This window comes from Aminobacter aganoensis (assembly GCF_014206975.1).
GTDB classification, from domain to species: domain Bacteria; phylum Pseudomonadota; class Alphaproteobacteria; order Rhizobiales; family Rhizobiaceae; genus Aminobacter; species Aminobacter aganoensis.
Map to the genome: position 1 here is coordinate 111,770 of NZ_JACHOU010000001.1, position 227,435 is coordinate 339,204.

Consider the following 227,435-nt stretch of genomic DNA (forward strand, 5'->3'; position numbering starts at 1 on the left):
CGCGATCCGCCCGAACTACCTGTCGACCGAAGGCGACCGCAATGTTGCCGTGGCCTCCATTCGCCATGTGCGCCGGCTGATGTCGACAAAGGCCATCGAGCGTTTCGCGCCCGAGGAAATCCTGCCCGGACCGGCCATCGCCAGCGACGCTGACGTGCTGAACAAGATCGGCGACATCGCCACCACGATCTTCCACCCCGTCGGCACCTGCAAGATGGGCTCGGACCCCACATCGGTGGTCGACGGGCGGCTTCGAGTCCATGGCCTGTCCGACCTGCGCGTGGTCGACGCCTCGATCATGCCGTCGATTGTCTCGGGCAACACCAACTCGCCCGTCATCATGATCGCCGAAAAGGCGTCGGAGATGATCCTTGCCGACAGGTAACGTTGCCAGCAGTGCAGGCGACGACATGTTTGCGCGGGCACGCGGTGGATGCCACCGCGCCAGCAGGGCTGACAACATCGATCCACTCCCGTTGCGCCCAGCATCTGGACATAAATGTCTATTATCGTTAGTCCTACCGGAAACGGGGGAGCGCTGCGATGAAATCCAGGGCGGTGACGATCGGCGAAGGCGCGGCTGGCGCCTCGGTGATTTTTCATCTGGCGAACTGCGTTTGGACGGATGTCGTTCTGACCGAGCGTGCAGCCCACATGGTCCAACCCTCGGTCTATGATCCGCAAGGCCTCGGGTTGCGGATGTAAGCTTCGCTACATCCGGATCGGGCACAACACGGAAGTTTTCCAGGAATGGTTCAATGACCCGCCGCTACTCCGCATTTTCGCTGATCAAGGAAGGTTTGACCGGCCAGAAGGGTTGGCAGCCTGCCTGGCGCTCTCCGGAGCCCAAGAAGACCTATGACGCAGTGATCATCGGTGGCGGCGGTCATGGGCTGGCGACTGCCTACTATCTCGCCAAGACCCACGGCATCGCCAGCATCGCCGTGCTTGAAAAGGGCTGGATCGGCGGCGGCAACACCGGCCGCAACACCACGGTTGTGCGCTCCAACTACTACTATCCCGAGAGCGTGGCGATCTACGGCCTTGCGCACCGGCTCTATGAAGGGCTCTCGAAGGAACTGAACTACAATGTCATGCTGTCGAAGCGCGGCATGGTGTCCCTGTGCCACAGCACCGGCGAATTGGAGATTGGCGCACGCACGGTCAATGCGATGCAGATCAATGGCGTCGACGCCGAGATGTTCTCGGTCGACGATGTCCGCCGCGTGGCACCGCTTCTCAACTTGGCATCCGATGCGCGTTTTCCGGTGTTCGGCGGCGTCTGGCAGGGCAGGGCAGGTACGGCCCGCCACGACGCGGTGGCCTGGGGTTATGCGCGTGCTGCCGGCGCGCTGGGTGTCGACATCATCCAGAATTGCGAGGTCACCGACTTCATCGTCGAGGGCGGACGCTGTCGCGGCGTGCACACGTCGCGCGGCACGATCCGCACCGACCGAATAGGCATGGCGGTCGCAGGCCATTCCTCAGTGCTTGCAGCCAAGGCCGGCTTCCGCCTGCCGATCAACTCCTATGCGCTTCAGGCCTGCGTCTCCGAACCGGTCAAGCCGGTGCTCGACACCGTTGTCTTGTCGCCGGGAACCGGTGTCTATGTCAGCCAGTCGGACAAGGGCGAGATCGTGATCGGCGGCGCGCTCGACCGCGTTCCATCCTATGGCCAGCGCGGCAACCTGCCGACGCTGGAGGGCGTCATTTCAGGCCTGCTCGAAATGTTCCCGGCCTTCGGCCAGCTCAAGCTGATGCGGCAATGGGCCGGCATCGTTGATGTGGTGCCGGACTCTTCGCCGATCATCGGCGAGTCGCCGCTGCCCGGCCTCTTCCTCAATTGCGGTTGGGGCACAGGGGGCTTCAAGGCCATTCCCGCCGGTGGCGTCTTGCTCGCCCATCTCCTGGCAACCGGCAAGCATCACGACATCAGCCGCCCCTTCGATCTGGATCGCTTCGCCACCGGCCGCCTGCTGGACGAAGCCGCCGGGTCCGGCATCGCCCATTAGGTCGTCGACCTGGAGTAAACCATGCAGCTTTTTCACTGCCCGTTCTGCGGCACCCGCGACGAGACCGAGTTCCATTTTGGCGGTGAAGCCGGAAACATCCGGCCCGATGGCGCCGACGTGCCGGCTGATCGCTGGGCAAATTATCTCTACATGCGCGACAATCCCAAGGGTGCGGTCCGGGAAGTGTGGGTGCATATGAACTGCGGCGAGTTCTTTGTCATGGAGCGCGACAGTGTCGGCCACGAGGTCGTATCCTCGACGTCGCTTGATGGCGCGGGGCACGCACGATGACCGCCACGCGCCTGTCCTCCGGCGGCAGTTCCATCGACCGCTCCCGCCCGGTCTCGTTCAGCTTCGACGGCCGCAAACTGCAGGGATTTGAAGGCGACACCATCGCCTCCGCTCTGCTTGCGAGCGATGTCGCCGTGGTCGGCCGCAGTTTCAAGTACCATCGCCCGCGAGGCATCTGGGGCGCTGGCGTCGAAGAGCCCAACGCGCTGGTCGACGTCGGGGGCAGTGTGGCCAGGACACCAAACACGCGCGCCACCACCGAGTTGGTCCTCGACGGCATGATCGCCAAGAGCGTCAACGCGTCGCCGAACGCTGCTGTCGACCGCAACGCTTTCATCGACCGCTTTTCGCGCTTCATTCCTGCCGCCTTCTACTACAAGACGTTCATGTGGCCGGACTGGCACCTGTTCGAGCCGCGCATCCGGGCGGTCGCGGGGTTGGGCGAGGTCGACGCACGCTGGCAATCGCCTGCTGCTGCTGCCGACCAGATCAACCGTCATTGCGACGTGCTGGTAGTCGGTGCCGGACCTGCCGGCCTTGCTGCGGCAAAGCTCGCCGCCAGTGCCGGCCAGTCGGTCATTCTGGTTGATGACCAGCATGAGCCTGGCGGATCGCTCAACCATCGCACCGGCGAAATCGACGGCAGGCCCGCCACAGCCTGGGCCGCCGAGACAATTGGCGCACTGTCTGCGACTGGGCACACTGTGCTGCCGTCCACCACCGCTTTCGGCATCTACGACCATAATCTCGTCGGGCTGAACCAGCGTCACGGCGACGGCAGGCCCGATACGCTCTGGCGGGTCAGGCCGCGCCGGATCGTGCTTGCGACCGGCGCCATCGAGCGGCCTTTGCCTTTCGCCAACAACGATTTGCCGGGCATCATGTCGGCCGATGCGGCGCTGGTCTATCTCAGGCGCTTTGCCGTGCTCGTTGGCCGGCGCGTGGTCGTTGCCACCAACAACGACAGCGCCTACGAGGTCGCACGCGCGTTGGCCGAAGCCGGCGCCGATGTGACCCTTGTCGACAGCCGCAAGGACGGAACTCCCGCAGTGCCCGAGGGCGTCAGCCTGACGGCTGGCCGCCGCGTCGCTGCGGCACGTGGAAAGATGCGCGTCGAGGGTGCCGTCCTGGATGAAGGCACCTTGCTCGATGCCGACTGCTTGGTGGTTTCCGGCGGCTGGACGCCGACCATCCATCTCTTTTGCCAGGCCAGGGGCAAGCTCGCCTGGAGCGAGGCTCAGGCTGCCTTCCTGCCAGGTGATCCGGTCGAGGGCATGGCCGTCGCCGGTGCGGCGGCAGGCGCGGTCTCGCTGTCCGGCGTTTTTGAAAGTGCCGCCAAGGCGATGCCCGGCGCGACCGCGGCGCCGCGCAGCACGGGTGTGGAAGCGACCGGCGGTATCCTTGCTGCCTGGCCGATCCCGGATGCCAGGGGCCGCGTCTGGATAGACTATCAGAACGATGTCACTGCCAAGGATGTCGAACTCGCTGCGCGCGAAAACTTCATCTCGGTCGAGCATCTCAAGCGCTACACCACGCTTGGCATGGCGACGGACCAGGGCAAGACCTCGAATCTTGTCGGTCTTGCATTGATGGGCGCCGTCACCGGGCGCACGGTGCCCGAGGTCGGCACCACCACCTACCGCCCGCCTTTCACCCCGGTGCCGCTGGCAAGTTTTGCCGGTGCGCGTGGCGGCGAACTGATGTCACCGGTGCGTCGTTTGCCGCTTGAAAACGTCCATCGTGCCCGCGGCGCTGTCTTTCAGGAATATGGCGGCTGGCTGCGGCCTGCCCATTACGGCGGCGCGGATGCCGACGCGGACTGCGCGATCCAGGACGAAGCCGGGCGTGCCCGGCAGTCGGTTGCCCTGTTCGACGGCTCGACGCTCGGCAAGATCGAGGTCATGGGACCGAAGGCGGCGGAATTCGTCGATTTCATCTACTACAACACCATGTCGACGCTGAAGCCGGGCCGCTGCCGCTACGGCTTCATGCTGTCGGAAAACGGCGTCGTCTTCGATGACGGCATTCTTGTGCGGCTGGACGAGTACCGCTTCGTCGTTTCCTGCTCGAGTTCGCATGTCGCTTCAGTGCATGCCCGCCTCGAGGAATGGCGGCAGGATCGCTTCGGCCGTGATGCCGTCTATGTCCACAACGCCACCTCGGAGATGGCGACGCTGACCGTTTCCGGGCCGAACGCCAAGAAACTGCTGGCGACGCTGGGTCTCGGCCTGTCGCTCGATGACGCCGACTTGCCTCATATGGCGATGGCCGAGGGCATGTTCGCAACAGATCCGGTCCGTGTCGCCCGCGTCAGCTTCACCGGCGACCGCAGCTATGAGGTCTCGATCCGCGCCGACCGGGCGGAGCCTTTGTGGGCACGCATGCACGAAGCCGGCATGGCGTTCGATGCGGTGACCATCGGGCTCGAGGCCTTGATGATCCTGCGCGCCGAAAAGGGCTATATCGTCATAGGCAAGGATACCGACGGCACCACCTTGCCGCATGACCTCGGTGTCGATGGGCCACGTGCCAAGCGCAAGGGCGAATATGTCGGCCGCCGTTCGTTGTTCACCGACGTGGCCATGCCTGGCAACCGGCAGCAGTTGGTCGGCCTTGCCGTCGCTCGAGGCGAAGAGCCGCTGGCCACCGGCGCGAACGCGATCTCGCGTGAGGGCGGCAAGCTCAGGAGCCAGGGGTTCGTGACGTCCAGCTATCACAGCCCGACGATGGGTCGGCCGATAGCGCTTGGCCTGATCGAGCGCGGGGCGGCCCGCCATGGCGAGGCCGTCGACATCCAGCATCTCGGCATGGTGAGGCGTGCGACGATCACCGGCCCTTGCGCCTTCGATCCTTCAGGAGAGCGGCTCAATGCGTAATCTTGCCGAAAAATGGACAGCCATGCCGGATTGGCGGACTGCGGTTATCGACACGCCCGGGCTAGCGATCCGTTCGCTGACCGGCTTGCACCAGTTTCTGGTCAGCGGCGATCTCGTGGCCTGGAGCAAGGCGTCGCGCATACCCCTCCAGCCGGTAGGCGCATTCGGCACGGCAACGGGTGATACCTGCACGATTCAGGTCGCGCGTGACCGACTGCTGGTCGTTTCAGCGGTTCCGTCCCCTGTCGCTCAAGGCTGGCACGAGCAAGGGTTCGCCGTAACCACCGTGAGCGCGGGGCTAATGATTTTCGACTTCGAAGGCCCTGCGTGCGCCGACCTTGTCCCGCGCGCCACCACTCTTGACCCGGGCAAGGCAAGCGCCTCGGCGGCGATCTCGTTTGCCGGCATGAATGCCGTCGTTTATCGCCACGGCGAGAGGCTGCGCGTCCATGTCGATCGCGGCCTTGCGGCCTATTTCTGGACCTGGGCAGCAACCGTAGCGGCAACCTGATAGCCGCGCAAGCCTGAAAGTTAGTCCTCCGGACCCGATCGGGAGCTGTTCAGACGGGCGATGAAGTCGTCGAATATGTCGATGTCTTGGGGGCCGGGCTCCTGGCCGCTGAAGGCCAGCAGATAGGCCGGAACGTGCGAGACCCTGGCATCGAGCGTTTCGTCCGGGTCGAGCGTGTAGTGGCCGATCTGCATGTAGTAGAGCACGCGGGCGCGGATGAAGGCATTTTCGTCGTCGTAACCGTAGCGCAGGTACATCGACTTGATGGCGTCGATGCGCCGCCTGTCCGCTTCATGCACCACGGCACGCACAGCCGGTTCGCGTCGCGCCCACAACCGCACGGCGATGTCGAGTTTCGGGTCGAACAGGCGCTCGTCCACCCAGCACTCGAAGACATTCAAGATGGCCCTGTTGATGGTGGGCGCGGGACGCATCGCGTGTTCGATGATCGGGGCGGTGTTGTTTTGCAACCAATTCTGCAGAAGTTGGTCATGAAGATCCTGCAGGCTCTTGAAAAACCAGTAGAAACTCGAGCGCGAGACGTCGAGTTTCTTGGCCATCACCTGGATCTTGACCTCGTCGATCCCGTCATCGATCAGCGTCTTGATCGCCAGGTTCAGCCAGTCGTTCTTGCTGGTTCGCGACGAGCTGTCGCCAGTGGCATCGACGTCTTGGGACACAGTCTGTTCCGGTTCCTTGCTTTGCGATGATGGCACTGGCGCTCCCCTTTGGTTTTCATCGTTATACGAGCAACTGTTGGCTCTTCGCATCGACTATTTTGTGCAAGGTCGCGGCTCGTTCGGAGCGACTGCGCCCTGCATCCCATGCCGCTGCAGCAACCTTTCTTCCCAGACATGGCGCGAAAGTACACATATGTCTAGACAGCGATCGAATTGGCTGCAATGTTGCCTCGCTGACGTGGCGAAGCCTTAGCGGGTGAGGGGGAAGTGACCCTTGCCGAGGTGATGATGCCGTCGGTGGGGGAAGCCTGATGGACCGCGATTTTCGCTCGTCGCCTGAGTATGTGGCGACACAGACATTTTACGGCGCGCTGTTGGCGCCGGGTGGGCACGTCTTCGGCGCCCGTTCCTTGTGCGGCCACGAGGATGCAAGGCATCTCTATTTCATCGGCCAGAGTTTCGCGAAATCCCTGGAAGAGGGCGTGACCAGCAGGCTTTGCCGGACGGTTCGCAATGGCGGCGGCCTCGAATGCCTCAATGAGCGCGAGACACGGCAGATCAGGCTCTCTCGCGATGGCCAGATCCTGGCGGTGGCATGCGCCGGCGACGATCCTGCAGCTGACCGGATTGAGCTGTGGTCGGCCGATGCGCACATAAATGCGCAGGCAGTGCCGGGGCGCGTCGAGCAGATCGATTGGTCTCCGGATGGCGCGTCCTTGCTTGTGGTGGTTGCCGGCGCGGCTGCAGATCTTGCCGGCATCCACGGTGGCTATAGCCAGAAGGTGATGTCCAACGGTCCGGCATGGCTGCCAGAGGTACGTTCCGAGCAGGGTGACGAACTCTGGCGTACCGTCTGGACATGGGACTGCAAGGGCGAACCGCAGCGCCTCACCAAGCCACCTCTGAATGTGTGGGAAGCCAGCTGGTGCGGCAACGGCACGATTGCCGCCATAGCAAGCGATCGTCACAGCGAAGGCAGTTGGTACGAGGCCGGCCTTTCGCTTGTCGATGTGGGGTCGGGAGCTGTGACGGCGCTCCACACGCCTGTCGACCAGCTAGGTTGCGCCAGGGGCGCTGCAGACGGCGGCAGCATTGCTTTCATCGAGGCATTCTGCAGCGACCGGGGCCTGGTCTCCGGCCGGCTGACCATCCTGGACCTGAAAACCGGCAAGGTCGAAACCGCCGATACTCTGGGCATCGACGTGACGTCGATCGAATGGCGCTCGCCGACGGTCATTCATTTCGCGGGTGCGCGCGGTCACCAAACGGCGACCGGCGACTACGACCTCGAACGTTCCGTCGCCGCCGAAAGCTGGTCGTCCAGCGATGTCACCAATGGAGAATGGGTCCCCAGTTCTTATCCGATCGGAGCGAGTGGCAGCCTGTTCGTCGCCGAATCCTATTCGCGCGCGCCTTTCCTGGCCGAAATTGTCTCCGGCACCATTCGCGAGGTTGCATCGTTGGCGGCACCCCGGGCGCAAGAGGCGATGTCGGACTGTGGGCAGATCGAACCGGTCAGCTGGAGCGCGCCGGACGGGCTGGAAATCCTGGGGTGGGTCGTACGTCCCAAGGGCGCGACAGGTCCAACGCCGCTATTGGTCGACATCCATGGCGGCCCGATCTCGGCGCACCGCAATCGCTGGATGGCAAGGATGCGCGCAGCTCCGCTGCTGGCCAGCCGGGGATGGACGATCTTCCTGCCCAACCCCAGGGGAAGCACGGGCAGGGGCGATGCCTTCGCCCGCGCGGTCAAGGGCGACATGGGTGGTGCCGACGCGCTCGACATCATCAGCGGCATCGACGCGCTGGTCGCCAAGGGATGGGCTGACGACAGGCGGATCGCCGTCACCGGCACCAGCTATGGCGGCTTCATGTCCGCGTGGCTGCCGTCGCAAAGCGATCGCTTCGCTGCCGCCATACCGATTTCGCCCGTCGGCGACTGGTATAGCCAGCATCGGACGTCGCAGATCCCCGAATTCGACGAGATCATGCTCGAGGCGTCGCCCTGGGCGGCCGACGGTGCCTATTTTTCGCGCAGCCCCGCCTTCTTCAAGCACAAGGTCCCGGTTCCGATGCTGGTCATGGCGGGAGCCCTCGACCGCAGCACGCCGGTCGGCCAGGCCGAGGAATGCCATTTCGCGGCGATCCGGTCCGGCGCGCCAAGTTCGCTCGTCGTCTATCCGAATGCCGGCCACAGCATCCGCAGCTACCCGGAATATCTCGACAGTGCCGCCCGCATCCTGTGGTGGCTCGACCAGCATGTGCGTCCGGCCAACTAGCCAGGCGCAGCGACAAGGGAGGAAAAATTGGCTTCAACGACAGGTTCCGCCGAAGTGGGGCACGCTGGCAAGCGCATCGCCGTCATCGGCGCCGGCATCATCGGCTGCTCGACAGCGTTTCATCTGCTGAAGGCGGGGGCGCGGCAGGTCACCATCATCGAAGCGCGCGAACCAGCCGCCGCAACCACAGGGGCGGGCGCCGGGTTTGTCTCGCATTGGTCCGCCGGCATGTTCCCGCTTGGCGAAGAGGGGCTGCAGCTTCAGCAATACGGCCTCGACTTCTATCGCGCGATCCATGAGGTCGGTGTCGAGATCGGCTATCGCCCGAACGGTACTCTGATGATGGCGCTGACTGAAGCAGGCCGGGAACGCTTCGTTCGCCCCGTCCTGGATTCACCCCATGCGCCAGCGGAAATGCAGGATCTGACCGCCCGGCAGATCGGCGAGAAGACCAGGGGCCTGATCGACGCAACCCAGGTGCATTCCGGCGCTTTCAATCCGCACGGCATACAGCTCGACACCAGGCTTGCGACCGGGGTGATGGTCGACGAGATCGTCAAGATGGGTGGCGTGTTCCGCAATGGAACGGCAGTCACTGGCATTTACGATGCCGGAAGCCATGTGAAGATCCAAACCGACAAGGGCGAATTCGAGGTCGATGGCGTCGTCGTCGCTGCTGGCGCCTGGAACAACGAAGTGCTCAGGGACCTCGGCTGGCGTTTGCCGCTGCTCAGGGTGATGGCGACACGCATCGTCACCGACGGTCGCGGACTTCCATCCACGCTGCCGACCGTGCAGTGCCGCGAACTGCGCCTTTGGCTGCGCGAAAGTTTCGGCGCGGTCATGTGGGGCACCGGCCGCCACTACCAGCCATACTACCAGACCGGCGACGACTGGATCGAACCCGGCCAGCCGCGCAATGCCGATCTGATGCAGGCGATGGACGACGTCGAACTGGCACAGCTCCAGAAGATCTTCCCGCCGCTTCGCGGTTCGAAGGTGTCGAGCTGGGCCCAGGGCGTGCCTTGCTACACACCGGACAGTGGCTTGATCGTCGGTCACGTCCCAGGCACCACCAACGTCGTGGCGGTAGGCGGCGACAACGAAACCGGTGTTAGCCACGGCCCTGGCCTCGGTCGGCTTTCCGCCGAGTTGATCCTCGGCCAGAAGCCTTTTGTCGACACGACGCGCTTCCGCCTCGACCGCTTTGCGCGCGATTCCTACGCGACCGAGGCCGAGATTGCGGCTGCCCTGCCTGCTTGGTCCGGGCACCAGCCGGCGGGCCCGGTTTCGCTGCGGCAATAGACGCAATTTCCTCAATTGCACAAAGCAGCGCGTTTGGTACTGATCGTACTAGACATATGTGAACAGTGTCGCTAGCTTCCAGTTTCTGGCTGGTTGGCAACAACAACAAAACCGCCAATGACGAGGGTCGGGCCTGCGCCCGTAACCTCGCGGCCGGGACGAGGAGGGTGGTTTGGAAGACTTCTGTGTCGACAGGGAAACGACGTTGATTGCGTGCCTGCAGGGAGGCGTTGGCACGCGATGACATCGTCCATCGAAGAGCCGGCCTCGGTCAGGCCGGTGCCATCCGCCGTCCGGCAGGCACGCCGGGGCAATTCGCTCGGACGGCTGGTCGCGCGCCGCATTCTCCTTGGCTTCGGGTTGCTGATCGCGGCATCGATGCTGATCTTCGGCGGCGTCGAGGCCTTGCCGGGTGATTTCGCGTCGACCTATCTCGGACAGGACGCCACGCCTCAGGCCATCGCCAACATTCGCGAGGAACTTGGTCTCGATCGTCCGATGGCCGAGCGGTACCTCAGCTGGCTCGGCGGCATCGCCCAGGGCGACTTCGGCACCTCCTGGTCCAATCGCAACTCGGTCGGCGACCAGATATGGAAGCGGCTCGGCAATTCGCTCCTGCTTGCAGGCGTTGCAGCGCTCATCGCCATCCCGTTGGCATTGGCACTTGGCATGGTCGCGGTGCTCTACCGCAACCGCATCCCCGACAGGGTCATCAGCCTCCTGTCTTTGGCCGCGATCTCGTTGCCCGAATTCTTCATCGGCTATCTGCTGATCCAGTTCTTCACGGTCCAGCTCGGTTTCGCGTCCTTCCCGGCCACTGTCTATGACGGCATGGGGCTTGGCGAGCGGCTTGCAACGATAGTGTTGCCCGTGATGACTCTGGTCATCGTCGTGCTGGCGCACATGATGCGCATGACCCGCTCGGCGATCATGAACGTCATGTCATCGCCTTATGTCGAGACCGCCGAACTCAAGGGGCTTTCAGCATTGCGCATCATTGCCGAGCACGCCGCGCCCAACGCGGTCGCGCCGGTCGTGACCGTGATTGCGCTCAATCTTGCCGCGCTCGTCGTCGGCGTCGTCGTCGTCGAGGTGGTGTTCGTCTACCCCGGCATCGGCCAGTACATGGTGGATGCCGTGACGGTGCGCGACATGCCCGTCGTTCAGGGCTGCGGGCTCATCTTCGCTGCCTTGTACATCGTGCTCAACATGGTCGCCGACATCGTCTCGATCCTGGCCAATCCACGACTGAGGCATCCACGATGACATTGCGATCAATGCCAATCAGCGCGCGGATCGGCCTTGCGGGCATACTGTTCGTCTTTGCCTGCGCCATCTTCGCTCCGATCATCGCGCCCTACGACGAAAGCGCCATTGTCGGCGAAGTCTGGGCGCCGATGGGCGGCGACTTCCTGCTCGGCACCGACAACCTTGGCCGCGATCTGCTGTCGCGACTGATCTACGGCGCGCGGGCAACGCTGTTCGTGGCGCTGTCGGCAACGGTGATCTCGTTTTCGATCGGCATGTTCTTGAGCTTCACGGCAGTGGTCTCTGGCGGCGTGGTCGATCAGGTGCTGTCGCGACTGAACGATCTTCTGATGTCGGTCCCCGCACTCATCCTGGCGCTGGTCGTGCTTGCGGTGCTGCCACAGAACATCTGGATCCTGATCGTCGTCATGGCCGTCATCGACTCGACGCGGGTCTATCGCATCGGCCGCGCCGTCGCCCTCGATGTCAGCGTCATGGATTTCGTCGAGGCCGCATGGCTGCGTGGCGAAGGCAAGCTCTGGATCATCTTCCGCGAGATCCTGCCCAACACGCTGGCCCCGCTGCTGGGCGAGTTCGGTCTGCGTTTCGCCTTCTCGATCCTGTTCTTGTCGACACTCTCGTTCCTGGGGCTCGGCATCCAGCCGCCCATCGCCGACTGGGGCGGCATGGTCAAGGACAACAAGGACGGCATCATCTTTGGTGTCTCGGCGTCGCTCACGCCGGGTGCTGCCATCGCCTTCCTCGTCGTCTGCGTGAACCTCGTCGTCGATTGGCTGATCAACACCACGTCCAGCCTGAAGGGCGCGCGCGACAATGCCTGAGATGCTGTCCGTCAAGAATCTGCGTATCGAGGTCACCGCACGCCAGACCGATGGCAGCGCGACCAATCTGGTGCTGGTCGACGATGTTTCGTTCGACGTCGGCAAGGGCAGGGTGCTCGGCCTCATCGGCGAGTCGGGTGCCGGCAAGTCGACGATCGGGCTGTCGGCGCTGGCATATGGCAGGGGCGGGGTGCGTATTGAAAGCGGACAAATCCTGCTCGACGGGCAGGACATCGCCAGGCTTGGGCTGCGCGGCATCCGCGCCGTTCGCGGCGCGCGCGTCGCTTATGTCGCGCAGTCGGCGGCCGCCGCCTTCAATCCGGCCCACAAGCTCGGACGGCAGGTGATCGAAGCGAGCATCCGCCATGGCATCATGACCCGGGCGGAGGCGACGAAACGGGCTGCCTATCTGTTCGGCATCCTCGGCCTGCCTGACCCCGATACCTTCGGCGAGCGTTTTCCGCACCAGGTTTCCGGCGGTCAGCTCCAGCGTGCCATGACAGCCATGGCGCTGTGCGCCAATCCGGAGCTCATCGTTTTCGACGAGCCGACCACGGCACTCGACGTCACCACGCAGATCGAGGTTCTCGCCGCAATCAAGCACGCCATTGTCGAGACGCAGACCGCAGCGCTCTACATCACGCATGATCTTGCCGTGGTGGCGCAGATTTCCGACGACATCATGGTGCTGCGCCACGGCAAGACGGTGGAATACGGGTCGACGCGGCAGATCATCGAAGCACCGCGCGCAGACTACACCAGGGCCCTGGTCAGCATCCGCCAGACCACGCGGCAGGAGGCGCGCCCCTCCGACGACGCACAACTGCGCGTCGACGGGATGACGGCCGGCTATTCCGCGATGGATGTCCTGCACGATGTATCCTTGGTCCTGCCCAGGGGCCAGACGCTCGCCGTCGTTGGCGAATCCGGTTCGGGCAAGTCGACGCTGGCCCGCGTCATAACCGGCCTCTTGCCGCCGAAGGCTGGGACGGTCTCGTTTAGCGGTGCAGCGTTGCCGCCGGCACGCAAGGACCGCTCACGCGAGCAGTTGCGGCGCATCCAGATGATCTACCAGATGGCCGATACGGCAATGAACCCGCGGCAGAAGATCCGCGACATCGTCGGCCGTCCGCTGACGCTTTATTTCGGCATGCGCGGCACGGCCAAGACAGAGCGGGTCAAGGAACTGCTCGACCAGATCGAGATGGGTCCGCAGTTCCTCGACCGTTTCCCGGCTGAGCTGTCAGGTGGACAGAAACAGCGGGTCGCCATCGCCCGCGCGCTCGCCGCCAAGCCTGAGCTGATCCTGTGCGACGAGCCGACGTCGGCTCTCGATCCGCTGGTAGCCGAGGGCATCCTGAAACTGCTGCTGCGCCTGCAGGCGGAGACCGCGGTTTCTTACCTGTTCATCACCCACGACATCGCCATCGTGCGTGCCATCGCCGACCGTGTCGCGGTCATGCATCGCGGCAAGGTGGTGCGCGAAGGCGTCAAGTCGGCGGTGCTGTCGCCGCCCTTCGACGATTACACCGACCTGCTGCTCAGGTCGGTGCCTGAAATGGAAATTGGTTGGTTGGAACGTGTCCTGGACGGTCGCCGTGCCGTCCCCCAGGTGCCCGGCGCAGCCATAGAACTGGAGAGATCATGACTGAGATGACCATCAGCGAGCGAGCCCGGAAGCTCTACGCCGACGCACTTGTCTGGGACACGCATTCCGGCTTCATGCCCGACCCGGTCGCCGACCTGAACAATCTCCGGATCTGGCGCGACGCCGGCGTCAACTATCTGTCCATCGATGTCGGCTTTGACCTGATGTCGTGGCAGGACACGGTCAGGACGCTGGCCGCCTTCCGTCGCTGGATCAACGCCCACCCCGAGCATTATACGCTGGTGACCAGTGCCGACGAGGCGCTGCAGGCCAAGGCGCAGGGCAAGCTCGGCATCACCTTCGACCTCGAGGGCATGAACGCGCTCGACGGCCGCATCGAGATGGTCGAGTTCTACCACCATCTCGGTGTCCGCCAGATGCTGTTCGCCTACAATCGCAACAATCTCGCCGGCGGCGGCTGCCACGACGACGATAGCGGCCTGACCGCTTTCGGCCGGCAGGTGATCGATGAGATGAACCGTCTCGGCATGTTCGTCGACGTAACCCACTGCGGTCACCGCACCACCATGGATGTGATGGAGTATTCCGACCGGCCGGTCATCTTTTCGCATTCCAATCCCAAGGCTCTGTGCAGCCATGGCCGCAACATCACCGACGACCAGATCAGGGCATGCGCAAAGACGGGCGGCATCGTCGGCATCGTCGGTCTCAGCAAATTCCTGGGCGACGACAAGGCCAGTTCCGACAGCCTGGCCGACCATGTCGAATATCTGCTCGACGTCGCCGGACCGGCGCATGTCGGCATCGGCCTCGACTACGCTTTCCCAGTGGACATGGCGGGCATCCAGGAGATTTTGGCGGCGAATCCTCAGTTCTGGCCGCTGAGCGAGGGATACGGCACGACACCCACCGTCTACGCCGAGCCTGCGCAACTCGCCGAGATGACCGAAATTCTTCTTCGACGCGGCCATTCCGACGGGACGGTGCGCGGGGTCTTGGGCGACAATTTCCTGCGCCTCGCGCGCCAGGTCTGGAAATAGCGGACCAGCTCTCAGGACGTGTCCCGGCAGATGCCGATTCGAACGCCGCGTGCCCGCCGCAGGGCCTGTGCTGAACCTATCCAGTTGAATTCGTCAGATCAAACAATGGGGAGAGTTATGAAGAAACCGGGACTTTTCGGAATGGACCTCGCGGCAAGCCGCCGCGATTTCCTCAAGGGCTCGATCGGTGCGGGCCTGCTGCTGGGCAGTGGGATGGGCACTGCATGGGCCCAGGCCGAGCAGGCCGGCACGCCGATCAAGGGCGGCCATCTCAAGCTCGGTCTCGATGGCGGATCGTCCACCGATTCCCTCGACCCGGCCGCCTACATCAGTGCCATCGCCTTCTGCCTTGCCCGCAGCTTCGGCGACCACCTGGTCGAAAGCGATCCGGTGACCGGCAGGGCTGTACCTTCCATCGCCGAGAGCTGGGAGTCCTCCGACAATTCCAAGACCTGGACCTTCAAGATCCGCAACGACGTCCAGTTCCACAACGGCAAGAAGCTCACTGTCGACGACGTCGTCAAAACGCTGCAGCGCCACAGCGATGAGAAGTCGCGTTCGGGCGCGCTCGGCTTTCTGCGGGCGATCACCTCGATCGAGGGCAGCGGCAATGATCTTGTCGTGAAGCTCTCCGAGAGCAATGTCGACCTGCCGTTGATCTTCACCGCCTATCATCTGGTGATCCAGCCGAACGGCGGTTACGACAACCCGGGCGAGGGCGTCGGGACGGGTCCATACAAGCTGGTCAGTTTCGAACCGGGTGTGCGGGCGCTGTTTGAGAAGAACAAGAACGACTGGCGCGAGCGCGGCTATGTCGACAGCTTCGAGATCATCGCGATGAACGACCCAACCGCCCGCATCGCGGCGGTTTCGGCCGGACGTGTCCATCTCATCAACAGCGTCAGCGCCAAGACCGTTCCGCTTCTCAAGCGGGCGCCGGGCGTGCAGATCCTGAACACGCCGAGCCGCGGCCACTACACTTTTCCGATGCAGGTCGACAAGGCACCGTTCGACAACAACGACCTGCGGCTCGCCCTCAAATATGCCATCGACCGGGAAGCCATGCTGCAGACCGTTCTTGGCGGCTACGGCACGATCGGCAATGATTTCCCGATCAATTCCAGCTACCCGCACTTCCCGGCCGATATCGAGCAGCGCAGTTACGATCCGGACAAGGCTGCCTTCCACTTCAAGAAGTCCGGTCATGACGGGCCGATCGTGCTCAGAACGTCCGAGGGTGTCTACGCCGGCGCCGTCGACGGCGCGTTGCTGTATCAGGAAAGCGCCAAGAAGGCTGGCATTGCCATCGAGGTGAAGCGCGAACCCGCGGATGGCTACTGGACCAATGTCTGGCGCGCAACTCCGTTCTGCATGTCTTACTACGGCAGCCGCCTGTCCCAGGATTTGATGTATTCGACCGAGCACGTCTCGGACTCGCCTGCCAACGAGACCAATTTCAATCGGCCTGACTTCGACACGCTGATCAAGCAGGCTCGCGTCGAGGCCGACGAAGCCAAACGCAACGAGCTCTATCATGCCGCGGCAGTGATGGTGCGCGATGAAGGCGGGTCGATCATCCCGGTCTTCAACGACCACCTCCTTGCCGCCACGAAGCAGCTCAAGGGCTACGTCCACGATGTCGGCAACGATCTGTCGAACGGCTACGTCGCATCGCGCGCCTGGCTGGAGGCGTAGCCGGGCAGGCGCCGATTGACCAAGGTTGCGCAGCACTTGCTGCGCAACCAGTTCGGCCTCAGTTGCACCCTAGCTCTGCAGGTGCTCCGTCAGTGACGGAGCCGACAAGTGCTTGTACGACTGCCTGGATGGCCGGGCCCGTTTTCGTGCGCGTCACTATGTAGAACGACCCGCGGTGCCGCCGCGACGTGCTGGTCAGGCGCACCAGTTGGCCAAGCCGCAGATGTTCCTCGACGAAGCCGGCCCAGGCGAGGGCAGCGCCCCGCCCGGCGATGGTCTCATGCATCATCGCCAGATAGCTGGTGAACCGCGGTCCATCGAGGGTCCGATCGGTGCCGATCCACGACTGCCAGCTGTCGACGGCTCCGGGCTGGGTGATCAGGTGCAGGAGAGGGATGTCGAGGAACGCCTGCGGAAACCCCGACGCAAGCGGATGCCGCGCCAGAAAGGCTGGCGAGCAGACCGGGAACCATTCTCCGTCGAACAGCTTCCTGGCAGCCAGTCCCGGCCAATCCTCAGGGGTTCCAAACCGTATCGACAGTGCCACATCGGCTTGGTCGAAGTCCTTGTAGTCGTTGGATGTCAGCAACATCACCTGGCCATTGGGAACACGTGACGCCACCAGGTCGAAGCGGGGCATCAGCCACATTTGGGCTATGTCGAAGCTGCAGCCGACCACAAATGTGTCCCGGTCCGGAAGCTGCAGTCGCTCTACCGCGTCACGTATGGTGCCCAGCCCGTCGCGGATCGCTTCGGCAAGCGTGCTGCCGGCTTCGGTCAGGAAGACCCGGTTGCCCTTGCGAGCGAAAAGGGTGAGGGACAGCTGGCGCTCGAGGTTGGCGACATGACGGCTGACCGCTGACTGCGCGATGTTGAGCTCTTCCGCTGCCGCCGTGAGCCCGCCATTCCGCGCGGCCGATTCGAACACCACCATGGCATTGAGAAGCGGCACCGAGGTCTTCAATGTCTTCATGGTTGGGCGCCAGTTTGTCTCGCAAAGAATGCCTTTTTGTTATGATAAGATGCCGCTTACATATTTGCAATAAAACAAGATATCTCGCAATTTCCTGACTGAGAGTCATAACAAATTCAGATCGAAGGAGTTGCCAGGTGTCAGCTGCGACAACAAACGGACTTCACCCTGACCGCGCCAAGATCGTCGGTTTGATCGATCGCAGCCGCCCCAACTGGTCACTTGAGCAGCCGTTTTATGTCGACCCTGCCGTCTATGAGTTGGAGCGCGAACTGCTGTTCCCGAGGGAATGGTCGCTGGTGGCCCATGCCAGCGAGGTGCCGGAGAAGGGGCGCTACATCGTGCGGCAGCTTTTTGACGAAGAAATCATCGTGGTTCGTTTTGGCGACGGCGAAGACGACATCGCGGCCTACTACAATGTCTGCACTCATCGCGGCTCGCGCCTGTGCACCAAGGATGGTCGCAGCAGGCTTTTGGTCTGCCCGTACCATGCCTGGTCTTTCAGGCTGACCGGGGAGTTGCAGACCCGGCAGGATCTTCCGGAGGGTGTCGACCCCGAAGCGCTCGGTCTGCATCGCGTCCCGTCGAAATGCATCGGCGGCCTTGTGCTGTGCGGGCTTGACAAGGCCTGCCTGCCCGATGTCCAGCCTGTCGCCGATGCGCTGATCGACGGATTGCGCCAGAACGGCATCGACCGGGCGCGCATCGCGGCCCGCAAGACATATCCGACCAAGGCCAACTGGAAGCTGGTGCTCGAGAATTTCAGCGAATGCTATCACTGCCGGCCGGCGCATCCGGAATACTTCAGGGTCAACGCCCATGTGAAGGTCACCGCCATGCGCGACGAGGACAAGGCAGTACAATGGCAGGAGGAACTTGAAGCCTGGCATAGCGTCATTGGTGACGCCGAATTCAACAAGGGGGCATGGGAATCCGGAGATATCGACACGGCCCCGTATGGCATGTACCGCAAGCCGATCGGTCCCGGCCGCATGACCCTTTCCGACGATGGCCAGCCCGTCTCGTGCCTGATGGGTGGGCGCACATCCTATGATGGTGGCGAGACCGGGTTCCTGCTCGGACGGATGTCGTTCGTAAGTTCGGCGAACGACTACGTCACGTTGTTTCAGATGATACCGCGCGGTCCGACGGAAACCGACGTCATCCTGACCTGGCTCGTCGACGCGGACGCGGATGCCGGCATCGATGTCGATGCCATTACGTGGATGTGGGACGTGACGACCGTGCAAGACAAGACGATCACCGAACACAATGCCGATGGCGTTGCCTCAAGGGCCTACAGGCCCGGCCCCTACACCGCGCTGGAGACCCAGACAGCCTCTTTCGTCGAGGTATATCTCTCCAACATGCGGCACCTCATTACCGGTGAGCGTCCGGCCGTGGCGCCGCGGAGGCAGCGGCCGAGCAGGGGGTATGTGATGCCCGCGACCTCGGAAACGGCCTGAGAGCAACCGCAAATGCGGGGATGCAAGGGGCGGGCGGTTTGCTGCCGCTCCCCGCGCAAGGAGCAATGGCTGTCGACATGCTGCACCGATTGACCTTGAGCCAAGTCCGCCGCGAAACGGCTGATGCGGTTTCTCTCGTCTTCGATATTCCCAAGGCATTGGCCGGGCGTTTTGCCTTTACCCCCGGCCAATACCTCACCTTGGAAGCCGAGATCGATGGCGAGCCGGTAAGGCGCTCCTATTCGATCTGTTCGGGGTTGGACGACGGCGAGATCCGCGTGGCGGTAAAACGGATCGAGGGTGGGCGTTTCTCGACTTTCGCCAATCGCGGCCTGGAAGCTGGCAGCATCCTCGGCGTGGCGCAGCCGAGGGGGCGCTTCATCGTGCCGCCGGCACGCAAGAATGATCGGGTTTTCCTTGCTGTCGTCGTCGGCTCCGGCATCACGCCGGTTCTGTCGATTGCAAGAACAGTGCTTGCCCGCGAACCCCACAGCCAGTTTGTCCTTGTCTGCGGCAACCGGAGAAAGCAGGACATCCTCTTTCGAAGCCAGATAGACAAGCTTGCCGAGGATTTCGCGCCCCGTCTTGTGGTGCGCCATGTTCTTTCGCGCGAGCCGGTTGGGGCAGGGCTTCTGGAGGGGAGAATTGATGGCGTAAAGCTTGCCGCCGTCCTTGGCGAATGCGCCATGCCGATCTCAGCCATCGATCACGCGCTGCTGTGCGGGCCGCCCGACATGGTTTCGCATCTGAGCGCATCCCTGCATGTGGCTGGCCTGTCGCCAGGCAGCATCCACGCCGAATCCTTTCATGCCGTGGTCGCTCCAGTTTCGGCTTCGCCTGGGCGCGCACAGGAGGCAGATGAGCCACCTCGCCAGATCGAAATCCGATTGGACGGGCGCAGCTTCGTCATCGACGCGCGCCCGGCAGAAACGATCGTCGACGCCGCCGGCCGGTCCGGCATCAACGTGCCATATTCCTGTGGCGGAGGCACATGCGGTTCCTGCGTCGCCAAGTTGGTTGATGGATTTGCCGACACCATCTCGCAAGCCGCTCTTGAACCCTGGGAGCGAGAGGCGGGCTTCGTGCTCACGTGCCAGTCGCGACCGGGACCTGATGGGGTTGTCGTAGACTACGACGCTGCCTTTTGATGTGTGCTGCCATTCACAACAATCGCGTCGCTACCGCGCGACGATGGAGGGACATACAATGATCGCATAAGATAGATTATGGAACTAAAGCATATGACCGGTCAGTAAGTACCGCAAATACGAGCACACCCAATAGACGCCCCAAAGAACCGACGGAACAGCGAGAAAGACGATCCAGAAGACTGTATCGAGGCTCCCGTCTGCCTTGGGTGAGCCAAGTGCGCGCACAAAGCCGAGAGCACACTGATACGCAACCGCCAGCAGCGGCACCAACGCCATTACCAGCCATGCCGCGACGAGTGCCGCGTGGGGCTGGTTCCAGACATAGTCGAAGGTAACAATCAGCAGTGCGATGGCAATGAAGAGCCCACGCGCGAGCCTCTTCCGAGCGGCCTTATCGTTCATCAATATCACTTTGAAATATATGTAACTTCCATCGCCATGCCATCATATGCGGGCTCGACATGTGCCGGCGTTGCCGACATGACAGTCGCATAGTCCAGCGGCACGTGCATGTGAGTCAACACCGCGCGCCTGGGCTTCAGCCGCTCGATCCATTGCAGCGCCTCCGACAGCGACAGATGGCTGACATGCGGCTTGTATTGCAGCGCGTCGACGACCAGGAGATCCAGGCCGTCCATGCGCGCCACCGTGGCTTCCGGGAAGTCGCTGACATCCGAGCAATAGGCGATCGTCCCGACGCGGAAACCGAGCGAAACGATGTCGCCATGGACCTGCGGCAGCGGCAAAAAGGTGAGGGGGCCCCCCTCTCCCGCTATCGTGAACGGCTTGTCGTGTTCGATCACGCTCGGCCGCACGATGGGCGGATACGAGCTTCCCGGCGGCGTTTCGATGCAATAGCCGAAGGCCAGTTTCAGCCGCCCGAGCGTGAAGTCGTCGGCATGGATGTCGATCAGCCTGCCGCGCTCGAGCACGTAGCCCCGGAGATCGTCGATGCCGTGGATGTGGTCGGCATGCGGATGCGTGTAGACCACGGCATCGATGCGGCTGACGCCGGCGGCCAGCATCTGGGTGCGGAAATCCGGTCCCGTATCGATGATCACGCGCGTCGTGCCGGAAGCCGAAATGCGCTCGACCATGGCCGCCGCGCGCATGCGCCGGTTCTTCGGGTTTGCCGGATCGCAGGCGCCCCAGTCGCCGGTGATGCGCGGCGTGCCTGGCGACGAGCCGCAGCCCAGGATGGTGAGGCGCAGCGTATCCGGCATCAGACCGGCTTCGGCATCTTGGTGAACAGCCTGAAGAAATTGGCCGTGGTGATGTCGGCGATCTCGGCAGCGCTCACGCCGATGGTCTCGGCAAGCACGGCGGCGGTGTTGGCGACGTAGGCCGGTTCGTTGCGCTTGCCGCGATGCGGGATCGGCGCAAGATACGGCGCATCCGTTTCGACCAATAGCCGGTCGCGCGGCACCTCCTTGGCGATGTCGCGCAACTCGCCGGAATTCTTGAAGGTCACGATGCCCGAGAACGAGACGTAGCCGCCAAGCTCGACGCCAATGCGTGCAAGCTCGGCGCCCGAGGAAAAGCAATGCAGGATGAAGGGGAACGCGCCCTTCCCTGATTCTTCCCTGAGGATCGCCGCCATGTCCTCGTCGGCGCTGCGAGCGTGGATCACCAGCGGCAAGCCGGTCTCGCGCGCAGCCGCGATATGGACCCGCAGGCCCTTTGCCTGGGCATCACGCGGCGACTTGTCGTAGTGGTAATCGAGACCCGCCTCGCCGATGGCCACGACTTTCGGATGCGCCGACAGCCGGATGAGATCGGCTGCGGTTACGTCGAGTTCTTCGGCGGCATTGTGCGGATGGGTCCCGACCGAGCAATAGACTTCATCATATTCCTTAGCAATTGCAAGGACTTGATCGAACTTCCTGACACGCGTCGAGATGGTGACCATGCGTTCGACGCCTGCCGCCTTGGCGCGCGCGATGATCTCCGCGCGCTCCTCGGCGAAGTCGGGAAAATCGAGGTGGCAGTGACTGTCGACCAGCATTTTTCGACAGCCTCAGCTTTCCGCCGCCTGCTCTACATAGCGCGGGAACACCGGCTGCGGCGCCGGCAGAGGCGCACCCGACACCAGCGCATGCGCGGCATCGACGTGGACAAAATCCCGCTCGGTCACGGCAAGCAGGTCGAGCAGCTTCGAGGCCGAACCCGGGATGAAGGGCTGGCACATGATGCCGACGCGCCGGATCACCTCGGCGGTCGTCCACAGCACCGTTTCCATGCGCGCCGGATCGGTCTTCTTCAGCGCCCAGGGCTCCTGAGCGGCAAAGTAGCGGTTGGCTTCCGCGACCACGGCGAAGATCGCCGCCAGCGCGTGGTGGATCCCCTGCTCCGCCATTGCCTTGCGAGCGGTGGCCAGTGCAGCGGTGGCCTGGTCGAGGATCGCCTTGTCGGCATCGGCCAGTTCGCCACGCTGCGGCACCACGCCGTTGCAGTTCTTGGCGATCATCGACAGCGAGCGCTGCGCCAGGTTGCCGAGGTCGTTGGCGAGATCGGCATTGGTGCGGTTGACGATCGCCTCATGGCTGTAGCTGCCGTCCTGGCCGAACGGCACTTCGCGCAGCAGGAAGTAGCGCACCTGGTCGAGGCCGTAATGCTCGACCATGGTGAACGGATCGACGACGTTGCCGAGCGACTTCGACATCTTCTCGCCGCGGTTGAACAGGAAGCCGTGGCCGAACACCCGCTTGGGCAGCTCGATACCCGCGGACATCAGGAAGGCCGGCCAGTAGACGGCATGGAAACGCACGATGTCCTTGCCGATAATGTGCACGGCAGGCCAGTAGGCCCACTTCTCTGCGCTCGTGTCGGGATAGCCAAGGGCGGTGATGTAGTTGGTCAGCGCGTCGACCCAGACATACATCACATGCTTGTCGTCGCCGGGCACCGGCACGCCCCAGTCGAAGGTCGTGCGCGAGATCGACAGGTCCTTGAGCCCCGAGCGAACGAAGCTCGCAACCTCGTTGCGGCGCTCGTTGGGGCCGATGAAGTCGGGCTGGTTGTCGTAAAGCGCCAGCAGCTTGTCCTGATAGGCGGAAAGGCGGAAGAAATAGCTCTCCTCCTCGACCCATTCCACCGGCGTTCCCTGCGGGCCGTAGCGGATGTTGTCTGGCCGGACCTCGGTCTCTTCTTCGCCGTAATAGGCCTCGTCGCGCACCGAATACCAGCCGGCGTAGCTGCTCTTGTAGATGTCGCCGCGATCGGCCATCGCCTTCCAGATCGCCTGCGATGCCGCGTAGTGGCGCTCTTCGGTGGTGCGGATGAAGTCATCGTTCGATGCATTCAGAAGCGTTGCCATCTTCTTGAATTCATACGAATTACGGTCGGCAAGCTCACGCGCGGAAATGCCCTCCCGGTTGGCCGTCTGCAGCATCTTGATGCCGTGCTCGTCGGTACCGGTGAGGAAGAACACATCCTTGCCGTCGTGGCGCTGGAAGCGGGCAAGCGCGTCGGTGGCAATCAGCTCATAGGCATGGCCGATATGCGGCTTGCCGTTGGGATAGGAGATTGCGGTGGTGATGTAGAATTTTTCGCGGGACATGGATGGCCGTCATGAATGTCGGAATGAATGGGTCGCGGTGAAATAACGCATCGGCATGGCGATTGCCATCCCGGTTGGACGAGCGTCACATTCGCATCGCGGCATTCAGGCGGTCGATCATGGCCAGGACGTGCTGCTTCTTGTCGAGGTTGTAGGTTTCCGTCTCGGATATCGCGTTTTGTGCATCGTGCCAAGCAGCGGACAACAGGTTGGCGCGGGAAAGATCGGAGGCGCGCGCCGCCAGCGACGCCGTGTCGGACAAAAGGTCCAGGGCGCGGCGATTGAACATCTCGAACTGGATGGCGCTGTCGCGCCCGGCCACGGCATCGGCCAGCCGGTGCGCAGCGCCGATGTCGTTGCGTCCCGACTGCACGATCTTGTCCAATGCCTCGGCAATCTCCAGCCCGCCATATTGGGTGAGCAGGATCGCAGCGCGGGCACTGCCCCCTGCCCGCAAGATCAGCGCTTCGCGCGCATCCGGTTCATCCGGTGCCGGTTGATCGGTGCCGGCAAGCACTGACAGCAGGCTCTGATCGTCCAGCGGCGTCAGGCGAATGGTCTGGCAGCGCGAACGGATGGTTGGCAGCAGGCTGCCGGGGGCATGCACGATCAGGATGAACAGCGTGCGCGCAGGCGGTTCTTCAAGGTTCTTCAGCAAGGCATTGGCAGCATTGGTGTTCATGTCGTCGGCCGGGTCGACGATGACGACACGGTAGGCGCCGTCATGCGAGGTCATCGACAGGAACTTCGACACCTTGCGGATCTCGTCGACGGTAACGACCGACTTGAACCCCTTGGTCTTGTCGTTCTGTGGCCGCGTCAGATGCAGCACGGACGGATGCGCTCCGGTCGCGACCTGCCGAAACAATGCCGATTTCGGATCTGGAAGCGCTAGCGTTTCCGGCGCGCTGCGGTAGTCGGGGTGCCGCAACAGATGATGGGCGAGATGAAACGCAAGTGTCGCCTTGCCGATGCCGACGGGACCGGCGAGGATCAGCGCATGCGGCAGCTTGCCGGAGCGATAGGCAGCGGTCAGTATCGAGACCGCCTGCTCGTGGCCGAACAGCAGCGGATTCTCCGCCGGCTCGGGAATGCCGTCCAGCGTGTCGTGCTGCTCGGGAGCGATGCGCTCGAACATCAGGCGTCCGCCCTCGCCCGGCTGCCGGCCGAGGCGCGCGCCTCGAGCGCCGCAAACACCGCATCGGTGATCGCGTGCTCGACCTCTTCCTGGTCCTTCGAGGCATCGATCAGCACGCAGCGGTCCGGCTCGTTCTCGGCAATCGCCAGATAGGCGTTGCGGCGGCGCTGGTGGATGTCGACAGTCTCCTTTTCGAACCGGTCGGCGACATCCTGCCCGCGCCGTGCGGTGGCACGCCGCAGCCCTTCCACCGGATCGAGGTCGAGGATCAGCGTCATGTCCGGCATCATGCCGTTGATGGCCACGCGCTCGACCGCCGTCATGAAATCGGGATCGAGGTTGCCGGTGACGCCCTGGTAGACACGCGAGGAATCGAGAAAGCGGTCGCACAGCACGATGGCGCCGCGCTCGACCGCGGGACGGATCACCTGCTCGACATGATCGGAACGTGCGGCGGCAAACAACAGCGCCTCCATCTCCGCGCCGAAGGGCTCGGCTGCGCCCGACAGCAGCACGTGACGCACCGCCTCAGCGCCCGGCGAGCCCCCGGGCTCGCGAGTGACGATGATATCGTAGCGTTTGTCGCGCAGCTTGCTGGCCAGGCGTTCGATCTGTGTCGACTTGCCCGCGCCCTCGCCGCCTTCGAATGTGATGAAGAAGCCGCGCGCCACTCCAAAGCCTTTCTGTTCGCCGTATCGCAAGTTCAACCGAACGAACGGCCTCACGGCATATGTAGGTGTCGAAGCTCTAGCGTCGAGAGGTGCAAAGGTCCACCCGCCTACCGCAGCCAGCCGATGGCAAGCTCCTTGACCGCGTCGAAGGCGCGGCTCTGCAGCGAGCCGACTTCGATGGACTCGGCGGCATAGAGCGGCGTCTCCTGGCTCAGCGTGTCGCCGATCCAGACCTTGAGTGCGCCGATGGGCGTTCCCTGCGCCACCGGTGCCGCCACGGGGCCGTTGTAGACGATGCGGGCGACAAGCCGTTCGCGATTGGTGATCGGCAGGAACAGCGAGATCGGCTTCTGTGCCACCAGCTTCACATGCGACTTCACACCGCCGAACACCTGAGCTTCGCCGACGGTTTCGTTGGCCGCGAAGATCTCGCTCTTCTCGAAGGCGCGCATCCCCCAGTCGAGCAGCTTGCGTGCTTCCTCCGAGCGCTCGCGGTCGCTGGCGAGCCCGCCCAGCGCCGCAAACAGCCGCCGCCCCTCGCGGTTGACCGAACCGACGATGGCGAACCCCTCGCCTTCGGTGAAGCCGGCAGCCAGGCCGTCGGCGCCGATGTCCATTGCGATCAGTGGATTGCGGTTGCGCTGCAGGATCTTGTTCCAGGTGAATTCCGGCAGGCTGTAGTAGCGGTAGTATTCCGGATAGGTGCGCCAGATGTGCAGTCCCAGTTGCGCGAGTTCGCGCACCGACGTCGTCTGGCCCGGCATCGGCAGGCCGGTCGAATTGACGAAAGTCGATTTCGCCAGGCCGATCTCGCGGGCACGCTCCGTCATCTGCAGGGCGAAATTGGCCTCGGAGCCCGCCATGCCTTCGGCCAGGATGATGCAGCCGTCATTGGCCAGTTGCACCGTCACGCCCTGGATCAGGTCCTCGATGCGGATCTGCGACCGGACGGCGGCAAACATGGTCGAAGCCCGCGACGCCGCGCCGCCGGTCCGCCAGGCATTCTCGCTGACGGCAAACGTGTCGTCGAGCTTGTAGCGGCCGGTCTTGAGGGCGTTGAACACGACCTCCATCGTCATCAGCTTGGCCAGCGAGGCCGGCGCCATGGGCTTGTCCGGCTCTTTCGAAAACAGCACCGTGCCGGTTTCGGCATCGATCATGAAAGCCTGCGCGGCCTTGGTCTCGAACAGCTGCGCCCTGGCCTGCCCGATGAAGGCAAGCGCTGCAATGAGGCCGATCATCAAGGTGAACGGCACGGATAATCTGGAGATCATGAAGGATACTGCCCCGTTCGGCCCGTATTCCGGTCGAGCGCCTTGAACCTATCAGTCTTCAATCGATGGGATCAACCGTGGCAGGGCAGATAGCCACAGGTCCTCGCAGCGAAAATCCGGTCAATCGTGGACGGCGAACGCGTCGGGCGCGCCATGCGACCAGGCCGCCTTCAGCGCGGCGTCGAGCGATGTCTTGCCATTCGGATAGAGGTCGACCGAATACCAGGTCTTTCCTTCGAAATCGGACTGTTCGACCGAGGTGCGGCCATAGGCCGACAGCGCCTTGGCGACGCGTCTGGCTTCATCGCCGTTCTCGAACGTGCCGGCGGCAACGTAGGATTCCAGGTCCTGTTCGGCGCGCGGGCCGGGATTGAGCCGCTTCCAGGAATCGATGATGTCGCTGGAGGACATCGTCTTGCCTTCAAGCGCGTCAAAGGCTCTTGCCGCGCCGCCGACGCGCTCGCTGGCATAGCCCATGGTGGCGATTGCCACACGGGTCTGCGGAACCGGCATCATGGCATCGGGACGTTCAGGAGCTATCGGCCCGAAATCTGGCAGCACAACGTCGATGATGCCTTGCCCCTGTGCCGTCATGACCGGCTGGTCGAACTGTGCTGCCTGCGCGGCGAGCGTGTTGTCCTGCGCGCTGGCGACAAGGGCCACCGAGGGAGCGACATCCGTCATGGCGCCCGGGAAGGCAGCGGCCTGGCCAACGGCGGCGCTTGGCGTCGGCCCGTTCATGGCGATCATCACGCCGGTCGGCAGGCCATCGTTGATCGGGTCGGCCATGCCCTTTCCGGGCCGGTAGGAAGCGAGCAAATACTGGTCGTCCTGGCCGTCGAGCGGCGCCCGTCCGACATACTCGACCTTCACATTCGCGGTGCCGCTGTGGGCGTAGTCGAGCATCTCCGCGGCGCGCTTGGAAAGGTCGATGACGCGGCCGTTGGAATACGGCCCCCGGTCGTTGACGCGCACGATCACCGAGCTGCCGTTCTTGGAATTGGTAACGCGGGCATAGCTCGGCAGCGGCATCGTCGGATGCGCCGCCGTCAGATTCGTCATGTCATAGACTTCGCCATTGGCGGTCAGCCGGCCGTGGAAGGCGTCGCCATACCAGGAAGCGGCACCGACAGCGGCGTAGTCCTTGTCTTCCTTGGGATAATACCACTTGCCCCGAACCTTGTAGGGCTTGCCCGTCTGGTCGCGTCCGCCGCCGCGCTGCAGGCCCGACATCTTGGTCGTGACCCGGGGGCTCGCTTTGACGCCATATTCGGATTCGGCGAAATATTCCTTCGAGCGCTTCTTGCTGGCCACCGACTTCGGCTGCTGCGATGCGCAGCCGGCGATGAAGACAGCGGTGGCCGCGAGAATGCTGATCGCGGTCGCGCGACCGAGACGCGTGCGCGTCGAGTTCTGCATTTTACTCAGGTCCCCTGCCAGTACTAAGCGAGCGCCGCTCGTCGAATCGCAACACCGTTGCGCCAAAAATGTAGAAACAGTTCGCGCACGTTATCCCCGTCCACTTGTGCGCAGGAAATTCTTGCCAGCGTATTAATCGACTGTGGTTCGAACCGGGCGAGATTGTGGCGTCATTGCGGCGAGCGGGATTGCCTGCGGGTATGCAGGACAGGGCGTGTGGAGCCTTCCCGTTTGCCGGGACTGGCTGTCGAACCAATGAGCCTGGATGTTGAAGTTGAATTGGCGGAGGGAGTGGGATTCGAACCCACGGTGAGTTGCCCCACGCCGGTTTTCAAGACCGGTGCCTTAAACCGCTCGGCCATCCCTCCAGGACGCACCGGATTGCCCCGTGCGCCTTTGTGGCGCGCTTGTAGCGCCCGGGCCATTGTCGCGTCAACGCTGTTCGATGCAAGTTCTGCTGCCGACGTCACTTCGCCGGGTGTCTGCTCCGGGAACAGGCAGCAGCAGCCTGCACGCGGCGATGGTGATCATCATCCCGGGCTGCCCTTTCCGACCGAATCGGGTGACTATTTGCCCACATTGGCGCACAAGGGCGAGATCACGCCGAGGACAACCATGCCGAAATCAACCGCAGTCGTCGCAACCGAACATGCAAGCCGCTACCTGCAGCAGCTGTGCAAGCACTGGAGCCACAAGTTCACCGTCGAGTTCTCGCCCACCACGGGGCGAATAGATCTCGGAGAGGGACGGGTGGTCGATCTTTCCGCCGGCGACACGTCGCTGACGGTCGTGGTGGAAGCCGAAAACCTGCCCCAACTCGAGCAGGTCGTCGCCGACCACATCGTGCGCTTCGCCTTCCGCGAGGAACTGAAATTCGACTGGCATGCCAGCTGAGCGCAGGCCGGAGATGACTCTGCAACTCCGATTAAGCGGCGCTGGCAGGCAGCCGGTTCGTTCGCTCGTTCCCGGCTGCATGGGACGGGGCTGAATGCTCGAGACGGCACTTTACATCCCGGTCAAACGTTTCCTCGAAAACCTGGACTTCGAGGTCAAGGGCGAGATCGGCGGCTGCGACCTGCTTGCCTTGAGCGCCGACGCGCCGCCGATCGTGGTGGTGTGCGAGCTCAAGCTGCAGTTCAACCTCGAGCTCATCCTGCAAGGCGTCGACCGCGCTGCGGCAGCGGACGAAGTCTGGCTTGCGGCGCGCATGTCACCGCGCGGCAAGGGCCGCGAGGGCGACAAGCGGTTTCGCAACCTGTGCCGGCGGCTGGGCTTTGGATTGCTTGGCATCTTCGACGACGAGCGCGTCGAGGTGCTGCTCAGCCCGGATGCGCCCGCCCCTCGCAGGGATCCCAAGCGCCGCTCCCGACTCGTCTCCGAACACCGCCGCCGGCAGGGCGATCCGGTCGCCGGTGGCGGCTCGCGCGCGCCGATCATGACCGCCTACCGCCAGGACGCGCTGAAATGTGCCTTAGCCCTTGCCGAAGGCGCCAGGCGGCCGCGTGATCTCGCGCCGACGGTATCGCGGGCGGCCAACATCCTGCTCGACAATGTCTATGGCTGGTTCGTCAGGGTCGAGCGCGGCGTCTACGACCTTACCGACGCAGGCCGCGAGGCGCTGCAACGCTGGCCCCAGGCGCCTGTGTCCGGCGACTGAGGCACAAACCTGGCCGTTTCGCACGGGGCAGTCGAGCGTGGATCAAAAGCCTGATATTGTTTCAGCCAGGATGGATGGCGGGAAAGGTCTCGGCGATGGTCGGGGAGTTCCGGTTCTGGACGGCGCGGGACCTGTTCGTCGCGCACCCCGAGGTCGCGCTGGATATGCTCGCGTCGCCCACCGACGAGCCGCCAGCCGATTTCTGCCGGGCGCTGCTTGGCGGCAGAACGCCCGAGGACGCGATCACCTTCTGCGCCTGGCTGCTGCCGATGCCGGCCACGGTCTGGTGGGCGCACGAATGCCTCTCCAATCTCGATGAGCTCTTCGACGAGCCGGACCGCCGGCTGCTGGCGTCGGTTGGCGACTGGGTCGGCGCCGGCGGCAATGGTCCGCCGCTGCTGGAGGCGATGGCCAAGCCGGACCAGCGCACGCCGGCCGTGTGGATCGCGCTGGCGACGGCCCGATCTGTCGAGCTGCCGGCGCCGCGTGCCGTCAATGCGGGCATCCTCGCCGGGCTGGCCCGGGTCGCACTGGAAGACCGGCACGACGTGCTGACGGCCTTCGTCGAAATGGGGCTGCAGCTCGCCGGCAGCGAAGCCTTGCAGCGTTCCGACGCTTGACCCCTGCCCTCAGCGGTCGAACAGGAAATAGCCGAAGGCGACACCGGCCCCGTTGGGCTGGGTTTCGATCTCCGAACGTATCTTCGGGAACAGGTCGGACGCCAGTTCAGGGTCGGCGATGTCGGCGGCCTTGATGCCGCTGTCGCTGGCGAGCGCCACGATCAAATGCGGTTCCGGCGCCGACGCCTCCTGGTCGTTGAGCGGAAACAGCTTCATGCTGAACGTCGCCTCGCCCGCCCCCGATTTCTTGAGCAGGCTGGCGAAATTGTAGACCACGCCGTCCTTGCCGATGAGCAGCAGGTTGACGTTTCGGCTGCCGGTCCCGCTCAGCGTGCCCTGGAGCGAGTCGCCCACCTTGAGGTTGTCCTTGTTCAGCACCAGCTTCGGCCCGCTCGCCTCGCCCGGCGGCAGCGCCTTCAGGAAGTCGGCAACGGGGCACTGGTCACGTTCGATCATGCGGGGGTTGATCGCAGGCTTGTTGCCGAAGGCCGCCGAAAAGTCGCGGGCCAGCTTGTCGAATGGCGCCTTCGAGGTCGCCAGCCCGTCGACCACGGGGCTCGGCGCCGATGCGTTGGCCACTGCCGCATAGAAGCAGGCGCCGCCGTCGAACGCCTTGAACCATTCCGCTGCGCTGACCGCCTTAGGCGGCTCGATGGCGATCGGCTTGACCGGTTCCGCCGGCTTCGGCTTGGCGATATCGGTCGGCACGGGCGCCTTCGCCACGGTCTCGGTTGCGGGCGGCGACTTTGCCGCGGGCTCCGACGGCGGTTCGGGCTGCGCCGGTGTCAGCTTGCCGCCGGCCGTCTGATCGCTGGAGACGGGCGTCTTTTCGCCAAACAGCAGGCCATCCGCCAGCCCGGAATAATAGACCCCGCCTCCGGCTGCCGCCGCCGCAACCAGCAGCAACGCGCCGATCAGCGCGCCCCGTCCCGATTTCGGCTTCTCCGGCACAGGCTGGGCCTTGGCCGCCGGTTTCTGGTTCCGCTCCGGTGCGGACCTTCCTGCGGCCCCCGCGTTGCGCCAGGGGGCATCGCGTGGCAACAGCGCCTCCGGCTGCGGTGGTTTCTGGCCGCTGGCCGGCGACCCCGGTGGACGCCAGGTGCGTTCGGCGGGTTTTCGCTCCGGATCGAGCTGGCCGGCGATGCCGGGATGGGTGCCTGAGCTTGCGGTCACGCCGCTGGTCTCGCGCAGCCATTCGACGATGGCCGCGGCACTTTCCGGGCGGTCCCTCGGGTCCGGCTGGAGCATGGCCTCGAGCAGCGGCAGCAATTCCGGGTCTATGCCCGAGAGGTCCGGCACCGTTCGCCGCTTTTCGATCACCTCGACCGGTGATCCGCCCATGTCGAGCTGCTTGCCGCGCAAGGCCGCAGCCAGCACCAGCCCGAGGCTGTAGAGATCGGACTGCTCGGTCACCTCGCCGCCGAACAGGCCGAGCTGCTCGGGCGAGACGAAGCTGTACTTGCCGGCGAAGCTGCCGCCGAGCAGCGTGCCGCCGCCGACATTGGCCGAACGCGCGATGCCGAAATCGATGATCTTGGTCTTTTCGACCCGCCCGCCCGGCAGCACGATGTTGTCGGGCGACAGGTCGCGGTGGATGACGCCGGCCTCATGCGCCACCGACAGGCCCGACGCCACGCGCGCCAGCATCTTGCGCGCCTGCTGCGCGTCGAGCGGGCCGCTGCGGATGCGCTCGCCCAGCGACTGGCCGTCGACGAATTCCATGGCGAGATACGGCCTGCCGATCGTCGGGTCGATGGTGAAGACATGGTAACGCACGATGGCGTCGTTGGAGAGGTGGTTGAGGATCGAGGCTTCCTTGCGAAACAGTGCCAGGATGCCCTGGTCGCGGGCAAACTCGCGCAGCACCACCTTGATCGCCACCGGATCGCCGGTCTGGATGTTGTGGCCGCGATAGACCTCGCCCATGCCGCCGGTGGCGATGTGTTCGTCGATCTCGTAGATGCCGTTGAGCTGGACGCCCTTGTGCACGCCGGTATCGGGCGCGATGCGTGTCTTGTCTTCCGGCGTCGCGTCGTCCGGAGTCATGACTTGGTTCCATCCCTGCGTGAGCGCCTGCCGGCCATTGCTTCACACCTGCGGTGCTGGATCATGCCGCGACAATAACACGGATTTTCGCGATGGGCTCTCGCTCAGCGCCACGCCGCCGAAGACCGGCCAATAGCCTTTTTGATCAGCGTTGACACCGATGCCTGCGAGGAGGATGCTTGCCTTTCTAAGACTGCAAGCCGTGCCAAGCCTGTAAACGCTGCGATCCTAAGAGGAGGCAGTCAATGGTATGCGAGGGCTGCTTGCCTGCTCGCAATGCTGGCATTGCCGCGCGATTGGCTGGCGCGATGCTGGCCTGCGGGCTCATCATGCTCCTGGCTGTCGGTTCCGTGCTGGCTGCCGACGGCGTCTCGGGTCGCCGGGCGGCACTCGTCATCGGCAATTCGGCCTATGAGCATCTGGCAAGGCTTCCGAACGCGACGAACGATGCCGACCGCATCCGCGACGTGCTGGAGCGGGCGAACTTCGAGGTCACGCTCGGCAAGGATCTCGACAAGAAGGGCCTCGAGGAAACCATTCTCGGCTTCCTCAGGACGCTCAACGACGGCGACGTCGCGCTGTTCTACTACAGCGGCCATGCCGTGCAGGTCGGCGGCCACAACTTCATGCTGCCGGTCGATGCCACCCTGGCGACCTCCTACGATCTCGAGGTCCAGGCCTACAACATGTCGAGCCTGCTCGAATACATGCGCGAGACGTCGTCGCTGCAGATCGCGATCCTCGATGCCTGCCGCGACAATCCCTTCGCCAACAATTCCTATTATGTCGGCCAGGCCAAGGTCGCGGTCGAAGGCAAGAAGGGCCTCGCCTCGGTCGCCCCGCAAGACGGCACGCTGATCGTCTACTCGACCGCGCCCGACCGTGTGGCGCTCGACGGCACCCAGGGCCTCAGCCCCTTCACCGGCACCTTCGCCGAATATGCGCTCAAGCCGAATGTCGAGGTCAGGAAGCTGCTCAGCGACATCCGCGCCGAGGTCATCAAGCGCACCGACGGGCGCCAGACGCCGTGGGACGCCTCGAGCCTGACCTCGTCCTTCTTCTTCGTTACGCGGCAGAACCTCTTGATTATAGAGGACATGCGTGAGGTACGGGTTCCACCGTCGCCCAAGGAGGTGGCCCTGCGCATCTCGCCGCCCATCACCAGCGGCAATGCGGAACTGACGATCAGCTTCACCAAGCTGCCCGACCAGGGCACGCTCTGGCTGGGCGACCAGCAGCTCAGCCTCGACAGCAAGGTTTCAGCCGACCGCATCGAGGAGGTCATGTTCAAGCCGGCATCCGCCGACATGACCGGTGACGAAGTGCGTTACAGCGTCACCACCGACAGCGGCCGCAGCGCCAGCGGCATCGTCCGCGTCGTCGTCGATGCCCAGGCAGTCGCCCAGGCGCCGGTCAAGCCGGCCCTCACCATCCAGCAGGGCGACGAGCCCAAGCCGGCAGCACCCGAGCAGGCCAAGCCGATCCTCGTCGCCATGGCTTCCGACATCGGCACCGGCTTCGCCGCCATGCCCGAAGAAATCGTGCGCTCCAGCGCCCCGACCGGCTGGCTCCGCCTGGAGAAGCGCGATCCGGAGACGCAAGTTGCGGTCGACGGCCAGATCGTTTCCGAAGGCGACCTGATCAAGGCCGAGGACATCGCCAAGCTGCGCATTCGCCCCTCGCTCAAGCTGGTCAGTGCCTCGGACACGGACGTGCCGGTGGCCGAGACCGTCGCCATGGCGCCCCAGTCCGGCAAGGCCGACACCAGCACCGACAGCATGGAGGTCAAGCCGATCCCCCTGCCCGCCGACAAGACAGCCGCCCAGCCGCCGGTGCGCACGGTCGTGCTGATGCCCGCGGTCAAGACGGTCGCGCCTGCGCCGATCACCATCAACGTCGCCGTCTCGGTCAACGAATGCGACACGCTCGCCGCCGAACCGCTCGACGTGCAGGCGGTAGCCGACGGCAAGCTGCCCAACGACATCGACGTGGCCAAGGCGCTGGTTGCCTGCAAGGCCGCCGTCGACCAGCATCCCGAGGTGGCGCGGTTCAAGTATCAATACGCCCGCGCGCTCTATGCCGAAGGCAACTTCAAGGAAGCCCTGACCGAACTCAACGCCGCCAGCGACGCCGGCCACGTCCGCGCCAGCTACCTGCTAGGCCGGCTTTACCAATTTGGCGCGGCGGTGGAGCGCGATCCGTCGCGGGCCATTCCGCTTTTTGAGACCGGCGCCAAGCGCGGCGATCCCTATTCGCAATATGCCCTAGGTAAGGCACTGGTGAATGGGACAGGGACCAAGGCCGACGTTGAGCGCGGTATGGCTCTTGCGGAACGCGCCGCGGAATCTGGACACACCTATGCAATGAACCTGCTTGGAAGCGAGTACTACCTCGGACGGTACGTCAAGAAGGACTACGCGAGAGCCCTACGCCTGTTTCAAGAGTCCGCCAATCGAGATGACGTTTATGGGATGGTCAATCTCGGCGTTCTCTACCGAGATGGTGCTGGCGTAGAAAAGGATCAGGCTCGAGCAACTGAACTTTTCGAGCAAGCAAGAGCCAAAGGTCATCCGTCCGCGGGGCGGCTGCTTGGATACATGGCGGTTCAGAACGGCAATGCAAACACAGAAATTTTGCTCAATTGGTATCGCGAAAGCGCAGAGCGAGGTGATGCCTGGGGCGGATATTTTGCTGCAAAGCTGCTCAAGGACAATCCGGCATTGCAGCGCGATAGCGGTGAGGTGGTTCGCCTGCTGGCGCTTTCGGCATCGCAGGATACCAAAGATGTCTCGGCAGACGCGAAATCGGATCTAGGAAAAATCGGTAGTTCGGATGTCGCCAAAGAGGTTCAGCTGGCACTCCAACGATCGGGCCAGGATGTCGGCGACATTGACGGAAAACTCGGCGCTCGCACCCGTGACGCTGCAGCCGCCGTACTGGGGACGGACGCGCCTCGCGACTCCCGGGCGTTGCTGATCGCCCTTTTGCGCAAGGAATGGATCGAGTCTCGACCACGTCTGGACATGCTGGGCTCATGAACGGGAGACGTTACATGCGATCGCATACCGTCAGTTTTCTTATGGCGACCGTGCTTCTGCCGCTGAGCGGTTGTGGCTCTTTGTTGAAAGTCGAGGAGCAGGCTGCGGTTCAACCTGCGGCTCAGCCTGTACAGGTTAAGAAGGCGGCACCTGCGAAGAAGGTTGCCGTCGCGGCTCCGGTCCAACCGAAGGTGGTCAAGAGGCCGACTGTTGCAGCCACCGTAACGAGCAATGAACGGAGTGACAGTGGTGGCGGTGACACCAGCGATTGGTAAGTTCGCTCCACTACCCAAACTCGTAGCTGAACCCCTCGCCTGACGCGCCGACTGTCACGCGCGTCAGCTTCTCGCCGTCGAGCGAGCGGTTAAGCACGCCACGGCTCAGTTCCGGCAGCAGCGTGTTGGTCAGGATCGCATCGATCATGCGGCCGCCGGATTCGATTTCGGTGCAGCGCGCCTTGATCAGTTCCATCACGCCATCGCCGATCACCAGCTCCGCGCCGTGGCTCGTCTGCAGGCGGCGCGCGATCTTGCCGAATTGGTGGCGGGTGATCGCCTCGATCATGTCGCCCGACAGCGGATAATAGGGAATTGTCACCACCCGGCCGATGAAGGCAGCGGGGAATACCTTGAGCAGCGGCGCGCGCAGGGCAGCATCGAGGTTTTCGACCTTCTCGCGCAGTTCGCCGCCCTTGGTCTTGGTCATGATGACCTCGGAGCCGACATTGGAGGTGAGCAAAATCAGCGTGTTCTTGAAGTCGATCCGCCTGCCCTCGCTGTCGTCCATCATGCCCTTGTCAAACACCTGGAAGAAGATCTCGTGCACGTCGGGATGGGCCTTCTCGACCTCGTCGAGCAGGATCACCGAATAGGGCCGGCGCCGCACCGCCTCGGTCAGGATGCCGCCCTTGCCGTAGCCGACATATCCCGGAGGCGCGCCCTTCAGCGTCGACACCGTATGCGCTTCCTGGAACTCCGACATGTTGATCGAGATCAGGTTCTGTTCGCCGCCATAAAGCGTTTCGGCCAGCGCCAGCGCGGTCTCGGTCTTGCCGACACCGGAGGGGCCGCAGAGGAGGAACACGCCGACCGGCTTCTCCGGTGCGCCGAGCCCTGCCCGGCTGGTCTGCACGCGCTTGGCGATCATCTCCATGGCGTGGTCCTGGCCGACCACCCGCTCGGACAGCGTCTGCGCCAGCCGCAGGGCCTTTTCCGTCTGGCTGGACAGCATGCGTCCGGTGGGGATGCCGGTCCAGTCCTGCACCACCGCCGCCACCGCATTGCGGTCGACCGACAGCAGGATCAGCGGCGTCTCGCCCTGCGCTTCGGCCAGCACCGCCATCAACTCCTTGAGCCGCGCCAGGTCGGCGGCAGGGTCGGCCGGCTGTTCCGCCGCGGCCTCGGGCTCCACGGGGTCGGCCTGCACCGCATCGTCATTGGCCGCCACCGGCTCGGCATCCGCCGCGGGCTGCTCCTCCGCAACCGCATCGGGCGCAACAGGATCGAGCGCCACGCCTTGGCCGCGCAGCCTTGCGCGCAGCTCGAGGATCTCGGCGACGACTTCCTTTTCCCGGTCCCACCGAGCTTGCGCGACAGCCAGCGCCGTATCGGTCTCGCCAAGGCCCGTCTCGACGCGTGCCTTGCGCTCCTCGACATCGATGCCGATGGCCGCTTCCCGGCCGATGATGCCTTGCTCGACCTCCAGCGCCTGCCTGCGGCGCATCAGGTCCTCGACCTCGCCCGGCCGCGAATGCTGCGAGATGGCGACGCGCGCGCAGGCCGTGTCCAGCAGGCTGACCGCCTTGTCGGGCAGCTGGCGCGCCGGGATGTAGCGATGCGACAGCTTGACCGCCGTTTCGATCGCCTCGTCGAGGATCTGCACCTGGTGGTGCTTTTCGAGAACCCCGGCCACGCCGCGCAACATCAGGATCGCGGCGGCCTCGTCGGGTTCGTCGATCTTGACCACCTGGAAGCGGCGGGTCAGCGCCGGGTCCTTTTCGATGTGCTGCTTGTATTCGGCCCAGGTGGTGGCGGCGATGGTGCGCAGCTCGCCGCGTGCCAGCGCCGGCTTCAGCAAGTTGGCCGCGTCGCCAGTGCCGGCGGCACCGCCCGCGCCGATCAGCGTGTGCGCCTCGTCGATGAACAGGATCACCGGCGTTTCCGAGGATTGCACCTCGTCGATGACGGCCTTCAGCCGCTTCTCGAACTCGCCCTTGACGCTGGCGCCGGCCTGCATCAGCCCGACATCGAGCATGCGCACGCTGACGCCCTCCAGCATCGGCGGCACGTCGCCTTCGGCGATGCGCAAGGCAAAGCCCTCGACCACCGCCGTCTTGCCGACGCCGGCCTCGCCGGTCAGGATCGGGTTGTTCTGCCGCCGCCGCATCAGGATGTCGACGATCTGGCGGATCTCCGGGTCGCGGCCGACCACAGCGTCGATCTTGCCGTCGCGCGCCCGCTGGGTCAGGTCGGTGGCGTATTTCGCCAGCGCCGACTCCCCGCCCGGCGCCATGCGGCGCGGCGCCTCGACCGACGGTGCCGTTGCCGCCGTGCCAGACCCCTCCAGCGAGCCGTCGACCACGTCGGCGAAACGCGCGATCACCCCATCGGCGTCTACCTTGTCGAATTCCGTGCTGATCTTCGACACCAGCCCTTCCAGCACCGGCACCTTCAGGCAGGCGAGCACGACGTGGGCGCTGCGCACCTCGTCGCTGCCGAATTCCAGCGTTGCCAGGTTCCAGGCCTCCTGGATGGCGTGGAAGATATGATCGGAAAACTCCTCGATGGAGGTTGCGCCATAAGGCAGCTTGTCGACGGCGCGTGTCATGTCGCCCGCCACGCGTGCTGCATCGACGCCGGCATCGGCCAGGATCATCTGTACGTCAGACCGATCCGAAAGCACCAGTTGTTCAATGAAATGAACGAGTTCGACGTAAGGGTTACCACGCAGCTTTGCCGCATCTGCTGCCGCCTTGAAGGCCCGCAGGCAGGTGGGATTGAGCTTGCCGACCAGTTCCTTGCGCTTGAAGCCCTGGGACGACCTGCGCTGCTGCATGCCCTTGGGTTCCATGGAGTGTCTCCAATGCCCGGACTGCGTTCCCGATAACTTGCCACACAAACCGCAACTTGACAAAGCCGTGCTCGGCCCGGTCTGGCGGGCCTCGACCCGTGCTGCCCGAACGACCGTAACAATTCGCACGGCCTTGGTCACTAACGCTTAAGGGCTAGCTTCGTCCAACTTTGAGCGCTGCCTGAATTGTGCTAAACCAGAGTGGAGTGAAATACCGGCGACTTCCGTCCTTCAGTTTGGCGTGGGGGGGTGCGTGGTTGATCTTGCTCTCTGGCTCAACCCTTTGAACGGTGAAAACCCGTCGGGGGAAGATTTGCGCAACGATCCGCGCTTTCATGAGCTCGAGCGCCTCGCCGTCCCGCAATCCGATGTCGTCCACGACGAGCGCAACAGGCCCTCGGCGGAAGTCAGCATTCCCGTCGATTGGGACGTCGTTCTCGAAAAGGCCGACGAGCTGCGCAACCAGGGCCGCGACCTGCGCCTCCTGACTCTGGTCACCCGCGCCTTGGCCAATGCCCGCGGGCTCGCCGGGCTGGCCGAAGGGCTGATGCTGATCGCGCGGACCTTCGATGCCCATTGGGAAACCATGCACCCCGCCTTGCGGCCGAACGCGCCGCCGCGCGACGCAGCATTGCGCCGCGTCAATGCCGTGCTCGACCTTCAAAACGGCCAGGAAGGCCTGCTTGCCGATCTCAGGAAGACCGTCTTCTTCGCCCCCCGCGGTTTCGGCCCGATCTCGGGCCGGGAGCTTGAACAGGGGGCGCTTGACGACCGCGTCATGCTGCAGGAGGCAGCGCAGGGACTGAACAACACCGAGCGGGCAGCGCTGTCGGCGGTGCATGAGCAGCTGTTGACCAGGCTGCGCAGCGCCTGTGCCGCGCAGGCCGATCAGGCGAATGCGGCCATGGAGCAGCTGGTAGCCGACGCCCGCGCGGCGGGCGCAGCGCTTGCCGCCCTCGATGCGGCGCTCAACAGGCGCCTGGAGAGCACGGGGCCTGCCGTTCCGGACCTCAAGAAGTTTCTCGACAGGATGCTGACCACGCTCGAGCGTGGGTCGGCCGCGCGCCCGGCAGCCAATGGCGCGGCGAAGCCCGAGCTCACCCAGGCAACACCTGCTGCAGCGCAGCCCAACGGCCACGCGCCGGAACCTGTGGCCAACCATGCGGGGCCGACCATGGCCCTCCCCGAACGCCTCACCTCGCGCGACGATGTCGTCAAATGCCTCGACCTCGTCGTGGCCTTCTACGACCGCACCGAGCCGTCGAGCCCGATCCCGCACCTCGCCCGGCGCGTGCGCCGCATGGTGCACATGGATTTCGTCGAGCTGATGGAAGATCTCGCCCCCTCCGGGCTCAAGGAGTTCCGGCTCCTCGCCGGCGTAACCGACAAGAAGACGCCTCAGAAGGATGAAAGGTAGCCAAGCATGCCAGCCGAAAGCAAAGCTAAGGTCATCGAGCGAAATCGCGCTCCGCGCGTGCAGATCGCCTATGACGTCGAGACCTACGGCAGCCCGACGACCATCGAACTGCCTTTCGTGATGGGCGTGATGGCCGATCTCGCCGGCTCGTCGCAGACCAAGGAGGCGCAGAAGACGGTGCTCGACCGCACCTTCGTCGAGACCGACGCCAACAGGTTCCCGCGCTTCATGGAAGCGCTGGGCCCCCGCGTGAAGGCGCGGGTCAAGAACACCCTGCCCCAGGCCGAGGGCGCGGAGCAGGACGAAGAGCTGGCGATCGACCTCACCTTCTCCAAGATGGGCGACTTCGCCCCCGACAAGATCGCCGAGCAGGTCCCCCAACTGGCCGAAATCCTCAAGATGCGTCGCCAGCTCGAGGAATTGCTCGGCTTCATGGACGGTCGCGCCGACGCTGAAAAGCGCATCGCCCAATTGCTGAACAACGAGCCGCTGCTCGGCCAGATCGCCAGCCAGGCGCTCTCCGACGGCGACAAGGTCGAGGAATAGAGCCATGGCCGAGCAGCAAAAGAGCCCAACGGTCGCCGAGGCTGAGGCCATCGACCTCGGTGAATTCAGCGACCTCCTGGAAAAGGATTTCAAGGTCAAGAAGGACGACAGCGAGAAGCTGCAGCAACTCGTCCGCAACCTCGCGCTTGCCGCGCAGTCGCGCTCGGAGACGACCACCATCTCGTCGAACGCCATCAAGTCGATCAAGTCGCTGATATCGGGCATCGACAAGATGCTGACCGTGCAGCTCAACGAGATCCTGCATGCGCCCGAAGTGCGCGAGATGGAAGGCACATGGCGCGGCCTCTGGTACCTCGTCAACAACACCGAGACCGACCAGAAGCTGAAGATCCGGGTGATGAACATCTCCAAGGAGCAGCTGGCCGACACGCTGGAAGACTATGAAGGCCAGATGTGGGACCAGAGCCCGGTCTTCAAGAAGGTCTACACCGACGAATATTCGATGTTCGGCGGCGAACCCTTCGGCTGCCTGATCGGCGCCTACGAGTTCTCCAACCACCCGCGCGACGTCGGCCTGCTGCGCAACCTCTCCGGCGTCTGCGCCTCGGCGCACACGCCGTTCATCGCCGCCGCCTCGCCACGCCTGTTCCGAATGGACAGCTGGCAGGAACTGCCCAACCCTCAGGACCTGCAGCAGATCGTCTCCAACCCGGCCTACGCCTCGTGGCAGTCGCTGCGCGAGAGCGAGGACGCCCGCTATATCGGTCTTGCCATGCCGCGCGTCCTGGCGCGGTTGCCCTATGGCGCCGATACGGTGCCGGTGAAGGGCTTCGCCTTCGAGGAGGAGGTCCAGGGCGACCACCACAAATATGTCTGGATGAATGCCGCATTCCCGATGGGCGTCAACATCAACCGCAGCCACAAGCTGTTCGGCTGGGGCACCCAGATCCGCGGCGTCGAGAATGGCGGCACGGTGATCAACCTGCCGGTGCACAGCTTCCCGACCGACGACGGCTCGGTGGCGATGAAATGCCCGACCGAAGTCGCCATCGACGATCGCCGCGAGGCCGAACTCGCCAAGCTCGGCCTGATGCCGATCCTGCACCGCAAGAACACCGATCTCGCCGCCTTCATCGGTGCCCATTCGCTGCAGGACGACGAGACCCGGGCAGGACGATTGGTCGATCCGGATGCACAGTCCAACGAACGCCTCAGCGCCAATCTGCCCTACCTGTTCCCGGTGTCGCGTTTCGCCCACTATCTCAAGGCGATCGCCCGCGACAAGGTCGGCTCGTTCAAGGAACGGTCCGACATGCAGATATGGCTGACGGAGTGGATCAACCGCTACGTGCTGGCAAATCCCGCCTTCGCCGACGACAAGGCCCGCGCCAAGCGTCCGCTGGCCGCCGCCGAGGTCCAGGTCGACAGCGTCGAGGGCCGGCCGGGCTACTACAACGCCCGTTTCTACCTGCGCCCGCACTACCAGTTGGAAGGAATCAACGCGTCGCTCCGGCTCGTGTCGGAGCTGCCTTCGGTCAAGTCCTGAACTGTCCAGTAACGGAGAGAGACAATGGCATCGGATGACGATCTCAGAAAATCGACCAAGATCGACGGCTTCCTGAAGGTTCCAGACATCAAGGGCCCGAGCACCCGCGACGGCCACGACGAAGAAATCGAGATATTCAACGTCGCCTTCAACATGGTTGCGCCATTCGATCCCAATTCGCTGTCGCGCAAGGGCCGCGTCGCCTTGGGCACCGTGAGCTGTTCCAAGGACGTCGACATGTCGTCGCCCTACCTTGCCAAGGCATGCCACGAAAACAAGCAGTTCGACGAGGTCGTGATCTCCTGCCGCCGGACGATCGACGGCGAGACCAGCGACTATTTCGTCGTCACCATGAAGGAGGCGTCCGTCGTGTCCTACGGCTTCGGTGCCTCCACGACCAACAGCGACACGCTCGAGGACTTCGTGCAGTTCGCCTACAAGACGATCGAGCTGGTCTACGACACCGACCATACCCAAGAGATGAGCGTTGCAACCGGCTTGTGAGGCCCCGCATAGACGCCCTGGTGCTGCATGATGAAGGCCAGTGGAGTTCAGCAAGCAAGGCGAGAGGCGTCGCAGCCGTCGCTATGGGACCGGCTGGTGAACGACCTGCCGGGCCTGAGCTCGGAAATCGAGGGCCTGCGCCAGTCGTTGGACAACGAACTTGGCAGCGAGCGTGTCGATGGATTGATCACCGGCAGCGCGCGGCTCATCGATTCCGACCTCGACCTGACCCCGGACCACAAGCAACGCCTGCACCGGCTCGTCTTCCAGAACCGCAACCGGGCAGAACTGGAAAGCCGGGGAATCGTCGTTTCCGCACGCGTGCTGCGCGAGGCGGTGCGCCGCGACATCGAGGCGCTTTTCAACACCGAACGCTTCGAGGCCCTTCCGCTGCTTTCCGACGTCGAGGATGAGCAGGTCGCCGACAACCGCCTCAACCTCGCGGATTTTCCGGAAGTGCGCCGCAGCGTGGTCAATTACGGCGTGCCGTCCTTTTCCGGCCGTTCGTCGCGCGATTTCGACCGCGATTCACTGGCCCGCGAAATCAAGACCGTTCTCGGCAATTTCGAGCCGCGCCTGAAGGAAAGCGCGACCAAGGTGACCGTCACCCTCAACGACAAGAGCATGGGGCTGAAGATCGAAATCGACGGGGTCCTGATCATGACGCCGACGCCGGAACGACTGCGGCTTCGGACCACCATCAACCTCGACAACGGCTTGGCGCGGACCGAATACGGCGAGGCATAGAATGGATCGGATCTTCCTGGAGTATTACGAGGAGGAGCTGACCCACATCCGCACGCTCGCAGCGGAATTCGCCGACATGCATCCGGCGGTCGCGCGCAATCTCTCGCTCGACACCGCGCCCTGCCCCGACCCCTATGTCGAGCGCCTGCTCGACGGCGTGGCCTTTCTGGCGGCACGCACCAGGCTGAAAGTTGATGCCGAGCGCTCCAGGTTTGCACGCAGCGTGCTCGAGGTCCTCTATCCCGACCTGCTGTCGCCGACGCCGGCTACGGCAATGGCGGTGCTGAAGCCGGGACAGCAGGTGCAGACGATGAATGCCGGTCACGTCGTCAAGCGCGGCACCCGCCTGGTGTCGAGCCTGCAGCCGGGCCTTTCCACCCGAATGACCTTCACCACGGCGCAGGACGTCACCCTTTGGCCGCTGGAAATCGCCTCGGTCGGCTACTACCAGGACCGCAGCGCCCTTGCCGCGGCCGGCATCGCGGCGCCCACAGGCGTCGCCAGCGAGGCCGCGCTGCGCATCACAGTCGCCCGCACCGGCAAGGGCAAGCTCAGCGAACTGGCGCTCGACCGGCTCGACCTGCATTTTGCCGGCCGCACCAAGGCGGCACTGCTGTTCGATACCATCTTCGGCGTCTGCACCGCCGTCGGCGGGCGCCAGGCAGGCAAGCAGGGCAGGCTGGCGCTCCTGCCCGAACCGCAAATGGTCGGCATAGGCGATGCCGAGGCGCTGATGCCCCGGACACGCCCGACGTTCGAGGGTTATCGCCTCCTGCGCGAATATTTCATGATGCCGGAGCGGTTCCATTACGTCCGCATCGGCGAACTGCAGCCTGTGATCCGAAATTGTGACTCCGGCCTCGACATCGTCTTCCTGTTGCGGCGGGCGGCACCGGAACTCGCCGATCTCGCGCCTGCCGATTTCGAGCTCTTTGCCACTCCGCTGATCAATTTGTTCGAACGCGAGTGCAACGTCATAGAACTCGACGCGCGCCGCACCCGGCAGGTGCTCTACGCTGATCGCACCCGGCCGCGCGATTTCGAGATCTACCGCATCACGCATGTCGAGGATGCCGAATCCGAAGGCGCCGATGCTGAAATCCCGGCGCTGTTCAGCCTCGGCCAGAACCGTGGCAATGGCTGGGTCTATTCGACCGAACGCCGGCCCCGCCGTCCGACCGAGGACGAGCGGCGCGAGGGCATGACGCGCACGACCTACACCGGCGATGACGTCTTTCTCGCCATCTCGCGGCCGGTCGGCATGCCCACGGGCCGGACGCTCAAGCGGATCGAGATCACCGCGCTCTGCACCAACCGGGATCTGCCGATCCTCGACGACAATCCCTCATTGTCGCTGGAAAGCGGTGACCCGGTCGAGACCATCAGGTTGCTCGGCGCTCTGCGCGCCCCGCAGCATTCCATCCCCGCTGCCCTGCCCGCCGGTGCCGACGCCGAATCCCGAGCCGACGAACTGGCCTGGCGGCTGGTGGCACAGCTGTCCCTCAACTTCCTGAGCCTGGCCAAGGACGGACGGGGCGTCGATCCGTTGCATGCCTTGCTCGACCTCTATGCCGACCGCGGCGATCCGGTGCTCGGCCGCCATGTGCGCTCCATCGTCCGCATCGACTCGCAGCCGGTGATCGAGCGGCTGGCGATACCGGGGCCGATGTGCTTCGGCCGCGGCACCGAGGTCATGCTCCACGTCGATCAGTCCGTCCTGTCGGGGCAAAGCTCGCTTTTGCTGTCGGCCTTGCTGGCGCGGCTGTTTGCCCGCCATGCCGGCATCAACGGCTTCATTCGCACCCGAACCCGACTGCTCCAGCGACAGGAGGACGTGCCATGGCCGATGACGCCCGGCAACCGCTTCCTGATCTAGAGGCGAGCGGTGTGCCGACCGACGCCTATGATTTCTTCGAGCTGCTGCGGCAACTCGAACGTGGCAACCGGCTTTTCGGCCACTCCGGTCGCCTCGACCGCGAGCCTGCGCGGCTTGGCCAGCATGTGCGCCTCGGCTTTTCCACCCAGGACGTGGTCAAATTCCAGCCGGCGACCGACAAGGCCCCGGCACGCGTCACCGTCGCCAATCTCGGCCTGCTCGGGCCGGAAGGTCCGTTGCCGCTGCATGTCACGCGCTGGGTGCTCGACAGGCTGTCGCAGCGCTGGTTTGTCGGCGCTGACGCGCACCAGACCAGCGACACGACATTCGTCGATTTCGTCAACATCCTGCAGCATCGGATGATTGCCCTGTATTATCGCGCCTGGGCGGACGCACATCCCGGCGTGCAGGTCGAGCGCGCCATCGGCGGTCGCGTCCGCTCGATGCTGGAAGCCATGGCCGGAATCGGCCTTCCAGACACCCACAATGCCAACGATCCGGACCTGGATTCGGTCAAGCTGCGGCAGGCCGCGGCCCTGGCAAGCCAGGTCGACGGACCCGAGCGGCTCACTTTGTTCGTCGCCGAAGCCTTCAATGTGCCTATCCGGCTGAAGGAGTTCGTCGCTTCCTGGCTGGAGATCCCTGCCGCGTTGCAGACCAGGATCGGTCAGGCCAGCGCGGCACTCGGGCGGAGCGCCACCATCGGGCCGCGCAGCTTCAGCCGCCAGAACCGGGTCGAGCTGCGCATCGGACCTCTCGACTTCGAAACCTATCGGGCATTCCTGCCGGGCAGCAAAAGACTGGCGGTGCTGAAGCGCGCCATCCGCGACCTTCTCGGCGAGTTGCTCGACGTCGATCTGCGGATCGTGCTGGCACGCCAGCAGGTGCCGCCGGCGCGCCTGGGCACCGCGGAGCTCGGCCGAACGGCGTGGCTTGCGCCCCCTGCGGAAAGAGACGATGCTGAAGACATGCGCCTGCGGACACTTGTCGGCTGGCGGCCCGAAATGGCGGGAGTCGGGGCATGAGCTTGCTCCTCACGCTTGAGCAGGGACCGCGCGCACAGGCGGTGCGCCAGTCCCGGCTGGACAAGGGTGAACTTGTGATCGGTCGCAGTTCCGACGCGGACTGGCAGATCGAAGACCCCGACATGTTCGTCTCGCGCGCCCATTGCAGGATCACGGCCGAAGACGACGGCTATTTCGTCACCGACACGTCGAGCAGCGGCTTGTTCATCGACGATGCCGGCAGCCCGCTCGGATCGGGCAACGCGGCGCGCCTCAGGCACGGCATGCGTCTGCGGCTGGGCGATTATGTCGTCGCCGTGGAACTGCAACCTTCAGCCCAGCCATCGGCGCACAAACCGCTGCCGCCGAAGACATCGGCGCCCCAGCCATCACAACCGGCGGCATCGCGTGTCCCGGTCGGCATGGGCACCGACGACTTCTTTTCGCTCAAGACCGATGAGGAGCCGCAACGGCCACGCCCCGCCGAACTGCCCAATCCCTTCGAACAGCCCGAGGCTGGCGCGTTCCGCGCCTACGAGCGTGGTGACAAATCCGAACGCAGTTCGCCGGCTTTCGACGACCCCTTCAGCCTCGATCCGGTGTCCACTCCCGCCGCGAACGGACATCCGGACGATGCCAGGAACGGCACCTCCGCCTACGCCGACCCATTCGGTTTTGCCGTGGTCGACCCTCACCCCGCCAAGCCGCAGCCGCCGCATCAGCCGGAACAGACATTCGACGCCGGTTTCGCCATGCCGCCGCTGTCGCCAGGAAAGCCGCAACCGGTCGATCCGCCGGTCAGCGCCCCGCCGGACAGGCCGGCAAACAAGGATCCGGAACCGGCGCCGTGGGATGTGCCGCCCCGCCGGGCCGACGCGCCACCTCCGCCGCCTCCGTCCCTTCGTGCCCGCGAGAAATTGAACGCCGCCCAGCCACAGGCGCCCCTTCCGTCCGACAGCGCCCTTCGTGCCGCGTTTCTGCGCGGCATCGGTCTCGACCAGGGCGACGCATCCGGCCGGGATCCGATTGCCGAGATGGAAAAATTCGGCCGCGAGTACCGCCTGATGCTCGAGGGCCTGATGCAGTTGCTGCGCAAGCGGGCCGAGGAAAAGGGCAATGCCCGCATCGAGCAGACTGTCGTGGGCTCTTCTGAGGTCAATCCGCTCAAATTCCTGCCCACCGTCGACGACGTCCTGGCAACCATCCTCGCCGAGCGCAGCCCGGGCTTCCTCGCGGGCGAGCCGGCGATTGCCGACGCGATCCGCGATCTCGCCCACCACCATGTTCGTGCCTGGCGCGGCCTGCAGGGCGCGCTGCGCCATATGATCGACCGCTTCGATCCCGTCGCGCTCGAAGAGGAGCTGAAATCGAGTTCGTCGATCGAGACTCTGCTGGCCGGCGGCCGCGGCGCCAAGCTTTGGGACCTCTACAAGAAACGTCATCGCGAGATCGCCGTGAGCGCCGAGACGCGCTTCATGGGCGAGATCGGGGCCGATTTCCGCAACGCCTATGAAGAGGAGTGACGACGCATGATCGACCGGCGCGACTTCATACTTGCTCTCGGCGCTACAGGACTGGTGACCGCCTGCCAAAGCGGGCCGCCCAAACCGTCCACAGTTACCGTCAACGTGAGCGGTCAAGCCGGCATGAACCCCGGGCCTGACGGCGGCGACAGGCCGGTGACCGTACTCGTCATGCGTTTGAAGAGCACCGGCAAGTTCAACTCGGCGGACTATTTTGCCCTGCAGGGCGACGCTGGCGCCGCTCTTGCCGGCGACCTGCTCGGCTCCGACACGCTTTCGGTCGGCCCCGGTCAGGGCGCGTCGAAAACGATCACCGTCGAACCGGAGGCAACCGCGCTCGGCTTTGTCGCCCTCGTCCGCGAACCGACGGGCCGCACCTGGCGAACGACGAAATCGGTCTCGCCCGGATCGACCCTGACGATCGCCGTGACCCTCGGCAGCGGAGGCATTTCGGCCTGACCGGCCATATCAGGAGTTCCCGATGCAGAGAGTTGCCGCATGACAGACTCAAACAGGGTGCTCTGGTCCGAAGGGCTGTTCCTCCGGACCCAGCACTTCCAGCAACAGGACCGGTTCTTCGAAGCGACGGTGCGCGGTTCCCTGCAGGCCGGGCAATTGCATACGTTCGGCTTTCGCGCACTGACGCTCGACCCCGCCTTGCTGGAGGCCGGACAGGTGGCAGTCCTGTCGGCCCGTGGCATCTTTCCCGACGGAACGCCCTTCGCCATCCCCGAAACCATGGACCCGCCGAAGCCGCTGGCAATCTCCGCCGACATGGGTGGCGGCCCGGTGCTCATCGCCGTTCCTCTGGAGCCGCCCGGCGGCGTCGGCTTCGACCCCGCTCATGCCGAGACCAGCGGCGCGCGTTATCGCGGCCGCATCGTCACCGTGCGCGACGCGGTGCATGGCGGATCGGACCCCGAGGAAATCGAGATCGCACGGCCGCAAGCGCTGCTGCTTGCCCCGGGCAAGTCGATCGGCGGCTACACGGCGCTGCCGATCACCGAGATCACCGGCCTTCGCGCCGACGGCGGCGTTGCCGTCGACGCCAGCTTCCTGCCGCCGACATTGGCCACGGGCGCCGTGCCCTGGTATGCGCAACTGCTGCAGGAGGTGATCACCGGCCTCGACCAGATCGCCGAGGCTCACGCCAAGATGGTGCTCGGCGGGCCCGGGCGCAGCGTCGAAGACCTGCTGATGCTCAATCTCGCCAACGCGGCGCGCCCGCGCCTGGCGCACATGCTGGCGCAGGACATCTTCCATCCTGCCGATCTCTACCTCGAACTTGCCGGCCTCGCCGGTTCGATGGCGACATATGGATCGAATTCGCGCCGGCTGGCCGAACTGCCGATCTATGACCACATGGCGCCGGGGCCGGCCTATTCGGCGCTTGCCGACACGCTGCGTTCGCTGATCCTCAGCCTGCGTTATGTCGAGCCCAAGTCCCGCGCACTGCCCGTCATGCGGCATTCGACCAATGTCTGGAAGGTGCGCATCGACAATCCGAAGCTGTTGGTGGCGAGCCGCATCGTCATCCGCGTCGGCTCCGAGTTGTCCGAAGACGCCCTGCGCAAGATCTTCGTCAACCAGGCGACCGTCGGCGCCGCAGGCGAATTCGAAGGCCTTTGGAAGTCGCGCCTGCCCGGCATTCCGCTCAAGCCGCTGCACTCGCAGCCGCGCGAAATCCCCTATGACGGCGACCGTCTTTGCCTTGAGCTTGACCAGAGAAGCGAGCATTGGGCCTCCCTCCTCGATGCACCCGGATTCGTCATCGGCGTATCCGGCGTGCTGCCGAGCGAGCCGCAGGTCGACTGCTATTCGGTGAACAGGTGACGCGATGAGCCAGGACGATCCTTTCGGCTTGTCGGAGGATCGTGAGCGTACCCGGATACGCATGGTCGGCACGCCGATGCCGCGCGCGCCGATGCCGTTTACGGCCGCGCCGCTGAAACGGGCCCGCGCCCATCCCAACAAGCTGGTCAATGCGTTTTCAGCCCTGCTGGAATTCGCTCCCGAGCTCGAAAACGCCCTGCCGCCGGAAAACCCCGAAGTTCTGCGCACGCGGCTGTTGGAAGAACTGGTCCGCGCCCGCGACACGGCCGTCGCAGCCGGATCGTCGCTCGAACGGGCCGACCAGGCTGCCTGGTCCGTCGCTGCCCTGCTCGACGACCTCGCCCTCAACACGCCCTGGGGCGGCGCCAGCATCTGGCCGCGCCAGCCGCTCGTCGTCATGTTACGCGGCGATGTCGACGCCGGCGCACAGTTCTTCTCGCGCCTGGAAGAGCTCGAACGGCATCCCAACCGCGACCAGGAAATGCTGGAGCTGCAGTACTACTGCATGGCGCTCGGCTTCCGCGGCAAATATCGCGTCCCCGGACGCGCCGGCGATCGCTCGCTGAACGCCGTACGCGTCGCCGCCGCCCGTTTCTTTCGCAATGCCGATGCCGAGGATGCATCGCTGTCGCCCAACTGGCGCGGCGTCGTCGCGTCCGACGAACCGCCGCGCTTTACCGTCCCGCTGTGGGTGATGGCGGTCATCGCGGCCGTGCTGGCGACAGCCATCTATGTCGGCCTGTCGATGGGCCTGAGCAACCAGGCGACTCAACTGACAACGCTGGTTCGTGCCTTGCCGCCTGCCGACCGCGCCGAATTGCTGCGGACCGCGCCACAGGCCGAGGCACCGCCGGTCGAGACAGTCGATTTCGCCCTGCTGCCGGAGTTCGCCGCCGCCGCGCCGGAAGGGCTGCGCCCGGCCTTGAAGGGCGCCGAAAGCGTGTCCCTCGCCCGCCTCGTCATCCAGGCCAGCAATCCCGAGCTGTTCCAGTCGTCGCGTGCGGAACTGACCGACGGCTTCCAGCCCCTCATCACGTCGATCGCCAAGGTCATCCTCGAAAACCAGGAGCTGATCGGAAACATCACTGTGGTCGGCCATACCGACGGCATCCCGCTGCAGCGTACCAATCCGTTGTCGACCAACCAGCGCCTGTCGGAGGCACGCGCTGCGACGATTGCCGACATCCTCGTCCAGAACGGCGTGCCGCGCGAGCGCGTGCGCTCGGAAGGCCGCGCCGCCACCGACCCGGTCGCCGACGACGGCACCCGCGAGGGGCGCGCGCTCAATCGCCGTGTCGAAGTGCTGGTCGAAAAGAGGCTGTGACAGATGTTCATCCTGCGCTTCCTCTGGGCGGTACTGACATCGCGGTGGCTCTGGACCTTGATCGGCCTGGCGCTGCTGTCGCTGATCATCTGGATCTTCGGCCCGATCGTCGCCGTCGGCCAAAGCACGCCCTTTGCCTCCGAAACCGTGCGCATGGCGATGATCGCCGGCCTTGTCATCCTCTGGCTGATCTGGCTGATCCTCGCCCAGCGCCGGGCCATACGCGCCAACCGGGTCTTCGTCGCCGAGATAGCCGCCCCGGCTGTCGAAAAGCCGCTCACCCCGGGCGAGCAGAGCGTGGCGGCGGTCGGCGCCAAGTTCCAGGGCCTGATGGACGAGATGAAGCGACGCAAGCTCGGCGGGCGCAAGTTCCTGCGCGAGATGCCCTGGTACGTCATCGTCGGCCCGCCCGCCACCGGCAAGACCACGGCGCTGCGCCAGTCCGGCCTCAACTTCCCGATCGACCTGACCGACGACATCCAGGGCGTCGGCGGCACCCGCAACTGCGACTGGTTCTTCTCCGAACACGCGGTGCTCATCGACACCGCCGGCCGCTACGTCCAGCAGGAAAGCCAGCCGGATGTCGATGCCGCGGAGTGGCTGGGCTTCCTCGACCTGCTGAAGAAGCATCGCGGCAGGCGGGCGCTCAACGGCGTCATCGTCGCGCTGTCAATCGATGCGCTTTCCGAGGGCGACGAAGCGATCAAGGCGCACGGGCGCAAGATCCGCCGGCGCCTGTCCGAATTGAACGAGCGCCTGGAAATCCGCCTGCCGGTCTATCTGATGCTGACCAAGGCCGACCTGATCAAGGGCTTCGAGCCCTTCTTCGGGGGCCTCTCCACTTCAGCCCGCGAACAAGTCTGGGGCGCGACGTTCGCACCCGACGCGCGCGTCGACGGCAAGATGGTGGCGAGCGAGATCTCGCTTCTGGCGACCGAGCTCGAGAAGCGGCTGGTTCCGCGCCTCGAAGATGAAGACGCCCTCGCCAATCGGGCCGAGATCTTCCGCTTCCCGGCCCAGGTCGAAAGCCTGTCCGAGCCGGTCCGGCTGCTGGTCGAGCAGATCTTCGGTGAGAGCCGCTACGAAGACAGCGCCTGGCTGCGCGGCGTCTATCTCACGTCGGCAACGCAGGAAGGCGCGCCGATCGACCGGCTGACCGCGGCACTTTCTTCGTCGTTCGGCTTGCCGCCACGGCGGGCGATGGCCTCGCCTCGCGTCGAGAAGCGCAGCTTCTTCCTCAAGAACCTGCTCACGGAAGTCGTCTTCAAGGAAGCCGGCCTCGGCATGTTCGATCCGGTCGCCCAGCGCCGCCGCACCTGGATATGGCGCGCCGCGGCCGCCGCGTCAGGCGCAGCCGTGCTGTTGGCGGGCATTCTATTCGGCCTGTCCTACTACGACAACCGCAACGCCATCGCGGCACAAGCGGGTCAGCTCGAGGCTTTGCAGGCACCGCTGGCGCCCCTGTCCGCCCGCCCGGCGCCGGTTGACGCGCCCGACATCGACGTCGCCCTTGCCGCCATGTCGGAGGTGGCCGGTGCCCGTACCGCACCGCCCAGCGGTGTCCGCGACCTGCTTGGCCCGACGGCCTCGCCGGAGCTGCTGCGAGCCCAGGCCGACAGCTACGACCATGCCCTGCGTAACATCCTCGAGCCGCGCATGGTGGCCTTGCTCGAAACGACGATGTGGCGACAGGTTCGCGATCCCGAGTTCATGCTGGGTGCGCTCAAGACCTACCGCATGATGACCGGCCTGTCGCAGATGGACCCCGATTTCGCGCAGGCCTGGTGGGTCAACGATCTGCCCGAATTCGCGCCGGTGGCGCCCTTCCCGACCGCCGACGCCGAAGAGCACCAGCTTGCCGCCATCCGCCGCATGACGGTCGATGCCAGCTACGTCGCGCCCGACCCCGCGCTGGTCGCCGAGGCGCTGAAGAGCGTCTGCACCATTTCCCTGCCTGCGCGCGCCTACAAGCAACTCTTGGCCGATCCCGCCGTCGCCGAGCTGAAGGAGTGGATCCCGGCAAACTTTGCCGGCCCGAACGGCTCCAAGGTGTTTGCCCGGCGTTCGGACAAGACGATGCGTGTCGGCATTTCGGGCGCCTTCACCTATGCCGGTTTCCACGACGTCATTCTCGACCGCCTCGAGGAGGTAGCCGCCCAGGCGGCCCTGGACCGCGCCGTCTTTGCCGGCGGTTGCGCCGAAAACGCGGAAACCTCGGTGTCGGCGCTGTCGGAGGACATCCTCAAGCTCTATTACGAGGACTTCATCGCCCAGTGGGATAGCCTGCTGCGCGACATCCGGCTGGCCCCTCTGACCGATCTCAACGTCGCCAGCGAAAACCTCAAGGACCTCTCCAGCGCCGATTCCGCCCTCAAGCGCCTGGTCACGGCGGTGGTCCACGAAACCGATCTCGTGCGTTCGGACGAAGAGCCGGCAGGCGACAACAAGGCGGCCTCCAAGGGCGCCAACAAGCTGCTCGGCAAGCTCGGCAAGGTCGGCAAGCTCGCCAAGGCGGGTGCCAAGCTGCTGCCGCGTGCAGGCTCGGCCGCCGAAGTCGACATGACCGGCACGCTCGTCGCCGAGCATTTCAAGCCGCTCAAGGGGGCTGTCGCCGAGGTCGACGGTCAGCCGCCCATGCTCGATGCCGCAGTCGTCGCACTTACTGCGCTGTCAAACGTACTGCAAACCGTCACCGCCAATCCCGACCCGCAGGATGCCATCAAGAAGCAGGGTGGCCTCGCCGAACTGACCGGTGCCGTCGCGCGCCAGGCGCAGATTCTGCCCGACCCGATCGACGACTGGCTCGGCGGCATCGCCGGCGACACCAGCGGCCTGACCGAGAAGGCTGTCACCTCCGAGCTCAACGCCATCTGGCGCGCCGACATCCTGCCGTTCTGCCAGGCGGCCTTGACTGACCGCTATCCCTTCAGCCCGCAAAGCGCCGTCGACGTCAACGTCCGCGATTTCGCCCGCCTGTTTGGTCCCGGAGGGCTCATCGACGCCTTCACCAACGATCATCTGATCAGCTATGTCGACACCGCCAAGCAGCCTTGGACCTGGCGCGCCGATTTCGGCCTCGACGCCTCCGCCCTCGCCGCCTTCGAGCAGGCGCGGCGCATCCGCGATGATCTGTTCCCCGGTGGCACCGGGCCGCTGATGAGCTTCACACTCGAGCCCAAGGATTTGTCGCCCACAGTCACCCGCGTGACGCTCAACCTCGATGGCCAGAGCCTCGTCTACTTCAACAACGCCACCCGCCCGCAGCCGATGACCTGGCCGGGCAAGGATGGCACCGGCACCATTTCGCTCGCCTTCCAGCCGATCGACGGTTCGCCCGAAGTGATCGTCAACGAGACCGGCAGCTGGGCCTGGCTGCGGCTGCTGACCAAGGGCCGCTTCACCGGCACGGCCCTTTCCGACGTCTACAATCTGCGCCTGGGCGCCAAGAACTTCTATGCCGACTTCGAGCTCAAGGCGGCAAGCGTGGAAAATCCCTACAACCTCCAGATGTTCAAGAGGTTCACGTGTCCCTCGAACATCTAGGCACCGGTTTCTACGGCAAGATCCCGGCGACCGGCGATTTTGTCGGTCGCGGCCTGCCGGGCGACTTCGTGCGGTCCTGGGATCGCTGGGTCGCAAGCCATCTGGCGCCGCTGCAATCCTTTGACCTCTGGGCCGACGATGTCGCCCTGCGCTTCCTGCTCGGCAGCCGGGCCAATGGGCCGATGGCCGGCATCGTCGTGCCGAGCAGCGACCGCGCCGGCCGCCGTTTTCCGCTGACCGTTGCCGCTCCGGTTTCTGTCGCGCTGGATAGCCTGGCTGTCTCGGCAGTGGAGTGGTTCGACGATGTGGAGGCCGTGGCCGACGCCGCGCGGCATGGCGATGTCGGTCCCGACGCGTTCGCCGAAGAACTGGCCGGACTGCCTTTCCCCACGAGCGAAGCCCACGGCGAGGCCGTTCTCGGCATGCTGTTCTGGACCAAGACCTGCGTGCCGATGGACGTCGATCCCGCCGAGCCGCGCTCGGCGCTGGACCGGCTGCTCGCGGCGAACGCGGAGACCGGCTGATGCAGATCTGGAACCAGACCGGCTTCGTCCACGAATTCACCATGGGCATGGACAAGGAAGCCCGCGAGTACCTGGTCGTGGTGGTCAAGGGCACGTTCGATTTCCCCGCCACTCCCGGCGGGCCAGTGCGCAAGTCGACCGAACAGGTGCCGCTAGTCATGGCCGACATCCCCAGCGGCGCACCCGGCTATTCCGCCACGCTCTGGGAAACCGACTTCGCCTTCCGCAAGCCGCGCTGCGACGTGATCGCCAATGGTTGCGCCTATGCGCCCGGCGGACGGCCGGTCGAACGCGTGCCGGTGGGCATCAAGATCGGCGCCTGGCAAAAGCTCTTCGAGGTGGTCGGCACCCGCGAATGGCGCGCGCGCGGGCCGCTGTTCATGGCAACGGCGCCGCAGCCCTTTCTTCGCCAGCACTTTTCCTACGACACCGCCTGGGGCGGCACCGATCGCCTCGACCCGGAGGACAAGCTGCCGGCGAGCTACAAGCTTAATCCCGTCGGCACCGGCTGGGCGCGCACCCGCAACCAGAACCTGATCCCGGGGCTCAGGCTGCCGAACACCCAGGCCATCGGCGAAGACATCGCCTCGCCCTTTGGCGACTACAGGCCGATGAGCTTCGGCCCGATGGGACGCGGCTGGCCGGGCCGCATCGAACATGGCGGCACCTACGACGACAACTGGGCCAAGAACATCTTCCCCTTCCTGCCGCCGGACTTCGACGAACGCTATTTCCAGATGGCCCCGCCCGACCAGCAGATCGACCCGCCGAACGGCGGCGAGGAGGTGGTGCTCGTCAACCTCACGCCCCAGGGCAAGACTTGGTTCACCCTGCCGCAGGCCACATTGCCGATGACGATCTTCCGCGACGGCGACAAAGTGTTGGAACGCTCGATCCTGCCCGACACCTTGCTGTTCGACCCCGACAACCGCCGTCTGTCGATGGTGTGGCGGGCAGACGTGCGGATACTGAAGATCATCACCGAGTTCGAGGAGGCCTGGATAGGCCCGCCAACCGAAACGATGCTCAGGGCTCGGCGAGAGGGCAAGGAATACGCCCGCGACGTGGCGAAGCGGCAGGAATTCGTGGACGACGAACAGGATGCCGCATGACCGCCCATCTCGCCATTCTTGCCAGCGGGATGGTCACGGCCGTCGGCCTCGACGCGCCTTCGGCCTGCGCCGCGATGCGGGCGCGCCTGGACGGATTTCGGGAAACGGGCTTCCAGTCGGGCCCGGATGAGGCCTTGGTCGGCGCTCCGGTGCCGCTGGTTCACGAAATGCTTGGCGAGCGTCGCATGGCCTACATGGCGGCGGCGGCGATACGCGAGTGCTTCGATGCCCTGCCTGAGGCAAGGGCTGCGGCGACGCACCTGATCCTGTGTGTTGCCGAACCCGCGCGTCCCGGCGCTCCAGTGACCGACAGCAAGCGGCTCGTGCAGCGCATTGGCGACCTGCTGGCAGGGCCGGCCAACGGACCCGCACGCGTGATTAGCGAGGGCAGGCCCTCAGGGCACGCGGCCCTGCGTACCGCCGCCCGGCTTCTGGCGGATGCAGAGGCCGAATATGTCGTCATTGCAGGCGTCGACAGCTACCTGACCTCGGGGACGATCACACATTTCCTGGGCGAGAACCGGCTGCTGACACCGGACAACGCCAATGGCTTCATTCCCGGGGAGGCTGCTGCGGCCATCCTTTGCGGCAAGGCGAGCCGTGGCGCCTTTCGGCTTGCCGGGCTCGGCCTCAGTCGCGAACCGGCATTCATCTACAATGGCCTCGACGAAAACGGCGCGCATCTTCCCCTGCGCGGCGACGGCATGACGGCGGCATATCGAGATGCGCTCGGCGAATGCGGGATAGAGATGGCGCAGCTCGGCTACAGGATCGCCGATCTGGTCGGCGAGCAATATTGGTTCAAGCAATCGGCCCTCGCCTCGATCCGGCTGGTTCGCGGCGCCCATGGCTTCCAGGACATCTGGTCCCCGGCTGAGTCGCTTGGCAATGTCGGGGCGGCGGTCGTGCCGGTGATGATAGGCATGGCGATGGCCGCGGCCGCCAAGGGATATGCAGCCGGTACGCCCGTGTTGGTCGAGGCCTCCGGCGACAGCGGCGCCTGCGGCGCGGCCATCTTTTCCGCGCGTGTGCAGTGATGGCGAATGTCTACGCCAACGGGCTGGAGATTTCGGGCAAGGGCAGCGACGGAAAAACCATAGCTGCCTTCCCCGACACCTGCTTCACCCCACCCCAGACGCCGGCGACACCGCCGGGCGTGCCCATTCCCTACCCCAGCTTCGGCATGTCAGGCGATACCGACAAGGGGACAGGTACGGTCAAGATCGCCGGCAAGACCGTCAACATCAAGAACAAGTCGTATCTGTCGAAGACGTCCGGAACCGAGGCCGGTTGCGCGCCCAAAAAGAACATCATCACCTCGAAAAACACCGGTAAGGAATATTTCCACTCATGGTCGAACGATGTGAAGTTCGACGGTGAACCGGTCATCCGCTTCACCGACATGGCGACCAACGATCATGCCTCGCCACAAGCGGGCACCCCGCCCTGGGTGCATGTGCTCAAGATGAATGTCGGCGGCATTACCTGCGGCAAGCTTCTGAAAAAGATGAACCTGCGGCTTCACCCCCACAACAAGAAGAAATGCCCCAAGGGCTACCAGTCGGAGCACTACGTCGGAAACGAGTATTTCCAGGAGGATCGGGCGAGCAACACGTCCTACGATCAGTGGAAGGAATACAGCGTCCGCAGGGCACCCTGCGTCTGCATCCGCTCGATGAAGCACAAGAAGGGGGGCGGTTTCCAGGAAACCGGCAAGGGCAGCCGAAAGGACACGCCGCACGATACCAAGACCAAGGCCGTCAACGACTACAACGACAAGCGCATGGCACAGACGGGCAGGTCGCCCAAGCTGCGCGGCGCTGTCGCCAAGGGCACCAAATCGATCGCCGAGCAGCACAAGGAGTGCAGGGACGCGGGCCCGGCTACGCAAAAGAAGGTCGCCAAGTGCCTGTCGATGGTCTTCATGGCCTATATGCAGAGTGTCGTCGGCCCACCGCCTCCCGAGAAGACCATGGAGGAGTTGAATGAAATGCGGACCATGCGCCACAGGACGGTCAAATGACGGGTCAAAAGGACATCGACCAGGTCCCGCCCGCTGAAATCTACCTGGAGGCGATGCGGGCGTTCCACGTCGGCGGCACGCTGTTTGGCGTGTCCGTCGAGTTGAGCGACGAGTACAGGGAGCGTGGCCGCTCCTATCTGTTGCTGGTCGATTTCAATGGCCGCCAGGCCCGGTTCGACATTCTGTTGCAACTCGAAAACCAGATGCTGTCACACATCAGCACCTCGCCACAGGATCATGTGCTTCTGGAGGTGGGCGGCCTCACCCATTTCCTGCGCGGAACGGCGCGCACCACTGCGCGGGCGCCGGAGCCCTTCTTTCACAAGCTGTTCCTGCCGGCGGGCGGGCCGCTGTTCACCTATGGCGAGGACGGCAGCGTCTGCCGGTTCGAGGGCGGCACCTGGAAGCCGATCAGGCCCCTGGTGTCAGCATTCCTGAGGACCATGCACGGACCATCCGCCTCGCAGCTTCACGTCGCAGGCGACCACGGCACGCTCCTGCATTTGGTGGGCGACAGCTGGCGACAGGTCCCGCTCGATTTCAACCGTTCCATTCAGGCTATCCATGTCGCCGGCGATGGTACCGTCAGCATCGGCTGCGAAGACGGCATTTGTTTCGAGTACCGCGACAGCGAACTGAAGCAGGTCGACGCACCCGACAGCGACTTCATGTCGATCCGCGACTTCAAGGGGGCACGCTACTGGGGCGACAATGATTTCGGGCTTTTCGTTCAGCAAGATCGAAAGCTGAAGAAGTTCCGTGCCCTCGGATTTGCCTACGCCATGGAGCCGTCGGATGAACTGCTCGTCATTACTGGCTGGAAAGAGGTCTTCGTGTTCGACGGCAGCGGCTGGTCGGGGTTCGAATTCGGCTATGATGGGCACCTCTATATCCAGGCTATCGACATGACCAGGCGCTATATCTGAGGTGCTGCGCCGTTCGCCGCGAGGAATGCCCTCACCTTCTCCAGTTCCAGGTCTCCCACCCGGATCGGTCGCTTGGTGTCCAGCATCCTGACGACGAAAAGCTCCCCCGCCTCCGGGTACTCCGTGTAGCGCTCTAGGGCGATTTTACGCCCCGCCTCTCCTGCGACCCGCAAGCCATCGAGATGCGCTTCCAGACGTTCGACGAGCCTCGCCAGGCGTTCCTCGTCCATGTCGGGGTTTTCATCCGGATGAAGCAGGTGATGATCGTAGACCGTCCACAGGAACGCCGCCATCTCGGCGTGCTGACGTACGATCTCTCGCAGCACCGGCGCTGGCATCAGTTCAGATTGACCGAGCCGCCGCGAATGCGGTTGGTCGCACTGGCGTGGCTCGTGACGTAGGTGCCGCGGATCGTTATGTGGCCATCCTTTTCCATGATGATCGTAGCCTTGCCGCAACGCAGTTCCATGCGCTCCTCGGCGACGATCCTGACCAGGTCGCCGTCGCGAATGACCTGTGGCGCAGATGCCTTGCGGGCCGGCGCGACGATGCGCCCGACGATGAGCGGCCGGCCGACGTCACCGCCCTCGAAAAGTAGCGCCACCTCCGCGCCGATCATGTCTGAACTCATCTCCGCCAGGCTGCGCGCGCGAACCGCTGTCTCTTTCGCATTGCCCGGAAACACGACGAGCGGTGCCTCCCCGTCGAAGCCGAGGAAAAGTCCGATCACAACCCCATCGATACGCTTTGCGGTCTTTGTCATCGCAACTGCCCTAGTTCTGCTTGATCTCCGAACCCTTCATCGTGATGTCGCTTGATGCCTTGACGTTGATCTTGCCCGAGCCCTGGACGGTGATGTCCTTGCCCTCGATGTTGATGGTGCCGTCCTTTTTCATCGAGATCGCCGCCGAGCCGCATTTGATGACGATCGAGTCGCCCGCCTCGATCAGAAGGTCCTTGCCGATCTTGATGGCTCCAGACTCGCCGACCTGAACCAGGCTGCCCTTGGCAATCTTCAGGGCACGGTCGCCACCAACCTCGGTGGTGTCGCCGTCGGCGATCTTGGTGCTGCGGGCCTTGCCGATGCTCGTCGACTTCGCGCCACCGATCTCGAAGGTCTGATCGGCACTGATCTGTACGCTCTGATTGCCCGCGACCTGCCAACTGTCGTCGGCACCGATACTATGGCTCTGCGCGGCGCCGACGCTCACCGAGCGGCTGGCGCCGATCGTGTTCGACTGTGCCGCCCCTACCGTGCGCGTCTCGCTCGCCCCGACGGTGTCGACCCGCGCAGCCCCCACGGTGATGGCCTGTGCAATGGCAACCGTCTGCGCATGGTTGGCGCCGATCGTTTCCGTCGAGTTGGCGCCAATGCCGATGGTTTCGTTCGAACCGACAGTCAGCGAGCGGTTGGAGCCCACTGTCTCGGTGTCGTTCGAACCGATGTTCGTGGTCTGGTCGACGCCGACCTTGACCGTCTTGTTGTTGCCGACGTCCTCATCCAGGTTGTGGCCGACCGAATGCTTCGCGTCGTGATCGATCCGGTCGGACTGGTCGTGCTGCACCAGCTTGGTGCGGTCGTTCTTGACCAGCAGCTTATGGTCCTTCTGCGCCTGGAAATTGACCAGCTCCGAGCCGACCTTGTCTTCGAACATCAGCTCGTTGTAGCCGCCTCCGCCCTTCGATGAGTCGGATTTCCAGCCTGATTGCGTGGCATTGCCCGGCAGCCCGTAAGGCGGCATCTGGGAGGCGTTGTAGACACGGCCGGTGATGATCGGCAGGTCGGGATCGCCTTCGATGAAGTCGATGATCACCTCCTGGCCGATGCGCGGGATCTGGATGAAGCCCCAGCCGCTGCCGGCCCAGGTCTGCGACACCCGCACGAAGCAGGAGCTGTTCTGGTCCTTTTTGCCCAGGCGGTCCCAGTGGAACTGCACCTTCACCCGGGCATACTCGTCGGTGAAAATCTCCTCGCCCGATGGCCCCACCACGGTCGCCGTCTGCGGCCCGCGCATGATCGGCCGCGGCGTGATGCGCGGCGGCCGATAGGGCAGGCTTGCCGGCGCCACGCCGAGAACCACGGTGAAGTTGTCGCCTTCCGTCTTGATCCCGGTGTGGTAGCTCGGGTCGAAGATCCGATACTCGACGCTCAGCACCAGATATTCCTGGTTCTGGTCCTCCCGCGGAAAGCCGTCGAGCTTGAAAGTACAGCCGGAAAAGAGCCCCCGCACCGTGCCGGCTGCGGCGATGCGCTGGTGCACCGCCTGCAATTCCTCGCGGCGCACCGCGGCAATGCTGTCGCCGCGGCCGACATCGAGATGCGTTCCCGGCTGGCGATAATTCTCGCCGTCGGCGAGCTTGTGCCCGAAGGCCTGCTCGGACTTCGCCATCAGGTCGGCACCCGGCTTCTTGAAATCGTAGTCGGTATGGGCATAGGCGCCCGGACGCACCGAACTGCCGGGAATCCACTCGGTGATGTATTCGACGTCGCGCCGCGTGCCCTGCCCTTCGAAATGGTACGGCACCTTCTCGTAGCCTTTTGGCGGCTTGAGCTTGGTCATGGCGTCGGCCAGGATCAGCTTATGCTCGCCGTCGTCGTGCTCGAAGAAGTACATGACGCCTTCGTGCTCGAGCAGCCGCTGCACGAAATCGAGGTCGGACTCGTCATATTGCACGCAGTAGTCGCGCGGCGGATACGATCCCTGCAGCCGCTTGTCGAACTTGGCCGCCCCGTACTTCGAGAAGATCTTCTCGACGATTTCGATGATGCTCATGTTCTGGAAGATGCGGCAGTCGGTGGTATTGCCGAGGAACCACAGCCATGGCCGGACGGTCGCCTCATAATAGGCGAGCCGGTCCTCGATCCGCGTCTGGCGAAAATCCGAAACGAGCCCGCTGAACCAGCGCGTCGGCTCGGACTCGCCTTCGACCGACACGGCGCCACCCAGCATCTTCAGCGGATCGATCTCCGCGTCGCTGCTGACGAAGCCCACCGTGTACGAAAAACAGCGGCTGACCTCGTCTCGTCCGATGAGGTGGGTGAAAGTCAGCGCGTCGCCGCCAAGGGGAGTCCGGACCACTGTCGCGCGATCTTTAGCCATGGCGTCGTGCCTCTCCGGGGACGGCCGGACTTCAGCTTCGAAGCTTAGCACAAGTTTTTCGGCCGGCCAAAGCGGGCACGCGGAAAGGGCTCGACTGGTGGCTGCGAAATGCCCCTGTGCCGTTGTCGTCGCAAACTGCTAGAATAAAAGGGTGAATTGGCACGAGGCTGGCGGAAACAGTCGAGTTGGCGGGCAATTTCGGATGTTCATCAGTCTGACCATCGAGAATGTCGACAGGCTGCCCAATGGCGGGCCGCTGAGCTACAGCTCCGATGGCCGCGGCTTCGCGATCGGCCGTGAAAACCGCGACTGGAACCTGCCCGATCCCAATCTTTTCATTTCCGGCCTGCATTGCGAAGTCCGCTACGACAGGGGCACGTTCTGGCTCTACGACGTGTCGCGCAACGGAACCTTCGTCAACGGTTCCGACCAGCGCCTTTCCGATCCGTATCCGCTCAGCCATGGCGACCGCATCTGGATCGGCCGCTACATCGTCGCCGTCTCGATCGACGAAGGCGGCGCGCACGTTGCCGGCAACGAATGGGGCGACTGGGGTGCTCCGCCACCCCAGCGGGAAGCCCCCGGCCATCCCGCACGCCAGCCGTCGCACGCCGCCGACCCGTTCTTCGCCGACACAGCCAATGGCCAAGGGGCGGCTGGCATCGCCGTCCAGCCAGCACGCCAACCACGCTCCCAGCCACGCGCACCGGCCCAGCAGGTCGCCCAGCCCCCGCTCCATGCTCCCCAGCTCGACGCCAATGAACTGCTCCGGCTGATCGCAGCAGGCGCCGGGGTCTCGCCAGAGGTCTTCCTGCAGCGCGATGCCAGGGATGTCGCCGCCGAGGTCGGTGCGGTGCTGCGGGCCGTCGTCGATGAACTTGCCCTGCTGCTCAAGGCACGGGCGGCTGCCAAGGCCCTGGCAAAGAGCAGCCAGCGCACCATGATCGGCGGCGTCGACAACAATCCGCTGAAATTCATACCGCGCTCGGAAGAAATCCTCGAGATCATGTTCGCCCAGCGGCGCTCGGGCTACCTCGACGCCAAGCACAGCGTCGACGAGGCGTTTCGCGACCTCAAGACCCATGAACTCGCCACCTATGCGGCAATGCAGGCAGCCCTCGCCCGCCTGCTTTCCGAATTGTCGCCCGATGCGATCGAGCGCAAGGTCCCCGGCTCGTCATTCGTCTCGAAGAAGAGCCGGGCCTGGGACCTGTTCGTCGCCACATGGGAAGCCAGGGAACAGGCACACGAGAACGGCATGCTCGATGTGTTCCTCGCCTATTTCAGCGAGGCCTACGCCAAGTCCGCCGGCAAGAAGTAGCGCGCCGCCGTTCACCGTACCTGCGGTGCCCCGGTTTCAATCGGCATGCCCTTGCACTACCATGCTTCCGGGTGTTGGCCGGTCGAGCAGCGCTGATTGACCGGCGGCGCCGGCGGCATCGACGTGCAACGGCATGCGGCCGGGCGTCGTGCGAACCACGGGTGATCGGCGATGAGTTCGAAGGACGATCCTTCCGGCTCCGACGGCAGAACCGTTATTCGCGGATCGCCGCGTCGCGCGCCAAGGCCGGATCAGCCGAGCTCCGTTCCCGATCCGACGATCATCTACACGGGCGACGCCGCTCCTCCTGCCGGTACGGTCATCTTTCAGGGCGTGCCGTTCGGTAGTGTGAAACCGGAGACGGCGAGACATCCCGCAAGGCACGACCAACCGCCGGCGCAATCGGGCATTTCCCAGGATGCACTGATCGATGCCGTGGATGGTCTCCAGTTTGTCGCCTCGAACCCCATCATGGCGGCCGCGGCACCGCTGCTGATGTTGCTCGGCCATCTCAGGTCGACGAGCGTCGAGCTCGATGCGTCCTCGTTGGCCCAGCATGTCGCGACGTCCATCGACGAATTCGAATGGAAAGTGGCCGATGCAGGGGTCGCCGAAGAGGACGCCCACATCGCCAGATACGCACTTTGCGAAACAGCCGACGACGTCATCGCCAACCTGCCGGGGATCGGCCCGGAACAATGGGCGCAGCACAGCCTGCTGAAGCAGTTCTATGGCATCGAAGCTCCAGGGAACGGCTTCTTCGAGGCCCTCAATTCCATCCTCGCCGACCCGGCGGAGCGCTGCGACCTGCTCGAACTCATGCACGCCTGTCTGTCGCTCGGCTTTCAAGGGCCTTTCCGCAGCGCCGCAGGCGAAGCCGACGGTCTGGAAACCGTCCGCCAGGACGTTTATGACGCCTTGCGCTATTTCAGGCCGCGCCCCGATGACGAGATTTCTCCGCACTGGCAGGGCATGGCTGCCATGGCGGGAAAGCGCCCGACCCGGCTGCCGCTTTGGGTGATTGCGGCTGCCGGCGTGGCCTTGGTGACGGGCGCGTTCTTCTGGATGCGCAGCGACATCACCAGCCAGGGCGATGCGCTCGCTGCCAAGCTCCTGGCTCTTACCCCAACGACGCAAGTCGCCATCCGGCGCGCGGGTTTGGGCCCGGTGGCCGAAGAACCGCAGCCGGTCGCGCCGGTTGAGCCCGTGGCCCCGGCGGCAACGGGCGGCCAGATCGACCGCGTCCGTGCGGTTCTTGCGCAGGACATCCAGAGCGGTGGCCTGACCGTCGAGATGAAAGGCGTCTACATCACCGTCGAGATCAACAATTCCCTGCTCTTCGAAACCGGCAAGGCCGACACGAAGCCGGAGTTCGCCCCTGTGGCGAGCCGTATTGCCGCCGCCTTGGCGGCGGAACCAGGGGCCATCAGGGTCGTCGGCCATACCGACAACGTCAAACCGCGCCAGTCGGGCACGTTCAAGTCCAACTACGACCTCTCGGTCGCTCGTGCCGAGGCCGTCGCCAAGGCGCTGGCGCCGGGACTTGGCGACGCAACGCGCCTCACCCCCGAGGGCAAGGGCGAGGACCAGCCGATTGCCGACAACGCGACGCCGGACGGGCGGGCATTGAACCGTCGCGTCGACATCATGCTCCGGCGCGAGGAAACGCCATGATCGCCGGCGGTCATGTCAGGTGGCGCCCATGACGGCCTGGCTATGGCGGACCGTGAGCTTGCTGGCACTGGCCGGCCTTTGCGCGGCCGTGTGGTTTGGCGGGCCGCTGATCGTGTTCGACGGCAGCCGTCCATTGTCTTCCGACTGGCTGCGGCTGGCCATCATCGGCGTCATCGTGATCGCGATTGGCGGCGTCTATCTGTTGCGCGGTCTGCATGCACGCAGTGCCCAAAAGGCACTCGAAGCGGCAGCCGTGGGCGGTCGCGCCTATGGTGACGACGCAGGGTTGCTCGAAACCGGAATGCTCAAGGCAATCGCCACGCTCAAGCGTGCCAGCGGCAGGCGCAACTTCCTCTACGAAGTGCCCTGGTACGTCATCATCGGCCCGCCGGGTGCCGGCAAGACCACCGCGCTGGTCAATTCCGGCCTCAAATTTCCGCTCGCCGTCTCCGGCACGGCGCAGCCGGTTCCCGGTGTCGGCGGCACCCGAAACTGCGACTGGTGGTTCACCGACGATGCCGTCCTGATCGACACCGCCGGCCGCTACACCACGCAGGACTCGGATGCCGAAGCCGACCGGAAGGACTGGCTGGTGTTCCTGTCTCTGCTCAAGAAGCATCGTGGCCGGCAACCGATCAACGGCATCATCGTGGCCATCAGCCTGTCCGATCTGCTGGCGCCCGGCGATCAGGATGCCGGCGCGCATGCCATCGAGATCGGCAACCGTCTGCAGGAAATCAGCGAGGTCCTGAAGATCAGGTATCCGATCTACGTCCTGTTCACCAAGGCCGACCTGGTTGCCGGCTTCATGGAGTGTTTCGGCGCCTTCGATGAAGACCGGCGGCGGATGGTCTGGGGTGCCACCTTCCAGGCAGCGGATGATCGCAAACCCATGGTCGGCGAAGCGCCTGCCGAATTCGACGCGCTGGTGAAGCGTCTGTCGGAGGAGGTGCCGGACCTTCTGCAACAGGAACCGGACCCGCTCGCACGCATTGCTGTGTCAGGTTTTGTCGCGCAGTTCGGTTCGCTGCGCCAGCGCGTCACTGACTTCCTGGTCCGCGTTTTCGATCCGGCAGCGCGGCAGTCCAGTGCCGTCCTGCGCGGTTTCTATTTCTCCTCCGGCACCCAGGAAGGCACGCCCATCGATCGTGTGCTCGGCGCCATGGGCCGCAGCTTCGGCTCAGCCTCCACCGGCCAGATGTCGGGCACCGGCAAGAGCTTCTTCCTGCACGACCTGCTTGCCAGGGTCATCTTTGCAGAGGCCGGCTGGGTTTCCCACGACGATGCCGCCGACCGGCGCGCCAGGCTCTCCCGCTACGCCGGAATCGGCGCCGTTGCCTTGCTGGCAACGGCCGGGCTCGCTGCCATGGGGGCGAGCTACACCGCCAACAGGTCGCTGATCGCAGCCACCGGCCAGGCTGCGGAAAACTATAGTTCATCCGCCAGCGCGCTTTTGACTGCCGACGAGGTCGCCGACACCGATCTCGAAAACGTCATCGACGCCCTGGAGGAAGTCCGCAACCTGCCTGCCGGCTACGAAAGCCGCGACGAGCCGACGCCGCCGGCGGAAATGCTGGGCATGAGCCAGCGCCCGCGTCTGCATTCGGCAACTGCAACGGCCTATGGCGCGGCCTTGGAAAGGATGCTGCGCCCGCGGTTGCTGCTGCGTGTCGAACAGACCCTGGAGGCGAGGATGAACGATCCGACGGCGCTTTACGAAGCGCTCAAGATCTACCTGATGCTCGGCGGCAAGGCCCCCAGGACAGACGACGAACAGATCGTTTCGTGGATGAAGGCCGATTGGGAGCGCAACCGCTATCCCGGACCGCAAAATCGCGAAGGCCGCCTCATCCTCGAAAAGCACCTGCGCGCCATGCTGGCGCTCGACGACGGGACCAACCCGTCGATCGAGCTCGACCGCGCCGTCGTCGAGGCCGCCCAGCGCGCGCTTGGACGCATGACGGTCGCCGACCGCGCCTCCGCGCTGATTTCATCGGCCACATCCACGGCCGCACTCAGCGACTTCTCCGTGGCAGCCAGGGGCGGAGCGGAAGCGAAGCTGGTCTTCGAGACGATCGACGGCAGCGATCTGTCCACGCTTCGCATCCCCGGCCTCTACGGCTTCGCCGGGTTCAATGATTTTTACCTCGACCAGATGGCGGGCATCGCCCAGAAACTGGCCGATGAGCAGTGGGTGCTTGGGGCCGGCGCCGAGCAAGGCGATGTCGAGCAAGAACTGCTCAGGCTCGGCCCCGAACTGCTCGAGCGCTACAGCAACGAATTCGCGCGAACATGGAACGACACGCTCGACAGGCTGAAATTCAGGCCCATGTCGGAAGACAAGCCCGAATATCTCGCCCTTTCCGCAGCCGGCTCGGCCAGTTCCCCGCTTGCGCAACTGTTCGAGGCAATCGCCAGGGAAACGGCGCTGACCCGTGCCACCGGTACCGCTGACGTCGATGCCCGCGCCGAAGGGCTCTCGCGTATCGGTATCGAACTAGCCGGCCGCAAATCGAGCAGCCGTGCCGGAGCCGCCTTTGCCAATGCGCCGACGCTGGTGCCGGGCGCCAACATCGAGGCCCAGTTCCGGCCGTTCCAGCTCCTCGTCGACGGCCGTCCCGGCCAGCGCCCCATCGATGCGCTGATCCAGAACTTCCATGCCATCTACCAGAACCTCACGGTGTCGGCTGCAGCCCCTGCCCGTGCCGACCGCGTCAATGCCAACCTCCAGCTGCAGATCTCCAATCTTCGCGCAAACGCCTCCCGCCTACCCAGGACGCTGGCGCGCATGGTTCACGCCGTGGCCGACGATTTCGAGGGCGACGTCGCCGAGACGTCGCTGGCGCAACTCGGCCAGATGCTCGAGCAAGCGGTCAGTGGTCCGTGCGAGGAAGCCATTGCGAACCGCTATCCTTTCGGCGGCGGCAGCACGCAGGATGTGCCCATCGCCGATTTTTCCCGCCTCTTCGCGCCGGGCGGCATCCTCGACCGCTTCTTCGCCCAGAACCTGGCCTCGTTTGCCGACATGTCGGGCCAGGAGTGGCAATGGAAACAGGAGTCGCGCCTCGGCCGTGGCCTGTCGAAATCGACGCTGAAGCAGTTCCAGCTGGCTTCGGAAATCCGCGACACGTTCTTCCCGCTCGGCGGATCGACGCCTGCCGTGAACCTCACCTTTACGCCCTTTTCGCTGCATGGCGACGCCGACATGGCGCTGCTCGACGTCAATGGCCAGGTCGTCCAGAGCTACCAGAATGGCAGCAGCCCTGGCACCGTCACCTGGCCCGGCAGCCAGGCCGCCGGCGCCGCCAATCTCAGCCTGACGCCGGAGTTGCCCGGCCGCGACTCCGCCCTCAGATTCGAGGGGCCATGGGCCCTCAAGCGGCTGCTTGATGCCGGCACCTCCACCCTCAACGGCGACAAGCTGGAGTTGCGCTTCGTCATTGGCGGCCGCGACGTCGCCTACACGGTCCAGGTCAACCCGCCGGGAAATCCCTTCTCGCTCCCTGCTTTCTCCGGCTTCACCTGTCCGAAAGGCCTTTGACCCGGCGCACCGACACCCGCCTGTTGATTTCGATACTCTAATGCCCGGCCCTGTGGCAGACTGGCCGGTGCGAGCGTTTCCACGCAACGCAGAGGGGCGCTCGAGAAGCGCTTGAGGCCGTTGAACAATGTCGCCCTCCCCTTCGAAAGCTATGGCGTAAGCCACAAGGGCTGCGTTCGCCAGATCAATGAAGACAGCTACCTGATGGAGCCGCGCAGCGGCCTGTGGGTCGTCGCAGACGGCATGGGCGGCCACGATGCCGGCGAAGTCGCCTCGGCCACCATCATCGAACATCTCGCCACGATCGGCATCGCCAGTTCGGCGCCCGACCTGCGCGCCCGTTTCGAGGACCGCCTGCGCAAGGCGCATTCCGACATCCGCGACATCTCGGACCAGCGTGGCGCGACCATCGGCTCCACCGTCGCCGCCCTGCTGGTCATGGACGGCAAATTCGCCTGCCTGTGGCTGGGCGACAGCCGCGTCTATCTGGTCCGCGACGGCAAGCTCTCCCAGGTTTCGCGCGACCATACCGAGGTGCAGGAACTGCTCGACCGCGGCGCGATCACCGAAGCCGAGGCGCGCACCTGGCCGCGCCGCAACGTCATCACCCGCGCCATCGGCGTCAGCGACGACATCGCGGTCGATTTTCGCCAGGGCGAAATCCGGCCCGACGACGTCTTCGTGCTCGGCACCGATGGCCTCACGGCACATGTGACCGATGCCGAGATCGAAGCGTCGGTGGCGTCGACCATGCCCCAGGCAGCTTGCGAAGACCTGCTCGCGAAAGTGCTCGCGCGCGGCGGAACGGACAACGTCACCATTGTGCTAGTGCGGATTCGGGGCGCGACCGACGGTGCATCATCTGAACCTTTGGCGGGAGGCCGATAGAGGCCAGCGACACGACGCGACCATATTCGAGCGCAGCGCCGCAACAGGGCGTGCGTTGCTGGTTGCGGTATGTCTGGCGGCATGGTCACTGCTGTTCGCTCCGACCGACGCCCGCGCGGAGTTCACCGTCTGCAACCAGACCCTCGACGTCGTCAATCTTGCCGTCGGCCAGCAGGTGGAGAGTGCCTTCCAGACCGACGGCTGGTGGACCATCGGCGCCAACCAGTGCGTCAACGTCATCCGGGACGAGCTCTCCAACCGCTACGTCTACATCTACGCCACCGATGTCTTCGGCAACGCGATCCTCAGCGGCTCCACCGACATGTGCGTCGAGCGCAAGCGCTTCACCGTGCGCGGCATCGAGGAGTGCTGGCAGCGCGGCCACATCGCCGCACGGTTCTTTGAAGTCGACACGCTGGACCAGGCGCGCTGGACCTTCTTTCTCACCGGGCGCTCGCCATGACGCACGGCATCGATGCCAGCTTCAAGCTGCAGAAGCAGGAGCGGCTGGCGCGCCGCAAGCGTGAACGCCAGTTCAAGGTGATGGTCGCAGCAGGCATCTTGCTGCTGCTCGCCGTCGCCTCGGCCGCCTACTTCACGTCCGACTATTGGCTGCCCGGCGAATATGAAGGCGATCTGGCGCCGACAGAGGACGTCGACATCGTCCCGCCCGACGCCGCCGTCTATGTGCCTGCCATCGTCGACCTCGCCGGCGACCCGATGTGGATCAACCTGGCGCATGAGGCCGGGGGCGAGACCAAGCGCCGCTCCATGGCCCGCCCGGTCGATCTCACCGAGGACGGCATCTCGCCGAAGATCGAATATCTCTCCGACACCATGCTGAGCTCCAGCGAACGCTTCATGACGGCGATACCCTCGACACAGGAGGATTTTGCCTTCTTCCAGGCGCAACGGGCGGTAGCCGAGCCGGCGGCAGGGCAGCAAGTGGATGTCCAGCCCGCACCGCCGGCCACGACCGATCTCGATGAGATCGAGCCCGAAGGCGATGACGCTTCAGACCTCGCCGCGGGCTGGGGCGAAACCATCGACCAGGGCGAAGCAGCGCTGCCAGAGTTCGAAAAGACCGCCGTCGAAAACAACACCAGCGTGGCAACCGTCACACCGGAACCCGAGCGGTTCGAGGCGACCGAAGACATCTTCGTCAAGATACTCACCAACCGCACGCTCGAAAGCGTGGCACTCGAGGCGCATTTCGCCGCTGACGAGGCGAAGCTGGTCAACGACGCGCTCAAGGCGGTTTTCAAGCTGGAAAACCTCGAACCCGGATATGTCGTCGCCTTGCGCGGCTTCAGGCCGCGACGTGGCGCGTCGGCAATGGCGCTGATGCAGGTCTCGGTCTATGCCATGAACAGGTTCATCGGCACCCTCGCCCGCAGTTCTGCCGGCCAGTTCGCCTCCGGTGTCGACCCGTGGGTGCGCGACGACCTGTTCAACTATTCCGGTGCCCCGCAGGCAGGAGCCCAGAAGCGACAGTACCGCCTTCTCGACGCCATCTATTCGACGGCCGCGCGCAACAACGTGCCCACAGGCGTGCTCGGCGAAGCCATCATGTACCTGTCGCGCGGGCAGGACCTGAACGCCTTCGCAACGGAAGATCAGCGCCTCGTGCTCCTGTATTCCGAAACGGCACGCGGCAAGGACGGAGTCGCCGGTCGCGTGCTGTATGTCGGCGTTCACGGCACGGACAAGAAGCTTGAATGCTTTGTATTCCTGCAGAGCGACGGACAGTTCTCCTGCATCGGAGGTGACGACCAGGTCCGCTCGCTGGCAACGACGAACGGCATGGCCACGCCGGTCAATGGCGTCCTGACGTCGACCTTCGGGCCGCGCAAGCATCCGATCCTGAAGACCGTCCGCATCCACAAGGGCGTCGACTGGGCAGCGCCCATCGGCACGCCGATCGCCGCAGCCTTCGACGGCCAGGTCGTGTTCGAGGGCGACGGCAAGGGTTACGGCAATCTCATCCGCATCTCGCACGCCAACAATCGCGAAACCCGATATGCCCACATGCAGCGCTTCGCCGACGGCATCAGCGTCGGAACCACCGTCAAGGCAGGCGATGTCATCGGCTACATCGGCACCACCGGCCTGTCGACCGGCCCGCATCTGCATTTCGAACTCTATCAGGACGGTCAGGCCATCGATCCGCTCGGCACGGTCACCGTCACCGTGGCCGCGGCCACCGCGAGCACGGTCTCGTCGGACGAGTTAGCCATCGAGGTGCTGACCAATCGCATCGTCCATGTCGAGAGCGGCGGCAGCGCCCGCGCCAAGAACCCGCTGTCGTCGGCGACCGGCCTCGGGCAATTCATCTCCAAGACCTGGATCAGGATGATGAACACCTACCGCCCAGACCTGGCCAGCACCTTGTCCACCGCCGAACTGCTGGAACTTCGTTACGACCCGACCATCTCGCGCGAAATGGTGCGCAACCTGGCGCGCGAGGGTGAAGCCTACCTCAAGGCGCGGGGCCACCAGATCACCGCCGGTCGTCTCTATCTGTGCCATTTCCTCGGCATGGAAGGCGCCAATCAGGTGCTCGCTGCCTCCGGCGATGCGATGCTGGTCGACGTGCTGGGCGTCCTCGTGATCAAGGCCAATCCCTTCCTGACCGGCAAGAACGCCAACTACGTCATTGCCTGGGCCGAAAAGAAGATGACCGGCCGTGCACCGGCGATTGCCACGCAGCCGTCCGCACCCGCGGTGACGCAAGAGGTGCGACAGACCTCCCCCGAGTTCGAGAAATACAAGCAGGCAATCGCCAAGACCCTGACGTCGGTGGAAACCACGCTGTGATCGCGATGGTGCATTACAGCGATTGCTACTGCATCCCACCTTGTCACCACTTCTGCAGTCATGTAGCGCCGAGCGATTGCCGGTCGCTCCAAGGGCCGGCCCCGGACCGCTGCCCATGAACATCGCCCTCCCCACCCGCACGATCGTCGTCGACGACAGGCCCGCCGATCTGCCGTTCGTTGTCGACCAGCATGTCGCCGATGTCATTGCACAGCTCGGCCGGACCGAAGACCTGCGCTTTTCACCGGACTTCCGTCGCCTGGCGATCGCCGGCTTCGGCAGGAGCATGTGCCTGCTGTTCGATGTCGAGATCGTCCGCTCCACGGACAAGCCGGTCCTGCACATCAAGGACTACATCGAGCTGCATTCGCCTGATCTCAGGGATCCGCATGGCTTCGATTTTGTCGACAATGGGACGCTTGTCGTCGCCAACCGCGGCGGCGTCGTCACCCTTTTCGCCTTGCCTTCCATGTCGGGACAGCAGCGTGTGTATGATCTGTCGCCGTCGCAGGTCATCCGTCGTGCCGGCCTCAGCCGGCGTATTTCCACGCCCGGCTCCGTGTGCGTCTCGGCCATCGGCAAGGGCCGCTACGAACTTCTGGTCTGCAACAACTACAAGCACCGGGTCACGAGGCATGTGATCAGGCCGGGTGGGTGGTCGCTGCCGCGCAACTCGATCCTCCTGGAGCAAGGGCTGGACGTGCCCGACGGCATTGCGCTCAGCCCCGACAAGGCCTGGATTGCCATCAGCAACCACATGACGCATTCCGTGCTTCTGTTCGACAACCGGACGCGTCTCGATCGCCGGTCGGCTCATGCAGGCACCCTTTGCAGCGTGGGTTACCCGCACGGCGTAAGATTTTCGCCGGATGGCAGCATGATCTACGTCGCCGACGCAGGCTCGCCCTATGTACGTGTCTACCGAAGTGCCGGTAACGGCTGGTCAGGCGAGCATGCGCCCGTAGTCTCTTTCCGGGTCCTTGACGATCAGACCTTTCAGAAGGGGCGGCACAATCCCGAAGAAGGCGGCCCGAAGGGGCTCGACATCGACGCCACGGGCGAGTTGCTGGTGGTTACCAATGAAGAACAGCCCCTCGCCTGCTTTCACATCCCCACTTTGCTGTCGCAGAAGAATTTTGCGAATTAGCACAACAGCTTGACGGCAAGTACTTTATCGCCGCCGCCGACCGCGATATAGAAATCGCATGAGTTCAGGTTGGAAATTGGCGCCCGCGCTTGTCCTATGTCTTTCGGCCACGACGGTCGGCGGCTGCAGCCGCTCGTCCGACGGGACCGTCGTCATTCCCAAACCGATGGACTCCAGGCGCTTCTGGCAGGACGACGACGCCAGGCGCGCCGCCAGCGAGCGCTCGCAAGCCTCCTCCTTCCCGGCCGGTCCGGAGATCCGCTTCGTCACCCAGCAGCCCGGCCCGCGCCCAGTGACGCGTGCGCCAGGCCGTGCTTCCGAGAGAGCCGCGGGCGGCGCCAAGCCCATGTCCTGCCGCGCCATCACCAGTTCGACCGGACGTGTCAGATACGCCTGCGAATGACCGCTTCACGGCCCGGGCCATCCCGCGGCTGGCTCGCCGAAACCATGATTTCCACCCATTTTTGTCAGGCTCGCGTCAGCAAAGCCCCGGTTTTTGCGTATTTCGCGCAAACACGGCGGTAGCCGGTTGACGAGCAAGCATCGACCGTTATAGCCCACCTCCAGTCGCTGGAACGGAATGGAGAAGGTCCCGCCCGATGGAGATATTCACTGCCGCAGGCTTCACCGCCCTTCTGCAGGTCATAGCTATCGATCTCGTGCTCGCTGGCGACAATGCCATCGTCATCGGCCTTGCCGCAGCGGGCCTGCCCGCCGAGCAGCGCAAGAAGGCCATCCTCGTCGGCATCGCGGCCGCGACCGTCCTCCGCATCGGTTTCGCGCTCATCACCCAGTGGCTCCTGGCCATCGGCCCGATGCTGCTCATCGCCGGCGGCCTGCTGCTGCTGTGGGTGTGCTGGAAGATGTGGCGCGAACTCAGCGTCAGCCACGAACAGGAGCATGAGGCAACCGAAGCGCTCTCCGACGCCGACTACGACAAGGACGGCAAGATCGCCGGCAAGGGCCCGCGCAAGACCTTCGCCCAGGCCGCCTGGCAGATCGTCATCGCCGACGTGTCAATGTCCCTCGACAACGTGCTCGCTGTCGCCGGTGCGGCGATGGACCACCCGACCGTCCTGATCATCGGCCTGGCCCTGTCGATCGCGCTGATGGGCTTTGCCGCCTCTTTCGTCGCGCGCCTGCTGCACAAGTATCGCTGGATCGCCTATATCGGCCTGCTCATCATCCTCTATGTCGCGCTGAAGATGCTGCTCGACGGTGCCGTCGACCAGTTCCCGGACCAGTTTGGCTTCCTGAGCGATTGGTTCGGCGGGCATCGCGCTCCGGCCCACTGAGGCCGATACGATTGACGAAAAGGGGCCGGAACAATCCGGCCCTTTTTGCATGTAGCGATCAGTCGGTTTGCTTGGACGCCGATTTGTGCTATTGCGCCGCCCGAATTGAGCTCTTTTCAGAGCCGACAGATCGAGAAAATTCAAGACTTCCAGGCCGGCCCTCAAGGGTGTTACGGCCCGCACCCATTGGAACCCGTTTATGTCAGCAGCACCCCGCGTCAGCTTCGTCAGCCTCGGTTGCCCAAAGGCGCTTGTCGATTCTGAACGCATCATCACGCGGTTGCGCGCCGAAGGCTACGAGATCGCCCGCAAGCATGACGGCGCCGACCTCGTCGTGGTCAACACCTGCGGCTTCCTCGATTCCGCCCGCGATGAATCGCTGAACGCCATCGGCACCGCGCTGAAGGAAAACGGCAAGGTCGTCGTCACCGGCTGCATGGGGGCAACGCCGGAGCTGATCCGCGAAAAGCACCCCAACGTGTTCGCCATCACCGGGCCTCAGGCCTATGAAAGCGTCATGGCCGCAGTGCACGAGGCAGCGCCGCCGGCGCACGACCCGTTCACCGACCTGGTGCCGCCGCAAGGCGTCAAGCTCACCCCGCGCCACTACGCCTATCTCAAGATTTCAGAAGGTTGCAACAACCGCTGCACCTTCTGCATCATTCCCGACCTGCGTGGCGACCTCGTCTCGCGCCCGGCCGGCGACGTGCTGCGCGAAGCAGAAAAACTCGCCAATGCCGGCGTCAAGGAACTGCTGGTGATCTCGCAGGACACCAGCGCCTACGGCATCGACATCAAATACGCCTCCAGCCCGTGGAAGGACCGCGAGGTCCGCGCCAAGTTCCTCGACTTGTCGAAGGAACTCGGAGAACTCGGCATCTGGGTGCGCATGCACTACGTCTATCCCTACCCGCATGTCGCCGACGTCATTCCGCTGATGGCCGAGGGCAAGATCCTGCCCTATCTCGACATTCCCTTCCAGCACGCCTCGCCGCAGGTGCTGAAGAACATGCGCCGTCCGGCCCATGGCGAGAAGGCGCTGGAGCGCATTCGCGGCTGGCGCGACGTCTGCCCTGACCTTGCCATCCGCTCCACCTTCATCGTCGGTTTCCCCGGCGAGACCGAGGAAGATTTCGAGATGCTGCTCGACTGGATCGACGAGGCCAAGATCGATCGTGCTGGCTGCTTCAAATACGAGCCGGTCAGCGGCGCGCGCTCCAACGATCTCGGGCTCGAACAGGTGCCGGAAGAGGTCAAGGAAGCCCGCTGGCATCGCTTCATGCAACGCCAGCAGAAGATTTCGGCCGCCGCGCAGGCCAAGAAGGTCGGCAAGCGCCTGCCGGTCATCATCGACGAGGCCAACGGCACCAGCGCCAAGGGCCGCACCAAGTATGACGCACCCGAGATCGACGGTTCCGTCCACATTCAGTCGCGCCGCCCGCTGCGCGTCGGCGACATCGTCACGGTCAAGATCGACCGTGCCGACGCCTACGATCTCTACGGCTCGGCCGTCTGATCCGGACATCTGTCACGAGAGCGGCCACGTCCCCTTCGCCAGCCCAAAAAAACCCCCGGCAAGACCGGGGGTTCTTTTTTTGGAGGCGCCACGGGCGCCCCAGAGTGCTCCGCTTACTGCGGCAGCTTGTCGTCGACGCCCTTGACGTAGAAGTTCATGCCGAGCAGCACGCCATCCTCCGCCACTTCGCCGGCCTTCAGCCATTCGGTTCCGTCCTGCTTGGCCACAGGGCCGGTGAACGGGTTGAATGAGCCGGACTTGATCTTGGCTTCGGTTTCCTCGGCCAGCTTCTTCGCATCGTCGGACATGTTGGCGTAGGCCGCCATCACGACGTGGCCTTCCTTCATGCCGCCCCAGATGTCGCTCTGCTTCCAGGTGCCATCGATGACCTCCTGGATGCGCTCGATGTAGTACGGACCCCAATCGTCGACGATCGAGGTCAGCTGGGTGGTCGGGCCGAACTTGATCATATCCGAAGCCTGGCCGAACGCCTTGATGCCGCGCTCGGTGGCAACCTGCATCGGCGCGGTCGAGTCGGTGTGCTGGGTGATGATGTCGACGCCCTGGTCGATCAGCGCCTTGGCGGCGTCGGCTTCCTTGCCGGCGTCGAACCAGGTGTTGGCCCACACCACCTTGACCTTGAAGTCGGGGTTGACCGACTGCGCGCCGAGCATGAAGGCGTTGATGCCCATCACCACTTCGGGGATCGGGAAGGAAGCGATGTAGCCGGCGACACCGGCCTTCGATTCCTTGGCGGCGATCACGCCCTGAATGTAGCGGCCTTCGTGGAACTTCGAGTTGTAGGTCGCAACGTTCGGATGCTCGCGCTTGTAGCCGGTGGCATGCTCGAACTTCACGTCCGGGAACTTGCCGGCGACCTTGTTGGTCGGATCCATGAAGCCGAAGGAGGTTGCGAAGATGATGTTGCAGCCCGAACGCGCGAAGCGTTCGATGGCACGCTCGGCGTCCGCACCTTCCGGCACGCTTTCGAGATAGGCGGTCTCGAGTTCGTCGCCGAACTTCTCCTTGGCCTGCAGCAGGCCCTGGTGGTGCTGGTACGAATAGCCGAAATCGCCGATCGGGCCGACATAGACCCAGCAGGCCTTGACCTTGGCTTCCGCCGCCACTGTGCCAAACGACATCACGGCAGCTGCCGCGGCCAATGACAGAATTGTCTTCTTCATACTGTTGTTCCTCTTACTGGTTGCCCGGGGCACTATCCCATTCTTTTTATAGTCCCAGAGACACGATCTTCCCTTGCGCACCGCTGCGCGGCCGCGAGTCGACATCATGTCCTTAGCGATCTGGCACAAACGGCCGCCCCAATGAAGCCGGAGTGTTCACCATCGTCAGTCGCCTGTTGCGCGAGATTAGAACAAGTACAACGACAGTTGCCAGATAGGGTAGCGAAGAAAGCAGCTGCGACGGCACGCCGATACCCAGGGCCTGGGCATGCAACTGGCCGATCGATACTGCGCCGAACAGATAGGCGCCGGCCAGCACCCGCCACGGCCGCCAGGAGGCGAACACGACCAGTGCAAGCGCGATCCAGCCGCGGCCGGCGGTCATGTTCTCGATCCATTGCGGCGTATAGACCAGCGACAGATAAGCGCCCGCAAGGCCCGCGCAGGCGCCGCCGAACATCACCGCGAGGTAGCGGATGGCGATCACCTTGATGCCAAGCGCATGCGCCGAGGCGTGGTTGTCGCCGATCGAGCGCAGCGTGAGCCCTGCCCGCGTGCGGAACAGGAAGTACGCCACGCCGGCCGTCAGCAGCAGCGACACGTAGAACAGCGGGTCCTGGCCGAAGACCAGCTTGCCTACGAATGGCAGGTCGGTCAGCACGGGAATGTAGATGTAGTCCATCTTCACGCCCGGCATGCCGACGAAGCTTTCGCCCAGCATGCCCGACAGGCCGAGGCCGAGCAGCGTCAGCGCAAGGCCGGTCGCCACCTGGTTGGTCACCAGCGTCAGCGTCAGGAAGCCGAACAACAGCGAAAACAGCGCGCCGACGATGATCGCGGCGAGCACGCCGAGCCAGGGCGACCCGGTGGCCAGCGCCACGCCGAAACCGGTCACCGCGCCCATCACCATCATGCCTTCGACGCCGAGGTTGAGAACGCCGGAGCGTTCGACCACCAGTTCGCCGACGGAAGCGATCAGCAGCGGGGTTGCCGCCGTCGCGATCGTAATCAGGATGCCTTCAAACATTTTGGGTGGCCTCCACGGTCTTTGCAGCGGAGGAGCCGACAAAGCGGATGCGATAGAGAATGAGCGTGTCGCAGGCGAGCACGAAGAACAGCAGCATGCCCTGGAAGGCACGCACCACCTTGTCCGACACGCCGATCGAGATCTGTGCCGCCTCGCCGCCGAGATAAGACAGGGCCAGCACCAGCCCCGCGGCGATGATGCCGAGCGGGTTCAGGCGGCCCAGGAAGGCCACGATGATGGCGGCAAAGCCGTAGCCGGGCGAAATCGTCGGCCGGAGCTGGCCGATGGCGCCGGACACTTCGGAGATGCCGGCAAGACCGGCAAGGCCGCCGGCAACCAGGAAAGCGAAGAACACCATGCGCGACTGCGAGAACCCGGCGAACTTGCCGGCGCGCGGGCTCTGGCCGAGCACCTGCACTTCAAAGCCCCTCAGCGTCCGCGACAGCATGAACCACAGCGCGACAGCGGTGACGATGGCGAAGACGAAACCCCAGTTCGCGCGGCCGGACGCCGACCAGATCTCGGGCAGGACCGCGCTCGGGCTGAAGGTCCGCGTCTCGGGAAAGTTCATGCCCTCGGGATTGCGCCAGGGACCACGCACCATCCAGTCGAGAAAAAGCTGCGCGACATAGACCAGCATCAGGCTGGTCAGGATCTCGTTGGTGTTGAAGCGCACCTTGAGATAGGCCGGAATGGCGCCATAGAGCGCCCCTCCCGCAATCCCCATGAGCAGCATCAGCGGCAGCACGATCCACGACTGGAACTCCGGGAACATCACCGGCAGGATCGAGCCGGCGATGGCGCCCATGATGAACTGGCCCTCGGCGCCGATGTTCCAGTTGTTGGACAGGAAGCAGATCGACAGCCCGACGGCGATCAGGATCAGCGGCGCGGCCTTGACCGCCAGCTCGTGCAGCGACCAGACCTCGCGCAGCGGGTCGATGAAGTAGTAGTACAGCGCCTCGACGGGGTTCTTGCCGAGCACCGTGAACATGATCGCGCCGGCGATCAGCGTCAGCCCAAGCGCGATGAAGGGCGAAAAGGCGGCAAACAGCTGGGAGCGTTCGGGGCGTTTGACCAGTTCGATACGCATCACGCCACCTCCTTCGCATGGTCGAGATGGCCGGGTTCGGCGCCGCCCATCAAAAGGCCGATGCGTTCGAGCGTGGCTTCGGCGATCGGAATGGGCTTGGACAGATCGCCATTGTGCATGACGGCGATCGAGTCGGAGATCTCGAACAGTTCGTCGAGGTCCTGGCTGATGACCAGCACGGCCGAGCCGTTGCGGGCAAGTTCGATCAGTGCCTGGCGAATGCGCGCGGCCGCACCCGCATCGACGCCCCAGGTCGGCTGGTTCACCACCATGACCGACGGGTTGCGGTCGAGCTCGCGGCCGATGATGAATTTCTGCAAATTGCCGCCGGAAAGTGCGGCGGCTTCGGGGTCAGGCGCGCTCTTGCGCACGTCCATCACCTCGATGATGCGTTGCGCCGCCTTCTGGACGGCGCCGGATTTGACCATGCCGGCCATGCCGACGAAGGCCTTGCCGTCCGTGGTGTGGCGCGACAGCAGGAGATTGTCCGACAACCGCATGCGCGGTGCCGCACCGTGCCCCAGGCGCTCTTCCGGCACGAAGGCGGCACCCAGCAGGCGCCGCGCCGAAATGCCCATGCGCCCGGCCGACTTGCCGCGGATGCGGATCGCGTCGGCGCTGTCCTGCAGCGCCTCGCCCGAGATCGCTTCGAACAATTCGCCCTGGCCGTTGCCGGCAACGCCCGCAATGCCGATGACCTCGCCGCCGGCGACGTTCAGCCGGATGTTCTTGAGCGGCATCGAGAACGGCCCTGCCGGCTTGCGGCTCATGCCGCAGATGCTGAGCAGTTCTTCGCCGCGAACCGCGGCCGTCGTGCGCTCGGCGTTCTTGACCTCGGTGCCGACCATCATCCGCGCCAGCGAGGACGGCGTCTCCAGCCGCGGGTTGCAATGGCCCACCACCTTGCCGTGGCGCATGATCGTCGCGCTGTCGCAAAGCCGCCTCACCTCGTCCAGCCGGTGCGAGATGTAGAGGATGGACTTGCCTTCAGCGCGCAGTCTTTCCAGGGTCTCGAACAGCTTGTCGGCCTCCTGCGGCGTCAGCACCGAGGTTGGCTCGTCGAGGATGATGAGATCCGGTGTCTGCAGCAGGCAGCGGATGATCTCGATGCGCTGGCGCTCGCCGACAGACAGGTCGCCGACCAGCGATTCCGGATCGAGCGGCAGGCCGTAGCTGTAGGACAGCGCGCGCGCCTTGGCGGCAATCGTGCTGATCGGCGTGTCGTCGGCCAGCGAGAGCGCAATGTTTTCGGCGGCAGTCAGCGCCTCGAACAGCGAAAAATGCTGGAAAACCATGCCAATGCCGAGCTTCTTGGCAACGCCCGGGCTGGTGATCCTGACGGGCTGTCCGTTCCACTGGATTTCGCCCGCATTGGGCTCCAGCGAGCCGAACAGCATCTTCACCAGGGTCGACTTGCCGGCGCCGTTTTCACCGAGAAGGGCATGGATTTCGCCCTTGGCGATGGTCAGGTCGACCTGGTCGCACGCCTTCAATGTGCCGAATATCTTCGTCAGGCCACGAACCTCGAGCAGGTTCCGACCATTGGCTAAAGGGGTTGTGTCCACAACGCCTCCCATTGTCAGTTCTTTATTATGTTCCCGGGAGCATGGTAGGCGCGTCCTGCTCCCGGCGCAAAGCATGTCACAAGTTGAAAGAGCTTCAAGGATTCCAGCAACAATTCAAGGGATAAGTACCGTCGTTCCGGTGGTCTTGCGGCCTTCGAGATCGGCATGTGCCTGGGCGGCGTCGCGTAGCGCATAACGCTGGTTGATCCTGATTTCGACCGCTCCCTTGAGCACCACATCGAACAGCGCCTCGGCTGAGCGCACCAGATCCTCGCGCTTCGCATTATAGGCGAAAATCGTCGGGCGCGTTGCATAGAGCGAGCCCTTCTGCGCCAGCAGCGAAATGCTGAACGGCGGGATCGGCCCCGACGACTGGCCGAAGCTGACGAAGGTTCCCAGCGGCCGCAGGCAGTCGAGCGAGCCGGGAAACGTGTCGTTGCCGACCGAGTCATAGACGACATCGCACTTCTGCCCGCCGGTGATCCTGGCGACTTCGGCGACGAAATCCTGGTCGCGATAGTTGATGACATGGTCGAAGCCATGCGCCCTGGCGAGCTCGCCCTTTTCGTCCGAGCCCACCGTGCCGATGACAGTGGCGCCCAGATGCCTGGCCCATTGCCCGAGGATCAGGCCGACGCCGCCGGCCGCGGCATGGTAGAGAACCGTGTCGCCGGGCTTGACCTTGAAGGTGCGCAGCAACAGATACTCGGCTGTCATGCCTTTCAGCATCATCGCCGCAGCCTGCTCGTCGCTGATGCCGTCGGGCACCTTGACCAGCCTGTCGGCGGCAATCACCCGCTCCTCGCTATAAGCGCCGGTCGGAACGGCATAGGCGACGCGATCGCCGGCCTTCAGCCAGTCGACGCCCTCGCCCAGCTCCAGCACCACGCCGGCCGCCTCGCCGCCGGGGATCACCGGCATGCCGTTGGGCGCCGGGTAGAGGCCGGTGCGGAAATAGACGTCGATGAAGTTGAGCCCGATCGCGGTGTGACGGATCAGCACCTGGCCTGCACCGGGACGGCCGGCCTCGGCCTCTTCGTAGACCAGCGCCTCGGGGCCGCCATGGGCATGGACTCGTATGGCTTTGGGCATGGCGTCAGTCCTTCCCGGCAATTTGCCTTGCGCCGAGATTGGGGAAGAGCTGCATCACCCCCCCGATGAAGAACAGGTAGATGCCGCTGACGGCAATGCCGATCTTGACCCATTCGCTGGCATGCATCGCCTGTGCGAGCGCGATGGCCCCGAAGGCGCACCAGATCAGCGTGATCGGCAGGTTGATGTTCCTCAACCGCACGACGCGCACCGGATGCAGGAAGCTCATCGGCACGAAGGTCAGGATGCCGGCGATGACGACCACCGCGAACGACACCCACTGTCCCGGCTCGATGACGAACAGCGTGAACACCACCATGTTCCAGACGACGGGGAAGCCCTTGAAGAAGTTCTCCTTCGTCTTCATCCCGGTGTCGGCATAGTAGATCGCGCTCGACACGACGATGATCGCGCCCGACAGGAACGACAGCCCCTCGCCCATGAAGCCGCTCTGGTACAGCGCAAAGGCCGGGATCAGCACGTAGGTGACGTAGTCGATGATGTTGTCGAGCAGTTCGCCCGACCATGTCGGCAGGATTTCCTTGACCTCGAGCTTGCGTGCGATCGGGCCGTCTATGCCGTCGACGAACAGCGCCAGCCCCAGCCACCAGAACATCGCCGTCCAGCGCTCCTCGCTGGCCGCGACCAGCGACAGAAAGGCCAGGAACGAACCCGACGCGGTGAGCAGATGGACCGAAAAGGCGCGCGCTTGCGGCCAGGTGACTTTCTTAGGCTTCACGGTTGCCGCCAATCGAGTTTGCAGAAATGGGCCGGATGAACCGGGCCACAAGACAAGCATGCGCGGGAGAACTGCTGCGGCGGGAGGGCATGAATTCTTCCTTCATGGCGCAATCCTGCTTGGCATCGGCAAACTCCCTTTCATCCGGCACTTAATAGCAGCGCCGCTTCCCAGACAAGCCGAAAGCAGAGATGGTTGTGCTCACTGGAACGTTCGGCACAACTTCATGAAAAGATAAACAATAATCGGCCCGAAGTGACGTAGCGGAAAGACGCGCACGGGCCGGCACGCGGCTTCAATGGGCGCAAACGCCGCGTTGATCAACCGGACCCGACTGCCCTATATCGGGTTCATGAAGGTGCGCCTTCGGCACCTGGCAAGCATGGACGGCGGCAGATGAGCGTCGACACGAAAACCCGCATTCTGGTGGCTGGCACCGGCCCGGTTGGGCTGATATCGGCGCTTGCTTTTGCCGACGCCGGTTTCGGCGTCGTCCTCGCCGGCCCGCCGGCGCGCGCCGACGACGGCCGCACCACCGCCCTGATGGTTCCCGCGCTCAAGTTCCTTGCGCGCCTTGGCGTTCTCGATGCCCTTGAGGCGGACGCCGCACCGCTCAAGGTCATGCGCATCGTCGACGGCACGTCGCGGCTGGTCCGCAGCCCCATCGTCACCTTCCGCGCCGGCGAGATCGACGAGGAGCATTTCGGCTTCAACTTCCAGAACCGCGTTCTCAATGCCGTGCTGCAGCAGGCGGTCGAGGCACATTCTGGCATCGAGTGGCGCCAGTCCCTGGTCGAGAACTGGACCATCGAAGCCAAACAGGTCACCGCAGCGCTTTCGGATGGCACGACGGTGGCAGCGCCGCTTGCGGTCGCCGCCGACGGCAGGAACTCGCCGGCGCGCGAGGCGGCGGGCATTTCGGCCAGCGCCCGCACGTTGCCCCAGGCGGCCCTGGTGCTGAACTTCGCCCACAGCCGCGACCATGCCTTCACCTCGACCGAGTTCCACACCGAAACCGGCCCGTTCACCATCGTGCCGCTGCCCGGCCGTCGCTCCAGCCTCGTCTGGGTGCTGAGGCCCGAAACCGCCAGGCAATTCGCCGATCTCGACGACGCGGCCCTGTCGCTGCGCGTCGAACGCCAGATGCAATCGATGCTCGGCCGCATCACGGTCGAGGGCGGCCGCCAGATCTACCCGCTTTCGACGTCGCTGCCGCAACGCTTTGCCCAGAACCGCATCGCTTTGGTCGGCGAAGCCGCGCACGTGTTTCCGCCGATCGGCGCCCAGGGCCTCAATCTCGGCATCAGGGATGTCGACCAACTCGTTGAAACGGCATTGAAAAACGTTGACGATCCGGGTGCCCCGGCGGCACTTGCAGTCTACGATTCGGCGCGCCGTCCCGACATCCTCGCACGCACCAGCGCGGTCAACCTGCTCAACAGGTCGCTGCTCTCGGACATGTTGCCGGCACAGCTCGCCCGTAGCGCCGGGCTCAATTTCCTCGGCGGATTCTCGCCGCTGCGTGCCTTCTTCATGCGCGAGGGCCTGCGCCCCGGCAGCGGCTTTTCGGCTCTCGGTGCGGCCCTTCGCTCGCCGCGCCGGCTTCGCGGCGCTTCGACCGAGTAGGACCGGCAGGTCTCAGGGAAACAGATCCGGCGGCAATATGCCGTGCTGGATCATGTAGAGCAGGCCGGTGACCGTCAGCACCGAAGCGCAGGTGGTGACCAGCACGCTGGCCGACGCCCGCTCGACCCACACGCCATATTGCTGGGCGATGACGAAGACGTTGGTGGCAGTCGGCAGCGCCGCCAGCAGCATCGCCGAAAACAGCCATACCGGCGAGAAATTGCCGATCCAGCTCAGCACGACGTAGCAGACCAGCGGGTGCACGATCAGCTTCAGCAGCGCGATCGGCACCATCTCGTGCGGCACGCGCTTGAGCGGGCGCAGCGCCAGCGTCACTCCCATGGCAAACAGCGCGCAAGGGGCTGCCGCCCGCGACAGGTATTCGAGGAACCGCTCGACGGGCAGCGGTGGGCGGAATTCGACATAGGCAGCGAGCACGCCGACCGCCGTGGCGATGATGAACGGGTGGAAGGCGATCTTCTTCAGCACGTCCAGCGCCACGCTCATCGGCGCGCGCGGCTCGTCGCCGGCCAGCGCCATCATCATCGGCGCGATGGTGAAGTGCATGATGTTTTCGAAGCAGAAGATCAGCGCCACCGGCACTGCCGCTTCCTCGCCAAAGGCCAGCAATGCCAGCCCCGGCCCCATATAGCCGATATTGCCGTAGGCCGAGGCCAGCCCCTTGATCGTCGATTCCGCGATCTCGCCCCGCCCCTTGATGTAGGACGCCGTGAACATCAGCGCGAAGATGATGAAGGTCGAGACCACGGCGCCGAAGATGTAGCCCCATTCGGTCAGCCGCTCGAACGGCGTCTTGGCCAGCAACTGGAAAAACAGCGCCGGCAGCGCGACATAGACGATGAAGGTCGTCATCCAGCCGAGCGCTTCGAGCGGCTGCCTGGTGATCCGGGCAACCAGGAAGCCCATGAAGATCAGGCCGAAGAACGGCAGGACCAGACCGATCACCTCAGACATGGGCAATTCCCGATTGGCGCTTCTGCAAACATGCGGGTTCGAGCGCGCCAAACCTGCATGACGAAGGGAGTTCCACCCTGCGGGTATCGTGCCGCTTTGGCCGGCGTCAAGCCGCTATGCCATTGAAATGGCTGGTCGACTGCGCCAAATAGGAATGAAGGACGGGGCAGTTTCAGCGGCAGCACGGGAAATGCGCCGGAAACAGAGCCTTAAGCGTTTGAATACAAATGTAAATCGACTGGAATGGCGTAGCGTACGGTGATCGGCATGAAGACGGCAAAGTTCTCGATCGGACAGGTGGTTCGCCACCGCGTGTTCCCGTTCCGGGGCGTCATCTTCGATGTCGACCCCGAATTCGCCAACACCGAGGAATGGTACGACGCCATCCCGGCCGCCGTGCGCCCCCGGCGCGACCAGCCCTTCTATCATCTGCTGGCCGAAAACGCCGAGACCGAATACGTCGCCTACGTCTCCGAGCAGAACCTGCTCGAAGACAGCTCCGGCGAGCCGGTCCGCCATCCCCAGGTCGGCGAATATTTCGACAAGACCTCGGACGGGCGCTACGCCCCCAAGGCCCGCATCAGCCACTGATCTGAACGCGTTGACACAAAACAAAAAAGCGGGGCAATCGCCCCGCTTTTTTCAGTTCCGGATCGGAAGATCGATCAGTTGGCCGTCTTGGCCTTGTCCTGCTCTTCCTTGAGCTTCTTGGCGAAGTCCTGGTTGTTCTTCGACACGAATTCCTGGAGCTTCTTCTGGCGGTCCTCAAGGTCCGACTGCTTCATCGGCTCGCCGTCAAAGGCGCCGGTGAAGCCCGAAAGCGAAACCTTGATCGGGTTCGGCTGGTTCTGGAAATTGACCGAGGTCAGCGTCAGTTCGGTGCCCTTCTTGAAGGACGCCACGAGCTGGTCGGAAAGCGCGGTTTCGGCAACGCAACGATCCGGGAAGCAGATCACGTATTCGAGCTTCTGCGCCTTGCCGCCGTCGACCTGCAGGCCGATGCCGGGAGGCACGAGACGGCCGCTCGGAACGGTGACCTGGAACACCTTGCGGTTGACCTTGCCCTTGAGCTCGATCATCGAGATGCCGGTGACCAGCTGGCCGTTGCTGGCGGTCAGGATGTTCTGCACGTTGCAGATGTCCACGTCAGCCTGCTTGGAACAGGCCTTGAACCAGCCCTGCGGGATCTGCTGCTGCTGCGCGGCAGCAGGCGACAGGCCCGACGCCAGCACACCGGCAACGCCAGCCACCAAGGCCGACAGACGGAGACCGTCGAATTTCTGGCTCGTCATCTTCATGAATTCCTCTCAAACAATCCCGGAACCGGCCCAAGCCGTGTGTCGACGCTACCTGTTGGGCAAATGAGGCAACAGCATGACTTCGCCGCGCGTGTTACACTGCCACGAGCCGCGAATCCAGCCTGTTTCAGCGCATTTCTTGTGCCTTGCCCCGGCGATGGACGGGCCGCATTCGCCTGCGCTACCCTTCGAATCATCAAAGCTTCCCCGAATTCGTGGAGAATCGTCGTGAGACGCACTCTTTCGCTGCTGGCCGCCACCGCCGCCATCGCCTTTGTCGCCCCTCTGGCGGCCCTCGCCGAGCCGGTTCACGGCCTGTCGATGCATGGCACGCCCGCTTTGCCGGCTGACTTCAAGAGCTTTCCCTATGCCAATCCCGACGCGCCCAAGGGCGGCAAGATCACCTACTGCGTCATCGGCAGTTTCGACAATCTCAACCCGTTCATTATCAAGAGCCTGCGCACCACCGCGCGCGGCATGGTCGACGTCATCTACGGCAACCTCGTCTTCGAATCGCTGATGCAGCGCAGCGCCGACGAAGCCTTCAGCATCTACGGCCTGACCGCCAAGTCGGTCGACATCGACCCCGAACGCAAGTGGATCGAGTTCAACCTCGACCCGGACGCCAAATGGTCGGACGGCAAGGAGATCACGCCCGACGACGTCATCTTCACCTATGAGGTCTTCACCGAAAAAGGCCGCCCGCCCTACAGCGACCGCATGTCCAAGATCGAGAAGATCGAAAAGACCGGCGACCGCAGCGTCCGCTTCACCTTCAACGACAAGGCCGACCGCGAATTCCCGCTGATCGTCGCGCTCACCCCGATCGTGCCCAAGCACGCCTTCTCCAAGGATACGTTCGACCAGACCACGCTGAAGCCGATCATCGGCAGCGGCCCTTACACCGTCGCCGAGGTGAAGCCCGGCGAACGCATCGTGTTCAAGCGCAATCCCGAATACTGGGCCCGCGACATCCCCTCGAAGCGTGGCTTCGACAATTACGACCAGATCACCATCGAATATTTCCTCAACGCCGCAGCCCAGTTCGAAGCCTTCAAGAAGGGTCTTTGCGACACCTTCGTCGAAGCCGATCCGGTCAAGCGCGAGCGCGGCTTCGACTTCCCCGCCTACAAGAACGGCGACATCGTCGCCGAGACCTTCAAGAGCGGCCTGCCGCCGGTTGTCACCGGCTTTATGTTCAACACCCGGCTGCCGAAATTCGCCAATCCGGTCGTGCGCCAGGCGCTCGGCATGCTCTACGACTTCGAGTGGGCCAACCGGAACCTGTTCAGCGGCAAGTACGAGCGCACGGTCAGCTATTGGCAGGGCACCGAGCTTTCCGCCTATGGCGTGCCGGCCTCCGACAAGGAGAAGGCACTGCTGGCGCCCTTCCCCGATACCGTCCGCCCCGAAGTCATGGACGGCACCTGGCGTCCGCCGGTCACCGACGGCTCCGGCCAGGACCGCAAGGTGCTGAAGGCGGCATTCGACCTGTTCAAGAGCGCCGGCTACACGCTCCAGGGCGGCAAGATGCTGGACAGCGAAGCCAAGCCCTTCGCCTTCGAGGTCCTGACTTCGTCGGAGGCCGAGCAGCGGCTGGCCGCCATCTACCAGCGGACGCTGGAAAAACTCGGCATCGCGGTCACCATCCGCGCGCTCGAGGCCGACCAGATCCAGTCGCGCAAGCAGGCATTCGAATTCGACTCCCTGATCGGCGTCACCGGCTTCTCCGGTACCTTGTCGCCGGGCATCGAGCAGATCGGCCGCTGGGGCTCTTCCTCGGCGCAAAAGGAAGGCTCGTTCAACCTCGCCGGCGTTTCCAGCCCGGCCGTCGACGCCATGATCGATGCCATGCTCAAGGCCCGCGAGAAGGAAGATTTCGTCGCTGCCGTGCGCGCGCTCGACCGCCTGCTGATCTCCGGCAGCTACATGGTGCCCATGCAGCACAACTCCGAACAGTGGATCGCTTTTGCCAAAAGACTAAAACATCCGGAAAAGACACCCATATTTGGCTATCAGTTGCCGGTCTGGTGGAGCCAGGGCGGCTAATCAGCTCAATCAAGGACTTTTCCATGACAGAACAGAACAAGCTGACCATCGACGTCGTCTCCGACGTCGTCTGCCCGTGGTGCTTCCTGGGCATGAAGCGCCTTGAGAACGCGCTTGCCAGCCTGCCCGACATCGACGCCGAGGTCCGCTGGCGTCCATTCCAGCTCGACCCGACGATCCCGGCCGAAGGCAAGGAACGCAAGGCCTACATGCTGTCGAAGTTCAATGACGAGGCCCGGCTCACCCAGGCCCACGCCAACCTCGTGTCGCTCGGCGCGATCGAGGGCATCTCGTTCGATTTCGACGCCATAACGGTCGCCCCCAACACGCTCGACGCCCACCGCGTCATCCGTTGGGCGGCAGCTTCCGGCGCAGGCGTCCAGGACAAGCTCGCCCGTGCGCTGTTCAGCCTCTATTTCGAGCAGGGCAAGAATGTCGGCGACCACGCCGTGCTGATCGAAGCCGCGCGCCAGGCCGGCATGGACGCCGCCGTGGTCGAATCGCTGCTTGCCACCGATTCCGACCGCGACGAGGTCACCAACGAGATCGTCACCGCCTCGCGCATGGGCATCACGGGCGTGCCCTGCTTCCTGCTCGACGGCAAATATGCCGTCATGGGCGCGCAGGAGTCGGCGACCCTTGCCGACGCCATCCGCCAGGTCGCAGCCGAAAAGGCGGCAGGCGAACCGACACTCAACTGAATTTCTCGGGTAGCCAGACAAAATCCCTCATCGCCGGCCGGCGGTGAGGGATTTTTCGTGTCAGGCAGCCTGTTCGGCCAGTTTCGCCAGTTGCGTCATGATCACCGCCGAGCCTGCCAGCCGCTTGTCCGGGTTCGGCCAGTCGCGCGCAAACACAATGCTGTGGTCGGGCCTGATCTTGGCCAGCGACCCCTGTTCGGCGATGTAGCGCACCAGCCCGGCCGGATTGGCGAATTCCTTCTTGCGGAACTGCACCACCACGCCCTTCGGACCGGCATCCAGCTTCTCGACATTGGCCTTGCGGCACAGCGCCTTGATGAACACGATCTTGAGCAGGTGCTTGACCTCTTCCGGCAGCGGCCCGAAGCGGTCGATCAGCTCGGCGCCGAAGCCGTCGATCTCCTCGGTGTTCTCCAGGTCGCCGAGGCGGCGGTAGAGCGCGAGCCTCAGCTGCAGGTCGGGCACGTAGCTTTCCGGGATCATCACCGCGGTGCCGACGGCAATCAGCGGCGACCAGCCGGTGTCGATCTCTTCGCCGCTGCCGCGCAGCTCGGCCACCGCCTCCTCCAGCATCTGCTGGTAGAGCTCGAAGCCGACCTCCTTGATGTGGCCCGACTGCTCTTCGCCAAGCAGGTTGCCGGCGCCGCGGATGTCGAGATCGTGGCTGGCGAGCTGGAAGCCGGCGCCCAGCGTGTCGAGCGACTGCAGCACCTTGAGCCTGCGGTCGGCGGTGGTGGTCAGCGTCCGGTTGGCCGGCAGGGTGAACAGCGCATAGGCGCGCACCTTGGAGCGGCCGACGCGACCGCGCAGCTGGTAGAGCTGGGCCAGCCCGAACATGTCGGCGCGGTGCACGATCAGCGTGTTGGCCGTCGGAATATCGAGGCCGGATTCGACGATGGTCGTCGACAAAAGCACGTCATACTGGCCATCGTAGAAGGCGTTCATGATGTCGTCGAGTTCGCCGGGCGGCATCTGGCCATGCGCCACGGCCACCTTGAGTTCGGGCACCGATTCTTGCAGGAACTGATGGATCTCGCCGAGATCGGCGATGCGCGGCACGACATAGAAGCTGTGGCCGCCGCGATAGCGCTCGCGCAGCAGCGTCTCGCGAATGACCAGCGGATCGAAGGGCGAAATGAAGCTGCGCACCGCCATGCGGTCGACAGGCGGCGTGGCGATCAGCGACAGCTCGCGCACGCCCGTCAGCGCCAGTTGCAGCGTGCGCGGGATCGGCGTCGCCGACAGCGTCAGCACGTGCACGTCGCTCTTCAGCTCCTTCAGCCGCTCCTTGTGCTTGACGCCGAAATGCTGCTCCTCGTCGATGATCAAGAGGCCGAGGTTCTTGAACGTGATCGACGAACCGAGCAGCGCATGCGTACCGACGACGATGTCCACCGTCCCCTCGCTGATGCCTTGCTTGGTCTCGGCCAGTTCCTTGGTGCCAACCAGCCGCGACGCCTGGCGCACCTTGATCGGCAGGCCGGCGAAACGCTGCGAGAATGTCTTGAAGTGCTGGCGCGACAACAGCGTCGTCGGCACCACCACCGCGACCTGGAAACCTTCCATGGCGGCGATGAAGGCCGCGCGGAGGGCAACCTCCGTTTTTCCGAAGCCGACGTCCCCGCAGATCAGGCGGTCCATCGGCTTGCCGGCGCCAAGGTCTTCCATCACCGCGTCGATGGCGCTCTGCTGGTCGTCGGTCTCTTCATACGGGAACCGCGCCGCGAACTCGCCATAGACACCGTCGGGCGGGTTCATTGCCGGTGCTTCGCGCATGTGCCGTTCGGCAGCGAGCTTGATCAGCTGTCCGGCCATCTCCAGCAGGCGCCGCTTGAGCTTGGCCTTGCGCGACTGCCATGCGCCGCCGCCGAGCTTGTCGAGCTGGGCTTCGGCCGAATCCGAGCCGTAGCGCGACAAAAGCTCGATGTTTTCGACCGGCAGGAACAGCCGGCCGTCGGAGGCATAGTGGATTTCCAGGCAATCATGCGGCGCACCCGCTGCCTCGATGGTCTTCAGCCCCACGAATCGGCCGATGCCGTGGTCGGCATGCACCACGATGTCGCCCGCCGACAGCGATGATGCTTCGGCGATGAAGTCCGCTGCGCGCTTGCGCTTTTTCGAGCGCCGGATCAGCCGGTCGCCCAGGATGTCCTGCTCGGCGACGACCACCAGGTCGCCGGCCTCGAAGCCGGCTTCGATCGGCAACACCGCGAGCCCTGCTTCGCCGGCCTTCAGCGCCTCGACTTCCGAAAGCGTCGCGACCCGCTTGAGGTTGCCGAGCTGATGCTCGTCGAGAATTTGCGAAAGCCTGTCGAGCGAGCCCTCGGTCCAGCCGGCGACGACGACACGGCGCTTGGCCGCGCGCTGGTCGGCAATGTGACGCGCCACGACGTCGAAGACGTTGGCGTTCGGATCGGCGCGTTCCTCGGCAAAGCTCCGCCCGGCATGCGAGCCCGCGTGCAGCACCTTGCGCCCGCCGGCATCCGGCGTGTCGAACGGCGTAAGCTCGGCATTGGCCTGGTCGGCGAGCGCCGAGGCGACCTCGTCCGGCGACAGGTACATCTGCTCCGGCGCCACCGGCTTGTAGGGCACCGCGTCCTTGAGTCCCTTGCCTTCGGCCTGCTTGCGACGCGCCTCGTAGTGATCGAGGATCAGCGCATGGCGTTCGCCCAGCGCCTCGCGCGCCAGGTGGTCGAACACCACCGGCGCCTCGGGCAGGTATTCGAACACCGTCTCCATGTGCGGATAGAAGAACGGCAGCCAGTGCTCCATGCCGGCAAAACGCCGGCCCTCGCTGATCGCGGTGTAGAGCGCGTCGTCGCGCGACGGCGCACCGAAGGCCTCGATATAGCTGCGGCGGAACTTGCTGATCGTCTCCGGCGTCAGCGCGACTTCGCTCATCGCCTGCAGCACGACCGAATTGCGGCTGCCGGTCGTGCGCTGGCTGGCCACGTCGAAGGCACGGATCGTTTCCAGCGTGTCACCGAAGAAATCGAGCCGCAGCGCATCCGCCGCGCCCGGCGCATAGAGGTCGAGGATGCCGCCGCGCACGGCAAACTCGCCGACGCCGCGCACTGTCGGCACGCGCTCGAAGCCGGCGCGCTCCAGCCGCGCCACCAGCCCGTTCATCTCGACCTGATTGCCCGGCCTGGCGCGGAACTCCTGCGCTTCGATGGCAGCCGAAGGCGGCACCCGCTGCAGCAGCGCGTTGGCCGTGGTCAGCACGATGGCGCGGTGCGGCTCCTTCCGGAGCGCGATCATCGCTGCCAGCGCATCGAGCCGGCGCGCCGCCGCATCCGAGCCGGGCGAAACGCGGTCGTATGGCAGGCAGTCCCAGGCCGGCAGTTCGAGCACCGGCAGGTCAGGCGCCACGAATGCCAGCGTCTCGACGATCTGCGGCAGCCTCTGGCCGTCGCGCGCGACAAACAGCATCGGCCGGTCGTGCGCCATCTCGGCAGCCGCCACGGCAATCGCGAACGCCTCGTAGCCGTCGGCCACGCCATCGACGATCAACTGTCCGGCGCGGCCCTTGGGCAGGCCGATTGGTTTCAGCAAGCTCATGATTTCACTCAGATTGTGAAGGCGCTGCGCGATGCCACGATCTGGCGGTAGACGTCGTGGTCGACGGCCTCGGGCACCGGCGCCTCGCCGACGATCCACGACAGCAACTCCCTGTCGGCAATGTCGAGCAGCGCCTCGTAGAGGTCGAGCTCCGTCTCGCTTAATCTGTCGATGTTGGCATCGGCGAAGCTGCCGAGGACCAGGTCCATCTCGCGCATGCCGCGATGCCAGGACCGAAACAAAAGCTTGCGCCTGCGCGGATCAAGCCCTTCGCTCGAGCGTGTCGTTCCGGTCATGTCCAAAATCCTCTTATGCCGGGCGCATATAGCGTGGATAGCCGTCCCTGTCAGCCTTTGCCCGGACAACTCCAGCGCATAAGCTGACATCATGCGCCCATCACTGCTCGACCCCCTGTTCTCGCCCATCACCTCGCTTGCCGGCATCGGGCCCAAGGTTGCCGTGCTGATCGAGAAGGTCGTGCCGGCTGATCTCGGCGACCGTTCCGCCCGCACCGGTGACCTGCTGTTCGTGCTGCCCAACAGCATCATCGACCGGCGCAACCGGCCTGGCATCGCGCTCGCCGCCGAAGGCGCCATCGTCACGCTGGAGGTGCGCATCGACCGCCACCACCCTGCGCCGCGCGGCAATCGCTCGGCGCCCTACCGCGTCTTTGCCCATGACGACACCGGCGAGATCGCTCTCACTTTCTTCCACGCCCATGCCGCTTATCTCGAAAAGGCGATGCCCGAGGGCGAGATGGTCATCGTTTCGGGCCGCATGGAGTGGTTCAACGGCCGACCCTCGATGGTCCATCCCGACCACATCGCGCTTGCCAGCGAGGCCGCCAAGCTGCCGCTGGTCGAGCCGGTCTATCCGCTGACCGCCGGGCTGTCGGCCAAGGTGCTGCGCCGCGCCATCGGCCAGTCGCTGGAGCGGCTGCCTGCTTTCCCGGAATGGCTGGATGCGGACGTGATGCGCAAGCACAGCTTTCCGTCCTTCGCAGCAGCGCTCCATCGCGTCCACAACCCCGCCGATCCGATCGACGCCTCGCCCGAAAACGCCGCCTGGCGCCGGCTCGCCTATGACGAATTCCTCGCTGGGCAGGTGTCGCTGGCGCTTGTCCGCGCCCGGGTGCGCAAGCTGCATGGCCGGCCGCTCACCGGCGACGGCCGCCTCGTCGAGGCGCTGCGCAAGGCCCTGCCATACGCGCTGACCGGCTCGCAGGAACAGGCGCTTGTCGAGATCAACGAGGACCTGGCCAAGCCCGAACGCATGTTGCGCCTGCTCCAGGGCGATGTCGGTTCCGGCAAGACGGTGGTCGCGCTGCTTGCCATGGCCCGCGCCGTCGAGGCCGGCGGCCAGGCGGCGCTGATGGCGCCGACCGAAATCCTGGCGCGACAGCACCTCGCCACCATCGCTCCGCTGGCGGAGCGCGTCGGCATGACAGTTGCCGTGCTCACCGGTCGCGAAAAGGGCCGCGAACGCAGCCACATCCTCGCCGGCCTCGAAAGCGGCGACATCGACATCGTCATCGGCACCCACGCGCTGTTCCAGGAGACCGTCGTGTTCCGCGACATGGCGCTCGCCGTCATCGACGAGCAGCACCGTTTCGGCGTGCACCAGCGCCTGGCGATGAACGCCAAGGGCCAGGCGCCCGACATGCTGGTGATGACCGCCACCCCCATCCCGCGCACGTTGGTGCTGACCGCTTTCGGCGACATGGATGTCTCGCGCCTGACCGAAAAACCTGCCGGGCGCCAGCCGATCAAGACGGTCACTATGCCGCTCGAACGCCTCGACGAACTCGTCGGCCGCATGCGCGACGCCGTCGCCGAGGGCCAGAAGGTCTACTGGATCTGCCCGCTGGTCGAGGAATCCGAGGAGATCAAGCTGATGTCGGCGGAGGATCGCTTTGCCTCGCTGCAGCCGGTCTTCGGCGACCGCATCGGCCTCGTCCACGGCCGCATGAAGGGCGCCGAGAAGGACGAGGCGATGCGCGCCTTCAAGGAAGGCGAAACGCGCGTGCTGATCGCCACCACCGTCATCGAGGTCGGCGTCGACGTGCCCGACGCCACCATCATCGTCATCGAGCATGCCGAGCGCTTCGGCCTAGCCCAGTTGCACCAGTTGCGCGGTCGCGTCGGCCGCGGCTCGAAGCCGTCATCCTGCGTGCTGCTCTACAAGGATCCGCTCGGCGAAACCGCCAAGCGCCGCCTGTCGGTCATGCGCGACACCGAGGACGGCTTCCTCATCGCCGAGGAAGACCTCAAGCTGCGTGGCGAAGGCGAGCTCTTGGGCACCCGCCAGTCGGGCACGCCAGGCTTCCAGGTCGCGCGCATCGAGGCGCATGCCGATCTTCTCGAAATTGCCCGCGACGACGCCCGGCTGATCCTCGCCCGCGACCCCGAACTGGTGTCGCCTCGCGGCGAGGCGCTTCGGCTGCTGCTCTATTTGTTCGGGCGCGACGAGGCGGTCGGGCTGCTGAGGGCCGGCTGAGGCAACGTCCCGACAGGCGGGTTGCCCATCGGTCCTTCGATCGGCACGCCGTTCGCCGTGATCCTGCCCTTCGTCTCCGGCGTCACCAGCCCCGCCGAAACGATCAGCTTGGCACCGTCCTCGATGCTCATGTCGAGCAGCACGACCTCCGACCGGGGTACGTACATGAGGAACCCCGTCGTCGGGTTCGGCGTACACGGCATGAAGACCGCCATCAGCGGATCGCCTTCCTGGTCCAGCTTCTCGTTGATCTCGCTGCGCTTTTCGGCGGCGATAAAGACGATCGACCACACGCCCTTGCGCGGATATTCGACCATGCCGACGGTGCGGAACATCTCGTTCTTGTCGGAAAGTGCGGTCTCGAACAATTGCTTCAGCGCCTTGTAGAGCCCGCGCACCAGCGGCATGCGGTTCAGCAGCCGCTCGCCGAACGTTACGATGGCGCGGCCGATGAAATTGGCGGTCAGGAATCCGATCAGCGTGATCAGCACCAGGGCGACGATCAGGCCGAAGCCCGGCAACTGGATCGAAAGATAGTTGTCCGGATTGTACCGCCCGGGAATGTACGGCTTCACCCAGGAATCGACCCAGCCGACAAACGACCAGACGATGTAGATCGTCAGCACCAGCGGCGCGCAAACGACGAAGCCGGTGAGGAAGTAGTTCCTCAATCGGGTCATGGCCGAGGTCTTGTGGGCATCCGACATGGGCAGCTCGATGCATTGTGCGCTGCACTCACCTTAGAGCATCAAGCCAGTCTCTCGACAACCGATATAACGGGGCGCTTTGGTTCCGCCGGCACGGCCTCTATTTCAACGTCTCGATGACGCAGATGAACCGGCTCGGATCGGCTGCAGGTTGCCTGATCAGGCCGCTCGACGTCAGGCGAACGACCCGCTCGCCAACCGTGTCGGCTTCATTGCCGCCAACGGTCCTGACGTAGCGGCCGTTTCCGTCCGTCCCCTCCTCGACCACTATGGCCGAATGGGATTCGTAGGCCATGTTGCCCGCCGCGAAGTTGAAGTCGAACGTGTTGCCGTTGCGGTTGTTCTGGATGATGTCGCCGATATGCGGTGCATATGCCGATACCGGATGCCCATGGAACACCCCGGTGCCGCTCTTCATGTTGGCGATGGCCCGATGGACGAATTCGGAATGCCTCGGCGAGAACTTGAATTCCGACGCCGATGCGCCTGCCCGCTTGACGAAGGACGAGACGAACACGGCCGACCAGGGCGTCCCGACGCCAGGAAAATGCAGCCCCAGGCTCGTCCAGTACCCCTTGATCCTCGCAGCCATCTTGGACGTTGTCTCGTGGAAGCCGTGGAACTGGTCGAATTCCGCCTCTGCCAGCGAGGCAAGCCTCCTTTCGAAGGACGTAGCCATGCGTACCCCCAAAAACGATCCTGGGGGAACTATACTCCAAGCCAACCGATATGCAACCGTGAGATGTACCAAATAAATCTCACAACCAATGGGAGATTACTCCACCGTCACCGACTTGGCCAGGTTGCGCGGTTGGTCGACATCTGTGCCCATGAACACGGCGGTGAAATAGGCCAGCATCTGGATCGGCAGCGCATAGATGATCGGCGCGATGAACTCCGGCACGTCGGGCAGGACGATGGTTTCCAGCGTGTTCACCGTCGCCTGCGCCGCGCCCTTCTTGTCGGTGATCAGGATGATCTTGCCGCCGCGCGCCGCCACTTCCTGCATGTTCGACACAGTCTTTTCGAAGATGCGGTCATGCGGGGCGATCACGATGACCGGCATGTTCTCGTCGATCAGCGCGATCGGGCCGTGCTTGAGCTCGCCTGCGGCATACCCTTCGGCATGGATGTAGGAGATTTCCTTGAGCTTCAGCGCACCTTCCATGGCGAGCGGGAAGTTGGTGTCGCGGCCGAGATAGAGCACGTGCTTGTACGACGACAGCTCGCGCGCCACCTTCTCGATCTGCTTGTCGAGCTTGAGAACCTGGGCGGCATAGCGCGGCGTCTCCGAAAGACTGCGCACCAGCGCCTTTTCTTCATCCGCGGTGATCGTGCCGCGCTGCGAGGCGGCGCGTATGGTCAGAGCCGCCAGCACCGACAGCTGGCAGGTAAAGGCCTTGGTCGAAGCGACGCCGATCTCCGGCCCGGCAAGTGTCGGCATCGTCACGTCGGATTCGCGCGCGATCGTCGATTCGCGGACATTGACGATGGCGCCGATCGGCACCCCCGCCTTGCGGCAGTAGCGCAGCGAGGCCAGCGTGTCGGCGGTCTCGCCCGACTGCGACACGAAGAACGCGGCACTCTTCTTCGAGATCGGCATCTCGCGATAGCGGAACTCCGAGGCGACATCGATGTCGACCGGCAGCCGCGCATGGCGCTCGAACCAGTATTTGCCGACCAGACCCGCCAGATAGGCGGTGCCGCAGGCCGAAACAGCAATGCGGTCGATGTCGGCAAAGCTGAACGGCAGGTCGAGCGGCTTCGAGGTGCCCTGGGTGAAGTCGAGATAATGCGCCAGCGTGTGCGAGATCACCTCCGGCTGCTCATGGATTTCCTTCTCCATGAAGTGCCTGTGGTTGCCCTTGTCGACGAGATAGCTGGTGCCGACCGACTGCCGCCGCTGGCGCTCCACCGGAGTGCCGTCCATGTCGTAGATCTGGAACGCGCTGCGGCGTACCACGGCCCAGTCGCCGTCCTCGAGATAGGTCACCGAATTGGTGAAGGGCGCCAGCGCGATCGCGTCCGAGCCCAGGAACATCTCGCCCTCGCCATGGCCGACGGCCAGCGGCGGGCCATTGCGGGCACCGACGATCAGGTCTTCGTCGCCCTGGAACATGATGGCCAGCGCAAAGGCGCCGTGCAGGCGCTTGAGCGAGGCGTGGGCCGCCTCCACGGGTGCCACGCCGCGCGCCAGTTCGCGCGCGATCAGATGCGCCACCACCTCGGTGTCGGTCTGCGAGGTGAATGCGTAGCCGTCGGCCGTAAGCTCCTGGCGCAGCTCGGCAAAGTTTTCGATGATGCCGTTGTGCACGATCGCCACGCCGTTCGAGAAATGCGGGTGCGCATTGGTCTCGTTGGGCACGCCATGAGTGGCCCAGCGGGTGTGGCCGATGCCGATATTGCCGTCCAGCGGTTCGGCCTTCAGCCGGCGCTCGAGATTGACCAGCTTGCCCTCGGCGCGGCGGCGCGCCAGTTCGCCATTCTCGATGGTGGCAACACCGGCCGAGTCATAGCCGCGATATTCGAGGCGCTTCAGCGCATCGACGATCAGCGGCGCAACCGGCGTCTGGCCGACGATACCAACGATTCCGCACATGATCTTGCCCCGTCCAATCCCTCAAAACCCTGTCGGCCTTTTAGGCAGCACGACAGCCAAGCGGAAGTCACATTCCGTGTCGCAACGTATCAGCCATTCGGCCCTTCAGGACATGCCATCGTCGCACGGCAGAATTGAAATGCGGTTACTTCGCGCCCGCCTTCTTCGCCGCCGCCGCCGAAGCAAACCGCTCGCGCAATTCCTTGCCCTTGCCCGGCAGCGTCTTCTGGCGTGCGCGGCCGAAGGCCAGCGCATCTGCGGGGATTTCCTCGGTAATCACGCTGCCCGAGGCGACATAGGCGCCGTCACCGATGACGATCGGGGCGACCAGCGACGAGTTCGAGCCGATGAAGGCACCGGCGCCGATGTCGGTGAAGAACTTGGAATAGCCGTCATAGTTGCAGGTGATCGTACCCGCGCCGATATTGGCGCCCGCGCCGACCCGCGCATCGCCGATATAGGTCAGGTGGTTGACCTTGGCGCCCTTCTCCACCGTCGCCTTCTTGACCTCGCAGAAATTGCCGACCTTGGCCTTTTCATGCAGGTCGGCGCCCGGCCGCAGCCGTGCGAACGGCCCGACCTCGGCGCGCGGGCCGACATTGGTGCCCTCAAGGTGGCTGAAGGCGTGGATGGTGGCCCCGTCGGCGATCTTCACGCCCGGTCCGAACCAGACGTTCGGCTCGACCAGCACATCCGCGCCGATCTCGGTATCATGCGAAAAATGGACGGTTTCGGGTGCAATCAGCGTCGCCCCCTCCAGCATCGCCTGCCGGCGCTGCCGCTTCTGCCAGATCGCCTCGGCCTCGGCCAGTTCGGCGCGGTTGTTGATGCCGAGCACGCTCTCAAAGCTTGCTTCGGTGGCAATGACGGCCAGCCCTGCCCGGTCGGCAATCTCGACGATGTCGGTGAGGTAGTACTCGCCCTTGGCGTTGGCATTGCCCACCTTGTCGAGCAGGTCGAGCGCGTGCTTGCCGGCAACCGCCATCAGGCCCGCATTGCAGAAGCCGATCTTGCGCTCCTCGTCTGTGCAGTCCTTGTCCTCGCGGATGGCGACCAGCCTGCCGTCCTTCTCGATCAGGCGGCCATAGCCTGCCGCGTTCGGCGGCCGGAAACCGATGACCACGACCGCGGCCCCGTCGGCAAGCTTCTGCCGCGCCAGCGCAAGCGATTCGGCTTCGACCAGCGGCGTGTCGCCGAACATCACCAGCAAATCGTCATGGCCGCTCGCGATCGCCTGCCGCGCCGCCAGCACAGCATGCGCGGTGCCCAGGCGTTCGGTCTGGACGAAAACCTTGGCGCCGGGCGCAAACCGTTCCGCCGCCGCCTTCACCTGATCGCCGCCATGGCCGACAACCAGCGCCACGCCGTCAGCGCCGGCGGCCTCGGCGGTGCGCGCCACATGCGCCACCATCGCCAGGCCGGCGATCTGGTGCAGCACCTTGGGCATGGTGCTCTTCATCCGGGTACCCTCGCCGGCGGCAAGGATGATCGACAGGCAGGTTCTCGAGGTCATGGCGTCGTCCGGATTGGAAGAAGGCGGCTGGAATCGGCCACCTTTCTAGCATTGCTGGCAATCGCCTCCAATGCACACCGATTTCGACGTTTTGAAGGATCAGCCGAGTTGGCCGAGCACCGGAAAGCGTTCCAGCAGCCAGTAGGATGCCGTCTGGATGCCGCCGGTCAAAAACAGCACGCCGGCCACGACCAGCAAACCGCCGATCACCTTCTCGACCTTGCCGAGATGGACGCGGAACTTGGAAAGGAAGCGCATGAAGGCGCCGGAGAACATCGCTGCGATCAGAAACGGAATGCCGAGCCCGAGCGAATAGACGGCGAGCAGCAATGCGCCCTCGCCCACTGTCTCGCGGCCGCCGGCCAGGGTCAGGATCGGCCCCAGCACCGGCCCGATGCAGGGCGTCCAGCCAAAGGCGAAGGCGAGGCCCATGAGATAGGCGGCCAGATGGCTTGCCGGCTTGCCCTGCGACTGGAAGCGCGCCTCGCGCGACAGCATGGGAATGCGCAGCAAGCCGAGGAAGTTGAGGCCCATCAGGATGATCAGCACGCCGGCGGCCATGGCCAGCGGCTCCTGCCAGGTGCGCAGCAGCTGGCCGATGGTCGAGGCACCCGCGCCGAGCGCCACGAACACTGTGGTGAAGCCGAGCACGAAGGAACCTGAAGCCGCCATCAAGGCGCCGCGCGCCCTCGAAACCGTGGCGACGCCGCCGTCGGCCTTGAAATCGTCGACCGAAACGCCGGCCATGTAGCAGAGGTAGGGCGGCACCAGCGGCAGGACGCAGGGCGACAGGAACGACAGGGCGCCTGCCCCCAATGCGCTGAGATAACCGATGTCCAGTACCATGCCATGCTGCTCCGCGGATCTTCCGGCGCCGCATATAGCGGGCCCATGTGCTCCGCACCAATCACCATTCCGTGGCTGCGCCGGGGCGTGCCGAAGCCGCCCCGGCGCCGACCGTCGATTACTCGTGGATGGTGTATTCGCCGAGTTCGCAGAGATTCTGCTTGTCTTCGGTGGTGTCGAGATCCGAGCTTTCCTCGAACTCGAAGCGCATGTCATATTCGCAGGTGCGGCGGCCGTCGGCGATGGTGATCTGCATCGACTCGCCGGGCGCCAGCGTGTCACGGCCGAAAATGTCGTCTTCCCACTGGTCGACGCCCACCGGCGAGGCATAGAAATTCGTCAGGACCGACGACGTGCCATTCTTGAGCGTGAAAACGAGGTCCTCCGCCTGTGCCGCGGCAGGAAGGGCCGACACTGCCAGGACTGACGCAAAGACGAGTTTCAAAACGGTATGCATTATGTATTTCCATATAGATGCGTGCCCGGTATTGGGCGCCACGGTCTAGCAGCGGCATATGCCGCCAGCAACATCATCGCCGGGTAATATTCCCCCGCCGGGCCGACCGCCGGCGCCTGTCCCGGGCGGCACATTTGACAGGCTGTTTGCAGCGCTGTTTTTCCGGTTGACCCGCCCCGGCACTCTCCCTATGTTCCGCCGCAATTTCCGGGTCGCCACGCGGCCTTCGGGAGCGCGTAGCTCAGCCGGTAGAGCAACTGACTTTTAATCAGTAGGTCCAGGGTTCGAATCCCTGCGCGCTCACCAACTTCCGACCCAGACATATTGGTGTTTCGCACGTAGCCACGCTGGCCGTCGCCGCGCCCTTACGATCGACGGAGGCCATCCCTCCCCACCTCAACGCGTCAATCATTCGGCCACCGCAAGGCTGCTGATCTCCACCACCAGCTTGCGCCGAAGCGCGTCGGCGTAGTCGCCGACGGAAGCGGGGCTGACCACGAAGGCGCCGGGCCCGCCGATGACATTCTTCGCAAAATAGTCGGTGAGGTCCTCGGCCACGCCACGCGTATGGGCGGGCATGGCGATGGCATTGATGGTGTAGCCGTTCCGGAGCGCCCGCAATCGGCTGAAAGCGACCGGTAGGCCATCGTTGTTGGTGCCGTTGGCGGAAATGTCGATGACCTTCCTCTCGGCATGCCCGGGATAGCGCTCGAAAAGAATGCCGCTTAGGTCGATGGCGAATGAAATCGAGGTGCTGCAGTTCCTGATGCAGCCGCGGCCGCTGTCACCGTCGCGACGGATGATCGTGGCCGCAGCCTGAGCGTCGCCGTGGCTGCAGATCGCCGTCCACGGCAGGACGGTGCGGACGTGGCCCGGCCCGGCCCATTCGAAATAGGTAATGGCGATGCATCCCAGGGAACCACCTCTTGCAATGGCCGCGATCACCTCCGGCGCGACGAGCGCCTCTGCGTGGCCCTGGCGTTGCATGTCCGCCGTCGCGGCATCGATCGATGCCGACACATCGACGGCGAAGACGATGGCCGTATCGACATTGGTGGCATGGGCAGGACACGCCGAGGCGGCGAGAACCGCAGTCAGTCTGGCAAGCAATGCGCCCACAAGCTCCACTCCTACGCATGGAATGGCCCCTCGGACCGGCCTGGCCCGAGAGGCGATCCTGGTTGATGTGTCGGTTGCGCGTCAGCTTCCAGATTTCTTTTTCAGTTCGGTAACGGTCCTCGAGACCTTGTCCCCGGAACTCATTTTCTTGAGCTCGGTGTCATAATATCCGTATTTCTTGTCTTTTTCGCCGCTCCAGAATGTCATGTATTTCTTGCCGACCCGATACCAGGCCCAGCAATCCCCACCAGTATTGGAGGTTCCGTCCTTGACCGATGTCCGCCTGAGCTTGCCGCATACCTCGTTGCCGTTGACGGTCCATTTGCCCTCTCCAAACCAGCTCTTGTCCTTGCCATGCATGAGAAAGGTGCTGTCCGGAGCGAAATAGGCACGGGCCCTGCTCCAATTGGCCGACTTGCCCGAATAGAGTTGGCGCACCTCCGAAGCGGTCAGCGGGACCGCGTCCTTGGGCAGTTCCTCCGCCCAGCCGACGAGAGGCATCAGCGCAACCACGAAGGCAGACAGTCCGATGATGGTCCTGCTCATGGCAACCTCCTGTGAAGGCCCCAAGGATCGACCACCGCAGCGGCATCTGAAACACCCGAATGGGTTACGTCATAGGCGAGGTACCGGCCATGTTGGCTGTCAATGCCACCAGCTCGCCCTGCCGGTGCGTTCCGGTCTTGGCGAAGATCATCTTCATGTGCGCACGCACAGTCTCCTTGGAAAGATGGAGACTGTCGGCGATCGCTCCCGGCCCGGCGCCGGTTGCCAGCAGCACCGCGACCCGCGTCTCTGCCGGCGTCAGGCTGAATGCGCCGCGCAGCTGATCCGAAGTCGTGCGCGGGCGATCCTCGAAATTCTTGACGATGACGATGGCGCTGGTCGACTGGAACACATCGCCAATGATCCCCGCCGTCGGCAATGCCTCGACCAGCAACGGCCGCCGCGTATCGCGCCTGATGGCCACGGCATGGCTTGCATCAAGGCTCGAAGGACGGCGATTGGTGATCGCCTGGTGCACCAGCTTGCGCAGTTCCAGTTCGCTCGCATGGTCGGCCGCCCTCAGCCGGCGCCCGGAAAGATGCAAGCCGTCACCGAGAATCCGCTCGGCGATGCTGTTGTGGCTGAGAACGTTGCCGACGCTGTCCAGCAGGAACGCTGCGCAAGACAGTGCGTCCATGGTCGCCAGCGCGGTTCGCCCCTGCGCCAGCGCCATGGTTTCCGACAGCGATATCATCCGGCGAAAATGCGGGGCGATCCGGGCAAGGGCCTTCGAATCCTCGGTCGTGAAGTGGCCCTGCCCCTTGGCACGCAGCATCGGCACCGCCCACAGGCCGCCATGCACCTTGAGGCCCACCATGGCGAAGCCCGGGAAGCCGAACGCCATGTAGAGTTCGTTGTAGTGGCGAAGCCGGCGACGTTCCTCGTCGGTGGCCAGGTCATGCTCGGTGACGACGGTGCGGCCGGCGCGCAGCAGCGGCATGCCGCGCTCGGCCCGGTAATGACCGAGATACCAGTGGTTTTTGACGTACTCGCAAAGCAAGTCGCCATAGTCGCGGGAACTCGGCATCGCCCCGAATTCACGGGCAGGGTTGCGCGGATCGTTGCTGCTTGCGTCCGGATTGCCGGGGTAGAACATCATGCAGGCAGCGTTCAGCGAGCGCGCGAGGCCGTGCAGCGTGTCGGTCCACCTCGTGGGGTCGAACACTGCTTCGTAGCAGGCGTCGATGTCGCGTTCGATGCGGTTGTCCAGCATCATGCCGGACCCCCTCTCGCTCTCCGAGCCTCCTCAAGCCGCAAAGCCAAGGTAGCATAGGCAGCCTCCCCACTACAGTGCGATTGCAGCCGGCAAGCATGATTCCGTGCCGATATTGGCCTGCTGTAGCGGCAAATCACCTGCAAACGGTCACTATTTCCAGATGATGCGCGGCACCGGGCGCTGCTGGCCGCCAGGTGTCTGCCGAGGAACATTTGCCCGTTGGCGCCGTTTACCCCTACAAGCGGACGCCACCTACGAGGAGACCATCATGAAGAAAGTTATGTCAGGCTTGATGGCGACGGCCATTGCCGCGTCATTTGCGATCGCCTCGGCGATGCCGGTTGCCGCCGCTCCCGCCTACTATCCCAAGGCGCCGCTGGCCGACACCGCCATCCAGCAGGTCCAGTACGACAACTACTGGAAGAAGCGTCGCGCCATGCGCGTCGAACGCAGCGACAGCGGCAGCCACTTCCGTACGCCGCGTCGCGGTTTCTACAGGGACCGTGGCGATGTCGTCTATTTCAACGGCCATCGCGGCTACCGCGACTACAGGCCGGGCTATCGTCGCCACAACGACTTCTGGTTCCCGGCCGGTGCCTTCATCGCCGGAGCGATCATCGGTGGCGCCATCGCCAACCAGCCGCGACCCCGCTACGTCCAGCCGAGCCGCTACGGCAACGCGCACGTCCAGTGGTGCTACGACCGCTATCGCTCCTATCGCGCTTCGGACAACACGTTCCAGCCCTACAACGGGCCACGCCAGCAGTGCTATTCGCCTTACTGATCGAGGCGTTTCACGCGAATGGAACCCGCGCTCACAAGGGCGCGGGTTTTTTCGTTTCGACGAGCTGGACGTCGGATTCCGCGCAGATCTTGCGAATGCTCGGAATGTCGCAATGGTCGGTGATGAACGTGTCCATCTGCGACAGGTGCGCAATGCGCACCGGCGCCGTGCGCTCGAACTTCGTCCGGTCGGAGACCAGGATGACATGACGGGCATTGGCGATGATGGCCTGCGCCACCTTCACCTCGCGGAAATCGAAGTCCAGCAGCGCGCCGTCATGGTCGATCGCCGAAGCGCCGATGACTGCGTAGTCGACCTTGAACTGGCGGATGAAATCGACCGCGGCTTCGCCGACGATACCGCCGTCCGAACCGCGTACCACCCCGCCCGCGATCACCACCTCCATGTCGGGATATACGCGCATCCTGTTGGCAACGTTGATGTTGTTGGTGATTACCATCAGGCCCTTGTGGTCGAGCAGGGCCTTGCCCACGGCTTCGGTGGTGGTGCCGATGTTGACGAACAGCGAGGCGTTGTCGGGAATGATGCGCGCCGCCGCCTGGCCGATCGCGTCCTTTTCGTCGGCCGCGATCTTGCGCCGCGCCTCGTATTCCAGGTTTTCGATACCCGAGGGAAACAGCGCCCCGCCATGGATACGGCTCAACAGGCGCTGGTCGCAGAGGTCGTTCAGATCCTTTCGGATGGTCTGCGGCGTGACCTGGAAATGGGCCGCGAGATCGTCGACCAGCACGCGGCCATTGTCCTTGGCAAGCTGGATGATTTCCGACTGGCGCGGCGAAAGATACATTTCGGCATTCCCCTCAGTTCGTTTTGACGAAGGATAGGGGAAAACGAAAGCAGTGAAAAGGCGCTTTGAAAGCAGAAGCGAAGCGCCCGCGCCGGTCGATGACGTATTCAGATGCTTGCGCGGGCAATCTCGGTGATCACCTCGAATGCGCAGTCGACATCGGCCTCAAGTGCCTCGAACTGCCCGGCCTGGAAGCGGATGACCGCGCGTCCGTCGAGGCGCGTCTGGGTCAGGTAGATACGGCCGTCGCGATTGATGCGCTCGACAAGATCGAGATTGTGCTGGTCGAGATCGGCTGCACCGGCTGGAATGTGGCGGAACGAGAACAGCGACAGCATCGGCTCGCTGCTGATCTCGAAACCGGGCTCGCGCCGCAGCCGTTCGGCCAGCTTTTCGCTCCAGGCGACATGGTTGCGGATCATCGTCCGCAGGCCTTCCAGCCCATGCGCACGCAGCAGGAACCACAGTTTCAGCGCCCGGAAACGGCGGCCGAGCGGCACCGACCATTCGGAATAGTTGATGATGCCGTCATGGCCGTGCGTCTTGAGATAGTCCGGCCGTATGGCCAGCGTCCTGACCAGGCTTTCGGGGTCGCGGATGAACTGGATCGAGCAGTCGAACTGCGCGCCGAGCCATTTGTGCGGGTTGAAGACGATCGAATCGGCGCCTTCGACGCCCGCCCAGAAATGGCGGAACTCGGGACAGATCATCGCCGAACCGGCCCAGGCCGCATCGACATGGAGGTAGAGACCCTCACGCTCGGCAATCCTGGCGACCGCTGCGATATCGTCGGTGGCGCCGACACTGGTGCCGCCGACGCAGGCGATGATCCCCGCCGGCAGCATGCCCGCGGCGCGGTCCTCGGCAATCGCCCGTTCGAGCGCTTCCGCCGCCATGCCGCGGTTGCGGCCGGCGGTCGGAATGCGCACTAGGTTGTCCTCGCCAATGCCCGAAACCCAGATGGCGCGATCGATCGAGGTATGCACCTGGTCGGAGCTGTAGATGCGCAACCTCGGCTGGCCGGAAAGCCCTGCCTTGTTACCCTGCCAGGCGAGCGCCCGTTCGCGCATCGTCAGCACGGCGCCAAGCGTTGCCTGCGACGCGGCATCCTGGATCACCCCGGCGAAACCTTCGGGCAGGCCAAGCGCCTGGCGCATCCAGTCGACCACGCGGGTCTCCAGTTCGGTCGCCGCCGGCGAGGTCTGCCACAGCATGCATTGCGCTGCCATGGCGCTGACCAGATATTCCGCCACCACCGAAACGGGCGCGGCGTTGGCCGGAAAATAGGCGAAGAAACGCGGATGCTGCCAATGCGTCATGCCGGGAACGATGGTCGCCTCGAAATCGGCGAAGATGGCCTCCATCGGTTCGGCTTGCTCGGGCGGACTGACCGCCACCGCCCCGAAGATGCTGCCCGGCTCGACATCCGGCCGCACCGGGCGATCGCGCAAGCCGGCGCGATAATCCACGCCCCACTCCGCCGCCTTCACCGACCAATGACGAAACTCGTTGCTCTCCATGGTCGTCCTCCGATGGCAATGGCAGTCCTTGCCGGCTATTCGATGAAATCGGGCAGGCTCTGGAACGCCGCCTTCAGCGCATCCGACCAGCCTTCGGAAACGCTCCTGTAGTAGGGATCGTCGGCGCCGATCCGCCTTTTCAGGCCGATCTTGAGGCTGTCCTTTTCATAGAAGGCGAGATCGAGCGGCAAGCCGACCGAGAGATTGGATTTGAGCGTCGAATCGAACGACACCATCAGGAGCTTCACCGTCTCGGCAAAGCTCATCTTGCGGTCGTAGGCGCGCACGATGATCGGCTTGCCGTATTTGGTCTCGCCGATCTGGAAGAACGGCGTGTCGTCGCTGCATTCGATGAAGTTGCCTTCCGGATAGATCATGAACAGCCTGGGTTCGCTGCCCTTGATCTGGCCGCCGAGGATGAACGAGGCGTTGAACGCCGAATCCGCCGTCTGCCCGGCAGGTGCCGACTGGGCGATCACCTCCTTGACCGTGTCGCCGACCAGCCGCGCGATCTGGAACATCGACGGCGCTTCGAGCAGCGTCGGGGCGCGATCGGCCACCGCCTTGGTCCGCTCGTCGAGCAGGCTGACCACGGCTTGTGTGGTGGCCAGGTTGCCGGCAGACATCAGCACGACCACACGCTCGCCCGGCTGCTCCCAGATACGCATCTTGCGGAAGGTCGATATGCTGTCGACGCCCGCATTAGTGCGCGTGTCCGACATGAACACCAGTCCGCGATCAATCTTCAGGCCAACGCAATAAGTCATCGATTCCGGTCCGCTTGCACGCCGGATTACTGCTCTACAGTGATGTGGACTGCAAGCCGTTCCTGCGCCTGGCCGATCAGGATGCCCGAAATCGGCATCGCCTCGCGATAGTCCCGCCCCACCGCGACGCGCACATAACGCTCGTCGGGCGAAATACCGTTGGCGGCATCGAAGCCGACCCAGCCGAGCCCGTCGACGAAGGCCTCCGCCCAGGCATGGCTCGCCACCTGCTCGACGGTGTCGTTCATCATCAGGTAGCCGCTGACATAGCGCGCCGGGAAACCGGCGAGCCGGGCGCAGGCGGCAAACACATGCGCATGGTCCTGGCAGACGCCGGTACCCTTGTTCAGCGCCTGCTCGCCGGTGGTCTGCGTGTCGGTCGTGCCCGGCACATAGGCGATACGCATCTGGATCTCGGCCATCAGCCGGTGCAGCCGCTCCAGGTCGCCGCCCTCGCCCATGCCGGCGGCAAGCTGGCGGATCGACGCGCCCGGCGCCGTTAGCGGCGTCTCATGCTGGAAAAGCCACAGCGGCGCAAAACCGCGGTGCGGCCCGGACACGCCTGCCACATCGTTGGTGTCGACCTCGCCTTCGGCGACGACACGGATCGTATGCGGTTCGCCGTCGATGCTGAGCAGCCGTGTGTCGTTGCCGAACTGGTCGAGGAACCGCACCTCCTCGCGCGCGCCCTCGACGCGCACCGACCAGGTCAGCACGGTCTGCGCCGGCCCGCTGACCGGCCACAGCCGCAACCGCTGCAAGCCATAGCGGATCGGCTCGTCGTAGTTGTATTCCGTGCGGTGGGTGACCTTGAGCCGCATTGGCGTGTCCGCTCAGTAGAAGCCGAAATCCTGGGCAACCTGGTCGCCCAGCCGGTTGTTGTCGGTGATGAAATCGGCCAGGAATTCGTGCAGGCCGGTTTCGAAGATGTCCTTGATCTCGGTGCCGCGCAGCCTGGCATAAATCCGTTCTGCTATGTCCTGCGCCGGGTGGCGCGCGCCATAATCCTCGCCGAGAAATTTCAGATGCTCGGCCAGGAAACGATAGCTGAAAGTCAGTGAGCGCGGCATGCGCACGTTGAGGATCAGGTATTCGGCGATGTTGGTCGGCTTGTATTCCGCTTCATAGACCCAGCGGTACGACCGGTGCGCCGCCACCGAACGCAGGATCGATTCCCACTGGTAGTTGTCGAGCGACGAGCCCACCCACGAAACCGATGGCAGCAGAACGTAATATTTGACGTCGAGGATGCGCGCCGTGTTGTCGGCGCGCTCGACATAGGTGCCGAGCTGGGCGAAATCGAAGATCTCGTTGCGCAGCATCGTGCCGTAGAACGATCCGCGGATCAGCGCGGTTTCGCGCTTGATGGCGTCGAGCACGCCGGGCAATTCGCGCTGGTCGATAGGCTGCGCCAGCATGCGCTTCAGCGACATCCAGGCTTCGTTGATGCTCTCCCAGGTTTCGCGCGTCAGCGCCGTGCGCACCATGCGGGCATTGTTGCGCGCCGTCTCGATCGCCGCCACAGCACTCGACGGGTTCGACATGTCGCGTAACAGGAAGTCGGCGACGTTCTCCGCCGTATAGTCGCTGTGCTTGGCGGCGAACGACGTAGCTGCTCCCGCCGACAGCAGCACCGACTTCCACTCCTCCGACGCGTCCTGGCTGCGGGTCAGCGCTATGCGCAACCCGGCATCGATCAGCCGCGCCATGTTCTCGGTCCGCTCGATATAGCGGTTCATCCAGTAGAGGCCGTTGGCGGTGCGTCCGAGGAGCATGTCAGAGTGACCTGAGCGAATAGGGAATGGCGAATAGCGAATAGTGAGCGTTCATCATGATTTTTGCTGCAGGCTCCTGATCATGGAACGCACCATCCTGCCTATTTCGTCAGTTTGTTCGAGCAACTTCGTAGCCTCGACTTCGCGCATCAATCCAACTCGGCCGCTCAAGATCAGATGTGTTTCCAACTCTTTGAGCGAGCCTTGGGCCACCCTAAGAAACTGGACGAACGATCCTGTGCTCTCTCGACCATGTCCTTCCGCAATATTCGCTGCAATCGAGGTAGCGGATCGCCTGATTTGCGAGGTCATCCCGTAAGCTTCGCTGGTCGGAAACGCCTTGGTGGCAGAATAGCAATCCACCGCCAGCTCAACCGACGCTCTCCAAACAAGCAGATCCTTGTACGAGTTGATCGTCGCCAGCATTTCCCCCTATTCGCTACTCCCTATTCGCTATTCGCTATTCGCTTCCTCAATCATCCAGCACCCACGTATCCTTCGTTCCCCCGCCTTGAGAGGAGTTCACAACCAGCGATCCCTCCTTCAGCGCAACCCGCGTCAAACCGCCCGGCACGATGCGGATCCGGTCCGACACCAGCACGAACGGCCTGAGGTCGACATGGCGCGGCGCCAGCCCTTTTTCGGTCAGGATCGGGCAGGTCGACAGCGACAGCGTCGGCTGGGCGATGTAGTTCGACGGCCTGGCCGCGAGCTTCTTGGAAAAGTCCTCGCGTTCCTTCTTGCTCGCGGCCGGGCCGACCAGCATGCCGTAGCCGCCGGAGCCGTGCACTTCCTTGACCACCAGTTCGGCAAGATGCTCCTGGACGTATTTCAGGCTGTCTGGCTCCGAGCAGCGCCAGGTGGGGATGTTGCCGAGGATCGGCTTGCGGCCGGTGTAGAACTCGATGATCTCGGGCATGTAGGAATAGATCGCCTTGTCGTCGGCGATGCCGGTGCCCGGCGCATTGGCAATGGTGATGTTGCCGGCACGATAGACGTCCATGATGCCCGGCACGCCGAGCGCCGAATCCGGCTTGAAGGTCAGCGGATCGAGATAGGCGTCGTCGACCCGGCGATAAAGCACGTCGATCTGCTTGTAGCCCTCGGTCGTGCGCATCGCCACGCGCCCGTCGACGACGCGCAGATCCTGCCCCTCGACAAGCTGCACGCCCATCTGGTCTGCCAGGAAAGCGTGCTCGAAATAGGCCGAGTTGAAGCTGCCCGGCGTCAGCACGGCGATCGTCGGCGCGCCGCTCACCCCGTTGGGCCGCACCGCGGCCAGCGACTGCCTGAGCAACTGCGGATAGTTCTCGACCGGGTGCACCTTGATGCGCTGGAACAGCTCGGGAAAGAGCTGCAGCATCGTCTCGCGGTTCTCCAGCATGTAGGAGACCCCCGACGGCGTGCGCGCATTGTCCTCGAGCACGTAGAACTCGTTCTCGGAGATGCGCACGATGTCGACGCCGATGATGTGGGTGTAGACGCCGGCCGGCGGCCTGACCCCGATCATCTCCGGCAGGAAGGCTTCGTTGGTGGCGATCAGTTCGCGCGGCACACGGCCTGCGCGCAGGATCTCCTGGCGGTGGTAGATGTCGTCGAGGAAGGCGTTGAGCGCCTGGACGCGCTGTTCGATGCCCTGCGTCAGCCTGCGCCACTCATTGCCTGAAATGATCCGCGGCACGATGTCGAACGGGATCAGCCGCTCGGAGGCTTCCTGCTCGCCATAGACGGCGAAGGTGATGCCGGTCTTGCGGAACACCCGCTCGGCATCGCGCATCTTCTCGGTCAGTCTTGCAGGGTCCTGGTTTTTCAGCCAGCCGTCATAGGCTTCGTAGGGTCTTCGCAAACCGGCTTCTGCCGGGAGCATTTCGTCGAAGGCGACCAATGGCAAACTCCCCTCTGCGATCAGTGAAATGACCTCGGGGGAGAAAATCAAGCGCAATCGCCGGTTTCAGGCGCAGCCGGCTTCATATTCGGGAGATTGCCCATCATTTTGGCAAGATGCAGGGAATTTGGGCGCATCCCTGCCCGCTTGTGCGCCGTGCGCCCAATCGGACGCACAAAGAACGCTCTCGCGATTCAGTTTGCGCATCGTGGCTTGCGGAAATCGATTCCGATTTGCGGGCCGCTGTGCGAGCGCTCAGAACGCGCGGAAGGTCACCGTCGTGAACGTGTCCTTGATGTTGCCGATGGCATGGACCCGCTCGTTGACGAAGTGGCCGATGTCTTCCTCGTCATCGACATAGAACTTCACCAGCAGGTCGTAGTTGCCGGCCGTCGAATAGACCTCCGAGGCGATCTCGGCGTCGGCGAGCGCGCTCGCCACCTCGTAGGCCTTGCCGAGTTCGCATTTGATCTGCACGAAAAAGGTCTTCATCGCACCGTCCGTTTCGGCCTGCCATCGTTGCCGGTCTTGTCGCAGAACGGGCCTGCGCTTTCAAGCCGGTGCCTGGGCGTCCTATCTCTGCAAAATCTCTGGCCGGCTGTCTGAAACCGCATAGGGCGCGCCTGCGTATGATACAATGTCATCGTGGCGCTGGCCAATGCCGCCACCGAACGGGAGAGGCCACCATGCGCCATGCCGCCATCGTCTTCGCCGCTTGGCTCTGCGCCATTCCCGCGCTTGCCGGCGATGCCGAGGTCAAGGCGGCACAGGGCAGCATTTCGGGCCAGCTCCAGGCCTTCCGCGCCGGCGACAATGCCACGGCCTACGGCTACGCCGCCCCGAACGTGAAGCGCATCTTCCCTACCCTCGATGCCTTCATGGGCATGGTGACGGGTGGCTACAAGCCGGTCCACAGGCCGCAGAGCTTCGATTTCGGCAAATCCCGGGAAATGAGTCCGAGCGCCATCGCCCAGCAAGTGCTCATCGTCGGGCCCGACGGCAAGGACTACGAGGCCGTCTACACGCTTGAACTGCAGCCCGACGGCATCTGGCGCATCACCGGCGTCAGCCTTCGCGCGGCGAACTCGCTGAGCACCTGACTCAAGCAGCTACACCTTGGCGGCCTCTGGACCGGAGAGAACCGGCCATCGAATGCAACAGCGCCGATTTGCCGGCGCCGCATCCGCATCATTTCGGCCGGCGCGCCTCGAAGCTGATCGTGCCGCAGCCCTTGGTCGGCGCTTGTCCGTAGCGATAGTCGGCCGAGGCAACGACATCGGTGAAACCCGCCTCGCGCAGCGCCATGGCGAACTCCTCGACACCCCACCAGCGCAGGCTGAACAGCTCCATCTCCGTGTCGGCGAGCTTGGTGCCCTTCCACAGCTCGTAGCGCAGATGCGTCACCGTCGTCTGCGCGACGTAGTCGGTGGAGGCACGCGTGTCCGTCAGCGTCAGCAGGTCGCCGTCGCCGGTTGTCCAACTGCGCACCCGGCCGCCCTCGCCCAAGAAACCTTCGATCGCGTCGAGGTCGATCATCAGCCTGCCCTCGGGTTCGAGATGCTCGAAAAACCGCCGCAGGGCAGACCTTGCCGCTGCCATGTCGGTAATCAGCTGGAACGACCCCAGCGGCACGACGATCGCGGCAAAACGTCGTTCATGCGAGAAATCCTCGAAGGTCCCGCGGCTCACACGCGCGACATCGAGCGAGCGCTCCGCGCAAGCCGCGCGGCAATAGTCGAGCATTTCCTCGGAGGGATCGAAGCCCCAGATATCGAAACCAGCCTCGAGCATCGGCACGAAGAACCGGCCATTGCCGACGGCTGGCTCCAGCACCGGCCCCGAACCGGCAAGACGTTCGAGATAATACTCAACGTCACCGAAAGAACGACCGACCGGCTTGTCGAGATTGTAGACCCAGGAGGCAAGCGTACCGTATCTGTTGTTCATGCGCAGGTACCTGGCTGATCTTTGAGAGTCACCGCGACCTTCCCAAGGTCAGGCATCAGAGCGCCATAGGACGGACTGGCTCGACGCGTCCAGTCTCCAATTCTTCCCGTTGGGAGCTTTGCCCCGGGCCTGTGGCACCGAGGTCACGCCGCGTACCTACGGCGTCTGACGGCTCGCGCCGGCAAAAAACGGCGCGGCGATTTCCGTCCGCCGAAGGTTCAGCGGCCACAGGCTGGGTACCATTGTCAGCAGACCTGCGGGCGCGCCTTGCCGGCTGCGGACGAACGATGGAAACCGGGCGCTGCACCAACAGAATCGGATCAGGCTGCAGCCATGCTCAAGGTCATCGCCCAGGACTTCATCAAGGCGGAATTCATCGACGCCGTCATGCCGCTCTATGCCGAGCTGGTGGAGAAAACCCGGCAGGAGGAGCTGTGCATCGCCTACGACCTCTTCATCGACCAGAAGGACCCCGGACATTTCGTCTTCGTCGAGGAATGGCCCGATCGTGCGGCGCTGGACGCTCATTGCCGGTCCGAGCACTTTGTCCGCCTGGTGCCCCTGATCAACCGGCATCAGCGCCAGGAGCCGACCTTCATCCTGATGGAGCCGTTCGCCGCCTGACGCGGCGTGGCGGCTGCCGTCACCGTGCCGGGTGCACCGGCAGGTCGCCCCGCGCCCAGCCCTCGCTGATCTCGGCGGTGCGGTCGGCGAAGCGACCGGCTTCGATAGAGGCGCGGATCTCGCTCATCAGCTGCTGGTAGTAGGACAGGTTGTTCCAGGTCAGCAGCATCGCGCCGAGCGACTCGCCCGACTTGATGAGGTGATGCAGATAGGCGCGGCTGTAGTCGCGCGCGGCCGGGCAATCGCTTTCCTCGTCCAGCGGGCGCGGGTCGTCGGCGTGCCGGGCGTTGCGCAAGTTGACCTTGCCACGGCGGGTATAGGCGAGGCCATGGCGGCCGGCGCGGGTCGGCATCACGCAGTCGAACATGTCGATGCCGCGCGCCACCGACTTGACGATGTCGTCGGGCGTTCCCACGCCCATCAGGTAGCGCGGCTTGTCCTGCGGCAGCTCCGGACAGGTGATGTCGAGCATGTCGAGCATCACTTCCTGCGGCTCGCCGACGGCAAGTCCGCCCACCGCGTAGCCCTTGAGGTCGAGCGCCTTCAACGCCTGCGCCGAGCGCACCCGCATGTCGGGAATGTCGCCACCCTGCACGATGCCGAACATCGCCTTGCCCGGCTGGTCGCCGAACGCCGTCTTGCAGCGCTCGGCCCAGCGCAGCGACAGTTCCATGGCGCGCTGGATTTCCTTCGGCGTCGACGGCAGCGCCGTGCATTCGTCGAGCTGCATCTGGATGTCGGAATCGAGCAGGCCCTGGATCTCGATCGAGCGCTCCGGCGACATCTCGTAGGGCGCACCGTCGATATGCGAGCGGAAGGTCACGCCCTTCTCGCTGAGCTTGCGCAGCTTCGACAGCGACATCACCTGGAAACCGCCGGAATCGGTCAGGATCGGATGCGGCCAGCGGGCGAAATCGTGCAGGCCGCCGAGCCTGGCCACGCGCTCGGCACCGGGCCTGAGCATCAGATGATAGGTATTGCCCAGGATGATGTCGGCGCCGACGCCGCGCACCTGGTCCATGTACATCGCCTTGACCGTGCCGCCGGTGCCGACCGGCATGAAGGCCGGCGTGCGGATCGTGCCGCGCGGCATGGTGATCTCGCCGCGGCGCGCCTTGCCGTCGGTCGCAAGCAGCTTGAAGGTGAACTCTGAACTCATCGGTCGTCCCTGAACAGCAGGCTGGCGTCGCCATAGGAATAGAAGCGGTAGCCGTCCGCGATCGCATGCGCGTAGACGCCCTGCATCCTGTCGAGCCCGCAAAAGGCCGAAACCAGCATGAACAAAGTCGAGCGCGGCAGGTGGAAATTGGTCATCAGCGCGTCGACGAACTTGAAGCGGTAGCCGGGCGTGATGAAGATGTCGGTCGGCCCGGACCATGCGGCGATCGTGCCGTCCGCGCGCGCCGCACTTTCCATCAGCCTAAGCGAAGTGGTGCCGACTGCAACGATGCGGCTACCGCGCGCCCTTGCGGCATTCAGCGCGGCTGCGGTCTCGCCCGATACATGGCCGATCTCGGAGTGCATCTTGTGCTCGGCCGTGTCGTCGGCCTTCACCGGCAGGAAGGTGCCGGCACCGACATGCAGCGTCACGAATTGCTGTTCGATGCCCTTGGCCGCGAGTGCCGCAAACAGCTCCGGCGTGAAGTGCAGCCCCGCGGTGGGGGCCGCAACCGCGCCCTCCTCCCGGGCATAGACCGTCTGGTAGTCGCGCCGGTCGCGCTCGTCGTCGGCGCGCTTGGAGGCGATGTAGGGCGGCAACGGAATGTGGCCGACCGCATGCAGCGCCTCATCCAGCGCCGGGCCCGACACGTCGAACGCCAGCAGCGCCTCGCCCGCCTCGCCCTTCTCGATCACCGTAGCGTCAAGCTGGCCCAGCATGCAGGTCTCGGCATCGTGGCCGAACTGGATGCGGTCGCCGACGGCGACCCGCTTGCCCGGGCGCATGAAGGCGAGCCAGCGGTCGGGGGCGGTGCGCATGTGCAGCGTCGCATCGACATGCGCCACCGCCTCGCCGCGCACCCTGCGGCCCTTCAGCTGCGCCGGGATGACGCGCGTGTCGTTGAGCACCAGCACATCGCCCGGCTCGAGCAGCGACGGCAGCTCGCCAACCCTGAGATCGGCGAATTCCTCGCTTGGGCGAACGACCAGCATGCGCGCGGAATCGCGCGGTTCGGCCGGGCGCAGCGCAATCCGCTCTTCGGGCAGCTCGAAATCGAAAAGATCTACACGCAAGTTAGTCAGCCATTGTCGTCGTCAGTGAGTTGATCATTGCCCTAACTGACGTTGGCTGAAATTCATACCAAAAGTCATTGAGCTGGTGGTCCGTCAGTTTGATTGCCGCCCCCCACACCGCAACCAACTGCCCCCGTTCTGACATAACCACATCTCTCACGCGTCCGAACGCACGGTCATGGTTGTGTCTGATGGCATCCGCCGCAGCAACAGTCGCCGGAAGATGCTGGTCGAAAGCCTCGATCATCCGATCACTGGTTTTAGCCCCAACCACCGCTTTCATCTCCAAGCAGCCCAGGAATTTTCGGATGTTGTAGGCCGCCATCAGTGCGTCGGTGTAGAACGGGTAGCTAAGTCGACGTTCTTGATCCGACGGTTGCCTTCTATCTACCCGCGCCAGAATCGTTTCATGCAATGAAACGCAGGCTGCAGAAGCAAAGGCTAGGCCACGAAATTCCGAGTTCAAATGATCAGCAAGCGCGTAAGCGCGGCGTTGATTGAACCTCAGGATAAGAACTTGAATTTCATCAAGAATTAGCGCTTCGCATTCGAACGCTTGTTCGATTGCGGTCCGCCAATCCTCCGACATCAGTAGATACGGATCATCATTGCCCCGGCGAGCAGCAGCATGGCGCCGACGATGCGGCCCATGGAGATTTCGCGGACCGCGACGCCGAGATAGCCGGCCCGGTCGACCAGCATGCCGGCAAGCAGCTGGCCGGCGACAAGGAAAGCCATCAGCGCCGCCGTGCCGATCCTGGGGACCAGCAGCACCGAACTGGTGACGTAGAACGCCCCGAGGCAGCCACCGGCGATGAACAGCCAGGGTGCCGGAGCGCGCCAGTCCACGGCCACGCCCTCGGCGCGCGCCACGAGGAGCGCGATCGCGCCCAGCACGATCGCTCCGACCAGGAACGAAATGGCAGCCGCCGCCACGGGCATTCCCAGCCCGCGCGCCAGCTGCGCATTCACAGGTGCCTGAATGGCAACGAAGGCGCCCGCCAGAACGCCGAGAAGCGACCAGAGAACGCCAGCCATTGCCTGTTATTCCGCGACGTCCGCGGCAACCTTCAGCGACACGATCTTGTCGGGATCCTGCACCGGCTCGCCGCGCTTGATCTTGTCGACATTGTCCATGCCTTCGATGACCTGGCCCCACACCGTGTACTGGCGGTTGAGGAAGCCGGCGTCCTCGAAGCAGATGAAGAACTGCGAATTGGCCGAGTTCGGGTTCTGCGAACGCGCCATCGAGCAGGTGCCGCGGCCGTGGTTCATGTTGGAGAACTCGGCCTTCAGGTCCGGCTTGTCCGAGCCGCCCATGCCGGCGCGGCCGGGATTGAAGTCCTTGCCGCCCGACTTGCCGAACTTGACGTCGCCGGTCTGGGCCATGAAGCCGTCGATGACGCGGTGGAACACGACGCCGTCATAGGCGCCTTCGCGCGCCAGTTCCTTGATCCGGCCGACATGGCCGGGAGCAAGGTCAGGGAACAGTTCGATGACCACGTTGCCCTTGGTGGTTTCCATGATCAGCGCGTTTTCGCGATCCTTGATCTCGGCCATGGTGAAATTCCTTCTTTGCGTTTTGGATTACTTGGCGTCCGCAGCGATGCGGACCTTGATCATGCTGTCGGGGTCGCTGACGACGCCGTTTGCGGCGGCATCGCCCTTCTTGATGCCGTCGACCAGTTCCATGCCGCTCTCGACATCGCCGACGATGGTGTACTGGCCGTCCAGCGAGGAGGCGGTGTCGAACATGATGAAGAACTGCGAATTCGCCGAATTCGGATCCTGCGCACGCGCCATGCCGACGACGCCGCGCTTGAAGTTCTCCTTGGAGAATTCGGCCGGCAGGTCGGGCAGCTTCGAGCCGCCGGTGCCGGCGCGGTCGCCGCTGTAGCCGTCCTTCGTGTCGCCGAACTCGACGTCGCCGGTCTGCGCCATGAAGCCGTCGATGACACGGTGGAACGCGACATTGTCATAGGCGCCTTCGCGCACCAGCTTCTTGATCTGCTCGACATGCTTGGGTGCGAGGTCGGGGCGCAGCGCCACCGTCACGTCGCCGCCCTTCAGCGTGATGATCATCGTGTTCTCGGGCTCGGCGGCCAGTGCAGCGGCCGAGCCTGCAAGCAGGCCGGCGAGGACGACGAAGGACGAGGCAAGCTTTTTGAGCTGCATGGTTCGATACTCCGGAATTATTTCGCGAATTTTGCCGTGAGCGCGCCAGCGACCGCCGCCGGCACGAACGGGCGGATGTCGCCGCCCATCGAGGCTATCTGACGGACAAGTGTGGCGGTAATCGTGCGGACCGAAGGGCTTGCAGGCAGGAAAACCGTCTGCAGCTCCGGTGCCATGGTCTCGTTCATGCCCGCCATCTGCATCTCGTAGTCGAGATCGGTGCCGTCGCGCAGGCCGCGGATCATGATCGAGGCGCCTTCCTTGCGCGCCGCGTCAATCACCAGCCCGTCGAAGGCGACGACCTTGATGCGAGCTCCGTCCTTGCCGAACTCGGCCTTCGTCGCTTCCTCGATCAGCGCCACCCGCTCCTCGAACGAAAACAGCGGCTTCTTGCCGGGATGGATGCCGATGGCGGCATAGACGACGTCGGCCACGGCCAGCGACGCCTTGAGCACGTCGAGATGGCCGTTGGTGAGCGGGTCGAACGACCCGGCATAGATGGCGATGCGATCAGTCATGCGCTGCTTCTAGAACATCGGCGCCAAAGGTGGAAGCGCACATCGGCGGTGCGCGGCGCCTTAGGCCGAATGGTTTACGAGATGAATGCCCGATGAATGGCAATCTCAGGATCCGTTCAAGCGGATGTGAATAAACCCTGTGTATATCAGATGAAACCAAATGCAGGTTCGTCCGTTGTTTCAAGCAGGAGAACAGCGCCATGATGATCTACATGCTCGCCGCGGCCATGACTCTGGCCATGCTTGTCGCCACCGCCTTCAGCCTCCATCATGAGGCGCATCGCGTCCGCACCAAGGTGCAGACGGCCCGCGTTCAGCTTCCCGGCTGGCGCAATCCGCGCGTCCCGCGCTAGAAGTTTCTGCCCCTCCAGGCAAAAAGCGGCGCTTCGGCGCCGCTTTCTTCTCCTCAAATATTGAGCCTACCCCCCTGAATCGACGCGCTTTTCCGCGCTTTCAGCGTAGCTCTCAGCCTTCCTCGCCCACGGCATCATCGCCATTTGGCGCGTCGTCGCCATCTTCGTCGCCCGATGGCTCGGAGATGCGTTCGACCGAAACCACCTTCTCGCCCTCGGCCGTATTGAAGATGGTCACGCCCTTGGTCGCGCGGCTGGCGAAGCGGATGCCGTCGACCGGCACGCGGATCACCTGGCCGCCGTCCGACACCAGCATGATCTGGTCCTCGTTGCCGACCGGGAAGGTCGCCACCAGCTTGCCGATCTCGGCCGTCTTCGACACGTCGGTTGCACGGATGCCCTTGCCGCCGCGGTTGGTCAGGCGGAAATCGTAGGACGACGAGCGCTTGCCATAGCCATATTCGGTGACCGTCAGCACGAACTGTTCGTGCTGGGTCAGGAACTGGTAGCGGTCTTCGGAAATGTCGGCTTCCTCGCCGACCTCCTCGTTGGTCAGCGCGATGTCCTCGTCCTCGCCAGCCGCAATCCCGGCAGCCAGCCTGCGTTCGGCGACCGAACGCTTGAGATAGGCGGCACGCTCCGCCGGGCTCGCTTCGACATGCTCGATGACGGCCATCGAAATGACGCGGTCGCCATCGCCCATGCTGATGCCGCGCACGCCGACCGAGTTGCGGCTCTGGAACACGCGCACGTCGTCGACGCGGAAGCGGATGCACTGGCCGGAATCGGCGGTCAAAAGCACATCGTCATTGTCGGTGCAGGTCTCGACGCCGAGGATCTCGTCGCCTTCCTCCTCCAGCTTCATGGCGATCTTGCCGTTGCGGTTGACCTGGACGAAGTCGCTGAGCTTGTTGCGGCGCACGGTGCCGCGCGTCGTCGCGAACATCACGTCGAGCTCGCCCCAGCTTGCCTCGTCCTCGGGCAGCGGCATGATCGTGGTGATGCGCTCGCCCTGCTGCAGCGGCAGCAGGTTGATCAGCGCCTTGCCGCGCGACTGCGGATTGCCGATCGGCAGACGCCAGACCTTTTCCTTGTAGACGATGCCGCGCGACGAGAAGAACAGCACCGGCGTGTGCGTGTTGACCACGAACAGGCGGGTAACGAAATCCTCGTCCTTGGTCGACATGCCCGAGCGGCCCTTGCCGCCGCGGCGCTGCGCCCGGTAGAGCGACAGCGGCACGCGCTTGATGTAGCCGGAATGGCTGACGGTCACGACCATGTCCTCGCGCGGGATCAGGTCCTCGTCTTCCATGTCCGAGCCGGCATCGGTGATCTCGGTGCGGCGCGGCACGCCGAACTCGTCACGCACGGCAAGCAGCTCGTCCTTGACGATCTGCTGGATGCGGGCCCGCGACGACAGGATGTCGAGATAATCGGTGATCTCGGCGCCGATCTTGTTCAACTCGTCGGCGATTTCGTCGCGGCCGAGCGCGGTCAGGCGCTGCAGGCGCAGTTCGAGGATGGCGCGCGCCTGCTCTTCCGACAAATTGTAGGTGCCGTCATCGTTGATGCGATGGCGCGGATCGTCGATCAGGCGGATCAGCGACTCGACGTCGGAAGCCGGCCAGCGCCGCGTCATCAGCTGGTCGCGCGCCGTCTGCGGATCGGGCGCGGTGCGGATGAGCTTGATGACCTCGTCGATATTGGCAACCGCGATCGCCAGGCCGACCAAGACATGCGCACGGTCGCGCACCTTCTTGAGCAGGAACTTTGTGCGCCGGCTGATCACCTCTTCGCGGAAGGCGACGAACGCCCGCAGCATGTCGAGCAGCGTCAGCACTTCCGGCTTGCCGCCGTTGAGCGCCACCATGTTGGCGCCGAACGACGTCTGCAGCGGCGTGAAACGGTAGAGTTGGTTGAGGATCACCTCGGCATTGGCATCGCGCTTCAGCTCGATGACGACACGGTAGCCCTGGCGGTCGGACTCGTCGCGAATGTCGGAGATGCCCTCGATGCGCTTGTCGCGCACCAGCTCGGCCATCTTCTCGATCATCGTCGCCTTGTTCACCTGGAAGGGAACCTCGGTGATGATGATCGCCTCGCGGTCGCCTCGGCTCTGCTCGATGTTGACCTTGCCGCGCATGACGACGGAGCCGCGCCCGGTCGAATAGGCGTTGTAGATGCCCGAACGGCCGAGGATCAGGCCACCGGTCGGGAAATCGGGACCGGGGATGATCTCCATCAATTCGGGCAGGTCGATCGCCGGGTTCTCCATGACGGCGATGGTGCCGTTGCAGATCTCGACCAGGTTGTGCGGCGGGATGTTGGTCGCCATGCCGACGGCGATGCCGCCGGCGCCATTGACCAGCAGCGCCGGGAAGCGTGCCGGCAGCACGCGCGGCTCCTGGCCCGAGGCGTCATAGGTATCCTGGAAATCGACGGTGTCCTTGTCGATGTCCTCGAGCAGCTCGTGCGCGACCTTGGTCAGGCGCGCTTCGGTGTAGCGCATCGCCGCGGGCGGATCGCCGTCGATCGAGCCGAAATTGCCCTGCCCGTCGATCAGCGGCACGCTCATCGACCAGTCCTGGGCCATGCGCACGAGGGCGTCATAGATCGAGGCGTCGCCGTGCGGATGGTACTTACCCATCACGTCGGCGACGGGGCGCGCCGACTTCACATATTTGCGGTTCCAGTGGTAGCCGCTCTCATGCGAGGCGTAGAGAATGCGGCGATGCACCGGCTTCATGCCGTCGCGCACGTCGGGCAGCGCGCGGCTCACGATCACGCTCATGGCGTAGTCGAGATAGGAGCGCTGCATCTCCTCGATGATGGAAATCGGCTCGATGCCGGAGGGACCGTCAGGTCCGCGCGGTGATTTCTGGTCGGTCAACTCTGATCACGCATGTTGGGAATCATTTGCCCCTTATATAGGAACGGCCCGCAATTGACCAATTCCAGGCGCGCTTTTCCAACGCTGATTTTGCACTAGAAATCAAAAGGATAGGCACCGCGACCCGATCCGCGACAGTCTGTCCGGCAGCATCCTGGGGCTTTGTCCGCGCATCGCGCGCCAATCCTGCGCAAGGGCTCTGGCATTGCCGGCCGCCCCGGGTTAGCCTGCATCCGCCGGGGGAGACATCGGATGCCGTTTTTCGACAGTGTTTTCAATGCCTTCGTCACCATTCTCGTGACCATCGACCCACCGGGGCTGGCACCGCTGTTCTTGGCCGTCACCCGCGGCATGAACCGCGAGCAGCGCCTCCAGGTATCGATGCGCGCCAGCATCATCGCCTTCATCGTGCTGGCCGTCTTCGCCATCGCGGGCGCCGCCATCCTCACCGTCTTCGGCATCACCCTGCCGGCCTTCCGCGTCGCCGGCGGCTTCCTGCTGTTCTTCATCGCCTTCGAGATGGTTTTCGAGAAGCGGCAGGACCGCAAGGAGAAGATATCGGACGTCGCCATCACCCGCGACCACATCCACAACATCGCCGCCTTCCCGCTCGCCATCCCCCTGATCGCCGGCCCCGGCGCCATCTCGGCCACGGTGCTGCTGTCCGGCTCGTTCCAGGGCTGGGCTGGCCAGCTGGCGCTGGTGCTGATCATCCTCGCCTGCCTGGCGCTGACCTATCTGGTGTTCATCCTGGCCGAGCGCATCGACCAGTTCCTCGGCCAGACCGGCCGCTCGATCCTCACCCGCCTGCTCGGCGTCATCCTCGCAGCGCTGGCCGTCCAGTTCGTCGCCGACGGCATCAAGGCATTGATCGCGATGTGAATTGCGCTTGGGCGCGCAACCTGACATCACCCCGGCATGACCGAACGAGCGATGCTTGACCACGATGCATGGTGTCCCTGGCATCCGGCCGAACTGGCGCAGCGCCTCGCCGGCATCTCGCAGCCCTGGTGCATCGTCGGCGGCTGGGCGCTCGACCTGTGGCATGGGCAGCAGACCCGCGAACACGAGGACCTCGAATTCACCGTGCTGCGCCACGACCAGCACATCTTCCGCCAGGCGCTGAAAGGCATGGAGTTCCACTCGGCCGGCAACGGCATCGTCGAACGCTTGCCTGCAAACGAGGATGCGCCGCCGGCGATCTCGCAGATCTGGTGCGAGGACGTCGCTGAACGCTGCTGGCGGGTGGACATGATGATCGAGGACGGAACGCCGGGCCGGTGGGTCTACAAGCGGGATCCGGCGATCGTCAGGCAGCGGACCGGGATCGTCGGCAGGACGCCCGACGGCATCCCCTATCTGAAGCCGGCAGCGATCCTGCTGTTCAAGGCCAAATACCGACGCCCCAAGGATGAATTCGACTTCGAGCAGGCTTTGCCGAAACTGGAAAAGCCAGAGCGTGAATGGCTGAAGACGTGCCTCGACATCAGCCATCCCAGGCATGAATGGGCCGGGATGTTGTAGATCCGACCGATGCGGTGGCTCGGGAGCATCTTGCATCCGCAGTGAGCGGCCGGACGCCGCTTTTCTTAGTGCTTGAAGCAGTGCTCGCGATGCCATTGCAGGAAGTGTGGGTGCGGCCGGTCGGACAAACGCTGCGGGCCGATCGCCCGGCCAGTACGATTGACGACACCCTGGATGCCTTCTGGATCGTTCGCCTGGCGTGAGATCAAGATTTCGAGGTCGTCGGCCAGACTGATCAGGCCCCGGTCAAACATCCAGTGCGCCGTCCCTGACAATGCAATGCCGTTATTGATGACATCTGGCCCGCCTGCCTCGACAGGGCGAATGTGGGCCGCTGCTACCTCCGCTCGCCCACCACCGTTGATCAGCTTCAGTCCGGTGATCGCGCAGCGTTCATCATAGGCCCGCAGGACGATCTGTCGGAAAACGCGGTCGCGTACGATCCGGGACGTCAAGAATTGAACACGCTCCCGGGTCTCCTCGAAAATGAACGGCGTCTGCTCTTCAGACAGCCCTGTATCGGCGAGGTCGACACGCGGAAGCAGAGATTCCGCTTGATCGATCCCCAAAGACACGATTCGGCTGAAATCAGCAGGAACAAGCGGCCGCACCGCCGACTGCGCGCGGCCGGAAATTGCGCCTGCGTCATTCAGAAGCCCGCGCTCAACGACACCGTCGGCGCCGCTGAACGGGACAGGATTCGCAAAATCAAGATAGGTGCCAGGCTCTATGATGGCGACGAACATACCGCGCGCACCCGGATCTGGAATGGCCTGCTGCACCTTGGCTACGGCAAAATAGCCCCTGGTACCCACAACTTTGCGCGGTTCGTAGTAAACGATCCAGTCGCCAACACACCGCTGAACCCTGCCCAAGTACTGGGCTGGGAATTGGTAACGCTCAGCAGGACTGTCATCGTAGATCGAATCCGACCTGTGAATAAAGACCCCGAATCCCATTCTCGCTTAATAGCGACAACGGGGAGGATTCGCGAGGCTTCCATTCAGGAACGCTCTTCGGCACAGAGTTGCGGAAATTCAGCCGAATCGAGCGGCAGCCTCGCCGCACGCTCAACGAACGTTGATCTCCATGCTCCCGATGCCGGCGATCTGGGCAACCATCGTGTCACCCGCCTTCACCGGACCAACCCCTTCCGGCGTACCTGTATAGAGCAGGTCGCCGGGCATCAGCGTGTAGAAGGACGAGGCGCGTTCGATCAGCGCCGCGACATCGCGAAGGAGATTGGACGTCGAGGTCTTTTGCCGGATCTCGCCATTGACCGTCAGTTCCATTTCCAGCGCGGAAGGATCGGGCATCTCGTCGGAGGTGACCATCCACGGCCCCAGCACCGAATAGGTGTCGCAGGACTTGCGCATGCTGCGCTCCTCGGTGCCGCGCACCGTCATGTCGAGGCCGATGGAATAGCCCGCCACGTATGACAGCGCGTCCTTCCGAACAACGCGGTCGGCGCGGCGGCCGATGATCGCCACCAGCTCGATCTCATGGTCGTTGCGGGCCTCGGGAAAGCGGATGACCACGTCATCGGAAGCGCCGATGAGCGAACTGGTGGCTTTCAGGAAGAGCCCTGCCTTGTCGATGGGCAGGATGTTGGTGCCGTGATGGATGGTCGCGTCGGCGAGCGCCTCGTCGTGATGCAGGCGGTAGTTCACCGGCGCGGCCACGATCTTGCGCGGCGAAGCCACCGGCGGCAACAGACGGACGCCGTCGAGCGCCAGGGGCGCGGCCTGGCCGGCCAGTTCCTCCATCCTCGGCCGCAGCTCGGGCAGCGCGGCCACCAGCGGATCGTGGTCGGGCAGCGGGTAGCGGTGCTGAGCCAGGCTGTCGAGCACGGGGGAAACATCATACACCGACGCGCCCCGCACGAGGCCAAGACGGTTGTCGTTGAAACGGCAAATACGCATCAGGATGCCTTTCCTATTGTGGTCGGAGCCGGCAGGATCTGTCCCTCGCACCGGCCGAAACCGATCCGCAGGCCATCGACCTCGCCCCACCCTGTCAGGGTGACGCTGTCGCCGTCCTCGAGGAACTTGCGAACACCACCATTCTCGAGCGCGACCTCGTCGCGGCCGCCCCATGTCTGTTCCATCAGGCAGCCGAAATTGCCACGCTCGGGGCCGGAGATCGTACCCGACCCGAGAAGGTCGCCCGTCTCCATCCGGCATCCGCCGATGGCGTGGTGCGCCAGGAGCTGCGGGGCGGAATAATAGAGATACCTGGTGTTCGTCCGCACGATCCGGCTCGCATGCCCTGCGGGCGGCGTCAGATGCGCCTCCAGGGTCAGGTCAAAGAAATATTCGGCCGGCTCGTGGAGATAGGGAAGCAGCGGCAGGTCGCGCTCCGGACCCGAGCAGCGGAAGGGCTCAAGCGCCGCACGGGTCACGACCCACGGACTGATCGAGGTGGCGAAGGCCTTGGCCTGGAACGGGCCGAGTGGTTGGCCTTCCCAGCGCTGGATGTCGCGAGCCGACCAGTCGTTGAGCAGCACGAAGCCGAATATATGCTCCCATGCCTGCGCAACGGTCAGGGTGTCGCCCAATTCGGTCCCGGTGGCGACGATCGCGCCAAACTCGACCTCGATGTCCATGCGCTTCGATGGCCCGAACAGGGGCATGTCGACTCCGTCGGGCCGGGTCTGCCCAAGCGGGCGGCGCACCGGTGTTCCGGAGACGACGACCGTCGAGCTCCGCCCGTTGTAACCGATGGGCATGTGCGGCCAGTTCGGCGTCAAGGCATTCTGCGGGCCGCGCAGGATCGATCCGGAATTGAACGCGTGCTGTCTACCGGCAAAGAAATCGGTGTAGCCGGCGACCTCGATCGGCAGATGCATTCGGGCCAGTTCCTGCGGGATCAGCAGTCGCTCCCGAAGTGATACATTCTCCCGAAGGTCGGCGACGCCGTCCTCGGCGAGCAATTCCGTGAGCCGCGCCCGCACCCGCGCCCAGGCTTCCGGCCCGCTCGCCATGAAGCGGTTGATCGCAGGCTGGTCAAAGCCATGTCCGCCGCTGCCGAGGAGACCGGCCTCCTCCGCCCCGGCGAGGTCCAGGATCATCGTGCCGATTGCAATGCCGCATCGGGGAGCGCGCCCCTCTTCGCTGAACACGCCGTAAGGCAGATTGGCGAGGGGAAAATCCCCTGACGGCTCGTTCGCACCAGCAACCCAGGATCGTCTCAAGCCAAATTCCTCCCCAGCATTCCGAAGGACGACACGTGCATGCCGCTGTCTTCTCCACCGCACGCCCCACCCATATTGCATTCACTTTTCCCAATACATCTCCAAAATCAAGCGAAAACTGATTGACAGCCAGATTAAACGTATACACTTTTGACGTCGCACAGATGACCGACTCCGTCTCTTTTGCACTGTCAGGTATTTTTGAGGGAAGGACTGTGGAGCGCGGAAGACTGATGCTCGGGAGGAGAGAGACGTTATGAAAAATGCCTTCAGGAGGCTGGCACTGCCTGTGTGGCTGCCAGTCGGAATTGCCGCGTTCGGCAATGTTGCCGCAGCCCAGGAACTGGGCGAGCGCGTGCCCGATCTGCAGATCGCCTATTATGCGGCCGACATGGGGCCGATGTACGAGCAGTCTGCTCGCGTTCTCAGCGAAGAGTGGAGCAAGCTTGGCCTGACGTTCCGCATGCAGCCGGTGCAGTTCAGCACCTTCATCTCGAATATCATGGTCGGCGGCGGCTTGGAGGACATGGCCGTGTTCACCGTGGGGGCCGACCCGGATCGCGTTGATCCGACCTACTGGCTACACGACCTGGGCGCCTGCGGCGCGCGGCGCAACGGTGCCAAGTGGTGCGATGAAGCCTACTCCGCCAAGGTTCGCGAACAGCGCGAGATGGTCGATCAGACCCAGCGCATCGCCGCGGTGAAGCAGGCCCAGCAGCATTTCTACGACACGATGCCGTGGTGGCCGGCCACCAATACGGTCTACGGCATGGTCTGGAACAGCGACAAATGGGAAAACGTCACGTCGCCGGCGCCTGTGGCGGCACATGAAGGCCTGATCGATCCGTGGCTGTCGGCGAAGCCGAAGACCGACGACCGCTGGTTCGACTGGGCCCATTACGAAGATGTGACCACCTACAATCCGTTGGCGGAAGAAGGTGCTGTCGGCTGGCTGCGGTTCGTCTACGACACGTTCGCAAAGAACAATTCCAAGGGCGAGACCATTCCGTGGGCCGCGGCTTCCTGGGAGTTCACCGAACCGACCAATGTCAAGATCACGCTGCGCCAAGGCATGACCTTCCACGACGGCGAGGCTGTCACCGCCGACGATGCGGTCTTCACCATCAACAAGGTGGTCGAATTGCAGCCGCCGGCGATGTCGTCGCGCATAGCCAATCTGGCAGGGGCTGAGAAAGTCGACGACCTGACCTTCAACATCAAGCTCAAGACGCCTGACGCGTCCTTCGTCACCACGGTCTTGCCCTACGCCTTCATCCTGCCCGAGCACCTTTGGGCCAATTACGAAGGCGACATGGTAGCGCGTGACGTCGTCGCCGACGGCGTCGCCATCGGCAGTGGTCCGTTCAGGTTCAAGACGTGGCGCATCAACGAGATACACGAACTGGAGACCTTCAAGGAGCATTTCCAGGCACCGGGATATGACGGGGTCCGTCGTCTCGCCCTCGGCCAGGCGGATGCGATCCGCTCGGCGATGCTGTCGGGCACCGGCGATATCGCAACGATGGTGCTGCCTGTCGCAGCGATGAGCGACCTGGCGACGCAGAACAACCATCTCGATTTCCTCGAGATTCCCTCGCACGGATCGATGCTGGTCTGGCTGAACAACCAGAAGGCACCGTTCACCGATCCCGCGTTCCGCAAGGCGATGCGTGTGGCAACTTCAAAAGAGCGCGCCGCCGTCGAAGGTTGGCTGGGCTTCGCGGTCCCGGCAGGCGAAGGTCCCGTGCCGAAGCAATTGGGCATGTGGTACAACGCCGATCTTCCCGAGATCACCTTCGACATCGAGGCTGCCAGGGCGGCACTGGAACAGGCCGGTTACGGCTGGGATGCGCAGGGCCGCCTGCACTACCCGAAGAAGTAACCGAGGAAACAGGTCGCCGACGATGTCGGCGGCCTGCCCCGCCGTCCTCACGTTAGGATGGGCGGGGCAACCACCACTGCCTTGCTTAGCCGAGACCTGCCAGCCCGAAGCGACTGGAGCCTGCCATGCGCGCCTATATTCTCCGCCGACTTGCCCAAAGCGTGTTGGTCATCTGGGCCGTCACCACGATCATGTTCTTCATGTTCCGCGTGATGCCCGCCGATCCCACGGCCATCCTGCTGGAACGCGGACTGTCCGATGAGGCCCGCAACGCACTTCTGGAGCAGTGGGGCCTGACCGGCTCGCTTTGGGACCAGTACGTCGCCTATCTCGGCAATCTTCTGGTGGGCGACTTCGGCTCGTCGTTCCTCTACCGCAAGCCGGTGTGGGAAGTGCTGACCCCGCTGATCATCAACACGCTGTGGATCGCGGTTCCCGGGCTCCTTCTCGGGGCAGCTCTCGGCGCGGCCATCGGCACCGCGGTCGGCTGGGCCAGGCGCGGCGGCAAGCTTGAGCGGACCGGTATCTTTCTGGCCACCGTGATCCGTGGCGTGCCCAATTTCGTCATCGGCATCGCGCTCCTGACCGTCTTCTCCAGTACGCTCGGCTGGTTCCCCGGATTCGGCATGGGCGACCCAGGACAGAACGTCGGCTTTGCCCGCTACTTCACGCTCGACTTCCTGCATCACCTGGCCCTGCCGCTGATCGCCGTCATCATCTATTTCATGCCCGAGAACCTGCTTCTCATGCGCTCAGGCGTGGTGGAGAACCGTACCGAAGACTACATCGAACTGGTCCGCGCCAAGGGCGTGTCGCAGGGCCGCGTAGCGTGGCACGCGGCGCGCAATTCGATGCTGCCTCTCATCACCTGGCTTTTTCCGGCGCTCGCCGAAACCATCGCCGGAATCGTGGTCATCGAGATCGTCTTCTCATGGCCGGGTGTGGGGCGCGAACTGGTGCTGGCCGTCACCCGGCAGGATTACCCGGTGGCTCAGGCCGCCTTCTTCCTGCTGGCCGTGATGATCGTGCTGGCGAATCTCGCCGCCGACCTCGTCTATGGCAAACTCGATCCGCGCGTGGTCTACAAATGAACCAGCCTTCTTCCCCCGACGCCGCGGCAATCAGGGGGCGCAGCCTGTTGGGTGCAATGGGCCAGTCGCTGCGCCTGCTCACCACCGACAGCTTCGCCGTGGTCGGGCTCGCGGTGCTGCTACTTTTCGTCGTCATCGCGATCAGCGCGCCATGGATCGCGCCATACGAGCCCTTCAAGGCGATGATGACCGAAAGCGGCCGCCTCAATCGGCTTGCGCCACCCTCGTCCGCGCACCTGCTCGGAACCACGTCGTTCGGCAACGACGTGCTCAGCCAGTTCCTCCACGGCTTTCGCGTGGCGCTGCTGGTCGGGCTGGTTGCGGCAGTGGCGGTCGGTCTGATCTCGACGATATTTGGCGTCGTTTCCGGCTACTTCGGCGGCTATGTCGACGACGTGCTGATGCGCATCACCGATGTCGCCCTGTCGATCCCCACCCTTCCCTTCTCGATCGTCGCGGTGGCGTTGCTCGGCCCCAGCGTCGAGAACATCATCCTCGTCATCACCATACTTTTCTGGCGCAACGGTGCGCGCATCATCCGCTCGGCGGTGCTCACAGAGCGTGAGCGCGTGTATGTGAAATGGGCGCGGGCGGCCGGGGCCTCGCACCTTCACATCATAATGCGCCACATCTTGCCGAACATCGTCCGCGTCATCTTCCTCTGGGTGACGATGTCGGTTGCCTTCGCCGTGCTGACGGAAGCCAGCCTGTCTTTCCTCGGCCTTGGCGATCCAACTGTCATCAGTTGGGGCCAGATGCTCAACACCGCCTTTTCGTCCGGCAATCTGCGGACCGCATGGTGGTGGGTCATTCCCCCGTCCTTGGCATTGGTGCTGCTGGTTTCCTCGCTGTACCTCATCGGCCGCGCCTATGAGGAACAGACCAATCCCCGGCTTCGGAGGCGCTGATGACTTCGACATCCCTCGCAACGCCGGAAAACCGGACCGCTTCGCCCGCAACGATGCAGGCATTGGCGACGCTGAACGACAGGCTCGCCGCCAAGCCGGCGGCGCACCTTCGCGTCGAGAAGCTGTCCATCGCTTACTCGACTGCGCGCGGCCCCTTCCACGCCGTCGACGACGTCAGTTTCGAGGTGAAGCCCGGGACCAATCTCGGCCTTGTCGGCGAGTCCGGTTGCGGCAAGAGCACGGTGATCAAGGCTTTGATCGGACTGCAGCCGGAGGGCACGAAGGTCTCGGGACAGGCGTTGCTCGATGGACAGGAAATTCTCGGGCTGTCCGAACGCGCGCTTCAGGACGTCCGCTGGACAAAGATCTCGCTGATAACGCAAAGCGCCATGAACTCGCTCGACCCCGTCTATTGCATCGGCGACCAGATTTGCGAGGCGATCCAGGCACATGAGAGCGTATCGAGGGCGACGGCCTGGGCCCGTGCCGAGGAAATGTTCGCACTCGTCGGCCTGCCTGCCTCGCGGCTCCACGATTTTCCGCACCAGTTCTCGGGCGGCATGCGGCAACGCACCGTCATCGCCATGGCGCTGGCGCTGAACGCCGGAATGCTGTTGGCCGACGAGCCGACGACGGCGCTCGACCCGATCATGCAGTCGCAGATCATGTCGCGTATCCGCGGCATTCACGAGCATATGCGCCGCTCCATGATCCTCGTCACGCACGACATCGCCGTGGTGGCGGAAACCTGCGAGAACACGGTGGTCATGTATGCCGGCAAGGTGGCCGAGAAGGGACCGACGACGGACGTGCTGGCCCGCCCGTTGCACCCCTACACCATGGGTCTGCAGAACGCCTTTCCCCGCTTGCCCGTCAAGGGGCAGCCGCGCCAGGCGCTGATCTCGATACCGGGGATCGTGCCCAACCTGCTGCGGCCGCCGCCGGGGTGCCGCTTTGCGGGGCGTTGCCCTTTCGCGACCGAGCGCTGCCACATCGAAGCGCCCGCCGTCACCGCTGTCGGCGCACAGTCGGCCGCCTGCCACTACATCGATCGTGCGCCCGAATTCCGCGAGGCCGCGGCGCGACCTGAAACCTGGCGCAAGTTGGGAGCCGGCGCATGAGCGACCTTCACACCAGTCGCCCGGCCATCGACCCCGATGCCAGGCCCATCGTCGAGGCACGCGACCTGAAGACCCATTTTCAGGGCCGGAGCGGCATCTTCAGCGCGCTGGCCGGCGTGAAGCCGCCCACCGCGAAGGCGCTCGACGGCGTCGATCTTCGCATTCGGAAAAGCGAAATCGTCGGGCTCGTTGGCGAATCCGGCTGCGGCAAGTCCACGCTCGGCATGTCATTGGTACGCATGTACCAGCCGACCGACGGCCGAATTCTCTATCTCGACGACGACATCACCAGGGCGGAAGGGCGCAGGCTGAAAGACTACCGCCGTCAGGCGCAGATCATCTTCCAGGACCCCTACTCCTCGCTGAACCCACGCCTGACCATTGGCCAGGTCATCGAGGAGCCCCTGGTGATCCACGACATCGGCAATGCAGCCGAACGCCGTGAACGCGTCGTGCGCGCGCTCGATCTCGTACGCATCCCGGCGGTGGACAACATCGACAGATACCCTTCCGACCTGTCCGGCGGACAGCGACAGCGCGTTGCCATCGCGCGCGCCCTGGTGCTCGAGCCGACCTTCATCGTCGCGGACGAACCGGTGTCCATGCTCGACGTGTCCATCCAGGCATCCGTGCTGGAACTGCTGGACGAGCTCTCGCGCAAGCTTGGATTGGCGATCCTGTACATTTCCCATGACATCGCGACGGTGGGCTATATCTGCGACCATGTCGCGGTGATGTATCTCGGCCGCATCGTGGAAGAGGGCAAGGCCGAAGACATCCTCTCCGCGCCACTGCATCCATATACGCAAAGGCTGATGGCGGCGATCCCGCGGATGGACCCGGGCGACACGGCAGGGCGCGCTGAAATTCGGGGCGACGTCCCTTCACCAATGAACGTACCCCAAGGCTGCCGGTTTTCGTCGCGTTGCCCGTATGTCGCCGATCTCTGCCGCGCGGTCGAACCCGAGCTGGGGCAACATCCGGCTGGCCAGCGGGTCCGTTGCCACATCTACGGAAGTGAAGGTGCAAAACGGTTTCCCGACCTTCAACGCCCGGAATGGGGCCGCATCACCGAGGTGACCGATGCCGGCACCCTCGCACAAGCAAGCAGTTGAGACCCCGATGACCGAACTGATTTTCGACTGGAAACATGTCGCCTTCGCAGCCAACCGGGCCTTCACCGAGACCTATGGCTTCAGCGGTTCGCAGGGGTTGACGCATCTGGAAGGGATATTGATCCGCCCCGGCTCCCCATCCAGGACGTTGCTGATCTTCATGCATCCGGCTTCCACCCTGCAACTCCTTCCGCTGCCGCGGGCCTTGGCTGGTGCGGGGCACCACGTGCTGTGCGCCGGCAGCCGCTACCAGCGCAACGATACCGCCCTCATCATGGAGAACGTACTGCTCGACCTTGGCGCGTGGATACGGGCCGCGAAGGAGGAATGGGGATACGAGAAGATCGTGCTCTGCGGTTGGAGCGGTGGCGGCTCGCTGACCATGCTCTACCAGTCGCAGGCCGAGAGACCGACGATCACCGAGACCCCGGCCGGTGATCCGGTGGACGTGAAGGGCGCCGGGCTGATTGCGGCCGACGGCGTCGTCAGTCTCGCCGCCCATTCATCGCGCGCCCTGCTGCTGACCGAGTGGCTGGACGGCTCGGTGCGCAATGAGGACAACCCCGACGACAGGGACACCGGACTTGATCTCTATGCTCCGGCGATGAAGAGCCGTGACGAGCCTTTTCCCGGCGAGTTCGTCGCCCGGTATCGCGCCGCCCAGCGGGCGCGCATGGCGCGCATCACCGACAGGGTGCTGGAGACGCTCGATACCTTGCGCCGGCGTGGCGGCGGGGAGGTCGAGCGGGTCTTCGTCACCCATCGTACCATGGCCGATCCCCGCTTTCTCGACCCCACGATCGATCCGAACGGCCGCAAGCCTGGATGGACCTATCTTGGCAATCCTGAAACCGTGAATTCGGGACCGGTAGGCTTGGGCCGGGTATCGACATTGCGGAGCTGGCTGTCGCAATGGTCGCCTCATCACAGCCGCGCCGACTCCCTCGTGACGGCGCGCGGCGTGACAGTGCCTTTCCTGGCGCTGGAATGCGGCGCCGACGACGCCGTACCGCAGCCGCATACCACACGCATCTTCGCCGCCGTCGGCTCCAGCGATCGCGAACAAAAAATGGTTGAAGGTGCGAACCACTATTTCGTAAACCAGCCTGCGGAACTTGCTTCGGCGACCAGGATTGTATCCGACTGGGTGCGGGCCAAAGGGCTGGGATAAGTTCCTGTCGAGGTGGTGCAGTTCATGGCTGAAGACATCTACGGCAAGATCCGGGCGCTGATCGCCGAGGGCGCCTATCTGGGAGGCGACGTCCTGCCCGAAAGCGAGCTGGCCGTCCGCCTGGGCGTCAGCCGCACGCCGATCCGGGAAGCGATGCGCCGCCTGCAAGCGGAGGGAGTGATACGCCGCGAGGCCTACCGCAGGGCGGTGGTGGTCGATCTCGACCCCAACGAGGTCATACACATCTTCACGGCTCGCGCCGCACTCGAGCCGATCGCCGTCGGCATGGCGATGGAGAGGATGACCCAGGCCTTCCTCGACAACCTCGCCCGACTGCATGGGGAAATGGACGAGGTCGTCCACTCCTCGGAACCCGACCGGCGACGCTACCGCGACCTGAACGCGAGATTTCATCGGGTCATCTGGGCGCAGGGCGACAGTGCGGTCTTTGCCGAACTGGTAAACCTGGTAGCCCGAAAGCCCGTGGTCAGCCCGACCTTCAACAACTGGACGCGGGAAGAACTGATCCGCAGCAACCGCCAGCACGGCGAGGTACTGGACGCCTTCGGCGTGCGTGACGCGGAATGGGCCAAGGCGGCGATGGCGTCGCATCTGCTCGCATCGCGGGCCAACTACCGACGAATCGGCCTCAACCGTTCGACGCGTGGCGCCGATGTCGACTGGACGTACGAACCCGAAACCGCGACTTGATCCGGTGCATCAACACGGTTGGGGTCGCTAAGGGAGAAAGCAACGAAGCTGAAGAGGCATCGTTGGCGATCTCGGCATCAATGTCGTGAGCGTCGGCATGCCGCTGGTGTTGTCGGCGACGTTGATGACCGGAGCGGCGGTCAGCATCTCAGGCATTGTCGGCTGGGTCGGGCTCGTCATTTCCGACATGGCCCGTATGCTCGTTGGCCCCAGCTTTGATCGCATGCTCCCCGTGAAGATGGTCGCGGGAGCCCTGTTCGTGCTCATGGTCGACGATATCGCCAGGGCCGCCAGCTCGATGGAACCGCCGCTCGGCATCGTCACGAGCGTCATCGGCGCGCCACTGTTCATCGTCCTGCTTCTGCGTGCGAAGACTTCCTGGTTATGACGCTGCTCCGAGAAGCGCGACATCACCCTCCACCATAAGTGAGTTTTGCGTTCCGAGGATCACGCCGACCTTGTTGTCTGCATAGGCGGCATGCACGTCGGCGCGTTCAAGCAACGCAAAGTCCATCACCCGCTTCACACAGGGATCAGAACGGAATTTCGTCGTCGAGGTCGCGCGAGCCGCCACCGCCCGCTCCACCGCCGCCCTGGCCACCGCGGCCACCACCGCCCGAGCCGCCACGACCGCCGCCATAGCTGTCGGTCGGGCTCGACTGGCCGAAGTCGGAACCGCGTCCGCCGCCACCGTAGCCGCCGCCACCCTGGCCGCCGCCATAGCCGACCTGGCCGCCACCATAGCCTGCATCACCGCCCTGGCCGCGTGCGTCGAGCATCTGCAGCTCGCCACGGAATTTCTGCAGCACGATTTCGGTGGTGTAGCGCTCGATGCCGTCCTTTTCCCATTTGCGGGTCTGGAGCTGGCCCTCGATGTAAACCTTCATGCCCTTCTTCAGATATTGCTCGGCGACCTTGGCCAGGTTGTCGTTGAAGATGACGACCTGGTGCCACTCGGTCTTTTCCTTACGCTCGCCCGAGTTCTTGTCGCGCCAGCTTTCCGAGGTCGCGATGCGCAGGTTGACGACCGGCTCGCCCGAATTGAGCCGACGGATTTCAGGGTCCGCACCCAGATTGCCGACCAGAATGACCTTGTTGACGCTACCTGCCATGACACCGCTCCGCGCTCGTCCGAAACCAAATTCCAGGAAAATGTGAGGGCGCACACTAGCCCATTGCACCGTCCGCCCGCGCCCCCTGTGGGCGGAATTCCTCGTGCAGTCCACAAGTCATTTTTGTTCCTATTTTGTTCTATAGCGTTTGGCTCGATTTGGCAAGCGGGCCGTGCGGGAAGGAGACCAGCCGCCGTCGATGCCCCGATCGCCCGCCCCTGACCTTGCGGGCAAGCGCGCCGCCCTGGCCCAAGCGTCGCTGGCTATCTCGGGCTCAACGCCCGGCTGCCGCGTGCCAGATATTCGCAGGCCCAGGCCAGGAGGCAGAACACGACCAGCGTCAAAAGCGCCCCAAGGACGACGTCGGAAAAGAAGTGGCGGCCGAATGCGACGCGCAGCATGCTCGCCGTGACGATGATCAACCCGATCGGCAGGATGAGCATCCCCCTGGCCTGCTGCGAGCAGAGCGGCAAGAGACAGGCGAGACAGGCGATGGCGGACGCCTCTCCCGAGACGAAGGAGCAATTTTGCTGGCAGGCATCTGACGCAGCACTGCACGAACTGCCTGCAACCAGTAGACCACCCCTGACGGACCAACGTTCTTGCCGCGCCGCGACCTGCCATTCTATGGCCTGAAGCCGGCTTTCTGCTGGTGATATGTCAGCGCCGCGCGCAGGCAAGATGCGAGAGCAGCCTTCGGAATGGCCGCCTCCGCCGGCACGATCACCGCCCTGTTGCCTTCGAATTCCAGCTCGCCGCCCACATGCGAGCGGAAGGTCTCGAGAAGCGTCGTATTGCAGTTGAAGAACACCGCGCATTTGCCGGGAAAGGATCTTGCCACGCCCAGCCTCACGGTCGAGCCGCTGCCGCTGGCCTCCGTCAGGTAAGCCGGCTCGCCCCATTTGAGCGTTTCGGTCAGCGGGCCGACGCCGGCGGTTTCCGCCGCCACCTCGAAGATCAGGCCGCGGATGTGGAGCAGCCGGGCCTGCACCGCCTCAGGATGGCGCGAAAGCGCCTCGATGATCGTCCTCGGCACGGGTGGTGGCGCCATGTGTCAGCCCCGATCCTCTTGTGATGCAGATGGCCCGCCGCCAAGCGCCAGGTCGACCGCGGCTTCGGCATGCAGCTTGACCACGTCATAGGCAGGCACCGGATAATCCTCCATGGCAAGCAGCAACGGCAGCTCGGTGCAGGCCGAAACCACTGCCCCGGCACCCCGGGCCTGCAGCCCCTTCGCCAGGTGCAGCAGCACTGCCCTGGACTCCGGCTTCGCCACGCCGAGTGTCAACTCGTCGATGATGATGCGGTGCAACGCCGTGCGCTCGTCCTCAGGCGGCACCAGCACCTCGATGCCGAACTGTCTCTCCAGCCTTTCGCCGAAAAAACCCAGCTCCATCGTGTAGCGCGTGCCCAGCAGCCCCACCCGCTTGTGCCCGGCCGCCTGCAATGTCCGCCCGGCCGGGTCGGCGATGTGCAGAAGCGGGATCCTGATGGCGGCGGCAACCTTGTCGGCAACATAATGCGCCGTCACCGCCGTCAGCATGGCGAAAGCAGCACCTCCCGCCTCGATATGCCGCGCCGCCGTGATGATCACCTCGGCGACCCGCTCCCACTCCCCCCTGGCGGCAAGGTCGTTCAACTCGTCGAAATCGAGCGTGAACATCAGCGACCGCGCATTGTGATGCCCGCCGAGCCGGCGATGCGCGGCCTCGTTGATCAGGCGGTAATAGAGCGCGCTGGATTCCCAGCTCATGCCCCCGATCAAGCCGATGAGTTGTGTCTGGCGTCCGGCCACGTGTCCCCTTCCAAGCCTGCAACTGCCATCGGGCAGAACAATCTAGTTTTGAGGTCAGCCGAAAACTAAGTCCAACAGCAGGCTGAGACCCCCTCCGTTCGAAAGGTAACTGACGATAACCGTCCGGCGACGGCGAGGCCAGCGCGGCTTCCAAAGTAAAGGGAGGCAGGATGGGCGTCCAGATAGCCGCCAATTCCCAGTAGTTGTGGGAAGCATCAACGGAGAAGCAGAACATCCTTGCAGGTATCCGACTGCACACTAGTCTGTCATCACAACAGTGGGCAAAGGACATGAACCTGCGGAAGATTGCTGATATCGTTGTCCTTATCATCATTGGCTTTTGCCTTGGTGGCATGTTCTCCGACGTCAGCGCAACCGACCAATACCTCAGCGAATGGCAGACTCTCATTGCTGGCATTCTTGCCGTCGCCGCCGCCGCGTGGACCGTTGGTGAAATGCGTCGCAACGACTCCATGCAGCAACAGCGACACGAGGAGTTGATGCTGCTCAATCTACGAGCAGATCGGCTCCGGGCAGAACGAGCGGCGTTCCCGTATGCCGATAAGTTGGAATATGCTTCCAACATAATCTCCGAGCGAGTAGAACAACTTGGAGCACATAGAGACATCGACATAAATCGCCGTGTTGCAATCAACATTGCCCAAGCAATGAATTTTATAATCGATTATTTACGCGCTGACGCAATCATTGATGCAAAGCCACTTTTTGGTAGCGCGATGGCCTTTAGCTTCGAATCTCTCGAAAAGAGAATTGAAATATCTGCGCGCACAACTATCGGCCTATGCGAAACGCTAGCCGAGACCGAAACTGATTTCGGCAAAAAACTCGAAGAGCACTGGCCTAAAATAGCTCTCAACTCCCTGACGATAGCAAGAAGTTGCAGAGAATTCGCCGTGGAACTGAAACGCCTTGCGGACCACTACGGTCCTGATTGATCACTTCACCAGCACTCTTTTGAACGAACCCCGACTAAAAAATATGGCCCCGCCGCTCCCAGGAGCGCACGGGGCCTTGTTGTCGGGTTGTACCCTTGACTGCCGGGAGTGGTTTACCGGCTTTTCTCTCTCGGACTCATAGTGGCTCGGGGCCACGGATCCGACCATGGTCTCAGATTGTAGGGGATCGCCAGATCACGGTTTGCGGGGCGTTTCACAAGGGAAAGCCTGGCACCTGCGCCTGCCGCGGTTCCGTCTTTTTTAGCGGAACCCTTTGGGGCTGTCCGGTGGAGTCATGCCTAGCTCCTTCGTCAGTTGCGCCAATTGTACACCTGCTGCTCAACTCGCGTGTCTGCGGCGTCTCGCAGACCGACCGTAGCATGGTGAGGAGCCCTCAAGGAGGCTCGGCCTCAGGCGACTTCAGGAGTTTGCATCCCTGATTCCGCTACGTCAACCACAACATTGTTAGAGGCGAAAAATGTGATCGAAGTCCGGCTTTCGTCCGCCACGTTTCCGGCATGGCTCCTGCCATACCGTTGTCAGGAGCCCGTTCGGCCTTTGTTCTTTTCACTTGCCCCTGCCCGCCAAAGGCGCTTAAACGCAGGGCGGGGTGTATCGCGCTGCCTCTCGACCGGGCGGCGAAAATACCTACATGAGGGAATGGTCGGGCACACCCGCCACTCCGGGCAATTCCAGATTTGAGGCGGCGGCGCGGCAATGGCCGATCACAAGTACATTTCCATTCGCGGTGCGCGCGAACACAATCTCAAGAACGTCGATCTCGACCTGCCGCGCGACAAGCTGATTGTCATGACCGGCCTGTCCGGCTCGGGCAAGTCGTCGCTCGCCTTCGACACCATCTATGCCGAGGGCCAGCGCCGTTATGTCGAGAGCCTGTCGGCCTATGCCCGCCAGTTCCTCGAGATGATGCAGAAGCCCGACGTCGACCAGATCGACGGCCTGTCGCCGGCGATCTCGATCGAGCAGAAGACGACCTCGCGCAACCCGCGTTCGACGGTCGGCACCGTCACCGAGATCTACGACTACATGCGCCTGTTGTTCGCGCGCGTCGGCGTGCCCTATTCGCCGGCCACCGGCCTGCCGATCGAGAGCCAGACGGTATCGCAGATGGTCGACCGCGTGCTGGCGCTCGACGAGGGCACCCGCCTGTTCATCCTCGCCCCCATCGTCCGCGGTCGCAAGGGCGAATACAAGAAGGAACTCGCCGAGCTCCAGAAGAAGGGTTTTCAGCGCGTCAAGATCGACGGCGCCTTCTACGAGATCGGCGACGCACCGGCCCTCGACAAGAAATACAAGCACGACATCGACGTCGTCGTCGACCGTATCGTCGTCCGCCCGGATCTCGCCACGCGCCTTGCGGATTCGATGGAAACCGCGCTCAAGCTCGCAGAGGGCCTAGCCGTCGCCGAATTCGCCGACAAGCCGCTCGACGCCAGCCTCACAGGTGCTGACTCGGTCAACAAGAGCGCGAACGAAACCCACGAACGCATTCTGTTCTCGGAAAAATTCGCCTGTCCCGTCTCTGGCTTCACCATTCCCGAGATCGAGCCGCGTCTGTTCTCGTTCAACAACCCGTTCGGCGCCTGCCCGGCCTGCGACGGCTTGGGCAACCAGCGCGCCATCGATCCGCTGCTGATCGTGCCGGAAGACCATGTTTCATTGCGCGAGGGCGCGGTGGCGCCGTGGGCCAAGTCGACCTCACCCTATTACACCCAGACGCTGGAAGCCCTCGGCAAGGTCTACGGCTTCAAGCTCGGCGACCGCTGGCGCGACCTTCCTGCCGAAGCGCAGGAAGCCATCCTGCGCGGCACCGGCACCAAGGAAATCACCTTCAACTATGACGACGGCCTGCGCTCCTACAAGACGACCAAGACCTTCGAGGGCGTGATCCCCAATCTCGAGCGCCGCTGGAAGGAAACCGAATCCGCCTGGATGCGCGAGGAGATCGAGCGCTTCATGTCGGCGACGCCCTGCCCGGCCTGTTCAGGCTACCGCCTCAAGCCGGAGTCGCTCGCCGTCAAGGTCGGCGGCAAGCATATCGGCGAGGTCACCGAGCAGTCGATCCGCAAGGCCAATGCCTGGTTCGAGGCGCTGCCCGCGTCCCTCAACGACAAGCAGAACGAGATCGCCGTCCGAGTGCTCAAGGAAATCCGCGAGCGCCTGCGCTTCCTCAACGATGTCGGCCTCGAATATCTCACGCTGTCGCGCAACTCCGGCACGTTGTCGGGCGGCGAAAGCCAGCGCATCCGCCTCGCCTCGCAGATCGGCTCGGGCCTCACCGGCGTGCTCTACGTCCTCGACGAGCCGTCGATCGGCCTGCACCAGCGCGACAACGCCCGCCTGCTCGACACGCTGCGCCACCTCAGGGACATCGGCAACACTGTCATCGTCGTCGAGCACGACGAGGACGCGGTTATCACCGCCGACTATGTCGTCGACATGGGCCCGGCCGCCGGCATCCATGGCGGCGAAATCATCGCCGAGGGCACGCCGCAGCAGGTCATGGCCAACCCGAACTCGATCACCGGCAAGTACCTGTCGGGCGAGCTCGAGATCGCCATCCCCGCCCAGCGCCGCGAGCTGAAGAAGAACAAGCGCATCAAGGTCGTGGGCGCACGCGGCAACAACCTCAAGAATGTCTCCGCCGAGATCCCGCTCGGCACCTTCACCGCCGTCACAGGCGTGTCGGGCGGCGGCAAGTCGACCTTCCTGATCGAGACGCTGTTCAAGGCCGCGTCGCGCCGCATCATGGGCTCGCGCGAGCACCCGGCCGAGCACGACCGCATCGAGGGCCTCGAATTCCTCGACAAGGTCATCGACATCGACCAGTCGCCCATCGGCCGCACGCCGCGCTCGAACCCTGCGACCTACACCGGCGCCTTCACGCCGATCCGCGACTGGTTCGCCGGCCTGCCCGAGGCCAAGGCGCGCGGCTACCAGCCGGGCCGCTTCTCCTTCAACGTCAAGGGCGGCCGCTGCGAGGCCTGCCAGGGCGACGGCGTCATCAAGATCGAGATGCACTTCCTGCCCGACGTCTACGTCACCTGCGACGTCTGCCACGGCAAGCGCTACAACCGCGAAACCCTCGACGTGCTGTTCAAAGGCAAGTCGATCGCCGACGTGCTCGACATGACGGTCGAGGAAGGCGTCGAGTTCTTCGCCGCCGTTCCCGTCGTGCGCGACAAGCTGATGACGCTCAACCAGGTCGGCCTCGGCTACATCCACATCGGCCAGCAGGCCAATACGCTGTCCGGCGGCGAGGCCCAGCGCATCAAGCTCGCCAAGGAGCTGTCGCGCAAGGCCACCGGCAAGACGCTCTACATCCTCGACGAGCCGACAACCGGCCTGCATTTCCACGACGTCGCCAAGCTGCTCGAGGTGCTGCACGAGTTGGTCGACCAGGGCAACACGGTCGTCGTCATCGAGCACAATCTCGAGGTCATCAAGACCGCCGACTGGGTGCTCGACCTCGGCCCCGAGGGCGGCGACGGCGGCGGCGAACTGGTGGCTTCGGGCCGCCCCGAAGACATCGTCGCCGAACCGCGCAGCTACACCGGCCAGTTCCTGAGGGAACTGCTGGAACGCCGCCCGCGCGGCAAGCGGGAGGCAGCGGAGTAGCAATCGGCGCGGCGCGCCTTACGGCTTGCGCCAGGGCGAGGTCTCATCTTGCCTGCCAGCCCAGACGGCGCCGGCCTTATGTCGTCTGGGGTCGCCAGGGCTCGTGCTCGTGCGCGAGCCAGACCAGTTCGGGGTCGAGCGCGAGCACCCGCAATTGGCCTTCGCTGCGCGGCTCGTCAAGCTCGCCGAACCAGACCGCCACGTCGCCGCCAACGACGACCGGGCGCCCGCCAGTCTCGACCACGACGACTTGCATGCCGGCTGTGTGGCCCGGCGCCGGGACAAGCCGGAGCCCGGGAAGCAGCTCGAGTTCGCCGTCGACCGGCACATACTGCACGCCGGGTGCATCGACCCACTCACGAATGGGGTATTCGTTCTCATCGCTGTGCGCGTCTTCGAGTTCACGCCGCTGGACGTAGAACGGCTTGCCGGCGAAGAGGTGGTTGCCGCCGCAATGGTCGGCGTGCAGGTGTGTGTTGATGACGATATCGATGCCGTCGAGGTCGAAGTCCTGCTTGCTCAGTGGATAGAGGCGAGGGTCGAAAGCGGCGACCACTGCCGGGTGCAGCTCCGTCATGCCGGTGTCGACCAGTATCCGCGCATCGGGATGGTCGATGACGTGCACATAGACCGGCATGCTCTCGCCTTCGACGCTCAGTTCGGCAACGAGGATTGGCGTGATGGTGATGGAGGCATGGGCGCTCATCTTTTCATCTCCTTCGACATTTGCACGCTGCCTGCCAGGCCGCGCATGTCCGCGATCACCGGCGGGAAAAGAGTGGGCTTGGCGCGCCAGTCATGGTCCATTCCGAACGCGCTTGGCCTGCCACTTTGCTCACGCCGACGCAAAACTGATTGCATTATAAAACTGGTTTCAGAATAGGATCAAAAATCGCTTTTGCAATCGATTTTTGAAGTGCGCATGAACCAGAATCCCCGGCGAGCTCGATGCGAGAGGTCGATCGACCGGCATCGCCTTGGCGCGCGAGGAGGCACGATATCGCCGTCGCCGATTCTGGTTGCGCAGCGCCAGGCTCCTGTCTACCCCGCCGTGGCCGCGCGGCGAAACAGCCACAGGCCATATGCGCCTATCAGGCAGGCGATCAGGAACTCGCGAATCTCGGACAATTCGTAGCCATCGGCCATCCGGTGTCCGCCGAACACGAAGACCAGTTGCGACAGCGGCAAAAGGATCGCCATGGCAAGCCCCGCAACCCGGAACGGCGCCGGCGTCCCCCAAAGGTCGAGCGCCAGCCTGATACCGATCAGCGTGCCCATGAAGAACCAGAGCTGGTAGGGCACGACGTTCCACTCTTCGAACAGCAACCCGGCCAGCGGCAGGCCGGCGAGCGCAAACAGCCGTGGCGGAACGAACCCCTCCGCCGTCTTCAGGAGCGGTCCGACATGCGCCGGCCAGGCCATCGGCAGCACGACGAACAACAGGAACGCAGCCGAGTAATAGGCCGCCTCGAACCGGTAGGTGGCGAAATTGTGCAGGTTCGTTTCGTTCTGGGCGTTGCCTTCGAACATCGGCCCGGCGGTCCAGCCAACCCAGTGTTGCCCCCACGACATCTCCTCCATCAGGATGAGGAAGACAACCAGGATCAGCGCCGCATGCACGGCCTGGCGCGGCAGACCGAGAACCCGGGCGCGATCGCCGCGATCGCGCCACGCGGCAGCGCCCAGGGCCGACAATGCAAGCACGAACGCCACTTCGGTCAGGATGCTGAGCACCTGTCCCTCCCGCACCGTCTCGTTCAGGATCCTGGGCATCACCGCCACCGTCGCCGTGGCAACCAGCAGGGCAGCGGCCATCAGATACGCCGCCCCGAGCAGCAGCGGCGCCTGGCCGTCGATCAGCGGCCGTGCCAGGGCCGGCTTCGGCAGCAGTGCCGCAACCAGCAGGAAGGCCGAGACGAATGCCGCGACCGGCCGGACCAGCCCGAACATCGACCAGTCGACGCGATCCTTGGCCAGCAGGTCGCGGTCGTTGATCGCAAGATCATAAGCGACCAGCGAAACTAGAATCGTAGCCGCCGCGGCGATCAGCCCCATGCGCGCCGGTCCAGCCAAGGAATGAGCTTGCGGTTGCTGCAGCGTCGACATGAACGGCCCGTCATTATGTTTGCGTTTGTATGAGATGTTCTAGCCGACGACTGTCGAACAAAGTGTAAAGCGGGCTACCGTCGGCGGGCGCGGCCGAACCCTGCCGAGCACGGCTTCATGTCAGTATGGTTCCGGCAGCCCGCCTTGGCGGCTTTGCCGCTCCGGCCTGTTCGGCTAGAAATGACGCGCAATGACATCAAGGGGTTGAGCGATGAGTGGAAAAATCCGCGCCGGCATGGGCGGCTGGACGTTCGAGCCCTGGGAAGGCACCTTCTATCCCGACAAGCTGTCCAAGACGAAGCAACTGCAATTTGCCGGCACGCAGGTACCGTCCATAGAGGTCAACGGCACCTATTACTCCGGCTTCAAGGAACCCACCTTCCTCAAATGGGCAAGCGAGACGCCCGACGATTTCGTCTTCTCGCTCAAGGGCAACCGCTTCGTCACCAACCGCCGCGTGCTCGCCGAGGCCGGCGAGTCGGTCCAGCGTTTCGTCACCCAAGGCATCGCCGCACTCGGCGAAAAGCTCGGGCCGATCCTGTGGCAGTTCGCGCCGACCAAGAAGTTCGACGCAGACGATTTCGAGGCATTCCTCGAGCTTTTGCCGGAAAAGCAGGACGGCATCACGCTGCGCCATGCGCTGGAAGTGCGCAATCCAAGCTTTGCCGTGCCCGAATTCGTCCAGTTGGCGCGCAAGCACAACGTGACGATCGTCTACGCCGACCACGCCACCTACCCGGCAATTGCCGACGTCACCGGCGACTTCGTCTATCTCAGGCTGCAGACCGGCAGCGACGAGAATCCCGATTGCTACACGCTGAAGGGATTGGACGAATGGGCCGCCAGGGCAAAGACCTTCGCCGCCGGCGGCGTGCCGGCCGATCTGCCGCGCGCCGATCCCTCGGCCGAGGCTCCGGTCAAGCCGCGCGACGTGTTCGTCTACTTCATCACCGAAGGCAAGGTCCGCGCCCCCTTCGGCGCCATGGCGCTGATGAAGCGGGTCAACGGCTAGGCGGTCAGGCCGCGGGACTGCGGCCTGTCAGCGCGTCCTAGGCCGCGGGACTGCGGCCTGTCATCGCGTCCCAGGCCGCCATGGCGCCGTCGGCGACGGCCAGCAGCGCTTCGCGCCCGACACCGTCGCGCGCCTGCACCGACATGCCTTGCTGGACGGCAATGATGAAGGCGGCGAGACCGGCTGGGTCGGCCGCCGCCGGCAGTTCGCCCTCTTCGGCCGCCGCCTTCAGCCGCTCCTCCAGTTGCCGCGCGCCTGCCAACCTGCGGGCGCTCAGGTCGTTGAACACCTCGCGATTGGTCTCGCTGGCATTGAGCGCACCGAGCACGATCAGGCAGCCCCTGGGATCGCCGGGCTCGCTGAACGCCCTGGCCGAAGCACGCAGGAAATCGGCGACCGCCTGCTTCACGCTGCCCGGCCTGTTGAAGGCGCCCCAGATATCGATGCCCTCGGTGGCGCTGTAGAGGTCCACCGCCTCGCGAAACAACGCCTCCTTGCAGCCGAAAGCAGCATAAAGACTGGGCGAATTGATGCCCATGGCTGCCGTCAGCTCCGCCAGAGACGCGCCGTCATAGCCCTTCTGCCAGAATAGCAGCATCGCCTGCCGCAATGCCTCATCGCGGTCGAAGCTGCGCGGACGTCCCTTTCCAGACATCGAATTCCTTTCTGTCATGACCGATACATAAATCCCTTGACCGCATCGGGCAAGAGTGCAACCAATTATATATCGGTCACTACAGAAAGATGAAAACATGTCCTCCACGTCCACCCAAAATCCTCTCCACGGCAAGGTCGCCCTGGTCACCGGCGGCAGCCGCGGCATCGGCGCCGCCATCGTCCGGCACCTGGCGTCGGCAGGTGCCGATGTCGCGCTGACCTATGCCCGCTCGGCCGAAAAGGCCCTGGACGTCGTTGCCGAAGTCGAGGCTTCCGGCCGCCGGGCAATCGCGATCCAGGCCGACAATATCGATGCCGAGGCCGTCGAGGCGGCCGTCGCCGAAACGGTCGCGTCGCTCGGCCGGCTCGACATCCTGGTCAACAGTGCCGGCATCTGGCACGCCGGCACCATCGACACGGTCACGCTCGCCCAGCTCGACGAGGTCATGTCGGTCAACTTCCGCGCCCCGTTCGTCGCCGCGCGCGCGGCTGCCGCTGTTATGCCCGAGGGCGGCCGCATCATCTCCATCGGCAGCAATCTCGCCGACCGGGTTCCCTTTGAAGGCATCGGCCTCTATTCGGCCAGCAAGGCAGCCCTCGTCGGCCTGACCAGGGGGCTGGCACGCGACCTCGGACCGCGCGGCATCACCGTCAATGTCGTTCATCCCGGCTCGACCGAAACCGACATGAACCCGGCCCACGGCGACGGCGCCGACCACCAGCGCAACCTCATGGCCATCCCGCGCTTCGGCTCCCCCGACGACATCGCCGGCCTCGTCGCCTGGCTCGCCGGTCCCCAGGGCCGCTTCGTCACCGGCGCCGCACTCACCATCGACGGCGGCACCAACGCCTGAGGTTTTCGGGGCGCGTTTCGGCGAGACAAGCGGGGAAATGTGTTCCCCACTTGTCTTCGCTGCGACGGCAAGAGCGGTCGCCCTCGTTCTGTGATCGGCAGGTGGCGGTCCCGGAGGGATCGCGACACCAAGGATCGGCTCGGCAAAGCTCGCCCCCCAATTTGTCAGGAACCTTGTCAGCAATCCGCGTGGATAGCCGACCTCCTTTTTCCACACCCTTCCAGACATCCCCTACAATCCATGCCAGTTCCTCCCGCGGGAACGCCGGTCGCGACGGCGGCATGCGGGGAGGAACCGGCGCCTCCGCTCGTGGGCTAACGTGGCTCGCGGTCCGGGGAGGTTCCGTCCAAGGGTTCCCCTTCGGGCACTACGGCCCGGGTGCGCTGGACGATGCGCTAGTGGGGGCGCGGGCGAAAATGCCCTTGCCCCGGAAGCGGAACGGACGGGAACAGAAATCGCCGGCGGGGCGCGGACGTCGCGCCATTACTAAACTATCGGAAGGCACGGCCTCGCGCCCCGCTTCCCGAACTTTCCTCGTCCTGAGCTTGTCGAAGGATGAGCTTGTCGAAGGATGAGCTTGTCGAAGGATGAGCTTGTCGAGGGATGAGCTTGTCTAGGGATGAGCTTGTCGAGGGATGACAATGGCCAGACCGGAAACGGGGCGTGGCGGTGAAGAAACCTGGCTTCTTCTCCCCGTTCACGGGGAGAAGGTCCCGGCAGGGGGATGAGGGGCAGCGCAAAACCTCTACGTCCCGGGCTCAACACCATCTTGGGCACAGCCCTCATCCTGAGCCCCTCATCCTGAGCCTAACCGCAACCCTCATCCTGAGCCTAACCGCAACCCTCATCCTGAGCCTAAGCGCAGCCCTCATCCTGAGCCTAAGCGCAGCCCTCATCCTGAGCCTGTCGAAGGATGGGATGACGGGCACGGCGCGAGCCCCTAAGAGAAGACAAAAGTCACCCGCTCAATCCCGCCACCACCTCCCTGAGCGCCAGCGGCAGATCCTCGGCGATGAGCCCCGGCCCGAAGCGTCGCGCCGCCTCGGCATGCATCCACACGGCAGCGCAGGCCGCCTCGAACGGCGGCATGGACTGCGCCATAAGTGCTGCGACGATGCCCGACAGCACGTCGCCAGAACCGGCGGTGGCCAGCAGCGGCGTGCCGTTGCTGTTGATCGCGGCGCGCCCGTCGGGTGCGGCGATCACCGTGTCGGGGCCCTTGTAGACGATGACGGCATTTGCCTTGGCCGCAGCAGCCAGCGCCCGCTCGAGCTTCGACAGCGACGTGTCGGCGGCGATGTCGGAAAACAGCCGGCCGAACTCGCCATGATGCGGCGTCAGCACCAGTGCCGGCCCCGACCGCCTACGCGCCTCGAAGAACGCGGCCCGCTGCCGCGCCATCGAAGTGATGCCGTCGGCATCGAGCACCAACGCGCCAAAGCGTCCGGATGCATGCCCCATGAGCTCCAGCGCGAAACGGCCGACCTCGGGCTCCGGGCTCAGTCCCGGGCCATGGACCAGAACGGCGGGCTTGCGCTCGTCGAGGAAGGCAATCGCATCTTCGAGACCGTCGCAACGCCGGAGAATGATCGAGGTGAGATGCGCCGCGTTGGCCGCGAGCGCAGCCCCCGGCGACAACACCGTCACCGCGCCCGCCCCTGCCCGTGCCGCAGCCATCGCCGACAGCCGCGCCGCCCCGGTGGCCGCGATGCCACCGGAAAAGACGCCGACATGGCCGCGGCTGTATTTGTGGGCGTCCTTGGCCGGCGACGGGAACAGCGCCCGCCACCATGCCGGATCGTTTTCGCGGCAGCGCGCGCCTGTGGCCGCGACGGCTGCATCGGAAATGCCGATATCGGCGACAATGATCTCGCCGCAATGCGCCCGCCCGGGAAACAGCAGGTGACCGGGCTTCTTGCGGGCAAAGGTTACAGTTATCACCGCCTTGAAGGCACCGCCCGGCACCTCGCCCGACCTGCCCGACACGCCGGACGGCAGGTCCACTGCGACCACCGGCACGCCGGCCTCGGCAGTCCGCGCCACCGCCGCCAGCACATCGCCGGCAAGCGGCTTGGAAAGCCCAGCGCCGTAGAGCGCATCGACGACGAGCGAACCCGTTTCGGGCGCGAAGGCGGACAATGGCTCGACCGCGACCGGGCACTCCGCGGCCGCAAGCGCGGCATCGCTGCCGGCGCGCGGCGCCGATGTCGCGAAAAGCCTGACGGCGCCGCCGCTTTCGCGCAGCAGGCGCGCCACGACATAACCGTCGCCGCCATTGTTGCCCGGCCCGCACAGCACATGGACCGGATGCGCCGATGGAAACCGGGACAGCACCACATCGGCGATCGCACCCCCGGCCCGCCGCATCAGCCCGACGCCGTCGACCGGACCCGCGCCGATCGTCAGCCGGTCGGCCTCGGCCATTTCGTCAGGTGTCAGCAGTTCAAACGCCATGGCGGTGTCCGCGAGATTCCAGCATCGGCCCAAGAATTAGCACGCCGCCGCGCCCGGCCGAAACAAGGATGCAGCAATGCGCAACAGGTACAAATTATGAGCATCATGCCGCTTTTTTGTGCATAGATTTAAGGCAGAGGACGCTGAAATTTTGGGCGATCTTCGTGCGACAGGGCAAAACCGGCAGCGGAACCTGCGTTCCGTGGCGGCCACCAGGGCAAACTGGTCACACTTGTCGCAGCCACTAGACTTGGCACGCTTCGTGCTTGAGATAGGCGCGAGTGGGTGCATTACCCCTGAGTTACGGCAGTGGAGGCCAGTATTCGCATGAAAAAGATCGAAGCGATCATCAAGCCGTTCAAGCTCGACGAAGTGAAGGAGGCGCTCCAGGAGGCCGGCCTGCAAGGCATCACGGTCACCGAAGCCAAGGGTTTCGGCCGCCAGAAGGGCCATACCGAGCTCTACCGCGGCGCCGAATATGTCGTCGACTTCCTGCCCAAGGTGAAGATCGAGGTCGTGCTCGGCGACGAGTCGGTCGAGGCCGCCATCGAGGCGATCCGCAAGGCCGCCCAGACCGGCCGCATCGGCGATGGCAAGATCTTCGTCTCCAACATCGAGGAAGTCGTCCGCATCCGCACCGGCGAGACCGGCGTCGACGCCATCTGACCCTTCGAAATTTCTTCTCGTCCTAACGTCATCAGACAGGGAACCATCACATGACGACAGCCAAAGACATCATGAAGCAGATCAAGGACAACGACGTTAAGTTCGTTGACCTGCGCTTCACCGACCCCAAGGGCAAGCTCCACCACGTCACCATGGACATCGCCGAGGTCGAGGAAGACATGTTCGCCGACGGCGTCATGTTCGACGGCTCCTCCATCGCCGGCTGGAAGGCGATCAACGAATCCGACATGGTGCTGATGCCCGACATGGACACGGTCCACATGGACCCGTTCTTCGCCCAGTCGACCATGGTCATCCTGTGCGACATTCTCGATCCGGTTTCGGGCGAGGCCTACAACCGCGACCCGCGCGGCATCGCCAAGAAGGCAGAGGCCTATCTCAAGGCCGAAGGCATCGGCGACACTGTCTTCGTCGGCCCGGAAGCCGAATTCTTCGTCTTCGACGACGTCAAGTATAAGGCCGACCCCTACAACACCGGTTTCAAGCTCGATTCGACCGAACTGCCGTCGAACGACGACACCGACTATGAGACCGGCAACCTTGGCCACCGCCCCCGCGTCAAGGGCGGCTATTTCCCGGTCCCGCCGATCGACAGCTGCCAGGACATGCGCTCCGAAATGCTGACCGTGCTGTCCGAGATGGGCGTGCGCGTCGAAAAGCACCACCACGAGGTGGCTGCCGCCCAGCACGAACTCGGCATCAAGTTCGACACGCTCGTCCGCAACGCCGACAAGATGCTGATCTACAAGTACGTCGTGCACCAGGTCGCCAATGCCTATGGCAAGACGGCCACCTTCATGCCGAAGCCGATCTTCGGCGACAACGGCTCGGGCATGCACGTCCACCTGTCGATCTGGAAGAATGGCAAGCCAACCTTCGCCGGCAACGAATATGCCGGCCTGTCGGAAAACTGCCTCTATTTCATCGGCGGCGTCATCAAGCACGCCAAGGCGATCAATGCCTTTACCAACCCGCTGACCAACTCCTACAAGCGCCTGGTCCCGGGTTATGAGGCACCGGTGCTGCTCGCCTACTCCGCGCGCAACCGCTCGGCCTCCTGCCGCATTCCCTTCGGCAACTCGCCGAAGTCCAAGCGCGTCGAGGTCCGCTTCCCCGACCCGGGCGCGAACCCCTACCTCTGCTTCGCCGCGCTGCTGATGGCCGGCCTCGACGGCATCAAGAACAAGATCCACCCCGGCCAGCCGATGGACAAGGATCTCTATGACCTGCCGGCGAAGGAACTCAAGAAGATCCCGACCGTCTGCGGCAGCTTGCGCGAAGCGCTCCAGAGCCTCGACAAGGACCGCGGCTTCCTCAAGGCCGGCGGCGTCTTCGACGACGACCAGATCGACAGCTTCATCGAGCTGAAGATGGCCGAGGTCATGCGCTTCGAAATGACCCCCCATCCGGTCGAGTACGACATGTACTACTCGGTCTAAGACCAGAGAAACAAAGAAAAAAGCCCCGGAGCGATCCGGGGCTTTTTTGTTTGGCGGGGCAGCAATCCGGTAAATGCCGGACTGCTGCGGAGGATGCGTAGCCGAACGACCCGTCAGATGCTTTTAGCGCTCATCTGCTCGGAGATGTAGTCGGCCTGCCGGATCGCCAGCGCCACGATGGTGAGCGTCGGGTTTTCCGCGCCGCCCGTGGTGAACTGGCTGCCGTCGGAGACGAACAGGTTCTTGATGTCGTGCGTCTGGCCCCATTTGTTGACCACGCCGTCGGATGCCTTTTCGCTCATCCGGTTGGTGCCCAGATTGTGCGTCGACGGATAGGGCGGCGTCGGGAACGAACGGGTGGCGCCGACTGCGTCGTACATCGCCATGCCCTGCTTGTAGGCGTGGTTGCGCATGGCGACGTCGTTGGGATGGTCGGTGAACCAGACATCCGGGATCGGCATGCCGTATTTGTCCTTCAGTTCGCCATGCAGCTTCACGGCGTTCTGCTCCTGCGGCATGTCTTCGCCGACGATCCACATGCCTGCCATCTTGTCGTAGTGGTCGAGCGCGGTGGTGAACGAACGGCCCCAGCCACCGGGATCGAGGAACGCCGCCATGAACGGCAGTCCGAGCGCCAGTGTTTCGAGCTCGTAGCCGCCGACGAAACCGCGCGACGGGTCGTGCCTGGCTTCATCCCGGACGATGCCGGCCATGGTCGTGCCGCGCCAGAAATGCACGGGCTTGTCGAAGATGGCGTAGACCGACCCGGTGGTGTGGCGCATGTAGTTCTTGCCCACCTGCCCCGACGAATTCGCCAGCCCGTCCGGAAATTTCGACGACGCCGAGTTGAGCAGCAGCCGCGGGCTTTCGATCGAATTGCCGGCGACGCAAACGATGCGCGCCTTCTGGCTCTGGGTCTTGCCGTCCTTGTCTGCATACACGACGCTGGTCACCTTGCCGCTGTCGTCGTGCTCGATCTTGAGCACATGGCTGCTGGGCCTGACCTCCAGCTTGCCCGTCGTCTCGCCCTTGGGGATTTCGGTATAAAGGGTCGACCACTTGGCCCCCCACTTGCAGCCCTGGAAGCAGAACCCGGTCTGCTGACAGCCCATGCGGCCGTCGCGATCGGCCGAATTGATCGCCATCCTGCCGGTGTGGCATTCCTTGTAGCCGAGCTTGTCGGCCCCGGCCTTGAACACCTTGAAATTGTTGTTGCCTGGCAGGCCCTCGATGTCATTGGTGCGGGTGACACCCATCTTGTCCTCGGCCTTGGCGTAATAAGGCTCGAGATCGGCAAGCGTGATCGGCCAGTCGAGCAGGTTGGCGCCCTCGACCTTGCCGTAGTTGGTCAGCGTCTTGAATTCATGCTCCTGGAAACGCAGCGACGCGCCGGCCCAGTGCGTGGTCGTGCCGCCGACTGCCTTGACGATCCAGGCCGGAAGGTTGGGGAAGTCCTTGTGGACCCGCCAGCCGCCGCCGGTCGTGCGGTTGTCCAGCCAGGCAAGCTGGCCGAAGGAGTCCCACTCGTCGTTGATGAATTCGTCGTATTCGATGCGCGGGCCGGCTTCGAGAATGACGACGTCGATGCCCTTTTGGGCGAGTTCGTTGCCAAGCGTGCCGCCGCCGGCTCCGGAGCCGATGATGACGACGACGCTGTCGTCGTTGAGATCGTAGGGTGCAGGCATGTTTTCCTCCCGGGAATGCTGAAAAGGCTGTTCGCGACAACCGGCCGATCAGAGCCACTCGATGTCGTCGAAACCGCGCGCGATGTATCCGCCCTTGGAGTAGGACTCGCCCTCGTAACCGAAGATCGGCCACACCTCCTTCTGGTTGTAGAGGCCGACGACGAGCCCACCGCGGATCGCCTGGAAGAACGGTGTCTCCTCGATCTGCCGGAGGATGGCCACGCGCTCGTCCTCCCAGCCGAGGCCGGTGTAGCCGCCGGCACCCGACTTCTGGTCGAGGTCGGCGATGCCCTTCTCGATCAATTCCTTGTGCGCCGCATCCTTGCCCGCCTGTTCGTCGTGGCTCTTGATGGCGATGGCATAGAACTTGTCCGGCACCTGATCGTGCGGATAGATGTCGCGCGCCATCTGGATCAGCGTCGCCAACGTTTCCGGCTTCAGCGCCGTGCTCTCAAGCCCCCATGCTTCGCCCGTGCTGAGCACGGCCGAGCCGCTGATGATGAGCAGCGCGCCGGCAGCACTGCCACGCTTGAGCAGTTCACGCCGCGACAGGCCGGACCTGCCTTGATAGATCGTCACCATGATTTCCTCCCTTGCTTGCGATGCGCCGTCGGCGCTTGGCTGGCGCGGCGCTCTCCCTCGCCGCATATGCTTCACTTGAACCTGCCTCCCCGCTGCAAGACCTCGATCTTGTAGCCGTCGGGGTCTTCGATGAAGAAGAAGCGGGCGAGCGGCTTGCCGCCCGGCGCGAAGTCGACGATGTCCTTTGGGGTCAGGCCGGCCGCAACCAGCCGCTGGCGCGTGGCGTCCAGGTCGTCCACCGATACTGCAAGGTGGCCGTAGCCGTCGCCCAGCGCATAGGGCTCGGCCCGACCCTTGTTGACGGTCAGCTCGACCTCGAATTCGGTTTCAGGATTGCTGAGATAGAGAAGGGTGAACGTCTCGAAATCGAGGCGGTCGGTAACTTCGAGGCCGAAGGCCGTGCGATAGAAGGATACCGAACGCGTCTCGTCGAGCACGCGCACCATGGAATGTATTGCCTTCGCCATTCGTCCTCCTGGCAGTTGCTTGCCAGGGGATTATGAATCCGTGCAGTTCCAAGTGGTGGCAGCCCGTTACCACGCCCCCGAAGACAGACTTTGCTAGGCACGGACGACGTACAGGTTGCGGCAGCGGACGGTTGGGCCGATGATGGGCGTCGAACGCCAGCGCCGGTGCCGAAAACGCCGCGCAAGCCATCGGGAGGATTGATATGTGCAGGGTATTTGCCGGACAGGATCCGAAAGGCTATCACCAGATCAACCGGTCGATCAGGATCGCCGGGCATTCGACCAGCATCCAGCTGGAGGCTACCTTCTGGGACCTGCTCGACGAGATCGCAGCCTCGCAAGGACTGACGACGCCGAAGTTCATTTCCAAGCTTTATGACGAGGCGATCGAGATCAATGGAACGATCCCGAACTTCGCATCCATGCTGCGCACCACATGCGCCCTCTATCTGCGCGGCCACAAGCCGGGCGCCGAAGAGATCGAGGCGCTGAAGCGCTACGCGGCATAGCCGAGCCTAACTCAGTTCTTGCTACCAGGTCTTGCGACTCGGAAGAAGAAACGCCCCGGGCCGAGACCCGGGGCGCTGTTCGATCTCGCCTAAAATTTAAGCAGCAGCCTTGGTCTCGACGCTGGTCGGCACCGTGCTGATGGTCTTCAGGATCTGCGAGGCGATCTGGTAGGGGTCGCCCTGCGAGTTCGGACGGCGATCTTCGAGATAGCCGCGATAGCCGTCACGGACGAAGCTGTGGGGGACGCGCACCGAGGCGCCACGGTCGGCAACACCCCAGGTGAAGACGTCGATCGACGCCGTCTCGTGCTTGCCGGTCAGGCGCAGGTGGTTGTCGGGGCCGTAGACGGCGATGTGATCTTCGCGGGCCTCGCCGAACGCTTCCATCAGCGCCTCGAAATAGGCCTTGCCGCCGATTTCGCGCAGGTGAGCCGTCGAGAAGTTGGCGTGCATGCCCGAGCCGTTCCAGTCGGTGTCGCCCAGCGGCTTGCAGTGATACTCGATGTCGATGCCGTACTTTTCGGTCAGGCGCTGCAGCAGGTAGCGCGCGATCCACATCTCATCGGCCGCCTTCTTCGAGCCCTTGCCGAAAATCTGGAATTCCCACTGGCCCTTGGCCACCTCGGCATTGATGCCCTCGTGGTTGATGCCGGCGTCAAGGCAAAGGTCGAGATGCTCCTCGACGATCTGGCGGGCGATATCGCCGACTGCCTGGTAGCCGACGCCGGTGTAGTACGGACCCTGCGGCGCCGGGAAGCCGGTTTCGGGGAAACCGAGCGGACGGCCGTTCTTGTAGAAGAAATATTCCTGCTCGAAACCGAACCAGGCGCCCTCGTCGTCAAGGACGGTCGCACGCGTGTTGGACGGGTGCGGGGTGACGCCATCCGGCATCATGACTTCGCACATGACGAGCGCGCCGTTCTTGCGGGCCGGATCGGGATAGATTGCGACCGGCTTGAGCACGCAATCGGAGCTCTTGCCTTCGGCCTGCCTGGTCGAGCTGCCGTCGAAACCCCAGAGCGGAAGCTGCTCGAGCTTCGGGAACTCCGCAAACTCCTTGACCTGGGTCTTGCCGCGGAGATTGGCCGCAGGCGTGTAACCATCCAGCCAGATGTACTCGAGCTTGTACTTCGTCATGCTATCCTCTCGGTGTCGTGCCTGCCGGCCATTGGCGGCCGGCGTGTCGCAAGAGAAGAAGCAAGCCTCGTGCCAACTCGAAAAATGCAGGAACCGCAACGGGGGGAGAGTTCGCGGAAAAAGCCGATGCTCAAAAAACAGGCAAACTAAGGCAGCAGCGCTGACATTCTGCCCAAGACTCGGGCGCAGCCCGCCCGGCCGGCCAGAACGGGATCAGCCAGCCTTCAACGCCTCGAGCAAAGCCACCGCGGAAACCATGTCCCGCTTGCGGTTGCTCCGGCGGGCGATGGCCTCGGAATCCTGGCCCCAATGCTCGATCTGCCAGTCTTCGTCGACATGGGCGGCGGCCCACGCCGCCTCGACATCGAGCTCGCCGGCCTCGACGGCGAGCGCCAGAAGAGCCGAACCGGTCAATGTGGTCATCAGGTGGAGCGCTGCCAGCCGCATCGGTTCGGCACGCTGCGACAGGTGGATGCCAAGCGCGGCGATGGCAGCGCGCGGCTGCTCGACATGCATGACGCCTTCGGCCAGCACGAAATGCGCGCTCAGCGACGCGCGCGCCCAATCCAGTACCGGGTCCCATGCCTCGGACTGGCGCTCGACGAGTTTTTCCGGGCTGTCGGCACGGTAGCAAAGCAGATCCGACGACGAGAAGCGCAAGATGTCCTCGAGCACCGCCTGCGGATCGGTGGCGACCCCGTCGATCGCCGTGTTGACCAGGCGCAGCACCGGCATGGTGAACGGGTCGATGTTGTCGACCTGGGCAGCAAATTCGTCGGCCACCAGTTGCGCTGCGGCCTCCGTCGGCAAGGCAAGCAGTGCCCTGCCCGGCGTGCGCACCGGCTTGCCGTCGAGCTGCACGGCAAAGCCTTCGTCGACAGCGGCAACCGAAGCGGCTTCGTAGAACCGCTTGGGCAGTTGCCGGCGCATCGTGCTTTGGGCACGGCGGATCGGATCGGGATCGGACAGCGCGTCGCCAGCTTCAAGGTCGCTCAGGATGTCACGCATGGGTTGTTCCAATCAGTCGAAAAGGGCAATCAATCGATGAGGGCGAGCAAATCGCCGGGCTTGGCCAAAACGGTCTCGGCACCGGTCGCCAGCAAGCCGTCGCGGCCATGGTAACCCCAGCACACGCCTATCGCGCGGGCGCCGGCACTTCTGGCCATCTGCATGTCATAGATGGCGTCGCCAACCACGAAAGTCGAGGCCGGATCGATGCCGGTTTCGGCGCAGCATTCCAGCACCATGGCGGGATGCGGCTTGGAGCGGCAGTCGTCGGCAGTGCGGATGGTCACGAAATGGCGCTCGAAACCATAGGTTTCCATCACACGCTGCACGCCGCGGCGCGACTTGCCGGTGACCATGCCGATCAGCACGTCGTCGCGCTGGGCGAGCACGTCGATCAGTTCGGCGATGCCGTCATAGAGCGGCTCATGGAAATTCGAGGGTGCGCGCGAGGCGATGAAATGCGCCTTGTAGCGCTCGGCCAGGCGGCTGCACTCGGCATCGAGCGGACGTCCGAGCAACGTCGCAATGGCAAGATCGAGCGTCAGCCCGATGATGCCCTTGGTCGCCTCCAGTGCCGGCTCGGCAAGGTCAGCCTCGCGAAACGTCGCGACCATGGTGGCGTGGATGAGGTCGGCGCTGTCGACCAGCGTGCCGTCGCAGTCGAACAGCACCAGCTTCAAGGCGCTGTCGCCGACGGAGCCTGCCGTCACGCCGGCTCCCCGCTTTCATCGTCGAAGCCGATGAGGTTCCAGCTCTGGCGCATATGCGGCGGCATCGGCGCGGTGACGTCGATCACGCCATGGTCGGGATGCGGAATGACGATCCGGCGTGCGTGCAGGTGCAGCTTGTTCTGCAGCCCGCCCGGAAACTCCCAGTTGGTGTCGTGCTCAAAATATTTCGGATCGCCGATGATCGGGCAGCCGATATAGGCGGCGTGCACGCGCAGCTGGTGGGTGCGGCCGGTATAGGGCTCCATCTCCAGCCAGGTCATGGTCTGGGCGGCCTGCTCCAGCACGCGGTAGTAGGAAACCGCGTGGTCGGCGCCCTTTTCGCCATGCTTGGCGACGCGCATGCGGTCGCCGTCCGGCGTCTGTTCCTTGACCAGCCAGGTCGAGATCTTGTCTTCGCGCTTCGGCGGCGCGCCCTTGACCAGGGCCCAGTACGTTTTCTTGGTCTCGCGGGCACGGAAAGCCTCGGCGAGCTTCATCGCCGCCAGACGCGTGCGCGCCACGACCAGCACGCCCGAGGTGTCGCGGTCGAGCCGGTGGACCAGGCGCGGCTTCTCGCCCTTCTTGTTGCGCCAGGCCTCGAGCATGTCGTCGAGGTGACGCACCACGCCCGAACCGCCCTGCACGGCAAGGCCGGCCGGCTTGTTGAAGACGAAGACCTTGGAATCCTCGTAGATCAGCATCTTGGCCAGAACGTCGCCATCGTCCTGGTCGCGCATCGTGCGGGCGGTCAGCGGGCCGTCGTTCTTCTTGTCGACTTCGAGCGGCGGGATGCGGATGACATGTCCCGGCTCGACGCGCGTATCGGCCTTGGCGCGGCCGCCATTGACGCGGATCTGGCCCGAGCGCAGCAGTTTCTGCAGGTGGCCGAAGCCGAGCCCCGGATAATGGGACTTGAACCAGCGGTCGAGCCTCATGCCCGTTTCGCCAGCTTCCACCGTGACCTGTTCAACGCCTGCCATTGTTCAATTGTCCTTTTCGAAGCGGCCCAATAGCATCAGCCGATGCTTCTTGCGAGCCACATTCCCAGGAACAGCGCCAGAATGGCGCATATGACGCTGGCAAATGCATAACCGAAGGCCGGCAAGGTCGATCCGCGCTCCCACAAGGCGGCAAAATCCAGCGAGAATGCCGAAAAGGTGGTGAAGCCGCCGAGGATGCCGGTGGCCACGAACAGGCGCAACTCGTTCGAGCCGCCGAACCGGCGTGCCAGCAGGCCGACGAACAGTCCCATGGCAAAAGAGCCCAGCACGTTGATCGCCAGCGTGCCCCAGGGAAAATTAGGCCCGACGAGCCTGAGCGCCAGCAGATTGGCGAGATGACGCAGCGCGGCGCCGATGGCGCCGCCGAGTGCAACGAGCGATAGATGAAGCATGGGCAGGTCCTGCGCGCAATTGCATGGTCCATAACACAGAACCGCGCCCAGGCAGGCGCGATGCGCCGGCGCAGCACCGACTAGGCTGTGGACAAGGCAGCTGCGCCGCAAGCCATTGTTGGGCGGGCGGCAGCCGGGCTATAGCATCGCCCCATGCAACCCTCCAAAGACATCTCCCGCCTGATCGAGATCATGGCTGCCCTGCGCGAGCCGGAAACCGGCTGTCCCTGGGACATCGAGCAGAATTTCGCGACCATTGCGCCCTATACGATCGAGGAAGCCTACGAGGTCGCCGACGCGATCTCGCGCAACGACATCGACCATCTGAAGGAAGAGCTGGGCGACCTGTTGCTGCAAGTCGTCTACCACGCCCAGATGGCCGAAGAGGCCGGCGAGTTCGCCTTCGGCGACGTGGTCGATGCCATCACCACCAAGATGATCCGCAGGCATCCGCACGTCTTTGGCGACGCCAAGGCGCGCGAGGCGCGTTCGGCCAAGGGCATGTGGGAAAAGATCAAGGCGGAAGAAAAGGCGGAACGGCGTGCCGCGCGCATCGCCCGCGGGCTCGACCCCGAGGATCACGGCCACGGCTTTCTCGACGGCGTGCCCGTCGCCCTGCCCGCACTGACGCGTGCGCTGAAGCTGCAGGAAAAAGCGGCCCGCGTCGGCTTCGACTGGGGCGAGGCAGCACCGATCCTCGACAAGATCGAAGAAGAGATCGGCGAATTGCGCGAGGCGATGGCCCAGGGCGACCAGGCCGCGGTCAAGGACGAGTTCGGCGACATGCTGTTTGCGCTGGTCAATCTCGGCCGCCACCTGCAGCTCGATTCCGAGGCGGCGCTTGCCGGCACCAACGACAAGTTCCGCAAGCGTTTCCACTATGTCGAAAAATCACTCAACGATGCCGGCCACAGCCTGGAGGCTGCAACGCTCGACGAGATGGAAGCGCTGTGGCAGCAGGCCAAGACGGCGAAGTAGCTAGTTCCTATACCGGGCTCAGCTCGGCACCGGCCCCCTCTCCGGTTCGCTGCGCGAACCACCTCTCCCCTGCTTCGCGGGGGCGAGGAACCCAACATGGCAAGCCTAGCGCTTGTTCCTGAGGATTTTGGCCGCGATCTCGTCGCGGGCCGAAGCTGTCGCCTTGAGCGTCATCGACACGCTGCCGTCGTCATTGTCGGTGCGCGAAACGACGTCGCCATTGCGGTAGAGCCAGTCGATCTGGCCGAGCTGGCTCGGCTCCAGCGTGACGTCAATGGATTCGAGCTCGCCCGAAACCCGCTGCTCGATCAGGCCAGTAAGCGCAGGGAGGCCCTCGCCCGTGATTGCTGAAATGGCGATCGGCGGCGTCTTGCGGCCGTCAACACTGTCGGAAAGCAGCCGCTCGCGATTGCCCTCGTCGAGCTGGTCGATCTTGTTCCAGACCTCGACGACACGGTCGGTATCGGCCGCATCGACGCCGAGGTCGGACAGGATGCGCTCGACATCGTCGGCCTGGGCCGCGGTATCGGGGTCGGAAATGTCACGCAGGTGGATGACGAGGTCGGCTTCGACCACCTCTTCCAGCGTCGCCCGGAAGGCCGCGATCAGGTGCGTCGGCAGGTCGGAGATGAAACCGACGGTGTCGGACAGGATGATCGGCGTGCCATGCGGCAGCCGCACCCGGCGCAGCGTCGGATCGAGCGTCGCAAACAGCATGTTCTCGGCCAACACGGCAGCACCGGTCAGCCGGTTGAACAGCGTCGACTTGCCGGCGTTGGTGTAGCCGACGATGGCGACCACCGGGAACGGCACCTTGCGGCGCTTGGCACGGTGCAGGTCGCGCGTGCGGACCACCGTCTCAAGCTCCTTCTTGAGCTTAATGATCTTTTCCTGCAGCGCGCGCCGGTCGGATTCGATCTGGGTTTCGCCGGGACCGCCGAGGAAGCCCGCACCGCCGCGCTGGCGCTCGAGGTGGGTCCAGCTGCGAACCAGCCGGCCCTTCTGGTAGTTGAGATGGGCAAGCTCGACCTGCAGCGTGCCTTCCTTGGTGCGTGCGCGCCGGCCGAAGATTTCGAGGATGAGCCCGGTGCGGTCGAGCACCTTGGCGTTCATCTCTTTTTCGAGGTTGCGCTGCTGCACCGGCGTCAGCGGGTGGTCGACGATGACCAGCTCAGCGCCGCGCTCCTTCACGATCTCGGCGAACTCCTCGACCTTGCCGGTGCCCAGGAGGGTCGCCGGGCGCGGGTCGTTGAGGGTGACGATCGCGGTGTGCACGGGTTCGAGATCGATGGCCCGGGTCAGCCCGACGGCCTCGTCGTGGCGGGCCTCGGCCGAACGCTGCAATCGCGGGCGCGCGCTGTCGTCGTCACCCTTGGGCTGGCGCGTCAGCACCGGCACGATGACGATCGCGCGCGTCGGAGCTTTGTCGCCCCCTATCGATTCGGGTCCATTGCTGGCACCGGCCTTGGCGCCGGCGTTCCTGTCGCGTGCCAATCAGCCGCCCTGGCTTTCCTCGCCATCGAACATCTGAACCGGCTGGCTCGGCATGATCGTGGAGATGGCATGCTTGTAGACGAGCTGGGAATGCCCGTCACGGCGCAACAAAACACAGAAATTGTCGAAGGAAGTAACGACCCCGGTCAATTTCACGCCGTTAATGAGGAAAATGGTGAGTGGGTTTTTGCTCTTGCGAACTGAATTCAGGAAAAGGTCCTGAAGATTCTGCGATCGTTCCGCCATTGTTTTTTTCTTTCGCCGATCCCTGTCTGCTGCCAATGCGCCAAATTACCGGGCTCATGTCAAGCGAGCAAACACCCCTTGCCACATCGCGCGGCAAGCTGAACGAGATGAATTTAACCATTTACGCCCAAGCGGTTATCAGGCTTGGATTTTTTCCGCAACGTCAAAAAAGGCTTCGCGCAGGGAAAGCGCCACCGAGCCGGGGTGTCCATTGGCCACGGGTTGGCCGTCGATCGCAACAATCGGCATGATCACTGTGGTTGCAGCCGTGATGAACGCTTCGCGCGCTGCCTTGGCTTCCGCGACGGTAAAGCCACGTTCCTCGACCGTCAGCCCGAGCTTCTCGGCGACCTTGAACAGCGTGGCGCGGGTGATGCCGCGCAGGATGCCATGATCGGCCGGGCGCGTGACCAGGACACCGTCCCTGGTGACGATCCAGGCGTTGGTGGCCGCCCCTTCCTTGACCGTGCCGTCCGGATCGACGAACCACGCTTCCTGGGCGCCGGCTTCCTTGGCCTGCTGGCGCGCCAGCACGTTGGGCAGCAGGCCGACCGACTTGATGTCGACGCGCTCCCAGCGGTTTTCCGGAACGGTGATGACCTTGAGCCCTGCCCCGGCCTTCTTGGCCGCGGCCACCGGGTCGGTGCGCTTGGCGGTCACCACCAGCGCGGGACGCGTGCCGTTGGCGGGAAATACGTGATCGCGCGGCGCCACCCCACGCGTCACCTGGAGGTAGACCATGCCGTTGTGGACGCGGTTGCGGCGGATGACCTCGCGCATGACGTGCACGAGCACGGCGCGATTGACCGGCCAGTCGATCCTGAGTTCCGACAACGAGCGGTCGAGCCGGTCGAGATGACCGACGCTGTCGACGATGAAGCCGCGCGCCACCTCGCAAACCTCGTAGACACCATCGGCGAACTGATAGCCGCGATCCTCGATATGCACGGAGGCGTCCGAATGGGCGACGTAACGCCCGTTGACGTAAGCGATGCGCGGCATGGTTTTGGTGACCCTCGGAGTTTTACGGAGTTCTAGTCGATCTGCGCCGGGCGGCAATGTTCAAACGGCTGGTCCAGGTCAGAAGAATTCGAGGCTGACCCGGAACATCTGCTCGACCTGCTTGACCGCCTTGTCGAGCGCGAAGATGACGACGCGGTCCTTGGGCTTGATCAGCACCGAACCGCTGGGCTTGACGATCTTGCCGTCGCGATAGATCGCGCCGATGCGCATGCCATCGGGCAATTCGAGGTCGCGAAGCAGCGTGCCGACCAGCGGCGACGTTTCCAGCGCCTCGGCCTCGATGATTTCGGCGGCGCCACGCTGGATCGAATGCACCTGGCGTATCCGTCCGCGCCGGACATGCTGGAGAACGCGCGAGATGGTCACCGCACTCGGATTGACATGCGCGTCGATGCCGAGCGGCTTGGTGAGATCGTGATAGGCCGGATTGTTGATGAGGGCGAGGTTGCCCTTGCAGCCCAGGCGCTTGGCCATCACGGAGGACAGGATGTTGACCTGATCGTTGTTGGTCAGCGCCACCATCAGGTCGGCATCCTGGATGTCGGCTTCCATCAGCAGTTTCTGGTCGAGCGCGCTGCCGTTGAGCACCACGGTCCGGCGCAGTTCGTCGGCGACCTTGACCGCCCTGTCGCGGTTCGCCTCGATGATCTTGATCTTGGTCCGGCTCTGGCGCTTCTCGATGGTGCGGGCGACATAGAGGCCGATGTTGCCGCCGCCGGCGATGACGATGCGCGTCGCTTCCTGCTCTTCATGCCCGAACAGGCCGAGTGTCCGGCGCACCTGTTCCTTGGTCGTCACGACATAGGCGAGATCGCCCGCCACCAGCTGATCGGCCGAATGCGGGATGAACAGGCGGTTGTTGCGGCTGACGCCGACCACCGTCGAGGGCAGATCGGGGAACAGTTCGCTGAGCTGGGCCAGCGGCGTGTTGATGACCGGGCAATCCTCCAGGCACTCGATCGCCACCATGATGATGTGGTTGTCGGCGAAGCGCACCACGTCGGTTGCGCCAGGCAGCGTGATGCGCCGCAGCACCATCTCGCCGACCTCTAGCTCGGGCGAAATGATCACGTCGATCGGCAGGTGCTCGCGCGAAAACAGGTCCTGGTAATGCGGCTGGAGATAGGCCTGCGAACGGATGCGCGCGACCTTCATCGGCACGTTGAACAGCGCGTGCGCCACCTCGCAGGCAACGATGTTGACCTCGTCGAACAAGGTCACCGCGATGATCATGTCGGCGTTCTGCGCGCCGGCGGCCTCAAGCACTTCGGGATGTGAGCCGTGGCCGACAAAACCGCGCACGTCGAGCTGGTCGCGCACGGCATGGATCAGCTCGGGAGCCGTATCGATGATCGAGACGTCGTTCTTTTCCGCCGCCAATCGTTCGGCAATGCCGTAGCCGACCTGTCCGGCCCCGCAGATGATTACGCGCATGCGGGATCTCTATCCTGACTGCCAGCCACAGCTTACACGCCCAGCGACTTGAGCTTGCGGTGCAACGCCGACCGCTCCATGCCGATGAACTCCGCCGTCTTGGAAATGTTGCCGCCGAAGCGGTTGATCTGGGCGATGAGATATTCCTTCTCGAACATCTCGCGCGCCTCGCGCAGCGGCAGCGCCATGATGTGCTGGTCGGACTGGTTGGGCGCGCGCGGCATGACGTCGCCGATCTCGGACGGCAGCAGGTCGGCGGTGATCGGCGCCTCGGGATTGTCGCTGCGGGCAAGGATCAGCAGGCGCTCCACGTTGTTGCGCAGCTGGCGCACATTGCCGGGCCAATTGTGGGCCTGGAGAACGGCCAGTGCGTCATCGCCGATGCGGCGCGGCTTGATGCCGGCCTGCTTGGCCATCTGCTTCATGAAATTGTCGACGAGGTAGGGAATGTCCTCTCGCCGTTCGGCAAGCCCCGGCACCATGACCGGCACCACCGCCAGGCGATGGTAGAGATCCTCGCGGAAGCGGCCCTCGGCGATCATCGCCTCGAGGTTCTGCGCCGTCGACGAGATGATGCGGACGTCGACCTTGACCCGCTTGGTGCCGCCGACGCGCTCGAACTGCTGGTCGACCAGCACGCGCAGGATCTTGTTCTGGGTCTCGCGCGGCATGTCGGCGATTTCGTCGAGGTAGAGGATACCCTGGTGGGCTTCCTCCAGCGCGCCGACCTTGCGCTCGCCGCCGTTCGATTCGGTGCCGAACAGCTCGATCTCCATGCGCTCGGGCGTGATGGTGGCGGCGTTCAGCGTCACGAACGGGCCGCTCTTGCGCGCGGAAAGCGCGTGGATGGCCCGCGCCGCCATTTCCTTGCCCGAGCCGGACGGACCGATGATCATGATGCGGCTGTTGGTCGGCGCGACCCGGTCGATGGTCTGTCGCAACTGGCTCATCGCCGACGACATGCCGATCAGGTCGTGGGTCTCGCCGCTGCGCATCTTGAGGTCGGAGACCTCGCGCCTGAGCTTCGACGTTTCGAGCGCACGCTCGGCGATCAGGATCAGCCGGTCGGCCTTGAACGGCTTTTCGATGAAATCATAGGCGCCGCGACGGATCGCCGAAACCGCGGTTTCAATGTTGCCGTGGCCCGAGATCATCACCACGGGCAGGTTGGGATGCAGGGTCTTGATCTCGTCGAGCAGCGCCAGCCCGTCGAGCCGCGACCCCTGGAGCCAGATATCGAGGAAAACCAGGCGCGGCGCACGATCCGCGATCGCGGCAAGCGCACTGTCGGCGTCGAACGCCGTGCGGGTTTCGTGACCTTCGTCGCTCAGGATGCCCGCGACCAGTTCACGGATGTCTTCCTCATCGTCAACGATAAGAATATCAGACGCCATTTCCGACCTTCTCGATTTCTTGGACCTGCACTGCGTCGGCGGCACCCTTGGGTGTTGCCGCCTCTTCGGCTGCCGCAGGCAGGACCATGCTGATCATCGCGCCGCGCCCGCCATGGAAATCGGCTGGAGCGTCGTGAAGTTCCAATCTTCCGCCGTGGTCCTCGACAATCTTCTTGACGATAGCGAGGCCGAGGCCGGTGCCCTTCTCGCGCGTCGTCATATAGGGCTCGAGCAGCCGCTGGCGATGTTCGCGCGGCAGGCCCTTGCCATTGTCGATCACGTCGATGCGGATCGAATTGCCGTCGCGCCGCGCCCGGATCTTGATGACCCCGGACTCGCCGGTCTGGCGTTCCGCCGCCTCGATGGCCTCGGCGGCATTCTTGATGACATTGCCGAACGCCTGGGCCATCAGGCGGCTGTCGAAGGTTCCCTTGAGCGGCCCCGGCGTGATGTCGCGCTCGAAGGCGATGTCGGCCCGGCTGACCTCGACCAGGAACGACGCCTCGCGCAGCGGTTCGCGAATGTCGATTACCTTCATCTCGGGCTTCGGCATGCGCGCGAAAGCAGAGAACTCGTCGACCATGCGGCCGATGTCGCCAACCTGGCGGATGATCGTTTCGGTGCACTGGTCGAAGACCTCGCGATCCTCGGTGATCACCTTGCCGTAGCGGCGGCGGATGCGTTCGGCCGAGAGCTGGATCGGTGTCAGCGGGTTCTTGATTTCGTGGGCGATGCGCCGCGCGACGTCGGCCCAGGCCGAGGTGCGCTGGGCGGTGACGAGATCGGTGATGTCGTCGATGGTCACGACATAGGACGTGTCGTCGGCGTCCATAGCTTCCTTGTCGCCTTCCTCCACCGTCACCTGGACGTTGAAGGTGCGCTCGGCGCCGGCACGGTAGAACGTCACCTGCTCGCGATAGACGTCCCGTCCCGACTTGCGCCCGATCTCGAAGACGCGGCCGACATGCGGCAGCAGGATCGACAGGTTCTGTCCGAGCGAATCCGCGGCGGAGATCGCCAGCATCTCTTCCGCCGACGGGTTGACGATGGTGATGCTGCCATAGGGATCGACGCCGATGACACCGGCGGTGACGCCGGCAAGCACCGCCTCGGAAAAGCGGCGGCGTTCGTCGATGACGTCCTTGGCGGTCAGGAGTTCGTTGCGCTGCGACTTGAGCTCGAGCAGCATGTTGTTGAACGTGCCGCTTAAGGCGCCGACATCGCCGTCCGACAGCCTTACCGGCACCGACACGTCGAGATTGCCGGTGGCGACCTCGTCGGCAGCGCCGATGAGCTGGCGGATCGGCCGCACCAGCCGGTCGGCGACCGCAATGCCGGTCCAGATCGCCGACAGCACGACGATCAGCGTCAGGCCGAGATAGAGCAGCGCAAAGGCGATCTGCGTGGTGCGCCGGCTGGCGCCGAGATCGCGGTACTCCTCGGTGTTCGCGGTGACGATCTGGCGCGCCTTGATGACCTCGGGGTCGACCAGGCGGATCGTGTAGAGATAGAGCCCTTCGATCTCGCGCAGCTTGATGATGGCGCCGACGATGTTGCGCGTCTTCGGCTCGATCAGGACGGGCTTGCCGTCCGCCGCCGATTCGACCGCGACCGGCGGCGGCTCGGGCATGGCGAAATCGGCACCGGTCTTGGCGCTCATGACGAACGAGCCGTCGGGTCGAATCAGCGCGGCATGGGCGAGCGCGCGCAACTGCGCCTGCCGGCCCATGAATTCGAGGAAGCCGCTGCGGTCGAGGCCGTAGAGGGAGCGCGCATTGTCGAGGTCGTTGGCCATCGACAAGGTCGTGCTTTGCAGGTTGCGCGCATTCTCCTGGACATAGGCCTCGGCGATCGACAGCGACGAATTGACGATGGTCTTGGTCCTGATCTCGAACCAGCGGTCGAGGCCGATGTCCAGCGTGATCGACGCAACGATGGCGACCAGCAGCGCCGGCAGCGCCGCCACCAGCGCAAACATGGTGACGATGCGCACATGGAGGCGCGAGGCCGCCTTGCCGCGCTTGCGCGCCATGGCGATGCGCTGGATCTCGATGACGATCAGGCCGACGAGGATCAGGATGAAAACGGCGTTGATGCCGATCAGGGTCAGCGTCGTCGTCGAATCCGGGGTAATCGGCGTGACGCCGACCAGGATGGCGAAGGAGACCGCGGCCGTGACCAGGGCAGCGACAATCGCCACCACGCCAGGAAGCGCAAGAAGGCGCCTGCCGTCCTGTGTCCTCTTTGCGGGTTGGTCCGCCACTCCTGCTGATGTTGCCCGGTTCGCCATGCTGCCGTCTAGAAGCCTTTCAATGCGTCGCATCTATGCAACGCATTGTGGCGATTATGCAACATTTTCGCCGCGAGCGAAAATGTTTCGGCAGGCTTTCGACAGATAAGCGTTTCGACTTCCCCTGCTCAGCCAGGCCGCGCCGACTTGTAGACGTTGACGCCGAGTTCGCGGATCTTCTTGCGCAGCGTGTTGCGGTTCAGGCCCAGCAATTCGGCGGCCTTGATCTGGTTTCCGCGCGTTGCCGTCATCGACGCCAGGACCAGCGGATATTCGACCTCCGCCAGAATGCGCTGGTAAAGGCCGGGCGGCGGCAGGTCGTCGGCGAACATGGCGAAATAGCGCTGCAGGAAATGCTCGACCGCCTGCCCGACCGACAGGTCGTCGGGGATCAGATTGCCGCCCGGGACCGCCTCCTGCTCGCCGGTCTTCAGTTCCGATTCGATGATCTCGGCCGAGATCTCGTCCTGCGGATAGAGCGCGGCCAGCCGGCGCACCAGGTTTTCCAGCTCGCGCACATTGCCCGGCCAGGGGTAGCGCTTCATCAGCTCGACACCGCCGGCGGAGATACGCTTGGCCTGCAGTCCCTCGCTCACGCCTTGCTTGAAGAAGTGCCGCACAAGGTCTGGAATATCCTCGGATCTTTCGCGCAGCGCCGGCAGCCGCAGCGGCACCACATTGAGACGGTAGAACAGGTCCTCGCGGAACAGGCCCTGGTTGATCAGCGCCCGGAGATCCTTGTTGGTGGCGGCGACGATGCGCACGTCGGTCTTGATCGGCGTGCGCCCGCCGACGGTGGTGTATTCGCCCTGCTGGAGCACGCGCAGCAGCCGTGTCTGCGCCTCCATCGGCATGTCGCCGATCTCGTCCAGGAACAGAGTGCCGCCCTCGGCCTGCTCGAAGCGGCCGGTCGAGCGGTTCTGCGCGCCGGTGAAGGCGCCTTTCTCGTGCCCGAACAGCTCGGATTCGATCAGGTCGCGGGGAATCGCGGCCATGTTGATGGCGACGAACGGCCCGTTGCGGCGCCGGCCATATTCATGGAGAGCACGCGCCACCAGCTCCTTGCCGGTGCCCGATTCGCCCGAGATCATCACCGTCAGGTCGGTCTGCATCATGCGCGCCAGCATGCGGTAGATGTCCTGCATCGCCGCGGAGCGGCCGACCAGCGGCATCGCGTCGGGTTGCTCGTCATGGCGCTGGTCGATCTTCGGCCGGCGCGGTTCGGCAAGCGCGCGATTGACGATGCTGAGCAGTTCGGTCAGGTCGAACGGCTTGGGCAGGTATTCATAGGCGCCGGTCTCGGAGGCGCGGATCGCCGTCATGAAGGTGTTCTGGGCGCTCATGACGATGACAGGTAACTCGGGCCGCGCCTTCTTGATGCGCGGCAGCATGTCGAAGGCGTTTTCGTCGGGCATGACGACGTCGGTGATGACCAGATCGCCCTCGCCGGCGGCCACCCAACGCCACAGCGTCGCGGCATTAGAGGTGACGCGAACCTCATGCCCCATACGCGACAGCGCCTGGTTGAGTACGGTGCGGATGGCCGCATCGTCGTCGGCGACCAGAATGTTTCCGCGCACGCTCATCGATGGTCTCCTTCGCTGACGTCGGTCGAATGCCCGGGCAGTTCCTTCCAGGCAGGCATCAGGATGCGAAAGGTGGTGCCCCGCGGCGTCGAATCGCACTCGATCACTCCGCCATGGTCGCCGACGATCTTGGCGACCAGTGCCAGGCCAAGCCCGGAGCCGTTGGGCTTGGTGGTTATGAACGGGTCGAACAGGATCGGCAGGATGTCCTCGGACACCCCCGGACCATTGTCGTGGACGCAGAATTCGAGCGGCAGCGAGACCCGGTCCTGGGTGCCGGGGATCGACATGCGGATGCCGGGCCGGAAGGCGGTCGACAGCGTGATTTCGCCGCCCGGCTGGTGACCGATAGCCTCGGCGGCGTTCTTGACCAGGTTGAGGAAGATCTGGACCAGCTGGTCGCGGTTGGCATAGACCGGAGGCAATGATGGATCATAATCCTCCAGGATCTTGATACCATTGGCAAAACCGTTCTTGGCGATCGCCTTCACATGGTCGAGAACGACATGGATGTTGACCGGATAGCGGTCGATGGGACGCTCGTCCGAGAACACCTCCATGCGGTCGACGAGCTTGACGATGCGGTCGGTTTCGTCGGTGATCAGCCGCGTCAGCGCACGGTCCTCGTCGGACGCCGACAGTTCCAGCAACTGGGCCGCCCCCCTGATTCCGGAGAGCGGGTTCTTGATCTCGTGAGCCAGCATCGCGGCGAGCCCGGTAACCGAACGCGCGGCACCGCGATGGGTCATCTGGCGGTCGATCTTGTCGGCCATCGAGCGTTCCTGGAACATCACGACGACTGAGCCCGGAAGTTCCGACACCGGGGCAACGTAGAGGTCGACCATCTTCTCGACGCCAAGCCGCGGCGACGAAACGTCGACGCGGTATTCGTTGACCGGCGTCAGGCGTTCGCGCACCTGCTCGACCAGCGTCAGGATCGGGCTGCCGAAAGGCACGAAGCGCGAAAGATCGCTGCGCGCCAGCACGGTGGCGCTGGAGCGGAAGAAGTCCTCGGCGTCGGCATTGGCGAAGGTGATGAAGTTGTCGGGGCCGATCATGATGACCGGGCGCCGGATCGTGTCGAGGACGATCTGCGCGGCATCCGCCGGATCTGCTGCCGGAGCCGGGTTGAACTTCATGCCGCGTTCCTTTCCGGAAAAATCTCGCCAAACGACACCAGCGCTTCGCGCAGCGACGCCACCACCTGGGCAGGATCGAATGAGGTGAGGACGCCACGGCGCAAATCGTCAGGCACGCCGGATGCGTGGCGGTCGAGATACCAGCCGAGATGCTTGCGCGCCTGGCGCAGGCCGCTCTCGGTGCCGTAGAGCGCCAGCATGTCCTCGTAGTGGGCCACGGCATAGTCGGCCATTTCGGCCGGGCTTTGCGGAACGCCCGCGGCCTTCGTACCGCCCGCTGCGGCCGCGATCATGCCCGCCGTCCACGGCGCGCCATAATGCGAGCGCCCCGCCATCACGGCGTCGGCACCGGATTGCTCCAGAATCCCGGCGGCGTCCTCCGGCGTTTCGACGTCGCCATTGGCGACCACCGGGATGCTCACCGCCTCCTTGACGCGGGCGATCGCCCGCCAGTCGGCCTTGCCTTTGTAGAACTGGCAGCGCGTGCGGCCGTGAACGGTGACCATCGAAACACCGGCCTGTTCGGCGCGGCGCGCCAACTCCGGCGCGTTGAGCACGTCGTCGTCCCAGCCAAGCCGCATCTTCAGCGTCACCGGCACGTCGATGGTTTCGACCACCGCATCGATCAGCGTCAGGGCAAAGTCGAGGTCTCGCATCAGCGCCGAGCCGGCATAGCCGCCGGTCACCTTCTTGGCCGGGCAGCCCATATTGATATCGATTACATCGGCACCCTCGCCAACGGCGATACGGGCGGCCTCAGCCATATGCGCGGCCTCGCGGCCGGCAAGCTGGACCATGTGCACGGGCAAGCCCGAATGGCGGATGCGGAAACCGCTGGAACCGCGGCCCTTGGCAAGTTCGCCACTGGCGACCATCTCGGACACCACGAGACCGGCACCATGGGCATGGGCGCGCGTGCGAAAAGCCTCGTCGGTGACGCCCGACATCGGGGCGAGAAACACCCGATTGCGGATCGTGACGCCACCGATGCAAAGCGGCTCGCCGAGTTTTGAAAGCTTATCCATGCACAAAAACAAAGCACCATTCGCCTTTGCACAATGAGTAGCCATGATCAGCTCATTGTGCAACTGCGAAATGACAGCCGAATGCGGCGCTTTCTGGATTCTACTGGCCTTCCGCAGACCTCGCGGCTAAGCCTCTGCACATGAATGCAGAAGTCTCCTCCCGCCATTTGAGTTCGAAGGTCGCGGTCGTCATCGTGGCGGCCGGGCGCGGCGAACGCGCCGGCCAGGCCGACGGCCCCAAGCAGTATCGCAGCATCGGCGGCAAGGCCGTCATCTGGCACACGCTGAAAGCGTTTCTCGACCATCCGCGCATCGGCGCGGTGGCCGTCGCCATCCATGCCGACGACGCCGGATTGTTCACGGCCGCCGCCGGCGAATTCGCCGCGCGCGTCACCACCGTTGTCGGCGGTGCCACGCGCCAGGATTCGACGCGCCTTGCCCTTCTCGCCTTGCAAGATGCCAAGCCAGGCGCAGTGCTCATCCATGACGGCGTCCGGCCCTTCATCGGCTCTGAGGTGATCGACCGCACGATCGAGGGCATCGACGCCGGGCACGGCTCGCTGCCATCGCTGCCGGTCTCCGACACGCTGAAGAAGGAGGCATCCGACCGCACCGTGGCGGAAACCGTGCCGCGCGCCGGCCTGCATTCGGCACAGACGCCGCAGGGTTTCCCGTTCGAGCCGATCCTGGCCGCCCACCAGCGTGCGTACGAGGCCGGGCGCAGCGACTTCACCGACGATTCGGCGATCGCCGAATGGGCCGGCATCCCCGTGCGGCTGGTGCTTGGCTCGCCCGACAACATCAAACTTACCTGGGCAAAGGACATCGCCATGGCCGACCAGCGCCTCTCCGGCCAGACACCGAGCTTTCCCGACGTGCGCACCGGCAACGGCTACGACGTGCATTCCTTCGAAGCCGGCGACCATGTCTGGCTGTGCGGCATCAAGATTCCGCATAGCAAAAAGCTGAACGGCCATTCCGACGCCGATGTCGGCCTGCACGCGCTGACCGACGCGCTGCTGGCCACCTGTGGCGCCGGCGACATCGGCACCCACTTCCCGCCCTCGGACCCGCAGTGGAAGGGCGCCGCTTCGCGCCAGTTCGTCGAGCACGCCGCAAAGATCGTGCGCGCCCGCGGCGGGCGTATCGCCAATGCCGACATCACCCTGATCTGCGAGGCGCCGCGCGTCGGTCCGCACAGGGAGGCAATGACGGCGGAACTGGCCGACATGCTGCGCATCGCGCCGGAGCGCGTGTCGATCAAGGCCACCACCAACGAGAAGCTCGGTTTCGTCGGCCGCGAGGAAGGCATCGCTGCGATCGCGACCGCAAGCGTGGTCTATCCCGGGGAACTGCCGGAATGAGCGACATCGGCGCCCTCGCCTCGGCCTTGCTGGAAGCCTGCGAGGCGCATGGCACGATGATGGCCACCGCCGAAAGCTGCACCGGCGGCATGATCATCGCGGCGCTGACCGACATCGCCGGTTCCTCGGCGGTCGTCGACCGTGGCTTCATCACCTATTCCAACGACGCCAAGATGGAGATGCTCGGCGTCTCCGAAGCGACGCTCAGGGCGCATGGCGCGGTCTCGCGCGAAACAGCACTCGAAATGGCGGCTGGCGCCCTTGCCCATTCGCGTGGAGGCCTGGCGCTGGCGGTGACCGGCGTTGCCGGTCCCGGCGGCGGTTCGGCCGAAAAGCCGGTCGGGCTGGTCTGGTTCGGCGTTGCCAGGACGGGCGCACCGGCAGAAGCAGAATTCCGCCTGTTCGAAGACAAGGGCCGTGACTTCATCCGCCGCGAGACGGTCAGGACGGCGCTGGGATTGGGCCTGCGCGCCGTGGATCAGACCGGATTCGCCGGTCCGTAGATCACGTCGGCGCGCTTTTCGAAGGCTTCGGCGAACATGCGGAAGGCGCGGTCGAACATCGTGCCCATCAGCGCGCCCAGGATGCGGCTCTTGAATTCGTAGTCGATGAAGAACTCGACGTCCGAGCCGCCGCCTGCCGCCGCCACGAATTTCCACTCGTTGGTGAGGTAGCGGAACGGGCCATCGAGATACTTGACGTCGATGGTGTTGGCCTCGGGCGTCAGCAGCACCTGGGTGGTGAAGGTCTCGCGGATGGCCTTGTAGCCAACGGTCATGTCAGCGACGAGGATTTCACGGCCGTCGCGCTCGCGGCGCGAGCGCACGTTCAGCGCTTCGCACAGCGGCAGGAATTCCGGATATTTTTCCACGTCGGCCACGAGCGCGTACATTTCTTCCGGCGAGTGGCTGACCCGGCGCGTGGTTTCGAACTTCGGCATGTTGGCCCGGGCGCGTCAGGCCGACTTGGCGAGACGCGCTTCGCGGGCAGCACGCAGCTTGGCGAAATCGTCGCCGGCATGGTGCGACGAGCGCGTCAGCGGGCTGGACGCGACAAGCAGGAAGCCTTTCGACTTGCCGACGGTGGCGTAGGACTCGAATTCGTCCGGCGTCACGAACTTCTTGACCGGATGATGCTTCTTCGTCGGCTGCAGGTACTGGCCGATGGTCATGAAGTCGACATTGGCGGTACGCAGGTCGTCCATCAGCTGCAGCACCTCGTGGCGCTCCTCGCCGAGGCCGACCATGATGCCGGACTTGGTGAAGATTGACGGATCGATCTCCTTGACCCGCTGCAGCAGGCGGATCGAGTGGAAGTAACGGGCACCGGGACGCACCGTCAGGTAATTCGACGGCACCGTCTCGAGATTGTGGTTGAAGACATCCGGCTTGGCGGCGACGACGATCTCCAATGCGCCTTCCTTGCGCAGGAAGTCCGGCGTCAGGATCTCGATGGTCGTCTGCGGCGTCAGCCTGCGGATGGCATGGATCACGTCGGCGAAATGCTGCGCGCCGCCGTCGGCCAGATCGTCACGGTCGACCGAGGTGATGACGACGTGGGTCAGGCCCATCTGGGCAACAGCCTTGGCGACGCTTTCGGGCTCTTTGGCGTCGACGGCGGTCGGGATGCCCGTCGCGACATTGCAGAAGGCGCAGGCGCGGGTGCAGATCTCGCCCAGGATCATGAAGGTGGCGTGCTTCTTTTCCCAGCACTCGCCGATGTTGGGGCAGCCGGCTTCTTCGCAGACGGTCACCAGCTTGTGCGACTTCACGATCTCGCGCGTTTCCTGGTAGCCGCGCGAAACCGGCGCCTTGACGCGGATCCAGTCCGGCTTGCGCAGGACCTCCTGGTCGGGCCGGTGGGCCTTTTCGGGGTGCCGCGCGCGCGGACGGTCTTTGAGATCGAGAACGGTGACCATCAGTTCTTCCTATCGTGGCCGCGCCGATTGCGAACGGCCGAAAATCCAGAGCAAGATCAGGGCGCCGGCGATGGCGACGATGAGATTGCCCATGAACCCGTAATAATTGATGCCGAGCAACCCCACCAGAGTGCCGCCGACAAAGGAGCCGGCGATGCCGACGAGAATGTTCGTCAGAAAGCCGTGGTCGCGGTTCATCGTCCGCTCGGCGACGTAGCCGGCAAGAAAACCGATGAGCAGCATGCCGAAAAATCCGACACCGGGCATGCCGAGAATTCCGTAGCTCTGCTCCATCGCTCCTCTCCCGCCAACCGTTGGCCTTCAGTGCATATAGTGGCAATCGGCGCGCTGCGAAAGGCGCGCCGATGCACGGGCGTCATGCGTTGAGCGCGCGCCCATAGGCGTCGAGCACACTTTCCTTCATCGTTTCCGAGATCGTCGGATGCGGGAAGATGGTGTGCATCAGCTCTTCCTCGGTGGTTTCCAGGTTCATCGCGACGACAAAACCCTGGATCAGCTCGGTGACTTCAGCGCCGACGAGATGCGCGCCGAGCAGCTGGCCGGTCTTCTTGTCGAAGATGGTCTTGACCATGCCCTGGTCCTCGCCCAGCGCGATCGCCTTGCCGTTGGCGACGAAGGGGAAGCGGCCGATGCGGATGTCCTTGCCCTCGGCCTTGGCCCTGGCTTCGGTCAGGCCGACGGAGGCGACCTGCGGGTTGCAGTAGGTGCAGCCAGGGATCTTGAGCTTGTCCATCGGATGAACGTTGGGCAGGCCGGCGATCTTTTCGACGCAGATGACCGCCTCGTGCTCGGCCTTGTGCGCCAGCATCGGGGGACCTGCGACGTCGCCGATGGCGTAGACGCCCGGCACGTTGGTCTTGCCATAGCCGTCGATGACGATGCAGCCGCGGTCGGTCTTCACGCCCAGCGCTTCGAGGCCGATGTTTTCGATGTTGCCCTGGACGCCGACGGCCGAGATCATGCGGTCGGCGGTGATCTTCTCGACCTTGCCGTCCTTCATCTCGACATGGGCGGTGATCGAGTTGGCGCCCTTCTCGACCTTGGTCACCTTGGCTTCGAGATGGATCTTCATGCCCTGCTTGTCGAACTGCTTCTTGGCGAAGGCAGAGATTTCGGCATCCTCGACCGGCATGACGGCGGGCATCACCTCGACGACAGTGACGTCGACGCCCATCGTGCGGTAGAACGAGGCGAACTCGATGCCGATGGCGCCCGAGCCCATGACCAGCAGCGACTTCGGCATCTCCGGCGGCACCATCGCCTCGAAATAGGTCCAGATCAGCTTGCCATCCGGCTCGATGCCGGGCAGCGCGCGCGGACGGGCGCCGGTGGCGACGATGATGTGCTTGGCTGAGTAGGTGCCCTCGCCCAGCGTGTTCTTGGGCAGCGGCGCCTGCGGCTCCATCGGCTTCTTCGACGACTTGGAGACGACGATCTGGCCGGGCTTCGTAAGCTTGGCCTCGCCCCAGATGACGTCGACCTTGTTCTTCTTCATCAGGAAGCCGACGCCGCCATTCATGCGCTGGGCAATGCCGCGCGACCGGTCGACGATGGCCTTGAGATCGGGCGAGATCGAGCCTTCGAGCTTCAGGCCGTAGTTCTTGGCGTGCTCGGCCAGATGCATGACCTCGGCCGAACGCAGCAGCGCCTTGGTCGGGATGCAGCCCCAGTTCGAGCAGATGCCGGCAAGGTGCTCGCGCTCGACGACAGCGGTCTTGAGACCGAGCTGGGCAGCGCGGATCGCCGCGATATAGCCGCCGGGACCGGAGCCTATGATGATGACGTCGTAATTGTCAGCCATGAGTGTGCCTCTTGTTCAGATCGCGCTGCGCGTGAGCAGCACCCAGTCGTGTTTCTTGCTGTAGGTGTCGGTCGATACGGAAGGCTGGCGCGCGATTTCCTCGAACCCATGGGACCCATAGAGCCCGAGCGCCACCTCGTTGTCGCTTTCGGTGATCAGGCTGACCGCACGGCCGGCGGCGCGCGAAAGTTCGTGGGCGACAAGATGGCGGCCAATGCCGCGGCCGCGGTGGTGGCGGTAGACGCCGACGCTGTCGATGAACCAGTTTCCGACGACCTGTTTCTGCAGGGCGAGGATCGGCTCGAACACCGGATGAGGCGCCACTTCGTCGGCGAACGAAGGGTCGACCAGATGGCCGATCACGACACCAGCAATTTCGCTGTCCACTTCGGCCAGGCTGGCATCCTTCCAGCCGGCGCGTTCGTCGTCGTGGCGCATCTGGTTGCGGCCATGTTCGAGCGCGGTCTGCGTCGTGCCGTCGAGCACGGCGCCATACCAGAGCCAGGACGCCAACCCATGCGACGACAGGTCGACCAGGATCGCCAGCTCCGCTGCGTCGCGCCTTTCGGCGCGGCGTATGGTGACGGCGCCGCCCAAATCAGAGCTCCAACATCACGCGCACGACGGGCGCGAGCGCCTTGCCGATGGCGCGGGTGTTTTCGGCGTCGAGATGCACGCCGTCGAGCGGCGTGGTGACGGCAACCGAGCCGGCATCGAAGAAGCCACAACCGACCTCGTCGGCGAGAGCCGCATAGAGCGGCGCAAGCTTGTGCGAAGCCTTGTCGCCGCCGGCGAACGTGTCCTTGTACTCGGCATTTTCGGTGCGGCTGACGGCAGGCGGCGAAACCAGGAGAATTTCAGGTGCGGGATAGTCCATGCCATGGTCGTAGGACCTGACGATCGACACCAGCCGCGCCATGCCCTGCCTGGCGGCAAGCGGGTTGCCGTGGATCCACGGCTTCATGTCGTTGGAGCCAAGCATGATGACGACGACGTCGAGCGGCGTATGGCTGCCAAGGATCGTCGGCAGCATGCGCGCCCCGTTGCGGTCGGCAGCGGCAAGATGATCGTCGAAGGCGGTGGTACGGCCGTTGAGACCCTCGGCGACGACGTTGACGCCCTCGCCCAGTTCCCGCTGCAGAACGCTCGGCCAGCGGTCTTCGAAGGCGTGCCGGCCGGGACCGGCGGCGTCATAGCCCCAGGTCAGCGAGTCGCCGTAGCAAAGAACTGACTTCATGAAAGGGTCCTCTTTCCCTGCCCCTTCGGCCCCTGGAGGCGGATGCCCTCCTCGCGGACGAGGAGGGCGAAAGCCTTACACCAGCATGCCCATCGGGTTTTCGATGAGGCGCTTGAAGGCGGCGAGCAGTTCGGCGCCGAGCGCGCCATCGACGGCGCGGTGGTCGGTCGACAGCGTCACCGACATCACATTGGCGATCTTGATCTCGCCATTCTTGACGACGGCCCGCTGCTCGCCCGCGCCGACCGCCAGGATGGTGGCGTGCGGCGGGTTGATGACGGCGGAGAAGTCCTTGATGCCGAACATGCCGAGGTTGGAGACCGCGCTCGTGCCGCCCTGGTATTCCTCGGGCTTGAGCTTGCGGTTGCGGGCCCTGCCGGCAAGGTCCTTCATTTCATTGGAAATGACGGACAGCGTCTTGATGTCGGCCTGGCGGATGATCGGGGTGATCAGGCCGCCCGGGATCGACACGGCGACGCCGACGTCGGCGTGCTTGTGCTTGACCATGGCCTGGTCGGTCCACGACACATTGGCATCCGGCACGGCCTTGAGGGCCAGCGCCATTCCCTTGATGATCATGTCGTTGACCGACAGCTTGTAGGCCGGAACCTCGCCCTTTTCGGTCTTCACGGTCGGGGCAGCGGCGTTGAGCTGGGCGCGGAGCGCCAGCAGCGCATCGATGTCGCAGTCGAGCGTGAGGTAGAAATGCGGGATGGTGCTCTTGGCCTCGACAAGACGGCGCGCGATCGTCTTGCGCATGTTGTCGTGCGGGATGAGCTCGTAGCTGCCCTCTTCGAACAGCTTGAGAACCTGGTCGTCCGACATGCCCTTGGCGGCGGGCGCCGCAGCCGCAGCACCGGCAGGAGCCTTGGCGGCGGGGGCAGCCTTGGCGCCGCCACCCGAGATCGCAGCCTCGACATCGGCCTTGACGACACGGCCATGCGGGCCGGTGCCGGTTACGGCCGCAAGGTCGATGCCGGAATCCTTGGCGATGCGACGGGCGAGCGGCGACGCGAAGGAGCGGCCCTCGCTGGAGGTTGCGGCCCCGTTGGTGGCAGCCGGCTTTGCAGCCGGAGCGGCGGCGACCGGAGCCGATGCGGCGGCAGGAGCCTCCGCCTTCGGAGCCTCTGCCTTGGGCGCCTCAGCCTTGGGGGCTGCGGCAGGCGCGCCGTTGCCGCCCTTGGCAGCGGCCGACGCATCCTCGCCTTCGGCGGCGAGGATGGCGATCAGCGCGTTGACCTTGACGCCTTCGGTGCCGGCCGGGACGACGAGCTTGGCGACGGTGCCTTCATCGACGGCTTCGACTTCCATCGTCGCCTTGTCGGTTTCGATCTCGGCGATCACGTCGCCGGGCGCAACCTTGTCGCCTTCCTTGACCAGCCACTTGGCCAGATTGCCCTCTTCCATCGTCGGCGAAAGGGCAGGCATGGTGATATTGATCGGCATGATGACCTCCCGCCCGTGTCAGCGATACGTGACTGCTTTGACCGCCTCGACCACCTCGGCCACGTTGGGCAGAGCCAGCTTTTCGAGATTGGCGGCGTAGGGCATCGGCACGTCCTTGCCGGCGATGGTGATGACGGGCGCATCGAGATGGTCGAAGGCGCGCTGCGACACCTGGTTGGCAACGAAATCGCCGACCGATGACTGCGGGAAGCCTTCCTCGACCACGACCAGGCGGTTGGTCTTCTTGACCGACGCGATGATGGTGTCGAAGTCGAGCGGACGGATGGTCCTGAGATCGATGATCTCGGCGTCGATGCCCATAGCGGCGAGCTCGGCCTCGGCCTTGATCGCGTAGGTCATGCCAATGCCGAACGAGACGATGGTGACGTCCTTGCCCGGCTTGTGGATGCGCGCCTTACCGATCGGCAGCACGAAATCATCCATCTTCGGCACATCGAAATGGTGGCCGTAGAGGATTTCGTTCTCGAGGAAGATGACCGGGTTGGGGTCGCGGATGGCCGCCTTGAGCAGGCCCTTGGCGTCGGCTGCCGAGTACGGCATCACCACCTTGAGGCCCGGAATGTGGCTGTACCACGCCGCATAGCACTGCGAGTGCTGGGCAGCGACGCGGGCAGCAGCGCCGCTCGGTCCACGGAAGACGATCGGCGCGCCCATCTGGCCGCCCGACATGTAGAGCGTCTTAGCGGCCGAGTTGACGATCTGGTCGATCGCCTGCATGGCGAAGTTGAAGGTCATGAATTCGACGATCGGCTTGAGGCCGGCCATCGCCGCACCGACGCCGACGCCGGCGAACCCATGCTCGGTGATCGGCGTGTCGACGACGCGGCGCGGACCGAACTCCTGCAGCAGGCCTTGCGTGATCTTGTAGGCGCCCTGGTACTCGGCAACTTCCTCACCCATGACGAAGACGTCGGCGTCACGGCGCATTTCCTCGGCCATGGCGTCGCGCAATGCTTCGCGCACAGTCATCGACACCATCTCGGTGCCGGCCGGAATGTCCGGATCGGCAGCGACTTCGGTCCTGGGCGCTGCGGCGACAGGTGCGGCAGCCTCGCTCTTGGCGGGAGCCGGCGCGGCGGCTGGGGCAGCAGCCTTGGCCGGCGCTTCTTCACCCGCACCCTCGGCTGCCCTGGTCATGTCTTCGCCATCGGCGGCAAGCACGGCGATCAGCGCATTGACCTTGACGCCCTCGGTGCCGGCGGGAACCACGATCCGGGCGAGCGTGCCCTCATCGACGGCTTCGACTTCCATGGTCGCCTTGTCGGTTTCGATTTCGGCGATGACGTCGCCGGCGACGACCTTGTCGCCTTCGTTCTTCAGCCACTTGGACAGATTGCCCTCTTCCATCGTCGGCGAGAGCGCAGGCATGAGAATTTCGATCGGCATGTTCGCGCCCTCCCTTAGATCAAGATGTCGGTCCAGAGCTCGGAAGCATCCGGCTCGGGATCGGTCTGAGCAAAGTCTGCGGCGTCAGCCACAATGTCGCGAACATCCTTGTCGACGGCCTTGAGGTCGTCCTCGCTCGCCCACTTCTTGGCGATCAGGCGCGCCTTGACCTGTTCGATCGGGTCGTGCTCGGAGCGCATCTTCTGCACTTCGTCCTTCGACCGGTACTTTGCCGGATCGGACATCGAGTGACCGCGATAACGGTAGGTCTCCATCTCGAGGATGATCGGGCCGTTGCCCGAACGGCACCATTCAGTGGCGAGATCGCCGGCGGCCTTGACCGCGCGCACGTCCATGCCGTCAACCTTGATGCCCGGAATCTTGAAGGAAACGCCGCGCTGCGAGAAATCGGTCTCGGCCGAAGCACGCGTTACGGCGGTGCCCATGGCGTAGCGGTTGTTTTCGATGACGTAGATCACCGGCAGCTTCCACAACGCGGCCATGTTGAAGCTCTCGTAGACCTGGCCCTGGTTGGCCGCGCCGTCGCCGAAATAGGTGACGCTGACATTGGGGTTCTCGCGGTAGCGATTGGCGAAAGCCAGACCCGTGCCGAGCGACACCTGGGCGCCAACGATGCCGTGGCCGCCGTAGAAATGCTTTTCCTTGGAGAACATGTGCATGGAGCCGCCCTTGCCTTTCGACAAGCCGCCCCGGCGTCCGGTCAACTCGGCCATGACGCCGCGTGCCGAAAGCCCCATCGCCAGCATGTGGCCGTGATCGCGATAGGCAGTGATCATCTGGTCGCCTTCGATCAGCGACATCTGCAGGCCGGTGACGACCGCTTCCTGGCCGATATAGAGGTGGCAGAAGCCGCCGATGAAGCCCATGCCGTAGAGCTGGCCGGCCTTTTCCTCGAAGCGGCGGATGAGCAGCATCTCGCGATAGGCGTTGAGATCCTGGTCCTTGGTAAACTCGACCGGCTTGGGTGTTACCGGTGCTGATGGGGATTTTGAATCGGATTTGGCTTTGGCAGGCGCTTTTTTGGCGGCGGTGGCCATGCATCACTCCCTAGTGGCGTCTCTTTGCGGACATTGAGGAGATCATGCATTTGTCTCTCCTCTCCATGACCAAAACGCTAGCATGGAGAGTGACGCGGCGCCATGCGGAAAAATGCATAGCAGGCATGCGGTTAAGCGCCTAAAAACGTTGAATTTCTTCTTGATTAACCGAGACTCAGTTAATCGCCTGCGCGGATGGGCGCATGATGGTCAGCTCGTCTGCATGGGACATATTGAGCGCGTTGCGCGCCTGCTCGTCAAGCATGTCCTTCTCCAGCGAGCCGTCATGCAGCATCTGCACGCGGCGCTCGACATCCATGCGCTGCGCCCGAACGCTGTCGAGCCGGGCCTGCAGTTCGACGGCCTGGGCCTCGAGCCGGTACTTGGAATAGATGCCGAATTCGCCGTGATAAGCGTGGAAGCCGAAGTAGGACAGAAACATCACCGCCAGCGCCGGGACGATCAGGCGCCCGGATTTCGTCTGCTTGTGCTGGCGTGTCCACATGGTCCGAACCTCTCTCAGGTTCTTGTCGCTCGATTGTGCTTAATGGACGGTTACGGTCGGCCTGCCGGGCCGTCGCCAAAAATAAAAAAGGCGGGAAACATCCCGCCTTCTTCAGTTCGTCAATCGTGAAGCACTCAGCCGCGCAGGATGGACCTGCCGGCGAAGCGTGCCTGGGTGCCGAGCTCTTCCTCGATGCGGATCAGCTGGTTGTACTTGGCGGTACGGTCCGAACGGGCCAGCGAGCCGGTCTTGATCTGACCGCAGTTGGTGGCAACCGCGAGGTCGGCGATGGTCGAATCCTCGGTCTCGCCCGAGCGGTGCGACATGACGGCGGTGTAGGCGGCCTTGTGCGCGGTCTCGACGGCGTCGAGCGTCTCGGTCAGCGAGCCGATCTGGTTGACCTTGACCAGGATCGAGTTGGCGACGCCCATCTTGATGCCGTCGCGCAGGCGCGCCGAATTGGTGACGAACAGGTCGTCGCCGACCAGCTGCACCTTGTCGCCGCACAGCTCGGTCAGGTACTTCCAGCCTTCCCAGTCGTCTTCCGACATTCCGTCCTCGATCGAGATGATCGGGTAGTCGGCGGCAAGCTTGGCGAGGTACTTGGCCTGGGCCTTGGGATCGCGGGTCTTCTTCTCGCCCTCATAAACGTAGTTGCCGCCCTTGAAGAACTCGGTCGCGGCGCAGTCGAGCGCCAGCGCCACGTCCTCGCCCGGCTTGAAGCCGGCCTTTTCGATCGAGGCCATGACGAAGTCGAGTGCCGCCTGGGCGCTCTTGAGGTTCGGCGCGAAACCGCCCTCGTCGCCGACATTGGTGTTGTGGCCGGCGTCCTTCAGCCCCTTCTTCAGGGTGTGGAAGATTTCCGAGCCCCAGCGCACGGCATCGCGCAGCGAAGGCGCGCCAACCGGCATGATCATGAATTCCTGGAAGTCGATCGGGTTGTCGGCATGCGCGCCGCCATTGATGATGTTCATCATCGGCACCGGCAGCACGCGGGCGTTCGGGCCGCCGACATAACGATAGAGCGGCAGGCCGGAAGCCTCGGCAGCAGCCTTGGCGACGGCGAGCGACACGCCGAGGATGGCGTTGGCGCCGAGGCGGCTCTTGTTGGGCGTGCCGTCCAGCTCGATCATCGTCTGGTCGATATGGATCTGGTTCTCGGCTTCCATGCCGCCGATCGCCTCGAACAGCTCGCCATTGACGGCTTCGACGGCGCGTTCGACGCCCTTGCCGAGATAGCGCGGGCCGCCGTCACGCAGTTCCATCGCCTCGTGGGCGCCGGTCGACGCACCGGAGGGAACGGCTGCGCGGCCCATCGAGCCGTCTTCGAGAACCACATCCACCTCGACGGTGGGATTGCCGCGGCTGTCGAGAATCTCGCGGCCGACGATATCGATGATTGCTGTCATGTGAGGCATCCCCGGGAGCTGATCGCAAAGAAAAGGATCGGTTGGATTTCCGCGCCCGTCTTAGCCAAAGATCTGGAAAAGGCAATCGCGGGCGGCCAAATATCACGCTGCGTCAGCCGCCGGATTCACTTTAGACAAAACGCTGTCATGATAATTCATCCCAACGGGCAGGCATCGCCCAAACTTTCGGGTAAACTATCCGCGCGCGGGGCGAAACAGAGGGAGTTTCGCCATGTCCGAGTTAAGTGGTATCCTGAGTTTGTTCTTCATCGCCGCAGCATTCCTGACCTCATGCGACAGTCAACCGCCCCCTCAGGGCACGTCGCAGGTGCGGATCGTTCCGACGGCAAGGTAGAAGCCGGCATCAACGAAAAAGCCCCGCTCGTGCGGGGCTTTTTTGCTTCGGGTCAATGCCAATAGGGCTCGACGCGATAGTGCTGGAATGAGGCATCGCGCACCGACTGGCCATCGTCCTCGGTCAGTTCGTTGACCGAATAGGACGGAGCGGCCTTCAGCTGCTCGGTGGAGAACGGGACGACATAGCCGCCGCGGCTCTTGTCATAGTCCAGCGTGGACCACGGAATGGCGTGATAGCGCTCGCCGATGCCGAGGAAGCCGCCGAAGCCGATGACGGCGAACATGATGCCGTTGGACGTCTTGTCGAGCATGACATCCTCGATCGAGCCGATGCTCTCGCCGGCGGTGTTGTAGACCTTGGTGCCGATGACCCGCGACGCGGGAATGGCTTCGGTATGACCAGTGACAGTCGTCATGATCCTGCTCCTCGTTGGTTGGTGGATGCAGGACTAACGGTCCCCCGAAGCGGAGGTTCCAAATTTTCCGCGCCGAGCCAGCCGATCCTCAGTCTGTGAGGATGAAGGTCACCTTCATGTTGACCCGGTAGGCGGTGATCTTGCCGTTCTCGACGACCACCTTCTGGTCCTGGATCCAGGCGCCCTCGACGTTCTTCAGCGTCATCGACGCACGGGAGATGCCCTGCTCGATCGCATCCTGAAAGCTCTTGGTCGACGACGAGGTGATTTCCGTAACGCGGGCAACAGACATGTAATTCCTCCGGCCGATACGCTCAGTCACGGAGGAAAGCCTACGCCGGGCGCAAGCCCGGCTCAAGCAGGAGTTGCAGGCGCCCGTTGCCCGGGCGTCAGCCCTTGGCGACCCGGTCGAAGGCCATCAGCCTTTCCAGCAGGGCCGGCATGTCCTTGAAGGGGACCATGTTGGGGCCATCCGACGAGGTCGAATTGTCGGGGTCTTCATGCGTCTCGATGAACACGCCGGCGACGCCGACGGCAACGGCGGCACGCGCCAGGGTCTCGACGAAACGGCGCTCGCCGCCCGAGGTCGCACCCTGCCCGCCCGGCTGCTGCACCGAATGGGTGGCGTCGAAGATCACGGGCGCGCCGATGTCGGCCATGATCGGCAGCGCACGCATGTCGGAGACCAGCGTGTTGTAGCCGAAGGAGGCGCCACGCTCGGTGACGAGAACGTTGGGATTGCCCGAGCCGGTGACCTTGGCGACGACGTTCTTCATGTCCCAGGGCGCCAGGAACTGGCCCTTCTTGACGTTGACGACCTTGCCGGTCCTGGCCGCAGCGATGAGCAGGTCGGTCTGGCGGCTGAGGAAGGCCGGGATCTGCAGCACGTCGACCACTTCGCCGACGATGGCGCACTGCTCTTCGGTGTGGACATCGGTAAGCACGGTGACGCCCAGTTCCTTGCGCAGGTCGGAGAAAGCAGGCAACGCCGCGTCGAGGCCGGCGCCGCGGGTGCTCGACAGCGAGCTGCGGTTGGCCTTGTCGAAGCTCGACTTGTAGACGAAGCCGATGCCGAGCTTCTGCGTCAGCTCCTTGAGCTTGCCGGCCATGTCGAAGGCGTGCTGGCGCGATTCGAACTGGCAGGGACCGGCGATCAGCGACAGCGGCGCGTCATTGGCGAACAGGGTCTTGCCGACCGTCACATTTGCATTCGGCTTGGTCATGACTTTTCCTCGAAAATGAAGGCGGCACCCTGCCCCGGCGCTGGCGGAATCACCAGCCTTTGCCCGCTTAGATCGTGCGCGATGCCGTTGCGTACAAGAAGCGCTCTCGCCGCAGCGAGATCGCCGACGGCGAAAACGATGGCGTCGAGCTGGATATGCTTGCGACCGGCCGAGGCGCGGACCATCACATCGGCATTGGCGAGCGGAACCTTGGCCCCGCCGGAGGCGACGCCTGCAAAGCTGCGCGCGACCATCGCCAGGAAGGCAGCGGCCGAAGCGGCATCGCCGGCCCGCGCCTCGACGGCAACCACGCGGCTGGCGCCGTTGGCATGGGCCTGCAGGGCGCTGCGGTCCACATTCGGCGCATTGGCGCGCTCACAGGCGAAGAAGAACGCATCGCCGGCATTCGAGGGCTCGGCGGCAAAGGCGAGCCGGAACGACGCGACGTCGGCGAGGCCGCCGGCATCGACGAAAGGCCGCGAGAAATCGAGGCGCGGGCCGGCCGACACGCCCGCCTCGACATAGCGGCGGTGGTCGGCGTCGGCGTCGTCTGAGGCGAAGACGACCGCGGAAAAGCCGTCGTCGCCGTGGGCGGCGCGGAACGAACGGTCGCGCGCCACGAACACGTTGCCCGCGGCAACTGCCTGGTCGGCAGCCGCGACATCGCCCACCGCCAATGGCTCGAGGAAGGTACCGTCGGCCAGATAGATGCAGCAGTTGACGGTGCCGAAGGGATGGATGCCCTGGGGCGCAGCCGTGAAGCCGAGCGAGGTCAGCCTCTCGCGAGCGACGGCGAGGCTTGGGGTCGGCAGGACCACATGGTCGAGAGCCCGAGGCCCACTCTGGAGGGTTTTGGTCATCGGCCTGCGCTGTGCCTCAAATCAGCGATTTTCGCAAGACGAAGCGCCTCAAAGCCCGGAAACCATGTCGCCGAGGCGCCGCACGGTGTTCCAGTTGCGTGATGTGCCGATGCCGCCGGCCCGCTTGGGCGTCAGCACGCCGAGCAGCCGCGACGTGCCGGCGCTGCGCGAAAAATGCAGCCAGATGTCGCCGTTGACGACGGCCAGCTTCTCGTCGGCGGCGACATAGGGCCGAAGCCGCTCGATGACGTCAGGTGCCACCGGCTGACGCATCACCCGAACCGCCACCTGATCCGGCTCGCGCTCCGCCTCCTCAGGAAACGGATTGGCGCCAACCAGCTTGCTCCAGGCACCGGCGTCACGGACGATGATGTCGACATGCTTGCCGAACTTCTGGGCGAACGCCGCCTCGAGGTCGCGTTCAAGGTCGGGAATCGGCTTGTCAGCCTCGAAGACCAGGTTTCCCGTCGCAACCAGCGTGCGCGGGTTTTCGAGGCCGAGGCCAACGGCCATGTCGCGCAGGTCGGACATGACGACGCGCCGGCCAGGTCCGAGCACGATGCTGTAGAGGAGCGCGACGTAGGTGGTCATGCGCGGTGCAGCCACTGGAAAGATTTGCGCGCCGGCGAGTTCACGGCGGCGCGCATGGAAAAATCAGACGAGCCGGCTCTGTTCGACCGCGGCTTCGATGAAGCTGGCGAACAGCGGGTGCGGTTCCAGCGGACGGCTCTTCAGCTCCGGATGGTACTGGACGCCGATGAACCAGGGATGGTCGGGATATTCGACCGTCTCGGGCAGCACGCCGTCCGGCGACATGCCGGCAAAGACCAGGCCGCACTCTTCGAGCCGGTCCTTGTAGTCGATGTTGACCTCGTAGCGGTGGCGGTGACGCTCGGAGATGTCGGTGTCGCCATAGATATCGGCGATCTTCGAGCCCTCGGACAGCTTGGCGTCGAACGCGCCGAGGCGCATGGTGCCGCCAAGGTCGCCGGAGGCCCGGCGCTTCTCCAGCATGTTGCCCTTGAGCCATTCGGTCATCAGGCCGACGACCGGCTCCTTGGTCGCACCGAACTCGGTCGACGAGGCATTGTCGATGCCGGCCAACGAACGAGCCGCCTCGATGCAGGCCATCTGCATGCCGAAGCAGATGCCGAAATACGGCACCTTGCGCTCGCGCGCGAACTTGGCTGCCAGGATCTTGCCTTCCGAGCCGCGCTCGCCGAAGCCGCCGGGCACCAGGATGCCGTGGACCTTTTCCAGGAACGGTGCCGGGTCTTCCTTCTCGAAGACCTCGCTCTCGATCCAGTCGAGCTTGACCTTGACGTTGTTGGCGAGGCCGCCATGCGACAGCGCCTCGATCAGCGACTTGTAGGCATCCTTGAGGCCGGTGTACTTGCCGACCACGGCGATGGTGACTTCGCCTTCGGGATTGTGGATCAGCTGCGAGACGTTCTGCCAGGCGTCGAGACGCGGCTTGGGCGCCGGGTCGATGCCGAAGGCGGCCAGCACTTCCGAATCCAGGCCTTCCTTATGGTAGGCCAGCGGCACGTCGTAGATGTGGCCGACGTCGAGCGCCTGGATGACCGCCGATTCGCGCACGTTGCAGAACAGCGACAGCTTGCGGCGCTCTTCCTTGGGAATGTCGCGGTCGGCGCGGACCAGGAGGATGTCCGGGGCGATGCCGATCGAGCGCAGTTCCTTGACCGAATGCTGGGTCGGCTTGGTCTTGAGCTCGCCCGCCGTCGGAATGTAAGGCATCAAGGTCAGGTGGACGTAGACCGCGTTGTTGCGCGGAAGGTCGTTGCCAAGCTGGCGGATCGCCTCGAGGAACGGCATCGCCTCGATGTCGCCGACGGTGCCGCCGATCTCGCAGAGTACGAAGTCGTACTCGTCATTGCCGTCGAGGATGAAGTTCTTGATCTCGTCGGTGACGTGCGGAATGACCTGCACTGTCGCGCCGAGGTAGTCGCCGCGCCGCTCGCGTTCGATGATGTTCTTGTAGATGCGGCCGGTGGTGATGTTGTCGCTCTGGTTCGCCGAACGCCCGGTGAAGCGCTCGTAGTGACCGAGATCGAGGTCGGTTTCCGCACCGTCGTCGGTCACGAACACCTCACCATGCTGGTAAGGCGACATCGTTCCCGGGTCGACATTGAGGTACGGATCGAGCTTGCGGATGCGCACGCGATATCCGCGTGCCTGCAGAAGAGCCCCTAGGGCCGCTGCGGCTATGCCTTTTCCAAGGGAAGAGACCACGCCGCCGGTAATGAAAACATATCGCGCCATGGGATTCATCGCTTAACGCGGCCAAATCGATTCCGCCAGAGAAAAATCCGCCGCGTCGGACTTTTCCCTATCTGGCTGTTCAGTCTTGCTGCCGAGTAGACACGCAAACAAAAAGGCCGGCGGTCAGGCCGGCCCGGATATCAGCGTCTTGTGGACGCCTTACATGACGATGACTTCAGAGCCCATCTTCACGCGATTGTAGAGGTCCATGACATGGTCGTTGACCATCCGGAAGCAACCGTTCGAAGAATTCGTGCCGATCGTCTGCGGCTGGTTGGTACCATGGATACGGATATGGGTATCCTTCTTGCCCTGGTAAAGGTAGATGGCGCGCGCGCCGAGCGGATTTTCCGGCCCGCCGTTCATGCCGTCCTTGTACTGGCCGTATTTCTTGGGCTCGCGCTCCTGCATGTCCTTGGTCGGAATCCAGCGTGGCCATTCCTGCTTGTCGCCGATGGTGGCCTTGCCCTTGAACTCCAGGCCCTCGCGGCCGACCGCGATGGCATAGCGGCGCGCGGTCGAGGATGATTCGATCAGATAAAGGTAGCGGGAGCCGGTATCGACCACGATCTGGCCGCGCTCATAGCCCGAGAACGACACTTCCTGCGGCTCGAAATCGGACTTCACCTTGAACTGCTTCTTGGCCTGCTTGGCCTGCAGCACCGCATCGAGCGCGCGCGTCTGCGGCAGCATAGACTGCTGGGGCGCACTGCCGCCGAAGATACCCGCCAGCAGGCCGGTCTGGCGCGGACGCTCCTTGCTCTCGCTGCGCAACTCACCGTTGTTGCCGGTGGCAGCGATTTCCATGGCGTCGGGCGTCAGTGGCTCGATCGGCTTGGTGACGTCCAGCGGCTGGAGATTGCGCTTGGGCGCTGGCTCTGCAGCGGCGACCTGGGTCGTCGCCTTCTCGGCCTTCTTGAGGCGGGCGACTTCACGTGCCTTCTCGGCCTTTTCCTTGGCCGCCGCCCGCATCGCCAGCTTCTTGGCTTCGAGCATCTTCAGGCGCGCGACTTCCCTGTCGGCCTTGATCTTGGCCTCGAGGTCCTTGATCCGGACCAGGTCCTCGTCGGTCGGCTTCTTCTTTTTCTTCAACAGCTTAAGCTCGGCGGCATCGCTCTTGGCGGCGACCGCGACGATGTCGCTCGCAGCCCCGGGCTGCGGCGGAACAGCCGTGCCGGCCGAAGTGGCGGCAAAGGCCGTCGAACTCATGAGAGAGGCGCAAATTCCAGCAAGTAGGATGCGGCGGAGCTGCATGGCGAAGGATCCCGAACGTTCAACGCAAATCTTTGCGCGACAACGCGCGGTGCCCCAAGGCGCCCCCGCCGATATGCCGCAGCCCAAGCTATAATCGATTAGCCGGAGACGCCTCAAGTGAGGCGCCCCCGGCTGGATGTGCGAATTCAGGTGATCATTGCTGCATTTGCCGCGACTGTGTTCAAACAACAACAGGTTGCGGCAAGCAGGCCAGATTTAGTTCGGAACCTGCGGCGTGACAGGCGCAGCAGGCGTGCCCGCAGCAGGCTGCTCGGTGGTGCCCGAAGCCGCCGGTGCGGCAGGCGCTGCCGGCTGTTCGGCGGTCGGAGCCGCAGGAGCCGTCGTGCCCGAGGCAGGTGCCGCCGGTGCAGGCGCCGGAGTCGAGCCGCCGAGCTGGTCGAGAATGCCCTGGCCGCTGCCGCTCGGAGCGCCGCTCTGGGTCGCCGGAGCGCGGTCGAGGATGTCGATCGGCTTCTCGCCGTAGCGCGCGATGATCGACAGCGTCAGCGACGTGACAAAGAAGACCGTCGCCAGGATTGCCGTGGCGCGGGTGAGCGCGTTGGCAGCACCACGCGCCGTCATGAAGCCCGAACCGCCGCCGATGCCGAGGCCGCCACCTTCCGAGCGCTGCAGGAGCACCACACCGACGAGGGCGAGCACGACCATCAGGTGAATGACGATAACGACGGTTTCCATTGCGCTTCCTGAGATCTTTCCTGACGGGGATTGGCCGCGCGCCGCAGCGCCCGGCATTCCGGAGGCGGCTCAATACAATGCTTTCTAGGCATTTCCAAGCCCGCCCGCGGAATATGGGGTGACACGTTGCCTTTGCAACGGCCGCCCCGGGGCTGAATCAGAGCTTGCGGTAGGACTCGGCGATGCCGAGGAAGTCCACCGCCTTGAGGCTGGCACCGCCGACGAGCGCGCCGTCGACATTGGCAACCGCCAGCAGTTCGCCGGCATTGGACGGCTTGACCGAACCGCCATAGAGAATGCGCATCTTGCCCGCCGCCTCGCCGAGCTTCTCGGCAAGCCGCGCGCGAATATGCGCGTGGGCTTCGGCGACATCGGCAACGGTCGGCGTCAGGCCGGTCCCGATGGCCCAGACGGGTTCGTAGGCAATGACGGCATTGGAAGGCGTGGCCGTGCCCGGGACGGAACCGTCGATCTGGCGCGACAGTACCGACAGCGTGGCGCCTGCCTCGCGTTCGGCATGGGTCTCGCCGATGCAGATGACGGCCACGAGCCCTGCCCGCCAAGCGGCTTCCGCCTTGGCGTGGACGACCACGTCGCTTTCGCCATGGTCGGTGCGCCGCTCGGAATGGCCGACGATGACGTGGCTGGCGCCGGCGTCCTTCAGCATCTCGGCCGAGACGTCGCCGGTATGGGCACCGGTTTCCTTGGCGTGGCAATCCTGCCCGCCGGCCTTGACCGGCGTGCGGTGAAGGATTTCGGCAGCCCGCGACAAAAGCGTAGCCGGAACGCACAGCAGCGCCTCGGTCTCGGCATCGAGGCCAGTCATGAAGCCGCCGGCAATGCTGCGCAATTCGTTGAGCGAGGCGCTGGTGCCGTTCATTTTCCAGTTGCCTGCGACGAGTGGGCGAATTCCTGGCGTCATGTGCTTGTTCCTCGAAATCGATGTTCGCTGGGGCAACCTCACTACCAAAAACAAGCCACAAAGCAATCGACACTGGCGGCGAAGGGCGCTATTGCGCTTCGTTCATGCAGGCGCATGTGAAAATGCGCGTATACGGGATCTGATACATGCTCGAAACGATGCGAAGTGCTGCGGGAACCTGGGTAGCTAAGCTTCTGCTTCTGCTGCTCGTCGTAAGCTTCGCCGTGTGGGGCATTTCCGGCTCAATGCTCGGCGGCGTCGGCGGCGACAAGGTCGTCACCGCCGGTGGAACCTCGGTCTCGGGGGTCGAATACCGCCTCGCCTACGATCGCCAGGTCAACGTCATGTCGCAGCAGTTCGGCCAGCGCCTGACCCGCGAGCAGGCCACCGCCCTCGGCATCGACAACCAGGTCGCCTCCCAGCTCGTCGCCGGCGCCGTGCTCGACGAACAGGCGCGCAAGCTCGGCCTGGGGCTGTCCAAGGACAGCCTCGCCCAGCTGACCTGGGACGATCCTGCCTTCCAGAACGCCAGCGGCCAGTTCGACCGCCAGGCTTTCGAATACATCCTGCGCCAGATCGGCATGCGCCCCGAAGACTATCTGAAGAACCGCGCCCAGGTGGCGGTCCGCCAGCAGATCGTCGAGGCCATCTCCGACGGGATGAAGGCTCCCGACACGTTCCTGCGTGCCGTCGCGCTCTATCGCGGCGAAGACCGCACCATCGATTACCTGCCGCTGCCGAAGTCGCTTGTCGAACCGATCGCGGCGCCTGCCGACGACGTTCTCAAAGCATGGTTCGAGGAAAACAAGAAAAACTACGCCGCACCCGAATACCGCAAGCTGAGCTACGTCAAGCTCGAGCCCGAGGACATCATGGATCTCGGCTCGATCACCGACGAGCAGGTGCGCCAGGACTACGACAAGAACAAGTCCCATTTCACGACAGCCGAAACGCGCAAGATCGACCAGCTGGTGTTCCCGAGCGCCGACGCCGCCAAGGCTGCGTCCGATGCGATCAAGGCCGGCACCGCGTTCGACAAGATCGTCGCCGACCAGGGCAAGACGGCCGCCGACGTCGCCCTCGGCACGCTGTCCAAGGACACCATTGCCGACAAGGCCGTTGCCGAGGCGGCTTTCGCGCTGCAGGCAAGCCAGGTCAGCGACGTGGTCCAGGGTTCGTTCGGACCGGTGCTGGTCCGCGTCAGCGAGATCGCGCCTGAAGCGGTGAAATCGCTCGACGAGGTCAAGGATCAGATCCGCAAGGATCTCGCCCTTGCCGAGGCCAACCGCATCCTGCTCGACGTGCACGATTCCTACGAGGATGCACGCGCCGGCGGCGAATCGATGCGCGCCACCGCCGACAAGCTCAAGCTCAAGGTGGTGACGATCGAAGCCATCGACCGCGCCGGCCAGCTGCCCGACGGCACCGTCGTCAACACGCTTCCCGACTCACGCAACCTGATCCAGGCACTGTTCGAGGCTGAAGCTGCCATCGAGAACCCGCCGCTCAACATCGGCACCAACGGTTTCGTTTTCTACGAAGTGGACGGCATCACGCCGGCCCGCGACCGCGCCCTCGACGAAGTTCGGGAGAAGGTCGTGGCGGACTGGACCGCAGCCGAAGCGACCAAGCGCCTCAGGGACAAGGCAACGGAACTTGAAAAGCGCCTCAAGGATGGCGCCGCGATGGACGTGATCGCGGGTGAGCTCAAGCTCGAGAAGCAGACCAAACGCGGTCTCAAGCGCGAAGCCGACGACGCCGATTTCGGCCGCGAGGGCGCTGCCGCGATGTTTGCCATGGGCGAAGGCGGCACCGGCGTTATCGCAGCACCGGCCGGCGACGCACAGATCCTGTTCAAGGTCGTCGAAGTGTTCGAGCCGGCCGGCGCCGACGCAAGCGCCGTGCCCGAGGACGCGCAGAAGACCTTCGCTTCCGGCATGTCCGACGATCTGCTCGACCAGCTGGTGGCGCAGCTGCAGGGCGAGTACAAGGCCACCATCGACCAGGCTGCGATCGCCCGCGCGATCGCAGTGACGCCGCAATGAGCGCACTCAAGCCCCACATCGCCAAGGTCGCCAGCGGCACCGCCCTCACCTTCGAGGAAGCGCGCGAGGCCTTCGACATCATAATGTCGGGCGAAGCGACGCCGGGGCAGATCGGCGGCTTCCTGATGGCGTTGCGCGTGCGCGGCGAGACGGTCAGCGAAATCTCCGGCGCCGTTGCCACCATGCGCGACAAGATGCTTCGCGTCGACGCCCCGGCTGACGCCATCGACATCGTCGGCACCGGCGGCGACGGCTCGCACAGCGTCAACATCTCGACCGCCTCGGCCTTCGTCATCGCCGGCGCCGGCGTGCCGGTCGCCAAGCACGGCAACCGCGGCCTGTCCTCGCTGACGGGCGCCGCCGACGTCCTGACCGCGCTCGGCGTCAACATCGACCTGCCGCCCGAAGCGATCGGCCGCTGCATCCACGAGGCCGGCGTCGGCTTCATGTTCGCGCCTGCCCATCACCCGGCGATGAAGCATGTCGGCGCAACGCGCGTCGAACTCGGCACCCGCACGATCTTCAACCTGCTCGGGCCGCTCTCCAATCCAGCCGGCGTCGACCGCCAGCTGGTCGGCGTGTTCTCGCCCGAGTGGATCGTGCCGGTTGCCGAGACGTTGAAGGAGCTCGGTGCCAAGTCGACCTGGGTCGTCCATGGCGACGGGTATGACGAGATCACCACGACGGGCGAAACCCATGTCGCGGCACTCGCCGACGGCGCCATCAGCACCTTCACCCTGACGCCCGAACAGGTCGGCCTCGCCAGGCACACCCGCGAAGAGCTGCGCGGCGGCGATTCCGCATACAATGCAGCCGCCCTGCGCCGCGTGCTCGAAGGCACTGCAGGCGCCTATCGCGACACGGTGCTGATGAATGCCGGTGCCGGCCTGGTTGTCGCCGACAAGGTGGCGACCATCGGCGAAGGCGTGAAGCTCGCGGCGGATGCGATCGACAGCGGTCGTGCTCTCGCCGTGCTCCAGCGCCTCGTCGGCGTCTCGAACGGATAAAGACATGGCCGACATCCTGCGCCAAATCGAAGCCTACAAGCGCGACGAGATCGCCGCCGCCAAGACATTGCTGCCGCTCGCCGAGATCAAGGCCAAGGCGCGCGACGTGGCCGCGCCGCGCGGTTTCCTTGCCGCCCTGGAAGCAAAGCGCAGCGACGGCCGCTTCGGCCTGATTGCCGAGATCAAGAAGGCGAGCCCGTCCAAGGGCCTGATCCGCGCCGACTTCGACCCGCCGTCATTGGCCCGGGCCTATGCCGAGGGCGGCGCCGCCTGCCTGTCGGTGCTGACCGACACGCCGTCCTTCCAGGGCGCGCCCGAATTCCTGATGGCTGCTCGCCAAGCCTGCGCCCTGCCGGCGCTGCGCAAGGACTTCATGTTCGAGCCCTACCAAGTGTACGAGGCCCGCGCCTGGGGTGCCGACGCCATCCTCATCATCATGGCAAGCCTGTCCGACGACGATGCCCGCCGGCTCGAAGACACCGCCTTCGAACTCGGCATGGACGCACTGGTCGAGGTGCACGACGAGCAAGAGACCGAGCGCGCGCTGAAGCTCACGTCGCGCCTGCTCGGCGTCAACAACCGCAACCTCAGGACCTTCGAGGTCAGTCTCACCACGTCCGAACGGCTGGCACCCATGGTGCCGACGGACCGGCTGCTTGTCGGCGAAAGCGGCATCTTCACGCATGACGATTGCCTGCGCCTGGAAAAATCCGGCATCGGCAGCTTCCTCGTCGGCGAAAGCCTGATGCGGCAGGCCGACGTGGCGGCAGCCACGCGGGAGTTGCTCGACGGCATTCCGCAGACGGCCGGTGCCTGACATGGCGGCCACCCTCACCCACATCGGCGCATCCGGCGAAGCCAACATGGTCGACGTCGGCGACAAGGCCGAGACGACGCGCACGGCCATCGCCGAAGGCTCGATTGCGATGCGTCCCGAAACGCTTGCCCTGATCCTGTCGGGCAATGCCAAGAAGGGCGACGTGCTGGGGACGGCGCGTATTGCCGGCATCATGGCGGCCAAGCGCACGCACGAACTCATCCCGCTCTGCCATCCGCTGCTGTTGACCAAGGTTTCGGTCGAGATCGAGCCCGACGAGGCCCTGCCCGGCCTTCGCGTCACGGCCCTTGCCCGCGTCAGCGGCAAGACCGGCGTCGAGATGGAGGCGCTGACGGCGGCTTCCGTCGCCTGCCTGACCATCTACGATATGGCCAAGGCCGCCGACCGCGGCATGGTGATTTCCGGCATCCGCCTGGTCGAGAAGACCGGCGGCAAGTCGGGCGACTACAGGGCAGGCGAATAGCCATGGCTTTGCTTCCGGTTTCCGAAGCGCTGGCGCGCCTCCTCGACGGCGCTCAACCGAGCGGTTCTGAAACGGTCGGCCTGCGGGAAGCGGCGGGCCGTGTCCTTGCCGCACCCTTGCATGCCCTGCGCACGCAGCCGCCCTTCGCTGCCTCGGCGATGGATGGCTATGCCGTTCGCGCCGACGACATAGCATCGCTGCCGGCAAGGCTGTCGGTCATCGGCGAGGCTCCGGCAGGCAGGCAGTTCACCGGAACGCTGGCGCCAGGCCAGGCGGTGCGCATCTTCACCGGCGCTCCCGTGCCCGAGGGCGCCGACACCGTCGTCATCCAGGAAAACGTGCGCGACCTCGGCAATGGCGAGATCGAGGTCGTGGAGCCGACGGCGCCGGGCCGCAACATCCGCGCCAAGGGCCTGGACTTCCGGCAGGGCGACCTGATCCTCGACGCCGGGCGCGTGCTCGATCCGGCAGGCCTGTCTCTCATTGCCGCGGCCAATCATCCCGAATTGCAGGTCGCCAAGGCGCCGCTGATCGCGATCATCGCCACCGGCGACGAACTTCTGCCGCCCGGCAGCAACCCCGGCCCCGGCCAGATCATTGCCTCCAACGCCTATGGTGTCGCCGCCATCGCCGAATCCGTCGGCGCGCGCGTGCTCGACCTCGGCATAGCACCGGACCGCACCGATGCGATCGCGACCCTCGTCGGCAAGGCGCTCGATGCGCAGGCGGACGTCATCGTCACGCTTGGCGGCGCGTCCGTCGGCGACCACGACCTGGTGCACCGCGTGCTGACCGGGCTCGGCATGGATCTCGATTTCTGGAAGATCGCCATGCGCCCCGGCAAGCCGCTGATGTTCGGCCGCCTCGGCAAGACGCGCTGCATCGGACTGCCCGGAAATCCCGTCGCCAGCCTGATCTGCGCGCACATCTTCCTCAAGCCGCTGCTGGCAACTCTTGGCGGGCGGCCCTATTCGCCTGACATTCGCACTGGCATCCTCGACGCCGCGATGACCGCCAACGACCTGCGTCAGGACTTCGTCCGCGCCCTCGCGCGCGAAACCGCCGACGGCCTTGTCGTGACGCCCTACACCATCCAGGATTCGTCGATGCTGCGCACGCTGGCGGACGCCAACTGCGCGATCATGCGCGCCCCCTTCGCACCGGCTGCCGAACGTGGCAACCCGTGCCGCGTGCTGATGCTGCGCTGAGCATACCCAACCCCCTTCACGAAATATAAACAGTTGCGGAACACAACTGGAACAGATAGTGTTTGTTCTGGGTTTGTTTTTCTTCTGATTCCTCGGGGGTGACCATGCTGACGCGCAAGCAACACGAGCTTCTGCTGTTCATTCATGAGCGGTTGAAGGAAGCGGGCATTCCGCCATCCTTCGACGAAATGAAGGAAGCGCTGGATCTCGCCTCCAAATCCGGCATCCACCGCTTGATCACTGCGCTCGAGGAACGTGGCTTCATCCGCCGCCTGCCCAACCGGGCACGCGCGCTGGAAGTGTTGCGACTGCCCGATTCGATCGCACCCGGCCTCAATGCGGCGCGAAAATTCTCGCCGAGCGTCATCGAGGGCAGCCTTGGCCGCAAGCCCGAGCCATCGCGATCGTTCTCGGCCGGCAATGACGACGATGTCGCTGCTGCCGTCACCATCCCGGTCATGGGGCGCATCGCCGCCGGCGTGCCGATCGACGCGATCCAGCACAAGACCCATTCCATTTCGGTGCCGCCGGACATGATCATGGGCGGCGAGCATTATGCCCTCGAGGTCAAGGGCGACTCGATGATCGAGGCCGGCATCTTCGATGGCGATACGGTCGTCATCCGCAGTTCCAACATCGCCAACCCGGGCGAGATCATCGTCGCACTGGTCGACGACGAGGAAGCGACGCTCAAGCGCTTCCGTCGCAAGGGCGCCTCGATCGCCCTGGAAGCCGCCAATCCGGCCTATGAAACCCGCATCTTCGGACCTGACCGGGTCAAGGTTCAGGGCAAGCTCGTCGGGCTGATCCGCCGGTACTAATCCCTGCAGGCAACTTGGCGCGCATAGCGCACGGCCTATCGGGCTGGCGATGCCGGCTCTGATGCGCCCGGGCGCCTGCTGTCTTGCCGATAGGGCGGCAGTCCCCTCGCCTCGCGCGAGAATGCCCGCTGCGCGTGCCAGGGTCGGTATGGCGTGGCCACGGCGTGGCGGATCTCGACATCCTGGCGCGCGCCGTCCTGGGCAGGCCTCAAGAATATCGCCGCGCTTCCCAGGCGAGCCAACGCGCGGCTGGTGAGCACGACAACAGCAGCGTTGCCGCACGGATTGCGTGCCGTGGCGTCGTTCACGACGACAAGGTTGGCGATGCCGCAGGCTCGCCTGGCGGCTGCCGCGTTTTCCGCATGGGCCAGGTGCATGCCCGAGGGGTGCTCGATGAGACACAGCCCGTCGGTGCAGGAAAAGGCCGCATCACCGCCGGGCCGGCCCGAACCGCCCTGGCCGATGTTCTGCTTCGGGTTTGTAGCGCTTGCCGGGGCGACGCGCGCGGGGCCGATCAGGTCTTCCGACACCAGGGCACGTTTCCAATTGTCGACGGTGAACTGGTTTGGCCGGGTCCGATTGACGGCAAGCTTGCCTTCGCCAACCGGCACGCCCACCAGGCGCGCATCCTCCGAGACGAACGCGTCGGGCGCTTCCGCCTTCATCAGCAGCAGCAGAGCCAAGGTCGCAACCGGCAGCGCCGACAGTCGCAGCCAGGTCGTCGCCATCGAGGCGATGACCAGCGCCAAGGTGACGAGGACGACCGAATGGGTCGACACCAGCCCGACCGCATCGACGGGCGAGCGCTCGGAGAACCATGTCGCCAGCGCGATCATGGCCGTCAGGCCGGCCCCCATGGTGTCAAGGAAGATGCCGTCGAGGCGCAACGGCATGAACAGGCCGGCGAGCACGGCAAACGGCATGACCAGCACCGAGACGATCGGCATCACCGCCAGGTTGGCGACAAGGCTGAGCGGCGAGATGCGCTGGAAATGCCAGGCGCCGAAGACGCTGGTGGCAAGCCCGGCGATCAGCGACGTCGCGACGAGCCCGGCCGCAACGGTCACCAGCCAGCGCCACAGCTTGAACGGCAACGACCGCTGGACTGCCGGCTGCGCCTGTTGCTCGCGCCGTTCGGACCACCAGGCATAGGCACCGACAAGTGCCGCTGTCGCTGCAAACGACATCTGGAAGCTCGGGCCGACCACCTCGTGCGGCGAAATCACGATGACGACGATGGCCGAGATCGCCAGATTGCGCATGGTCAAGGCAGCCCGGTCGAACAGCACGGCCGTCAGCATCACGGCCAGCATGATGAAGCTGCGCTGTGCGGCGACCTCGGCCCCCGAAATGAACAGATAGCCCCCTGTCGCGGCCAATGCGGCGCTTGCCGCATATTTCTTCACCGGACGACGCGACGTGAACGCCGGAAAGGCGGCAAAGGCCAGCCGCGTCAGCAGCATCACCGTCCCGGCGACCATCGCCATGTGCAGGCCCGAGATCGAAATGATGTGGTAGAGCCCGGTGCGCCGCAGCGCCTCGTTGACGTCTTCGGGGATGCCGCCGCGCACGCCGACGACGAGGGCTGCAGCGATTTCCCCCTCCGCGCCGCCGATGCGATCGCGAATGCGCTGTGCGATGCGGTCGCGCGCATTTGCCACCCAGGCCGCGGCCTGACCCGTGGCCGGCAACGGGTCGGTGGACGCAACAAGCTCCGGCCCCTTCATGAAGAAGCCGCTGGCGCCGATGCCGTCGAAATAGCTTTCGAAGGAAAAGTCGTAGCTTCCCGGCCTTACCGGGCCGGATGGCGGCATCAGCCGGGCATAGCCCGCCACCAGCGAGCCGGCGGTCACGCCATCGGGGAGCTTGCGCGCGGTCAGCCGCACGCGATCCGGCGCATAGCGCAGAACCGGACGCTCCGTCGCCAGGATGTCGAGGGTCAGGCGCTGACGGCCGTTGTCGAGGCTGTCGATCTCGACCACCCGCCCGGTGATGCCTGCCGATATCGTCGCGCCGAGCATCCTGGTCGCCATCCTATCCGTTTCGATCTTGGCCATGGCCATGCCGAGCAGGCAGATGGCCGCGGCGGCAAGCGCGTAGTGGGCCAGCCTGTTCGTACGCATGAGAAAGGCGAGCACGGCCAGGAGCCCGAAGGCCGTGACCAGAGGCGCAAAAGGCGGCTCGGCATGAAAGCTGAAGTAGCCAAGCGCGCCGATGGCCAGGAAGACCGGCACGAGCAGGAATGCAGCGCCTCGTTCGAGCTCGGTTTCGATGGCCACCCGCATGGCCCGCGTCGATGAGCGAACACTGGCGGCGGCGCCTGACCGTGCCGGCAGCCGAGGAAAATAAGGCCGCGGAACCGGCACCACGGCGTTTTCGGTGGCTTCCGCGCTGGGTACAGTCGGCCTCACCCATGCCACCGAGGACACGGCCGCCCCGCCCAGCAAGGCGCGCTCGCCGGTCTCGACCACCGGATTGTTACCGGTTTCCCCCTCCCGCACGCGCTCGCCCATCGGGCCTGCCCCTTGCGCCCCAGACCTTCTATGCTACATCAGCGCCACCGAAACGCCATGCGCCGCCGGTCTTCGGCCAAGCGCGCCATGCCTCCGTTGGAAATCGCCATGTCCGTCGTCACCCGCTTCGCCCCCTCGCCCACCGGCTACCTGCATATCGGTGGCGCGCGCACGGCCCTCTTCAACTGGCTCTATTCCCGCCATACCGGCGGCACCATGCTGCTGCGCATCGAAGACACCGACCGCGAGCGTTCGACCGATGCCGCCACCGCGGCAATCCTCGAAGGCCTGACCTGGCTCGGCCTGACCTGGCAGGGCGAGCCGATCTCGCAGTTCGAGCGCGCGCCGCGTCACCGCGAAGTCGCCGAAGAGCTTGTCCGCGCGGGCAAGGCCTATCACTGCTACGCCTCGCAGGCCGAACTCGAGGAGATGCGCGAGAAGGCACGCGCCGAGGGCCGCCCGCCCCGCTATGACGGCCGCTGGCGCGACCGCGACCCATCCGAGGCACCCGAAGGCGTCAAGCCGGTGATCCGCATCAAGGCGCCACGGGAGGGCGAGACGCTGGTGCGCGACCGCGTGCAGGGCGACGTGCGCTTCCCCAACAAGGATCTCGACGATTTCATCATCCTGCGCTCGGACGGCGTGCCGACCTACATGCATGCCGTCGTCGTCGACGACCATGACATGGGCGTCACCCACATCATCCGCGGCGACGACCATCTGACCAACGCCGCGCGCCAGACCGTCATCTACGACGCCATGGGCTGGGACGTGCCCGTCATGGCGCACATCCCGCTGATCCATGGTGCCGATGGCGCCAAGCTGTCCAAGCGCCACGGCGCACTCGGCGTCGATGCCTACCGCGCCATGGGCTACCTGCCCGAGGCGCTGCTCAACTATCTCGCCCGCCTCGGCTGGAGCCATGGCGACGACGAGGTGATGAGCATCGAGAACATGATCGGCTGGTTCGAGATCGAGGACGTCAACAAGGGCGCGGCCCGCTTCGACTTCGCCAAGCTCGAGGCGCTGAACGGCGTCCACATGCGCCAGATGGACGACAACAAGCTGTTCGACATCTTCGTCGCCACCTTGCCCTATCTGCCCGGTGGCGATGCAGTCCTCGGCAAGCTCGACGACAAGCGCAAGGCACAGCTGCTTGCCGCCATGCCCGGCCTCAAGGAGCGCGCCAAGACGCTGATCGAGCTTGCGGACGGCGCGGGCTTCCTGTTTGCCGAGCGTCCCTTGCCGCTCGACGAGAAGGCCGCGGGGCTGCTGGCCGGCCCGGCCAAGGACGTGCTCAAGGGCGCGCATGCCGCACTGGCAGGCGTCAATTCAGACTGGAGCGCCGCTACGGCGGAGGCAGCGATCCGCGAGTATGCCGGACGCGAAAACGTGAAACTGGGTGCCGTCGCACAGCCTCTGCGTGCAGCCCTGACGGGCAAAAGCACGTCGCCCGGAGTGTTCGATGTGTTGGCCGTTCTGGGGCGCGACGAAAGTCTAGCCCGCATTTCCGATCAAATCGATTAGGTCAGCAGTGCTTTCCTAGTTTTGCATTGAAATGAGGCTTTTGCGGTGCAACATTGCGGCAACAGGTCAATTTGAAAGCAGCGGGGAAGCTGGTGGCTCGGGCATTCCGGGCCTAACGGGTTGCCTTGTTATGAAGATTGCGCCGCCCGTGGCGGCAACTCAGCACTAAGGAGTATGCGATGACTGATTCGACCGCCAAACTGGAGTTCCGCGGCCAGACCCACGAGTTCAAGGTGCGCGCCGGAACGGTCGGACCAGATGTGATCGACATCGCATCGCTCTACGCCACCACCGGCGCCTTCACCTACGATCCCGGCTTCACCTCGACGGCGAGCTGCGAGTCGGAGATCACCTTCATCGATGGCGATGCCGGCATCCTGCTGCACCGCGGCTACCCGATCGACCAGCTCGCCGAGCATGGCGACTTCCTCGAGGTCTGCTACCTGCTGCTCTACGGCGAACTGCCGACCAAGGCCCAGAAGGACGACTTCGACCATCGCGTCACGCGCCACACCATGGTGCATGAGCAGATGTCGCGCTTCTTCACCGGCTTCCGCCGCGACGCCCACCCGATGGCGGTGATGTGCGGCGTGGTCGGCGCCCTATCGGCCTTCTATCACGACTCGACCGACATCTCCGATCCGCACCAGCGCATGGTCGCCTCGATCCGCCTGATCGCCAAGATGCCGACGATCGCGGCGATGGCCTACAAGTACCATATCGGCCAGCCCTTCGTTTACCCGAAGAACGAGCTGAACTTCGCCGCCAACTTCCTGCACATGTGCTTTGCCGTGCCGTGCGAGGAATACAAGGTCAATCCGGTGCTCGCCCGCGCCATGGAGCGCATCTTCATCCTCCATGCCGACCACGAGCAGAACGCCTCGACCTCGACCGTCCGTCTCGCCGGCTCGTCGGGCGCCAACCCGTTCGCCTGCATCGCCGCAGGCATTGCCTGCCTGTGGGGCCCGGCCCATGGCGGCGCCAATGAAGCAGCGCTCAACATGCTGTCCGAGATCGGCCATGTCGACCGCATTCCGGAATTCGTCGCCCGCGCCAAGGACAAGAACGATCCGTTCCGCCTGATGGGCTTCGGCCACCGCGTCTACAAGAACTACGATCCGCGCGCCAAGATCATGCAGAAGACCACGCATGAAGTGCTCGGCGAGCTCGGCATCAAGGACGATCCGATGCTCGACGTTGCGATGGAGCTCGAGCGCATCGCGCTGACCGACGAATATTTCATCGAAAAGAAGCTCTATCCGAACATTGATTTCTACTCCGGCATCACGCTGAAGGCGCTGGGCTTCCCCACCACCATGTTCACCGTGCTGTTCGCGCTCGCCCGCACCGTCGGCTGGATCGCGCAGTGGAAGGAAATGATCGAGGATCCGCGCCAGAAGATCGGCCGCCCGCGCCAGCTCTACACCGGCGCTGCCGAGCGCGACTACCTGCCGATCGCCAAGCGCTAAGCGCCGGCCAACCAGACGAAAACGCCCCTCCGGCGTGTGCCGGGCGGGCGTTTTTCATTTTGCGATGTGTTTGAGGACGGCTTCGGCTGCAAGTTCGCCGGAGGGGCGATCGGTCGCCATGCGCCTGATGATCTCGGCGAAGCCGTCCTTCTGCCAGCGCCTGAGGCCGGTGTCGTCGAACAGGCCCTCGACGTGCCGCGCCATCCATTTCGGCCGCACATACTGGTTGTAGGCTTCGATCACCACCGGCCTGTCGGCGATGAGATTGGGCAGCGACGCGCTCCAGATGGTGATCAGGCCCTGCACCATGCGCATGAAGGTGTCGAGCTTGTAGCTCGACATCATCGGCACGCCAGCGAGTGCAAGCTCCAGTGACACCGTCCCCGACGCGATCAGGGCCGCGTCGGCCTCGCCGAAGGCCTGCCACTTGCGCTGCGGGTCGAGGATGATCTCGGGTTTGTCCGGCCAGCCAGAGACGGCGTCTTCGACAAGGCTGGCCACATGCGGCACCGTCGGCAGCAGCAGGCGCAAGCGATGGCCGCGCGCCCGCAGGATCGAAACGGTCTCACCAAATGGCCCGATCAGGCCACGCACCTCGCTGCGGCGCGATCCCGGCAGGAGCAGGAGTGTCTTCTCGCGATCCGGCGAAAGCGTGCCCTTGCCCTCCTGCATGGCGGCGGCCACCGCAATACCGGGATCGCTGACCAGCCGATGGCCGACGAAGGTGCCTGGGGGACCGTTCAGCCGGGCAAGCTCGGCGGGTTCGAAAGGCAGGATGCACAGCACTTCGTCGACATGCGGCTTCATCGCCTTGGCGCGGCCCGGCCGCCACGCCCAGACGCTCGGGCAGATGTAGTGCACGATTGGAATTTGGGGCGCGAGCGCCCGTACCTTGCTGGCCACGCGCAGCGAAAAATCGGGGCTGTCGATGGTGATCAGGCAATCCGGCTTCTCCGCAGCCACCAGCCGCGCCGTCTGGCCGATCCGCCGCATCAGGCGCGGCAGGTCGCGGACGATCGCCGTCAGCCCCATCAGCGCGATCTCGCTGGCATCGAACAGCGGCGCAAGCCCGAGCTGCTGCAGATGCCGGCCGCCGGTGCCGACAAGCCGGACCTCGCGGCCGGTCAGCCGCTGCAGCGCCCGCACCAGGTCGGCGCCGAGCAGGTCGCCCGACTCTTCACCGGCGACGATGGCGATCTTGAGCGGCGGCTGGGTCACGTGTTGCCCCTTTCACCCGTGACGCCGACGACGAACAGGCCGAGCCGGTCGGCCCGTTCCACGACATCGCCGACATCGAGCACGAACGAGCGGCCGGCTTCAACGCCAATTCCAGCCAGGCCCGCTGCATGGGCCGCGTCCACGGTCGCTGGGCCGATGGTCGGCAGGTCGGCGCGCATTTCCTGGCCGGGCTTGGCGCACTTGACCAGCACGCCGCGCTTGCGGCCGGCGATGCGGCCGTTGGTACGCAGGTCGCGGACACGTTCAAGCAGAAGATCGGTTCCCTCGATGCCTTCAAGGGCAATGGCACGCCCGCCAATGGCAACGGCAGCCTGGCCGATGTCGAGAGCCCCAATGGCCCGGGCAGCCTCCAGGCCGGCGCGGAGGTCGGCCCAGTCGCCATCCTGGGGTGCATGCGCACCAATCCTGCCTTCGGTGGCGAGCAGGTCCGGCACGACCTGATGCGCACCGACGACCTTGATGCCGTTGTCCTCGATCAGGGAGACCAATGTGCGGAGCAAACCGTCGTCGCCGCGCGCCAATCCTGCCAGCGCCCGCGGCAGGATGCGAAAAAGCGGAACGCTGGGACGGATGGCGCGCCAGACCGGGCGGCGGCTGATGCCGCCGGCGAGCACGAGATGGGTGATGCGCTCGCGTCTGAGCAGCTGCACGAGCGAGGCGAACTGCTCGATCGCCAGCGCCTTGCCTTCATAGCCCCAAAGGCTCGTGCCGGGATCGGTCTCGCCATCGATCAGGACGATGAAGGGCGCATGACCTGCATCGGCCAGGCAGTCGGCGACGTTGACGGGAAGACGGCCGCTGCCGGCAACGACAGCGATCCGGTCGGTCGCGGAAAGGTCTATCCTCTTTCCGCCCTCAGCTTTCGTCATCGGCAGCGTCGTCGGAGACGGCGTTTCGAAGCGGCGGGACGGTGAAATGACGCTTGCCGCGCGCCTGGATGAAATCGAGCATGTCGCGCACGATGGCCGAGCCCTGGAACTCGCGCTCGACGGCCGGAATGTTCTCGGCGACGGCGCGTGCGGGATCGAAGATCATCTTGTAGGCCTTGCGCAGCGCAAAGATTTCGGCGCGCGGCAGGCCCGAGCGTTTCATGCCGATGACGTTGAGCCCGCGCAGGCGCGCGCGGTTGCCCATCACCATGCCGTAGGGAATGATGTCGCCATCGATGATGGCGGCACCGCCGGCGAAGGCATGATGGCCGATGCGCGTCATCTGGTGGACCGCGCACAGCCCGCCAAGCGTCACGTTGTTGCCGACCTCGACATGGCCGCCAAGCGTCGCGACATTGGCCATTGTGACGTTGTCGCCGACGATGCAGTCATGAGCGATGTGCGCATAGGCGAGGAACAGCCCGTTGTCGCCTACGGTGGTCGCGCCGCGGCTGGTGTCGGTGCCGAGATGCATGGTCACGCCTTCGCGGATCGTGCAGTTCTTGCCGACGACGAGCGTCGTGCGGCCGCCCTTGTGCTTGTTGTTCTGCGGCGCCGCTCCGAGCGTCGCCTGCGGGAAAACCTTGCAGCCTTCACCAAGGGTGGTGGCGCCCATGACGGCGACATGGCTGATCAGTTCGACCCTGTCGCCGATGACGGCATCGGCGCTGACATGGCAGAACGGGCCGATGCGGACGCCCGCGCCGAGCTTTGCGCCAGTTTCAACGACGGCGGCGGGATGGATAAAAGTTTCGGTCTGCATGAAAGTCTTGCTATTCCTTCGGCACCATCATGGCAGCCACCTCGGCCTCGGCCACGGTGACGCCATCGACCTGCGCGTCGCAGGCGAATTTGAGGATGTTGCCGCGCTTCTTGATTTTCTTGACATGAATCCTGAGCTGGTCGCCAGGCACGACCGGCTTGCGGAACTTGGCAGCGTCGACGGTCATCAGGTAGACCAGCGACGGGCTTTCGTCGACCACCAGGCGCAGGCAGATCGCACCGGCGGTCTGCGCCATCGCCTCGATGATCAGCACGCCCGGCATCACCGGCTGGCCGGGGAAATGGCCCTGGAAGTGCGGCTCGTTGAAAGTGACGTTCTTGATGCCGACAGCGGAATCGTCGCCGTCGATATCGACGATGCGGTCGATCAGCAGGAACGGATAGCGATGCGGCAGAAGCTTGAACAGGCCGAGGATGTCGACGGATTCGAGCGTCTTGGTCGTCTGGTCAGTCATTGCCCCCGCCGTCCTTCTTTGTCTTGGCCATCTTCTTGAGCCATGCGAACTCGCGCATTGCGTCCTTCATCGGCTTGGCCGGAAAGCCGGCCCAGATCTCGCCCGCAGGCACGTCGTGCATGAAGCCGCTGCGCGCCGCGAGCCTGGCCCCGGCACCGACCGTCAGATGATCGGCCAGCCCGACGCCACCGCCCATCATGACATTGTCGCCGACGACGACCGAGCCCGAAATACCCGTAAGTCCGGCAATGACGCAATTGCGGCCTATGCGCACGTTGTGGGCGATCTGGACGAGATTGTCGATCTTGGTGTTTTCACCGATGATCGTATCCGCCATCGCGCCGCGATCGACCGTCGAATTGGCGCCGATCTCGACATTGTCCTGGATGATGACCCGGCCGATCTGGGGAATGCGCTCGGGTCCGCGCGCGCCGCCGGCAAAGCCGAAACCGTCCTGGCCGATGCGGGCACCGGCATGGATGATGACCCCGTTGCCGACCAGCGCGTACTGGACCGAGCTATGCGGGCCGATGTAGCAGTCGCGGCCGATCTGCGAGGAACGGCCGATCACCGCATTGGCGGCTACCACCGTGCCGGCACCGACGCCTGCGTTCGGTCCGATGACCGCGCCCGCTTCGACAACCGCGCCGGCTTCGACATGGGCGGTGGGATCGACATGCGCAAAAGGTGAAATGCCTGTCTCGCCGGTAGCGCCGACAGGGCGTTCCGCGTCAGGGAAAAGCAGACGGCCGATGCGGGCGAAAGCCTGCTGCGGACGAGGTGTCACGAGAACGGCGATACCAGCCGGCACCAACCCGACGACGTCGGGCGTGCAAAGAACCGCAGCCGCATGCAGCGTGGCCAGGGATGTCGCGTTACGCTTGCCGTCGACAAACACCAGCGCGCCCTCGCCACCTTCGGTCGCGGAGGCGATGGTAAAAATCTCGATGTGGGAATGGCCGGGATCGGCGAGCACGGCCCCGGTAAGCCCGGCCACCTCGCCAACCGAATAGCGGCGTGACGGCACAAAAAATACCGGATCCGTCATGAATTGCTGTTCCAGCTAGGCCGGGGCTTTCCGGGCCAGGATGGCCCGGAAGCATCGTTCCGCAAGATTAGAAGCGGGTCGAGATACCGAAATTGAATTCCTGCGTATCGTCGGTGTCTTCCTTCTGGACGGGGACCGCGTAGTCGATACGCAGCGGGCCGAAAGGCGACGCCCAGAGCAGGCCGATACCCACGGAGGCACGCCACTGCATGTCGGTCGAGACCAGATTCGTGACGTTTTCGACCTTGCTGCCATACAGTGTCGCTGCGTCGGCAAACACCGCGCCACGCAGGCCGAAGCTCTCCGGCACGACAGGGATCGGGAACTGGGCTTCGGCCGAAGCATTGAAATACGTCGTGCCACCGAGGTGATCATCGGTGTCGTTATCATACGGGCCGATGCCGTTGTACTTGAAGCCGCGGATCATGCGGTCGTTGTTCTTGAAGTGATCGAAGACACGCAGGCCGTCGTCGCCGAAGCCCTGGATGTGACCGCCACCCGCCGAAACGAGGCCAACGATATCGAGCTCTTCCGATAGCGTCTGGTAGTAGCTGGCACGGCCAGTAACCTTCACGAACTTTGCGTCGCCACCGAGACCGGCCACTTCCGTCGTGAAGTTGGCATAGATGCCACCATGCGGGTTCTTCATGTCGTCGATGGTATTGTAGACCAGCGTGCCGCTGACCGACGACTTGATCCATGGACTGTCTTCGACGGCGTCACGGATGGCCTGCGAAATATCGCATTTAGCGCTATCGTAGACCCCACCAGTCAAACAATCCTCATCGATAGCGTACTCTTCCTGAGAAAGATTGTAAGCGAGTTGCGTCGAGATGTTGTCGGTGATCGGCAGGCCGAATCGAATCGTGCCACCCGTTACATCGCTTTCATATTCGTCGTACTTGCGCGTCTGGCGAAACACGTCGAAACCGGCAGCGATACGGCGACCGAGGAAATACGGCTCGGTGAACGAGAAGCTGTAGTCGCGCGAGTTCTTGCCGCCGCCGGCGGAGAACTTGATGAACTGGCCACGGCCGAGGAAGTTGCGCTCGGTGATCGAGCCTTCCACCGACGGGCCGGCGTTGTCGCCACCGGTCGAATAGCCGGCGCCGATCGAGAACTCACCGGTCGACTTCTCGACCAGATCGACAACCAGCACAACCTGGTCAGGCTGCGAACCCGGAGCGGTCGAAACTTCGACGCGCTCGAAGAAGTTCAGTGCCTCGAGACGCTTCTTGGCACGCTGGATGAGCACCTGGTTGAAGGCATCGCCTTCGCTGACGTCGAATTCGCGACGGATCACGAAGTCGCGGGTGCGCTCGTTGCCGCGGATCTCAATGCGCTCGACATAGGCCTTGGCACCCTGGTCGACGGTGTAGACGACATTGATCGTGCGGCTTTCGAAATTGCGGTCGCCACGCGGCGTTACCTTGGCGAAGGCATAGCCCTTGCCGGCAACGTTTTCGGTGATCGCGATGATCGAATCCTCGACGTCCTTGGCGCTGTAGACATCGCCCTTGCGCGTCTCGACCAGCGACTGCAGCGTCGCGCCGTCGACCTCGGGGATCGTGCTCTCGACCGTGACGTCGCCGAACGTGTAGCGCTGGCCTTCGTCAACGGTGATGGTGATGGTGTACTGGTTCGTGGCTTCGTCGAGTTCGCCAAAGGCGGAAACGACCTGGAAGTCGGCGTAACCGCGATTGAAGTAGAAGCGGCGCAGCGCCTCTTCATCGGCGCGCAGACGATCCTCGTCATAGATGTCGTCGCGCAGCATGAACGACAGGAACGACGAACGCTTGGTCGAGATGACATCAGCGAGGCGGCGGTCGCCATAGGCGTCGTTGCCGACGAAGTTGACGGCGGCGATCTTGGTGCGGCCGCCTTCGTTGATCTCGAACACCACGTTGACGCGGTTTTCGCCGAGATCCATGACATTGGTGCCAACGGTGACGTCGTCACGACCGACACGCTTGTAGGCTTCCTTGATCGCCTGGGCGTCAGCTTCGAGCGCCGCCTGCGAGAACGCACCGCGCGGCTTGAGCTGTACGGCACCACCGAGTGCCGCGTCCTTGAGCTTCTTGTTGCCCTGGAACAGCACGTTGTTGACGACCTGGTATTCGGAGACCTGGACGACCAGGGTCGAGCCGACCTGGTTGATGCGGACGTCGGAGAACAGGCCGCTGCCGAACAGCGCCTTCACTGCCTCGTCGATATCGGCGTTCGAGAACGACTTGCCGGGCTTGATCGAGATGTAGTTGCGAACGGTGTCCGCATCGACGCGCTGGTTACCGCGCACCTCGACCCGGTTGACCACAGCCGCCTCGGCGGCGGACACGGCAACAAACTGGACCGCCACGGCGCCAGGAACGGCCAGTGCGGCGGACAGAGCTACCGCGGACGCGGCGCTCGCAAACTTCAATGCTGCCTTCATCGGGCTTTATAACCTTTTTCTCGAAGTCCCCACGGCGAGAAAACCGGACGTCGCGGTAAATTTCCCGTACCGTAATAACCGGATTTTCCCTACACGCAAGGCTTCTAGTTAATTTGTATTTACTTACCCTGCGAGCGTGACTTTCGCGTCACTCATATCGCCCCGGATGGTAAACGCTCCCTCAACGGGCCCCCTGCCCGTCCCAAATTTCTTCATGATTTCAGCAGCCGAACAGGTCGTTCCAGAAAACGAAGCCCATGAAGGCAAGAACCAGAATCATCCCCACACGATAGACCGCTTCCATTGCCCGTTCCGAAACGGGACGCCGGATCACTGCCTCGACGGCATAGAATGCCAAGTGGCCGCCGTCCAGCGGAGGAATCGGCAATAGGTTAAGAAAGCCGATTCCGACAGACAACAAAGCCACCAATTGAACCAGCCACATGAAGCCCAGCTGGGCCGCCTTGCCTGCCATGTCGGCGATCTTGACCGGTCCGCCGAGCTGACACTTGTCCTCGCGACCGACCACGAAACGCTTCAGGAACTGACCGGTCCGCTGGATGATGTGGCCGGTCTCGGCAACCGCCTGGACGAAGGCCCCGCCCGGGCTGTAGCTGATCAGCCGCGGCTGACCCAGCTCCTCATTGTTGACCACCCCGATGACGGCCACCTTGACCGAATTGCCGAGGGCATCCTTCTGCTCCATCATTTCCGGCGTCGCCGTCAGCGCGATCTCCTTGCCGTCGCGCATCATCACGAAGGCAATCGCATCGCCGCCACGGCCGGACACCAGGCGCTGGACGTCGGAGAAGGTTTCCACCGGCTTGCCATCGACGCTGACGAATCGGTCGCCGGGCAGGATGCCGGCGTTGGCGGCCGGGCTTGCCGCCCTCACCTCCGCCACCGTCGGCTCCATGACGTAGCGGCCATAGGCCGAAAACAGCACGGTAAAGACCGCAATCGTCAGGAGGAAATTGAACAGCGGACCTGCAACCACGGTTGCGGCACGTTTCCACACCGGCTGCGTGTGGAAGGCTATCTTGCGCTCAGACGCGCTGAGACTGTCGTCCTCGGCGCTGTCCGGCCTGCTGGTGACGCTCATGTCGCCGACAAACTTGACGTAGCCGCCCAGCGGTATCGCGCAGAGCTTCCAGCGCGTGCCGCGGCGGTCGTTGAAGCCGAGCAATTCCGGGCCGAATCCGATCGAGAAGGCCTTCACGCCGATGCCGCACCAGCGGCCGACGAGATAATGGCCCATCTCGTGCACGAACACGACGATGGTCAGCACGAACAGGAACGGCACGATGGTGCCGATCAAAAGGCCGTCCGTGCTCAGGAAGGCGGGAAGATACTCGTTCAAATCAAGTCCTCAACCAGTACCATCGAGCCCATTCGAGCCGACTTGCCTTGCCCGACGCTTGCGCCGCGCTTCGCCGCTCAGGCTGGAAACAGCCCCTGCGCCGGATGATCGGCCGAACCGGACAACCAGCCGATGACGTATAGGGCAAATGCCGCCGCGACAAGCCCGTCGACCCGGTCCATGACGCCGCCATGACCGGGAATCAGCGAGCCTGAGTCCTTGTATCCATGCCGGCGCTTGACCCAGGATTCGAACAGGTCACCTGCCTGGGAAATGACCGAAAGCAACAGCGCGACCGCTGCCAGCAGCGGAAGATTGCCACTGCCGGCGCTGCCTGCGAGCAAAAGCCCGGCCACGACGCCGCCAACGACTCCGCCAAGCGCGCCGCTGCGCGTCTTGCCGGGTGAGATGGCAGGCGCGAGCTTCGGCCCGCCAACCTTGCGGCCGACGAAATAGGCGAAGATGTCGGTCGCCCAGACGACCGCGAACAGGAACAGGATGGCGACCAGACCGGATGCGTCATTGCCGCGCAGCAGCGCCAGCGACAGGCCGGAGAGTGCCGCGTAGCCGAATCCGGCGGCTTCCCATGCCGCCACCCCCCGCATCCTTCCCACGATCCAGAGAATCAGCGTGAAGACGGCCACCAGGCCGATCAGGGCAAGCGCCGGCACGCCGGCGACGAGCGCACCGGCAAACAGCAGGACCGCGACTTCAGGCAGGATGCCGAGGCCACCCATCGCCCAGGCCGAATCGGTCCTGGGTCGCGACATGGCCGACCATTCGAAGAATATGGCGAGAACGATTGTCGCCGACAGCAAGCGAAACGGCAGGCCGCCCACCCAGGTCAGGCCGAGCACCGCTGCCGCAAGCACGATTGCCGAGATTGTCCGAAGCTGGAGATTGCTCATGCGCTCCGCCGTCACAAAGCGACGTCGCGAGTGGCAAGCCCGCCGAAGCGGCGCTCGCGGCCGGTATATTCGCGCAAGGCGTCGGCAAGATGGTCGCGATTGAAATCCGGCCAGTAGCAGGGCTGGAACACCAGCTCGCTATAGGCCGACTGCCAGGGCAGGAAATTGGAAAGCCTGACCTCGCCGCTGGTGCGGATCACCAGGTCGGGATCGGGTATGCCTGCGGTATCGAGGTTTTCGGCAAACAACTCCGGCGTGATTTCCTCGCTCGAGAGCTCGCCGCGCTTGACCGCTTCCGCCAGCCGGCTCGCGGCACGCGAGATCTCGTCGCGCCCGCCATAGTTGAAGGCGATCACCAGCGTCAGCGACTCGTTGCCGGCGGTCAGCGTCTCGGCTTCCTCGAGCAGGCAGCGAATGTCCGGCTGCAGCGTCGCGCGGTCGCCGATGATGCGCACCCGCACGCCGCTGTTGTGGAGTTCGGCCAGATCGCGGCGAATGAAGATCTTGAGCAGGCCCATGAGATCGGTGACCTCGGACTTGGGCCGCGACCAGTTTTCCGAAGAGAACGCGTAGACCGTCAGCCAGGAAATGCCGAGGTCGGCGGCGGCACGAACGGTGCGGCGCAGCGCCTCGACGCCGGCCCGATGCCCCGCAACGCGCGGCAGGCCCCGGGCCTTCGCCCAACGGCCATTGCCATCCATGATGATCGCGACATGCGCGGGCGTAGTCATCCGTTCGCTTTCGGCCAGCCTCTGCTTGGCTTAGACTTGCATGATCTCGGCTTCTTTGCCTGCAAGCAAGCTGTCGATCTGGTTGATCGTGTCGTCGGTCAGCTTCTGGACCTTTTCGGACTGGACGCGCTGGTCGTCCTGGCTGATGTCGCCGTCCTTCTCTGCCTTCTTCAACGCTTCCATGCCATCGCGGCGCACGTGGCGCGTCGCCACCTTGGCGTTCTCGGCATAGGTGTGGGCGATCTTGACCAGTTCCTTGCGGCGCTGCTCGTTGAGCTCCGGCAGCGGAATGCGCAGGTTGGTGCCGTCGACGATCGGATTGAAGCCGAGATTCGATTCGCGGATGGCGCGATCGACCGCCCCGACCATCGACTTGTCCCACACCGAGACCGAGATCATGCGCGGCTCCGGCACCGACACAGTCGCCACCTGGTTGAGCGGCATGGCCGAACCATAGGCCTGCACCTGGATCGGATCGAGAAGGTTGCTCGAGGCCCGGCCCGTGCGCAGCGAAGCAAGATCATGCTTGAACGCGTTGATGGCGCCTTCCATGCGGCGCTGAAGGTCGTTGTAATCGGTGCTCATAGCAGTCTCCTTGGTCCCGGTTCCGGGGCCATCGTTCCAATTGTCAGGCGTCCGCAACAACCGTGCAGCGACCGCCACCCTTCAATATTTCGCCGAAACCGCCTTTTTCATGGATCGAATAGACGATTATCGGAATGTTGTTTTCGCGCGCAAGGGCAATTGCCGCCGTATCCATGATCGACAGCCCCTGGGCGATGACTTCCTTATGCGTGATGCGCTCGAAACGCGTCGCGGCCGGGTCCTTCTTGGGATCTGCCGAATAGACACCGTCGACCTGGGTGCCCTTGAACAGCGCATCGGCGCCGATCTCGGCTGCGCGCAACGCTGCTGCCGAATCGGTGGTGAAGAACGGATTGCCCGTGCCGCCAGCGAAGATCACGACCTTGCCGGCATCCATGTAGGCCGTTGCCTGGCGCTGCGAGAAGCTTTCGCAGAGTTCCGGCATGGCGATCGCCGACAGCACGACGGCATCGACGCCAAGCTTGTGGAGCGATGTCCGCAGCGCCAGCGAATTGATGATGGTGGCGAGCATGCCCATGTGGTCGCCCGTGACCCGGTCGCCGCCCTTGGAGGCGACGGCCACGCCGCGGAAAATGTTGCCGCCGCCGATGACCACGCCAACCTCGACGCCGAGCGCCCTCGCCTCGGCAATGTCGGAAGCGATGCGGTCGACCACCGATACATCGATGCCGAAATGCTGCTCGCCCATCAGGGCCTCGCCCGACGCCTTAAGCAGTACGCGCCGGTAGAGCGGCTTGTCGGTCATGAGTTCCTCGCGGCTGTTGGAGATCGGGAGTTCCGATACACGAAGGGCGCCGCGATGTCACGCGGCGCCCTTCGGCTATCCTCAGGAAGCGCTTGATGCAGCGCTACTTTTTAGCCCTTAACGGCTGCGGCAACTTCGGCTGCGAAGTCGCTTTCTTCCTTCTCGATGCCCTCGCCGAGCGCGAAACGGATGTAGCCGGTGATCTTGGCCGGCGCGCCGATCTGCTTCTCGGCGTCCTTGAGTGCCGCCTCGACCGTCAGGTCGGGGTTGAGCACGAAGGCCTGCTTCAGCAGAACGACTTCCTCGTAGAACTTGCGCATGCGGCCTTCGACCATCTTCTCGATGATGTTCTCCGGCTTGCCCGACTCGCGAGCCTGGTCGGCGAAGATCGCCTTTTCACGCTCGACATGGGTCGCATCGACCTCGTCGGGGGTCAGGGCCAGCGGATTGGTCGCGGCAACGTGCATGGCGACCTGGCGTGCAAAGGCACGGGCCGCATCATGGTTGCCGGTCGTCTCGATGGCGACCAGAACGCCGAGCTTGCCGAGATTGTCGACAACCGAGTTGTGCACGTAGGTGGCGACGACGCCTTCCGAGACCGAAAGCTTGGCCGAACGGCGGAAGCTCATGTTCTCGCCGATGGTGCCGACGGCATCCTTGATGGTGTCGGCGACCGACTTGTCCGAACCCGGATACTTGGCGGCGGCAACAGCCTCGGTATTGCCGTAAGCCAGCGCGACCTTGGCGACGTTGTTGACGATCTCCTGGAAGGCCGCGTTGCGGGCAACGAAGTCGGTCTCCGAGTTGACCTCGACGACGACAGCTTCGCGCACGCCGGCGTCGACGCCGATCAGGCCTTCGGCAGCCGTGCGGCCAGCCTTCTTGTCGGCCTTGGAGATGCCCTTCTTGCGCAGCCAGTCGACTGCGGCTTCCATGTCGCCGCCGGTCTCGTTGAGAGCCGCCTTGCAATCCATCATGCCCGCGCCCGTCAGTTCGCGGAGTTCTTTAACCTGTGCTGCCGAAATGCTCATTGTGGTGGCCTCTTTGCTTCAAAATGCGCGAGCGCACCACCGAGGGTTCGATGATGCGCCGAACGCCGGCGCGAGGTGCGCCCAATCCTGAAAAGGAAGGCAGGTTGCCCGGCCTTCGCGATTACGCCTGCGGCGTTTCGGTCGTCGGAGCCGCGTCGAGCGCAGGCTCAACCGGAACTTCGGCCGATGCGCCGATGTCGACGCCGAGCGAACCCTGCTGACGGGCGATGCCGTCGATCGCAGCCTTGGCGACCAGGTCGCAGTAGAGCTGGATGGCGCGGGCAGCGTCGTCATTGCCCGGGATCGGGAAGTCGATCTTGTCCGGGTCGCAGTTGGAGTCGATGATCGCGACGACCGGAATGCCAAGACGCTTGGCTTCCTGGATGGCGATCGCTTCCTTGTTGGTGTCGATGACGAACATCAGGTCCGGCGTCGAGCCCATGTCCTTGATGCCGCCGAGGGCCTTGTCCAGCTTCTCGCGCTCGCGCTCGAGGTTCAGGCGCTCCTTCTTGGTGAAGCCCTGGGCTTCGCCAGCCAGCAACTCGTCGAGCTTGCGCAGGCGCTGGATCGAATTCGAGATCGTCTTCCAGTTGGTCAGCATGCCGCCGAGCCAACGCGAGTTGACGTAGTACTGGGCCGAACGCTGTGCGGCATCGGCGACGATGTCCGAAGCCTGACGCTTGGTGCCGACGAAGAGGACGCGGCCGCCGCGCGAAACGGTGTCCGAGATCTGCTTCAGCGCCTGGTGCAGCAGCGGCACGGTCTGGCTGAGGTCGATGATGTGGATGTTGTTGCGGGCGCCATAGATGTAGGGCGCCATCTTCGGGTTCCAGCGGTGGGTCTGGTGGCCGAAGTGAGAACCAGCTTCAAGAAGCTGGCGCATGCTGAAATCAGGCAGTGCCATCGTTTTTTCCTTATCCGGTTAGCCTCCACGGACCATGACGCTTTTCGCGAGATTGCTCGAAACGCCACCGGGGGGTCTCAGCCGGATTTCTCCCGGGCAGAAACCTGAGTCCGTGTGTGGAATGCGGCGGCATATAGACGTATTGCCTGGCGAGCGCAACCCCGAGAGGGGCCCGAAAGCTGCGCAAATCGAGGCTTTGCGCGCGACTGGAGGCTCAAGACGAGCTCCCGGGAACTGCGCCTCAAGCTTCACGCTCGGGAATCGATCCCGATCGTCGCGGGCTCTCGCAGGGTCCCGATCAACTGCCGGCGGCCCAGCGGGAGACGCCCTGCTCGTCCTGCCTCGTCTCTTGCTTCACCGGTTTCGGCTGTCGCCGTTTGAAGTCGCGCACCCGGACACGGCGGAACACGGCGACGATCTCTTCGCGGCTGCATTCGACAGCTCCCAGGCGCACCGCGCGATCCCGCTCGAAGCCGGTGATGTCGTAGTGCGGGGCCGACGTCTTGGGCGGACCCTGATAGGAGGACCGTTTCAGCCCGAGTTGGGCGGCAAAGCGATGCAGCTGGTCGGTGTCGTCGGCAAGCAGGTGGCACCAGCGATGGCCCACCCACTTCCAGATTGCCGCATCGACATAGACCGCCACGAATGCCTGCTTACGGCTTGCATTCGGCTTGCGGTGCCGGAAACAGCGACAGATTGACCAGCTTCCCGGTCATCGAGAAGTCGCCGTAGTCCATGACCAGATCGCGCGTCAGGCCATTCTCGTGCAGCTTGAAGCTGATGCGGTATTCCGGCACTTCTTCGCCGCCGCCCTTGCTTTCGTCGAAATAGGCAATGTCGACGGGCCAGTACTTGTCCTTGGCGAGGCCGGCGAGCGCCGGACGCTCCGGGTCGGCTTCCGGTGCCTCGCTCTTCTTGCCCACGATCACGGTGGTCGTCATCACCTTGTCGGCATCCTCGGAGCCGTCGAACAGGCTGGTCTCGTAGAAGGTCTCGCCCTTCTCGGCCTTCTCGATCAGTTCGACCAGATGCTGGGTCGGGAACTGGGTCTTGGCGAGGTCGACGGAGCCGGCCTCGGGCTTTTCCAGCGCCACCTTGAGACCGGTCGCCTCGATGGTCGCCGTACCCTTGACCTCTTTGTCGAGGTTCTGATCGACGAAGGATTTGGTCACGAAGGAGAAGGTCTTGCCCTCGCCATCCTCGAAGGTCGTCGTCTGCTGGTCCGTCAGCCGCGTGTTGTCGCTGGTCGCGATCTGGGTGACGAACCGGAACTTGACCGTATAGCCCTCGCAGGCGGAGCCATTGAACTCGTAGACCATGCGGCCGGAAAGGCCGGTGATTCCCGACCGGTCCGAGGCCTTGTCGAGCACCAGGTCATAGACCGCGCGATGGGGCGCGAGCACCGGAGCGGCAAAAGCCGGCGCCAGCGAAAGCGCTGAGGTGGACAGGCTGGCAAGAAAAACAAGGCGCGCTGCGCGCATACACTGGCTCCGATCGGCGCGGCCATGTCAGGCCGCCTTGAATGATGGTCCACCTTAAAAAAAGTCGTGGCGGAAGCGAGGCAAACATAGCACTTTCGGCGCGGCCTCACCTGCCACCAGAGACACAGAGATAAGGAAAGACAATGGGCGAAACAATCGAAAAGCGGCTGGGCGATCTCGGGGTCACCCTGCCCGCAGCCGCAGCGCCGGCCGCCAACTACGTGCCGTTCATGACCAGCGGCAATTTCGTCTTCACCGCCGGCCAGTTGCCGCTCAAGGACGGCAAGCTGCTGGCCTCCGGCCTGGTGGGCCGCGAGGTCGACACCGACGCCGCCAAGGAAGCGGCCAGGCAGTGCGCCGTCAACATCCTGGCCCAGGCCAAGGCAGCACTCGGCGATCTCGAAAAGATCCGCCGGCTGGTCAAGATCACGGTCTTCGTCGCCTCGTCGTCCGATTTCACCGACCAGCATCTAGTCGCCAACGGCGCTTCCGATTTCCTCGTCGCGGCCCTCGGCGAGCGCGGCAAGCATGCACGCTCGGCCGTCGGCGTCGCCTGCCTGCCGCTCAATGCCGCAGTCGAGATCGAAGCCATCATCGAGACCGAGTGAACCGACCTATGACCGATCTTTCATGGCTGACCGCCCGCCCGATCGCCCATCGCGGCCTGCACGACGTCAACAAGACCTGCTGGGAGAACACGCTTTCGGCGTTCGAACGCGCAGCCGCGCGCGGCTACGCCATCGAATGCGACGTGCATCTGAGCGCCGACGGCGATGTCGTCGTCTTCCACGACAATTCGCTGGACCGGCTGACGGGCACCAACGGCTACATCTGGCAGCGGACCGCGGGTGAACTGGCTGCGCTGCGCGTCGGCGGCACCGCCGACCATGTCCCTACCCTCGCCGAACTGCTTAGGCTCGTCGACGGCCGTGTCCCCCTGGTGATCGAACTCAAGGGCATCCCCGGGCACGATGCCGAACTCGTCGAACGGGTGGCGGCCGCCTTGCGCAACTACAAGGGCAAAGCTGCGATCATGTCCTTCGATCACTGGCTGATCCGCGACTTCTCCAGGCATGCGCCCGGCATCCCCAGCGGCCTGACCGCCTGGGGCGACCAGGATCATGAGTTGGAGGCGCATTTCTCGATGCTGGCGCATGGCATTTCGTTTGTCTCCTACAGTGTCACCCACCTGCCCAACCGCTTCGTCAGCTTCGTCCGCGAAAAACTCGCCATGCCCGTCATCACCTGGACGGTACGCGACGAGGAGGCGGTGAGGACCACCTTTGCGCGGGCCGACCAGATGACGTTCGAGGGATTTGAACCGGATGCAGCTTCGGTTGCCTGAGGCCCTTGCATCCCCAGCTTTCGAACGTAAGTAAAAGCGCATGAGCACTGCGAACGATGCCGGGGCGAAGAATGCGGATGGCGGTTACGCCGTCCGCGTCGTCTCAAGCATCGGCGAGTTCAGCCGCGACGAGTGGAACAGCCTTTCCGGCACTTCCAAGACGACATCAGGAAGTCGGTACAATCCCTTCGTTTCATACGATTTCCTGACGATCATTGAAGAGTCCGGCTGCGCCGTCACGAAGACCGGCTGGCAGGGACATCATCTCCGTCTCGAGAACGCAGACGGCACGTTTCTCGGAGCGCTGCCCTGTTACGCCAAGTCGCACAGCCAGGGCGAATACGTCTTCGACCACGGCTGGGCCGATGCCTTCGAGCGGGCCGGCGGCCGCTACTACCCCAAGCTCCAGGCCTCGGTGCCGTTTACACCGGCGACCGGCCCCCGCCTGCTGACCGTCAGCGGCGCCGGTGCGGAGCAAGCCAAGTCGGCCTTGGCAACGGCGCTGAGAAGCGTCGCCGACGGTGTCGGCGTGTCGTCGGCTCACGTCACCTTCGCCGAGGCGGATGAGGTCGACATCCTCGAAGCCACCGGCTTCCTGCGTCGCACCGACCAGCAGTTCCACTTCATCAATGAAGGCTTTGCGAGCTACGACGATTTCCTGGCCACCCTGGCGTCGCGCAAGCGCAAGGCACTGAAGAAGGAGCGGCGCGAGGCTCTCGCCGAAGGCATTTCGATCGAGCGACTGACCGGCCGCGACATCACCGAAGCGCATTGGGACGATTTCTACGCCTTCTACATGGACACAGGCGGCCGCAAGTGGGGGCGTCCCTACCTCAACCGCAAGTTCTTCTCGCTGGTCGGCGAGCGCATGGCCGACGACGTGCTGCTGGTCATGGCCAGGCGCGGTGGCCGCTACATCGCCGGCGCCATCAATTTCATCGGCTCGGACACGCTTTATGGCCGCAACTGGGGCTGCATAGAGGACCACCCCTTCCTGCATTTCGAGGTTTGTTACCACCAAGCCATCGACTTCGCCATCGAGCGCAAGCTGGCGGTCGTCGAAGCTGGCGCCCAGGGCCAGCACAAGCTGGCGCGCGGCTATCGCCCTGTCACGACCCAGTCGGCCCACTACATCGTCCACCCCGGGCTGCGGCGCGCCGTGGGCGACTATCTCGAGCGCGAACGGCGGGAAGTGGCCGAGATCGGCGACTATCTCGACGATCACGGCCCGTTCCGCCGCGGCTGAATTTCAGTGCGCGACCGATTTTGAGAACAGGTTGATGACGATGACGCCGGCCATGATCAGGCCGATGCCAAGCAGCGCCGGCAGGTCGAGCGACTGGCGGAACCACACCCAGGCGATCGCGGTGATAAAGACGATCCCGGCCCCCGACCACATGGCGTAGACGATCCCGACGGGCATCACCTTCAGGACCAGTGACAGGAAGTAGAACGCAGCGGCATACCCCGCGACCGTGACGAGCGACGGCAGCAGCCTGGTGAACCCGTTTGTTTCCTTGAGCGCCGAGGTGGCGACGACCTCGAACGCCACCGCGATGATCAGATAGATATAGGTCAACTCTGCTCCTCTCGGCCTCTCGCGTCTTGACGTTGGCGACACCAGCGCCGAAACATCCACCACGAAACCGCATCAAACGGGATAGGCCATGCCGAGCGTCGAATACGATCCAAACAACATCTTTGCCAAGATCCTGCGCGGCGAAATCCCCTCGCACCGGGTCTACGAGGACGACGACGTCATCGCCTTCATGGACGTAATGCCGCAAGGCACCGGCCACACGCTGGTGGTGCCGAAAACGCCGTCGCGCAACCTGCTCGACGCCGATCCGGCAACGCTCGCCAAGCTCATGGCCGTCGTCCAGAAGGTCGCACGGGCTGTCATGACGGCATTCGCCGCCGATGGCGTGATCGTCACCCAGTTCAACGAGGAGCCAGCCGGCCAGACCGTCTTCCACCTGCACGTCCACATCGTACCGCGCTTCGAAGGCGTGGCGCTCAAGCCGCACAGCGGCGTGATGGAAAAGCCGGAGGTGCTGGCGGCAAATGCAGAGAAGGTCAGGGCCGCGCTGGGCACAGGCTGAGGCAGTCTACGCCAGCGCATCGACAGTTGCGGCGCGCTTGACGCACCGCATGGCCGCATCGCCGGTGAGATAGCCTGCAAGCTTCCAAAGCAGGATGACGCCGATCGCAGAAACGTAAGCGTCGATGGCATAGTGCCATCCCAGGTGGATCGATCCGACGAAGATGGTCAATCCAAACACCGCGGCCGCCACGGCCAGCCAGCGATTGACGTGGCGCGCCGCCAGAAACAGCAGCACACACATGGCGTTGTGGATGGACGGCATCGCCGAAATGCCTGAAATGACCGTTGCGGCATCGTTGACATAGGCGCCCCAGAGCACCTCCCGCACCTGCATGGTGGTCAAGCTCCAGGCACTGTCGACGTGCTCCAGATTCAGCACCAGATCGGTGAAGGGCGACGGACCGCCATAGACCCTGTCATAGTAGATCGGGCCGACGGAAGACATCGCGGTCGCGCCGACGATGCCGAGGATGCCCCAGACAAAAACGTAGCTCAGCAGGAACTGATGGCGGATTCCAAAGCGGTCGGGCATGCCGATGACAATTGCTGTGGGAATGTAAATCGCGAAAAACCAGAGATAATAAATCTTGTCCAAAATAAACGTTGCCACGCCATATTTGAAAACGTAGCCAGAGACCTGCCATGGATCAATTCCGAAGTGGATTGAGCGATCTACATACGCCAAGACAATATCTAGGTAATAAGGATTAAGCTCCGGGATGTTGGATTTGAAATGACTAAATGAATTCATTACCATACCTAGCGACAGGGCAGCAGGAACGGCAACGATTACGTTTCTCCACGTGAGAACATCCGACCAAATAAAACCAAAACTTACCGACAACGATCCTGTCCGGACGGTCTTTAGCAAAAGGTAGAAGGATATGGCGATGGCCCACGATGCAATGAAAGGGCGCAAGCTTTGCAGCCAAGTCGCAGAGATCATTGCCACGGCGTCCGGCAAAAGCACAAGTCGTGCTGCGACGACCAGCGCCGATGCCACCAACAGCACACCTTGGACCCGAGCATTTAGCTTGAGAGCCGCAAACAGCTGACCAAGTAAATTCGTGGCATTGCGGATCGGTCGAAAACCGAGAGCGCCAGTTTCAACCATTGCATCTTGTGCGCGACACTGGTTCATCGTTCGAAAACCGCCGGAGAAGAGCTGCTAAGCCGACTTCTATCCTGAATCCTACCCGCAGCGAGCCACACCATCCCCGCCACGACAATCCCCCCGACGATGTCAGCCAAGTGATGGCCACCGTCCACCGGAGTGGAAAGGATCACTGCGATATTGAGCACGAGCACGGGCCAGAACCAAAGGCGCACGCCGACAAATGCCAGAATGATGAGCACCGAAAGCGTGGCATGGTAGGATGGGAAGGCAATGAGACCGCGCGGTTCGTCAAGCGAGATGAAGCGCCCCAGGCCATTGCGGAGATCGAAAAACGCCTGCTTGTACTCAAGGTCGACGATCGGATTGTTCATCATCGTGAATTCGACCGGAGGACGAATGGTGCCGAGCGCCCCGGCCGCCGGCAAGATCGCCGAAATCACGATGCAGGTCAGCGCGCCCAGCATCACGGCAAGGACAAAACGCTGAACGCGCACGATCTTGCCGATCAAGCCGAGGGCCACTACGGTAAGCGCGACCTGGGTCAGCGTCGTTATGTAGACGATCGATGACAGATTTCCGAGCCACGGCCGCTCGTTGACGAAGCCGACATAAGACAACCAGTCAAATCCCATGGCCGCATCGAAGGCCATCAATTGATCGTCGGTCGTCGGCAGGTTGGTGGACGTCATCAAGGTGCTGAACACGGCTGCCGAGGTCGAAAATACCAACAAGACAGCGGTTTCCGTGCAAAGCACCTCGAACCGCTTCATCGGCCGCTTGACCCGATAGAACCAGGCGACCGAGACAAGCACGACCGTCACAACGGCGGCCTTGGCCGCGCTAGCCATGTCGAACTGGAAATCGGTTCCGGCAATCCACGCAACATCAGTGAGCAAGACCGCGATAATAATCGCGATCTTCATTACAAGTTGCCTGTCGAGCCTCGAAGCCCGCAAGGGCACATGCGTCGACGTCGCTTGAAAATCAGTCATGCCCCTCGCCCTAACCCGCGGCAGGCCGGCAGGTTAGGAAACAGCGGTTAAGTTGACGTGAATCCACAACCTGCGACAGCGGATCGACGCCAAATCGCGCTGAAGTCGCACCCGCGATTTCAGCGCCAAATCCACAACCCCGCCAGCAGGATCACCTCCGCCGCGACGATGCCCACCAGCACCTTACGGCCGAGGCAGAGATAGGCAAGAAAACCGCCGGCGGCTGCGCCGAGGCGCAGGGCGAGCGACATGTCGGCCAAGGCGCCGCTCGGGAAGACGATCAGATTGCCGATGACGGCGGCGACCAGCGCCGTGGCCAGAGCCCGCACAAGCACCAGAAGATCGGAATCGTCGGAGATGCGGTCGCCGAGATAGACGCCGAGGAAGCGCCAGGCGTCGGTGGCAAGCCAGCCGCCGACGAGGATGAACAGGAACGGCCACCACCAGGTGTCGAGCGCATCGAAGGTCATCGCTTGGCTCTCCGCCGCGAGAGCAGATGAAAGGCGAAGGCGATGCTGCCACCGATCAGCCCGGCACCGAGCAGGTCGAAGCCGGGAACAACGAGATGCAGCAACGGCCCGAGGACGAGGCCGATGGCCATCGCCACATGCCCTGCCCGCTCGCGCGCCGATCCCCACAACGAGGTCAGGAAATACATCGGCGTGAGCAGGAAAAGGGCTGCCGACACCACCGGCGGCAAGCTGTCGGCCAGGACATAGACAACGCCCACGACAACCATGTTGACGAGCACCAGCGTCGAGCCGAGCCCGGCATAATAGCTGGTGCGGACGTCGCGCGGGATGCCACGCAGCCGCTCCATGGCCAGCACCCATGAGGTGACAGCCACAAAATGCGACAGGAAATAGAGCACCCAGCGCGGTGTTCTCGGCCCGCGCATTTCGGGCACCAGGGCCACCACCATTGGCGCCAGCCGGATGGACGACAACGCCACGGCGAAGGCGGCGGCTGGCAGCGATGTCCCCGACAGGATGGCGCCGACGAGCACCACCTTGGCCGGCAAGGCCCAGACCATGCCAACCATGAATACCGTCTGCACCAGCGTCAGCCCCGCTTCCTTGGCTAGACCGGCAAAGCCGATGAAGGCGCTGGCCAGGATGAGGCCGGGAACCGAGAATGCGGCCCGGACGCCACGCAGGTACCAGAGGCGGCGTATCGAAAAATCCGGAATGGGAGAAGCGTCGTCAGCGGGCATTGCCGACGCGCATAGCATGGCTTTCCCGCCAAGTCAGCGGCCCAGGGCGGCCAGATGCATCACGGCTGCGCTCACAGGCGCATCAAATCCGGCGGGCGAAGAGGTTTCCTTAACCATTTGGCCACGGCGAATGTGTAGCTAGACGTAGTGAGGGCGGGAGGAACGGCCGGACCATGACAGGTGCACTTCTGCTCATTCTGCAGGCGGTCATTTATTTCGTCACCATGGCTGCTGTGTTCCGTGCGCGCCACCAGTTCGGCATCGGCATCTTCGTCTGCGTCCTGGGCGTGATGCACTTCCTCGAGACCTATCTCGCGGCTGTCTTCTTCGTGCAATTGCCATTCGGGCTGATTTCGCCCGGCTCGACCGTGATGTTCTCCGGCAAGTTGATGATGTTCCTGCTGCTCTACATCAAGGAGGACGCGGAAACCGTTCGGCAACCCATCTACGGGCTGCTCGTCGGCAACTGCCTGATGGTGGTCCTGGCGCTGATCCTGCGCCTCTATGGCGGCGTCGCCGAACTGCCGGGCTATCGGCCGGACCTCACCTTCCTCGACGACATGGGTATCCTGATGATCTGGGGCACGGCATTGCTGTTCCTCGACAGCATCGCCCTCATCCTGATCTACGAAAAGCTCGGGCAGCGCATCGCCAATACGCTGTTCAGGCGCATCTTCCTCAGCGCCGCGATCGTACTGACCATCGACCAGTTGATGTTCTTCATCGGGCTTCACCTGGTCTCCGGCGTGCCGGTCAGCGCGCTGTATGGAGGTTGGATCGCCAAGATGGCAGTGGCAGCGCTCTACAGCGCACTGCTCGTGGGCTACCTCCGCTACATCGAGACCAAGCCAACCCTGGCCGGACCCGAACCCCTGCTCCAGGTCTTCGACCGCCTGACCTTCCGCCACCGCTACGAGGACCTGCTGCAGAAGACCGGCAAGGACATGCTGACCGGCACGAGCGATCGCGGCCAGTTCGAGGCCCTCGCCCAGTCGCTGATCGACCGGGCCTTGGCCGAGGGCAAACCCGTCAGCCTGTTGATGATCGACATCGATCATTTCAAGAACATCAACGACCAGCACGGCCATGTGACCGGCGACAACGTCCTGAAGGATGTCGCGCGCTCGCTCGGAGGCTCGCTGCGCAGCGGCGACCGCCTGTTCCGCTACGGCGGTGAGGAATTCGTAGCCATCTGCCATGACCTGGACAGAGCCGATGCGGCAACGCTGGCCGAGCGGCTGCGCGCCAATGTCGAGGCCACCACCTTTGTCGAAGCCGGCGTGCGCGCCACCGTCAGCATCGGCGTGACCACCGCGGATGGCGGTCCGGTGTCGACGGAGCGAATGATCAGGGATGCCGACGCGCGTCTCTACAGCGCCAAGAGACAGGGGCGAAACCGCGTCGAGAGCGCGCCTGCCGGCTGATAAAAAGAAGCCCCGTCTCCGGGGCTTCTTCGTTTGCAATCAACCCTTTCGGGGCAATTGTGGAACCAGGCTGCGCTTGCCGCCATCCTTGCCCTTGGGGTCGGACTTCGGCTTCTGCGCCACAGCCTT

209 protein-coding genes, 2 tRNA genes and 2 pseudogenes (2 of these 213 running past the window's edge) are annotated in these 227,435 nt (G+C 64.2%); 90 read left to right on the top strand and 123 right to left on the bottom strand.

Going from position 1 to position 227,435, the window contains the following annotated elements; all coding sequences use genetic code 11:
* The 6 genes from GGR00_RS00570 to GGR00_RS00595 form a co-directional block, all read left to right on the top strand.
* On the top strand, window positions 1–385 hold the final stretch of the coding sequence (locus GGR00_RS00570; protein ID WP_055976514.1) for a GMC family oxidoreductase. It extends 1,223 nt beyond the left edge of the window; 385 of the gene's 1,608 nt are visible here — the last part of the coding sequence; its start codon lies off the left edge, out of view; it ends in the stop codon at window positions 383–385.
* Window positions 386–543: 158 nt separating this feature from the next.
* Window positions 544–705: a hypothetical protein gene (locus GGR00_RS00575; protein WP_156381264.1), complete on the top strand. Its 162-nt coding sequence runs from the start codon at window positions 544–546 to the stop codon at window positions 703–705.
* 53 nt (window positions 706–758) lie between these two features.
* Window positions 759–2,012, top strand: a complete 1,254-nt coding sequence (locus tag GGR00_RS00580; RefSeq protein ID WP_184697082.1) for a sarcosine oxidase subunit beta family protein — start codon at window positions 759–761, stop codon at window positions 2,010–2,012.
* Window positions 2,013–2,033: 21 nt separating this feature from the next.
* Window positions 2,034–2,303, top strand: coding sequence for a sarcosine oxidase subunit delta (locus GGR00_RS00585; RefSeq protein WP_055976520.1), 270 nt, complete (start codon window positions 2,034–2,036; stop codon window positions 2,301–2,303).
* Complete coding sequence (locus GGR00_RS00590) at window positions 2,300–5,179, top strand: sarcosine oxidase subunit alpha family protein (RefSeq protein ID WP_184697085.1); 2,880 nt, start codon at window positions 2,300–2,302, stop codon at window positions 5,177–5,179. Before GGR00_RS00585 ends, GGR00_RS00590 begins: the two co-directional genes overlap by 4 nt.
* Entirely contained in the window at window positions 5,172–5,690 is a 519-nt protein-coding gene (locus tag GGR00_RS00595; protein WP_184697088.1) for a hypothetical protein, read from the top strand. Before GGR00_RS00590 ends, GGR00_RS00595 begins: the two co-directional genes overlap by 8 nt.
* 20 nt (window positions 5,691–5,710) lie before the next feature.
* On the opposite strand, the gene GGR00_RS00600 is transcribed toward GGR00_RS00595, so the two are convergent.
* Window positions 5,711–6,370 (bottom strand): TetR/AcrR family transcriptional regulator, encoded by a 660-nt coding sequence (locus GGR00_RS00600; RefSeq protein ID WP_055976529.1) that lies wholly within the window; start codon window positions 6,368–6,370, stop codon window positions 5,711–5,713.
* Between the two features lie 311 nt (window positions 6,371–6,681).
* Here GGR00_RS00600 and GGR00_RS00605 point away from each other — a divergent pair, with 311 nt between their 5' ends.
* The 7 genes from GGR00_RS00605 (at window position 6,682) to GGR00_RS00635 (ending at window position 16,388) form a co-directional block, all read left to right on the top strand.
* Window positions 6,682–8,649, top strand: coding sequence for an alpha/beta hydrolase family protein (locus tag GGR00_RS00605; RefSeq protein ID WP_184697091.1), 1,968 nt, complete (start codon window positions 6,682–6,684; stop codon window positions 8,647–8,649).
* A gap of 27 nt (window positions 8,650–8,676) precedes the next feature.
* Entirely contained in the window at window positions 8,677–9,954 is a 1,278-nt protein-coding gene (locus GGR00_RS00610; RefSeq protein ID WP_210314931.1) for an NAD(P)/FAD-dependent oxidoreductase, read from the top strand.
* 240 nt (window positions 9,955–10,194) lie between these two features.
* On the top strand, window positions 10,195–11,220 hold the full coding sequence (locus tag GGR00_RS00615) for an ABC transporter permease (RefSeq protein ID WP_184697094.1): 1,026 nt from the start codon (window positions 10,195–10,197) through the stop codon (window positions 11,218–11,220).
* Window positions 11,217–12,044: an ABC transporter permease gene (locus GGR00_RS00620; RefSeq protein WP_184697097.1), complete on the top strand. Its 828-nt coding sequence runs from the start codon at window positions 11,217–11,219 to the stop codon at window positions 12,042–12,044. Before GGR00_RS00615 ends, GGR00_RS00620 begins: the two co-directional genes overlap by 4 nt.
* A complete protein-coding gene (locus tag GGR00_RS00625) occupies window positions 12,037–13,692 on the top strand; it encodes an ABC transporter ATP-binding protein (RefSeq protein WP_184697100.1) in 1,656 nt (551 codons plus the stop codon). Before GGR00_RS00620 ends, GGR00_RS00625 begins: the two co-directional genes overlap by 8 nt.
* Window positions 13,689–14,693: a dipeptidase gene (locus tag GGR00_RS00630; protein WP_184697104.1), complete on the top strand. Its 1,005-nt coding sequence runs from the start codon at window positions 13,689–13,691 to the stop codon at window positions 14,691–14,693. Before GGR00_RS00625 ends, GGR00_RS00630 begins: the two co-directional genes overlap by 4 nt.
* A gap of 105 nt (window positions 14,694–14,798) precedes the next feature.
* Window positions 14,799–16,388 (top strand): ABC transporter substrate-binding protein, encoded by a 1,590-nt coding sequence (locus tag GGR00_RS00635; RefSeq protein WP_184697107.1) that lies wholly within the window; start codon window positions 14,799–14,801, stop codon window positions 16,386–16,388.
* 58 nt (window positions 16,389–16,446) lie between these two features.
* On the opposite strand, the gene GGR00_RS00640 is transcribed toward GGR00_RS00635, so the two are convergent.
* The gene (locus GGR00_RS00640; RefSeq protein WP_055976549.1) at window positions 16,447–17,361 is read right to left on the bottom strand and encodes a LysR family transcriptional regulator; all 915 of its coding nucleotides are present in this window, start codon (window positions 17,359–17,361) and stop codon (window positions 16,447–16,449) included.
* Between the two features lie 137 nt (window positions 17,362–17,498).
* Here GGR00_RS00640 and GGR00_RS00645 point away from each other — a divergent pair, with 137 nt between their 5' ends.
* Together GGR00_RS00645 and GGR00_RS00650 are read left to right on the top strand one after the other, a co-directional pair.
* Window positions 17,499–18,827 carry an aromatic ring-hydroxylating oxygenase subunit alpha gene (locus GGR00_RS00645; protein WP_082496603.1) on the top strand — a complete coding sequence of 443 codons (1,329 nt, stop codon included), beginning with the start codon at window positions 17,499–17,501 and terminating at the stop codon, window positions 18,825–18,827.
* Between the two features lie 65 nt (window positions 18,828–18,892).
* A complete protein-coding gene (locus GGR00_RS00650; RefSeq protein ID WP_184697110.1) occupies window positions 18,893–19,975 on the top strand; it encodes a 2Fe-2S iron-sulfur cluster-binding protein in 1,083 nt (360 codons plus the stop codon).
* A gap of 84 nt (window positions 19,976–20,059) precedes the next feature.
* Here the strand turns inward: GGR00_RS00650 and GGR00_RS00655 are convergent, their stop codons facing one another.
* The 9 genes from GGR00_RS00655 to GGR00_RS00695 all read right to left on the bottom strand — a co-directional run bounded on the left by GGR00_RS00655 (window position 20,060) and on the right by GGR00_RS00695 (window position 28,407).
* On the bottom strand, window positions 20,060–20,380 hold the full coding sequence (locus tag GGR00_RS00655; RefSeq protein WP_184697113.1) for a hypothetical protein: 321 nt from the start codon (window positions 20,378–20,380) through the stop codon (window positions 20,060–20,062).
* Between the two features lie 5 nt (window positions 20,381–20,385).
* A complete protein-coding gene (locus GGR00_RS00660; RefSeq protein ID WP_055976560.1) occupies window positions 20,386–21,201 on the bottom strand; it encodes an MBL fold metallo-hydrolase in 816 nt (271 codons plus the stop codon).
* Window positions 21,201–21,983: a TatD family hydrolase gene (locus tag GGR00_RS00665; RefSeq protein ID WP_184697117.1), complete on the bottom strand. Its 783-nt coding sequence runs from the start codon at window positions 21,981–21,983 to the stop codon at window positions 21,201–21,203. Before GGR00_RS00665 ends, GGR00_RS00660 begins: the two co-directional genes overlap by 1 nt.
* A 12-nt stretch (window positions 21,984–21,995) precedes the next feature.
* Window positions 21,996–23,537, bottom strand: coding sequence for a methionine--tRNA ligase (metG, locus tag GGR00_RS00670; protein WP_055976566.1), 1,542 nt, complete (start codon window positions 23,535–23,537; stop codon window positions 21,996–21,998).
* A gap of 85 nt (window positions 23,538–23,622) precedes the next feature.
* Complete coding sequence (locus GGR00_RS00675) at window positions 23,623–24,678, bottom strand: DNA polymerase III subunit delta' (protein WP_184698019.1); 1,056 nt, start codon at window positions 24,676–24,678, stop codon at window positions 23,623–23,625.
* Complete coding sequence (tmk, locus tag GGR00_RS00680) at window positions 24,675–25,346, bottom strand: dTMP kinase (protein WP_055976569.1); 672 nt, start codon at window positions 25,344–25,346, stop codon at window positions 24,675–24,677. The genes GGR00_RS00675 and tmk overlap by 4 nt, the downstream gene beginning before the upstream one ends.
* A 107-nt stretch (window positions 25,347–25,453) precedes the next feature.
* Window positions 25,454–26,587, bottom strand: coding sequence for a D-alanyl-D-alanine carboxypeptidase family protein (locus tag GGR00_RS00685; protein ID WP_162244934.1), 1,134 nt, complete (start codon window positions 26,585–26,587; stop codon window positions 25,454–25,456).
* 153 nt (window positions 26,588–26,740) lie between these two features.
* Window positions 26,741–28,039, bottom strand: coding sequence for a septal ring lytic transglycosylase RlpA family protein (locus GGR00_RS00690; RefSeq protein WP_055976574.1), 1,299 nt, complete (start codon window positions 28,037–28,039; stop codon window positions 26,741–26,743).
* 280 nt (window positions 28,040–28,319) lie between these two features.
* Window positions 28,320–28,407: transfer RNA gene (locus GGR00_RS00695), tRNA-Ser, on the bottom strand.
* A gap of 247 nt (window positions 28,408–28,654) precedes the next feature.
* Here GGR00_RS00695 and GGR00_RS00700 point away from each other — a divergent pair.
* From GGR00_RS00700 to GGR00_RS00710, 3 genes are all read left to right on the top strand, one after another.
* Window positions 28,655–28,933 (top strand): DUF2218 domain-containing protein, encoded by a 279-nt coding sequence (locus GGR00_RS00700; RefSeq protein ID WP_184697120.1) that lies wholly within the window; start codon window positions 28,655–28,657, stop codon window positions 28,931–28,933.
* A 94-nt stretch (window positions 28,934–29,027) separates the two neighbouring features.
* Window positions 29,028–29,696 carry a DUF2161 domain-containing phosphodiesterase gene (locus tag GGR00_RS00705; RefSeq protein ID WP_184697123.1) on the top strand — a complete coding sequence of 223 codons (669 nt, stop codon included), beginning with the start codon at window positions 29,028–29,030 and terminating at the stop codon, window positions 29,694–29,696.
* Between the two features lie 74 nt (window positions 29,697–29,770).
* Window positions 29,771–30,316 (top strand): DUF6931 family protein, encoded by a 546-nt coding sequence (locus tag GGR00_RS00710; RefSeq protein ID WP_246441249.1) that lies wholly within the window; start codon window positions 29,771–29,773, stop codon window positions 30,314–30,316.
* Between the two features lie 9 nt (window positions 30,317–30,325).
* On the opposite strand, the gene GGR00_RS00715 is transcribed toward GGR00_RS00710, so the two are convergent.
* Window positions 30,326–32,362 (bottom strand): serine/threonine-protein kinase, encoded by a 2,037-nt coding sequence (locus GGR00_RS00715; protein WP_184697126.1) that lies wholly within the window; start codon window positions 32,360–32,362, stop codon window positions 30,326–30,328.
* 263 nt (window positions 32,363–32,625) lie between these two features.
* Here GGR00_RS00715 and GGR00_RS00720 point away from each other — a divergent pair, with 263 nt between their 5' ends.
* Together GGR00_RS00720 and GGR00_RS00725 are read left to right on the top strand one after the other, a co-directional pair.
* Window positions 32,626–35,400, top strand: a complete 2,775-nt coding sequence (locus tag GGR00_RS00720) for a caspase family protein (RefSeq protein ID WP_184697129.1) — start codon at window positions 32,626–32,628, stop codon at window positions 35,398–35,400.
* Between the two features lie 14 nt (window positions 35,401–35,414).
* Window positions 35,415–35,675: a hypothetical protein gene (locus GGR00_RS00725; protein WP_184697132.1), complete on the top strand. Its 261-nt coding sequence runs from the start codon at window positions 35,415–35,417 to the stop codon at window positions 35,673–35,675.
* A 10-nt stretch (window positions 35,676–35,685) separates the two neighbouring features.
* Here the strand turns inward: GGR00_RS00725 and tssH are convergent, their stop codons facing one another.
* Window positions 35,686–38,454 (bottom strand): type VI secretion system ATPase TssH, encoded by a 2,769-nt coding sequence (gene tssH / locus GGR00_RS00730; RefSeq protein ID WP_184698024.1) that lies wholly within the window; start codon window positions 38,452–38,454, stop codon window positions 35,686–35,688.
* 268 nt (window positions 38,455–38,722) lie between these two features.
* Here tssH and tssA point away from each other — a divergent pair, with 268 nt between their 5' ends.
* The 17 genes and pseudogenes from tssA (at window position 38,723) to GGR00_RS00815 (ending at window position 58,878) form a co-directional block, all read left to right on the top strand.
* Complete coding sequence (tssA, locus tag GGR00_RS00735; protein ID WP_184697135.1) at window positions 38,723–39,886, top strand: type VI secretion system protein TssA; 1,164 nt, start codon at window positions 38,723–38,725, stop codon at window positions 39,884–39,886.
* 6 nt (window positions 39,887–39,892) lie between these two features.
* Entirely contained in the window at window positions 39,893–40,432 is a 540-nt protein-coding gene (gene tssB, locus GGR00_RS00740) for a type VI secretion system contractile sheath small subunit (RefSeq protein ID WP_055976588.1), read from the top strand.
* Between the two features lie 4 nt (window positions 40,433–40,436).
* Window positions 40,437–41,939, top strand: coding sequence for a type VI secretion system contractile sheath large subunit (gene tssC, locus GGR00_RS00745; protein WP_184697138.1), 1,503 nt, complete (start codon window positions 40,437–40,439; stop codon window positions 41,937–41,939).
* Between the two features lie 24 nt (window positions 41,940–41,963).
* Entirely contained in the window at window positions 41,964–42,443 is a 480-nt protein-coding gene (locus tag GGR00_RS00750; protein ID WP_055976595.1) for an Hcp family type VI secretion system effector, read from the top strand.
* Window positions 42,427–43,190 (top strand): annotated as a pseudogene (gene tssE / locus GGR00_RS00755) (type VI secretion system baseplate subunit TssE). The gene GGR00_RS00750 and the pseudogene tssE overlap by 17 nt, the downstream one beginning before the upstream one ends.
* A gap of 1 nt (window position 43,191) precedes the next feature.
* Entirely contained in the window at window positions 43,192–45,066 is a 1,875-nt protein-coding gene (gene tssF / locus GGR00_RS00760) for a type VI secretion system baseplate subunit TssF (RefSeq protein WP_184697144.1), read from the top strand.
* On the top strand, window positions 45,030–46,091 hold the full coding sequence (gene tssG, locus GGR00_RS00765; protein WP_184697147.1) for a type VI secretion system baseplate subunit TssG: 1,062 nt from the start codon (window positions 45,030–45,032) through the stop codon (window positions 46,089–46,091). The genes tssF and tssG overlap by 37 nt, the downstream gene beginning before the upstream one ends.
* On the top strand, window positions 46,088–47,593 hold the full coding sequence (gene tagH, locus GGR00_RS00770; RefSeq protein WP_184697150.1) for a type VI secretion system-associated FHA domain protein TagH: 1,506 nt from the start codon (window positions 46,088–46,090) through the stop codon (window positions 47,591–47,593). The genes tssG and tagH (GGR00_RS00770) overlap by 4 nt, the downstream gene beginning before the upstream one ends.
* Before the next feature lie 6 nt (window positions 47,594–47,599).
* Window positions 47,600–48,052: a type VI secretion system lipoprotein TssJ gene (gene tssJ, locus GGR00_RS00775; RefSeq protein ID WP_055976604.1), complete on the top strand. Its 453-nt coding sequence runs from the start codon at window positions 47,600–47,602 to the stop codon at window positions 48,050–48,052.
* 39 nt (window positions 48,053–48,091) lie between these two features.
* A complete protein-coding gene (gene tssK / locus GGR00_RS00780; RefSeq protein ID WP_184697155.1) occupies window positions 48,092–49,426 on the top strand; it encodes a type VI secretion system baseplate subunit TssK in 1,335 nt (444 codons plus the stop codon).
* Between the two features lie 4 nt (window positions 49,427–49,430).
* Window positions 49,431–50,750: a type IVB secretion system protein IcmH/DotU gene (gene icmH / locus GGR00_RS00785; RefSeq protein ID WP_184697158.1), complete on the top strand. Its 1,320-nt coding sequence runs from the start codon at window positions 49,431–49,433 to the stop codon at window positions 50,748–50,750.
* A 3-nt stretch (window positions 50,751–50,753) separates the two neighbouring features.
* Window positions 50,754–54,293: a type VI secretion system membrane subunit TssM gene (tssM, locus tag GGR00_RS00790; protein ID WP_184697161.1), complete on the top strand. Its 3,540-nt coding sequence runs from the start codon at window positions 50,754–50,756 to the stop codon at window positions 54,291–54,293.
* Window positions 54,275–54,817: a type VI secretion system-associated protein TagF gene (gene tagF / locus GGR00_RS00795; RefSeq protein ID WP_184697164.1), complete on the top strand. Its 543-nt coding sequence runs from the start codon at window positions 54,275–54,277 to the stop codon at window positions 54,815–54,817. Before tssM (GGR00_RS00790) ends, tagF begins: the two co-directional genes overlap by 19 nt.
* Window positions 54,817–55,929, top strand: coding sequence for a DUF2169 family type VI secretion system accessory protein (locus GGR00_RS00800; protein ID WP_184697167.1), 1,113 nt, complete (start codon window positions 54,817–54,819; stop codon window positions 55,927–55,929). Before tagF ends, GGR00_RS00800 begins: the two co-directional genes overlap by 1 nt.
* On the top strand, window positions 55,926–56,966 hold the full coding sequence (locus GGR00_RS00805; protein WP_184697170.1) for a beta-ketoacyl synthase N-terminal-like domain-containing protein: 1,041 nt from the start codon (window positions 55,926–55,928) through the stop codon (window positions 56,964–56,966). Before GGR00_RS00800 ends, GGR00_RS00805 begins: the two co-directional genes overlap by 4 nt.
* Window positions 56,966–57,952: a DUF4150 domain-containing protein gene (locus GGR00_RS00810; RefSeq protein WP_184697173.1), complete on the top strand. Its 987-nt coding sequence runs from the start codon at window positions 56,966–56,968 to the stop codon at window positions 57,950–57,952. The genes GGR00_RS00805 and GGR00_RS00810 overlap by 1 nt, the downstream gene beginning before the upstream one ends.
* The gene (locus GGR00_RS00815; protein WP_184697175.1) at window positions 57,949–58,878 is read left to right on the top strand and encodes a hypothetical protein; all 930 of its coding nucleotides are present in this window, start codon (window positions 57,949–57,951) and stop codon (window positions 58,876–58,878) included. Before GGR00_RS00810 ends, GGR00_RS00815 begins: the two co-directional genes overlap by 4 nt.
* On the opposite strand, the gene GGR00_RS00820 is transcribed toward GGR00_RS00815, so the two are convergent.
* From GGR00_RS00820 to GGR00_RS00830, 3 genes are read right to left on the bottom strand one after another with little or no spacing between them, the layout of a single operon-like run.
* Window positions 58,869–59,216: a hypothetical protein gene (locus GGR00_RS00820; protein ID WP_184697178.1), complete on the bottom strand. Its 348-nt coding sequence runs from the start codon at window positions 59,214–59,216 to the stop codon at window positions 58,869–58,871. The two genes, GGR00_RS00815 and GGR00_RS00820, sit on opposite strands and share 10 nt — an antisense overlap.
* On the bottom strand, window positions 59,216–59,641 hold the full coding sequence (locus tag GGR00_RS00825) for a DUF6484 domain-containing protein (RefSeq protein ID WP_055976637.1): 426 nt from the start codon (window positions 59,639–59,641) through the stop codon (window positions 59,216–59,218). Before GGR00_RS00825 ends, GGR00_RS00820 begins: the two co-directional genes overlap by 1 nt.
* A gap of 10 nt (window positions 59,642–59,651) precedes the next feature.
* Window positions 59,652–61,979, bottom strand: coding sequence for a type VI secretion system Vgr family protein (locus tag GGR00_RS00830; protein ID WP_184697181.1), 2,328 nt, complete (start codon window positions 61,977–61,979; stop codon window positions 59,652–59,654).
* 202 nt (window positions 61,980–62,181) lie between these two features.
* Here GGR00_RS00830 and tagH (GGR00_RS00835) point away from each other — a divergent pair, with 202 nt between their 5' ends.
* From tagH (GGR00_RS00835) to rimO, 10 genes are all read left to right on the top strand, one after another.
* Window positions 62,182–63,300: a type VI secretion system-associated FHA domain protein TagH gene (gene tagH, locus GGR00_RS00835; RefSeq protein WP_184697184.1), complete on the top strand. Its 1,119-nt coding sequence runs from the start codon at window positions 62,182–62,184 to the stop codon at window positions 63,298–63,300.
* Window positions 63,301–63,471: 171 nt separating this feature from the next.
* Window positions 63,472–64,974: a type VI secretion system protein TssL, long form gene (tssL, locus tag GGR00_RS00840; RefSeq protein WP_184697187.1), complete on the top strand. Its 1,503-nt coding sequence runs from the start codon at window positions 63,472–63,474 to the stop codon at window positions 64,972–64,974.
* A gap of 28 nt (window positions 64,975–65,002) precedes the next feature.
* Window positions 65,003–68,515: a type VI secretion system membrane subunit TssM gene (tssM, locus tag GGR00_RS00845; RefSeq protein WP_184697190.1), complete on the top strand. Its 3,513-nt coding sequence runs from the start codon at window positions 65,003–65,005 to the stop codon at window positions 68,513–68,515.
* 120 nt (window positions 68,516–68,635) lie between these two features.
* Window positions 68,636–69,403, top strand: coding sequence for a PP2C family protein-serine/threonine phosphatase (locus GGR00_RS00850; protein ID WP_184698027.1), 768 nt, complete (start codon window positions 68,636–68,638; stop codon window positions 69,401–69,403).
* 55 nt (window positions 69,404–69,458) lie between these two features.
* Window positions 69,459–69,866, top strand: coding sequence for a DUF1036 domain-containing protein (locus tag GGR00_RS00855; protein ID WP_246441250.1), 408 nt, complete (start codon window positions 69,459–69,461; stop codon window positions 69,864–69,866).
* The gene (locus GGR00_RS00860) at window positions 69,863–72,220 is read left to right on the top strand and encodes a M23 family metallopeptidase (protein WP_184697193.1); all 2,358 of its coding nucleotides are present in this window, start codon (window positions 69,863–69,865) and stop codon (window positions 72,218–72,220) included. Before GGR00_RS00855 ends, GGR00_RS00860 begins: the two co-directional genes overlap by 4 nt.
* 115 nt (window positions 72,221–72,335) lie before the next feature.
* On the top strand, window positions 72,336–73,367 hold the full coding sequence (locus tag GGR00_RS00865) for a YncE family protein (protein WP_184697196.1): 1,032 nt from the start codon (window positions 72,336–72,338) through the stop codon (window positions 73,365–73,367).
* Between the two features lie 58 nt (window positions 73,368–73,425).
* Window positions 73,426–73,770, top strand: a complete 345-nt coding sequence (locus tag GGR00_RS00870) for a hypothetical protein (RefSeq protein WP_156381268.1) — start codon at window positions 73,426–73,428, stop codon at window positions 73,768–73,770.
* Between the two features lie 196 nt (window positions 73,771–73,966).
* A complete protein-coding gene (locus GGR00_RS00875) occupies window positions 73,967–74,662 on the top strand; it encodes a TerC family protein (RefSeq protein WP_055976664.1) in 696 nt (231 codons plus the stop codon).
* 199 nt (window positions 74,663–74,861) lie between these two features.
* The gene (gene rimO / locus GGR00_RS00880; RefSeq protein ID WP_184697199.1) at window positions 74,862–76,178 is read left to right on the top strand and encodes a 30S ribosomal protein S12 methylthiotransferase RimO; all 1,317 of its coding nucleotides are present in this window, start codon (window positions 74,862–74,864) and stop codon (window positions 76,176–76,178) included.
* Window positions 76,179–76,291: 113 nt separating this feature from the next.
* Here the strand turns inward: rimO and GGR00_RS00885 are convergent, their stop codons facing one another.
* The 6 genes from GGR00_RS00885 to pcsA form a co-directional block, all read right to left on the bottom strand.
* Window positions 76,292–77,362: a BMP family ABC transporter substrate-binding protein gene (locus tag GGR00_RS00885; protein ID WP_055976670.1), complete on the bottom strand. Its 1,071-nt coding sequence runs from the start codon at window positions 77,360–77,362 to the stop codon at window positions 76,292–76,294.
* Window positions 77,363–77,474: 112 nt separating this feature from the next.
* Window positions 77,475–78,389: an ABC transporter permease gene (locus GGR00_RS00890; protein ID WP_055976673.1), complete on the bottom strand. Its 915-nt coding sequence runs from the start codon at window positions 78,387–78,389 to the stop codon at window positions 77,475–77,477.
* Window positions 78,382–79,482 (bottom strand): ABC transporter permease, encoded by a 1,101-nt coding sequence (locus GGR00_RS00895; RefSeq protein WP_184697202.1) that lies wholly within the window; start codon window positions 79,480–79,482, stop codon window positions 78,382–78,384. Before GGR00_RS00895 ends, GGR00_RS00890 begins: the two co-directional genes overlap by 8 nt.
* Window positions 79,482–81,059 carry an ABC transporter ATP-binding protein gene (locus GGR00_RS00900; RefSeq protein WP_184697205.1) on the bottom strand — a complete coding sequence of 526 codons (1,578 nt, stop codon included), beginning with the start codon at window positions 81,057–81,059 and terminating at the stop codon, window positions 79,482–79,484. Before GGR00_RS00900 ends, GGR00_RS00895 begins: the two co-directional genes overlap by 1 nt.
* Before the next feature lie 102 nt (window positions 81,060–81,161).
* A complete protein-coding gene (locus tag GGR00_RS00905; RefSeq protein WP_184697208.1) occupies window positions 81,162–82,139 on the bottom strand; it encodes a quinone oxidoreductase family protein in 978 nt (325 codons plus the stop codon).
* A gap of 4 nt (window positions 82,140–82,143) precedes the next feature.
* The gene (gene pcsA / locus GGR00_RS00910; RefSeq protein WP_184697211.1) at window positions 82,144–82,878 is read right to left on the bottom strand and encodes a phosphatidylcholine synthase; all 735 of its coding nucleotides are present in this window, start codon (window positions 82,876–82,878) and stop codon (window positions 82,144–82,146) included.
* Window positions 82,879–83,274: 396 nt separating this feature from the next.
* Between pcsA and GGR00_RS00915 the strand changes: the two genes are divergently transcribed.
* The gene (locus GGR00_RS00915) at window positions 83,275–84,504 is read left to right on the top strand and encodes a UbiH/UbiF family hydroxylase (protein WP_184697214.1); all 1,230 of its coding nucleotides are present in this window, start codon (window positions 83,275–83,277) and stop codon (window positions 84,502–84,504) included.
* 12 nt (window positions 84,505–84,516) lie between these two features.
* Here GGR00_RS00915 and GGR00_RS00920 read toward each other — a convergent pair whose 3' ends face one another.
* Window positions 84,517–85,479, bottom strand: coding sequence for an AEC family transporter (locus GGR00_RS00920; RefSeq protein WP_184697218.1), 963 nt, complete (start codon window positions 85,477–85,479; stop codon window positions 84,517–84,519).
* 267 nt (window positions 85,480–85,746) lie between these two features.
* Here GGR00_RS00920 and hspQ point away from each other — a divergent pair, with 267 nt between their 5' ends.
* Window positions 85,747–86,070, top strand: a complete 324-nt coding sequence (hspQ, locus tag GGR00_RS00925) for a heat shock protein HspQ (protein ID WP_055977660.1) — start codon at window positions 85,747–85,749, stop codon at window positions 86,068–86,070.
* A gap of 74 nt (window positions 86,071–86,144) precedes the next feature.
* Here hspQ and GGR00_RS00930 read toward each other — a convergent pair whose 3' ends face one another.
* Complete coding sequence (locus GGR00_RS00930) at window positions 86,145–86,771, bottom strand: invasion associated locus B family protein (protein WP_055977663.1); 627 nt, start codon at window positions 86,769–86,771, stop codon at window positions 86,145–86,147.
* Between the two features lie 234 nt (window positions 86,772–87,005).
* On the opposite strand from GGR00_RS00930, the gene GGR00_RS00935 reads away from it, so the two are divergent.
* Window positions 87,006–88,826: an extracellular solute-binding protein gene (locus tag GGR00_RS00935; protein WP_377864640.1), complete on the top strand. Its 1,821-nt coding sequence runs from the start codon at window positions 87,006–87,008 to the stop codon at window positions 88,824–88,826.
* A gap of 23 nt (window positions 88,827–88,849) precedes the next feature.
* Entirely contained in the window at window positions 88,850–89,527 is a 678-nt protein-coding gene (locus GGR00_RS00940; RefSeq protein WP_184697221.1) for a DsbA family oxidoreductase, read from the top strand.
* A 60-nt stretch (window positions 89,528–89,587) separates the two neighbouring features.
* Here the strand turns inward: GGR00_RS00940 and mfd are convergent, their stop codons facing one another.
* Together mfd and GGR00_RS00950 are read right to left on the bottom strand one after the other, a co-directional pair.
* Window positions 89,588–93,088, bottom strand: coding sequence for a transcription-repair coupling factor (gene mfd / locus GGR00_RS00945; RefSeq protein ID WP_184697224.1), 3,501 nt, complete (start codon window positions 93,086–93,088; stop codon window positions 89,588–89,590).
* Window positions 93,089–93,096: 8 nt separating this feature from the next.
* Window positions 93,097–93,384, bottom strand: coding sequence for an FAD assembly factor SdhE (locus GGR00_RS00950; RefSeq protein ID WP_055976701.1), 288 nt, complete (start codon window positions 93,382–93,384; stop codon window positions 93,097–93,099).
* A gap of 91 nt (window positions 93,385–93,475) precedes the next feature.
* On the opposite strand from GGR00_RS00950, the gene recG reads away from it, so the two are divergent.
* On the top strand, window positions 93,476–95,584 hold the full coding sequence (recG, locus tag GGR00_RS00955) for an ATP-dependent DNA helicase RecG (RefSeq protein WP_184697227.1): 2,109 nt from the start codon (window positions 93,476–93,478) through the stop codon (window positions 95,582–95,584).
* Here recG and GGR00_RS00960 read toward each other — a convergent pair.
* From GGR00_RS00960 to GGR00_RS00985, 6 genes are all read right to left on the bottom strand, one after another.
* Window positions 95,536–96,291 (bottom strand): DUF502 domain-containing protein, encoded by a 756-nt coding sequence (locus GGR00_RS00960; protein ID WP_184697230.1) that lies wholly within the window; start codon window positions 96,289–96,291, stop codon window positions 95,536–95,538. The two genes, recG and GGR00_RS00960, sit on opposite strands and share 49 nt — an antisense overlap.
* A gap of 100 nt (window positions 96,292–96,391) precedes the next feature.
* Entirely contained in the window at window positions 96,392–96,970 is a 579-nt protein-coding gene (locus tag GGR00_RS00965; RefSeq protein ID WP_184697233.1) for a DUF2272 domain-containing protein, read from the bottom strand.
* A 96-nt stretch (window positions 96,971–97,066) separates the two neighbouring features.
* On the bottom strand, window positions 97,067–98,890 hold the full coding sequence (gene glmS / locus GGR00_RS00970) for a glutamine--fructose-6-phosphate transaminase (isomerizing) (protein WP_184697235.1): 1,824 nt from the start codon (window positions 98,888–98,890) through the stop codon (window positions 97,067–97,069).
* Between the two features lie 145 nt (window positions 98,891–99,035).
* On the bottom strand, window positions 99,036–100,403 hold the full coding sequence (gene glmU, locus GGR00_RS00975) for a bifunctional UDP-N-acetylglucosamine diphosphorylase/glucosamine-1-phosphate N-acetyltransferase GlmU (protein WP_184697238.1): 1,368 nt from the start codon (window positions 100,401–100,403) through the stop codon (window positions 99,036–99,038).
* Window positions 100,404–100,502: 99 nt separating this feature from the next.
* Window positions 100,503–101,249 (bottom strand): cytochrome c biogenesis CcdA family protein, encoded by a 747-nt coding sequence (locus GGR00_RS00980; RefSeq protein WP_055976721.1) that lies wholly within the window; start codon window positions 101,247–101,249, stop codon window positions 100,503–100,505.
* Between the two features lie 118 nt (window positions 101,250–101,367).
* Entirely contained in the window at window positions 101,368–101,706 is a 339-nt protein-coding gene (locus tag GGR00_RS00985) for a hypothetical protein (protein WP_055976726.1), read from the bottom strand.
* A gap of 230 nt (window positions 101,707–101,936) precedes the next feature.
* On the opposite strand from GGR00_RS00985, the gene GGR00_RS00990 reads away from it, so the two are divergent.
* Window positions 101,937–102,012: transfer RNA gene (locus tag GGR00_RS00990), tRNA-Lys, on the top strand.
* 102 nt (window positions 102,013–102,114) lie between these two features.
* On the opposite strand, the gene GGR00_RS00995 is transcribed toward GGR00_RS00990, so the two are convergent.
* The 3 genes from GGR00_RS00995 to GGR00_RS01005 all read right to left on the bottom strand — a co-directional run bounded on the left by GGR00_RS00995 (window position 102,115) and on the right by GGR00_RS01005 (window position 104,587).
* Window positions 102,115–102,825 (bottom strand): DUF1194 domain-containing protein, encoded by a 711-nt coding sequence (locus GGR00_RS00995; protein WP_343065501.1) that lies wholly within the window; start codon window positions 102,823–102,825, stop codon window positions 102,115–102,117.
* 81 nt (window positions 102,826–102,906) lie between these two features.
* Window positions 102,907–103,371, bottom strand: coding sequence for a DUF995 domain-containing protein (locus GGR00_RS01000; protein WP_184697241.1), 465 nt, complete (start codon window positions 103,369–103,371; stop codon window positions 102,907–102,909).
* Between the two features lie 64 nt (window positions 103,372–103,435).
* Entirely contained in the window at window positions 103,436–104,587 is a 1,152-nt protein-coding gene (locus tag GGR00_RS01005) for a helix-turn-helix transcriptional regulator (RefSeq protein WP_184697244.1), read from the bottom strand.
* A gap of 268 nt (window positions 104,588–104,855) precedes the next feature.
* On the opposite strand from GGR00_RS01005, the gene GGR00_RS01010 reads away from it, so the two are divergent.
* Window positions 104,856–105,371, top strand: a complete 516-nt coding sequence (locus tag GGR00_RS01010) for a BA14K family protein (RefSeq protein WP_055976734.1) — start codon at window positions 104,856–104,858, stop codon at window positions 105,369–105,371.
* Window positions 105,372–105,402: 31 nt separating this feature from the next.
* Here GGR00_RS01010 and GGR00_RS01015 read toward each other — a convergent pair whose 3' ends face one another.
* The 8 genes from GGR00_RS01015 to GGR00_RS01050 all read right to left on the bottom strand — a co-directional run bounded on the left by GGR00_RS01015 (window position 105,403) and on the right by GGR00_RS01050 (window position 112,618).
* Window positions 105,403–106,179 carry a DeoR/GlpR family DNA-binding transcription regulator gene (locus tag GGR00_RS01015; RefSeq protein ID WP_055976737.1) on the bottom strand — a complete coding sequence of 259 codons (777 nt, stop codon included), beginning with the start codon at window positions 106,177–106,179 and terminating at the stop codon, window positions 105,403–105,405.
* A 107-nt stretch (window positions 106,180–106,286) separates the two neighbouring features.
* A complete protein-coding gene (locus GGR00_RS01020; RefSeq protein ID WP_184697247.1) occupies window positions 106,287–107,699 on the bottom strand; it encodes a pyridoxal phosphate-dependent decarboxylase family protein in 1,413 nt (470 codons plus the stop codon).
* A gap of 35 nt (window positions 107,700–107,734) precedes the next feature.
* Complete coding sequence (locus tag GGR00_RS01025; protein WP_184697251.1) at window positions 107,735–108,466, bottom strand: proteasome-type protease; 732 nt, start codon at window positions 108,464–108,466, stop codon at window positions 107,735–107,737.
* Window positions 108,467–108,492: 26 nt separating this feature from the next.
* Complete coding sequence (locus tag GGR00_RS01030; protein ID WP_055976746.1) at window positions 108,493–109,287, bottom strand: transglutaminase family protein; 795 nt, start codon at window positions 109,285–109,287, stop codon at window positions 108,493–108,495.
* A 12-nt stretch (window positions 109,288–109,299) separates the two neighbouring features.
* The gene (locus GGR00_RS01035) at window positions 109,300–110,241 is read right to left on the bottom strand and encodes an alpha-E domain-containing protein (RefSeq protein ID WP_055976751.1); all 942 of its coding nucleotides are present in this window, start codon (window positions 110,239–110,241) and stop codon (window positions 109,300–109,302) included.
* A gap of 54 nt (window positions 110,242–110,295) precedes the next feature.
* On the bottom strand, window positions 110,296–110,667 hold the full coding sequence (locus GGR00_RS01040; RefSeq protein WP_055976752.1) for a four helix bundle protein: 372 nt from the start codon (window positions 110,665–110,667) through the stop codon (window positions 110,296–110,298).
* Between the two features lie 46 nt (window positions 110,668–110,713).
* Window positions 110,714–112,126: a circularly permuted type 2 ATP-grasp protein gene (locus GGR00_RS01045; RefSeq protein ID WP_055976755.1), complete on the bottom strand. Its 1,413-nt coding sequence runs from the start codon at window positions 112,124–112,126 to the stop codon at window positions 110,714–110,716.
* 255 nt (window positions 112,127–112,381) lie between these two features.
* Entirely contained in the window at window positions 112,382–112,618 is a 237-nt protein-coding gene (locus tag GGR00_RS01050; protein ID WP_055976758.1) for an Lrp/AsnC family transcriptional regulator, read from the bottom strand.
* Window positions 112,619–112,812: 194 nt separating this feature from the next.
* Here GGR00_RS01050 and GGR00_RS01055 point away from each other — a divergent pair, with 194 nt between their 5' ends.
* Window positions 112,813–113,226, top strand: coding sequence for a DUF4864 domain-containing protein (locus GGR00_RS01055; RefSeq protein ID WP_184697254.1), 414 nt, complete (start codon window positions 112,813–112,815; stop codon window positions 113,224–113,226).
* A gap of 88 nt (window positions 113,227–113,314) precedes the next feature.
* Here GGR00_RS01055 and GGR00_RS01060 read toward each other — a convergent pair whose 3' ends face one another.
* Window positions 113,315–114,073 carry a class I SAM-dependent methyltransferase gene (locus GGR00_RS01060; protein ID WP_184697257.1) on the bottom strand — a complete coding sequence of 253 codons (759 nt, stop codon included), beginning with the start codon at window positions 114,071–114,073 and terminating at the stop codon, window positions 113,315–113,317.
* A gap of 333 nt (window positions 114,074–114,406) precedes the next feature.
* On the opposite strand from GGR00_RS01060, the gene GGR00_RS01065 reads away from it, so the two are divergent.
* Window positions 114,407–114,697: a putative quinol monooxygenase gene (locus GGR00_RS01065; RefSeq protein WP_184697260.1), complete on the top strand. Its 291-nt coding sequence runs from the start codon at window positions 114,407–114,409 to the stop codon at window positions 114,695–114,697.
* A 19-nt stretch (window positions 114,698–114,716) separates the two neighbouring features.
* Here the strand turns inward: GGR00_RS01065 and tgt are convergent, their stop codons facing one another.
* From tgt to coaD, 7 genes are read right to left on the bottom strand one after another with little or no spacing between them, the layout of a single operon-like run.
* Entirely contained in the window at window positions 114,717–115,856 is a 1,140-nt protein-coding gene (tgt, locus tag GGR00_RS01070; RefSeq protein WP_184697263.1) for a tRNA guanosine(34) transglycosylase Tgt, read from the bottom strand.
* Window positions 115,853–116,929 (bottom strand): tRNA preQ1(34) S-adenosylmethionine ribosyltransferase-isomerase QueA, encoded by a 1,077-nt coding sequence (gene queA / locus GGR00_RS01075; RefSeq protein ID WP_184697266.1) that lies wholly within the window; start codon window positions 116,927–116,929, stop codon window positions 115,853–115,855. Before queA ends, tgt begins: the two co-directional genes overlap by 4 nt.
* Window position 116,930: 1 nt before the next feature.
* Window positions 116,931–117,518, bottom strand: a complete 588-nt coding sequence (locus GGR00_RS01080; RefSeq protein ID WP_184697269.1) for a hypothetical protein — start codon at window positions 117,516–117,518, stop codon at window positions 116,931–116,933.
* Window positions 117,518–117,967: a DMT family transporter gene (locus GGR00_RS01085; RefSeq protein WP_055976780.1), complete on the bottom strand. Its 450-nt coding sequence runs from the start codon at window positions 117,965–117,967 to the stop codon at window positions 117,518–117,520. Before GGR00_RS01085 ends, GGR00_RS01080 begins: the two co-directional genes overlap by 1 nt.
* Window positions 117,968–117,973: 6 nt before the next feature.
* The gene (locus tag GGR00_RS01090) at window positions 117,974–118,489 is read right to left on the bottom strand and encodes a peptidylprolyl isomerase (RefSeq protein WP_055976783.1); all 516 of its coding nucleotides are present in this window, start codon (window positions 118,487–118,489) and stop codon (window positions 117,974–117,976) included.
* Between the two features lie 27 nt (window positions 118,490–118,516).
* Window positions 118,517–119,104, bottom strand: a complete 588-nt coding sequence (locus GGR00_RS01095) for a peptidylprolyl isomerase (protein WP_055976784.1) — start codon at window positions 119,102–119,104, stop codon at window positions 118,517–118,519.
* A 17-nt stretch (window positions 119,105–119,121) separates the two neighbouring features.
* Window positions 119,122–119,622 carry a pantetheine-phosphate adenylyltransferase gene (gene coaD / locus GGR00_RS01100; protein ID WP_055976787.1) on the bottom strand — a complete coding sequence of 167 codons (501 nt, stop codon included), beginning with the start codon at window positions 119,620–119,622 and terminating at the stop codon, window positions 119,122–119,124.
* A gap of 200 nt (window positions 119,623–119,822) precedes the next feature.
* Between coaD and GGR00_RS01105 the strand changes: the two genes are divergently transcribed.
* A complete protein-coding gene (locus tag GGR00_RS01105) occupies window positions 119,823–119,975 on the top strand; it encodes a hypothetical protein (protein WP_183260992.1) in 153 nt (50 codons plus the stop codon).
* Between the two features lie 112 nt (window positions 119,976–120,087).
* Here GGR00_RS01105 and gyrA read toward each other — a convergent pair whose 3' ends face one another.
* Window positions 120,088–122,865, bottom strand: a complete 2,778-nt coding sequence (gene gyrA / locus GGR00_RS01110) for a DNA gyrase subunit A (protein ID WP_184697272.1) — start codon at window positions 122,863–122,865, stop codon at window positions 120,088–120,090.
* Window positions 122,866–123,117: 252 nt separating this feature from the next.
* Between gyrA and GGR00_RS01115 the strand changes: the two genes are divergently transcribed.
* Both GGR00_RS01115 and GGR00_RS01120 read left to right on the top strand, forming a co-directional pair.
* Window positions 123,118–123,747 carry a MarC family protein gene (locus GGR00_RS01115; RefSeq protein ID WP_055976792.1) on the top strand — a complete coding sequence of 210 codons (630 nt, stop codon included), beginning with the start codon at window positions 123,118–123,120 and terminating at the stop codon, window positions 123,745–123,747.
* 51 nt (window positions 123,748–123,798) lie between these two features.
* Window positions 123,799–124,389, top strand: coding sequence for a nucleotidyltransferase domain-containing protein (locus tag GGR00_RS01120; protein ID WP_246441251.1), 591 nt, complete (start codon window positions 123,799–123,801; stop codon window positions 124,387–124,389).
* A gap of 65 nt (window positions 124,390–124,454) precedes the next feature.
* Here GGR00_RS01120 and GGR00_RS01125 read toward each other — a convergent pair whose 3' ends face one another.
* From GGR00_RS01125 to fahA, 3 genes are all read right to left on the bottom strand, one after another.
* A complete protein-coding gene (locus GGR00_RS01125) occupies window positions 124,455–125,348 on the bottom strand; it encodes an HNH endonuclease (protein WP_055976796.1) in 894 nt (297 codons plus the stop codon).
* Window positions 125,349–125,459: 111 nt separating this feature from the next.
* Complete coding sequence (locus GGR00_RS01130) at window positions 125,460–126,311, bottom strand: fumarylacetoacetate hydrolase family protein (protein ID WP_184697278.1); 852 nt, start codon at window positions 126,309–126,311, stop codon at window positions 125,460–125,462.
* Window positions 126,311–127,582, bottom strand: a complete 1,272-nt coding sequence (fahA, locus tag GGR00_RS01135) for a fumarylacetoacetase (protein ID WP_246441268.1) — start codon at window positions 127,580–127,582, stop codon at window positions 126,311–126,313. Before fahA ends, GGR00_RS01130 begins: the two co-directional genes overlap by 1 nt.
* A gap of 256 nt (window positions 127,583–127,838) precedes the next feature.
* Here fahA and GGR00_RS01140 point away from each other — a divergent pair, with 256 nt between their 5' ends.
* The 8 genes from GGR00_RS01140 to GGR00_RS01175 all read left to right on the top strand — a co-directional run bounded on the left by GGR00_RS01140 (window position 127,839) and on the right by GGR00_RS01175 (window position 135,969).
* Window positions 127,839–129,464 (top strand): ABC transporter substrate-binding protein, encoded by a 1,626-nt coding sequence (locus tag GGR00_RS01140; RefSeq protein WP_184697282.1) that lies wholly within the window; start codon window positions 127,839–127,841, stop codon window positions 129,462–129,464.
* Between the two features lie 125 nt (window positions 129,465–129,589).
* Window positions 129,590–130,555, top strand: coding sequence for an ABC transporter permease (locus GGR00_RS01145; protein ID WP_082496607.1), 966 nt, complete (start codon window positions 129,590–129,592; stop codon window positions 130,553–130,555).
* Complete coding sequence (locus tag GGR00_RS01150) at window positions 130,552–131,463, top strand: ABC transporter permease (RefSeq protein ID WP_210314933.1); 912 nt, start codon at window positions 130,552–130,554, stop codon at window positions 131,461–131,463. Before GGR00_RS01145 ends, GGR00_RS01150 begins: the two co-directional genes overlap by 4 nt.
* A complete protein-coding gene (locus tag GGR00_RS01155; RefSeq protein WP_210314934.1) occupies window positions 131,463–132,584 on the top strand; it encodes an ABC transporter ATP-binding protein in 1,122 nt (373 codons plus the stop codon). The genes GGR00_RS01150 and GGR00_RS01155 overlap by 1 nt, the downstream gene beginning before the upstream one ends.
* Window positions 132,581–133,699: an ABC transporter ATP-binding protein gene (locus GGR00_RS01160; protein ID WP_184697285.1), complete on the top strand. Its 1,119-nt coding sequence runs from the start codon at window positions 132,581–132,583 to the stop codon at window positions 133,697–133,699. The genes GGR00_RS01155 and GGR00_RS01160 overlap by 4 nt, the downstream gene beginning before the upstream one ends.
* A 7-nt stretch (window positions 133,700–133,706) precedes the next feature.
* A complete protein-coding gene (locus GGR00_RS01165) occupies window positions 133,707–134,870 on the top strand; it encodes an alpha/beta fold hydrolase (protein ID WP_055976811.1) in 1,164 nt (387 codons plus the stop codon).
* Window positions 134,871–134,894: 24 nt separating this feature from the next.
* Window positions 134,895–135,581, top strand: a complete 687-nt coding sequence (locus GGR00_RS01170) for a GntR family transcriptional regulator (RefSeq protein ID WP_184697288.1) — start codon at window positions 134,895–134,897, stop codon at window positions 135,579–135,581.
* 76 nt (window positions 135,582–135,657) lie between these two features.
* A complete protein-coding gene (locus tag GGR00_RS01175; RefSeq protein ID WP_280137968.1) occupies window positions 135,658–135,969 on the top strand; it encodes an iron chelate uptake ABC transporter family permease subunit in 312 nt (103 codons plus the stop codon).
* Here the strand turns inward: GGR00_RS01175 and GGR00_RS28490 are convergent.
* The 5 genes from GGR00_RS28490 to GGR00_RS01195 form a co-directional block, all read right to left on the bottom strand.
* Window positions 135,964–136,095, bottom strand: coding sequence for a hypothetical protein (locus GGR00_RS28490; protein ID WP_280137963.1), 132 nt, complete (start codon window positions 136,093–136,095; stop codon window positions 135,964–135,966). The two genes, GGR00_RS01175 and GGR00_RS28490, sit on opposite strands and share 6 nt — an antisense overlap.
* A 19-nt stretch (window positions 136,096–136,114) precedes the next feature.
* A complete protein-coding gene (gene ssb, locus GGR00_RS01180) occupies window positions 136,115–136,693 on the bottom strand; it encodes a single-stranded DNA-binding protein (protein ID WP_055976820.1) in 579 nt (192 codons plus the stop codon).
* Window positions 136,694–136,956: 263 nt separating this feature from the next.
* The gene (locus tag GGR00_RS01185) at window positions 136,957–137,373 is read right to left on the bottom strand and encodes a phosphatase PAP2 family protein (RefSeq protein ID WP_184697291.1); all 417 of its coding nucleotides are present in this window, start codon (window positions 137,371–137,373) and stop codon (window positions 136,957–136,959) included.
* Complete coding sequence (locus GGR00_RS01190; RefSeq protein ID WP_184697294.1) at window positions 137,319–137,744, bottom strand: DUF1801 domain-containing protein; 426 nt, start codon at window positions 137,742–137,744, stop codon at window positions 137,319–137,321. Before GGR00_RS01190 ends, GGR00_RS01185 begins: the two co-directional genes overlap by 55 nt.
* A 3-nt stretch (window positions 137,745–137,747) precedes the next feature.
* Window positions 137,748–138,488, bottom strand: a complete 741-nt coding sequence (locus tag GGR00_RS01195; RefSeq protein ID WP_343065504.1) for an aspartate/glutamate racemase family protein — start codon at window positions 138,486–138,488, stop codon at window positions 137,748–137,750.
* Window positions 138,489–138,778: 290 nt separating this feature from the next.
* Here GGR00_RS01195 and GGR00_RS01200 point away from each other — a divergent pair, with 290 nt between their 5' ends.
* Window positions 138,779–139,444 (top strand): hypothetical protein, encoded by a 666-nt coding sequence (locus tag GGR00_RS01200; protein WP_184697297.1) that lies wholly within the window; start codon window positions 138,779–138,781, stop codon window positions 139,442–139,444.
* 717 nt (window positions 139,445–140,161) lie between these two features.
* A complete protein-coding gene (gene uvrA, locus GGR00_RS01205; RefSeq protein ID WP_184697300.1) occupies window positions 140,162–143,083 on the top strand; it encodes an excinuclease ABC subunit UvrA in 2,922 nt (973 codons plus the stop codon).
* 76 nt (window positions 143,084–143,159) lie between these two features.
* Here the strand turns inward: uvrA and GGR00_RS01210 are convergent, their stop codons facing one another.
* A complete protein-coding gene (locus GGR00_RS01210; RefSeq protein WP_184697303.1) occupies window positions 143,160–143,789 on the bottom strand; it encodes an MBL fold metallo-hydrolase in 630 nt (209 codons plus the stop codon).
* 335 nt (window positions 143,790–144,124) lie between these two features.
* Window positions 144,125–145,138, bottom strand: a complete 1,014-nt coding sequence (locus tag GGR00_RS01215; RefSeq protein ID WP_055976838.1) for a hypothetical protein — start codon at window positions 145,136–145,138, stop codon at window positions 144,125–144,127.
* Between the two features lie 262 nt (window positions 145,139–145,400).
* Between GGR00_RS01215 and GGR00_RS01220 the strand changes: the two genes are divergently transcribed.
* Entirely contained in the window at window positions 145,401–146,201 is an 801-nt protein-coding gene (locus tag GGR00_RS01220; RefSeq protein ID WP_184697306.1) for a DUF72 domain-containing protein, read from the top strand.
* Window positions 146,202–146,238: 37 nt separating this feature from the next.
* Here GGR00_RS01220 and GGR00_RS01225 read toward each other — a convergent pair whose 3' ends face one another.
* Window positions 146,239–146,856, bottom strand: coding sequence for a TetR/AcrR family transcriptional regulator (locus tag GGR00_RS01225; RefSeq protein WP_184697309.1), 618 nt, complete (start codon window positions 146,854–146,856; stop codon window positions 146,239–146,241).
* Window positions 146,857–146,953: 97 nt separating this feature from the next.
* Here GGR00_RS01225 and GGR00_RS01230 point away from each other — a divergent pair, with 97 nt between their 5' ends.
* Window positions 146,954–147,712, top strand: a complete 759-nt coding sequence (locus tag GGR00_RS01230; protein WP_055976846.1) for an SDR family NAD(P)-dependent oxidoreductase — start codon at window positions 146,954–146,956, stop codon at window positions 147,710–147,712.
* Window positions 147,713–148,669: 957 nt separating this feature from the next.
* Here GGR00_RS01230 and GGR00_RS01235 read toward each other — a convergent pair.
* Complete coding sequence (locus tag GGR00_RS01235) at window positions 148,670–150,166, bottom strand: NAD(P)H-hydrate dehydratase (protein ID WP_184697312.1); 1,497 nt, start codon at window positions 150,164–150,166, stop codon at window positions 148,670–148,672.
* Window positions 150,167–150,493: 327 nt separating this feature from the next.
* On the opposite strand from GGR00_RS01235, the gene GGR00_RS01240 reads away from it, so the two are divergent.
* Both GGR00_RS01240 and glnA read left to right on the top strand, forming a co-directional pair.
* Window positions 150,494–150,832: a P-II family nitrogen regulator gene (locus GGR00_RS01240; RefSeq protein ID WP_055976860.1), complete on the top strand. Its 339-nt coding sequence runs from the start codon at window positions 150,494–150,496 to the stop codon at window positions 150,830–150,832.
* A gap of 50 nt (window positions 150,833–150,882) precedes the next feature.
* On the top strand, window positions 150,883–152,292 hold the full coding sequence (gene glnA, locus GGR00_RS01245) for a type I glutamate--ammonia ligase (protein ID WP_055976863.1): 1,410 nt from the start codon (window positions 150,883–150,885) through the stop codon (window positions 152,290–152,292).
* 113 nt (window positions 152,293–152,405) lie between these two features.
* Here glnA and GGR00_RS01250 read toward each other — a convergent pair whose 3' ends face one another.
* The 3 genes from GGR00_RS01250 to GGR00_RS01260 all read right to left on the bottom strand — a co-directional run bounded on the left by GGR00_RS01250 (window position 152,406) and on the right by GGR00_RS01260 (window position 155,026).
* A complete protein-coding gene (locus tag GGR00_RS01250) occupies window positions 152,406–153,977 on the bottom strand; it encodes a GMC family oxidoreductase (protein WP_184697315.1) in 1,572 nt (523 codons plus the stop codon).
* A gap of 48 nt (window positions 153,978–154,025) precedes the next feature.
* Window positions 154,026–154,559 (bottom strand): twin-arginine translocation pathway signal, encoded by a 534-nt coding sequence (locus GGR00_RS01255; protein WP_055976869.1) that lies wholly within the window; start codon window positions 154,557–154,559, stop codon window positions 154,026–154,028.
* Window positions 154,560–154,630: 71 nt separating this feature from the next.
* Window positions 154,631–155,026: a VOC family protein gene (locus GGR00_RS01260; RefSeq protein ID WP_184697320.1), complete on the bottom strand. Its 396-nt coding sequence runs from the start codon at window positions 155,024–155,026 to the stop codon at window positions 154,631–154,633.
* Window positions 155,027–155,229: 203 nt separating this feature from the next.
* On the opposite strand from GGR00_RS01260, the gene GGR00_RS01265 reads away from it, so the two are divergent.
* Complete coding sequence (locus GGR00_RS01265) at window positions 155,230–155,535, top strand: ribbon-helix-helix domain-containing protein (protein WP_055976875.1); 306 nt, start codon at window positions 155,230–155,232, stop codon at window positions 155,533–155,535.
* A 96-nt stretch (window positions 155,536–155,631) separates the two neighbouring features.
* Here the strand turns inward: GGR00_RS01265 and GGR00_RS01270 are convergent, their stop codons facing one another.
* The 5 genes from GGR00_RS01270 to crcB all read right to left on the bottom strand — a co-directional run bounded on the left by GGR00_RS01270 (window position 155,632) and on the right by crcB (window position 159,783).
* Complete coding sequence (locus GGR00_RS01270) at window positions 155,632–156,672, bottom strand: glutamine synthetase beta-grasp domain-containing protein (protein ID WP_055976878.1); 1,041 nt, start codon at window positions 156,670–156,672, stop codon at window positions 155,632–155,634.
* A gap of 213 nt (window positions 156,673–156,885) precedes the next feature.
* Window positions 156,886–157,680 (bottom strand): ATP12 family chaperone protein, encoded by a 795-nt coding sequence (locus GGR00_RS01275; RefSeq protein ID WP_055976880.1) that lies wholly within the window; start codon window positions 157,678–157,680, stop codon window positions 156,886–156,888.
* Between the two features lie 29 nt (window positions 157,681–157,709).
* Entirely contained in the window at window positions 157,710–158,360 is a 651-nt protein-coding gene (locus tag GGR00_RS01280; protein WP_184698050.1) for an HAD-IA family hydrolase, read from the bottom strand.
* Window positions 158,361–158,386: 26 nt separating this feature from the next.
* Window positions 158,387–159,370, bottom strand: coding sequence for an RluA family pseudouridine synthase (locus GGR00_RS01285; RefSeq protein ID WP_055976882.1), 984 nt, complete (start codon window positions 159,368–159,370; stop codon window positions 158,387–158,389).
* 35 nt (window positions 159,371–159,405) lie between these two features.
* Window positions 159,406–159,783, bottom strand: a complete 378-nt coding sequence (gene crcB / locus GGR00_RS01290) for a fluoride efflux transporter CrcB (RefSeq protein WP_055976884.1) — start codon at window positions 159,781–159,783, stop codon at window positions 159,406–159,408.
* A gap of 153 nt (window positions 159,784–159,936) precedes the next feature.
* Here crcB and mazG point away from each other — a divergent pair, with 153 nt between their 5' ends.
* On the top strand, window positions 159,937–160,761 hold the full coding sequence (gene mazG / locus GGR00_RS01295) for a nucleoside triphosphate pyrophosphohydrolase (RefSeq protein ID WP_184697323.1): 825 nt from the start codon (window positions 159,937–159,939) through the stop codon (window positions 160,759–160,761).
* A 105-nt stretch (window positions 160,762–160,866) separates the two neighbouring features.
* Here the strand turns inward: mazG and hflX are convergent, their stop codons facing one another.
* The 9 genes from hflX to dusB all read right to left on the bottom strand — a co-directional run bounded on the left by hflX (window position 160,867) and on the right by dusB (window position 172,392).
* Window positions 160,867–162,198, bottom strand: coding sequence for a GTPase HflX (hflX, locus tag GGR00_RS01300; RefSeq protein ID WP_343065512.1), 1,332 nt, complete (start codon window positions 162,196–162,198; stop codon window positions 160,867–160,869).
* Between the two features lie 57 nt (window positions 162,199–162,255).
* Window positions 162,256–162,501, bottom strand: a complete 246-nt coding sequence (hfq, locus tag GGR00_RS01305) for an RNA chaperone Hfq (RefSeq protein WP_018428055.1) — start codon at window positions 162,499–162,501, stop codon at window positions 162,256–162,258.
* 138 nt (window positions 162,502–162,639) lie between these two features.
* Window positions 162,640–163,503: a D-amino-acid transaminase gene (locus GGR00_RS01310; protein ID WP_055976890.1), complete on the bottom strand. Its 864-nt coding sequence runs from the start codon at window positions 163,501–163,503 to the stop codon at window positions 162,640–162,642.
* A gap of 78 nt (window positions 163,504–163,581) precedes the next feature.
* Complete coding sequence (gene trkA, locus GGR00_RS01315) at window positions 163,582–164,958, bottom strand: Trk system potassium transporter TrkA (RefSeq protein ID WP_055976892.1); 1,377 nt, start codon at window positions 164,956–164,958, stop codon at window positions 163,582–163,584.
* Between the two features lie 32 nt (window positions 164,959–164,990).
* Window positions 164,991–166,352 carry a nitrogen assimilation response regulator NtrX gene (gene ntrX / locus GGR00_RS01320; protein WP_055976894.1) on the bottom strand — a complete coding sequence of 454 codons (1,362 nt, stop codon included), beginning with the start codon at window positions 166,350–166,352 and terminating at the stop codon, window positions 164,991–164,993.
* Entirely contained in the window at window positions 166,342–168,642 is a 2,301-nt protein-coding gene (locus tag GGR00_RS01325) for a sensor histidine kinase NtrY-like (protein WP_246441252.1), read from the bottom strand. The genes ntrX and GGR00_RS01325 overlap by 11 nt, the downstream gene beginning before the upstream one ends.
* Before the next feature lie 128 nt (window positions 168,643–168,770).
* Window positions 168,771–170,228: a nitrogen regulation protein NR(I) gene (ntrC, locus tag GGR00_RS01330; RefSeq protein ID WP_055976921.1), complete on the bottom strand. Its 1,458-nt coding sequence runs from the start codon at window positions 170,226–170,228 to the stop codon at window positions 168,771–168,773.
* A complete protein-coding gene (locus tag GGR00_RS01335) occupies window positions 170,225–171,367 on the bottom strand; it encodes a two-component system sensor histidine kinase NtrB (protein ID WP_184697332.1) in 1,143 nt (380 codons plus the stop codon). The genes ntrC and GGR00_RS01335 overlap by 4 nt, the downstream gene beginning before the upstream one ends.
* Window positions 171,364–172,392, bottom strand: coding sequence for a tRNA dihydrouridine synthase DusB (dusB, locus tag GGR00_RS01340; protein ID WP_184697335.1), 1,029 nt, complete (start codon window positions 172,390–172,392; stop codon window positions 171,364–171,366). The genes GGR00_RS01335 and dusB overlap by 4 nt, the downstream gene beginning before the upstream one ends.
* Before the next feature lie 140 nt (window positions 172,393–172,532).
* Between dusB and GGR00_RS01345 the strand changes: the two genes are divergently transcribed.
* Together GGR00_RS01345 and GGR00_RS01350 are read left to right on the top strand one after the other, a co-directional pair.
* Window positions 172,533–173,756 (top strand): bifunctional 2-C-methyl-D-erythritol 4-phosphate cytidylyltransferase/2-C-methyl-D-erythritol 2,4-cyclodiphosphate synthase, encoded by a 1,224-nt coding sequence (locus GGR00_RS01345; protein ID WP_184697338.1) that lies wholly within the window; start codon window positions 172,533–172,535, stop codon window positions 173,754–173,756.
* Window positions 173,753–174,259, top strand: coding sequence for a CinA family protein (locus GGR00_RS01350; protein ID WP_184697341.1), 507 nt, complete (start codon window positions 173,753–173,755; stop codon window positions 174,257–174,259). Before GGR00_RS01345 ends, GGR00_RS01350 begins: the two co-directional genes overlap by 4 nt.
* Here the strand turns inward: GGR00_RS01350 and GGR00_RS01355 are convergent.
* The 20 genes from GGR00_RS01355 to tpiA form a co-directional block, all read right to left on the bottom strand.
* On the bottom strand, window positions 174,235–174,696 hold the full coding sequence (locus GGR00_RS01355; protein WP_055976938.1) for a type II toxin-antitoxin system RatA family toxin: 462 nt from the start codon (window positions 174,694–174,696) through the stop codon (window positions 174,235–174,237). The two genes, GGR00_RS01350 and GGR00_RS01355, sit on opposite strands and share 25 nt — an antisense overlap.
* Before the next feature lie 15 nt (window positions 174,697–174,711).
* Complete coding sequence (lipA, locus tag GGR00_RS01360) at window positions 174,712–175,674, bottom strand: lipoyl synthase (RefSeq protein WP_184697344.1); 963 nt, start codon at window positions 175,672–175,674, stop codon at window positions 174,712–174,714.
* A gap of 9 nt (window positions 175,675–175,683) precedes the next feature.
* Complete coding sequence (locus GGR00_RS01365) at window positions 175,684–175,968, bottom strand: GlsB/YeaQ/YmgE family stress response membrane protein (protein ID WP_184697346.1); 285 nt, start codon at window positions 175,966–175,968, stop codon at window positions 175,684–175,686.
* 82 nt (window positions 175,969–176,050) lie between these two features.
* A complete protein-coding gene (gene lpdA / locus GGR00_RS01370; protein ID WP_184697349.1) occupies window positions 176,051–177,496 on the bottom strand; it encodes a dihydrolipoyl dehydrogenase in 1,446 nt (481 codons plus the stop codon).
* A 15-nt stretch (window positions 177,497–177,511) separates the two neighbouring features.
* Complete coding sequence (locus GGR00_RS01375) at window positions 177,512–178,093, bottom strand: GNAT family N-acetyltransferase (RefSeq protein ID WP_184697352.1); 582 nt, start codon at window positions 178,091–178,093, stop codon at window positions 177,512–177,514.
* Between the two features lies 1 nt (window position 178,094).
* Complete coding sequence (locus tag GGR00_RS01380) at window positions 178,095–178,733, bottom strand: SGNH/GDSL hydrolase family protein (RefSeq protein WP_184697355.1); 639 nt, start codon at window positions 178,731–178,733, stop codon at window positions 178,095–178,097.
* 75 nt (window positions 178,734–178,808) lie between these two features.
* A complete protein-coding gene (locus tag GGR00_RS01385) occupies window positions 178,809–180,179 on the bottom strand; it encodes a pyruvate dehydrogenase complex dihydrolipoamide acetyltransferase (protein ID WP_184697357.1) in 1,371 nt (456 codons plus the stop codon).
* Window positions 180,180–180,197: 18 nt separating this feature from the next.
* Complete coding sequence (locus GGR00_RS01390) at window positions 180,198–181,586, bottom strand: pyruvate dehydrogenase complex E1 component subunit beta (protein WP_055976965.1); 1,389 nt, start codon at window positions 181,584–181,586, stop codon at window positions 180,198–180,200.
* 14 nt (window positions 181,587–181,600) lie between these two features.
* Window positions 181,601–182,644, bottom strand: a complete 1,044-nt coding sequence (pdhA, locus tag GGR00_RS01395) for a pyruvate dehydrogenase (acetyl-transferring) E1 component subunit alpha (protein WP_184697361.1) — start codon at window positions 182,642–182,644, stop codon at window positions 181,601–181,603.
* A gap of 175 nt (window positions 182,645–182,819) precedes the next feature.
* On the bottom strand, window positions 182,820–183,149 hold the full coding sequence (locus GGR00_RS01400; RefSeq protein ID WP_055976970.1) for an FtsB family cell division protein: 330 nt from the start codon (window positions 183,147–183,149) through the stop codon (window positions 182,820–182,822).
* A gap of 134 nt (window positions 183,150–183,283) precedes the next feature.
* Window positions 183,284–184,558, bottom strand: a complete 1,275-nt coding sequence (gene eno, locus GGR00_RS01405; RefSeq protein ID WP_055976973.1) for a phosphopyruvate hydratase — start codon at window positions 184,556–184,558, stop codon at window positions 183,284–183,286.
* A 407-nt stretch (window positions 184,559–184,965) separates the two neighbouring features.
* A complete protein-coding gene (locus GGR00_RS01410; protein WP_055976976.1) occupies window positions 184,966–185,331 on the bottom strand; it encodes a PRC-barrel domain-containing protein in 366 nt (121 codons plus the stop codon).
* 88 nt (window positions 185,332–185,419) lie between these two features.
* Window positions 185,420–185,623, bottom strand: a complete 204-nt coding sequence (locus GGR00_RS01415) for a dodecin family protein (protein WP_055976979.1) — start codon at window positions 185,621–185,623, stop codon at window positions 185,420–185,422.
* A gap of 97 nt (window positions 185,624–185,720) precedes the next feature.
* Window positions 185,721–186,554 carry a 3-deoxy-8-phosphooctulonate synthase gene (gene kdsA / locus GGR00_RS01420; protein ID WP_055976982.1) on the bottom strand — a complete coding sequence of 278 codons (834 nt, stop codon included), beginning with the start codon at window positions 186,552–186,554 and terminating at the stop codon, window positions 185,721–185,723.
* Window positions 186,551–187,414, bottom strand: a complete 864-nt coding sequence (locus tag GGR00_RS01425) for a VOC family protein (RefSeq protein ID WP_184697364.1) — start codon at window positions 187,412–187,414, stop codon at window positions 186,551–186,553. The genes kdsA and GGR00_RS01425 overlap by 4 nt, the downstream gene beginning before the upstream one ends.
* A gap of 48 nt (window positions 187,415–187,462) precedes the next feature.
* Window positions 187,463–188,005 carry a DUF1697 domain-containing protein gene (locus GGR00_RS01430; protein WP_184697367.1) on the bottom strand — a complete coding sequence of 181 codons (543 nt, stop codon included), beginning with the start codon at window positions 188,003–188,005 and terminating at the stop codon, window positions 187,463–187,465.
* A 63-nt stretch (window positions 188,006–188,068) separates the two neighbouring features.
* Complete coding sequence (gene pyrG, locus GGR00_RS01435) at window positions 188,069–189,706, bottom strand: CTP synthase (protein ID WP_156381272.1); 1,638 nt, start codon at window positions 189,704–189,706, stop codon at window positions 188,069–188,071.
* A gap of 150 nt (window positions 189,707–189,856) precedes the next feature.
* Complete coding sequence (locus GGR00_RS01440) at window positions 189,857–190,951, bottom strand: L,D-transpeptidase (protein ID WP_184697370.1); 1,095 nt, start codon at window positions 190,949–190,951, stop codon at window positions 189,857–189,859.
* Between the two features lie 216 nt (window positions 190,952–191,167).
* A complete protein-coding gene (gene secG / locus GGR00_RS01445) occupies window positions 191,168–191,647 on the bottom strand; it encodes a preprotein translocase subunit SecG (protein ID WP_184697374.1) in 480 nt (159 codons plus the stop codon).
* Between the two features lie 157 nt (window positions 191,648–191,804).
* Window positions 191,805–192,569, bottom strand: coding sequence for a triose-phosphate isomerase (tpiA, locus tag GGR00_RS01450; protein WP_184697377.1), 765 nt, complete (start codon window positions 192,567–192,569; stop codon window positions 191,805–191,807).
* Window positions 192,570–192,715: 146 nt separating this feature from the next.
* Here tpiA and GGR00_RS01455 point away from each other — a divergent pair, with 146 nt between their 5' ends.
* The 6 genes from GGR00_RS01455 to lexA all read left to right on the top strand — a co-directional run bounded on the left by GGR00_RS01455 (window position 192,716) and on the right by lexA (window position 198,951).
* Entirely contained in the window at window positions 192,716–194,614 is a 1,899-nt protein-coding gene (locus GGR00_RS01455) for a SurA N-terminal domain-containing protein (RefSeq protein ID WP_184697380.1), read from the top strand.
* Window positions 194,611–195,621 (top strand): anthranilate phosphoribosyltransferase, encoded by a 1,011-nt coding sequence (gene trpD, locus GGR00_RS01460; protein ID WP_184697383.1) that lies wholly within the window; start codon window positions 194,611–194,613, stop codon window positions 195,619–195,621. The genes GGR00_RS01455 and trpD overlap by 4 nt, the downstream gene beginning before the upstream one ends.
* 4 nt (window positions 195,622–195,625) lie before the next feature.
* Complete coding sequence (gene trpC, locus GGR00_RS01465) at window positions 195,626–196,438, top strand: indole-3-glycerol phosphate synthase TrpC (protein ID WP_184697386.1); 813 nt, start codon at window positions 195,626–195,628, stop codon at window positions 196,436–196,438.
* Window position 196,439: 1 nt separating this feature from the next.
* Complete coding sequence (moaC, locus tag GGR00_RS01470; protein WP_184697389.1) at window positions 196,440–196,922, top strand: cyclic pyranopterin monophosphate synthase MoaC; 483 nt, start codon at window positions 196,440–196,442, stop codon at window positions 196,920–196,922.
* Window positions 196,923–196,924: 2 nt separating this feature from the next.
* Window positions 196,925–198,130, top strand: a complete 1,206-nt coding sequence (locus GGR00_RS01475; protein ID WP_055977008.1) for a molybdopterin molybdotransferase MoeA — start codon at window positions 196,925–196,927, stop codon at window positions 198,128–198,130.
* A 104-nt stretch (window positions 198,131–198,234) separates the two neighbouring features.
* Window positions 198,235–198,951, top strand: a complete 717-nt coding sequence (lexA, locus tag GGR00_RS01480; protein ID WP_055977011.1) for a transcriptional repressor LexA — start codon at window positions 198,235–198,237, stop codon at window positions 198,949–198,951.
* A gap of 35 nt (window positions 198,952–198,986) precedes the next feature.
* On the opposite strand, the gene GGR00_RS01485 is transcribed toward lexA, so the two are convergent.
* Window positions 198,987–201,464 carry a ComEC/Rec2 family competence protein gene (locus tag GGR00_RS01485; RefSeq protein WP_184697392.1) on the bottom strand — a complete coding sequence of 826 codons (2,478 nt, stop codon included), beginning with the start codon at window positions 201,462–201,464 and terminating at the stop codon, window positions 198,987–198,989.
* A 102-nt stretch (window positions 201,465–201,566) separates the two neighbouring features.
* On the opposite strand from GGR00_RS01485, the gene gltX reads away from it, so the two are divergent.
* Window positions 201,567–202,991 carry a glutamate--tRNA ligase gene (gene gltX / locus GGR00_RS01490; RefSeq protein ID WP_184698053.1) on the top strand — a complete coding sequence of 475 codons (1,425 nt, stop codon included), beginning with the start codon at window positions 201,567–201,569 and terminating at the stop codon, window positions 202,989–202,991.
* A gap of 179 nt (window positions 202,992–203,170) precedes the next feature.
* Entirely contained in the window at window positions 203,171–204,460 is a 1,290-nt protein-coding gene (gene gltA / locus GGR00_RS01495) for a citrate synthase (RefSeq protein WP_055977019.1), read from the top strand.
* A 54-nt stretch (window positions 204,461–204,514) separates the two neighbouring features.
* Here the strand turns inward: gltA and lpxB are convergent, their stop codons facing one another.
* From lpxB to GGR00_RS01570, 15 genes and pseudogenes are all read right to left on the bottom strand, one after another.
* Window positions 204,515–205,678: a lipid-A-disaccharide synthase gene (lpxB, locus tag GGR00_RS01500; RefSeq protein ID WP_184697395.1), complete on the bottom strand. Its 1,164-nt coding sequence runs from the start codon at window positions 205,676–205,678 to the stop codon at window positions 204,515–204,517.
* Window positions 205,675–206,568 (bottom strand): LpxI family protein, encoded by an 894-nt coding sequence (locus tag GGR00_RS01505; RefSeq protein WP_184697398.1) that lies wholly within the window; start codon window positions 206,566–206,568, stop codon window positions 205,675–205,677. The genes lpxB and GGR00_RS01505 overlap by 4 nt, the downstream gene beginning before the upstream one ends.
* Entirely contained in the window at window positions 206,555–207,391 is an 837-nt protein-coding gene (lpxA, locus tag GGR00_RS01510; protein WP_184697401.1) for an acyl-ACP--UDP-N-acetylglucosamine O-acyltransferase, read from the bottom strand. Before lpxA ends, GGR00_RS01505 begins: the two co-directional genes overlap by 14 nt.
* Before the next feature lie 10 nt (window positions 207,392–207,401).
* The gene (gene fabZ, locus GGR00_RS01515; protein WP_108608004.1) at window positions 207,402–207,866 is read right to left on the bottom strand and encodes a 3-hydroxyacyl-ACP dehydratase FabZ; all 465 of its coding nucleotides are present in this window, start codon (window positions 207,864–207,866) and stop codon (window positions 207,402–207,404) included.
* Complete coding sequence (gene lpxD / locus GGR00_RS01520; protein ID WP_184697403.1) at window positions 207,859–208,914, bottom strand: UDP-3-O-(3-hydroxymyristoyl)glucosamine N-acyltransferase; 1,056 nt, start codon at window positions 208,912–208,914, stop codon at window positions 207,859–207,861. The genes fabZ and lpxD overlap by 8 nt, the downstream gene beginning before the upstream one ends.
* Window positions 208,915–208,981: 67 nt before the next feature.
* A complete protein-coding gene (gene bamA / locus GGR00_RS01525; RefSeq protein WP_184697407.1) occupies window positions 208,982–211,345 on the bottom strand; it encodes an outer membrane protein assembly factor BamA in 2,364 nt (787 codons plus the stop codon).
* A gap of 220 nt (window positions 211,346–211,565) precedes the next feature.
* Window positions 211,566–212,705 (bottom strand): RIP metalloprotease RseP, encoded by a 1,140-nt coding sequence (rseP, locus tag GGR00_RS01530; protein ID WP_055977039.1) that lies wholly within the window; start codon window positions 212,703–212,705, stop codon window positions 211,566–211,568.
* A 77-nt stretch (window positions 212,706–212,782) separates the two neighbouring features.
* Entirely contained in the window at window positions 212,783–213,613 is an 831-nt protein-coding gene (locus tag GGR00_RS01535; protein WP_184697409.1) for a phosphatidate cytidylyltransferase, read from the bottom strand.
* An 11-nt stretch (window positions 213,614–213,624) separates the two neighbouring features.
* A complete protein-coding gene (locus tag GGR00_RS01540; RefSeq protein ID WP_280137969.1) occupies window positions 213,625–214,362 on the bottom strand; it encodes an isoprenyl transferase in 738 nt (245 codons plus the stop codon).
* Window positions 214,363–214,374: 12 nt separating this feature from the next.
* Window positions 214,375–214,929, bottom strand: coding sequence for a ribosome recycling factor (gene frr / locus GGR00_RS01545; RefSeq protein WP_055977045.1), 555 nt, complete (start codon window positions 214,927–214,929; stop codon window positions 214,375–214,377).
* Window positions 214,930–214,972: 43 nt separating this feature from the next.
* On the bottom strand, window positions 214,973–215,695 hold the full coding sequence (gene pyrH / locus GGR00_RS01550; protein WP_055977048.1) for a UMP kinase: 723 nt from the start codon (window positions 215,693–215,695) through the stop codon (window positions 214,973–214,975).
* Between the two features lie 110 nt (window positions 215,696–215,805).
* Window positions 215,806–216,726, bottom strand: a complete 921-nt coding sequence (gene tsf / locus GGR00_RS01555; RefSeq protein ID WP_055977051.1) for a translation elongation factor Ts — start codon at window positions 216,724–216,726, stop codon at window positions 215,806–215,808.
* 121 nt (window positions 216,727–216,847) lie between these two features.
* Complete coding sequence (gene rpsB, locus GGR00_RS01560; RefSeq protein WP_055977053.1) at window positions 216,848–217,630, bottom strand: 30S ribosomal protein S2; 783 nt, start codon at window positions 217,628–217,630, stop codon at window positions 216,848–216,850.
* Between the two features lie 370 nt (window positions 217,631–218,000).
* Window positions 218,001–218,273: pseudogene (locus GGR00_RS28225) on the bottom strand (DUF4031 domain-containing protein); the annotation flags it as partial.
* Window positions 218,274–218,283: 10 nt separating this feature from the next.
* Complete coding sequence (locus GGR00_RS01570; protein WP_055977058.1) at window positions 218,284–219,111, bottom strand: cell envelope integrity EipB family protein; 828 nt, start codon at window positions 219,109–219,111, stop codon at window positions 218,284–218,286.
* A gap of 143 nt (window positions 219,112–219,254) precedes the next feature.
* On the opposite strand from GGR00_RS01570, the gene GGR00_RS01575 reads away from it, so the two are divergent.
* From GGR00_RS01575 to GGR00_RS01585, 3 genes are read left to right on the top strand one after another with little or no spacing between them, the layout of a single operon-like run.
* Window positions 219,255–219,719, top strand: coding sequence for a RidA family protein (locus tag GGR00_RS01575; RefSeq protein ID WP_055977061.1), 465 nt, complete (start codon window positions 219,255–219,257; stop codon window positions 219,717–219,719).
* Window positions 219,720–219,727: 8 nt separating this feature from the next.
* The gene (locus tag GGR00_RS01580; RefSeq protein WP_055977064.1) at window positions 219,728–220,456 is read left to right on the top strand and encodes a glycerophosphodiester phosphodiesterase; all 729 of its coding nucleotides are present in this window, start codon (window positions 219,728–219,730) and stop codon (window positions 220,454–220,456) included.
* 40 nt (window positions 220,457–220,496) lie between these two features.
* On the top strand, window positions 220,497–221,702 hold the full coding sequence (locus GGR00_RS01585; protein ID WP_055977066.1) for a GNAT family N-acetyltransferase: 1,206 nt from the start codon (window positions 220,497–220,499) through the stop codon (window positions 221,700–221,702).
* Window positions 221,703–221,705: 3 nt separating this feature from the next.
* Here the strand turns inward: GGR00_RS01585 and GGR00_RS01590 are convergent, their stop codons facing one another.
* The gene (locus tag GGR00_RS01590; RefSeq protein WP_055977068.1) at window positions 221,706–222,035 is read right to left on the bottom strand and encodes a DMT family transporter; all 330 of its coding nucleotides are present in this window, start codon (window positions 222,033–222,035) and stop codon (window positions 221,706–221,708) included.
* Between the two features lie 88 nt (window positions 222,036–222,123).
* Here GGR00_RS01590 and GGR00_RS01595 point away from each other — a divergent pair, with 88 nt between their 5' ends.
* Entirely contained in the window at window positions 222,124–222,558 is a 435-nt protein-coding gene (locus GGR00_RS01595) for an HIT family protein (protein WP_055977070.1), read from the top strand.
* A 6-nt stretch (window positions 222,559–222,564) separates the two neighbouring features.
* Here GGR00_RS01595 and GGR00_RS01600 read toward each other — a convergent pair whose 3' ends face one another.
* The 4 genes from GGR00_RS01600 to GGR00_RS01615 form a co-directional block, all read right to left on the bottom strand.
* Entirely contained in the window at window positions 222,565–223,674 is a 1,110-nt protein-coding gene (locus GGR00_RS01600; RefSeq protein WP_162244933.1) for a phosphatase PAP2 family protein, read from the bottom strand.
* A 23-nt stretch (window positions 223,675–223,697) separates the two neighbouring features.
* Window positions 223,698–224,600 carry a phosphatase PAP2 family protein gene (locus tag GGR00_RS01605; protein ID WP_055977074.1) on the bottom strand — a complete coding sequence of 301 codons (903 nt, stop codon included), beginning with the start codon at window positions 224,598–224,600 and terminating at the stop codon, window positions 223,698–223,700.
* 188 nt (window positions 224,601–224,788) lie between these two features.
* Window positions 224,789–225,139: an AzlD domain-containing protein gene (locus tag GGR00_RS01610; protein WP_055977076.1), complete on the bottom strand. Its 351-nt coding sequence runs from the start codon at window positions 225,137–225,139 to the stop codon at window positions 224,789–224,791.
* The gene (locus GGR00_RS01615) at window positions 225,136–225,882 is read right to left on the bottom strand and encodes an AzlC family ABC transporter permease (RefSeq protein WP_055977079.1); all 747 of its coding nucleotides are present in this window, start codon (window positions 225,880–225,882) and stop codon (window positions 225,136–225,138) included. Before GGR00_RS01615 ends, GGR00_RS01610 begins: the two co-directional genes overlap by 4 nt.
* A gap of 173 nt (window positions 225,883–226,055) precedes the next feature.
* On the opposite strand from GGR00_RS01615, the gene GGR00_RS01620 reads away from it, so the two are divergent.
* Window positions 226,056–227,306 (top strand): GGDEF domain-containing protein, encoded by a 1,251-nt coding sequence (locus GGR00_RS01620; RefSeq protein ID WP_055977081.1) that lies wholly within the window; start codon window positions 226,056–226,058, stop codon window positions 227,304–227,306.
* A gap of 39 nt (window positions 227,307–227,345) precedes the next feature.
* Here the strand turns inward: GGR00_RS01620 and clpA are convergent, their stop codons facing one another.
* On the bottom strand, window positions 227,346–227,435 hold the final stretch of the coding sequence (gene clpA, locus GGR00_RS01625; RefSeq protein WP_055977083.1) for an ATP-dependent Clp protease ATP-binding subunit ClpA. 2,382 nt of this gene lie beyond the right edge of the window; only the last 90 of its 2,472 coding nucleotides appear in the window; the start codon falls outside the window, past its right edge — the gene reads right to left on this strand; its stop codon occupies window positions 227,346–227,348.

What these genes read in the sequence shown, in the direction of transcription:
- tagH (WP_184697184.1), top strand. Translation starts at nt 62,182, where the DNA reads ATGTTCATCAGTCTGACCATCGAGAATGTCGACAGGCTGCCCAATGGC.
- rpsB (WP_055977053.1), bottom strand. Translation starts at nt 217,630, where the DNA reads ATGGCACTGCCTGATTTCAGCATGCGCCAGCTTCTTGAAGCTGGTTCT.
- GGR00_RS00820 (WP_184697178.1), bottom strand. Translation starts at nt 59,216, where the DNA reads ATGCCAGCGCCGGTGCTGCGAGAGATCGTACGTCAGCACGCCGAGATG.
- kdsA (WP_055976982.1), bottom strand. Translation starts at nt 186,554, where the DNA reads ATGACCAAGCCGAATGCAAATGTGACGGTCGGCAAGACCCTGTTCGCC.
- GGR00_RS01000 (WP_184697241.1), bottom strand. Translation starts at nt 103,371, where the DNA reads ATGAGCAGGACCATCATCGGACTGTCTGCCTTCGTGGTTGCGCTGATG.
- ssb (WP_055976820.1), bottom strand. Translation starts at nt 136,693, where the DNA reads ATGGCAGGTAGCGTCAACAAGGTCATTCTGGTCGGCAATCTGGGTGCG.
- GGR00_RS01015 (WP_055976737.1), bottom strand. Translation starts at nt 106,179, where the DNA reads ATGTATCTTTCGCCGCGCCAGTCGGAAATCATCCAGCTTGCCAAGGAC.
- lpxA (WP_184697401.1), bottom strand. Translation starts at nt 207,391, where the DNA reads ATGCAGACCGAAACTTTTATCCATCCCGCCGCCGTCGTTGAAACTGGC.
- GGR00_RS01025 (WP_184697251.1), bottom strand. Translation starts at nt 108,466, where the DNA reads ATGACTTATTGCGTTGGCCTGAAGATTGATCGCGGACTGGTGTTCATG.
- GGR00_RS00625 (WP_184697100.1), top strand. Translation starts at nt 12,037, where the DNA reads ATGCCTGAGATGCTGTCCGTCAAGAATCTGCGTATCGAGGTCACCGCA.
- GGR00_RS00875 (WP_055976664.1), top strand. Translation starts at nt 73,967, where the DNA reads ATGGAGATATTCACTGCCGCAGGCTTCACCGCCCTTCTGCAGGTCATA.
- frr (WP_055977045.1), bottom strand. Translation starts at nt 214,929, where the DNA reads ATGAGCACCGATTACAACGACCTTCAGCGCCGCATGGAAGGCGCCATC.
- GGR00_RS00705 (WP_184697123.1), top strand. Translation starts at nt 29,028, where the DNA reads ATGCTCGAGACGGCACTTTACATCCCGGTCAAACGTTTCCTCGAAAAC.
- GGR00_RS01005 (WP_184697244.1), bottom strand. Translation starts at nt 104,587, where the DNA reads ATGATGCTGGACAACCGCATCGAACGCGACATCGACGCCTGCTACGAA.
- GGR00_RS01585 (WP_055977066.1), top strand. Translation starts at nt 220,497, where the DNA reads ATGAGCACTGCGAACGATGCCGGGGCGAAGAATGCGGATGGCGGTTAC.
- ntrX (WP_055976894.1), bottom strand. Translation starts at nt 166,352, where the DNA reads ATGGCGTCTGATATTCTTATCGTTGACGATGAGGAAGACATCCGTGAA.
- GGR00_RS01385 (WP_184697357.1), bottom strand. Translation starts at nt 180,179, where the DNA reads ATGCCGATCAATATCACCATGCCTGCCCTTTCGCCGACGATGGAAGAG.
- tssG (WP_184697147.1), top strand. Translation starts at nt 45,030, where the DNA reads ATGGCCGATGACGCCCGGCAACCGCTTCCTGATCTAGAGGCGAGCGGT.
- GGR00_RS01390 (WP_055976965.1), bottom strand. Translation starts at nt 181,586, where the DNA reads ATGCCGATCGAAATTCTCATGCCTGCGCTCTCGCCGACGATGGAAGAG.
- GGR00_RS00920 (WP_184697218.1), bottom strand. Translation starts at nt 85,479, where the DNA reads ATGTCTGAGGTGATCGGTCTGGTCCTGCCGTTCTTCGGCCTGATCTTC.
- GGR00_RS01165 (WP_055976811.1), top strand. Translation starts at nt 133,707, where the DNA reads ATGACCGAACTGATTTTCGACTGGAAACATGTCGCCTTCGCAGCCAAC.
- tssF (WP_184697144.1), top strand. Translation starts at nt 43,192, where the DNA reads ATGGATCGGATCTTCCTGGAGTATTACGAGGAGGAGCTGACCCACATC.
- GGR00_RS00940 (WP_184697221.1), top strand. Translation starts at nt 88,850, where the DNA reads ATGACAGAACAGAACAAGCTGACCATCGACGTCGTCTCCGACGTCGTC.
- hspQ (WP_055977660.1), top strand. Translation starts at nt 85,747, where the DNA reads ATGAAGACGGCAAAGTTCTCGATCGGACAGGTGGTTCGCCACCGCGTG.
- GGR00_RS01170 (WP_184697288.1), top strand. Translation starts at nt 134,895, where the DNA reads ATGGCTGAAGACATCTACGGCAAGATCCGGGCGCTGATCGCCGAGGGC.
- GGR00_RS00660 (WP_055976560.1), bottom strand. Translation starts at nt 21,201, where the DNA reads ATGCCGGATACGCTGCGCCTCACCATCCTGGGCTGCGGCTCGTCGCCA.
- moaC (WP_184697389.1), top strand. Translation starts at nt 196,440, where the DNA reads ATGGCGGCCACCCTCACCCACATCGGCGCATCCGGCGAAGCCAACATG.
- trpD (WP_184697383.1), top strand. Translation starts at nt 194,611, where the DNA reads ATGAGCGCACTCAAGCCCCACATCGCCAAGGTCGCCAGCGGCACCGCC.
- GGR00_RS01615 (WP_055977079.1), bottom strand. Translation starts at nt 225,882, where the DNA reads ATGCCCGCTGACGACGCTTCTCCCATTCCGGATTTTTCGATACGCCGC.
- tssH (WP_184698024.1), bottom strand. Translation starts at nt 38,454, where the DNA reads ATGCAGCAGCGCAGGTCGTCCCAGGGCTTCAAGCGCAAGGAACTGGTC.
- GGR00_RS01475 (WP_055977008.1), top strand. Translation starts at nt 196,925, where the DNA reads ATGGCTTTGCTTCCGGTTTCCGAAGCGCTGGCGCGCCTCCTCGACGGC.
- glmS (WP_184697235.1), bottom strand. Translation starts at nt 98,890, where the DNA reads ATGTGCGGAATCGTTGGTATCGTCGGCCAGACGCCGGTTGCGCCGCTG.
- GGR00_RS01090 (WP_055976783.1), bottom strand. Translation starts at nt 118,489, where the DNA reads ATGGCCGAGATCAAGGATCGCGAAAACGCGCTGATCATGGAAACCACC.
- GGR00_RS01260 (WP_184697320.1), bottom strand. Translation starts at nt 155,026, where the DNA reads ATGGCGAAGGCAATACATTCCATGGTGCGCGTGCTCGACGAGACGCGT.
- GGR00_RS01430 (WP_184697367.1), bottom strand. Translation starts at nt 188,005, where the DNA reads ATGACCACCTACGTCGCGCTCCTCTACAGCATCGTGCTCGGACCTGGC.
- GGR00_RS00620 (WP_184697097.1), top strand. Translation starts at nt 11,217, where the DNA reads ATGACATTGCGATCAATGCCAATCAGCGCGCGGATCGGCCTTGCGGGC.
- icmH (WP_184697158.1), top strand. Translation starts at nt 49,431, where the DNA reads ATGAGCCAGGACGATCCTTTCGGCTTGTCGGAGGATCGTGAGCGTACC.
- GGR00_RS01080 (WP_184697269.1), bottom strand. Translation starts at nt 117,518, where the DNA reads ATGTCGGAGGATTGGCGGACCGCAATCGAACAAGCGTTCGAATGCGAA.
- GGR00_RS00590 (WP_184697085.1), top strand. Translation starts at nt 2,300, where the DNA reads ATGACCGCCACGCGCCTGTCCTCCGGCGGCAGTTCCATCGACCGCTCC.
- GGR00_RS01275 (WP_055976880.1), bottom strand. Translation starts at nt 157,680, where the DNA reads ATGCGTGACATCCTGAGCGACCTTGAAGCTGGCGACGCGCTGTCCGAT.
- GGR00_RS00580 (WP_184697082.1), top strand. Translation starts at nt 759, where the DNA reads ATGACCCGCCGCTACTCCGCATTTTCGCTGATCAAGGAAGGTTTGACC.
- GGR00_RS00965 (WP_184697233.1), bottom strand. Translation starts at nt 96,970, where the DNA reads ATGGCTACGTCCTTCGAAAGGAGGCTTGCCTCGCTGGCAGAGGCGGAA.
- tssM (WP_184697161.1), top strand. Translation starts at nt 50,754, where the DNA reads ATGTTCATCCTGCGCTTCCTCTGGGCGGTACTGACATCGCGGTGGCTC.
- GGR00_RS01190 (WP_184697294.1), bottom strand. Translation starts at nt 137,744, where the DNA reads ATGGCGCCACCACCCGTGCCGAGGACGATCATCGAGGCGCTTTCGCGC.
- GGR00_RS00800 (WP_184697167.1), top strand. Translation starts at nt 54,817, where the DNA reads ATGCAGATCTGGAACCAGACCGGCTTCGTCCACGAATTCACCATGGGC.
- ntrC (WP_055976921.1), bottom strand. Translation starts at nt 170,228, where the DNA reads ATGAGCGTGCGCGGAAACATTCTGGTCGCCGACGACGATGCGGCCATC.
- GGR00_RS01065 (WP_184697260.1), top strand. Translation starts at nt 114,407, where the DNA reads ATGCTCAAGGTCATCGCCCAGGACTTCATCAAGGCGGAATTCATCGAC.
- lipA (WP_184697344.1), bottom strand. Translation starts at nt 175,674, where the DNA reads ATGGTCACCGTTCTCGATCTCAAAGACCGTCCGCGCGCGCGGCACCCC.
- GGR00_RS01415 (WP_055976979.1), bottom strand. Translation starts at nt 185,623, where the DNA reads ATGTCTGTTGCCCGCGTTACGGAAATCACCTCGTCGTCGACCAAGAGC.
- GGR00_RS01575 (WP_055977061.1), top strand. Translation starts at nt 219,255, where the DNA reads ATGGGCGAAACAATCGAAAAGCGGCTGGGCGATCTCGGGGTCACCCTG.
- recG (WP_184697227.1), top strand. Translation starts at nt 93,476, where the DNA reads ATGCGCCCATCACTGCTCGACCCCCTGTTCTCGCCCATCACCTCGCTT.
- GGR00_RS00650 (WP_184697110.1), top strand. Translation starts at nt 18,893, where the DNA reads ATGGCTGTCGACATGCTGCACCGATTGACCTTGAGCCAAGTCCGCCGC.
- GGR00_RS01225 (WP_184697309.1), bottom strand. Translation starts at nt 146,856, where the DNA reads ATGTCTGGAAAGGGACGTCCGCGCAGCTTCGACCGCGATGAGGCATTG.
- GGR00_RS01580 (WP_055977064.1), top strand. Translation starts at nt 219,728, where the DNA reads ATGACCGATCTTTCATGGCTGACCGCCCGCCCGATCGCCCATCGCGGC.
- GGR00_RS01145 (WP_082496607.1), top strand. Translation starts at nt 129,590, where the DNA reads ATGCGCGCCTATATTCTCCGCCGACTTGCCCAAAGCGTGTTGGTCATC.
- fabZ (WP_108608004.1), bottom strand. Translation starts at nt 207,866, where the DNA reads ATGACTGACCAGACGACCAAGACGCTCGAATCCGTCGACATCCTCGGC.
- GGR00_RS01115 (WP_055976792.1), top strand. Translation starts at nt 123,118, where the DNA reads ATGCCGTTTTTCGACAGTGTTTTCAATGCCTTCGTCACCATTCTCGTG.
- GGR00_RS01400 (WP_055976970.1), bottom strand. Translation starts at nt 183,149, where the DNA reads ATGTGGACACGCCAGCACAAGCAGACGAAATCCGGGCGCCTGATCGTC.
- GGR00_RS01410 (WP_055976976.1), bottom strand. Translation starts at nt 185,331, where the DNA reads ATGACGACTGTCACTGGTCATACCGAAGCCATTCCCGCGTCGCGGGTC.
- GGR00_RS01365 (WP_184697346.1), bottom strand. Translation starts at nt 175,968, where the DNA reads ATGGAGCAGAGCTACGGAATTCTCGGCATGCCCGGTGTCGGATTTTTC.
- tgt (WP_184697263.1), bottom strand. Translation starts at nt 115,856, where the DNA reads ATGAGTTCAGAGTTCACCTTCAAGCTGCTTGCGACCGACGGCAAGGCG.
- trpC (WP_184697386.1), top strand. Translation starts at nt 195,626, where the DNA reads ATGGCCGACATCCTGCGCCAAATCGAAGCCTACAAGCGCGACGAGATC.
- GGR00_RS01055 (WP_184697254.1), top strand. Translation starts at nt 112,813, where the DNA reads ATGCGCCATGCCGCCATCGTCTTCGCCGCTTGGCTCTGCGCCATTCCC.
- GGR00_RS01020 (WP_184697247.1), bottom strand. Translation starts at nt 107,699, where the DNA reads ATGGAGAGCAACGAGTTTCGTCATTGGTCGGTGAAGGCGGCGGAGTGG.
- GGR00_RS01235 (WP_184697312.1), bottom strand. Translation starts at nt 150,166, where the DNA reads ATGGCGTTTGAACTGCTGACACCTGACGAAATGGCCGAGGCCGACCGG.
- dusB (WP_184697335.1), bottom strand. Translation starts at nt 172,392, where the DNA reads ATGGATAAGCTTTCAAAACTCGGCGAGCCGCTTTGCATCGGTGGCGTC.
- lpdA (WP_184697349.1), bottom strand. Translation starts at nt 177,496, where the DNA reads ATGGCTGACAATTACGACGTCATCATCATAGGCTCCGGTCCCGGCGGC.
- GGR00_RS01215 (WP_055976838.1), bottom strand. Translation starts at nt 145,138, where the DNA reads ATGGGGCTGATCGCCGCGGCGGCTACGATTCTAGTTTCGCTGGTCGCT.
- GGR00_RS00575 (WP_156381264.1), top strand. Translation starts at nt 544, where the DNA reads ATGAAATCCAGGGCGGTGACGATCGGCGAAGGCGCGGCTGGCGCCTCG.
- GGR00_RS00905 (WP_184697208.1), bottom strand. Translation starts at nt 82,139, where the DNA reads ATGCCCAAAGCCATACGAGTCCATGCCCATGGCGGCCCCGAGGCGCTG.
- pyrG (WP_156381272.1), bottom strand. Translation starts at nt 189,706, where the DNA reads ATGAATCCCATGGCGCGATATGTTTTCATTACCGGCGGCGTGGTCTCT.
- GGR00_RS01610 (WP_055977076.1), bottom strand. Translation starts at nt 225,139, where the DNA reads ATGACCTTCGATGCGCTCGACACCTGGTGGTGGCCGTTCCTGTTCATC.
- glnA (WP_055976863.1), top strand. Translation starts at nt 150,883, where the DNA reads ATGACGACAGCCAAAGACATCATGAAGCAGATCAAGGACAACGACGTT.
- GGR00_RS00815 (WP_184697175.1), top strand. Translation starts at nt 57,949, where the DNA reads ATGACGGGTCAAAAGGACATCGACCAGGTCCCGCCCGCTGAAATCTAC.
- tpiA (WP_184697377.1), bottom strand. Translation starts at nt 192,569, where the DNA reads ATGACGCCAGGAATTCGCCCACTCGTCGCAGGCAACTGGAAAATGAAC.
- GGR00_RS01155 (WP_210314934.1), top strand. Translation starts at nt 131,463, where the DNA reads ATGACTTCGACATCCCTCGCAACGCCGGAAAACCGGACCGCTTCGCCC.
- GGR00_RS01350 (WP_184697341.1), top strand. Translation starts at nt 173,753, where the DNA reads ATGAGCGACATCGGCGCCCTCGCCTCGGCCTTGCTGGAAGCCTGCGAG.
- GGR00_RS01455 (WP_184697380.1), top strand. Translation starts at nt 192,716, where the DNA reads ATGCTCGAAACGATGCGAAGTGCTGCGGGAACCTGGGTAGCTAAGCTT.
- GGR00_RS01605 (WP_055977074.1), bottom strand. Translation starts at nt 224,600, where the DNA reads ATGAAGATCGCGATTATTATCGCGGTCTTGCTCACTGATGTTGCGTGG.
- GGR00_RS00895 (WP_184697202.1), bottom strand. Translation starts at nt 79,482, where the DNA reads ATGCGTATCGAACTGGTCAAACGCCCCGAACGCTCCCAGCTGTTTGCC.
- GGR00_RS00805 (WP_184697170.1), top strand. Translation starts at nt 55,926, where the DNA reads ATGACCGCCCATCTCGCCATTCTTGCCAGCGGGATGGTCACGGCCGTC.
- GGR00_RS01230 (WP_055976846.1), top strand. Translation starts at nt 146,954, where the DNA reads ATGTCCTCCACGTCCACCCAAAATCCTCTCCACGGCAAGGTCGCCCTG.
- GGR00_RS01200 (WP_184697297.1), top strand. Translation starts at nt 138,779, where the DNA reads ATGAACCTGCGGAAGATTGCTGATATCGTTGTCCTTATCATCATTGGC.
- uvrA (WP_184697300.1), top strand. Translation starts at nt 140,162, where the DNA reads ATGGCCGATCACAAGTACATTTCCATTCGCGGTGCGCGCGAACACAAT.
- GGR00_RS01130 (WP_184697278.1), bottom strand. Translation starts at nt 126,311, where the DNA reads ATGCGTATTTGCCGTTTCAACGACAACCGTCTTGGCCTCGTGCGGGGC.
- GGR00_RS00635 (WP_184697107.1), top strand. Translation starts at nt 14,799, where the DNA reads ATGGGGAGAGTTATGAAGAAACCGGGACTTTTCGGAATGGACCTCGCG.
- GGR00_RS01335 (WP_184697332.1), bottom strand. Translation starts at nt 171,367, where the DNA reads ATGAAGTTCAACCCGGCTCCGGCAGCAGATCCGGCGGATGCCGCGCAG.
- GGR00_RS01310 (WP_055976890.1), bottom strand. Translation starts at nt 163,503, where the DNA reads ATGCCGCGCATCGCTTACGTCAACGGGCGTTACGTCGCCCATTCGGAC.
- GGR00_RS01270 (WP_055976878.1), bottom strand. Translation starts at nt 156,672, where the DNA reads ATGACGAAGTACAAGCTCGAGTACATCTGGCTGGATGGTTACACGCCT.
- GGR00_RS00605 (WP_184697091.1), top strand. Translation starts at nt 6,682, where the DNA reads ATGGACCGCGATTTTCGCTCGTCGCCTGAGTATGTGGCGACACAGACA.
- tssK (WP_184697155.1), top strand. Translation starts at nt 48,092, where the DNA reads ATGACAGACTCAAACAGGGTGCTCTGGTCCGAAGGGCTGTTCCTCCGG.
- GGR00_RS00725 (WP_184697132.1), top strand. Translation starts at nt 35,415, where the DNA reads ATGCGATCGCATACCGTCAGTTTTCTTATGGCGACCGTGCTTCTGCCG.
- GGR00_RS01485 (WP_184697392.1), bottom strand. Translation starts at nt 201,464, where the DNA reads ATGGGCGAGCGCGTGCGGGAGGGGGAAACCGGTAACAATCCGGTGGTC.
- GGR00_RS00885 (WP_055976670.1), bottom strand. Translation starts at nt 77,362, where the DNA reads ATGAAGAAGACAATTCTGTCATTGGCCGCGGCAGCTGCCGTGATGTCG.
- GGR00_RS00900 (WP_184697205.1), bottom strand. Translation starts at nt 81,059, where the DNA reads ATGGGAGGCGTTGTGGACACAACCCCTTTAGCCAATGGTCGGAACCTG.
- GGR00_RS00615 (WP_184697094.1), top strand. Translation starts at nt 10,195, where the DNA reads ATGACATCGTCCATCGAAGAGCCGGCCTCGGTCAGGCCGGTGCCATCC.
- GGR00_RS00985 (WP_055976726.1), bottom strand. Translation starts at nt 101,706, where the DNA reads ATGCATACCGTTTTGAAACTCGTCTTTGCGTCAGTCCTGGCAGTGTCG.
- GGR00_RS00640 (WP_055976549.1), bottom strand. Translation starts at nt 17,361, where the DNA reads ATGAAGACATTGAAGACCTCGGTGCCGCTTCTCAATGCCATGGTGGTG.
- secG (WP_184697374.1), bottom strand. Translation starts at nt 191,647, where the DNA reads ATGGAAACCGTCGTTATCGTCATTCACCTGATGGTCGTGCTCGCCCTC.
- GGR00_RS00890 (WP_055976673.1), bottom strand. Translation starts at nt 78,389, where the DNA reads ATGTTTGAAGGCATCCTGATTACGATCGCGACGGCGGCAACCCCGCTG.
- pdhA (WP_184697361.1), bottom strand. Translation starts at nt 182,644, where the DNA reads ATGGCCACCGCCGCCAAAAAAGCGCCTGCCAAAGCCAAATCCGATTCA.
- tssC (WP_184697138.1), top strand. Translation starts at nt 40,437, where the DNA reads ATGGCCGAGCAGCAAAAGAGCCCAACGGTCGCCGAGGCTGAGGCCATC.
- GGR00_RS01380 (WP_184697355.1), bottom strand. Translation starts at nt 178,733, where the DNA reads ATGAAGTCAGTTCTTTGCTACGGCGACTCGCTGACCTGGGGCTATGAC.
- pyrH (WP_055977048.1), bottom strand. Translation starts at nt 215,695, where the DNA reads ATGACCGACAAGCCGCTCTACCGGCGCGTACTGCTTAAGGCGTCGGGC.
- GGR00_RS00630 (WP_184697104.1), top strand. Translation starts at nt 13,689, where the DNA reads ATGACTGAGATGACCATCAGCGAGCGAGCCCGGAAGCTCTACGCCGAC.
- GGR00_RS01265 (WP_055976875.1), top strand. Translation starts at nt 155,230, where the DNA reads ATGTGCAGGGTATTTGCCGGACAGGATCCGAAAGGCTATCACCAGATC.
- GGR00_RS00665 (WP_184697117.1), bottom strand. Translation starts at nt 21,983, where the DNA reads ATGCTGGTCGACAGTCACTGCCACCTCGATTTTCCCGACTTCGCCGAG.
- bamA (WP_184697407.1), bottom strand. Translation starts at nt 211,345, where the DNA reads ATGAAGGCAGCATTGAAGTTTGCGAGCGCCGCGTCCGCGGTAGCTCTG.
- coaD (WP_055976787.1), bottom strand. Translation starts at nt 119,622, where the DNA reads ATGACTGATCGCATCGCCATCTATGCCGGGTCGTTCGACCCGCTCACC.
- tagH (WP_184697150.1), top strand. Translation starts at nt 46,088, where the DNA reads ATGAGCTTGCTCCTCACGCTTGAGCAGGGACCGCGCGCACAGGCGGTG.
- GGR00_RS00685 (WP_162244934.1), bottom strand. Translation starts at nt 26,587, where the DNA reads ATGATCGGCCTCATTGCAGCGCTTGCCTTCATCGGGCAGGCCAGGGCG.
- rimO (WP_184697199.1), top strand. Translation starts at nt 74,862, where the DNA reads ATGTCAGCAGCACCCCGCGTCAGCTTCGTCAGCCTCGGTTGCCCAAAG.
- GGR00_RS01250 (WP_184697315.1), bottom strand. Translation starts at nt 153,977, where the DNA reads ATGCCTGCACCCTACGATCTCAACGACGACAGCGTCGTCGTCATCATC.
- hfq (WP_018428055.1), bottom strand. Translation starts at nt 162,501, where the DNA reads ATGGCGGAACGATCGCAGAATCTTCAGGACCTTTTCCTGAATTCAGTT.
- GGR00_RS00690 (WP_055976574.1), bottom strand. Translation starts at nt 28,039, where the DNA reads ATGCAGAACTCGACGCGCACGCGTCTCGGTCGCGCGACCGCGATCAGC.
- GGR00_RS01140 (WP_184697282.1), top strand. Translation starts at nt 127,839, where the DNA reads ATGAAAAATGCCTTCAGGAGGCTGGCACTGCCTGTGTGGCTGCCAGTC.
- GGR00_RS00980 (WP_055976721.1), bottom strand. Translation starts at nt 101,249, where the DNA reads ATGGTACTGGACATCGGTTATCTCAGCGCATTGGGGGCAGGCGCCCTG.
- mazG (WP_184697323.1), top strand. Translation starts at nt 159,937, where the DNA reads ATGCAACCCTCCAAAGACATCTCCCGCCTGATCGAGATCATGGCTGCC.
- GGR00_RS00810 (WP_184697173.1), top strand. Translation starts at nt 56,966, where the DNA reads ATGGCGAATGTCTACGCCAACGGGCTGGAGATTTCGGGCAAGGGCAGC.
- GGR00_RS01125 (WP_055976796.1), bottom strand. Translation starts at nt 125,348, where the DNA reads ATGGGATTCGGGGTCTTTATTCACAGGTCGGATTCGATCTACGATGAC.
- GGR00_RS01010 (WP_055976734.1), top strand. Translation starts at nt 104,856, where the DNA reads ATGAAGAAAGTTATGTCAGGCTTGATGGCGACGGCCATTGCCGCGTCA.
- GGR00_RS01285 (WP_055976882.1), bottom strand. Translation starts at nt 159,370, where the DNA reads ATGGCAGGCGTTGAACAGGTCACGGTGGAAGCTGGCGAAACGGGCATG.
- GGR00_RS00930 (WP_055977663.1), bottom strand. Translation starts at nt 86,771, where the DNA reads ATGACGAGCCAGAAATTCGACGGTCTCCGTCTGTCGGCCTTGGTGGCT.
- GGR00_RS00715 (WP_184697126.1), bottom strand. Translation starts at nt 32,362, where the DNA reads ATGACTCCGGACGACGCGACGCCGGAAGACAAGACACGCATCGCGCCC.
- eno (WP_055976973.1), bottom strand. Translation starts at nt 184,558, where the DNA reads ATGACAGCAATCATCGATATCGTCGGCCGCGAGATTCTCGACAGCCGC.
- mfd (WP_184697224.1), bottom strand. Translation starts at nt 93,088, where the DNA reads ATGAGCTTGCTGAAACCAATCGGCCTGCCCAAGGGCCGCGCCGGACAG.
- GGR00_RS01120 (WP_246441251.1), top strand. Translation starts at nt 123,799, where the DNA reads ATGCTTGACCACGATGCATGGTGTCCCTGGCATCCGGCCGAACTGGCG.
- GGR00_RS01220 (WP_184697306.1), top strand. Translation starts at nt 145,401, where the DNA reads ATGAGTGGAAAAATCCGCGCCGGCATGGGCGGCTGGACGTTCGAGCCC.
- GGR00_RS00915 (WP_184697214.1), top strand. Translation starts at nt 83,275, where the DNA reads ATGAGCGTCGACACGAAAACCCGCATTCTGGTGGCTGGCACCGGCCCG.
- gltA (WP_055977019.1), top strand. Translation starts at nt 203,171, where the DNA reads ATGACTGATTCGACCGCCAAACTGGAGTTCCGCGGCCAGACCCACGAG.
- GGR00_RS01095 (WP_055976784.1), bottom strand. Translation starts at nt 119,104, where the DNA reads ATGCAGCTCAAAAAGCTTGCCTCGTCCTTCGTCGTCCTCGCCGGCCTG.
- tssJ (WP_055976604.1), top strand. Translation starts at nt 47,600, where the DNA reads ATGATCGACCGGCGCGACTTCATACTTGCTCTCGGCGCTACAGGACTG.
- GGR00_RS01535 (WP_184697409.1), bottom strand. Translation starts at nt 213,613, where the DNA reads ATGAGCAATCTCCAGCTTCGGACAATCTCGGCAATCGTGCTTGCGGCA.
- GGR00_RS01440 (WP_184697370.1), bottom strand. Translation starts at nt 190,951, where the DNA reads ATGCAGCTCCGCCGCATCCTACTTGCTGGAATTTGCGCCTCTCTCATG.
- metG (WP_055976566.1), bottom strand. Translation starts at nt 23,537, where the DNA reads ATGTCCCGCGAAAAATTCTACATCACCACCGCAATCTCCTATCCCAAC.
- GGR00_RS01255 (WP_055976869.1), bottom strand. Translation starts at nt 154,559, where the DNA reads ATGGTGACGATCTATCAAGGCAGGTCCGGCCTGTCGCGGCGTGAACTG.
- GGR00_RS00860 (WP_184697193.1), top strand. Translation starts at nt 69,863, where the DNA reads ATGACGCACGGCATCGATGCCAGCTTCAAGCTGCAGAAGCAGGAGCGG.
- GGR00_RS00870 (WP_156381268.1), top strand. Translation starts at nt 73,426, where the DNA reads ATGAGTTCAGGTTGGAAATTGGCGCCCGCGCTTGTCCTATGTCTTTCG.
- GGR00_RS00960 (WP_184697230.1), bottom strand. Translation starts at nt 96,291, where the DNA reads ATGTCGGATGCCCACAAGACCTCGGCCATGACCCGATTGAGGAACTAC.
- GGR00_RS01600 (WP_162244933.1), bottom strand. Translation starts at nt 223,674, where the DNA reads ATGGTTGAAACTGGCGCTCTCGGTTTTCGACCGATCCGCAATGCCACG.
- trkA (WP_055976892.1), bottom strand. Translation starts at nt 164,958, where the DNA reads ATGCGCGTAATCATCTGCGGGGCCGGACAGGTCGGCTACGGCATTGCC.
- GGR00_RS01035 (WP_055976751.1), bottom strand. Translation starts at nt 110,241, where the DNA reads ATGCTCCTCGGACGCACCGCCAACGGCCTCTACTGGATGAACCGCTAT.
- tsf (WP_055977051.1), bottom strand. Translation starts at nt 216,726, where the DNA reads ATGAGCATTTCGGCAGCACAGGTTAAAGAACTCCGCGAACTGACGGGC.
- crcB (WP_055976884.1), bottom strand. Translation starts at nt 159,783, where the DNA reads ATGCTTCATCTATCGCTCGTTGCACTCGGCGGCGCCATCGGCGCCGCG.
- GGR00_RS00950 (WP_055976701.1), bottom strand. Translation starts at nt 93,384, where the DNA reads ATGACCGGAACGACACGCTCGAGCGAAGGGCTTGATCCGCGCAGGCGC.
- GGR00_RS01210 (WP_184697303.1), bottom strand. Translation starts at nt 143,789, where the DNA reads ATGAGCGCCCATGCCTCCATCACCATCACGCCAATCCTCGTTGCCGAA.
- GGR00_RS00830 (WP_184697181.1), bottom strand. Translation starts at nt 61,979, where the DNA reads ATGGCTAAAGATCGCGCGACAGTGGTCCGGACTCCCCTTGGCGGCGAC.
- GGR00_RS00750 (WP_055976595.1), top strand. Translation starts at nt 41,964, where the DNA reads ATGGCATCGGATGACGATCTCAGAAAATCGACCAAGATCGACGGCTTC.
- glmU (WP_184697238.1), bottom strand. Translation starts at nt 100,403, where the DNA reads ATGACCTCGAGAACCTGCCTGTCGATCATCCTTGCCGCCGGCGAGGGT.
- GGR00_RS01150 (WP_210314933.1), top strand. Translation starts at nt 130,552, where the DNA reads ATGAACCAGCCTTCTTCCCCCGACGCCGCGGCAATCAGGGGGCGCAGC.
- GGR00_RS01505 (WP_184697398.1), bottom strand. Translation starts at nt 206,568, where the DNA reads ATGACGAAAGCTGAGGGCGGAAAGAGGATAGACCTTTCCGCGACCGAC.
- GGR00_RS01050 (WP_055976758.1), bottom strand. Translation starts at nt 112,618, where the DNA reads ATGAAGACCTTTTTCGTGCAGATCAAATGCGAACTCGGCAAGGCCTAC.
- GGR00_RS00700 (WP_184697120.1), top strand. Translation starts at nt 28,655, where the DNA reads ATGCCGAAATCAACCGCAGTCGTCGCAACCGAACATGCAAGCCGCTAC.
- GGR00_RS00825 (WP_055976637.1), bottom strand. Translation starts at nt 59,641, where the DNA reads ATGACAAAGACCGCAAAGCGTATCGATGGGGTTGTGATCGGACTTTTC.
- GGR00_RS01355 (WP_055976938.1), bottom strand. Translation starts at nt 174,696, where the DNA reads ATGCCGAAGTTCGAAACCACGCGCCGGGTCAGCCACTCGCCGGAAGAA.
- GGR00_RS01620 (WP_055977081.1), top strand. Translation starts at nt 226,056, where the DNA reads ATGACAGGTGCACTTCTGCTCATTCTGCAGGCGGTCATTTATTTCGTC.
- GGR00_RS01345 (WP_184697338.1), top strand. Translation starts at nt 172,533, where the DNA reads ATGAATGCAGAAGTCTCCTCCCGCCATTTGAGTTCGAAGGTCGCGGTC.
- GGR00_RS01160 (WP_184697285.1), top strand. Translation starts at nt 132,581, where the DNA reads ATGAGCGACCTTCACACCAGTCGCCCGGCCATCGACCCCGATGCCAGG.
- GGR00_RS01570 (WP_055977058.1), bottom strand. Translation starts at nt 219,111, where the DNA reads ATGCGCGCAGCGCGCCTTGTTTTTCTTGCCAGCCTGTCCACCTCAGCG.
- lexA (WP_055977011.1), top strand. Translation starts at nt 198,235, where the DNA reads ATGCTGACGCGCAAGCAACACGAGCTTCTGCTGTTCATTCATGAGCGG.
- GGR00_RS01240 (WP_055976860.1), top strand. Translation starts at nt 150,494, where the DNA reads ATGAAAAAGATCGAAGCGATCATCAAGCCGTTCAAGCTCGACGAAGTG.
- GGR00_RS01060 (WP_184697257.1), bottom strand. Translation starts at nt 114,073, where the DNA reads ATGAACAACAGATACGGTACGCTTGCCTCCTGGGTCTACAATCTCGAC.
- GGR00_RS01425 (WP_184697364.1), bottom strand. Translation starts at nt 187,414, where the DNA reads ATGACCAAAACCCTCCAGAGTGGGCCTCGGGCTCTCGACCATGTGGTC.
- GGR00_RS00595 (WP_184697088.1), top strand. Translation starts at nt 5,172, where the DNA reads ATGCGTAATCTTGCCGAAAAATGGACAGCCATGCCGGATTGGCGGACT.
- GGR00_RS00655 (WP_184697113.1), bottom strand. Translation starts at nt 20,380, where the DNA reads ATGAACGATAAGGCCGCTCGGAAGAGGCTCGCGCGTGGGCTCTTCATT.
- GGR00_RS00710 (WP_246441249.1), top strand. Translation starts at nt 29,771, where the DNA reads ATGGCGGGAAAGGTCTCGGCGATGGTCGGGGAGTTCCGGTTCTGGACG.
- GGR00_RS01595 (WP_055977070.1), top strand. Translation starts at nt 222,124, where the DNA reads ATGCCGAGCGTCGAATACGATCCAAACAACATCTTTGCCAAGATCCTG.
- tssM (WP_184697190.1), top strand. Translation starts at nt 65,003, where the DNA reads ATGACGGCCTGGCTATGGCGGACCGTGAGCTTGCTGGCACTGGCCGGC.
- GGR00_RS01325 (WP_246441252.1), bottom strand. Translation starts at nt 168,642, where the DNA reads ATGGCGAACCGGGCAACATCAGCAGGAGTGGCGGACCAACCCGCAAAG.
- GGR00_RS00585 (WP_055976520.1), top strand. Translation starts at nt 2,034, where the DNA reads ATGCAGCTTTTTCACTGCCCGTTCTGCGGCACCCGCGACGAGACCGAG.
- GGR00_RS00865 (WP_184697196.1), top strand. Translation starts at nt 72,336, where the DNA reads ATGAACATCGCCCTCCCCACCCGCACGATCGTCGTCGACGACAGGCCC.
- tssL (WP_184697187.1), top strand. Translation starts at nt 63,472, where the DNA reads ATGAGTTCGAAGGACGATCCTTCCGGCTCCGACGGCAGAACCGTTATT.
- GGR00_RS28490 (WP_280137963.1), bottom strand. Translation starts at nt 136,095, where the DNA reads ATGGACTTTGCGTTGCTTGAACGCGCCGACGTGCATGCCGCCTATGCA.
- lpxD (WP_184697403.1), bottom strand. Translation starts at nt 208,914, where the DNA reads ATGACGGATCCGGTATTTTTTGTGCCGTCACGCCGCTATTCGGTTGGC.
- GGR00_RS01040 (WP_055976752.1), bottom strand. Translation starts at nt 110,667, where the DNA reads ATGCTGGCGACGATCAACTCGTACAAGGATCTGCTTGTTTGGAGAGCG.
- tssB (WP_055976588.1), top strand. Translation starts at nt 39,893, where the DNA reads ATGCCAGCCGAAAGCAAAGCTAAGGTCATCGAGCGAAATCGCGCTCCG.
- GGR00_RS01105 (WP_183260992.1), top strand. Translation starts at nt 119,823, where the DNA reads ATGATGATCTACATGCTCGCCGCGGCCATGACTCTGGCCATGCTTGTC.
- GGR00_RS01085 (WP_055976780.1), bottom strand. Translation starts at nt 117,967, where the DNA reads ATGGCTGGCGTTCTCTGGTCGCTTCTCGGCGTTCTGGCGGGCGCCTTC.
- GGR00_RS01030 (WP_055976746.1), bottom strand. Translation starts at nt 109,287, where the DNA reads ATGCGGCTCAAGGTCACCCACCGCACGGAATACAACTACGACGAGCCG.